The organism is Novosphingobium sp. FW305-C-30-35, from assembly GCF_058783135.1.
In genome coordinates, this window is sequence record NZ_JBYSYJ010000001.1 from 332,934 (window position 1) to 563,619 (window position 230,686).

The 230,686-nt window shown below is 63.1% G+C and carries 198 protein-coding genes and 2 tRNA genes (2 of these 200 only partly in view); 78 read left to right on the forward strand and 122 right to left on the reverse strand.

Annotation, left to right across the window (positions count from 1 at the left end; translation table 11 throughout):
• The 4 genes in view from AC3WLM_RS01825 to AC3WLM_RS01840 are tightly spaced (at most 45 nt apart) and all read right to left on the reverse strand, a layout consistent with a single transcriptional unit that may run on beyond the window.
• Positions 1-1,027 carry the 5' portion of an Rv3169 family protein gene (locus tag AC3WLM_RS01825; RefSeq protein ID WP_492476430.1) on the reverse strand. Its footprint begins 68 nt before the window's first position, so the window shows 1,027 of its 1,095 coding nt (coding positions 1-1,027); it begins with the start codon at positions 1,025-1,027; its stop codon lies beyond the left edge, outside the window.
• On the reverse strand, positions 1,027-1,908 hold the full coding sequence (locus AC3WLM_RS01830) for a phosphotransferase family protein (RefSeq protein ID WP_492476431.1): 882 nt from the start codon (positions 1,906-1,908) through the stop codon (positions 1,027-1,029). Before AC3WLM_RS01830 ends, AC3WLM_RS01825 begins: the two co-directional genes overlap by 1 nt.
• A 45-nt stretch (positions 1,909-1,953) precedes the next feature.
• Positions 1,954-3,150, reverse strand: coding sequence for an IS256 family transposase (locus tag AC3WLM_RS01835; protein ID WP_004207098.1), 1,197 nt, complete (start codon positions 3,148-3,150; stop codon positions 1,954-1,956).
• A 36-nt stretch (positions 3,151-3,186) separates the two neighbouring features.
• Positions 3,187-3,483, reverse strand: coding sequence for a hypothetical protein (locus AC3WLM_RS01840; RefSeq protein ID WP_492476432.1), 297 nt, complete (start codon positions 3,481-3,483; stop codon positions 3,187-3,189).
• Between the two features lie 692 nt (positions 3,484-4,175).
• On the opposite strand from AC3WLM_RS01840, the gene AC3WLM_RS01845 reads away from it, so the two are divergent.
• A complete protein-coding gene (locus AC3WLM_RS01845) occupies positions 4,176-4,634 on the forward strand; it encodes a MarR family transcriptional regulator (RefSeq protein ID WP_492476433.1) in 459 nt (152 codons plus the stop codon).
• Between the two features lie 68 nt (positions 4,635-4,702).
• Here the strand turns inward: AC3WLM_RS01845 and eno are convergent, their stop codons facing one another.
• The gene (gene eno / locus AC3WLM_RS01850; protein ID WP_193828124.1) at positions 4,703-5,989 is read right to left on the reverse strand and encodes a phosphopyruvate hydratase; all 1,287 of its coding nucleotides are present in this window, start codon (positions 5,987-5,989) and stop codon (positions 4,703-4,705) included.
• A 222-nt stretch (positions 5,990-6,211) separates the two neighbouring features.
• Here eno and AC3WLM_RS01855 point away from each other — a divergent pair, with 222 nt between their 5' ends.
• The 5 genes from AC3WLM_RS01855 to AC3WLM_RS01875 all read left to right on the forward strand — a co-directional run bounded on the left by AC3WLM_RS01855 (position 6,212) and on the right by AC3WLM_RS01875 (position 8,307).
• The gene (locus tag AC3WLM_RS01855) at positions 6,212-6,790 is read left to right on the forward strand and encodes a hypothetical protein (RefSeq protein ID WP_062342201.1); all 579 of its coding nucleotides are present in this window, start codon (positions 6,212-6,214) and stop codon (positions 6,788-6,790) included.
• A 28-nt stretch (positions 6,791-6,818) separates the two neighbouring features.
• Positions 6,819-7,199 (forward strand): phage holin family protein, encoded by a 381-nt coding sequence (locus AC3WLM_RS01860; RefSeq protein WP_052241879.1) that lies wholly within the window; start codon positions 6,819-6,821, stop codon positions 7,197-7,199.
• Complete coding sequence (locus tag AC3WLM_RS01865) at positions 7,196-7,480, forward strand: hypothetical protein (protein WP_039331235.1); 285 nt, start codon at positions 7,196-7,198, stop codon at positions 7,478-7,480. Before AC3WLM_RS01860 ends, AC3WLM_RS01865 begins: the two co-directional genes overlap by 4 nt.
• 1 nt (position 7,481) lies before the next feature.
• Positions 7,482-7,994, forward strand: a complete 513-nt coding sequence (locus AC3WLM_RS01870; RefSeq protein WP_492476434.1) for a hypothetical protein — start codon at positions 7,482-7,484, stop codon at positions 7,992-7,994.
• Between the two features lie 91 nt (positions 7,995-8,085).
• On the forward strand, positions 8,086-8,307 hold the full coding sequence (locus tag AC3WLM_RS01875) for a DUF4170 domain-containing protein (RefSeq protein ID WP_062342193.1): 222 nt from the start codon (positions 8,086-8,088) through the stop codon (positions 8,305-8,307).
• Between the two features lie 63 nt (positions 8,308-8,370).
• On the opposite strand, the gene greA is transcribed toward AC3WLM_RS01875, so the two are convergent.
• The 4 genes from greA to carA form a co-directional block, all read right to left on the reverse strand.
• Positions 8,371-8,847, reverse strand: a complete 477-nt coding sequence (gene greA, locus AC3WLM_RS01880; RefSeq protein WP_039331241.1) for a transcription elongation factor GreA — start codon at positions 8,845-8,847, stop codon at positions 8,371-8,373.
• Between the two features lie 129 nt (positions 8,848-8,976).
• Positions 8,977-12,300, reverse strand: coding sequence for a carbamoyl-phosphate synthase large subunit (gene carB, locus AC3WLM_RS01885; protein WP_492476435.1), 3,324 nt, complete (start codon positions 12,298-12,300; stop codon positions 8,977-8,979).
• A complete protein-coding gene (locus AC3WLM_RS01890) occupies positions 12,300-12,524 on the reverse strand; it encodes a methionyl-tRNA formyltransferase (protein ID WP_193828488.1) in 225 nt (74 codons plus the stop codon). The genes carB and AC3WLM_RS01890 overlap by 1 nt, the downstream gene beginning before the upstream one ends.
• A 15-nt stretch (positions 12,525-12,539) precedes the next feature.
• On the reverse strand, positions 12,540-13,712 hold the full coding sequence (gene carA, locus AC3WLM_RS01895; RefSeq protein ID WP_492476436.1) for a glutamine-hydrolyzing carbamoyl-phosphate synthase small subunit: 1,173 nt from the start codon (positions 13,710-13,712) through the stop codon (positions 12,540-12,542).
• Positions 13,713-13,872: 160 nt separating this feature from the next.
• On the opposite strand from carA, the gene AC3WLM_RS01900 reads away from it, so the two are divergent.
• The 4 genes from AC3WLM_RS01900 (at position 13,873) to AC3WLM_RS01915 (ending at position 19,090) form a co-directional block, all read left to right on the forward strand.
• Positions 13,873-14,328 carry a GatB/YqeY domain-containing protein gene (locus AC3WLM_RS01900; protein ID WP_193828120.1) on the forward strand — a complete coding sequence of 152 codons (456 nt, stop codon included), beginning with the start codon at positions 13,873-13,875 and terminating at the stop codon, positions 14,326-14,328.
• Positions 14,329-14,335: 7 nt separating this feature from the next.
• Entirely contained in the window at positions 14,336-16,195 is a 1,860-nt protein-coding gene (gene dnaG / locus AC3WLM_RS01905) for a DNA primase (RefSeq protein WP_427465044.1), read from the forward strand.
• A gap of 64 nt (positions 16,196-16,259) precedes the next feature.
• Positions 16,260-18,263 carry an RNA polymerase sigma factor RpoD gene (gene rpoD / locus AC3WLM_RS01910; RefSeq protein ID WP_193828118.1) on the forward strand — a complete coding sequence of 668 codons (2,004 nt, stop codon included), beginning with the start codon at positions 16,260-16,262 and terminating at the stop codon, positions 18,261-18,263.
• Between the two features lie 122 nt (positions 18,264-18,385).
• Entirely contained in the window at positions 18,386-19,090 is a 705-nt protein-coding gene (locus AC3WLM_RS01915; RefSeq protein WP_492476437.1) for an FkbM family methyltransferase, read from the forward strand.
• Between the two features lie 24 nt (positions 19,091-19,114).
• Here the strand turns inward: AC3WLM_RS01915 and AC3WLM_RS01920 are convergent, their stop codons facing one another.
• Both AC3WLM_RS01920 and AC3WLM_RS01925 read right to left on the reverse strand, forming a co-directional pair.
• The gene (locus tag AC3WLM_RS01920) at positions 19,115-19,570 is read right to left on the reverse strand and encodes a DUF3237 domain-containing protein (RefSeq protein WP_492476438.1); all 456 of its coding nucleotides are present in this window, start codon (positions 19,568-19,570) and stop codon (positions 19,115-19,117) included.
• A complete protein-coding gene (locus AC3WLM_RS01925; RefSeq protein WP_492476439.1) occupies positions 19,567-20,859 on the reverse strand; it encodes a flavin-dependent oxidoreductase in 1,293 nt (430 codons plus the stop codon). The genes AC3WLM_RS01920 and AC3WLM_RS01925 overlap by 4 nt, the downstream gene beginning before the upstream one ends.
• A gap of 200 nt (positions 20,860-21,059) precedes the next feature.
• On the opposite strand from AC3WLM_RS01925, the gene rpiB reads away from it, so the two are divergent.
• The 5 genes from rpiB to AC3WLM_RS01950 are packed head-to-tail and all read left to right on the forward strand — an operon-like array spanning position 21,060 to position 24,256.
• Entirely contained in the window at positions 21,060-21,497 is a 438-nt protein-coding gene (gene rpiB / locus AC3WLM_RS01930) for a ribose 5-phosphate isomerase B (RefSeq protein WP_039331261.1), read from the forward strand.
• Positions 21,498-21,511: 14 nt separating this feature from the next.
• Positions 21,512-22,822 carry a serine hydroxymethyltransferase gene (glyA, locus tag AC3WLM_RS01935; protein ID WP_039331262.1) on the forward strand — a complete coding sequence of 437 codons (1,311 nt, stop codon included), beginning with the start codon at positions 21,512-21,514 and terminating at the stop codon, positions 22,820-22,822.
• Positions 22,823-22,826: 4 nt separating this feature from the next.
• On the forward strand, positions 22,827-23,033 hold the full coding sequence (locus AC3WLM_RS01940) for a hypothetical protein (protein ID WP_062342172.1): 207 nt from the start codon (positions 22,827-22,829) through the stop codon (positions 23,031-23,033).
• 3 nt (positions 23,034-23,036) lie between these two features.
• Positions 23,037-23,501, forward strand: a complete 465-nt coding sequence (gene nrdR, locus AC3WLM_RS01945; protein ID WP_039331266.1) for a transcriptional regulator NrdR — start codon at positions 23,037-23,039, stop codon at positions 23,499-23,501.
• 2 nt (positions 23,502-23,503) lie between these two features.
• Positions 23,504-24,256 carry an RNA methyltransferase gene (locus AC3WLM_RS01950; RefSeq protein WP_492476440.1) on the forward strand — a complete coding sequence of 251 codons (753 nt, stop codon included), beginning with the start codon at positions 23,504-23,506 and terminating at the stop codon, positions 24,254-24,256.
• Between the two features lie 3 nt (positions 24,257-24,259).
• Here the strand turns inward: AC3WLM_RS01950 and AC3WLM_RS01955 are convergent, their stop codons facing one another.
• On the reverse strand, positions 24,260-24,562 hold the full coding sequence (locus AC3WLM_RS01955) for a chorismate mutase (protein WP_492476441.1): 303 nt from the start codon (positions 24,560-24,562) through the stop codon (positions 24,260-24,262).
• Positions 24,563-24,765: 203 nt separating this feature from the next.
• Between AC3WLM_RS01955 and rpsD the strand changes: the two genes are divergently transcribed.
• Positions 24,766-25,377: a 30S ribosomal protein S4 gene (gene rpsD, locus AC3WLM_RS01960; protein ID WP_039331270.1), complete on the forward strand. Its 612-nt coding sequence runs from the start codon at positions 24,766-24,768 to the stop codon at positions 25,375-25,377.
• Positions 25,378-25,471: 94 nt separating this feature from the next.
• Positions 25,472-25,723 carry a hypothetical protein gene (locus AC3WLM_RS01965; protein WP_492476442.1) on the forward strand — a complete coding sequence of 84 codons (252 nt, stop codon included), beginning with the start codon at positions 25,472-25,474 and terminating at the stop codon, positions 25,721-25,723.
• Here the strand turns inward: AC3WLM_RS01965 and tgt are convergent.
• A complete protein-coding gene (gene tgt / locus AC3WLM_RS01970) occupies positions 25,720-26,844 on the reverse strand; it encodes a tRNA guanosine(34) transglycosylase Tgt (protein ID WP_039331273.1) in 1,125 nt (374 codons plus the stop codon). The two genes, AC3WLM_RS01965 and tgt, sit on opposite strands and share 4 nt — an antisense overlap.
• Positions 26,845-26,906: 62 nt before the next feature.
• On the opposite strand from tgt, the gene AC3WLM_RS01975 reads away from it, so the two are divergent.
• The gene (locus AC3WLM_RS01975; protein WP_492476443.1) at positions 26,907-27,689 is read left to right on the forward strand and encodes a TSUP family transporter; all 783 of its coding nucleotides are present in this window, start codon (positions 26,907-26,909) and stop codon (positions 27,687-27,689) included.
• On the opposite strand, the gene AC3WLM_RS01980 is transcribed toward AC3WLM_RS01975, so the two are convergent.
• The 6 genes from AC3WLM_RS01980 to AC3WLM_RS02005 all read right to left on the reverse strand — a co-directional run bounded on the left by AC3WLM_RS01980 (position 27,686) and on the right by AC3WLM_RS02005 (position 32,461).
• Positions 27,686-28,876, reverse strand: coding sequence for a cytochrome P450 (locus AC3WLM_RS01980; protein WP_492476444.1), 1,191 nt, complete (start codon positions 28,874-28,876; stop codon positions 27,686-27,688). The genes AC3WLM_RS01975 and AC3WLM_RS01980 overlap by 4 nt on opposite strands.
• Positions 28,877-28,938: 62 nt before the next feature.
• Positions 28,939-29,982 carry a tRNA preQ1(34) S-adenosylmethionine ribosyltransferase-isomerase QueA gene (gene queA, locus AC3WLM_RS01985; RefSeq protein ID WP_492476445.1) on the reverse strand — a complete coding sequence of 348 codons (1,044 nt, stop codon included), beginning with the start codon at positions 29,980-29,982 and terminating at the stop codon, positions 28,939-28,941.
• Between the two features lie 41 nt (positions 29,983-30,023).
• Positions 30,024-30,695 (reverse strand): peptidylprolyl isomerase, encoded by a 672-nt coding sequence (locus AC3WLM_RS01990; RefSeq protein ID WP_492476446.1) that lies wholly within the window; start codon positions 30,693-30,695, stop codon positions 30,024-30,026.
• 79 nt (positions 30,696-30,774) lie between these two features.
• Positions 30,775-31,287, reverse strand: coding sequence for a pantetheine-phosphate adenylyltransferase (gene coaD / locus AC3WLM_RS01995; RefSeq protein WP_039331280.1), 513 nt, complete (start codon positions 31,285-31,287; stop codon positions 30,775-30,777).
• Positions 31,287-32,183: a polyprenyl synthetase family protein gene (locus AC3WLM_RS02000; protein WP_193828108.1), complete on the reverse strand. Its 897-nt coding sequence runs from the start codon at positions 32,181-32,183 to the stop codon at positions 31,287-31,289. Before AC3WLM_RS02000 ends, coaD begins: the two co-directional genes overlap by 1 nt.
• Positions 32,184-32,197: 14 nt before the next feature.
• On the reverse strand, positions 32,198-32,461 hold the full coding sequence (locus AC3WLM_RS02005) for an exodeoxyribonuclease VII small subunit (protein ID WP_039331283.1): 264 nt from the start codon (positions 32,459-32,461) through the stop codon (positions 32,198-32,200).
• Positions 32,462-32,532: 71 nt separating this feature from the next.
• On the opposite strand from AC3WLM_RS02005, the gene AC3WLM_RS02010 reads away from it, so the two are divergent.
• Genes AC3WLM_RS02010 through AC3WLM_RS02020 form a run of 3 tightly spaced genes read left to right on the forward strand, consistent with a single transcriptional unit; the run spans position 32,533 to position 35,873 of the window.
• A complete protein-coding gene (locus AC3WLM_RS02010) occupies positions 32,533-32,928 on the forward strand; it encodes a DUF2177 family protein (protein WP_492476447.1) in 396 nt (131 codons plus the stop codon).
• Between the two features lie 42 nt (positions 32,929-32,970).
• Positions 32,971-35,130, forward strand: a complete 2,160-nt coding sequence (purL, locus tag AC3WLM_RS02015) for a phosphoribosylformylglycinamidine synthase subunit PurL (RefSeq protein ID WP_039331286.1) — start codon at positions 32,971-32,973, stop codon at positions 35,128-35,130.
• Positions 35,127-35,873 (forward strand): DUF72 domain-containing protein, encoded by a 747-nt coding sequence (locus AC3WLM_RS02020; RefSeq protein WP_492476448.1) that lies wholly within the window; start codon positions 35,127-35,129, stop codon positions 35,871-35,873. Before purL ends, AC3WLM_RS02020 begins: the two co-directional genes overlap by 4 nt.
• A 3-nt stretch (positions 35,874-35,876) precedes the next feature.
• On the opposite strand, the gene AC3WLM_RS02025 is transcribed toward AC3WLM_RS02020, so the two are convergent.
• On the reverse strand, positions 35,877-36,686 hold the full coding sequence (locus AC3WLM_RS02025; protein WP_492478079.1) for a Coq4 family protein: 810 nt from the start codon (positions 36,684-36,686) through the stop codon (positions 35,877-35,879).
• Positions 36,687-36,832: 146 nt separating this feature from the next.
• Between AC3WLM_RS02025 and AC3WLM_RS02030 the strand changes: the two genes are divergently transcribed.
• On the forward strand, positions 36,833-37,417 hold the full coding sequence (locus tag AC3WLM_RS02030; RefSeq protein ID WP_492476449.1) for a hypothetical protein: 585 nt from the start codon (positions 36,833-36,835) through the stop codon (positions 37,415-37,417).
• On the opposite strand, the gene serB is transcribed toward AC3WLM_RS02030, so the two are convergent.
• Positions 37,418-38,302 carry a phosphoserine phosphatase SerB gene (gene serB / locus AC3WLM_RS02035; RefSeq protein WP_492476450.1) on the reverse strand — a complete coding sequence of 295 codons (885 nt, stop codon included), beginning with the start codon at positions 38,300-38,302 and terminating at the stop codon, positions 37,418-37,420.
• Here serB and miaA point away from each other — a divergent pair.
• The 6 genes from miaA to AC3WLM_RS02065 all read left to right on the forward strand — a co-directional run bounded on the left by miaA (position 38,295) and on the right by AC3WLM_RS02065 (position 44,047).
• Entirely contained in the window at positions 38,295-39,269 is a 975-nt protein-coding gene (miaA, locus tag AC3WLM_RS02040; RefSeq protein WP_492476451.1) for a tRNA (adenosine(37)-N6)-dimethylallyltransferase MiaA, read from the forward strand. The two genes, serB and miaA, sit on opposite strands and share 8 nt — an antisense overlap.
• Before the next feature lie 198 nt (positions 39,270-39,467).
• The gene (gene ilvB, locus AC3WLM_RS02045; protein ID WP_492476452.1) at positions 39,468-41,216 is read left to right on the forward strand and encodes a biosynthetic-type acetolactate synthase large subunit; all 1,749 of its coding nucleotides are present in this window, start codon (positions 39,468-39,470) and stop codon (positions 41,214-41,216) included.
• A 17-nt stretch (positions 41,217-41,233) separates the two neighbouring features.
• A complete protein-coding gene (gene ilvN / locus AC3WLM_RS02050) occupies positions 41,234-41,749 on the forward strand; it encodes an acetolactate synthase small subunit (protein ID WP_039331295.1) in 516 nt (171 codons plus the stop codon).
• 47 nt (positions 41,750-41,796) lie between these two features.
• Positions 41,797-42,816, forward strand: a complete 1,020-nt coding sequence (gene ilvC, locus AC3WLM_RS02055; RefSeq protein WP_039331297.1) for a ketol-acid reductoisomerase — start codon at positions 41,797-41,799, stop codon at positions 42,814-42,816.
• A 127-nt stretch (positions 42,817-42,943) separates the two neighbouring features.
• Complete coding sequence (locus AC3WLM_RS02060; protein WP_039331301.1) at positions 42,944-43,291, forward strand: I78 family peptidase inhibitor; 348 nt, start codon at positions 42,944-42,946, stop codon at positions 43,289-43,291.
• A 96-nt stretch (positions 43,292-43,387) separates the two neighbouring features.
• Positions 43,388-44,047, forward strand: a complete 660-nt coding sequence (locus AC3WLM_RS02065) for a YceI family protein (protein WP_082734346.1) — start codon at positions 43,388-43,390, stop codon at positions 44,045-44,047.
• Between the two features lie 4 nt (positions 44,048-44,051).
• Here the strand turns inward: AC3WLM_RS02065 and AC3WLM_RS02070 are convergent, their stop codons facing one another.
• Positions 44,052-45,185 carry an epoxide hydrolase family protein gene (locus AC3WLM_RS02070; RefSeq protein ID WP_492476453.1) on the reverse strand — a complete coding sequence of 378 codons (1,134 nt, stop codon included), beginning with the start codon at positions 45,183-45,185 and terminating at the stop codon, positions 44,052-44,054.
• A gap of 208 nt (positions 45,186-45,393) precedes the next feature.
• Between AC3WLM_RS02070 and leuA the strand changes: the two genes are divergently transcribed.
• The 3 genes from leuA (at position 45,394) to AC3WLM_RS02085 (ending at position 49,285) form a co-directional block, all read left to right on the forward strand.
• Positions 45,394-47,064 carry a 2-isopropylmalate synthase gene (gene leuA / locus AC3WLM_RS02075; RefSeq protein WP_039331306.1) on the forward strand — a complete coding sequence of 557 codons (1,671 nt, stop codon included), beginning with the start codon at positions 45,394-45,396 and terminating at the stop codon, positions 47,062-47,064.
• 125 nt (positions 47,065-47,189) lie between these two features.
• The gene (locus AC3WLM_RS02080) at positions 47,190-48,236 is read left to right on the forward strand and encodes an amidohydrolase family protein (protein ID WP_492476454.1); all 1,047 of its coding nucleotides are present in this window, start codon (positions 47,190-47,192) and stop codon (positions 48,234-48,236) included.
• A gap of 68 nt (positions 48,237-48,304) precedes the next feature.
• A complete protein-coding gene (locus AC3WLM_RS02085) occupies positions 48,305-49,285 on the forward strand; it encodes an NAD(P)H-dependent flavin oxidoreductase (RefSeq protein WP_193828098.1) in 981 nt (326 codons plus the stop codon).
• A gap of 7 nt (positions 49,286-49,292) precedes the next feature.
• Here the strand turns inward: AC3WLM_RS02085 and AC3WLM_RS02090 are convergent, their stop codons facing one another.
• The 4 genes from AC3WLM_RS02090 to AC3WLM_RS02105 all read right to left on the reverse strand — a co-directional run bounded on the left by AC3WLM_RS02090 (position 49,293) and on the right by AC3WLM_RS02105 (position 52,394).
• Complete coding sequence (locus AC3WLM_RS02090; protein ID WP_492476455.1) at positions 49,293-49,835, reverse strand: AHH domain-containing protein; 543 nt, start codon at positions 49,833-49,835, stop codon at positions 49,293-49,295.
• A complete protein-coding gene (locus tag AC3WLM_RS02095) occupies positions 49,826-50,503 on the reverse strand; it encodes a hypothetical protein (RefSeq protein WP_492476456.1) in 678 nt (225 codons plus the stop codon). The genes AC3WLM_RS02090 and AC3WLM_RS02095 overlap by 10 nt, the downstream gene beginning before the upstream one ends.
• Positions 50,504-50,669: 166 nt before the next feature.
• Entirely contained in the window at positions 50,670-51,158 is a 489-nt protein-coding gene (locus AC3WLM_RS02100) for a flavodoxin family protein (protein ID WP_492476457.1), read from the reverse strand.
• A 3-nt stretch (positions 51,159-51,161) separates the two neighbouring features.
• Positions 51,162-52,394 (reverse strand): hypothetical protein, encoded by a 1,233-nt coding sequence (locus tag AC3WLM_RS02105; RefSeq protein ID WP_052241889.1) that lies wholly within the window; start codon positions 52,392-52,394, stop codon positions 51,162-51,164.
• Positions 52,395-52,550: 156 nt separating this feature from the next.
• Here AC3WLM_RS02105 and recJ point away from each other — a divergent pair, with 156 nt between their 5' ends.
• From recJ to phoB, 10 genes are all read left to right on the forward strand, one after another.
• Complete coding sequence (gene recJ, locus AC3WLM_RS02110) at positions 52,551-54,332, forward strand: single-stranded-DNA-specific exonuclease RecJ (protein WP_492476458.1); 1,782 nt, start codon at positions 52,551-52,553, stop codon at positions 54,330-54,332.
• 80 nt (positions 54,333-54,412) lie between these two features.
• Positions 54,413-54,487 (forward strand) — tRNA-Glu (locus tag AC3WLM_RS02115).
• Positions 54,488-54,547: 60 nt separating this feature from the next.
• Positions 54,548-54,622: transfer RNA gene (locus AC3WLM_RS02120), tRNA-Glu, on the forward strand.
• A 259-nt stretch (positions 54,623-54,881) separates the two neighbouring features.
• Positions 54,882-55,979 (forward strand): sensor histidine kinase, encoded by a 1,098-nt coding sequence (locus AC3WLM_RS02125; protein WP_492476459.1) that lies wholly within the window; start codon positions 54,882-54,884, stop codon positions 55,977-55,979.
• Positions 55,980-56,062: 83 nt separating this feature from the next.
• Positions 56,063-57,109 carry a substrate-binding domain-containing protein gene (locus AC3WLM_RS02130; protein ID WP_492476460.1) on the forward strand — a complete coding sequence of 349 codons (1,047 nt, stop codon included), beginning with the start codon at positions 56,063-56,065 and terminating at the stop codon, positions 57,107-57,109.
• A 22-nt stretch (positions 57,110-57,131) separates the two neighbouring features.
• Entirely contained in the window at positions 57,132-58,514 is a 1,383-nt protein-coding gene (gene pstC / locus AC3WLM_RS02135) for a phosphate ABC transporter permease subunit PstC (RefSeq protein WP_427465102.1), read from the forward strand.
• Between the two features lie 7 nt (positions 58,515-58,521).
• Positions 58,522-59,778, forward strand: a complete 1,257-nt coding sequence (gene pstA, locus AC3WLM_RS02140) for a phosphate ABC transporter permease PstA (protein WP_492476461.1) — start codon at positions 58,522-58,524, stop codon at positions 59,776-59,778.
• Position 59,779: 1 nt separating this feature from the next.
• On the forward strand, positions 59,780-60,595 hold the full coding sequence (gene pstB, locus AC3WLM_RS02145) for a phosphate ABC transporter ATP-binding protein PstB (RefSeq protein WP_062342130.1): 816 nt from the start codon (positions 59,780-59,782) through the stop codon (positions 60,593-60,595).
• Positions 60,596-60,604: 9 nt separating this feature from the next.
• On the forward strand, positions 60,605-61,291 hold the full coding sequence (gene phoU / locus AC3WLM_RS02150; protein ID WP_039331329.1) for a phosphate signaling complex protein PhoU: 687 nt from the start codon (positions 60,605-60,607) through the stop codon (positions 61,289-61,291).
• A 74-nt stretch (positions 61,292-61,365) separates the two neighbouring features.
• Positions 61,366-62,055: a phosphate regulon transcriptional regulator PhoB gene (gene phoB / locus AC3WLM_RS02155; protein WP_039331331.1), complete on the forward strand. Its 690-nt coding sequence runs from the start codon at positions 61,366-61,368 to the stop codon at positions 62,053-62,055.
• A gap of 3 nt (positions 62,056-62,058) precedes the next feature.
• Here phoB and AC3WLM_RS02160 read toward each other — a convergent pair whose 3' ends face one another.
• The 24 genes from AC3WLM_RS02160 to AC3WLM_RS02275 form a co-directional block, all read right to left on the reverse strand.
• Positions 62,059-63,564, reverse strand: a complete 1,506-nt coding sequence (locus tag AC3WLM_RS02160; protein WP_492476462.1) for a glycosyltransferase family protein — start codon at positions 63,562-63,564, stop codon at positions 62,059-62,061.
• Between the two features lie 2 nt (positions 63,565-63,566).
• A complete protein-coding gene (locus tag AC3WLM_RS02165) occupies positions 63,567-63,839 on the reverse strand; it encodes a DUF1467 family protein (RefSeq protein WP_039331332.1) in 273 nt (90 codons plus the stop codon).
• Between the two features lie 4 nt (positions 63,840-63,843).
• Positions 63,844-65,496, reverse strand: a complete 1,653-nt coding sequence (locus tag AC3WLM_RS02170; RefSeq protein ID WP_062342126.1) for a ribonuclease J — start codon at positions 65,494-65,496, stop codon at positions 63,844-63,846.
• A complete protein-coding gene (locus AC3WLM_RS02175) occupies positions 65,493-66,278 on the reverse strand; it encodes a type III pantothenate kinase (protein WP_039331337.1) in 786 nt (261 codons plus the stop codon). The genes AC3WLM_RS02170 and AC3WLM_RS02175 overlap by 4 nt, the downstream gene beginning before the upstream one ends.
• Positions 66,262-66,993 carry a biotin--[acetyl-CoA-carboxylase] ligase gene (locus AC3WLM_RS02180; protein ID WP_492476463.1) on the reverse strand — a complete coding sequence of 244 codons (732 nt, stop codon included), beginning with the start codon at positions 66,991-66,993 and terminating at the stop codon, positions 66,262-66,264. Before AC3WLM_RS02180 ends, AC3WLM_RS02175 begins: the two co-directional genes overlap by 17 nt.
• A gap of 4 nt (positions 66,994-66,997) precedes the next feature.
• Entirely contained in the window at positions 66,998-68,461 is a 1,464-nt protein-coding gene (gene nuoN / locus AC3WLM_RS02185) for an NADH-quinone oxidoreductase subunit NuoN (RefSeq protein WP_492476464.1), read from the reverse strand.
• On the reverse strand, positions 68,461-70,002 hold the full coding sequence (locus AC3WLM_RS02190; protein ID WP_193828087.1) for an NADH-quinone oxidoreductase subunit M: 1,542 nt from the start codon (positions 70,000-70,002) through the stop codon (positions 68,461-68,463). Before AC3WLM_RS02190 ends, nuoN begins: the two co-directional genes overlap by 1 nt.
• Positions 69,999-72,047, reverse strand: coding sequence for an NADH-quinone oxidoreductase subunit L (nuoL, locus tag AC3WLM_RS02195; RefSeq protein WP_492476465.1), 2,049 nt, complete (start codon positions 72,045-72,047; stop codon positions 69,999-70,001). The genes AC3WLM_RS02190 and nuoL overlap by 4 nt, the downstream gene beginning before the upstream one ends.
• A 4-nt stretch (positions 72,048-72,051) precedes the next feature.
• Positions 72,052-72,357 (reverse strand): NADH-quinone oxidoreductase subunit NuoK, encoded by a 306-nt coding sequence (nuoK, locus tag AC3WLM_RS02200; RefSeq protein ID WP_011445933.1) that lies wholly within the window; start codon positions 72,355-72,357, stop codon positions 72,052-72,054.
• Positions 72,357-72,974 carry an NADH-quinone oxidoreductase subunit J gene (locus AC3WLM_RS02205; protein WP_039331347.1) on the reverse strand — a complete coding sequence of 206 codons (618 nt, stop codon included), beginning with the start codon at positions 72,972-72,974 and terminating at the stop codon, positions 72,357-72,359. The genes nuoK and AC3WLM_RS02205 overlap by 1 nt, the downstream gene beginning before the upstream one ends.
• A gap of 12 nt (positions 72,975-72,986) precedes the next feature.
• Positions 72,987-73,472: an NADH-quinone oxidoreductase subunit NuoI gene (nuoI, locus tag AC3WLM_RS02210; protein WP_039331348.1), complete on the reverse strand. Its 486-nt coding sequence runs from the start codon at positions 73,470-73,472 to the stop codon at positions 72,987-72,989.
• Positions 73,469-74,512, reverse strand: coding sequence for an NADH-quinone oxidoreductase subunit NuoH (gene nuoH / locus AC3WLM_RS02215; RefSeq protein ID WP_039331349.1), 1,044 nt, complete (start codon positions 74,510-74,512; stop codon positions 73,469-73,471). The genes nuoI and nuoH overlap by 4 nt, the downstream gene beginning before the upstream one ends.
• On the reverse strand, positions 74,509-76,518 hold the full coding sequence (gene nuoG / locus AC3WLM_RS02220; RefSeq protein ID WP_492476466.1) for an NADH-quinone oxidoreductase subunit NuoG: 2,010 nt from the start codon (positions 76,516-76,518) through the stop codon (positions 74,509-74,511). Before nuoG ends, nuoH begins: the two co-directional genes overlap by 4 nt.
• Positions 76,518-77,816, reverse strand: a complete 1,299-nt coding sequence (gene nuoF, locus AC3WLM_RS02225; RefSeq protein WP_492476467.1) for an NADH-quinone oxidoreductase subunit NuoF — start codon at positions 77,814-77,816, stop codon at positions 76,518-76,520. The genes nuoG and nuoF overlap by 1 nt, the downstream gene beginning before the upstream one ends.
• A 123-nt stretch (positions 77,817-77,939) precedes the next feature.
• Entirely contained in the window at positions 77,940-78,608 is a 669-nt protein-coding gene (locus tag AC3WLM_RS02230) for a complex I 24 kDa subunit family protein (RefSeq protein WP_492476468.1), read from the reverse strand.
• Positions 78,601-78,798: a hypothetical protein gene (locus tag AC3WLM_RS02235; protein WP_492476469.1), complete on the reverse strand. Its 198-nt coding sequence runs from the start codon at positions 78,796-78,798 to the stop codon at positions 78,601-78,603. Before AC3WLM_RS02235 ends, AC3WLM_RS02230 begins: the two co-directional genes overlap by 8 nt.
• Positions 78,795-79,145, reverse strand: a complete 351-nt coding sequence (locus tag AC3WLM_RS02240; protein ID WP_196274640.1) for a nuclear transport factor 2 family protein — start codon at positions 79,143-79,145, stop codon at positions 78,795-78,797. The genes AC3WLM_RS02235 and AC3WLM_RS02240 overlap by 4 nt, the downstream gene beginning before the upstream one ends.
• A complete protein-coding gene (locus AC3WLM_RS02245) occupies positions 79,145-79,408 on the reverse strand; it encodes a hypothetical protein (protein WP_062342103.1) in 264 nt (87 codons plus the stop codon). Before AC3WLM_RS02245 ends, AC3WLM_RS02240 begins: the two co-directional genes overlap by 1 nt.
• Positions 79,405-80,616 carry an NADH-quinone oxidoreductase subunit D gene (locus tag AC3WLM_RS02250; protein WP_039331359.1) on the reverse strand — a complete coding sequence of 404 codons (1,212 nt, stop codon included), beginning with the start codon at positions 80,614-80,616 and terminating at the stop codon, positions 79,405-79,407. Before AC3WLM_RS02250 ends, AC3WLM_RS02245 begins: the two co-directional genes overlap by 4 nt.
• Positions 80,613-81,590 carry an NADH-quinone oxidoreductase subunit C gene (locus tag AC3WLM_RS02255; RefSeq protein WP_492476470.1) on the reverse strand — a complete coding sequence of 326 codons (978 nt, stop codon included), beginning with the start codon at positions 81,588-81,590 and terminating at the stop codon, positions 80,613-80,615. The genes AC3WLM_RS02250 and AC3WLM_RS02255 overlap by 4 nt, the downstream gene beginning before the upstream one ends.
• Positions 81,591-81,603: 13 nt before the next feature.
• On the reverse strand, positions 81,604-82,158 hold the full coding sequence (locus tag AC3WLM_RS02260; RefSeq protein WP_492476471.1) for a NuoB/complex I 20 kDa subunit family protein: 555 nt from the start codon (positions 82,156-82,158) through the stop codon (positions 81,604-81,606).
• Positions 82,155-82,529, reverse strand: a complete 375-nt coding sequence (locus tag AC3WLM_RS02265; protein ID WP_039331365.1) for an NADH-quinone oxidoreductase subunit A — start codon at positions 82,527-82,529, stop codon at positions 82,155-82,157. The genes AC3WLM_RS02260 and AC3WLM_RS02265 overlap by 4 nt, the downstream gene beginning before the upstream one ends.
• 160 nt (positions 82,530-82,689) lie before the next feature.
• Positions 82,690-84,123 carry a coniferyl aldehyde dehydrogenase gene (locus AC3WLM_RS02270; protein WP_492476472.1) on the reverse strand — a complete coding sequence of 478 codons (1,434 nt, stop codon included), beginning with the start codon at positions 84,121-84,123 and terminating at the stop codon, positions 82,690-82,692.
• 24 nt (positions 84,124-84,147) lie between these two features.
• A complete protein-coding gene (locus tag AC3WLM_RS02275) occupies positions 84,148-84,933 on the reverse strand; it encodes a prepilin peptidase (RefSeq protein WP_052241892.1) in 786 nt (261 codons plus the stop codon).
• Positions 84,934-85,060: 127 nt separating this feature from the next.
• On the opposite strand from AC3WLM_RS02275, the gene AC3WLM_RS02280 reads away from it, so the two are divergent.
• Positions 85,061-86,257 carry an acetyl-CoA C-acyltransferase gene (locus AC3WLM_RS02280; RefSeq protein WP_193828077.1) on the forward strand — a complete coding sequence of 399 codons (1,197 nt, stop codon included), beginning with the start codon at positions 85,061-85,063 and terminating at the stop codon, positions 86,255-86,257.
• Positions 86,258-86,343: 86 nt separating this feature from the next.
• Here AC3WLM_RS02280 and AC3WLM_RS02285 read toward each other — a convergent pair whose 3' ends face one another.
• Positions 86,344-86,832 carry an SH3 domain-containing protein gene (locus AC3WLM_RS02285; RefSeq protein WP_492476473.1) on the reverse strand — a complete coding sequence of 163 codons (489 nt, stop codon included), beginning with the start codon at positions 86,830-86,832 and terminating at the stop codon, positions 86,344-86,346.
• Between the two features lie 115 nt (positions 86,833-86,947).
• Between AC3WLM_RS02285 and AC3WLM_RS02290 the strand changes: the two genes are divergently transcribed.
• The 3 genes from AC3WLM_RS02290 (at position 86,948) to AC3WLM_RS02300 (ending at position 90,044) form a co-directional block, all read left to right on the forward strand.
• Positions 86,948-87,967 (forward strand): 2-hydroxyacid dehydrogenase, encoded by a 1,020-nt coding sequence (locus AC3WLM_RS02290; protein WP_062342093.1) that lies wholly within the window; start codon positions 86,948-86,950, stop codon positions 87,965-87,967.
• Between the two features lie 150 nt (positions 87,968-88,117).
• Entirely contained in the window at positions 88,118-89,428 is a 1,311-nt protein-coding gene (locus AC3WLM_RS02295) for an ammonium transporter (RefSeq protein ID WP_039331372.1), read from the forward strand.
• 73 nt (positions 89,429-89,501) lie between these two features.
• The gene (locus AC3WLM_RS02300) at positions 89,502-90,044 is read left to right on the forward strand and encodes a YkgJ family cysteine cluster protein (protein ID WP_492476474.1); all 543 of its coding nucleotides are present in this window, start codon (positions 89,502-89,504) and stop codon (positions 90,042-90,044) included.
• A 26-nt stretch (positions 90,045-90,070) separates the two neighbouring features.
• On the opposite strand, the gene AC3WLM_RS02305 is transcribed toward AC3WLM_RS02300, so the two are convergent.
• Complete coding sequence (locus tag AC3WLM_RS02305) at positions 90,071-90,670, reverse strand: hypothetical protein (protein ID WP_492476475.1); 600 nt, start codon at positions 90,668-90,670, stop codon at positions 90,071-90,073.
• 167 nt (positions 90,671-90,837) lie between these two features.
• On the opposite strand from AC3WLM_RS02305, the gene AC3WLM_RS02310 reads away from it, so the two are divergent.
• Positions 90,838-91,386: a YkgJ family cysteine cluster protein gene (locus AC3WLM_RS02310; protein ID WP_062342088.1), complete on the forward strand. Its 549-nt coding sequence runs from the start codon at positions 90,838-90,840 to the stop codon at positions 91,384-91,386.
• A gap of 52 nt (positions 91,387-91,438) precedes the next feature.
• Here the strand turns inward: AC3WLM_RS02310 and AC3WLM_RS02315 are convergent, their stop codons facing one another.
• The 6 genes from AC3WLM_RS02315 to AC3WLM_RS02340 all read right to left on the reverse strand — a co-directional run bounded on the left by AC3WLM_RS02315 (position 91,439) and on the right by AC3WLM_RS02340 (position 99,015).
• Positions 91,439-92,848, reverse strand: a complete 1,410-nt coding sequence (locus tag AC3WLM_RS02315; protein WP_039331378.1) for an NAD(P)H-dependent flavin oxidoreductase — start codon at positions 92,846-92,848, stop codon at positions 91,439-91,441.
• A complete protein-coding gene (locus tag AC3WLM_RS02320) occupies positions 92,848-93,618 on the reverse strand; it encodes a class I SAM-dependent methyltransferase (protein ID WP_492476476.1) in 771 nt (256 codons plus the stop codon). Before AC3WLM_RS02320 ends, AC3WLM_RS02315 begins: the two co-directional genes overlap by 1 nt.
• Positions 93,618-94,745: a peptide chain release factor 2 gene (gene prfB / locus AC3WLM_RS02325; RefSeq protein WP_039331382.1), complete on the reverse strand. Its 1,128-nt coding sequence runs from the start codon at positions 94,743-94,745 to the stop codon at positions 93,618-93,620. Before prfB ends, AC3WLM_RS02320 begins: the two co-directional genes overlap by 1 nt.
• A 109-nt stretch (positions 94,746-94,854) precedes the next feature.
• Positions 94,855-95,400 (reverse strand): peroxiredoxin, encoded by a 546-nt coding sequence (locus tag AC3WLM_RS02330; RefSeq protein WP_039331383.1) that lies wholly within the window; start codon positions 95,398-95,400, stop codon positions 94,855-94,857.
• 70 nt (positions 95,401-95,470) lie between these two features.
• Positions 95,471-98,005: a penicillin-binding protein 1A gene (locus AC3WLM_RS02335; RefSeq protein WP_492476477.1), complete on the reverse strand. Its 2,535-nt coding sequence runs from the start codon at positions 98,003-98,005 to the stop codon at positions 95,471-95,473.
• Between the two features lie 62 nt (positions 98,006-98,067).
• Positions 98,068-99,015 carry an N-acetylmuramoyl-L-alanine amidase family protein gene (locus AC3WLM_RS02340; protein ID WP_492476478.1) on the reverse strand — a complete coding sequence of 316 codons (948 nt, stop codon included), beginning with the start codon at positions 99,013-99,015 and terminating at the stop codon, positions 98,068-98,070.
• A 545-nt stretch (positions 99,016-99,560) separates the two neighbouring features.
• On the opposite strand from AC3WLM_RS02340, the gene AC3WLM_RS02345 reads away from it, so the two are divergent.
• From AC3WLM_RS02345 to AC3WLM_RS02355, 3 genes are all read left to right on the forward strand, one after another.
• The gene (locus tag AC3WLM_RS02345) at positions 99,561-102,389 is read left to right on the forward strand and encodes an Rne/Rng family ribonuclease (RefSeq protein ID WP_492476479.1); all 2,829 of its coding nucleotides are present in this window, start codon (positions 99,561-99,563) and stop codon (positions 102,387-102,389) included.
• Between the two features lie 140 nt (positions 102,390-102,529).
• On the forward strand, positions 102,530-103,681 hold the full coding sequence (locus AC3WLM_RS02350) for a ThuA domain-containing protein (RefSeq protein ID WP_492476480.1): 1,152 nt from the start codon (positions 102,530-102,532) through the stop codon (positions 103,679-103,681).
• Between the two features lie 74 nt (positions 103,682-103,755).
• Positions 103,756-104,388: a class I SAM-dependent methyltransferase gene (locus AC3WLM_RS02355; protein WP_492476481.1), complete on the forward strand. Its 633-nt coding sequence runs from the start codon at positions 103,756-103,758 to the stop codon at positions 104,386-104,388.
• A 214-nt stretch (positions 104,389-104,602) separates the two neighbouring features.
• Here AC3WLM_RS02355 and AC3WLM_RS02360 read toward each other — a convergent pair whose 3' ends face one another.
• The gene (locus AC3WLM_RS02360) at positions 104,603-106,204 is read right to left on the reverse strand and encodes a family 43 glycosylhydrolase (RefSeq protein ID WP_231735655.1); all 1,602 of its coding nucleotides are present in this window, start codon (positions 106,202-106,204) and stop codon (positions 104,603-104,605) included.
• Positions 106,205-106,773: 569 nt separating this feature from the next.
• Between AC3WLM_RS02360 and AC3WLM_RS02365 the strand changes: the two genes are divergently transcribed.
• The 3 genes from AC3WLM_RS02365 to zapE are packed head-to-tail and all read left to right on the forward strand — an operon-like array spanning position 106,774 to position 109,170.
• Positions 106,774-107,556 (forward strand): succinate dehydrogenase iron-sulfur subunit, encoded by a 783-nt coding sequence (locus AC3WLM_RS02365; RefSeq protein WP_492476482.1) that lies wholly within the window; start codon positions 106,774-106,776, stop codon positions 107,554-107,556.
• A 4-nt stretch (positions 107,557-107,560) separates the two neighbouring features.
• Positions 107,561-108,040, forward strand: a complete 480-nt coding sequence (locus AC3WLM_RS02370) for a PaaI family thioesterase (protein WP_492476483.1) — start codon at positions 107,561-107,563, stop codon at positions 108,038-108,040.
• Positions 108,037-109,170: a cell division protein ZapE gene (gene zapE, locus AC3WLM_RS02375; RefSeq protein ID WP_492476484.1), complete on the forward strand. Its 1,134-nt coding sequence runs from the start codon at positions 108,037-108,039 to the stop codon at positions 109,168-109,170. Before AC3WLM_RS02370 ends, zapE begins: the two co-directional genes overlap by 4 nt.
• A 272-nt stretch (positions 109,171-109,442) precedes the next feature.
• Here zapE and AC3WLM_RS02380 read toward each other — a convergent pair whose 3' ends face one another.
• The 13 genes from AC3WLM_RS02380 to AC3WLM_RS02440 form a co-directional block, all read right to left on the reverse strand.
• Positions 109,443-111,725, reverse strand: coding sequence for an EAL domain-containing protein (locus AC3WLM_RS02380; RefSeq protein ID WP_492476485.1), 2,283 nt, complete (start codon positions 111,723-111,725; stop codon positions 109,443-109,445).
• Between the two features lie 82 nt (positions 111,726-111,807).
• On the reverse strand, positions 111,808-113,697 hold the full coding sequence (locus tag AC3WLM_RS02385; RefSeq protein ID WP_492476486.1) for an XrtA/PEP-CTERM system amidotransferase: 1,890 nt from the start codon (positions 113,695-113,697) through the stop codon (positions 111,808-111,810).
• Positions 113,698-113,708: 11 nt separating this feature from the next.
• Positions 113,709-115,277: an exosortase A gene (xrtA, locus tag AC3WLM_RS02390; RefSeq protein WP_492476487.1), complete on the reverse strand. Its 1,569-nt coding sequence runs from the start codon at positions 115,275-115,277 to the stop codon at positions 113,709-113,711.
• Positions 115,264-116,493 (reverse strand): TIGR03087 family PEP-CTERM/XrtA system glycosyltransferase, encoded by a 1,230-nt coding sequence (locus AC3WLM_RS02395; protein ID WP_492476488.1) that lies wholly within the window; start codon positions 116,491-116,493, stop codon positions 115,264-115,266. The genes xrtA and AC3WLM_RS02395 overlap by 14 nt, the downstream gene beginning before the upstream one ends.
• The gene (locus tag AC3WLM_RS02400; RefSeq protein WP_492476489.1) at positions 116,490-117,545 is read right to left on the reverse strand and encodes a FemAB family XrtA/PEP-CTERM system-associated protein; all 1,056 of its coding nucleotides are present in this window, start codon (positions 117,543-117,545) and stop codon (positions 116,490-116,492) included. The genes AC3WLM_RS02395 and AC3WLM_RS02400 overlap by 4 nt, the downstream gene beginning before the upstream one ends.
• On the reverse strand, positions 117,542-118,402 hold the full coding sequence (locus AC3WLM_RS02405; protein WP_492478080.1) for an XrtA system polysaccharide deacetylase: 861 nt from the start codon (positions 118,400-118,402) through the stop codon (positions 117,542-117,544). Before AC3WLM_RS02405 ends, AC3WLM_RS02400 begins: the two co-directional genes overlap by 4 nt.
• Positions 118,403-118,467: 65 nt before the next feature.
• Entirely contained in the window at positions 118,468-119,718 is a 1,251-nt protein-coding gene (locus AC3WLM_RS02410; RefSeq protein WP_492476490.1) for an XrtA/PEP-CTERM system-associated ATPase, read from the reverse strand.
• Between the two features lie 18 nt (positions 119,719-119,736).
• The gene (locus tag AC3WLM_RS02415) at positions 119,737-121,449 is read right to left on the reverse strand and encodes a preprotein translocase subunit YajC (protein ID WP_492476491.1); all 1,713 of its coding nucleotides are present in this window, start codon (positions 121,447-121,449) and stop codon (positions 119,737-119,739) included.
• Between the two features lie 5 nt (positions 121,450-121,454).
• Positions 121,455-122,399, reverse strand: a complete 945-nt coding sequence (locus AC3WLM_RS02420) for an AAA family ATPase (protein ID WP_492476492.1) — start codon at positions 122,397-122,399, stop codon at positions 121,455-121,457.
• An 11-nt stretch (positions 122,400-122,410) separates the two neighbouring features.
• On the reverse strand, positions 122,411-123,928 hold the full coding sequence (locus tag AC3WLM_RS02425) for an XrtA system polysaccharide chain length determinant (protein WP_492476493.1): 1,518 nt from the start codon (positions 123,926-123,928) through the stop codon (positions 122,411-122,413).
• A gap of 10 nt (positions 123,929-123,938) precedes the next feature.
• Positions 123,939-124,586 carry an XrtA/PEP-CTERM system exopolysaccharide export protein gene (locus AC3WLM_RS02430; protein WP_062346206.1) on the reverse strand — a complete coding sequence of 216 codons (648 nt, stop codon included), beginning with the start codon at positions 124,584-124,586 and terminating at the stop codon, positions 123,939-123,941.
• Between the two features lie 208 nt (positions 124,587-124,794).
• Positions 124,795-126,021, reverse strand: a complete 1,227-nt coding sequence (locus AC3WLM_RS02435) for a pyridoxal-dependent decarboxylase, exosortase A system-associated (protein ID WP_492476494.1) — start codon at positions 126,019-126,021, stop codon at positions 124,795-124,797.
• The gene (locus AC3WLM_RS02440) at positions 126,018-127,544 is read right to left on the reverse strand and encodes an acyl-CoA ligase (AMP-forming), exosortase A system-associated (protein ID WP_492476495.1); all 1,527 of its coding nucleotides are present in this window, start codon (positions 127,542-127,544) and stop codon (positions 126,018-126,020) included. The genes AC3WLM_RS02435 and AC3WLM_RS02440 overlap by 4 nt, the downstream gene beginning before the upstream one ends.
• A gap of 17 nt (positions 127,545-127,561) precedes the next feature.
• On the opposite strand from AC3WLM_RS02440, the gene AC3WLM_RS02445 reads away from it, so the two are divergent.
• From AC3WLM_RS02445 to AC3WLM_RS02460, 4 genes are read left to right on the forward strand one after another with little or no spacing between them, the layout of a single operon-like run.
• Positions 127,562-128,566: a GNAT family N-acetyltransferase gene (locus AC3WLM_RS02445; RefSeq protein ID WP_492476496.1), complete on the forward strand. Its 1,005-nt coding sequence runs from the start codon at positions 127,562-127,564 to the stop codon at positions 128,564-128,566.
• Positions 128,567-128,602: 36 nt separating this feature from the next.
• Positions 128,603-128,860 carry an acyl carrier protein gene (locus AC3WLM_RS02450; RefSeq protein ID WP_039331417.1) on the forward strand — a complete coding sequence of 86 codons (258 nt, stop codon included), beginning with the start codon at positions 128,603-128,605 and terminating at the stop codon, positions 128,858-128,860.
• Entirely contained in the window at positions 128,857-129,528 is a 672-nt protein-coding gene (locus AC3WLM_RS02455; RefSeq protein WP_193828053.1) for an alpha/beta hydrolase family protein, read from the forward strand. Before AC3WLM_RS02450 ends, AC3WLM_RS02455 begins: the two co-directional genes overlap by 4 nt.
• Entirely contained in the window at positions 129,525-130,313 is a 789-nt protein-coding gene (locus AC3WLM_RS02460) for a hydrolase 1, exosortase A system-associated (protein WP_492476497.1), read from the forward strand. The genes AC3WLM_RS02455 and AC3WLM_RS02460 overlap by 4 nt, the downstream gene beginning before the upstream one ends.
• Here AC3WLM_RS02460 and trxB read toward each other — a convergent pair.
• The 7 genes from trxB to AC3WLM_RS02495 form a co-directional block, all read right to left on the reverse strand.
• Positions 130,310-131,284, reverse strand: a complete 975-nt coding sequence (gene trxB / locus AC3WLM_RS02465; protein WP_039331423.1) for a thioredoxin-disulfide reductase — start codon at positions 131,282-131,284, stop codon at positions 130,310-130,312. The two genes, AC3WLM_RS02460 and trxB, sit on opposite strands and share 4 nt — an antisense overlap.
• Positions 131,285-131,381: 97 nt before the next feature.
• Positions 131,382-132,176 carry a tyrosine-protein phosphatase gene (locus tag AC3WLM_RS02470; protein ID WP_427464544.1) on the reverse strand — a complete coding sequence of 265 codons (795 nt, stop codon included), beginning with the start codon at positions 132,174-132,176 and terminating at the stop codon, positions 131,382-131,384.
• 113 nt (positions 132,177-132,289) lie between these two features.
• Positions 132,290-132,676, reverse strand: coding sequence for a response regulator (locus tag AC3WLM_RS02475; protein WP_118074107.1), 387 nt, complete (start codon positions 132,674-132,676; stop codon positions 132,290-132,292).
• Positions 132,673-133,242 (reverse strand): HWE histidine kinase domain-containing protein, encoded by a 570-nt coding sequence (locus tag AC3WLM_RS02480; protein WP_492476498.1) that lies wholly within the window; start codon positions 133,240-133,242, stop codon positions 132,673-132,675. Before AC3WLM_RS02480 ends, AC3WLM_RS02475 begins: the two co-directional genes overlap by 4 nt.
• Positions 133,239-133,784 carry a PAS domain-containing protein gene (locus AC3WLM_RS02485; RefSeq protein ID WP_492476499.1) on the reverse strand — a complete coding sequence of 182 codons (546 nt, stop codon included), beginning with the start codon at positions 133,782-133,784 and terminating at the stop codon, positions 133,239-133,241. Before AC3WLM_RS02485 ends, AC3WLM_RS02480 begins: the two co-directional genes overlap by 4 nt.
• A gap of 74 nt (positions 133,785-133,858) precedes the next feature.
• Positions 133,859-134,230: a hotdog fold thioesterase gene (locus AC3WLM_RS02490; RefSeq protein WP_052241897.1), complete on the reverse strand. Its 372-nt coding sequence runs from the start codon at positions 134,228-134,230 to the stop codon at positions 133,859-133,861.
• Positions 134,231-134,289: 59 nt separating this feature from the next.
• Positions 134,290-135,492, reverse strand: coding sequence for a M20 metallopeptidase family protein (locus tag AC3WLM_RS02495; RefSeq protein ID WP_492476500.1), 1,203 nt, complete (start codon positions 135,490-135,492; stop codon positions 134,290-134,292).
• 139 nt (positions 135,493-135,631) lie between these two features.
• Between AC3WLM_RS02495 and AC3WLM_RS02500 the strand changes: the two genes are divergently transcribed.
• The gene (locus tag AC3WLM_RS02500) at positions 135,632-136,879 is read left to right on the forward strand and encodes an acetyl-CoA C-acetyltransferase (RefSeq protein ID WP_492476501.1); all 1,248 of its coding nucleotides are present in this window, start codon (positions 135,632-135,634) and stop codon (positions 136,877-136,879) included.
• A gap of 120 nt (positions 136,880-136,999) precedes the next feature.
• Positions 137,000-138,004 carry a sensor histidine kinase gene (locus AC3WLM_RS02505; protein WP_492476502.1) on the forward strand — a complete coding sequence of 335 codons (1,005 nt, stop codon included), beginning with the start codon at positions 137,000-137,002 and terminating at the stop codon, positions 138,002-138,004.
• A 104-nt stretch (positions 138,005-138,108) separates the two neighbouring features.
• Here AC3WLM_RS02505 and AC3WLM_RS02510 read toward each other — a convergent pair whose 3' ends face one another.
• A complete protein-coding gene (locus tag AC3WLM_RS02510) occupies positions 138,109-139,437 on the reverse strand; it encodes a M28 family peptidase (RefSeq protein WP_492476503.1) in 1,329 nt (442 codons plus the stop codon).
• A gap of 136 nt (positions 139,438-139,573) precedes the next feature.
• Here AC3WLM_RS02510 and ettA point away from each other — a divergent pair, with 136 nt between their 5' ends.
• Positions 139,574-141,247, forward strand: a complete 1,674-nt coding sequence (gene ettA, locus AC3WLM_RS02515) for an energy-dependent translational throttle protein EttA (protein WP_039331432.1) — start codon at positions 139,574-139,576, stop codon at positions 141,245-141,247.
• Positions 141,248-141,446: 199 nt separating this feature from the next.
• Here ettA and AC3WLM_RS02520 read toward each other — a convergent pair whose 3' ends face one another.
• The 3 genes from AC3WLM_RS02520 to AC3WLM_RS02530 all read right to left on the reverse strand — a co-directional run bounded on the left by AC3WLM_RS02520 (position 141,447) and on the right by AC3WLM_RS02530 (position 143,459).
• A complete protein-coding gene (locus tag AC3WLM_RS02520; RefSeq protein ID WP_492476504.1) occupies positions 141,447-141,920 on the reverse strand; it encodes a DUF6265 family protein in 474 nt (157 codons plus the stop codon).
• A 12-nt stretch (positions 141,921-141,932) separates the two neighbouring features.
• Entirely contained in the window at positions 141,933-142,796 is an 864-nt protein-coding gene (locus tag AC3WLM_RS02525; protein ID WP_492476505.1) for an AraC family transcriptional regulator, read from the reverse strand.
• 75 nt (positions 142,797-142,871) lie between these two features.
• Complete coding sequence (locus AC3WLM_RS02530; RefSeq protein WP_492476506.1) at positions 142,872-143,459, reverse strand: flavin-binding protein; 588 nt, start codon at positions 143,457-143,459, stop codon at positions 142,872-142,874.
• 191 nt (positions 143,460-143,650) lie between these two features.
• On the opposite strand from AC3WLM_RS02530, the gene AC3WLM_RS02535 reads away from it, so the two are divergent.
• Positions 143,651-144,586 carry an RcnB family protein gene (locus AC3WLM_RS02535; RefSeq protein WP_492476507.1) on the forward strand — a complete coding sequence of 312 codons (936 nt, stop codon included), beginning with the start codon at positions 143,651-143,653 and terminating at the stop codon, positions 144,584-144,586.
• Positions 144,587-144,644: 58 nt separating this feature from the next.
• On the opposite strand, the gene AC3WLM_RS02540 is transcribed toward AC3WLM_RS02535, so the two are convergent.
• Complete coding sequence (locus AC3WLM_RS02540; RefSeq protein WP_039331512.1) at positions 144,645-145,013, reverse strand: MarR family transcriptional regulator; 369 nt, start codon at positions 145,011-145,013, stop codon at positions 144,645-144,647.
• A 378-nt stretch (positions 145,014-145,391) separates the two neighbouring features.
• Between AC3WLM_RS02540 and AC3WLM_RS02545 the strand changes: the two genes are divergently transcribed.
• Together AC3WLM_RS02545 and AC3WLM_RS02550 are read left to right on the forward strand one after the other, a co-directional pair.
• Positions 145,392-145,955, forward strand: a complete 564-nt coding sequence (locus AC3WLM_RS02545) for a prolyl hydroxylase family protein (protein WP_492476508.1) — start codon at positions 145,392-145,394, stop codon at positions 145,953-145,955.
• Complete coding sequence (locus AC3WLM_RS02550; RefSeq protein ID WP_492476509.1) at positions 145,946-147,817, forward strand: DUF885 domain-containing protein; 1,872 nt, start codon at positions 145,946-145,948, stop codon at positions 147,815-147,817. The genes AC3WLM_RS02545 and AC3WLM_RS02550 overlap by 10 nt, the downstream gene beginning before the upstream one ends.
• Here the strand turns inward: AC3WLM_RS02550 and AC3WLM_RS02555 are convergent, their stop codons facing one another.
• Both AC3WLM_RS02555 and AC3WLM_RS02560 read right to left on the reverse strand, forming a co-directional pair.
• Positions 147,818-149,425 carry a lysine--tRNA ligase gene (locus AC3WLM_RS02555; protein WP_193828039.1) on the reverse strand — a complete coding sequence of 536 codons (1,608 nt, stop codon included), beginning with the start codon at positions 149,423-149,425 and terminating at the stop codon, positions 147,818-147,820.
• A gap of 125 nt (positions 149,426-149,550) precedes the next feature.
• Complete coding sequence (locus AC3WLM_RS02560; RefSeq protein ID WP_039331445.1) at positions 149,551-150,378, reverse strand: flagellin N-terminal helical domain-containing protein; 828 nt, start codon at positions 150,376-150,378, stop codon at positions 149,551-149,553.
• 176 nt (positions 150,379-150,554) lie between these two features.
• Between AC3WLM_RS02560 and AC3WLM_RS02565 the strand changes: the two genes are divergently transcribed.
• A complete protein-coding gene (locus AC3WLM_RS02565; protein WP_492476510.1) occupies positions 150,555-153,275 on the forward strand; it encodes an ATP-dependent DNA helicase in 2,721 nt (906 codons plus the stop codon).
• On the forward strand, positions 153,272-153,817 hold the full coding sequence (locus AC3WLM_RS02570) for a SixA phosphatase family protein (protein WP_118074123.1): 546 nt from the start codon (positions 153,272-153,274) through the stop codon (positions 153,815-153,817). Before AC3WLM_RS02565 ends, AC3WLM_RS02570 begins: the two co-directional genes overlap by 4 nt.
• Positions 153,818-154,493: 676 nt before the next feature.
• On the opposite strand, the gene AC3WLM_RS02575 is transcribed toward AC3WLM_RS02570, so the two are convergent.
• From AC3WLM_RS02575 to rpmF, 5 genes are all read right to left on the reverse strand, one after another.
• Entirely contained in the window at positions 154,494-154,904 is a 411-nt protein-coding gene (locus tag AC3WLM_RS02575) for a MerR family transcriptional regulator (protein ID WP_193828037.1), read from the reverse strand.
• 10 nt (positions 154,905-154,914) lie between these two features.
• Entirely contained in the window at positions 154,915-155,211 is a 297-nt protein-coding gene (locus AC3WLM_RS02580; RefSeq protein WP_174544584.1) for an integration host factor subunit alpha, read from the reverse strand.
• A 140-nt stretch (positions 155,212-155,351) separates the two neighbouring features.
• Entirely contained in the window at positions 155,352-156,329 is a 978-nt protein-coding gene (locus AC3WLM_RS02585; protein WP_492476511.1) for a beta-ketoacyl-ACP synthase III, read from the reverse strand.
• Positions 156,326-157,429, reverse strand: a complete 1,104-nt coding sequence (plsX, locus tag AC3WLM_RS02590; RefSeq protein ID WP_492476512.1) for a phosphate acyltransferase PlsX — start codon at positions 157,427-157,429, stop codon at positions 156,326-156,328. The genes AC3WLM_RS02585 and plsX overlap by 4 nt, the downstream gene beginning before the upstream one ends.
• Positions 157,430-157,454: 25 nt before the next feature.
• Entirely contained in the window at positions 157,455-157,634 is a 180-nt protein-coding gene (gene rpmF / locus AC3WLM_RS02595) for a 50S ribosomal protein L32 (protein ID WP_039331452.1), read from the reverse strand.
• 245 nt (positions 157,635-157,879) lie between these two features.
• On the opposite strand from rpmF, the gene AC3WLM_RS02600 reads away from it, so the two are divergent.
• On the forward strand, positions 157,880-158,272 hold the full coding sequence (locus tag AC3WLM_RS02600; protein WP_492476513.1) for an MAPEG family protein: 393 nt from the start codon (positions 157,880-157,882) through the stop codon (positions 158,270-158,272).
• 67 nt (positions 158,273-158,339) lie between these two features.
• Here the strand turns inward: AC3WLM_RS02600 and AC3WLM_RS02605 are convergent, their stop codons facing one another.
• Complete coding sequence (locus tag AC3WLM_RS02605; RefSeq protein WP_492476514.1) at positions 158,340-159,020, reverse strand: MBL fold metallo-hydrolase; 681 nt, start codon at positions 159,018-159,020, stop codon at positions 158,340-158,342.
• A gap of 65 nt (positions 159,021-159,085) precedes the next feature.
• On the opposite strand from AC3WLM_RS02605, the gene AC3WLM_RS02610 reads away from it, so the two are divergent.
• A complete protein-coding gene (locus tag AC3WLM_RS02610) occupies positions 159,086-159,523 on the forward strand; it encodes an acetyltransferase (RefSeq protein WP_427464583.1) in 438 nt (145 codons plus the stop codon).
• Here AC3WLM_RS02610 and AC3WLM_RS02615 read toward each other — a convergent pair.
• Positions 159,520-160,218, reverse strand: a complete 699-nt coding sequence (locus tag AC3WLM_RS02615) for a S24 family peptidase (protein WP_427464585.1) — start codon at positions 160,216-160,218, stop codon at positions 159,520-159,522. The genes AC3WLM_RS02610 and AC3WLM_RS02615 overlap by 4 nt on opposite strands.
• A 164-nt stretch (positions 160,219-160,382) precedes the next feature.
• On the reverse strand, positions 160,383-160,517 hold the full coding sequence (locus AC3WLM_RS02620) for a hypothetical protein (protein WP_492476515.1): 135 nt from the start codon (positions 160,515-160,517) through the stop codon (positions 160,383-160,385).
• Here AC3WLM_RS02620 and AC3WLM_RS02625 point away from each other — a divergent pair.
• Entirely contained in the window at positions 160,516-160,899 is a 384-nt protein-coding gene (locus AC3WLM_RS02625; RefSeq protein ID WP_492476516.1) for a hypothetical protein, read from the forward strand. The genes AC3WLM_RS02620 and AC3WLM_RS02625 overlap by 2 nt on opposite strands.
• A 76-nt stretch (positions 160,900-160,975) precedes the next feature.
• Here the strand turns inward: AC3WLM_RS02625 and AC3WLM_RS02630 are convergent, their stop codons facing one another.
• From AC3WLM_RS02630 to AC3WLM_RS02730, 21 genes are all read right to left on the reverse strand, one after another.
• Positions 160,976-165,553 (reverse strand): LVIVD repeat-containing protein, encoded by a 4,578-nt coding sequence (locus tag AC3WLM_RS02630; protein ID WP_492476517.1) that lies wholly within the window; start codon positions 165,551-165,553, stop codon positions 160,976-160,978.
• An 11-nt stretch (positions 165,554-165,564) separates the two neighbouring features.
• Positions 165,565-167,595: a hypothetical protein gene (locus tag AC3WLM_RS02635; RefSeq protein ID WP_492476518.1), complete on the reverse strand. Its 2,031-nt coding sequence runs from the start codon at positions 167,593-167,595 to the stop codon at positions 165,565-165,567.
• Positions 167,595-169,583, reverse strand: coding sequence for a GlcG/HbpS family heme-binding protein (locus tag AC3WLM_RS02640; protein WP_492476519.1), 1,989 nt, complete (start codon positions 169,581-169,583; stop codon positions 167,595-167,597). Before AC3WLM_RS02640 ends, AC3WLM_RS02635 begins: the two co-directional genes overlap by 1 nt.
• On the reverse strand, positions 169,583-170,932 hold the full coding sequence (locus AC3WLM_RS02645; RefSeq protein ID WP_231735572.1) for a cytochrome c family protein: 1,350 nt from the start codon (positions 170,930-170,932) through the stop codon (positions 169,583-169,585). Before AC3WLM_RS02645 ends, AC3WLM_RS02640 begins: the two co-directional genes overlap by 1 nt.
• Positions 170,933-171,186: 254 nt before the next feature.
• Positions 171,187-172,623: an aldehyde dehydrogenase family protein gene (locus AC3WLM_RS02650; RefSeq protein WP_492476520.1), complete on the reverse strand. Its 1,437-nt coding sequence runs from the start codon at positions 172,621-172,623 to the stop codon at positions 171,187-171,189.
• A 123-nt stretch (positions 172,624-172,746) separates the two neighbouring features.
• Complete coding sequence (locus AC3WLM_RS02655) at positions 172,747-174,402, reverse strand: acetolactate synthase large subunit (RefSeq protein ID WP_492476521.1); 1,656 nt, start codon at positions 174,400-174,402, stop codon at positions 172,747-172,749.
• Between the two features lie 161 nt (positions 174,403-174,563).
• Positions 174,564-175,502 carry a D-2-hydroxyacid dehydrogenase gene (locus AC3WLM_RS02660; protein WP_492476522.1) on the reverse strand — a complete coding sequence of 313 codons (939 nt, stop codon included), beginning with the start codon at positions 175,500-175,502 and terminating at the stop codon, positions 174,564-174,566.
• Positions 175,503-175,566: 64 nt separating this feature from the next.
• Positions 175,567-177,048, reverse strand: coding sequence for a cysteine--tRNA ligase (cysS, locus tag AC3WLM_RS02665; RefSeq protein WP_492476523.1), 1,482 nt, complete (start codon positions 177,046-177,048; stop codon positions 175,567-175,569).
• 38 nt (positions 177,049-177,086) lie between these two features.
• Positions 177,087-194,360, reverse strand: coding sequence for a hypothetical protein (locus AC3WLM_RS02670; RefSeq protein WP_492476524.1), 17,274 nt, complete (start codon positions 194,358-194,360; stop codon positions 177,087-177,089).
• Positions 194,360-196,102 carry a ShlB/FhaC/HecB family hemolysin secretion/activation protein gene (locus tag AC3WLM_RS02675; RefSeq protein ID WP_492476525.1) on the reverse strand — a complete coding sequence of 581 codons (1,743 nt, stop codon included), beginning with the start codon at positions 196,100-196,102 and terminating at the stop codon, positions 194,360-194,362. The genes AC3WLM_RS02670 and AC3WLM_RS02675 overlap by 1 nt, the downstream gene beginning before the upstream one ends.
• Positions 196,103-196,347: 245 nt before the next feature.
• Positions 196,348-197,115: a hypothetical protein gene (locus tag AC3WLM_RS02680; protein WP_062343104.1), complete on the reverse strand. Its 768-nt coding sequence runs from the start codon at positions 197,113-197,115 to the stop codon at positions 196,348-196,350.
• A 3-nt stretch (positions 197,116-197,118) separates the two neighbouring features.
• On the reverse strand, positions 197,119-197,886 hold the full coding sequence (locus tag AC3WLM_RS02685) for a hypothetical protein (protein ID WP_062343102.1): 768 nt from the start codon (positions 197,884-197,886) through the stop codon (positions 197,119-197,121).
• Positions 197,873-199,918 carry a CHASE2 domain-containing protein gene (locus AC3WLM_RS02690; protein WP_492476526.1) on the reverse strand — a complete coding sequence of 682 codons (2,046 nt, stop codon included), beginning with the start codon at positions 199,916-199,918 and terminating at the stop codon, positions 197,873-197,875. The genes AC3WLM_RS02685 and AC3WLM_RS02690 overlap by 14 nt, the downstream gene beginning before the upstream one ends.
• 3 nt (positions 199,919-199,921) lie before the next feature.
• Positions 199,922-203,089: a CHAT domain-containing protein gene (locus AC3WLM_RS02695; protein WP_492476527.1), complete on the reverse strand. Its 3,168-nt coding sequence runs from the start codon at positions 203,087-203,089 to the stop codon at positions 199,922-199,924.
• A gap of 170 nt (positions 203,090-203,259) precedes the next feature.
• The gene (locus AC3WLM_RS02700; RefSeq protein ID WP_492476528.1) at positions 203,260-203,931 is read right to left on the reverse strand and encodes a nitroreductase; all 672 of its coding nucleotides are present in this window, start codon (positions 203,929-203,931) and stop codon (positions 203,260-203,262) included.
• A 9-nt stretch (positions 203,932-203,940) separates the two neighbouring features.
• Positions 203,941-204,612 (reverse strand): nitroreductase, encoded by a 672-nt coding sequence (locus AC3WLM_RS02705; protein ID WP_492476529.1) that lies wholly within the window; start codon positions 204,610-204,612, stop codon positions 203,941-203,943.
• Between the two features lie 58 nt (positions 204,613-204,670).
• On the reverse strand, positions 204,671-205,186 hold the full coding sequence (locus AC3WLM_RS02710) for a DUF2846 domain-containing protein (protein WP_062343094.1): 516 nt from the start codon (positions 205,184-205,186) through the stop codon (positions 204,671-204,673).
• Positions 205,183-205,842: a hypothetical protein gene (locus AC3WLM_RS02715; RefSeq protein WP_492476530.1), complete on the reverse strand. Its 660-nt coding sequence runs from the start codon at positions 205,840-205,842 to the stop codon at positions 205,183-205,185. The genes AC3WLM_RS02710 and AC3WLM_RS02715 overlap by 4 nt, the downstream gene beginning before the upstream one ends.
• A 54-nt stretch (positions 205,843-205,896) precedes the next feature.
• Positions 205,897-207,711 (reverse strand): cobaltochelatase subunit CobT, encoded by a 1,815-nt coding sequence (cobT, locus tag AC3WLM_RS02720; protein WP_492476531.1) that lies wholly within the window; start codon positions 207,709-207,711, stop codon positions 205,897-205,899.
• 27 nt (positions 207,712-207,738) lie between these two features.
• On the reverse strand, positions 207,739-208,392 hold the full coding sequence (gene fsa / locus AC3WLM_RS02725; protein WP_039335041.1) for a fructose-6-phosphate aldolase: 654 nt from the start codon (positions 208,390-208,392) through the stop codon (positions 207,739-207,741).
• A gap of 94 nt (positions 208,393-208,486) precedes the next feature.
• Positions 208,487-209,170 (reverse strand): DUF4197 domain-containing protein, encoded by a 684-nt coding sequence (locus tag AC3WLM_RS02730; RefSeq protein ID WP_039335044.1) that lies wholly within the window; start codon positions 209,168-209,170, stop codon positions 208,487-208,489.
• A 70-nt stretch (positions 209,171-209,240) separates the two neighbouring features.
• On the opposite strand from AC3WLM_RS02730, the gene AC3WLM_RS02735 reads away from it, so the two are divergent.
• Together AC3WLM_RS02735 and AC3WLM_RS02740 are read left to right on the forward strand one after the other, a co-directional pair.
• Complete coding sequence (locus AC3WLM_RS02735) at positions 209,241-211,406, forward strand: primosomal protein N' (RefSeq protein ID WP_492476532.1); 2,166 nt, start codon at positions 209,241-209,243, stop codon at positions 211,404-211,406.
• A gap of 64 nt (positions 211,407-211,470) precedes the next feature.
• Complete coding sequence (locus AC3WLM_RS02740) at positions 211,471-213,024, forward strand: cryptochrome/photolyase family protein (RefSeq protein ID WP_492476533.1); 1,554 nt, start codon at positions 211,471-211,473, stop codon at positions 213,022-213,024.
• Here the strand turns inward: AC3WLM_RS02740 and AC3WLM_RS02745 are convergent.
• Positions 213,021-213,893: a CPBP family intramembrane glutamic endopeptidase gene (locus AC3WLM_RS02745; protein ID WP_492476534.1), complete on the reverse strand. Its 873-nt coding sequence runs from the start codon at positions 213,891-213,893 to the stop codon at positions 213,021-213,023. The two genes, AC3WLM_RS02740 and AC3WLM_RS02745, sit on opposite strands and share 4 nt — an antisense overlap.
• Positions 213,886-214,941 (reverse strand): bifunctional DNA-binding transcriptional regulator/O6-methylguanine-DNA methyltransferase Ada, encoded by a 1,056-nt coding sequence (gene ada / locus AC3WLM_RS02750; protein WP_492478081.1) that lies wholly within the window; start codon positions 214,939-214,941, stop codon positions 213,886-213,888. The genes AC3WLM_RS02745 and ada overlap by 8 nt, the downstream gene beginning before the upstream one ends.
• Before the next feature lie 152 nt (positions 214,942-215,093).
• Here ada and AC3WLM_RS02755 point away from each other — a divergent pair, with 152 nt between their 5' ends.
• The 8 genes from AC3WLM_RS02755 (at position 215,094) to AC3WLM_RS02790 (ending at position 224,344) form a co-directional block, all read left to right on the forward strand.
• Entirely contained in the window at positions 215,094-216,650 is a 1,557-nt protein-coding gene (locus AC3WLM_RS02755) for a S1 family peptidase (protein WP_492476535.1), read from the forward strand.
• Positions 216,651-216,828: 178 nt separating this feature from the next.
• Positions 216,829-217,383, forward strand: a complete 555-nt coding sequence (locus AC3WLM_RS02760) for a F0F1 ATP synthase subunit delta (RefSeq protein ID WP_039335249.1) — start codon at positions 216,829-216,831, stop codon at positions 217,381-217,383.
• A gap of 31 nt (positions 217,384-217,414) precedes the next feature.
• Positions 217,415-218,944, forward strand: a complete 1,530-nt coding sequence (atpA, locus tag AC3WLM_RS02765; RefSeq protein WP_039335058.1) for a F0F1 ATP synthase subunit alpha — start codon at positions 217,415-217,417, stop codon at positions 218,942-218,944.
• Between the two features lie 60 nt (positions 218,945-219,004).
• Complete coding sequence (locus tag AC3WLM_RS02770; RefSeq protein WP_039335060.1) at positions 219,005-219,877, forward strand: F0F1 ATP synthase subunit gamma; 873 nt, start codon at positions 219,005-219,007, stop codon at positions 219,875-219,877.
• A gap of 28 nt (positions 219,878-219,905) precedes the next feature.
• Positions 219,906-221,348, forward strand: coding sequence for a F0F1 ATP synthase subunit beta (atpD, locus tag AC3WLM_RS02775; protein ID WP_039335064.1), 1,443 nt, complete (start codon positions 219,906-219,908; stop codon positions 221,346-221,348).
• Positions 221,349-221,395: 47 nt separating this feature from the next.
• On the forward strand, positions 221,396-221,653 hold the full coding sequence (locus tag AC3WLM_RS02780) for an ATP synthase F1 subunit epsilon (protein WP_039335066.1): 258 nt from the start codon (positions 221,396-221,398) through the stop codon (positions 221,651-221,653).
• Between the two features lie 190 nt (positions 221,654-221,843).
• The gene (gene desA / locus AC3WLM_RS02785) at positions 221,844-223,232 is read left to right on the forward strand and encodes a syringate O-demethylase (protein ID WP_492476536.1); all 1,389 of its coding nucleotides are present in this window, start codon (positions 221,844-221,846) and stop codon (positions 223,230-223,232) included.
• 272 nt (positions 223,233-223,504) lie between these two features.
• The gene (locus AC3WLM_RS02790) at positions 223,505-224,344 is read left to right on the forward strand and encodes a beta-etherase (protein ID WP_193828014.1); all 840 of its coding nucleotides are present in this window, start codon (positions 223,505-223,507) and stop codon (positions 224,342-224,344) included.
• Between the two features lie 27 nt (positions 224,345-224,371).
• Here AC3WLM_RS02790 and AC3WLM_RS02795 read toward each other — a convergent pair whose 3' ends face one another.
• Genes AC3WLM_RS02795 through AC3WLM_RS02810 form a run of 4 tightly spaced genes read right to left on the reverse strand, consistent with a single transcriptional unit; the run spans position 224,372 to position 227,632 of the window.
• The gene (locus tag AC3WLM_RS02795) at positions 224,372-225,370 is read right to left on the reverse strand and encodes a nucleoside hydrolase (protein ID WP_492476537.1); all 999 of its coding nucleotides are present in this window, start codon (positions 225,368-225,370) and stop codon (positions 224,372-224,374) included.
• Positions 225,370-226,113, reverse strand: coding sequence for an IclR family transcriptional regulator (locus tag AC3WLM_RS02800; protein WP_492476538.1), 744 nt, complete (start codon positions 226,111-226,113; stop codon positions 225,370-225,372). Before AC3WLM_RS02800 ends, AC3WLM_RS02795 begins: the two co-directional genes overlap by 1 nt.
• Positions 226,110-226,502: a nuclear transport factor 2 family protein gene (locus tag AC3WLM_RS02805; RefSeq protein WP_039335081.1), complete on the reverse strand. Its 393-nt coding sequence runs from the start codon at positions 226,500-226,502 to the stop codon at positions 226,110-226,112. The genes AC3WLM_RS02800 and AC3WLM_RS02805 overlap by 4 nt, the downstream gene beginning before the upstream one ends.
• On the reverse strand, positions 226,499-227,632 hold the full coding sequence (locus AC3WLM_RS02810; RefSeq protein ID WP_492476539.1) for a cobalamin-independent methionine synthase II family protein: 1,134 nt from the start codon (positions 227,630-227,632) through the stop codon (positions 226,499-226,501). The genes AC3WLM_RS02805 and AC3WLM_RS02810 overlap by 4 nt, the downstream gene beginning before the upstream one ends.
• Positions 227,633-228,192: 560 nt before the next feature.
• On the opposite strand from AC3WLM_RS02810, the gene AC3WLM_RS02815 reads away from it, so the two are divergent.
• Positions 228,193-228,753 carry a hypothetical protein gene (locus AC3WLM_RS02815; protein ID WP_492476540.1) on the forward strand — a complete coding sequence of 187 codons (561 nt, stop codon included), beginning with the start codon at positions 228,193-228,195 and terminating at the stop codon, positions 228,751-228,753.
• Between the two features lie 176 nt (positions 228,754-228,929).
• Here AC3WLM_RS02815 and AC3WLM_RS02820 read toward each other — a convergent pair whose 3' ends face one another.
• On the reverse strand, positions 228,930-230,686 hold the 3' portion of the coding sequence (locus AC3WLM_RS02820) for a hypothetical protein (RefSeq protein ID WP_492476541.1). Its footprint extends 808 nt past the window's final position; the window shows 1,757 of its 2,565 coding nt (coding positions 809-2,565); its start codon lies beyond the right edge, outside the window — the gene reads right to left on this strand; the stop codon is at positions 228,930-228,932.

Genomic DNA, 230,686 nt, shown 5'->3' on the forward strand with positions numbered 1-230,686 from the left:
AACCGCCGATGCCGGTCTCGCCATCGCTGGTGGACACGCGAGAGATGATCTGGACGTGGAGATTGTCGAGCGTTGGAGCCATCGGGTCGAGGTCAGCCAGGACAAAGTCCTCGCGCTCGACGGCGAGCGGCCCATGATAAAGGCCATGCCCCCACTTGGGACTGGTGTAGCCAAGCCCCCTCATCTGAAATCTCACGAGCGGTTCAAACGTCAACGCCAACGAACCTTCGGGCCGCTGGATGGTCAGCGTCCCGCCAGCGGGCCACCGTGTGCCCGGCTGAATCGGGGAGACCATGGCTGCGGCGGGGGTTTCGAAGAACGATTCCGTTTCGCCACCGTCCGGTGCGATCACGGCGCGAGTGTTCCACGGCGCACCATGGCGATCAGCGTTGATGTGGAAAAACAGGCTGCGATTTGGCAGATTAACCGGCGTCCATTGCCAGAAGAAGGATGAGACCACGCCATGCCCGTGAGGCTGCGCGTCGGACGCGCCGACGGGACGCACACCCCAACTGCGGTCACGGGTGCCGCAAGTTCCAGTGGCCAGATCAATTTTTTCGCCATCGACTTCGATCCACCCCGTGTAGCGGCCGTTCTGCGTCAGGCGGGTGTAATCCATGAAGGTCCGCGGGCCGATACGATGGATGAACCGTGGCTCTTCAATCGGAAAAGCGCGGCCGGTGAAAGTGAGGTCCGCCGCCAGCCCTTCCCCGCGCACTCGTACCCGAAGGACGTTCAGGGGTTCGATAATCTCAATGCTGATGGGCCCGACCACCAGATCGAACCGCTCCATGTTCAGTTCGCGCGAGGCATGGAGGTTGTACTGAACTCCCTCTCGAATGCAGGAGAAATGGGCATCAGCGACGTTCAGATGCGGGTAGATGCCGAGTGCAACCGCAAAGAACCCGGAGCCGTCGGGTGCATAGCCATTAAAGAAGTATCGATCGTAGAAGTTACGGTCCGTACCGGCATAGGCAATCGGTTCCGGGGTCTGGTGCAGCGGATAGTCGTCTCCCTTGGTCAACATCAGGCAAGCTCCATCCGGCGCTTCAGCGCCCCGAGACTGTCATGTTCAAGCGCAAGTTCGCAGGCACCGCGAGCCATCGACAGGAAATTGGCATCACCACGGCCAGTGCGCACCACGAAAGCGGCACTGAAAACGGCGGTAGAAACACCGTGGAGCGCTCCAATGCGATAGTCGTCCCAGACATCGTCTAGAGTAAGTGGCGCGCCCAGACGGGTCATTTCAGCGCAGTAGATGTCGAGCAACGCCCGTTCGTTCGGGCGGCGCAATTCCGAGCCGATGCCACAGCTAAGGAAGTACCCGACGTCGGTCAAGCCGCATCCTGCCGCCGCCGTCTGCCAATCCACCAAGGCAATGGGCTGCTGACCTCCCATGACCCCGAAAAGCATGTTGTCGAGCCGAAAATCTCCGTGGAGGAAGGACCGGCGTGAATGTTTCCGATCGAACCACAGGTCGAGATTCTCGTTCAACGCCTCGCAGACCCCCATGAGATCGGGCTCCAGGGCATCGGCATAGCGATCCCGAAAGATTGCCTGGGCTTGCGGGTACAGATCCCGCAACATCTGGCTCGCTTGCGGGTCGGGCTGCAGCCATGCAGCGTCGAGCACGGGATGGTCCATAGTGGGCGCATGCAGGGCTGCAGCTTGGCGCATGGCTGCTTGCGCCTGAGGCAAGGTACATCCCGCCAACTGGTTTCCGGCATTACAGGGACCAAGATCTTCGAACAGCAGCACGAAATCGCAACCGTTGTCGTCGAGCATAGCAGCATAGACCTGCGGTACCCGCATCTGTGTCAGAGATGCCACTTCCCGGTAGAACATGACTTCACGTGAATAGAGCGAGAACAGGGCCGCGGTCTGGCGACTGGTAGGGTCGTGTCCCACGGGGTGGTGTAGGAACCGTCGATCCGCAGTAGGATCAGGTTCGGGTCAGGCAGCCAGAGCTGGCAGGCTGACAATGGGGTTATGGCTCACCGAGCCGAGGGTTTCCAGCGTCATGTAACGGCGTGACACCGCCCACTCATCATTCTGTTCCAGCATGAGTGCTCCGACGAGGCGGACGACGGCGGCGTCATTCGGAAAGATGCCGATGACATCGGCCCTTCGCTTGATCTCCTTGTTCACCCTTTCCAGCGGGTTGGTCGACGCGATCTGCGCCCAGTGCTCCTTCGGGAAGGTCATGTAGGCAAGCACGTCCTCGCGCGATCCGGCCATCATGTCGGCCAGCTTCGGGAACTTCTCGCGCAGGGCATCGGCGACCTGTTCCCATTGCTGGTGAGCCGCTTCAGCCGTTTCCTGCGCAAAGATCGTCTTGATCATGGCGATGACTGCCGGTCGCTGCTTAGGCGCGGCATGTGCCAGCGCATTGCGCATCCAGTGGACCCGGCAGCGTTGCTGGCTCGCGGCGAACACCTTGCTGGCGGCGGCGCGCAACCCCTTGTGGTCGTCCGCGATGACCAGCTTTACCCCGCGAAGTCCCCGGTCGGCGAGCGAGCGCAGGAAGGCTTTCCAGAAGGGTTCCGCTTCTGAAGGGCCGGTGGCAACGCCCAGAACCTCGCGCCGACCATCGGTGTTGACGCCGACGGCGATTATCGCCGCCGTCGAGACGATCCGCCCGCCCTCGCGGACCTTGAGGTAGGTGGCGTCGATCCACAGGTAGGGCCACTCGCCCTCGATCGGCCGCTGCAGGAAGGCGTTCACCCGTTCGTCGATCTCGGCCACCAGACGGCTCACCTGGCTCTTCGAGACGCCGCTGGCGCCCATCGCCTTGACCAGATCGTCGACCGAGCGAGTCGAGACACCGTGGACGTAGGCTTCCTGGATCACCGCCGCCAACGCCTTCTCAGCCGTGCGGCGTGGCTCAAGGAAGCTCGGGAAGTAACTGCCCTTCCTGAGCTTGGGGATCGCCAGCTCGATCCGGCCGGCCCGAGTGTCCCAGCCCCGTTCGCGATAGCCGTTGCGGTGGTTGAGCCGCGCCGGGCTGCGACTGCCCGCAGCCGCACCCGTTCTGGCCTCAATCTCCAGATCCATCATGCGCTCGGCGGCAAATGCCAGCATATCGCGCACCAAATCGCTGTCTGCCCCTTGCTCAATCAGCTCAACAAGGGCCATTCTGTCGTCGGTCATCGTCTTCTTCTCCAGGTTCGAGTTCGCATCCGAACCCTACCAGAAGATCGACGGTGGCCACCCTCTCAGAGAAACCTTCCTACACCACCCCGTGGGACACGACCGACTGGTAGCATCGCTTGAGGGGAACTTTGCAGCGACAGTTGCTGGAGCCTGAGGTGCATTGTTGGTGTATCGCAAAGTGAACCGTGCGGTATCGCCCACCTGCCCCGTACCGATTGCCTGCCATTCGATATCAGCAATCCGCGCGTCACCCAGCACACCGGCCTTGGCAAGTTGCACTTCAAGCCATGCAACGTCGACCTCGTCGGCGCGCGTCGGAAAATCAGCCATTTCGTTCTCCCGAATGCAGGCTGACAGAGACTGCCATACTTTGGAAGGGCGATTCAAATGACCGATTAAATCAGTGCGAGGGAACGCTCCGTCGTCCGCAGTTTTGGCAGAACGACACATGGAGAAAGGACAGCGATGTGGATGGCCCACTCGAATGGTTTGCAGCCCTGGGTACAATTGTCGCGGCGAGTCTCGTAGCGGCAGACCTGGGACGTCGTTGGACGGGGTGGGGATTCGTCCTGTTCATGGCGGTGGCAATCACGTGGATCGTGTCGGGGTTGAGGAGCAATTCAGGTTCGCTCGTAATACAGAACGGCGCATTGCTGCTCATAAATGCCTGGGGAGTTTGGCGCTACCTGATCTCACCAAAACGTAGACTGTCGTCCGGTGAGCATTGAACCTGCTCCATTCTGGTTCAACTACGGATGAATACAACACGTCATCATTGCATCATATACTTGAAATTTGCGGATTTCTTTTGGCCATACCCCAAGGACTACGAGCCAGCCCTAAGTGGAACGCCGAATGGCTGCGCCACGCACTCCTGCCAATTTCGCAAAGCTAACAAGGCTGATGGCGGACTGGTCCCGTGAAGCGCTTTGCGGGCGCACAGTAGGGGTGATGGGATGGGCAGGGAACAGGTGAGGTCACGGGCCAGGCGACTCATTTCTGTCGCCAATGAATTGCTCGCAATGGCCCATGAAATGGAATTGAACGAAGGTGAACTGCAGATCGACCGGGAAGCCATCACCATCCCGAAGGATAGCCACGTCTGGGCCGAAGTCGCCAGAACCGCCTATCGCGACAGGCGCCGGCGGTCGGACATTTTCGCAGACGCGACCCTATTTGGAGAGCCAGCCTGGGACATCCTGCTGGACCTTTTTATCGCCGCGAAAGAACGCAAGCGACTGCCGGTTACCAGCGCATGCATCGGGGCGGCAGTGCCAGCCACCACCGCATTGCGCTGGTTGGCGGTGCTTGAAGACAAGGGCCTGATCGTCCGTGAAGCCGATGCGACCGACGCCCGCCGCGTGTTCGTCCGGCTGTCGAGCGATGGCTACGAAAAAATGGTGGCCTACTTTTCGAATATCGCCGGTGATCTGCAGAGCGAAGAGGACATCGTGAAGCGCTCACTGAGAATAGCACATTAAACTGCGTGAGAGGGACCGCCTTCAAATTGAGGCTGCCCCTCCGAACGCAAGTTCAGTTATTACGAAGATCAGGCACCAAGCCGACCGAAGGCAGCCTTGCCGGCGTAACGCGCCGATACACCCAGCTCTTCTTCAATGCGGATGAGCTGGTTGTACTTGGCGAGACGATCGGAGCGGGCGAGAGAGCCGGTCTTGATCTGGCCGCAATTGGTGGCAACCGCCAGGTCAGCGATGGTCGCATCTTCGGTTTCGCCCGAACGGTGCGACATGACTGCGGTGTAGCCATTGCGCTGCGCGATCGACACGGCCTCGAGCGTCTCGGTGAGCGACCCGATCTGATTCACCTTGACCAGCAGCGAGTTTGCCAAGCCCTTTCCGATGCCCATCTCGAGACGTTTGGGATTGGTCACGAAGAGATCGTCTCCCACAAGCTGCACGCGCTTGCCAACCTTCGCAGTCAGCGCTGCCCAGCCTTCGAAATCGTCTTCGCTCATACCGTCTTCGATCGAGATGATCGGATAGGCGTCGCAGAGCGCGGCGAGATAGTCAGCCATGGCATCGGGCGAGAGCGAAAGGCCTTCTCCGCTGATTTCGTACTTGCCGTTCTTGAAGAATTCCGTTGCCGCGCAATCGAGCGCGAGCATCATGTCTTCACCGGGCTTGAAGCCCGCCTTCTCGATGGACGCCATCACGAAGTCGAGTGCGTCGCGCGTGCTGGCAAGGTTCGGAGCGAACCCGCCCTCGTCTCCGACCGCCGTTGCGAGGCCCTTTTCGTGAAGACCCTTCTTGAGGGTGTGGAACACTTCCGCCCCCCAACGCACGGCTTCGGCCAGCGACGGCGCGCCGACGGGCATGATCATGAATTCCTGGAAATCGATAGGGTTGTCGGCGTGCTCACCGCCGTTGATGATGTTCATCATCGGTACCGGGAGAACATGAGCAGCCACGCCCCCGACATAGCTGTAAAGCGGCAGTCCGCGGGCGTCCGCGGCTGCCTTGGCAACTGCGAGGCTGGTGCCAAGGATCGCGTTCGCGCCCAGGCGGCCCTTGTTTTCAGTCCCATCGAGCTCGATCATGGCGAGATCGATGTCCCGCTGATCTTCAGCGTCCATGCCGAGGATGCATTCCGCGATGTCGGAGTTGACCGCAGTGACGGCCTTGGTCACACCCTTGCCCAGATAGCGGGCCTTGTCGCCATCGCGCAGTTCGACTGCTTCGTGGGCGCCTGTTGATGCACCTGAGGGAACAGCAGCGCGGCCAAAGCTTCCGTCTTCGAGAAGGACGTCGACTTCAACGGTGGGATTGCCACGGCTGTCGAGAATTTCACGCGCATGGATGTCGATGATCGCGGTCATTATCTGCTCCCTGCAGTTCGGCGAGAATTGAGCGCCAAGGTTGCCGCGGCTCCTATCGGCTGGAACCGTGGCAAGCAAGCCGCGTTTGCAGTGCAACATGCCTATCCGGGCCGGTCTTGTGCGCCAAGGCTCTTGCATTCCGCTGCAAGGGTCTAGCAAGATGGACAAGACCGCCCATATCGAGGGTCTAGCACCCGTGCGAACTGCCGAAGGGAAACAAACATGGCCGACACCACAATGACCCCCGCTGACACCCCCAAGAAGCGCGCTTCGAAGGCGGCAGAGAATGTGGTCGCCACTGTAGCTGACACCAACGAAAGCGCCGCAGATACTGCAAAGGGCCGTTTTACCAAGGCTATCGAGGAGGCAAAGGCTGGCGCCGAAGCTCTCAAGGGTGAGGCGATGGAAAAGGGTGCTGCCTACAAGGCCAAGGTCAGCGGCACGACCGCAGACTGGGTCGACGAAGCCAAGGTTTACGCGGGGCAGGCAAAGGAAAAGGGCGCGGCCCTTGCCGTAGAAGGCAAGGCCCGGGCCAGCGACGCACTCGGCGCGTTGGGCAAGACCATCTCCGACACTGCAACCACGATCGACGAAAAGCTGGGTGTGCAGTACGGCGACTATGCTCGCAGCGCAGCGCGTTCGATCCAGGAGACCGCGGCAAAGCTCGAAGCCAAGGACCTTGGCGAGCTTGGCGAAGACGTGAAGGAATTCGTGCGCAAGAGCCCGGGCGTGGCAATCGGTGTTGCCGCGGTGGCCGGCTTTGCCATCGCGCGATTGCTGTCGGGCGGATCGGACGACTGACCGCGCTGAACGCGGCGGCATTGGTCCGATGAGCGAGCACAATTCAACCTGGACGCCTGATCCCTCCCCGTCTGAGGCAGGGATCGGTGCGGCCATCAAAGCCCTGATCGATGACGGGCAAACCCTCCTTGAAGCCGAAATCGCGTACAGGAAGGCTCAGGCGTCATATGGCCTGGGCGAAGCAAAGGCGATCATCGTCTTTCTGCTGCTTGGGTTGGCATTCGGCTTCTTCACCCTGCTGGCAATCGTCGTCGGGCTGTTGCTTGCTCTTGCCCACTACGTGGGCGTTTGGGGAGCTCTTGCCATTGTCGGCGGTGCACTCGCTCTCTTGGCTGTCATATGCCTGGCGCGAGCGACCAAGCGCATCCGCGCTGCCAAGGCGGCGCTCAGCGCAGGAGGGAAGCCATGACCGCCCCACCAGAGTTGGCTGCCGCAAGGGCACTTCGGGATGAAGCGCTGGCCGTGGTCAAGGGCGATCTGGAAATAGCCAAGCTGGAGCTTTCTCCGGGGCGCGTCAAGGAACGTGCGGTGGGGGAAGCCGTTGAAATGCTCGATAGCGCTCGTGCAGTTGCCGACGAGAACAAGGTGGTGATCGGCGTAACCGTCGCTGCACTGTTTGGCTGGTTCCTCCGGGAACCGATCCAGGAATTGGCCGAGCGCGTGATCGACAAAGTCCGATCCGGAGATTGAGATGAGCGAAGAACTGCAAGTAAACGGCGCAGAGACCCTGCGCGAAAAGGTTGACGCGGCCAAGTCGCGCCTGGCGGAACGCACTGCCAGCTCGAAGTCGGTCCAGACCGTCAAGGGGCTGATCGAGGAGCACCCGGTGGCGTCGGTCGCCGCCGGTATACTTCTGGGCGCGCTCGTTGCGAAGGCCTTGCCCTCTGTCGGCCGGCACAGCACCAAGGCCAGGGGCACCGCTGAAGACGCGGCCAGTTCGTTGCGCAAGAGCGCGTCGGGTCTGGCGGCAGTCGCCGGAAAGCTCGCAATCGACTATGCAACCCGTGCGCGGGACGTTGGTCGTGACGGCCTTCACAAGGTTGAGGAGCTCAGTGGCACGGTTGGCGAAAAAATTGCCGACGGCAGCGAAGAGGCCCGTCGCAAGGCTTTCGATCTTTCCGAGATCGTTCGCTCAGCCGCCATAGAGGCGAGCGAAGCGGCGCTGCGCAAGGTGAACGAACTCACTGCGCGCGTTAAGCCTTAAAAAGGGCTCAGGCGAGCCGTTCGCATGACTTGCGCGCGGCTCGTCTTTTTGTCAGTGGCGCACACGAATCCTCCCCAAAGGAAAGTCGCCAATGCAAAAGCTGCACCTCGTTATGGGCGGGCGGGTCAAAGACCCCCAAGGCCTCGAATTTCAAGACCTCAAGGCAATCGACGTTGTCGGCGTGTTCCCCGACTATGCCAGCGCTGAAGAAGCCTGGCGCGGTGCCGCACAGAGGACCGTGGACGACGCCGAGATGCGCTACGTGATCGTGCACCTCCATCGCCTGCTTGAACCGGCCCTGCCGAAGGATTGAGCAAGCTTACAAAAAAGGCCCCGGATCGCTCCGGGGCCTTTTTTCGTTAGTGATGCCGATCGCTCAAATGAACTCGATCTTCTGGACAAGGTAGAACTTGTCGCCCGAGGGGACAGTCACCTCGATTTCCTCATCGACCTTGCGGCCGATCAGTGCCTTGCCGAGCGGCGAGTTGTAGCTGATCATGCCCTTCTTTGCATCGGCCTCGTATGGACCGACGATCTGGTACTTCACCGGCTTTTCGTCATCGTCGAGCAGGGTCACGGTGGCACCGAAGATGATCTTGTCACCCGACAGAGTCGCCGGATCGATGATCTGCGCGCGGCTGACGCGATCCTCGAGATCGGCGATAGTCGCTTCGACCTGGCCCTGACGTTCCTTGGCCGCATGATATTCCGCGTTTTCCGAAAGGTCGCCATGGGCGCGCGCTTCCTCGATCGCGTCGACGATCTTGGGCCGCTCCTCGCGCAGCGCTTTCAGCTCGGCAGTCAGCTTTTCATAGCCTTCCGCAAGCATCGGCAGCTTTTCCACACTCGCCATTCGCAACTCTCTTTCCTGTCACGCCCCGGCTACCGCTACGGCAACCGAGGGAAAACCTGCCCCCGCCGACCGGCGCCGAATGCGCCGAGCCGGACCAGTCTCATGACAATGCCGGGGGACTAATAAGGTTCAAGCATAATAGTCCTGCAACGAACGCACTTCAAGTTCGGCAGAGCGAAGTGCCTCGATTGCCTCGACCGCAGCGACGGAAGCAGCAGCCGTCGTGAAGTAGGGAACGCGCGAGTTCAACGCCGAAGCACGGATCGATTGCGAGTCCTTGTGGCTCTGCCAGCCCTCGGTCGTGTTGAAGATCAGCGCGATGTCGCCATCGATGATCCGGTCGACGATGTGTGGACGACCTTCGGCCACCTTGTTCACTCGTTCGATGATCAGGCCCGCATCGGTCAGATAGCGAGCCGTACCACCGGTGGCCACGATCTTGAAGCCCAGGCTGATCGCCTTGCGCACGGCGGGCAGGATCACCGCCTTGTCGCTATCCTTGACCGAAACGAAGATCGTTCCACCCTGCGGCAGCTTGGTGCCCGCACCAAGCTGCGACTTGGCGAAAGCGACCGCGAAGGTCTTGTCGACGCCCATGACTTCGCCGGTTGACTTCATTTCCGGCGAGAGCACGGGGTCGATGCCGGGGAAACGGGCGAATGGGAACACGGCTTCCTTGACTGCCATGTAGTCGATCTCGCGCTTGATCGCGGGGAGATCGGCCAGTTTCTCGCCCGCCATGACGCGCGCCGCGATCTTGGCAATGGGCGTACCCACGGCCTTGGCGACGAACGGCACCGTGCGGCTGGCACGCGGGTTCACCTCGATCAGATAGACCTCGCCGTCCTTGATCGCGAACTGGATGTTCATCAGACCGCGCACGTTGAGGCCGCGTGCCAGCAAAACCGCCTGGCGCTCCATCTCTGCGATGATTTCGGCTGACAGGCTGTAGGGCGGCAGGGTGCAGGCGCTGTCGCCCGAGTGAATGCCCGCTTCCTCGATGTGCTGCATTACACCGGCGACGGTTACATCCGTGCCATCGGCCAGAGCATCGACGTCGCACTCAATCGCGTCGCGCAGGTACTGGTCGATCAGCACCGGGCTGTCGCCCGAGACCTGCACGGCAGTGGCGATGTAGTCATCCAGCTGCGCCTGGCTGTCGACAATCTCCATCGCGCGGCCGCCGAGCACGTAGCTCGGACGGATCAGCACGGGATAGCCAATGCGGCTCGCCACCGCGACGGCCTCATCACGACTGCGGGCAATGCCGTTGGCGGGCTGCTTGAGGCCGAGCTTGGCGACCAATGCTGCGAAGCGCTCTCGGTCTTCGGCAAGGTCGATTGAGTCCGGCGATGTGCCGAGGATCGGGATGCCCGCATCCTGGAGCGCCTGCGCGAGCTTCAGCGGGGTCTGCCCGCCAAACTGAACGATCACGCCGACCAGTTCGCCCTTCGACTGTTCGACCGCGAGGATTTCCAGCACGTCTTCGGCGGTCAACGGCTCGAAGTAGAGGCGATCCGAGGTGTCGTAGTCGGTCGACACGGTCTCCGGGTTGCAGTTGACCATGATGGTCTCGAACCCGGCGTCACCCAGCGCGAAGCAGGCGTGGCAGCAGCAGTAGTCGAACTCGATGCCCTGACCGATGCGGTTCGGACCACCGCCGAGGATGACGATCTTCTTGGCGTCAGTCGGAGCAGCCTCGTTCTCCGGCTCGCCGAACAGCGCGCCTTCGTAGGTCGAATACATGTAGGGCGTGACCGCCTCAAACTCGGCGGCGCAGCTGTCGATGCGCTTGAACACCGGGCGCACGCCGAGCTTGTGGCGCAACGACCGCACTTCGGCTTCGCTGGTGGCACCGGCCATGGCGCGCAGCGCGTCATGCAGCAGGCCCGAGCGCTTGGCCTGGGTCTCTGCCATGCCACCGGCAACGCCAATCCCGCGCACGGCCAGTGTGGCGAGGCGCTTGTCGGAGAAGCCCATTGCCTTCAGACGGCGCAGGCCAGCCGCATCGTTGGGCAGGCCATCGCGCTGGATGACGTTCTCTGCTTCCACGATCTCGTGGATATGGCGCAGGAACCACGGCTCATACTTGGTGACGGCGTGGACTTCATCCACCGACAGGCCCTCGCGGAAAGCCTGCGCGATCACCAGCAGGCGATCGGGCGTGGCGCGGGCGAGCGCGGCGGTGATCTCATCGCGGCTGGCGCCTTCGAGGCCGACGACGCGGTTGAAGCCATCAAGGCCGGTTTCCAGCCCGCGCAGGGCCTTCTGCATCGATTCCTTGATATTGCGGCCAATCGCCATGACTTCGCCGACCGACTTCATTGCGGTGCCGAGCAGCGGCTCCGCGCCCTTGAACTTCTCGAAGGCGAAGCGCGGGATCTTGGTGACGACGTAGTCGATGGTCGGCTCGAACGCCGCCGGGGTAGCCCCGGTGATGTCGTTCATGATCTCGTCGAGCGTGTAGCCCACGGCAAGCTTGGCCGCGACCTTGGCGATGGGGAAGCCGGTGGCCTTCGAGGCGAGCGCCGAGGAGCGCGACACGCGCGGGTTCATCTCGATGACGATGAGGCGGCCGTCTTTCGGATTGACTGCGAACTGTACGTTCGAACCGCCTGTTTCCACACCGATTTCCCGGAGCACCGCGATCGATGCGTTGCGCATGATCTGGTATTCCTTGTCGGTCAGCGTCAGCGCCGGGGCGACGGTGATGGAGTCTCCGGTGTGGACCCCCATCGGATCGACGTTCTCGATCGAGCAGATGATGATGCAGTTGTCCTTTTTATCGCGGACAACCTCCATCTCGTATTCCTTCCAGCCGAGGAGCGATTCCTCGATCAGGACTTCGGTAGTGGGCGATGCTTCAAGCCCGCCCTTCACGATCTTGACGAACTCTTCCTTGTTGTAGGCAATGCCGCCGCCGGTGCCGCCCATGGTGAAGCTGGGGCGGATGATCGAAGGCAGGCCGGTGCGCTCGAGGATTTCGAGCGCCTCGTCGATCGTGTGGGCCACGCCCGAGCGTGCGGATTCGAGGCCGATCTTGTCCATCGCCTCGCGGAAGCGCTGGCGGTCTTCGGCCTTGTCGATGGCATCGGCATTGGCGCCGATCATCTGGACGCCGTACTTTTCCAGCGTGCCATCGTTGAACAGCGCCAGCGCGGTGTTGAGCGCGGTCTGCCCGCCCATCGTCGGCAGCAGCGCATCGGGGCGCTCTTTCTCGATGATCTTGGCGACGACTTCGGGCGTGATCGGCTCGACGTAGGTCGCGTGCGCCATGTCCGGATCGGTCATGATCGTCGCGGGGTTCGAGTTGACCAGGATGATGCGATAGCCCTCTTCCTTGAGCGCCTTCACCGCCTGCGTGCCCGAATAATCGAACTCGCAAGCCTGGCCGATGATGATCGGCCCGGCGCCGATGATCAGGATGGAGGAGATGTCAGTGCGTTTGGGCATTAGAAGTGCTTTTCCGCGAGTTGCTGGAGCTGTTCATACGCCGATTGGGATAGGCGCAGGCTCTGGGACACTTTCCCAGGCATTGCTCGGTTCTTTGATCCATAAGTGTCGATCTGAACGAATCTTTCTCCGTCCACTTCGACAAGCGAAATAGTTGCTTCAACTTCGGAATGGGCGCTCGACCGATCCAGCTCTTTCTCAGTGAATTCGCGAACGACAGCCATTGCTACCTCCGTTGATTAAAGCATCCCCACGAACTTCTCGAACAGGTAGAAACTGTCCTGCGGTCCCGGCGATGCTTCAGGGTGGTATTGCACGCCGAACGCGCGCTTGCCCTTTACCGCGATGCCGCAGTTCGAGCCGTCGAACAGCGAAACGTGGGTTTCGATCACGTTCTCGCCCAGCGCGCCCGGCGCGTTGTCGACCGCGAAGCCGTGGTTCATCGAGGTGATCTCGACCACGCCGTCTTCCATGCGCTTGACCGGGTGGTTCGCACCGCGGTGGCCCTGGTGCATCTTGGTGGTGCGGGCGCCGGCGGCCAGCGCCAGCATCTGGTGGCCGAGGCAGATGCCGAAGACTGGCATGTCCATCTCGAGCAGCTTCTGGATCACCGGCACGGCATAGGCCCCCGTCGCCGCCGGATCGCCCGGGCCGTTCGACAGGAACACGCCATCGGGCTTCAATTCGAGGATCGTTTCCAGCGAAGTCTCGGCCGGAACCACCGTAACCGCCGCGCCTGCCTTCACGAGATTGCGGAAGATGTTGTCCTTGGCGCCGAAGTCCATGGCGACGACGTGGGGGCGCTTGTCATGCGGTGAGCGGCCATAGCCCTTGCCGAGATGCCAGACCGAGCCTTCCCAGGCCTCCTGCCCGTCGCGCGTGACGACGCGGGCAAGGTCCATGCCTTCGAGGCCGGGCCAGTTGCGCGCACGCTTGACCAGCGCGGGGATGTCGAACTCGCCCTTGGGATCGTGCGCGATCACCGCGTTGGGTGCGCCGCTCATGCGAATGCGGCGGGTCAGGGCGCGGGTGTCGAGGCCGGAAATGCCGATCTTACCCTGCTTTTCCATCCACTGCTGGAAGGTGCCGGCGCTGCGGAAGTTGGCAGGCGCAGTCACATCCTCGCGCACCACGCAGCCGACGGCGCCGGGCGTGTCATGGCTTTCCATGTCTTCGGGGTTGGTGCCGACGTTGCCGACATGCGGGAAGGTGAACGTCACGATCTGCGCCGCGTAAGACGGATCGGTCATTACTTCCTGATAGCCGGTCATCGCGGTGTTGAAGCACACCTCGCCGACCGCTGCGCCGGCAGCGCCGAAACCACGTCCCCATGCAACAGACCCATCGGCAAGTACGAGGACTCCCGTCGCGCCATCTGGTTGAGGCGCGTGCGAAAGTGCGGGGTCGGCCATGATATGGGGCGCTCCGTTGGCAGGTGTTCTGGCGATGTTGCTAAGGGGCGGCTGCTAGACCCGACTCGACGCAGCGTCAACCTAGCGATTCCCGAAAGTTTGGCCTACATGGAAGGTTTCTCGCCATGACGGCGGAGAACTCCACGGGAAATACGATTACATGATCCGCGATACCATCAAGGCCGCGCAGGTTTCGGCCATGAAAGCGGGCGACAAGCCCCGCCTCGCCGCTGTCCGCCTGATCCTCGCCAAGCTCAAGGACAAGGACATCGAACTGCGCACCGCCTCGGCTGTGCCGGAGGATGACGTGCTCGTCACCGACGTTTTGCAGAAGATGGCGAAGCAGCGCCGCGAATCGATCTCGCTTTATGAACAGGGCGGCCGCCAAGAACTCGCAGACGTCGAGAAGGCCGAGCTTGCGGTGATCGAGGAATTCCTGCCCCAGCAGATGAGCGAGGACGACACCAAGGCTGCCATCGCTGCGATCATCGCCGAAACCGGCGCTGCGGGCATGAAGGATATGGGCAAGGTGGTTGCTGCATTGAAGGCCAAGCACGGCACGCAGCTCGACATGGGCAAGGCGAGCGGGCTGGTGAAGGCGGCGCTTTCGGCCTGACCGCGCAATGAGCCTCTCTCCGCAATGGCTGGACGAACTCCGCTCCCGCATCTCGCTTTCGGGCGTGATCGGGCGGAGCGTTCGCGTCACCAAGGCGGGGCGCGAATTCAAGGCCTGCTGCCCGTTCCATAACGAGAAAACGCCCAGCTTCACCATCAACGACGAGAAGGGCTTCTACCACTGCTTCGGCTGCGGCGCGCATGGCGACGTCATCCGCTGGATGACCGACCATCAGGGCCTGCCCTTCATGGACGCGGTGAAGGAACTGGCGCTGCAGGCTGGAATGGAAGTTCCTGCCCCCGATCCGCGCGCAGCAAGGAAGGCCGAGCAGCAGAAGTCGTTGCATGACGTTATGCAGGCGGCGCAGGACTTTTTCGTGCGCTGCCTTGGCGATGAGCGTGGTGCGGAGGCGCGACGCTATCTCGCCTCTCGCGGGTTCCCGGCGCAGATCGTGCGGGATTTCGGCTTCGGCTTCGCTCCGGATAGCCGCACTGCGCTGAAAGAGGCGCTGTCGGCCTTCCCCGATGAGATGCTCATCGAGGCTGGCTTGCGAATCGTGGTCGAAGGAAAGGAACCCTACGACCGTTTCCGTGGCCGCCTGATGCTGCCGATCCTTGACCCGCGCGGTCGCGTGATTGCCTTCGGCGGACGCATCCTCACTGCGGAAAAGACCGACGCGCCGAAGTACCTGAACTCTCCCGATACGCCGCTGTTCGACAAGGGCCGCACGGTCTACAACCTGCATCGCGCCGGGCCTGCTTCGCGCCAGAGCGGACGCGTAGTGGTCGTCGAAGGATATATGGACGTGGTGGCGCTCGCGGCCGCAGGCATCGGCGAAGCGGTCGCCCCGCTTGGCACGGCACTGACGGAGCATCAGATCGAACGCCTCTGGCGACTGGTCGAAACGCCAACGCTTTGCTTCGATGGCGACAGCGCAGGCCAGCGCGCAGCGATGCGGGCGATCACGCGCGCCCTGCCCCTGCTCCGCCCCGGACATTCGCTGCGCATCGTCACGCTGCCAGCAGGCATGGACCCGGACGACGTCGTGAAAAAGCAGGGCGCGGCGGCGATGGAGGAATTGCTGGACGGTGCCCGAAGCCTCGTCGACGTTCTCTGGGAAGCGGAACGCGATGCTGTCCCGCTGGCGACGCCAGAAGACAAGGCAGGATTGAAGGCCAGGCTGCTTGCCCATTGCGAGACCATACAGCACCCCGACATCAAATCGCTCTACAGGCGCGAACTGACCGAGCGATTTGGCGAACTGGCGTTCGCCCGAAAGGAACGGGCGCCTTTTCAGCCACGACCATCGGGTTCCCGCGCGAAAGGCCAGCCCTGGAAACCGGCACCGCCACCACTTGCCGAGCAGGACAAGGCGAAAATGCTGCGCATCGGCACGGGGCCGAGCAACAGCCTGCTGGCAGCCGTGCTCGACGGTCTGATCTGCCATCCGCAGCACATTGCGCGCCATGCTGACGCCCTCGCCCGCCTTCAGCCCGAGAATCCAGACACTTGCGCACTGATCGATGCACTGCTTGTCACGTCGGACGGGGCACAACCGCTTGAAAGCGCGACCTTGCGCACCATATTGCTGGAACGTGGGCTCAGGCTCCCGTCGGCGCAGGACTATGCCGGGATGCGATTCGGTTTTTTGGCGAGCGGTGGTGATTCGGCAGGAGACGAACTTGCCGAGGCAATTGCCATTCTGGTTGAATGGCCAGCGGTTGAAGAGGCGCTTGTCGAGGCAAACAAGCGCGTTGAAACCGAGCTTTCGGAAGAAAACTTCGCCGAACAGCAAAGATTGATAGCGCGGAGTATGGCTTTGCGTGCCCGTTTGGGGCAAATGGGCCGTGCTCGTGCTGCGTTATAATTATAGCAATGGCGCAAACCGGGTCGCCTTCGGCCCGGTTCTCAGATGGTGGTACCTGGGTTAAATGGCTTCGAACGACAAGACCGATAGCGGCGACGCTCCGCTGATCGACCTCAACGATGCATCGATCAAGAAGTTGATCGCGCGCGCCAAGCGCCGCGGGATCATCACGTATGACGAGCTGAACGAGGCCCTTCCCCAGGACCAGATGTCTTCCGAGCAGATCGAAGACATCATGGCCGCGATCTCCGAGATGGGCGTCAACATCGTCGAGAGCGACGAGGACGCGGTTGATCCCGAGGAAAAGGCTCAGGACGACGAACTCGACGAAGCCGAGACCGTCGAGGACCGCCCGGACGTCATCAAGCGCAAGGAAACGGTCGAGCGGACCGACGACCCGGTGCGCATGTATCTGCGTGAAATGGGCGCCGTTGAACTGCTCAGCCGCGAGGGCGAAATCGCCATCGCCAAGCGCATTGAGGCCGGTCGCGACACCATGATCATGGGCCTGTGCGAGAGCCCGATCACATTCCACGCCATCATCCAGTGGTCCGACGCGCTGAACGCCGGCGAGATGCAGCTGCGCGAGATTCTCGATCTCGACGCCATGCTTTCGAAGGAACCGCAGCCCGAAAACCTGTCGGAAGACGGTGAAGAGGCCGAGCCCGAGATCAGCGAAGCCACCGCCGGCCCCACCTTCAAGGAAGAAGAGGACGTCGAGGAGGAAGAATCCTCCGATGACGAGGACGACGAACTGCGCGAGCGCCGCGCCCGTCCGGCCGAGGAAGAAGAAGAGGACAACACCCTCAGCCTCGCCCAGATGGAAGCGCAGTTGAAGCCGGCCGCGCTTGAGCGCTTTGCCGAAATCACCTCGCTGTTCCGGGCCTTCGAGAAAATCCAGGCAGAGCGTCTCGACGCGCTTGGCATGGGCAACGATTTCCCCGCCGCCAAGGAAGCGCAGTACCAGAAGCTGCGCGAGGACCTGACGGCGCAGGTCGAATCCGTGCAGTTCCACGCTTCGAAGATCGAATACCTCGTCGACAATCTCTACGCCTTCAATCGTCGCCTGACGACGCTGGGCGGCCAGATGCTGCGCCTTGCCGAGCGCCACAAGGTGTCGCGCAAGGACTTCCTCGACATGTATGTCGGGCATGAGCTTGACGACGGTTGGCTGCAAGCCTTGGCCGGCCGCGACAAGAAGTGGGCAGCGTTTGCTGCGAACGAGGCAGCTCCGGTTGAGCGTATTCGGGCCGAGATCGCCGACATCGCAGCTGCAACCGGCATGTCGCTGGGCGAATTTCGCCGCATCGTGAACATGGTCCAGAAAGGCGAGCGTGAAGCACGCATCGCAAAGAAGGAAATGGTCGAGGCCAACCTGCGCCTCGTGATCTCCATCGCCAAGAAGTACACGAACCGCGGCCTGCAGTTCCTTGACCTCATTCAGGAAGGCAACATCGGCCTGATGAAGGCGGTCGACAAGTTCGAATACCGCCGCGGCTACAAGTTCTCGACCTATGCCACCTGGTGGATCAGGCAGGCCATCACCCGCTCGATCGCAGATCAGGCCCGAACGATCCGTATCCCGGTCCACATGATCGAGACGATCAACAAGCTGGTTCGCACCAGCCGCCAGTTCCTGCACGAGCAGGGCCGCGAACCGACGCCTGAAGAAATGGCCGAGCGTCTGTCGATGCCGCTCGAAAAAGTTCGCAAGGTGATGAAGATCGCCAAGGAGCCGATCTCCCTCGAAACGCCCATCGGCGACGAGGAAGATTCCCACCTCGGCGATTTCATCGAGGACAAGAACGCGATCATTCCGGTCGATGCGGCGATCCAGGCCAACCTGAAGGAAACGGTCACCCGCGTGCTTGCCAGCCTCACCCCGCGTGAAGAGCGCGTGCTGCGCATGCGCTTCGGTATCGGCATGAACACCGACCACACGCTGGAAGAAGTCGGCCAGCAGTTCTCGGTCACCCGCGAACGTATTCGCCAGATCGAGGCCAAGGCGCTGCGCAAGCTCAAGCATCCGTCGCGGTCGCGCAAGATGCGCTCGTTCCTCGACCAGTAAGCAATCCGCTGATGGAAGGCACTGCCCCCGGACCAGTTCTGGAATGGGGGTATCGTCCCGAAAGTTGGCCATTGCGCGAACTGCGGAGGCAGTTGCGAGATCTGCAGACGCATTTTCCCGCGGTGCGTCGCGCAAAGTTTTCGGCCTACAACCTTGCCACGCGCCATCTTGGCCTGTTTGTCGACCCCGAGATACGACTGCTGCGAAAGCTCGCCCCGCTGGACCTCGCGATCGACATAGGCGGCAATTGGGGGCAAAGCGTTGTGGCCTTGCAGCGCTATGCACGGCCGCGAAAGATCATCACCATCGAACCGATCCCCTCGCTGGCGGAAGAACTTCGCCAGCGATTCTCAGGGGACAGCGACGTGGATGTGCGTGAGATTGCACTCGGCGCTGCAACTGGCGAACAGCACATCCACGTGCCGCGCTATCGCAACTTCGTCTATGACGGCATTGCCTCTCTTGACCGCGAAGCTGCGGTCCAGTGGCTTGATGAGCGGCGCGTGGCGCGTTTCACGCCAGATCGGCTTGTAATCGACAGCTATAAGGTAAGGATCGAGAAGCTCGACGCGCTGGAACTCGCCCCGGACATCATCAAGATTGACGTGCAAGGCTTCGAATCGCAAGTCATCGGCGGTGGCATCAAAACGATCGCCTCGCATCAGCCGGTGATCTTGATCGAACGGCCCGACGCGTCTGCCGTTGCTGTCCTCGGCAAACTCGGTCTGTCGCCTTACGGCTGGAACGGAAAACGCCTCGTGCCGGGCGATCTCACCCGAAAGAATGCGATCTTTCTCTCCAGCCGACACCGCGCATTGCTGGACTGACTTCCGGACCGGCAGTCGAGCCTGCTAGTCAATCCTGTAGACCGCCAGGCGGACCGTATTCCCAACCTTCCCGCCCTTTGCGATGAACAGGGCGCGGTTGACCCAATCGTATCCGGCATGTCCGGTCTCGAGCCGGATCGCCGTGCGCATGTAGTACTCGGCCGGGTCGACCTCCTCGCCCCCAGCAATGCGCGCATGCACCTCTGCCGTTGCGTGGCGAATGCCTTGGCTGATAACTTCGATCACCGCGCCGTCGCTGGTCTCGATCGCATAGCGCGCATCCAGTTCGGCGATCCCTCCGCGTGAGACGGTCTGCCAGTCGGCCCCGATTGGCAGAATGCGGCCGCCGAGCAGCGGTCCATCGGCGCTACCTCCGACAATCGGGATGATCCGCCGGACACCTATTGGGCATTCGCCCATCTCGTGGGGCCTCGACAGTTCGACAACCAGATCGGTCACAGGGGTCAGCGCAATGGTCACGCGGGCACCCTGGCGACTTGCGCACCTTCAGGAATGGTCCTCGGCGCGCCGTTCAGGCGGTCCTTGGCAAAGCCCGCGGCCTGCTGGTAGGCCAGCATGAAGGCACTTCGCTCCGCAGCCGGGATGACATCGTCGATATTCTCGAACTGACCGCCGCAACGTTCGTCCACCATATTGAGCAGGCCGAACGGGCCCGCCCCGCGGTTGCGCATCGCGACCTGGCCGATCGGGCCACAGAATTCGGCGTCGAACTGGGCAAGCGCCTCGGGCGTGACGCCGCGCTCCACCATGATGCGTCCGATCTGGCGTGCGTCGACAATTGCCTGCGAGGCGCCGTTGGACCCCGTGGGATACATCGGATGTGCCGCGTCCCCAATCAGCCCGACCGGCCCATCGACCCAGGTCGGCAAGGGATCGCGATCTATCATCGGGTTCTCGTAAGCCATGTCCGACTTTGCCAGCAGAGCCGGCAGATCAAGCCAGTCATAGACGAACCCGTCGAACTCGTGCGCAAACTCCGCCATTTCGACAGGCCTGAACCATCCCGACTTGGTCCAGTCGTGACTGGTGTCGTACGTCTGCTCGGCGATCCAGTTGATATCGGACAAGCCGTCCGCATCCAGGTGCGAAATCGGGTAGATCACCACGCGATGCCGGCTCGTGCCAAGGCCGACGAACGATGATCCCGAACGGATCGGTACGCCCTTGGCAGTGCCGCGCCACATGATCGTGCCGCCCCAATGGATCGGAGGCTGATCGGGGTGCATCTGCGCGCGGATTGCCGAATGTATGCCGTCTGCCCCGAACAGCAGCGTTCCTGCCACCTCTTCGACTTTGCCCGAGCGGTCCTCGACCAGGGCGGTGACCGATCCATTCGCTTCCTTGCGATAGCCCGTAACCTTGCTGCCCAGTCTCACCGCTTGCGGCCCGATGCGCTCGATCACCTTGCGGTAGAGCAGCATGTGGAATTCGCCGCGGTGCACGGCATACTGGTGCCAGTTATACCCGGCCAGCTTGCCACGCGGTTCGGAGTAGATCTCGCGTCCATTCAGCCCGACCAAGGCCCACTCGCGCGCCGGAATGCCCACGGCATCCATCTCGGCCTCACCGATGCCGAGGTCTTCGAGTTCGCGAACGGCGTTGGGCTGGAGATTTATGCCGACACCCAGCGGCTTCAATTCACGAACGGATTCGAAGACCGTGCAGGAGACCCTGATCTGGTGGAGCGTCAGTGCGAGCGTGAGCCCGCCAATGCCGCCCCCGGCGATGAGCACGTGTTCCTGCGGCATTCCTGTTCGTCCCGTCCGATCCTGAATGCCGGGCCTTTACGCATCGCGCGATCCGGTCGCAACCGCCATGACGCTCCCACCTGTTAGGATGAGCCCCATCGGGCAGATTTCCTCCAGCGATTTGCGGTGGCTTGTTGCGCTGCAAGAGCCTATGGGCGCGCCAACGAATCCCCTAATACCGCTGTCGAGTAACGATCCCCATGCGTATCGCCATCGCTTCCGATCACGCCGCTGTCGACCTGAAGGCCGCACTGCGTGAGTATCTCATCGGCCTTGGCCATGAAGTTGCCGACCTCGGGCCAGAGACCGCCGATCGCGTCGACTATCCCGACTATGGCTACAAACTGGCCTCGGTGGTAGCCGAAGGCATTGCCGAGCGGGGCGTCGCCCTGTGCGGATCAGGTATCGGCATCTCGATCGCAGTAAACCGCGAACCGGCCTGCCGCTGCGCACTGGTTTCGGAACCGCTCTCCGCAGCACTCGCGCGCGAACACAACGATGCAAATGTCATTGCGATGGGCGCACGCCTGACTGGCGAGGACATGGCCAAGGCCTGTCTTGACGCATTTCTTTCCACCGAATTCGGCGGTGGCCGCCATGCCGGCCGCGTCGAAAAGCTTTCCAACCCCGCAATCTGAAGGAGCCCCCAGAGATGACCACCGCCACAGCAGCGCCGGAAATCCGCAAAGCCGGCTTCTTCACCGAGCATCTGGAAACGGCCGATGCCGAAGTGTTCGCCGCCATCAAGGGTGAGCTGCACCGCCAGCAGACCAAGATCGAGCTGATCGCTTCGGAAAACATCACCAGCCGTGCCGTGCTCGAAGCCACCGGATCGGTTTTCACCAACAAGTACGCCGAAGGCTACCCGGGCAAGCGCTACTACGGTGGGTGCGAATACGCCGATATCGTCGAGAACCTGGCGATCGAGCGCGCCAAGCAGCTGTTCGGATGCAACTTCGCCAACGTTCAGCCCAACTCGGGCAGCCAGATGAACCAGGCCGTGTTTCTCGCGCTGCTGCAGCCGGGTGACAGCTTCATGGGCCTCGACCTGAATTCGGGTGGCCATCTTACCCACGGCAGCCCCGTGAACATGAGCGGCAAGTGGTTCAACGTGATCCCTTACGGCGTGCGCCCTGACGATCACATGATCGACATGGACGAGGTCGCCCGTCTTGCCCGAGAGCACAAGCCCAAGCTGATCATCGCCGGTGGCACCGCCTATTCACGCACCTGGGACTGGGCCGCCTTCCGCGCCATTGCCGATGAAATCGGCGCGTGGCTGCTGGTCGACATGTCGCACATTTCGGGCCTCGTTGCAGGCGGCGCCCACCCCTCGCCGTTCCCGCATGCCCACGTCGTCACCACGACGACCCACAAGAGCCTGCGCGGCCCGCGTTCGGGCGTGATCCTCACCAATGACGAGGATCTGGCCAAGAAGTTCAACACCGCCGTATTCCCCGGCCTCCAGGGCGGTCCGCTGGTCCACGTCATCGCGGGCAAGGCGGTTGCCTTTGGTGAAGCGCTGCGCCCCGAATTCAAGGCCTATGCCCATCAGATCGTCGCCAATGCCAAGGCGCTTGCCGAAAGCATCAAGGACGCCGGCCTCGGCATCGTTTCCGGCGGCACTGACAACCATCTTATGCTGGTTGATCTGACTGCCAAGGACGTGACCGGCAAGGCCGCCGAGAAGGGTCTCGATCGCGCCTGGCTCACCTGCAACAAGAACGGCGTCCCGTTCGACAAGCGCTCCCCCTTCGTCACTTCGGGCATCCGCCTCGGCACGCCGGCTGGCACCACCCGCGGTTTCCGCGAGGAAGAGTTCCGCACCATCGGCAAGCTGATCGTGGAAGTGGTCGATGGCCTTGCGCGCAACGGCGATGAGGGCGATGGTCAGGTCGAACAGCGCGTGCGCGATCGCGTCGCGGAGCTTTGCGCGCAGTTCCCGATCTATCCGGAGCTGTAAGCTTATGAACGACCACGACGATCTCGCCGCTCGCGCCAAGCAGGAAATCTCCGGCATGGCCAAGCAGGGCATGGCCCACCCATCGACCAAGCCGGTCCTGACCGGCGCGGCCATCGGGGCGGTGGCCGGTGTGCTCCTTCCTGTCGTCTCGCTCCCGCTTGGCCTTGCCGTGGGTGCTGGCATTGCCTTCTGGCAGAGGATCAAGCGCTAAGCCGTGCGTTGCCCGTTCTGCGCCCATGACAACAGCCAGGTGAAGGACAGCCGGCCGAGCGAGGACAACACCTCGATCCGCCGGCGCCGTCAGTGCGAAGGCTGCGGGGCGCGGTTCACGACGTTCGAGCGGGTGCAGTTGCGTGAGGTCGTCGTAGTCAAGAGCGGGGAACGACGTGAACCGTTCGACCGGTTCAAGATCGAACAATCGGTTTCGCTCGCCTGCCGCAAACGCCCCGTCGCCCAAGAGCGCCTCGACCAGCTCGTGTCGGGCATACAGCGCCAGATCGAAACCATGGGCGATTCAGAAGTCCCATCCAAGGTCATCGGAGAGATGGTCATGGAAGGTCTGCGCCAGCTTGATAGCGTGGCCTACATCCGCTTTGCCAGCGTCTATCGCGATTTCACCGAAGCGCGTGACTTTGAAGAATTCGCTTCAAGCGTCCAGGAAATGAGCGGCCGCGCCTGAACATGAGCGATACTGAACAGCGCCAGCCGGTCATCGTCCTGGTCCGCCCCCAGCTTGGCGAGAACATCGGCAAGGCCGCACGTGCCATGCTCAATTTCGGCCTGACCGAGATGCGACTTGTATCTCCCCGTGATGGCTGGCCCAATCCATCCGCCGGTCCCGCCGCTGCTGGTGCCGACAGGGTTCTGGAGAAGGCACAGGTCTTCGATACCCTCGCCGATGCCGTCAGCGATTGCTCGCATGTCTACGCCACCACCGTGCGCAAGCGTGGCGTGACCAAGCCCGTGCTGACGCCGGAACAGGCAGCGAAGGACATTATCGCCGCGCAGGGCCGCAGCGCGATTATCTTCGGACCGGAACGGTCAGGCCTTGAGACCGACGACGTGGCGCTGGCCCGCGCCATCATCACCGTACCGATCAACCCGGAATTCGGTTCTCTCAACCTCGCGCAGGCCGTCATCCTTTGCGCGTACGAGTGGTCGAAGCACGTCGATCTGGTTCAGCCTACCGTAGAGGACATGCTTCCCCCTGCCCCGCAGGAAGAGTTCGAAGGCATGTTCGAACAGCTTTGCACGATGCTTGAACCGCGCGGCTACTTCGAGCCCGAGGCACGCGCGGCCGCCACGCGACGCACATTGCGCACCATGCTGACCAAACCAGGCTGGAACCATCTCGAAGTGCGCACCATGCGCGGGGTGCTGAGCGCCCTGCGCCGCAAGGAAGGCTCGAAGCCGGGGGACGAGCCGCGCAGTTGAACTTCAGTCGTTGATCACGCGATGGTTTCGCTGGGCTTGTACCGCATCTGCGGCGTCCATCAGCCGATCCCAGAAATCGGTTACAAGCCCGACGGGAATACCGAGCTCGAAAGCGCGACGACGAATCACCGCCATCTGGGCATTGCGCTCGTCGTCAGAAAGCCCTCGTTGAACCGTAGTGCTCGCAGCCAACCCAAATCGTTGAGACAAAAGCGAAAGTATTTGAAGGTCGATCGCCTCCAACCCGCCGGAAAGGGATTCCAACGGCTGCGACTGGTCAGAACGAGGCGGCCCTTCGTGCATCATTTTCGATAGCACCCCAATTTCGCTACCCTGTCTATGGCCGCTGCCCTTGACAAAGGGCTAATTGTCTGTTCTTGGCCGCGCTTCGCAATTGGCCCTGCACTCCCGGTGAAGCGGTGGCCGCACTTCGCAATTGGCAAAGTGGTGCGTGTCCGGGACTTGAAGCATCGGCGCGTTGCCGGTGCAGGCAGATTGAAAGGCAGCGCATGTCCAAGCGCAAGGCATCCAAGTACAAAATTGATCGCCGTCTCGGCGAAAACATCTGGGGTCGTCCCAAGTCGTCGGTGAACCGCCGCTCGTATGGCCCGGGCCAGCACGGCCAGCGCCGCAAGAGCAAGGTCTCGGACTTCGGCATCCAGCTCCGCGCCAAGCAGAAGCTCAAGGGCTACTACGGCGACGTGACCGAGAAGCAGTTCAAGCGCACGTACCAGGAAGCGTCGAAAATGAAGGGCGACACCGGTCAGAACCTGATCGGCCTGCTCGAACAGCGCCTTGACATGGTCGTGTACCGCGCCAAGTTCGCGCCGACCATCTTCTCGGCTCGCCAGGTCGTTTCTCACGGTCACATCTACGTCAACGGCGTGAAGTGCAACATCGCCTCGCGTCGCGTTCGCCCTGGCGACGTGATCAGCCTCGGCAAGAAGGCCAAGGAAATGGCCCTCATCGCTGAAGCGCAGTCGCTGCCCGAGCGTGAAGTTCCCGACTACGTCGCCGCCGAAGGCGACAAGGCCACCTTCACCCGCGTTCCGACGCTGGACGAAGTACCCTATCCGGTGAAGATGGAACCGAACCTGGTCGTCGAATTCTATTCGCGCTGATCGGTATTCCAACCACTGCGACACATGGAAGAGGCGGGGCGCAAGCTCCGCCTTTTTCGTATGTGCAAACAGGCTGTTACGTGTCGTTTCGCAGGTGAAATTTACAGCAATTCTGGGAACTCTCGAGGCACGCGACCATTGGAAAGGCATGTGTCTCTACCGCTTCGTCACCCCGCATCGCATCGGCAAATGGTATCCGGACTTGCTCACCGCGCAGCGCCAGGCTTTCGCCATCGGCGCCGGCTTTCTCGATGAGCGTACCGGCGAATTCTATGCCTACAAGGACACGAGGCTGGAGACGCAGGACCCGATGATGCAGGACGGCGCAGAGGGCATTGCCGCCTAACGCGCGAAGTAGTCCCGTCTGAAATCGGCTGCGAAGGCCGCAAAGCGCCCTTCTGCGATCGCCGCGCGCATGCCTGCCATGAGTTGCTGGTAAAACCACAGGTTATGCTCGGTCAGCAGCATGGCCCCAAGCATCTCGCCCGACTTGTGCAGGTGGTGCAGGTAGGCGCGGCTGTACTTGGTGCAAGTCGGGCACGGACAGCGTTCGTCGAGAGGGCCGGTATCTTCCGCATGCCGGGCGTTGCGCATGTTCACCGGGCCGTTCCAGGTAAAGCCCTGCCCATTGCGCCCGGACCGGGTCGGCAGGACGCAATCGAACATGTCGACCCCGCGCTCGACCGCGCCGACCAGGTCATCAGGCTTGCCGACCCCCATCAGATAGCGCGGACGATCCGCAGGCAATTGCTGCGGCGCGAAGTCGAGCGTAGCGAACATCGCCTCCTGCCCTTCCCCCACGGCAAGGCCACCAATGGCATAGCCGTCGAACCCGATGTCGGTCAGGGCGTCGGCACTGGCCTTGCGCAAGCCTTCGTCAAGCGCGCCCTGCTGAATTCCGAACAGCGCCGCGCGTTCGGCATGTTCGGCCCCGGCGTTGAAAGCGTCGCGACTGCGCCTTGCCCAGCGCATCGACATTTCCATCGATTTTGCGATCACATCGCGCGGCTGGTCGGCGCGCGGGCATTCGTCGAAGCACATGACGATGTCGGACCCCAGCAGACGCTGGATTTCCATCGAACGCTCCGGGCTCAACAAATGACGCGAACCGTCGAGGTGGCTGGCGAAGGTCACGCCTTCCTCGGTGATCTTGCGCAAGTCCGAAAGGCTCATCACCTGGTAGCCGCCACTGTCAGTCAGGATCGGGCGGTCCCAACCGCCAAACTTGTGCAGGCCACCCAGACGCGCGACACGCTCTGCTCCGGGGCGGAGCATAAGGTGATACGTGTTGCCGAGGATGATGTCCGCACCGCTGGCGCGCACGTCTTCCATCTTCATCGCCTTTACCGTTGCGGCGGTACCTACCGGCATGAACGCCGGGGTGCGGATATCACCGCGCATCATCCGGATCGTGCCGGTGCGCGCCTTTCCGTCGGTGGCGTGGATATCGAAGGCAAAACGGGTCATCGTGCGGAGATCTCGGCAAAAAGAGTGTTGCGGCCCTTAGGCGCAATCGCCAAAGCGCGCAAATGCCAGACCTGCTCCTGATAGAACCCGCCCATCTCGATCTGTGGTTCTACCCGGCGTTGACCTGCGTTGCCGTGCTTTCGGGGTTCATCGACGCCGTGGCGGGCGGCGGCGGGCTGGTGATGATGCCGGTGCTGCTGTCCACCCCCCTGCCCCCGCATGTGGTGCTGGGGACCAACAAGATCCAGTCAATGTGCGGCACATCGATGGCCACGTGGCGCTATCACAAGGCAGGTCTGTTCAGTTTCCGCAAGAACGCCGCGACAGCCGCCATCGTTTTTGTCGGCGCAATGGCAGGATCGCTGGCAATTCAGCACCTTAGCGCGGACGTCCTCAAACTCGTCGTGCCAGTGCTGCTGATTGCTGTGGCGCTCTACACTGTCCTGTCGCCGGGCATGACCGACGAAGACCGCAAGGGTCGCCTGTCCGAGCGCGGCTACATGCCGGTAGGGGGCGGGGTTGCGTTTTACGATGGCTTTTTCGGGCCGGGCGCCGGACAGTGCTTTGCAACAACGCTGGTTGGCTTGCGGGGCATGGGGCTTACCCGTGCCACTGGCCTGACGAAATTTCTCAACGTCACCAGCAACATAGCCAGTGTGATCGTGTTCAGCATCGGTGGCCAGGCGATGTGGATTCTCGGGGCTTGCATGGGCGTCGGCGCCATGACCGGCGCGTGGATCGGCTCGCACTATGCCACCAAGTTCGGCGCCAAGGTGATCCGCCCGCTGCTCGTGGTGGTGAGCATCGGGCTGACCGTGCGACTGGTATGGGGCTGGTTTTCCTAGGGATTCCAGACCAATGGCAGCGAAGTGCAGGCACCGACGTTGCCGCCCTTCATGGTGACGGGACGCTCCGGATCAAGGCGAACCGCGGGCATGCCAGCAAGCCACTCCTCAAGAAAAACAATCACTTCCATGCGCGCAAGGCCTGCGCCGACGCAGCGGTGGGCGCCCACGCCCATCGTGGTGTGCCGGATCGGGGTCAGGCCGCGGTCGAAACGCACCTCTTCCGGCGCAGAAAAGCTTCTCGGATCAAGGTTATGGAGTACGCTGGGCAAGTAGACAAGGTCACCGGCACGGATCGTGACGCCGTCGATTTGGATATCGCCAACTGCATTGCGACTCACGGCAACTGTCGGGTAGCGACGCATCAACTCATCGGCAACTGCGGGCAACTCTCGCGGGTTGCGGCGCATCCACTTCTGGTGCTCGGGGTGCCTCGCCAAGTGGAGCGCGACCATCCCGATCATCGCAGCAACCGTATCGAGTCCACCGAACAGAAGATTGCGGCACATCCGCCGCGCCTCGTCCACCGTCCACGGCCTGCCGTCGACCGGTTCCGACAGGATGCGGCTGAAGAGGTCGTCGCCGGGCTGCGCCATGCGCCTTTCAATAAAGGGCCACAAGTAATCGTCAGCCGCCTGCCGGAGTTGTTCGACCGTCATCGAACCGTCAGGGCGCGTGAGTTGGACACCGAGCTGGCGAAGTCGAGGACGGTCTTCGAGCGGTACGTCGATCAGGGTGAGGAAGATGTTGAGCGGCAGGATTTCGGCGAAGTCGCTGACGAAATCGCACTTGCCACGCGGGCGCAGCCCCTCGATCAGTTCGCGCGCGACTTCACGCACCTTGGGTTCCAAGGCGACGACAAAACGGGAGGCAAGGCCCTTCATCACGGGCGTGCGATACGCTTTGTGCGCTGCTCCGTCCTCCTGCAGCGGAATGAACTGCATGACTTCGCCAAGGCCCGGAGTCACGGCAAGGCACTGATTGGAGAGCCTTTCTGCATCTCCCCACAGTTGGCGCACAACGTCACCGCGCGCTGCGATCCAATGACCGCCATTGACCGTAGTCCACACAAGACCGGGGCCATCAAGCAGCGTCTTCCACGCGGCGAAGTAATCGCTCTCCACCCCTGGCGGATTGAAGATGTCGAAATCCACCACCCGGTCTGCCGGAACGTGTGCCGGTATCATGCCCTTCTCCCATATCTGTTGGGGGGCAGGCTAGTCGGCACACCGTCGGCCGAAACTGCGCTTTATGGCAGGAGCAGGCTGGAATCGCCGTAGGAGTAGAAGCGGTAGCCGCTGGCAATGGCATGGGCATAGGCCGCCTGCATCCGGTCGAGCCCCATCAGCGCCGAAACGAGCATGAACAATGTGGACTTGGGCAGGTGGAAGTTGGTCATCAGCCCGTCGATTGCGCGGAAGCTGTAGCCCGGCGTGATGAAGATCGCGGTATCGCCTTCGAACGGGCGAATGACCCTGTCTTCGCCCGCCGCGCTCTCAAGCAGGCGGAGCGAGGTGGTGCCGACGGCGATAACGCGGTTGCCGTCCGCGCGGGCGGCGTTGAGACGGTCTGCAGTGGCGGAGTCGATCGTGCCCCACTCGGCGTGCATCTGGTGGTCCTTGGTGTCGTCGGCCTTGACCGGCAGGAACGTGCCCGCGCCAACATGCAGGGTGAGCGTTTCAGTGCGGATGCCGCGCTCGGCAATCGCTTCCATGAGGCGCGGCGTGAAGTGCAGCGCGGCGGTGGGGGCGGCGACGGCGCCATCCTTGGCCGCAAACATCGTCTGGTAGTCTTCGCGGTCTCGCTCGTCGGTGGGGCGCTTGCCGGCAATATAGGGCGGCAGCGGCATTTGCCCTGCCCGTTCCAGCAGGACCTCGACGGGCTCTTCGCCGGGAAAGAACAGCGTCCAGCTGCCATCGGGAAAGCGGCTTTCTACAAAGGCAGACACGCCAGTGCCGAACCTGATCTCGTCTCCCTCCCGCAGGCGTTTGCCGTTGCGAACGAAGGCCTGCCAGCGGCGCAGGTCGATCCGCTTGTGGAGCGTGGCGCCGATGCGTGCCCCCTCACCATTCAAATTTGGACGTTGGCCTTCCAACTGGGCGGGGATGACGCGCGTGTCGTTGAACACCAAAACATCGCCGGGATTCAACAGCGAGGGCAGATCAAGCACTGTGAGGTCACGGAACGGCCCGTCCATGCCAACGCCAAGTAGGCGCGCCGAATCACGCGGCCGGGCGGGACGCAGGGCAATATTTTCCTGAGGCAATTCGAAGTCGAAGAGATCTACGCGCATGGGCGCGCCCTAGCCGCAATTGGGCAAGGATTCGAGACCCCTTAGTTTGACGTAGAATTGCTGAGCATGTCCGCCGTTATGGCAGCCGGTGCCGCTGGCGCGACCGGCGCCGGGGCCGCCTTGTTGTCAGCCGCAATCGAGGCCTGCACGATCTTGGTGGGGTTCTGCGGCGGTTCACCGCGCACGATCGCGTCCACAAAGTCCATGCCGGCGATCACACGGCCGAAGTTGGTGTACTTGTGATCGAGGGCAAAGCGCGGATAGAAGACGATGAAGAACTGGCTGTTGGCCGTGTCAGGTTCGTTCGTGCGCGCCATCGAAACCGATCCGCGCACGTGCGGAATGGCGTTGAACTCGGCCTTGAGGTCAGGCAGCGGCGAACCGCCCTGCCCAGTTCCCGTTGGGTCGCCAGTCTGGGCCATGAAGCCGTCGATCACGCGGTGAAAGATGATGCCGTTGTAGAAACCCTGGCGGACAAGAGTCTTGATCCGCTCAACGTGGTTGGGCGCCCACTCCGGCATCAGGCGAATGGCCACACGGCCACCGTTCGAAAGATCGAGGTAGAGGATATTCTCGCGATCCACGGACTGATCGGCATTGACCGTATAGGTGAGCGGCTTGAGCGCTGGTGCCGGAGCCTCGTCCTTCGCCATGGCAGGCGAGGCAATCAGGGCAGCGCCAAGCGCAAGTGCGGTGAGAAAGCGCGAAACCATGGAACAGTCGAACTCCGATAACCTGCAGCGCCGATAGGCTTCTCGCGCTGTCGCTGCAATGAACGATTGCCGTTCTGTTTCAGTAGTCGCCCAGACGACCAAGCTTCTCGACCCTGGCGACCACTTCATCACGGACCATTGGCGTGACGAAATCGGCTATCTCGCCCCCGAAAAGCGCAATTTCCTTCACTAGCTTCGATGCGATGGGCTGAAGGCTGACGTCGGCCATGAGGAACACGGTCTCAATCTCGGCGTCGAGCTGCTGGTTCATGCCGGCCATCTGGTATTCGTACTCGAAGTCCGCAACGGCGCGCAGCCCGCGCACGATCACCGAAGCGCCTTGGGCGCGGGCGAACTTCATCAGCAGCGCATTGAAGCCCACGACCTCGACATTGTCGATTCCCTGGTCCGCCACTTCACGGCTGACCATGGCCATGCGTTCTTCCGGCGTGAACATCGGGTTCTTCGAGGGATTGGTGGTGACGCCGATGATCAGCTTGTCGACCAGCTTGGCTCCACGCCGGATGATATCGAGGTGGCCGAGCGTGATCGGATCGAACGTGCCCGGATAGACGCCGATGCGCTGCGCCATCAGTGATTCCTCTCGACAATAAAGCGCGCCAGTTCGCGCAGGAGATCGGCTTCAGGGCCATAGCTCGCCAGAAACTCGATCGCTTGTTCTACCAGAATGCGCGCCTGTTCGCGTGCCCTCTCTGCGCCCAGCAGCGAGAGGAACGTCTCCTTGCCCTGCGCTTCATCCTTGCGCAGGGCCTTGCCCGCCGCGGCTTCGTCGCCTTCGGCGTCGAGCAGATCGTCGGCAATCTGGAACGCAAGGCCGATGTCGCGAGCATAGCCGCGCAAGTGCGTACGGCCTTCAGGCGGAACCTTGCCGAGAATTGCGCCCATCTCAACCGAGGCGGAAAGCAGCGCACCCGTCTTGAGCTGCTGCAGCCGCGTTACGGTGGGCAGGTCGAAGCTCGAGGTTTCGGCAACGATGTCCATCATCTGCCCGCCGCACATGCCATTCATGCCGCTGGCCGTGGCAAGCGTGCGGATCAGTTCGATGCGGGTGAACGGATCGCCACTGGTTGCAGGATCGGACAGGACTTCGAACGCGAAATCGTGAAGCGCGTCGCCAGCAAGGACCGCCGCAGCATCGTCGAAAGCGAGATGCACGGTGGGCTTGCCGTGCCGCAGGGCGTCATTGTCCATGCACGGCAGATCGTCATGGATCAGCGAATAGACGTGGATTGCCTCGATTGCGGTGCCGACCCGGACCGCGGCTTCGCGAGAAACGCCGAACAGTGCAGCGGTGGCGCAGACCAGCAGCGGACGGACGCGCTTGCCGCCACCGATCGTGGCATAGCGCATGGCTTCGACAAGCCGGTCGCGGGGATCGCCGGGCACGGGCAGGAGCAGGTCGAAGCTCTTGTCGATGTCTTCGGCGATAGCCTTGAGCGCAGGCTTGAGCAGACCGGTTTCGGCCATGACGGAAGCTCCGATCAGCCCTGGGTTTCGTCAAACGGGCGCAGGCCCTGCGGCTTGCCATCACGATCGGCCACGATCGCTTCGATCCGCGCCTGCGCCGCATCGAGCCGCGCCTGGCAGTGCGCGCGCAGTGCATCGCCGCGGGCATAAAGATCGATCGATTCATCAAGCGGAGCATCGCCGCTTTCCAGCCGCCGCACGACTGTCTCGAGTTCCTTCAGAGCCTCTTCAAAGCTGAGGCCAGCGATGCTTGGTGCGATATCAGGTGCGGTTCCCATTGGGGCAGCATTGACGGGGCCATGGGGCGCGGTCAAGCTTCGATCCGCAACAAGCCGGGGACCTGCACTCCATGCAATACGTGATCGCCTATGTCGCTGCCGCCGTGGTGTTTGGCGCAATGGACGCCGTGTGGCTGGGGTGGGCCGGGTCAAAGCTCTATCGCCCCGCGCTGGGTGATCTGCTGGCGCCGCAATTCCGCGCGGGGCCGGCGATCGTGTTCTACCTGCTCTACCTTGGCGGAATGATGTGGTTCGCCGTCCGGCCAGGCCTGTCGCAGGGCCTGGGAGCGACGGCGCTGAACGCTGCGATCCTCGGCGCGATGTGCTACATGACCTACGATCTGACCAGCCAGGCCGTGCTGGCGCGCTGGCCGGTGCACGTGACCGTGATCGACGTGATCTGGGGGACGTTCGCGACGACAGTGGCCGCTACGGCAGCAACATGGATCGCGCTCAAATTCGCCTGACAGGACTAGCCTACACGCGCCCACATCGCTAAGGCGCGCGCCATGTCCGAAATCACGCCAGATGTCGTCGCCGCCCATGGGCTGTCCGAGGAAGAGTACCAGCGCGTCCTGAACGCGCTCGGACGCGAGCCGAACCTTGTCGAGCTCGGGATCTTCTCGGTGATGTGGTCGGAGCACTGCTCCTACAAGTCGAGCCGCATCCACCTCAAGAAGCTACCGACGTCGGCGCCCTGGGTGATCTGCGGCCCCGGCGAGAACGCGGGCGTGATCGACATCGGTGACGGGCAGGCCGCCATCTTCAAGATGGAGAGCCACAACCACCCCTCCTACATCGAACCCTATCAGGGCGCGGCAACTGGGGTTGGCGGCATCCTGCGCGACGTCTTCACCATGGGCGCGCGCCCGGTGGCGAACATGAACGCGCTGCGCTTTGGCCGTCCTGATCACCCGAAGATGAAGCACCTTGTGCAGGGCGTCGTCGCGGGCATCGGCGGCTATGGCAACTGCGTTGGCGTGCCGACGGTCGGTGGCGAGACCAACTTCCACAAGGCCTATGACGGCAACATCCTCGTCAACGCGATGACCGTGGGCGTGGCCGATACCGACAAGATCTTCTATTCGGCGGCCACGGGCCTCGGCAATCCGATCGTCTATGTCGGCTCCAAGACCGGCCGTGACGGCATCCACGGTGCGACCATGGCGTCTGCCGACTTCGACGAGAAGTCCGACGAGAAGCGCCCGACCGTACAGGTGGGCGATCCCTTCACCGAGAAGCTGCTGATCGAAGCCTGCCTCGAACTCATGGCGACCGATGCGATCGTCGCGATCCAGGACATGGGCGCGGCGGGCCTGACGTCGTCCTCTGTCGAAATGGCGACCAACGGCAAGGCTGGCATCATTCTCGACATGGACAAGGTGCCCTGCCGCGAAGAGGGCATGACGCCTTACGAAATGATGCTCTCGGAAAGCCAGGAGCGCATGCTCATGGTACTCAAGCCCGGCAAGGAAGCCATGGCCGAGGCGATCTTCCGCAAGTGGGAGCTGGACTTTGCCGTGATCGGCGAAGTGACCGACACTGGCCACATGGTGCTGAAGTTCAAGGGCGAGACGGTCTGCGACATTCCGCTGGGTCCGCTCGCCGAAGACGCCCCGCTCTATGACCGCCCTGCCCTATCGCTGGCAGACTACAAGGCGTGGGCTAACGTGGCGCCGCTCGGTTCTGTGCCGGAGAGCGCGGACCTTGGCGCCGATCTGGTCAAGCTGATCGGCTGCCCCGATCTCGCCAATCGCCGCTGGATCTTCGAGCAATACGATTCGCAGGTTGGTGCCGACACGTTGCAGAAGTCGGGCGGCGATGCTGCCGTGGTGCGCATCCACGGCTCGAAGAAGGCGCTGGCGATCAGCACCGACTGCACGCCGCGCTATTGCTATGCCGATCCCTATGAAGGCGGCAAGCAGGCCGTGGCCGAAACGTGGCGCAACATCTGCGCGGTTGGCGCGCGTCCGCTGGCAATCACCAACTGCCTCAACTTCGCCAATCCGCAGCGCCCCGAAATCATGGCGCAGATCGTCCAGGCGCTGAACGGCATGGGCGATGCTTGCCGCGCGCTGGATTACCCGATCGTCTCGGGCAACGTCTCGCTCTACAACGAATCGAAGGCCACCGGCGGTGGTTCGGCCATTCTGCCCACGCCTGCCATCGGTGGCGTCGGCCTGATGCTTGATCACGACGTGATGACCACCGTCGCGTTCAAGAACGAAGGCGACGTTATCTGGCTGGTGGGCAATGAAGGCTCGCATCTCGGCCAGTCGCTTTACCTGCGTGAAGTGCATGGCCGCGAAGATGGCGATGCGCCTGCGGTAGACCTTGCTGTCGAGCGCAAGAACGGCGAACAGGTGCGCGAATGGATCGCGGCCGGCAAGCTCACCGCTGTCCACGACATCTCGGACGGCGGCCTGCTCGTAGCGCTGACCGAAATGGCGCTGGCCGGTGACAAGGGCTGCTCGCTCGACGTGGCGCTGACCACGGCTTCGGCATTCGGCGAGGATCAGTCACGTTATGTCGTCACGACCAAGGCTGGCGAAGTTCTCCAAGGTGCAACCAGGCTTGGCACGGTCGGCGGAACGCAGGTAGCGGGCGTCGAACTGGCAAGGCTGCGCGAGGCCAACGAAGCCTTCTTCCGGGACTGGATGGAAGCGTGACGCACGGGTCCATCCGCGTCGGTATCGGCGGGTGGACCTACGAACCTTGGCGCGGGGGAGCTTTCTATCCGGTGGGCCTCCCGCACCGGCGAGAACTTGAATACGCCGCGTCAAGGCTGAACTGCATCGAGATAAACGCGACCTACTACCGGCGGCAAAAGCCCGAGAGCTTTGCGCGCTGGGCAGCGGCCACTCCGGAAGGCTTCCGTTTTAGCCTGAAGGCGCTGCAATATACCATGCGGCGCAAGGTGCTGGCGGACAGCAAGGAGATCGTCGGCAAGTTCCTTGATCAAGGGTTCACTGCACTCGGCGACCGGCTGGGCCCAATCCTGTGGCAGTTCCGCGAAGGGAAGCGGTTTGAACGCGAGGACTTTGCGCGCTTTCTTGACCTGATCCCGGATCGCCAGGACGGCGTGGCGCTGCAACACGTGCTCGAGGTACGCGACGTATCGTTCTGCGATCCAGCTTTCCTTGACCTCTGCCGCGATCGCAATTTTGCCGTTGCATTCTCCGACAACGCCGAGTTTCCGCAGATCGACGAGCAGACGGCGAATTTCTCGTACGCGCGGCTGCAGCAGTCGAATGAAGCTTGCGAGACCGGCTACGAACCCGCGGCGATCGGCAAGTGGGCGAAGCGCGGCCGCGACTGGGCACGGAACGGCAGGGACGCCTACATCCTGTTCATCGCGGGCGCGAAGCAGCGCAACCCGGCCGCAGCGCGGGCATTGATCGCAGCCCTCTGACCGTCAGGCGGCGAGCTTCTTAGCCGCATTTTTCCCGAGCAGGTCATAGGGATCGATTCCCATGCCGCGCCAGATGCCGTGCGCTTCCTTGTAGTGCACGGCAGGAGTGATGTTAAGGCGGGCACGCACCTCTTCGATGGGCAGCGGCAGCAGTTCCTTGATTGATTGTTCGCACAGCCGCGGGCATGCCTTGCCAAGTCGCTGGCCTTCGCGGACTGCGCGCAGGACCGGCGCGCTGCGCTTGGTCTGGCGATTGATGTTCATGCCGGCCATGTAGCCGATGAACAGATGTGCCGGGCTCGGCTGCTGGCTGTAGGTGAACGCAAGGACGCAGGCTTCGCCAAGTGCATCGCGCCCGTAACCGGTCAGCACGTGAAGCATGTCGTGCACGTCGCGCATGCGGTTGAGGTACCACAGGAACTGGTCCTCGAAGCGTTCTCGCTTGGCGGCGAAGCGATCGAACTCGTCGACCAATCCCTGCGCGGTCAGGCCCTCGCTCTCCATGAAGTCGCAGTAAGCGTGGGCCAGAGAACCCGCAGGCGTCTGCCGGAGCGCGGCGTGATCATCGAGAATCGCTGGGAGATAGGGCTCGGTCAAACGAAGGGCCTGACCGCGCTCGCTACGCAGAAAAGCCTCGGCCCGCCCCCGCAGGTTCCGCCACGGCAGCGCCTCGAAGATGTGGAACACCTCCTCGGTGTTTTCCTTGTCCTTCAAGAGGTTCTGGAAATGGTGCCATGCCTTGAGCGGCTGCATCCGCATCTCCGGACGACGCTCATCGTAGATTGGCAGGTCAGCACTCAACGCGCCGGTCATGGCGTTCACGTCGATTCTCCCGGTTTTCTTGCCGCCGGAATACTAACAGCACTGTAAATAGATCGTCAATCGCCGTGCCCGGAGCACTGCTTGCCAGCGCCGACGGTGCAGTGCAGACTAGCAAAAACGTAGGGGGAGAACGGAACATGGCACGGAAGTGGCCAATGGCGCTGGGGCTGGCGCTTTCGTTGCTCGCCTTGGCTGCGGGTCTGGCCGCCGGCACGACGCAACATGAGAGTTGGCACCTCGCCGCACGTTGGACTGCACGAGTGGGCTTTCCGATTTTCCTCCTGACCTACCTCGCCTCCTCGCTCTTTCGCCTTTCCCCCGCCCCGTGGAGCCGTGCGCTGGTTCGTGATCGCAGGTGGTGGGGCCTTGGCTTTGCGGCAAGCCACACCGTCCACCTCGTGGCGCTGGTCGTCGCAGTCAGCCTCGATCCGGAACCGCGCACGTTGGCATCGCTTGTCCCGGGAAGCCTGGCCTACCTGTTCATTCTCGCCATGGCGTTGACCTCAAGAAGCGCTGCGATGCGCGCACTCGGCCGGAACTGGAAACGCCTGCACACAACGGGCATCCACGTGATCTGGCTGATCTTCACGCTGGCTTACGCCAAGCGCATTCCAATGCCGGAGACGCGCGCCATCGGCCTGACGATGACGACGCTCGCCCTGATGGCGCTGCTGGTTCGCGTGCTGGCGTACAGACGACGCAGCACGCCCGCCTTTGCCTGATCAGTCGAAGACCCAGTCCTGACGGGCAATGCCGAAGAGCGACAGGATCGAGGTCAGATCACCGCGGTCGACCCAGCCGTCGGCGGCAGAGCGGGCCTTGGGCTTGGCGCGATAGGCGATGCCGTAGCTTGCAGCTTCGATCATCGGAATGTCATTGGCGCCATCGCCGGTCGCAAGGCTGAACACTTCGCTGCCAAGGCGCTCTGACTCTTCGAGCAGGACCTTCTTCTTCACCGAACTATCCACGATTCCACCAACGAGCCCGCCAGTCAGCATGCCTTCGTGCAGGCCGAGGCGGTTGCCGACCACGCGATCGAACCCGAGCAGTTCCGCCACCGGATCGGCGAAGGAATGAAAGCCGCCCGTGACCAGTACGGTATGGCAGCCACGAGCCTTAAGCGTCGAAACGAGCGTCCGAGCACCCGGCATCGGGCGAATGCGCTCCTCGAGGCACTGCGCGATTGCGGTCTCAGGCAGGTCCTTGAGCAAGCCGACGCGTTCGCGCAGGGCGGATTCGAAATCGAGCTCTCCCTGCATCGCGCGTTCCGTGATTGCCGCGATACGGTCCTTGAGTCCGGCGAAATCCGCCAGTTCGTCGATGCATTCCTGCTCGATCATGGTCGAATCCATGTCGGAAACGAACAGGCTTGGCACTTCGATCAGGCCGTTGGAGAGCAGCAGGTCGCTATCGGGGAAGCACTGGTCCAGGATCTTGCGGATGCCTGCGGGATTGCCTTCGACGACTTCGAGTTCGAGCACGTCGTCACAGAAGTCGAGCATCCCGGCACCCGCCACTTCCCAATCGCGCGCCTCGATCATTTCCATCGCAAGCGAGAGATTGTCACCAAGCGTCTCAGGGTCTGCTATCAGGCGCGCGATGATCAACGGGGAATCCTTTTCTGAAAGCACGGGGCACGACGCGGCTGACGGGCCACGCGTGGCGCTAATCGCAGGGCCGACGGCAAGCGGCAAGAGCGATCTCGCTGTGAAGCTCGCCCTCAGGCTGCGAGAGCAAGGCCGGGAGGCGGTGGTTATCAATGCCGACAGCGCGCAGGTCTATGCAGATCTGCGCGTGTTGAGTGCAAGGCCGTCGGAGGAGGAAATGCAGGGCGTGCCGCATGTCCTGTTCGGCGCGTGGGATGGTGCGCAGCCCTGCTCGGCGGCAGACTGGGCAACAGCCGCCAAGGTTGAGATCGCTTCAGCCCACGAACGCGGTGCGATGCCGATCCTCGTCGGCGGGACGGGCATGTACATAAACACGCTGCTCCACGGCATCGCACCGGTTCCGGACATCGACCCTACTGTTCGTGCGGAGGTGCGAGCTCTGCCGGTTGAGGTCGCATATGCCGCTTTGCGCGAGGAAGACCCGGCGCGCGCTGCACTGCTTGGTCCTGCCGATGTGCAACGCGTGACCCGCGCGCTTGAGGTGGTGCGTTCGACCGGGTATTCCCTCGCACATTGGCAGCAGCAGCGTGTTGGCGGGATCGGCAACGGGGTGGACCTCGCGCCGATCATTCTCCTGCCCGAGCGGCAGTGGCTTTATCGCCGCTGCGATCTGCGCTTCGAACTGATGTGGCAGGGCGGTGCACTCAACGAGGTCGAAGCGCTGCTGGCCCGGGGCCTGCCCGAATCGTGTCCGGTCATGCGAGCAATCGGCGTGCCGGAGATCGCCGCATTCCTGCGCGGTGAAATGTCTCAAGATCAGGCAGTTTCCGCAGGGCAGCAGGCGACGAGGAACTACGCCAAGCGGCAGTATACCTGGCTGAAGAACCAGAATCCCGGCAGTTGGCCACGCTTGACGTACGAAAATTCCATTGACTTCGACTATGCAGCAAGTTTATTGCGCGGTTAGCCGCTTGACACCACCTTTTATGTCAAGTAGCAGGCCGTCAATTGCCTGATCCATCTTGCATGCCGATCAAGCACCCGAGAGGGAGAGACGGCCCGGCGCAGCCAAGCTGCAGCCGGGCCGAAATTTTTGATGGTTTTTTGTTTTTTCAGCGAAGCATCGGGTCTATCGGCCCGGTCACGCGAAGAAGGATGAAGTAACGTGACAAGCGAGCGCAGCGGCGCCGAGATCCTGGTCGAAAGCCTTGTCGCCAAGGGCGTCGAATTCGTGTTCGGCTATCCCGGCGGCGCGGTACTGCCGATCTACGATGCGCTGTTCGGTGATGAACGCATCCGCCACATCCTCGTCCGCCATGAAGCCGGCGCGGCCCACGCCGCCGAAGGCTATGCGCGCGCTACCGGCAAGCCCGGTGTCGTGCTCGTCACCTCCGGTCCTGGCGCGACCAATGCCGTCACCGGCATTGCCGACGCCTTCATGGATTCGATCCCGATGGTCGTGATCACCGGGCAGGTCCCCACCGGCCTGATCGGGTCCGACGCGTTCCAGGAAGCCGATACGGTCGGCATCACGCGCCACTGCACCAAGCACAACTATCTGGTGAAGGACCCGTCGCAGCTTGCCGCCACCATCGACGAGGCCTTCCGCATCGCCACCGAAGGTCGTCCCGGCCCGGTCGTGATCGACATTCCCAAGGATGTGCAGATCGCGACGGCGACGTGGAGCAGCGCGGCGCCGCAGCAGCGCAACCGCTATTCGCCCCAGACCGAAGGCGGCGCCAGCGAGATCGCCGAGGCGATCGAAATGATCGCCCAGGCCAAGGCACCGGTGTTCTACACCGGTGGCGGCGTGATCAATTCCGGTCCCGAAGCCGCGCGCCTGCTGCGCGAGCTGCAAGCGCTGACCGGCGCGCCCGTCACTTCGACTTTGATGGGTCTGGGCGCATTTCCGGCGGATCATCCGGCATGGCTCGGCATGCTCGGCATGCACGGCACCTACGAAGCAAACCTGACGATGAACCAGGCGGACCTTATCGTCTGCGTCGGCGCCCGCTTCGATGACCGTGTCACGGGCCGCCTCGATGCCTTCGCGCCCAATTCGAAGAAGATCCACATCGATATTGACCGCGCGTCGATCAACAAAACCGTCGCCGTGGACCTGCCGGTGATCGGCGATTGCGGCAAGGTTCTCGGGCAGCTGATCGAAGCGTGGCTGGAGCGTGGCTACAAGGCGCAGGACCTCACGGGATGGTATGCGCGCATCGATGGCTGGCGTGGCAGGAAGAGCCTTGCCTACCCGCGCAAGTCCAAGGCGATCATGCCGCAGTATGCGGTCGAACGTCTGTACGAGCTGACCAAGCATCTCGAGCCGATCATCTCGACCGAAGTCGGCCAGCACCAGATGTGGGCGGCGCAATATTTCCACTTCATGAAGCCAAACAAGTGGCTGACCTCGGGCGGTCTCGGCACGATGGGCTATGGCCTTCCCGCGGCCATCGGCGCGCAGGCCGGCTTCCCCGAGACGCTGGTCATCGATATCGCCGGCGACGCCTCGATCCAGATGAACATTCAGGAGCTGGGCACGGCCACGCAGTATCGTCTTCCGGTCAAGGTCTTCGTGCTCAACAATGAATGGATGGGCATGGTCCGCCAGTGGCAGGAGCTGACCTACGAGAGCCGTTACTCCAACTCCTATTCGGACAGCTTGCCCGACTTCGTTCGCCTTGCCGAAGCCTATGGCTGGAAGGGCATCCGCATCAGCGACGAAAGTGAGCTGGACGCGGGCATCCAGGCGATGATCGACCATGACGGTCCGGTCTTTGTCGATTGCCTCGTCGCCAAGGAGGCCAATTGCTTCCCGATGATCCCGTCGGGGGCTGCACATACCGACATGATCCTCTACGGGGACGAAGTCGCCGGCACGATGGACGACGAAGCAAAGGCGCTGGTCTGAGGGACACCGAAACAATGATGCACATCGCTCAGGAGGCGCAGGAACGCCACGTCCTCACCATCACGGTCGACAACGAAGCGGGCATTCTCGCCAAGATCGCCGGCCTGTTCACCGCGCGCGGCTACAATATCGACAGCCTGACCGTGGCCGACATCACCGATGGCCACGACGTCAGCCGCATCACCATCGTGACGCACGGCCCCCCGCCGGTCATCGACCAGATCCGCGCGCAGCTTGAACGACTGGTACCGGTGCACAAGGTCACCGACCTCACCGAAGTGGGCCCCTTCGTCGAGCGTGAACTGGCGCTGGTAAAGGTGTCCGGCAAGGGCGAGAACCGCGTCGAGGCGCTGCGCCTGGCTGACGTATTCCGCGCCAAGGTGGTCGATACCACGACCTCGAGCTTCATTTTCGAACTCACCGGGGCGCCCGACAAGATCGACAGCTTCGTCAGCCTGATGAAGGAACTCGGCCTCGTCGAAGTTGGACGCACCGGCATCGTCGGCATGATCCGCGGCGCCACCGCGGCCTGAATTTCACCGCTTATCCTTTCACGAATTCATCAAAGATTGGGAACGACATGAAGGTCTATTACGACGCAGACTGCGATCTGAACCTCATCACCGACAAGAAGATCGCGATCCTCGGCTATGGCTCGCAGGGCCATGCCCACGCGCAGAACCTGCGCGACTCGGGCGTCAAGGACGTGGCGATCGCGCTGCGCCCGGGTTCGGCCAGCGCCAAGAAGGCCGAAGCTGCCGGCTTCAAGGTTCTGGCAAATGCCGATGCTGCTGCATGGGCGGACATTCTGATGATCCTGGCACCGGACGAGCATCAGGCCGCGATCTATGCCGATGACCTTCATGCCAACATGAAGCCTGGTGCGGCACTGGCATTTGCGCACGGCCTCAACATCCACTTCGGCCTGATCGAAGCGCGCGCCGACATCGATGTGATCATGATTGCGCCGAAGGGCCCTGGCCACACCGTGCGCAGCGAATACCAGCGTGGCGGCGGCGTGCCCTGCCTGATCGCGGTGCATCAGAACGTGACCGGCAACGCCCATGACGTTGCACTCGCCTATGCCTCGGGCGTCGGCGGTGGCCGCAGCGGCATCATCGAAACCAACTTCCGCGAAGAATGCGAGACCGACCTCTTCGGCGAGCAGGCCGTGCTGTGCGGTGGCACCACCGCGCTGATCCAGGCCGGTTTCGAAACCCTGGTCGAAGCCGGCTATGCACCGGAAATGGCCTACTTCGAATGCCTCCACGAACTGAAGCTGATCGTCGACCTGCTTTATGAAGGCGGCATCGCGAACATGCGCTACTCGATCTCGAACACCGCCGAATACGGCGACATCAAGACCGGTCCGCGCATCATCACTGAAGAGACCAAGAAGGAAATGAAGCGGGTTCTCGCCGACATTCAGTCGGGCCGCTTCGTGAAGGACTTCGTGCTCGACAACCGCGCCGGCCAGCCCGAGCTGAAGGCCGCCCGCGGTCTCGCCAAGCGCCACCAGATCGAGGAAACCGGTGCAAAGCTGCGTGCGATGATGCCGTGGATCGGAGCGAACAAGCTGGTCGATCAGTCGAAGAACTGATCTTCCCAATCAATTCGAAACTTTTGGAAAGGGCGGCTTCGGTCGCCCTTTCTTTTAGTGCACGACAGGCATCGACGAATGCAGTGGACGACAGAAATGTGATCTATATCACTCCGATCTGGAGAAAATGATCACACGATTCCGCCTTGTCCCCCGGCTGACGCTATGCGCCGCCGCGTTTTGCCTTGATGCCGGGCCAGTTCTTGCCGCGGCCAAGGATATGGCGCAGCGGCCGATACCCCCCGTTGTCAGGACCGAGGCCGGATTGGTCGACACCTGCGGCCAGCGTTCTGCCCAAAAGCTGGTTGGCGCGATGTTTTCGCCCCAATCACAGGCAGCCCTGATCAAGACCATCGGACACGACCGCATCCGCGTGATCCGGCCGGGAGCAATTATCACGCAGGATCGCCGCGAAAATCGCCTCAACCTGATCGTTGATGATGCCGGACGCCTGATGGCGGCGCGCTGCGGATAGCCGCGCAGGCTTACGCTACGACGCCGGGACTTTTACTTGCGTCGATCACAGCACTTTGGCAACCAAGGCGCTCCTTATCCTCCCAAGGAGATCCCGATGCCGAAGCTCTCGCGTATGCCACGTCCCCTTTTGCTCGCCCTTCCCCTCGCTCTCGCCGCTGCGGCCGCGCCGATGGTAGCGCAGATGCCGGAGGCCCCTGGCAAGGCCGACAAGGCGCGTGTCGTGGCGGGCTCCTACACTGCCGATGCCGGCCACTCACTGGTGGGGTGGCGCGTGAACCATTTCGGCTTCAACGATTACTTCGGCCTGTTCGGCGACGTTTCGGGCACGCTTGACATCGACCCGGCCAATCCCGCCGCTGCCAAGGTTTCGGTCAAGATTCCGGTCAGCAAGGTCATGACGGCCAGCAGCGGACTCACTGCCCACCTGCTCAAGCCGGCAGCTGACGGCAAGCCCGCCGACTTTTTCGGTGCGGCTCCGGCCGACGCGACGTTCGTTTCGACCAGCGTGGCGCCAGGCGCCGATGGCATGAGCGCGAAGATCACTGGCGACCTTACCCTGAATGGCGTGACCAAGCCGGTGACCATTGACGCGACCTTTGCCGGTGCCGGCACCAACCCCTTCAACAAGGCTGCCACGCTCGGCTTCCACGGGAAGGCCACGCTCAAGCGTTCGGACTTCAACGTGAAGTACGGCGTTCCCTTCGTATCCGACGAAGTGAAGCTCGACATCACTGTCGCCTTTGAAAAGAAGTAAGCGTTCAAGGCATCAGCGAAAACGCGGCCCGAAGCTCTTTCACGAAAGCTTCGGGCTGCTCCCACGCGGCGCAGTGCCCACCCTTCTCCTGTTCGCCCCAATAAACCAGCTTAGAGCATGTCCTCTCGAACCACTTGCGCGGGGCCGGGATGATCTCCTTGGGGAACGCGCTGACGGCAACAGGGATGTCGATCTGCACAGGGCTGAAACTGCCGAAACTCTCCCAATATAGACGGGCCGACGATGCGCCCGTAGCACTCAACCAGTACAACATGAGATTATCGAGAATGTCGTCGCGGCTCAGGGCATCCTCGGCACGCCCAGCATTGTCGGTCCAGGCCCACATCTTCTCGTAAATCCAGCCCGCGAGGCCCACAGGCGAATCCACCAATCCGTAGCCGACCGTCTGAGGGCGGGTGGATTGCTGCTTGGAGTAGCCTGAATCCCACTCCTGATAATGTTGCAAACGCTCGAGCGCCTTCATCTCGTCGGGGCCGGGCGCGGCCATATCCTCGGGCAGCGGTCTTGCGATCGGCATGTTGAGGTGGATGCCGGCGCATCCGTCGACCTTCAGCGCGCCGAGCGCAGTCGTCACTGCCGAGCCCCAATCGCCACCTTGCGCCAGCCACCTGTCATAGCCGAGCCGCCGCATCAATTCGCCCCAGCTTTGCGCGATCTTCTGAACGCTCCAGCCCTTGACCGTGGGTTTGCCAGAGAACCCGTAGCCTGGCAGGCACGGGATCACGAGATGAAAGGCATCCCGCGCCGCGCCGCCATGCTCCTCCGGCTGGGTCAACGGGGCGATGCAGCGGCGAAACTCGAGGATCGAGCCAGGCCAGCCGTGGGTCAGGAGCAAAGGCCGCGCGCCTGCGTGGGGCGAGCGTACGTGCAGGAACCGGATGATGACGCCATCGATCTCGGTTTCGAACATGCCCCAGTCGTTGAGCTTCTGCTGGCAAGCGTACCAATCATATTCATGACGCCAGTAGGCGACAAAATCCTGCAGTGCGGCGAGCGGCACGCCTTGCGACCAATCGTCAACCGTTTCCCTCTCCGGCCACCGCGTCATGTCGATGCGCCGGTTCAGATCTTCGATCGCGGCTTGCGGTATCTCGACGGTGAATGGCGCAATATTCATGGCTCTTCTCTCCCGGTCTGCTTGCATTCATTCTGGACAAGTGGCCTGCGATTCACCATAGGCTTGTGGCATGACCGCTCGACTGGACCTTACCCTGCGACTTATCCGCCCTTGGGCGTGAGCTGACGCGCGGGGGCCCCCGGCGCGCACGGCGCCCAGGGGATCAGAAGCTCAACCGCCAAAATCCAGAAAATTCGAGTGCACTCTCATGACCATGCTCAAGAACCCTTCGGCCAAGTACCGTCCGTTCCCGCAGATCGACCTGCCCAACCGCCAATGGCCCGGCCGTACGATCACCAAGGCGCCGCGTTGGCTTTCAACCGACATGCGCGACGGCAACCAGTCGCTGATCGATCCCATGGACGCGGAAAAGAAGAGCCGGTTCTTCGACCTTCTGCTCAAGGTTGGGCTGAAGGAAATCGAAGTCGGCTTCCCGTCGGCCGGGGCCACCGAGTATGATTTCATCCGGGGCCTGGTCGATTCCGGCCGCATCCCCGATGACGTCTTCGTGCAGGTCCTCACCCAGTCGCGCGAAGACCTGATCAAGACCTCGTTCGAAAGCCTGGCCGGAGCCAAGCAGGCGATCGTCCACGTCTACAACGCGGTTTCGCCGCTGTGGCGGAACGTGGTGTTCGGTATGGACCAAAAGGACGTGCGCGAGATCGCCATAGCCGGGGCCAAGCACTTGCGTGATCAGGCCGCTCGTTTCCCGCAGACCGACTGGCACTTCGAGTACAGCCCGGAGACTTTCTCCACCGCCGAACTCGATTTCAGCATCGAGTGCTGCGAGGCCGTGATGGAGATTCTCCAGCCGACAACGGACAAGCCGATCATCCTGAACCTGCCGGCGACGGTCGAAGCGGCGACGCCCAACATCTACGCCGATCAGATCGAGTACTTTTGCCGCAACCTGCCGAACCGCGATCGTGCAGTGATCAGTCTGCACACCCACAACGATCGGGGCACTGGTGTCGCTGCGGCCGAGCTCGGTCTCATGGCTGGGGCCGATCGCGTCGAGGGGTGTCTTTTCGGCAATGGCGAGCGCACCGGCAACTGCTGCCTCGTCACCGTCGGCCTCAACATGTACACGCAGGGAATCGACCCTGAACTGGACTTCTCGGACATCGACGAGGTGATCCAGACGGTCGAATACTGCAACCAGCTGCCTGTCCATCCCCGCCATCCCTATGGCGGCGAACTGGTCTTCACCGCGTTTTCCGGCAGCCACCAGGACGCGATCAAGAAGGGCTTCGCAGCGCAGGAGCAGCGCAACGACGAGCTTTGGGCAATCCCCTACCTGCCAATCGATCCGGCGGATCTCGGCCGCAGCTATGAAGCGGTGATCCGCGTGAATTCGCAGTCCGGCAAGGGCGGCTTTGCCTGGGTGCTCGAACAGGACCAAGGCCTCAAGCTGCCCAAGAAAATGCAGGCGCACTTCTCGCGCCATGTCCAGGAGCTGGCCGACGAACTGGGCCGCGAACTGCAGGCGGCAGACATCTGGGGCGTGTTCCGCAAGGCCTATCGACTCGATGCGCCGCAGCACTTCCAGCTGGTCGACTATGAGGAGGCGCGGGGCCCTGATGGCACACGCATCTTCGCCGGCAAGATCGAAGTCGATGGCAAGGTCCAGTCGGTATCCGGACGCGGCAACGGCCTGATCTCCTCGGTCGTCGCCACGCTCAAGGACGGCTTCGGAGTCGAGATCGACATCACCGACTATTCCGAGCATGCGATGGGTGCCGGCAGCAATGCCCGCGCCGCAGCCTACGTCGAATGCAAGACCGCCGATGGCCGCACGATCTGGGGCGTCGGTATCGATGAAGACGTGGCGACCGCTTCGGTTCGCGCGGTTCTCAGCGCAGCAAACGCTGCTGCATGAGCGCTAAATGGGCGGCCTCCGCGGCCGCCCGTTCAACCGATCGCTTAAATACCCGCTTGCCCGCGCAGATCCTTGCGCCATAGTCTGCCCGTGCCCGCAAGAGGCGCGCAACGGGACAGGACTTTATGGCCGACGAAGCGATTCTCGAACCCGACCTGCCGATCATTGATCCGCATCACCATCTGTGGGACTTGCGCCCGCTGATCGCGGCTTTCCCGCAGCCCCGCCATCCTTTCATCGAGACGCTGACGCACTCGGCCTATTACACGTTCGACCAGCTGCTGGCCGATGCGCGTGGTGGCCATAACGTGGTAGCCACGGTCTACATGGAATGCGGCGCCTTCTACCGCGCCAATGCGGAACCCGCGATGAAGCCGGTGGGCGAAGTCGAGTTTGTGAACGGCATCGCCGCACAAGGTGCGAGCGGCCTTTACGGAAACTTCCGCCCTTGTGCCGCGATCATCGGCCATGCCGACTTGCAATTGGGCGATGCAGCACGTCCTGTCCTCGAAGCGCTCGCGCAGGCAGGTAACGGCCGATTTCGCGGCATTCGCCACCAGGGCGCCTGGGATGCCAATCCTGACGTACTCGGGCCGCCGTTCCATGCGCCGCCTGAGCTTTATCTATCGGATGAGTTCCGCAAAGGCTTCCGCCACCTCGGCGAGCTTGGCCTCACTTTCGATGCCTGGCTGCTGGAGCCGCAACTGGGTGATGTGCTCAGCCTTTCCCGCGCGTTTCCGGGCCAGCCGATCTGCCTCGATCACTGCGGCACCCCGCTCGGCACCGCAAGCTATCACGGCAGGCTGCACGAGCGCTTCGATGGCTGGCGGAGCATGATCCGGCAGATTGCCGAATGCCCTAATGTCACGATCAAGCTTGGCGGTCTTGCCATGTCGTTCTGCGGACTTCCCGAGCAAGGCCCGATGGCGGGGCTGTCCTCGGAGACACTGGCAGCCATGTGGCGCCCCTATATCGAAACCTGCATCGAAGCCTTCGGGCCGGAGCGGGCGATGTTCGAAAGCAATTACCCCGTCGACAAATGGGGCGCCAGCTACACCGTGCTGTGGAATGCCTTCAAGCGACTGGCCCATGGCGCGTCCGAGAGTGACAAACGCGCGCTTTTTGCCGGCACTGCCGCCCGCTTCTACGGCATTGAGGACATGCTCCCCTAGACAGGCGACGTGTCATCACCTAGCACTTTAACTGCTCGATTAAGAACCTTGTGAAGGACACGCGCTGAATGCCCCTGCCCCCGCTGTTCGCAAACCTGCGTCTGCCGGTTATCGCGTCGCCCCTGTTCATCATCTCCTGCCCGGAACTGGTCATCGCCCAGTGCAAGGCAGGCATTGTCGGATCGTTCCCGTCGCTCAACGCGCGCCCGATCAGCCAGCTCGACGAATGGCTGCATCAGATTACCGAGGAACTTGCCGCCCATAACCGCGCCAACCCTGACCGCCCGGCTGCCCCGTTCGCCGTGAACCAGATTGTCCACAAGACCAACAACCGCCTCGACGAAGACATGGCGCTCTGTGCAAAGTGGCAGGTGCCCATGCTCATCACCTCGTTGGGTGCGCGCGAGGATGTCTACAACGCGGCCCATGGCTGGGGCGGCATTGTCCTGCACGACGTCATCAATGATCGCTTCGCCCGCAAGGCAATCGAGAAAGGTGCCGATGGCCTCATCCCGGTTGCCGCAGGCGCTGGTGGCCATGCGGGGGCGCAATCGCCTTTTGCACTGATGCAGGAAATCCGCGAATGGTTCGATGGACTCGTCGCACTTTCGGGCGCGATTGCCCATGGGCGTTCGGTGCTTGCCGCACAGGCGCTTGGTGCTGACTTTGCCTATATCGGCTCTGCCTGGATCGCGACCGAGGAAGCCAATGCCAATGCGGCCTACAAGCAGGCCATCGTGGACAGCCGGGCCGACGATATTGTCTACTCGAACCTCTTCACCGGCGTTCACGGCAACTATCTGCGCTCCTCGATCGTCAACGCAGGGCTCGATCCCGATAACCTTCCCGAAAGTGACCCGAGCAAGATGAATTTCGGATCGGGCGGCAATACCGACGCCAAGGCCTGGAAGGATATCTGGGGTTCCGGCCAGGGCATCGGTGCCGTCACCGCTGTCGAACCGGTCGCAAGCCGCGTGGACCGGCTCGAGCGGGAATATCGCGAGGCAGCAGCGAGACTGACGGAAAATTCTGCCGCGTTCCTGCGTTGATTCAGGTCTAGTTCGCTCGCGCCACGACTGCCGTATCTGTCCAGAACAGCTGGGCCATGTCGTCGAGATGGCTGAAATCGAGCGACGGGTCGCGCGTGTTCAATGGCATGCGCGACCAATTGCGTGGATCAAGAAAGCGCCTGCGCAACGCGCGCTGCAGCAAGTCAAAGCGCATCAGGGCGGTGAAATCGGCCGTTGCCGAACCCTTGCGTCGTGCAAGAGACCAATCCGCTTCGATCTGACCGATTCGCTCGATTACCAGCTCGTTATAGGCACGGTGCGGGCCGCGATGGAGTGGCAACCCTGCGCGCAGCGCCGCGTGTTCGGACCCGGGCAACAATTGGCCGTTGCGGCGGAAGTCGTGAATCCCGATTCGTTCGTGGCCAAGCGTATCGATCATTCTCCGGAAGGCCGGAAGACTCAGAACCTGACGGGGAACGAGGTGATGGCGCTGCTGGTCCGGGCAATATCCTGCCTGGCCAGGGACATTCACGCTGCCGAACGGCAGACAGGCCCTTTCAGGTTGAAATTGTTTCCGTTTCAGTCGCACCGGGCAAGGATAGGACTGCCGGACTCCGCCTCAAGACTGACTGCCCCCGTTCCGGCAAGAATTGCCCGTGTCGGCTGCAGAACGGGGCCATGGGCGACCAGCCAATCAACCAGCCGAACAGCGGTGCGAGCGAGCAGCGACGGATCTGCAGAATTGCCTGCTTTCAGGATAAATTCCTGCCCCATCAACAGATTAAGCCCGCGAGACGCCATGGAGCCATCATCCAGCCGATGCATTGCGACAAAGGCTGGAGCCGGGAAAGGTCCGCCCTCCAGCCATGGCAACACGGCTTGCCTGAATAATCCCGGTTTTAGAACCAGATGGGCGGGAATCCACGAAATCCCTTCCGCCTGACTCATTTCCGCAAGCTCGATCAGAAGCATCGCCGCGACTCGGATGACCGGCAAGAGGCCGCCGGCACCTGCGAGGTGAGGCCCAGGTGCAAACGTCAGCCATCGCATCTCGCCAATATCTGATTGAGAAAGGCCAAGGGCAGTGGCGATGGGTAGTGCCGCAGCAGGTGGACCGCTCTTCAATCCGTGCAGATCGAAGGTCAATCCGCTGGCGAGCAGTTCCACCCAGCCTTCCGAGGCGTCGGGCACGTGGGATGCCGAATATCCGAAGCCACGCTCCGGGCCTGCCAGAATCTCTTCCAGGGCAGGCAGCATTTCGGCCCTGTAGAGAAGGGCTGCAAGGGGTGCGCAAACTGCAGACCGGTCACTCGCGTCCACTTGCCCACCTTTCAGCCACGGCCCCAATTTGCACAGTCCTCCGGATGCGTCGAGTCACGCTGCATCCGGGAAAGCTTGGTTTTGGTCCATAAGCTCGAAAGCTTTAGAAAACTCCCAATGCGAGACCCGCCGCCAAAGCCCGTCCAAGATTTCGGCAATCGTGCAATAGTGCCTCAGGCACGCGCTTAGGGCCAAGGATCTCTTCGGGCGTCTGTGCGCCTGTTTTAACGATCAGAGGTTCTGCCGCCCGCCTGAGCCGCCACCCGGTCACAATACGATCAAGCTGACGTTCCGCGCCGCTTCCGTCCGTGCCGGCTGCAATCATGGCCGCATAGGCCCGGCCCTCGATCCTGCCGAGCAAAGGGTAATAGCACCGATCGAAGAATGCCTTCATCTCCCCGGTCATCGAACCCAGGTTCTCGGGGCAACAGAACAGATAGCCCGCCGCACCGAGCAGGTCCTCAGGTACGGCGGACGCAGCCTCGATCAGTCGGCAGGCACCTTCGGTTTCGGCCCCGCTGGCGGCGGCCTCGGCCATTGCCCGTGCAGTGCCGGTGCGGCTGTGCCAGATGATCGCGAGGCCACCTGTCATCGCTTAGCAGCCATCCCCGCCAGTGCCGGGCACACCGATGGCGCCGCCGATCGCGCCTCCCAGCAAGCCGCCCAGCCCTTTTTTCTTCGGCTTGCATTGCGGCTTGGGCGCATCCTGCTGGCTCGCGGCGGCCCCTCCAAAGCCTTCTACCCCGACAAGGAAGCCTGTGCTGGACCGATGGCGGATACGCGCCGTCCATTCCGGCACCCATTTGGCCTTCGGATCTGCCGGACGAGGAGGATAGGCGAAGGATTCTTCCGGCCCATAGGCATGGAGCGTTCCGAACATGTAGTCAGGCGCCGCCGCCTTGACTTCTGCAGGGACACTGCACGTTGTGGTCTGCGGAGACATGACCGTCTTTTCGGCCACCAGTTTCGCAACCGTCGACGGTGCCAGCCAATCCGACAATCCTCCGCCGAATTGACGCGTGGCGCTCGACGACCACCATACGATGTCCACCATGTCCTGACCCTTGGGCGCCTGCTTCCCGCCGATGATCATCGCATAGTAGCCTGTGGCGTCGGGAACTGCACCCCAACGCAGCAAGGTGGCGCCAGTGCCCATTGCGCTATTCGAGGCGTTGAGTGGGGCCATGAAGTCCTTGGCCAGGTTGAACGCCAGTTCCGGCGAGTAGTTCGAAACGACACGGTGAGCGCCGATGAGGGATGAATCCGGCTTGGCGGACTTGCCGTCATCGCTCGGCCATGTGCCGTAGGTCCTCGCCGACGAAGGCGAGACCCAGCGGTCGATCGGGACGGCCGTGGTCCATAGGCCCGGGGGGATCTGCCCCGCGGCAAGCTTGCTGAAATCGATGACTACCGGCTGACCCTTCGGCGCGTGTTCGCCGCAGCCCCAGAAGATCAGCATTCGGCCCTTGGGTCGCTGGAACTCCGTCGTTCCCGGTTCGGCGGGCTTGCTGACAGGTGTCTTGAGCAGCACCGATTTCCCGAGCTTGGCGCCGGCCGGCATGAAGTGTTCGGCTTTCGGCTTGCCGTCCGCTGCCGCACGGGACGTTCCGAGATCGAGCCACAGCATGTGCTGGGCCTTTGGCGTCCCTCCCATGGCCATCGCCAGGGCCGCGCCAGCACCGCCACTGCCAGCGCCCATGCCGCCAAACCCCGACATCGTCTCGGCACGCATCTCGTATCTGGCAACGGGAGCGGTCGCCTGTTGCGCCACGACTCCAGCAGCAACACCGCCAAGCGTCAGTCCGCTTGCTATCACGTAACCGGTCATCACACGCATTCCTGCATCCTCCTCAAGGACTTGCGGCAGACAACCGCCGCGACGGATTCGATGCGACCTTATGCGTCGGGGGCTCTTGCTGGCCGGTGCGCCACCGCACACTCCCTTCCCCTTTCCGCAGGGAGCCCCATGGTATAGCGCAAGACCATGATTCCGGTCACTGCGATAACACGATCTCTTTCGGGCCAGGCCTGGCGCTGGCGCGGAGGCAACATGGACTTTGGGCAAAGCGGCAGTGCCCGAGACGGCGAGGAGGCCATTGTTACCCAATTGCTGCTTTCGCGTGGCGTCTCGCCCGATGATCTCGAACGCCATCGCCGCCCGACTTTGCGCGATTTCCTGCCCGATCCTTCGCTGTTCCGGGACATGGACGAAGCAGCCCGCCGCATCGCCGATGCCATCCAGCGCAACGAGCAGATCACGATTTACGGGGACTACGACGTCGACGGCGCGACCAGCGCAGCGCTGCTGATCCTGCTGCTGCGAGGTCTCGGCGTGAGCGCAGGCCACTATATCCCCGACCGCCTGCTCGAAGGCTACGGCCCTTCAGGCGAAGCGCTCGTCCGTCTGGCCCAGCAAGGTAGCGACCTGATAGTCACCGTCGATTGCGGAGCGATGGCGCACGAGGCGCTTGAGGCGGCAGCGCAGGCCGGGGTCGACGTGATCGTTGTCGACCATCACAAATGCCCGCCCGAACTGCCCCGGACAGTCGCCCTGGTTAATCCGAACCGGCTCGACGAATGTGACGAGGCCGCCGCGCACGGCCATCTTGCCGCAGTGGGCGTTGCCTTCCTCCTGGCCGTTGCCATCGTCCGCGAACTGCGGGGGCGCGGATATTTCGAAGGCCGCAAGGCGCCAGACCTCATGGGCCTGCTCGATCTCGTTGCACTCGGCACCGTAGCCGACGTGGCCCAGCTAAAGGGCCTCAACCGCGCGCTGGTAGCTCAGGGTCTGAAGATCATGGCGCGACGCGAAAATATTGGCCTGTCGGCGCTGATTGACGCCAGTCGCCTGTCGCGCGCGCCCACATGCAGTGACCTCGGCTTTGCACTGGGCCCGCGAATCAACGCAGGCGGCCGCGTGGGTGAAGCAACGCTCGGAGTGCGCCTGCTGACAACGCAGGACCCGGATGAGGCTCGGGAAATTGCGGCGCAGCTGTCTCGGCTCAATGAGGAACGGCGCGCGATCGAGCAGGAAGTGCAGGAAGCGGCCGAAGCACAGATCGCCGCGCAGCATAACCGTGCGGTCATGGTTCTGGCCGGGCGCGGCTGGCACCCCGGCGTGATCGGCATCGTGGCCGGGCGAATCAAGGAAAAGACCGGCAAGCCCTCGCTGGTGATCGCGCTTGATGCTGACGAAGCAGGCATGGGCAAAGGCTCGGGCCGATCCATCGCCGGGGTGGACCTGGGCGCTGCAATCATAGCCGCGCGCGAGGCCGGACTGCTCGTGGCAGGGGGCGGGCATGCCATGGCTTGCGGCCTGACGATCGATCCGTCGCGGCTCAATGCTCTGGCAGACTGGCTGGACGAGCGACTCGCGCGCGATGTAACCGGGGCACGAGGCGCTCAATCGCTACTGCTGGATCTGTCGCTGGCGCCCGGCGGCCTGCGCCCCTCGCTGGTCGAAACCCTCGAGGCTGCCGGCCCCTTCGGAATAGGCTGGCCCGGCCCGCGTGTAGCAGTTGGTCCGGTAAGACTGGTGAAATGCGATCTCGTCGGCGCCGATCACGTGCGCATGGTGGCCGCAGGCGCCGACGGCAACTCCTTCAAGGCGATCGCCTTCCGCGCTGCGCAGAGCGAAATGGGCCAGACGCTGCTGCACGGTTCGCGAGGCCGACAGTTCTGGCTGGCGGGGCGTGCAAAGATCGATGACTGGGGCAGCCGCCCCGCCGCAGAACTCCATGTGGAGGACGCTGCATTCGCCGACTGAAATTTTTCTGCAATTCGCCGCTTGACGCCCCGCCATCCTCCCCTTAGAGGCGCGGACCTGCCCAGCGGCGCAAGCCCAGTGGCCCCTTCGTCTAGCGGTCAGGACGCGGCCCTTTCACGGCTGAAACACGGGTTCGATTCCCGTAGGGGTCACCACTTGCTTCCCTCCTTCGGGAGGTGAAGCGGCAGCGCAACGCCAAGGCCTTCCAGCGGAATGGCCCCTTCGTCTAGCGGTCAGGACGCGGCCCTCTCACGGCTGAAACACGGGTTCGATTCCCGTAGGGGTCACCACCGTTCGTGGTGGGAATTTCAAATTCATCGGCAGGCGCGTCGCAAAGACCAAATGTGACGTTGCACGCCGCGCGCTTGCGCCCCCCACCTGCTCTCGCCTATCCGCGCTGCAACGAAGCCGACACATGGATCGGCGATTCGCGGGCAACAACAATCCACACGGCATGATTCGATGAAGGGTTTGTCGCTGCCACTCCCCAGCATATTCGTTGCGCTCTGCGCAGCCGTCGTGATGTTTTTGGGCGGCACCGGATTCTGGATGTCGCTCGCTGTGCTCGTCGTCTGGCTGGCAACACTGTGGCTGGCACGCCCCGAACCGGTGGTCGAGACGCTCGATCGCGACGATGGCAGCGTGTCGCGTCAGGCGATGGTCGAATTGGTCGAGCCGTTCGGCCTTCCTGTTCTCATGCTTGATGGCCAGCGCATCGCCGCGGCCAATGCCGCTGCGCGAGAGGAACTGGGCGCGCATATCGTCGGGCAGGATGCCCGCGTGGCATTGCGCCATCCAGAAGCCATCAACCTGCTCAAGAAGCCGCAGGGCCGCGCACTCGTACGAGGGCTGACGGGCGCACGCTCCATCTGGCAGGTAAGCCGCGTGCCGATCGACGAGCGGTTCTCGCTGATCGAAATGGTCAACCGCACCGCCGAAGCCGACATCAGCCGCTCGCATACCGATTTCGTCGCCAACGCCAGTCATGAGCTGCGCACGCCGCTCGCCTCGATCATCGGCTATATCGAAACGCTTGCCGATCCCGATGCCAGGGTCGACGAGGCAACGACCGCCAAATTCCACGCAACAGTGCTGCGCGAAGCTCGTCGGCTGCAGAGCCTGGTCGAAGATCTCATGTCGCTCTCGCGGATCGAGGCCGAGAAGCACGAGCTTCCGCGCGATCGCATCGATCTGGGCCAGATGGTGGGCAGCATCGCCAGCGAAACTGCCATGACCGTCGGCGAAGGCCGGTTCGTGGTGCGCGCCGACGAAGGTGTGGTGCTTGGCGATCGTCAGCAACTGGATCAACTTGTCCGCAACCTGATCGACAACGCCTTGAAATATGGTGACCCGACACAGCCGGTCAGTGTCGACCTTGCCGTCCATGGGAGCGAGGCCGAACTCGTCGTGACCGACAAGGGCGAAGGCATCCACCCAGATCACCTGCCCTACCTGACCCGCCGTTTCTATCGCACCGATCCCGGACGCAGCCGTGCCGCTGGCGGCACGGGCCTTGGTCTCGCCATCGTCAAGCACATCGTGGAACGCCATCGCGGCAAGCTGGATATCGCTTCGACCTTGGGAGTTGGCACAACCGTCACGGTGCGAATCCCGCTGGCGCCGGCGGCGAATGTTTCCGCAGATTGACTGCGCATTTCCAGCCTTGTCATAAACCTGTCATGGAACCGTCGCATTGGGCCCTTGCCAACACGGATGAAGGCCAAAGACCCATGTCGAAGATTCGCACGATTTCGCTTTCCGCTGCTGCCCTTGGCGCGCTTGCCCTGGCCGGCTGCGGAAGCCAGCAAGCCGCTACCCGCGATCAGGTTCGCGCCGTCGGCTCTTCCACCGTCTATCCCTTCGCGAAGGCCGTTGCCGAATCGCTGGCCAAGTCCGATCCTTCGCTGAAATCGCCGATCATCGAATCGACGGGCACAGGCGCCGGCATGAAGCTGTTTTGCGCAGGTGTCGGCGCACAGCACCCCGATATCGAGAATGCGTCGCGCCGCATGAAGAAGTCCGAATTCGAGGACTGCCAGAAGAACGGCGTGAAGGACATTGTCGAAATCCAGGTTGGTCTCGACGGCGTTGCCTTTGCCGAAGCGCAAGGCGGCCCGGGCATCGCGCTGAGCCCGGAAGACGTTTACAAGGCGCTCGCCAAGAACCCCTATGGCAAGCCCAACACCGCCAAGACCTGGAAGGACGTCAATCCTTCGCTGCCGAACGAGCCGATCCTCGTCTACGGCCCACCGTCGACTTCGGGCACGCGCGATGCCCTCAAGGAACTGATCCTGACCAAGGGTTGCGACGAGAACGCCGAGATGAAGGCGCTCAAGGATAGTGACAAGGACAAGCACGACAAAGTCTGCAGCGAAGTGCGCGATGATGGCGCCTACGTCGACGCTGGTGAAAACGACAACCTGATCGTCCAGAAGATCGAGGCTAACCCGAAGGCCATCGGCATCTTCGGCTATTCCTACCTCGAAGAGAACAAGGGCCGTATCAAGGGCCTGACGATGAAGGGCGTCGAGCCGACCTACGCGACGATCTCGGACTTTTCCTATCCCGGTGCCCGCCCGCTCTACATCTATGTAAAGAAGGCGCACCTCAAGGCAATTCCCGGCCTGCAGGGCTTTGTCACCGAATGGTCAAAGCTGTGGGGCAAGGATGGCGCGCTTGCCAAGCTCGGCATGGTGGTTGCACCTGACGATGTGCTAGCGGGGAGCGCGAAGGCTGTTGCCGACCTGCCGGTCCTTGATGGTTCGCAGCTGAAGTAAGAATTGGAGTAAGTTGGGGGCCATGTCGTCATCCATCCTGCTTTTGCTCGCCTTCGGGTTGAGCCTGTTCGGTTGGCTGGCGGCACGCTCGCGCGCCTGGGCTTTCCGCAAGGCGGCGCCCGGGGTGCGCCTCCACTCGCTGCCGAACTTCCACGGCTGGTACGTCGCCCTGTGGATCGGCGTGCCAGCCCTGCTCTTTGCCGTGCTGTGGAACGCGATCAGCCCGACGCTGATCACCGGGCAGGTCCTGGCCGACCCGGCCGCCTCGTTGCTGCCCGGGTTCGGGTTCGAGCGCGAGACGATGCTGGCAGAAGCCCGCGCCGTTGCCGAAGGCCGCGCTTTCGGAGTGTTCAACGAGGAAGCGCAGGGGCTTGTCGCCCCGTTCCGCGCGGCGATCACGCTTTATGACTCCATCGGTCTTGTCGTGACGATCCTCGTCGCCTTTGCCGGTGGCGCATTTGCATTCCTGCGCCTCAAGCCCGATTTTACCGCCCGTACCCGCGTCGAACGCGCGGTCATGGCGCTGCTGCTAATCGCCTCGCTGGTGGCGATCCTGACAACGATCGGGATCATCGTCAGTCTGGTGTTCGAGACTGTGCGCTTCTTCGGCATGGTATCGCCGCTGGACTTCCTGTTCGGCACGCACTGGTCGCCAGACCCGATGAGTTCAGGCACGCCGGATGGAGCCGATTATGGCGCGATTCCGCTGTTCTGGGGCACGATCTACATCGGCGCGATCATCGCCATGATCGTCGCCATCCCGCTGGGTCTGATGAGCGCGATCTTCCTCACGCAGTATGCCAGCAGCGGCGTGCGCAAGGTGCTGAAGCCGCTGCTCGAAATCCTCGCCGGCGTGCCCACGGTGGTCTACGGCTATTTCGCGGCTCTCACCGTTGCCCCGATGGTGCGCGACGCGGCGCAGGCCATCGGCATATCCAGCGCATCGACCGAAAGCGCCGTGGCTGCGGGCCTTGTCATGGGCGTGATGATCATCCCGTTCGTCTCCTCGATGGCCGACGATTCCATCGCCGCCGTGCCGCAGGCCATGCGCGACGGCAGTCTTGCGATGGGTGCGACCACTTCGGAAACGATCCGCAAGGTGCTGATACCCGCTGCCCTGCCCGGCATCGTCGCCGGCGTGATGCTCGCGGTCAGCCGCGCCATCGGCGAAACCATGATCGTCGTCATGGCTGCAGGCGCTTCGGCCAATCTTACCGCCAACCCCTTTGAAAGCATGACCACCGTGACGTTCCAGATCGTCGCCATGCTGACCGGCGAAGGCAGCTTCGACCATCCCGCAACACTTTCTGCGTTCGCGCTCGGCATGGTCCTGTTCCTTGTCACCCTCACGCTGAACTTCATCGCCCTGCGCGTGGTGAAGCGCTACCGCGAAGCTTATGAGTGAGCCTGCGATGACCGAGACCACTTCAGACGTGCAGGCGCGCAGGCGGGCGCTGATGGACAAGGGGCTGGCGAAACGCCGCGCCGCCGACAGGCGCTTTCGCTGGCTCGGTTTTGTCGCCGTCGCCTTTTCGGCGCTGATGCTGGCATTCCTGCTGATCAACATGAGCTCGGCGGGCATCGCCGGTTTCCAGCGCAGCGAAGTGCGATTCGACATTCCGCTGGCGGGCTCGATGCAGATCGACGCCAAGCGCCTTGCCCAGCCCGATCCCATGGGCGGGCTGGAACTTGCAGGGCTGGAGAAGGTCGTCGGCAATGCTGCGAAGACCGCGCTCGGCCCCGAAGCCGACGACCTTGTCGGCCAGGGTGCCTGGCGCGAGGTCGCAACTGCCATTATCGCGGATCCCTCGCTGTTGGGCAGCACCTACAGCGCCTCGCTCCCTGCCAGCGACGACCTTGCTTCTGCACAGCGCGGCGAAGGTGAACCTGAAATGCAGCAGCTTGCCGGGAAGCTGGCAAGCGAAGGCAAGCTGGTCCGCGTGTTCGACAAGGGCTTCCTGAGCCGGTCGGATGCCACCAGCCCGCAGTCAGTAGGCATCTGGGGCGCCCTCAAGGGCTCGATCCTGACGATGTTCATCACGCTGGTCCTGGCCTTCCCGGTGGGCGTGCTGTCGGCTCTGTACCTGGAAGAATATGCGCCGAAGAACCGCTGGACCGAATGGATCGAAATTTCGATCAACAACCTGGCGGCAGTGCCGTCGATCATCTTCGGCCTGCTTGGCCTTGCCGTGTTCCTGGCCATCTTCCCGCACTACCGGTCAGCCCCGCTGATCGGCGGCATGACGCTGGCGCTGATGACCATGCCGGTCATCGTGATCTCCGGCCGCAATGCGATCAAGGCAGTGCCGCCGTCAATCCGGGATGCCGCGCTCGCCATCGGGGCCAGCAAGGTGCAGGTGGTGTTCAACCACGTGCTGCCTCTCGCCCTGCCCGGTATTCTCACCGGCACGATCATTGGCATGGCACGTGCGCTGGGCGAAACTGCGCCGCTGCTGATGATCGGCATGCGCGCCTTCGTGGCCAGCCCGCCTTCCGGCTTCACCGCGCCTTCCTCGGTGCTGCCGGTACAGATCTTCCTGTGGTCCGACGAGATCGACCGCGGCTTCGTCGAGCGCACCAGCGCGGCGATCGTCGTCCTGCTCGTCTTCCTTCTCCTGATGAACGGTCTTGCGATCTACCTGCGCAACCGTTTCGAAAAGCGGTGGTAAAATGAACGCTGAAGCGATCCAGACTGCAGTGAAGCAGGACGACAAGCCCTACTTCGATGCGCCGTCGAAGATGAGCGCGAAGAACGTCTCGGTGTTCTACGGCGAGAAGCGGGCGATTGACGACGTGTCCATCGAGATTCCGCAGCGCTATGTCACCGCGTTCATCGGCCCGTCGGGCTGCGGAAAGTCCACGTTCCTGCGCACGCTCAACCGCATGAACGACACGATCGCCAGCGCTCGGGTCGAAGGCGATATCCTGCTCGACGGCGAGGACATCTACAAGTCCGGCATGGACGTGGTGCAGCTACGCGCCCGCGTTGGCATGGTATTCCAGAAGCCGAACCCCTTCCCCAAGTCGATCTACGAAAACATCGCCTACGGCCCCAAGATCCACGGCATCACCGGCAGCAAGGCCGAGCTTGACGAGATCGTCGAGCAGTCGCTGCGCCGGGCCGGCCTGTGGGACGAGGTGAAGGATCGCCTGAACGACAGCGGCACCGCGCTCTCCGGGGGGCAGCAGCAACGCCTGTGCATCGCCCGCGCCATCGCCGTCGATCCCGAAGTCATCCTCATGGACGAGCCTTGCTCGGCACTGGACCCCATCGCCACTGCGCGGATCGAGGAGCTGATCGACGAGTTGCGTGGCCGCTATGCCATCGTCATCGTCACCCATTCAATGCAGCAGGCTGCGCGCGTATCGCAGCGGACAGCGTTCTTCCACCTTGGCAAGATCGTCGAATACGGCAAGACTTCCGATATCTTCACCAATCCGCGCGAGGAACGGACGAAGGACTACATCACCGGACGTTACGGGTAAGGGGAAGACATGGTGGCCGAACATACCGTCAAGGCTTTCGACGAGGACATCACCCGGCTGCGCGGCCTTGTCGCGGAAATGGGCGGCCTTGCTGAGCTGTCCGTGTCCGAGGCGATGGATGCGCTGCTGCGTGGCGACCATGACCTCGCCGCCGGCGTAATTGCGCGCGACAAGCGGATCGACCAGCTCGAAGCCGAAGTCGACAAGCTCGCCATCCGCGTCCTTGCCCTGCGCGCGCCAATGGCCGATGACCTGCGCGAAGTCATCGCCGCACTAAAGATCGCTGGCGTGATCGAGCGGATCGGCGATTACGCCAAGAATATCGCCAAGCGCGTCGGCATCATCGAAGGGCGCAAGCGTTTCGAACCGCTGACCCTGATTCCGGCGATGAACGACCTTGCCGCAGAGATGGTTCACGACGTGCTGACAGCCTTTGCAGCGCGCGATCCTGTTGCCGCGGCCGAGATCGTCCAGCGCGATGCCAAGGTCGATGCGTTCTACGATTCGATCTTCCGCAACCTCGTCTCGTTCATGGTCGAAAACCCCGCCACGATCAGCAGCGCTGCCCAGCTCCTGTTCGTCGCACGCAATATCGAGCGCATTGGCGACCATGCCACCAACATCGCCGAAATGGTCTACTATGCCGCCACGGGCATGAACCTGCCGGATCGCGAGGAAGTGCTGCCGCCAGCGTGAGGCCCTTTTGGGGTTTCGTCACAAGGCGGTAACATTGGTCGTGTCTTGGCAAACTGACCGTCAAGGAGGTTTGCGTGCCTGCTCCGAAGTTGCTGCTGGTTGAAGATGACACCGCCTTGGCCGAACTGGTCGAATACCGGTTTCGCGGCGAAGGCTACGACGTGCGCACCACCGACGACGGTGACGAGGCCCTGCTTCTCGCCGCCGAGGATGCCCCCGACCTCGTCCTGCTCGACTGGATGATCGGTGGCACCAGCGGCATCGAAGTATGCCGCCGGCTACGTCGCAACAAGGAGACGGCGCACGTTCCGATCATCATGCTCACTGCCCGCTCTGACGAAGACGATCGCATCCGCGGGCTTGAGATCGGCGCGGACGATTACGTCACCAAGCCCTTCTCCCCGCGCGAGCTGATCGCCCGCGTCGGCGCAGTCCTGCGCCGGGTGCGCCCGGCCCTGGCTGGTGAGACGATCACGGTCGGCGATCTGTCGCTCGACCCGACAGCACACCGCGTCATGCGTCGCGGCACACCGATGAAGGTCGGTCCGACCGAGTTTCGCCTGCTCAAGCACTTCATGGAACATCCCGGTCGCGTATTCTCGCGCGGACAGTTGCTCGACGCGGTTTGGGGAAGCGGCAGCGACATCGAGCTGCGCACGGTCGACGTCCACATCCGCCGCCTGCGTCAGGCCATTGCAATCCCCGGTGCGGCCGATCCCGTACGCACAGTGCGCTCGGCTGGCTATGCTCTGGAGGGCGTTTGACCGCTACTTGTCGATGCGGACCAGCACCGCGTTGTAATCGAGATCACCCGCCGGTTCGGTGCACGGCCCTTCCCGTCGGAACACGCAGTACTGCTGCTCGAACAGCGGCTTTTTCGGCGACATGCAGCCGACGAAGCGATAGGCTGGCGGCAACTCCCCCATGTGTTCGGCCGGTGCCACCGCAACGTTGTAGCGCGCCTGCGCCTGCGCCGCGATACGGGGAGCCTGCCGCCCCTCGATCAACAGCGTCTGCCCCTTGCGGTTGAGCACCGCGCGCGAGACGAACGGCACGTCACGGATGCGATAGGTTGCCAGCCCGCAGAAGTTCGGCTGGCTGCGCACGGTCCGCATAGCCCGCAGCGGCGCCTTGCCAACACCCCAGTTGATCACGAAAGGCTCTGTCGCCGCCACTTGCACCGATGCCGCCAGCCACAGGCCAAGGACGAGAGCAAGGCCCATCCGGCCCAGCTCACGCTTGCGCCTGGCGGCCAGGCGCTGCGCAAGATCGACCGAACCGATGGCGGCCACCTGTATCAGCAGCAGCACTGCAAGCAGTATGAAGCGATACTCCTTGTGGCCGATTGCCGAATGGATGGCGATCACCGCCGCTGCCGTTGCCACCAGCATGGGATAGCGCCTCGCCCCGAACAGGAGGGCAGGCACCAGCGCTACTGCGATCCACTGCCACTGCCAGATCAGTACCTGCAGATACCATTCCGGTGCCTCGACCCCGTAGGCATGGCTGCGGTTGGCGACGACATTGGCAAAGACATTGTTGTAGATCCAGACCAGCGGCATCTCGCCCATGGCAAGGTTGGCCAGCACGTCGCACAGCACACCGCCGGCTGCGCCGACCAGCAGCGGCAGCCATGCGCGACGCAGTTCAAACCGTCCGGCCCACAGGAACGGGATTGCCAAGGCCGGGCCGAGCGGAAACCGCGTGATGAAGCCAAGGCCCAGGAGGAACCCGCCGATCAGCGCGTCGCGGCGATTGCCTTGGTCACGAAAGCGCACCAGCAAGGCGAGACCGGGAAGGATGGCGAGGACCGAGAAAGTATCGCTCGAAGTGCGCGAGGCGAAGTAGGCAAAGTCCACCCAGACCGCGGCAACGAACCCGGCCGTTATCGCATGTGTCCGGCTGATCCGCACGCCAAGCGACCATCCGGCCCAGACCGTCCCCAACGATGCCACCGCCATGCACAGGCGCGGCAGGACCAGGTGCAACTCGCCAGCGGGATCGAGCGCATGCCCAAGCCCGACCGGCCCGACCATGACCAGCGGGATCAACCAGCTGCGAATGCCGAGGCGGATATCCCAGGTGCGGATCCAGTCGCCAGTTATCAAGCCGTAGGCCGGTTCGATATACTGCCAGATCTCGTCTGCGTGATGGTAGACGGTGAACAGCGAGATCGGAATGCGGAAGAAAAGCGCGAGGACCAGCAGCCATGCCAGCGCCGGGTCTATCCGACGCTGCCTTGTCTCCCCGCTCGTTCCAGCCCCCCCAGCCACAGTCAGTGCGGGAAGTAGGTCGTCAAATCGAGGTCGGCCACGGTGATCCAGCCATTGAAATAGTTAGCATAGAAGAACGCAAACATCGCGGCCGAAAGGATCGTCGCACGGATCGCGATCTTGCGCGGATTGAAGTTGCCAGGCGCACTGTCGGCCTGCCCGAGCACCTTCTCCTGCCCGAGCTCGTCATGCGTGCGCACGCCGAACGGGAGGACGATGAACGCCGCCATCACCCAGAACAGCCCGTAAATCGCAATGATCGACGTGATCTTCATGGGTTCAGCTTTCCCGCAGCAGCACTTGCACGACCGGCTTCTTGCCCGACCAGCGTTGTCCGGTGCGACGGACCGCCAGCCTGACGGCTTCTGCCACGGCCACTCGATCCCGTTTGCGATCGCCCTTCAGGTTCCGCACGGCCTGCGATGCCTCGACCTTGGCCTCCGCCACGAAGGCCTCCATGTCTTCGTCCAACGGAATGCCGATCGAGGCGATCTCCACGTCAGAAACCAGTTGCCCATCGTGCCGCACCGCAAGCGCCGCCGTGATCAGTCCGTTCTGCGAAAGCTTGCGTCGCGCAACAACGCCCTCGCCGTCGGCAGGGGCTATGATGTCGCCGTCGAGCACCAGACGTCCGGCGCGTTCTTCCGAAAGCTTCTTCGGACCATCGGGTGCAAGCCGGATCAAATCGCCGTTCTTCTGCAGGATCGCCTTCGGAATGCCTTCGTCCAGGCCGAGTTGTGCCTGCTCGGCCATGTGACGAATTTCGCCGTGGACGGGCACAAGGATCTCCGGCCGGATCCAGTCATACAGCGCCACCAGTTCGGGGCGACCGGGGTGGCCGGAGACATGGATCATTGACTGCCTGTCAGTCACGATCCGCACGCCCTTCTCTACCAGCGCATTCTGGATGCGCCCGATGGCAAGTTCATTTCCCGGGATCTGGCGGCTGGAGAACAGGACCACGTCGCCCTTCTCAAGCCGCACCGGGTGCTGATCGCCGGCAATGCGTGCCAGTGCCGCGCGCGGCTCACCTTGCCCACCTGTCGCCAGCACGAGCAGTTCGCCGCGTGGCACGTCCATTGCATCGTCGACATGGACCAGATCAGGGAAGTTCTTGAGATAGCCGCACGATTGCGCAACGCGGATGATACGGTCGAGCGAGCGGCCCGCAACGCACAACTTCCGATTGGTCGCCTCGGCCACCTCGCCCAGCGTCTGGAGGCGTGCCACGTTGGATGCGAAGGTGGTGACGACGACGCGACGCCCCTTCTGCGCGCCAACCGCCTCGAGCAACCCCGCCCGCACTTCGCCTTCCGAACCGGATGGCTTGGGATTGAACACGTTCGTGGAATCGCAGACCAGCGCCAGCACGCCCTCGTCACCGATAGCGGTCAATTCCTCCTCGGTCGCCGGGGTGCCGATGCGCGGTTCGTCGTCCAGCTTCCAGTCGCCGGTATGGAAGATGCGACCATGCGGGGTGTCGATGAGCAGCGCATTGCCTTCCGCAATCGAGTGCGCCAGCGGCACGTAGCGAATGCCGAATGGCCCCAGTTCGAAGCGATCGAGGTGATCAATGACGTTGAGCTCGACCTCTTCCTCGATCCCCGCTTCGACCAGCTTCTCATGCACCAGCTTGGCCGTGAAAGGCGTCGCATAAAGCGGCACGCCAAGGTCCTGTGCGAAGTACGGCACGGCGCCGATATGGTCTTCGTGCGCGTGCGTCAGGACGATACCGACAAGGTCATCGAGACGCTGCTCGATGAAATCGAGGTCCGCAAAAACCAGGTCGATCCCGGGGTAATACGGGTCGGCGAATGTCATGCCGAGGTCGACCATCAGCCACTTGCCGTCACACCCATAAAGGTTGACGTTCATCCCGATCTCGCCCGAGCCACCAAGGGCGAGGAAGAGGAGTTCCTTGGCAGGCTTCACGAATCAGACACTCTTTCAGCAAGGATGGCGAGGCCGTCGAGGGTAAGATCGGTATCCACGTGATCGAAAATCTCGGTATGCTCGTCAAACAGCACGGCGAGGCCGCCCGTCGCAATGATCTTGGCTGGGCGACCGATCTCTGAACGCAGCCGCGCGATCAGGCCTTCCATCATTGCGACATAGCCCCAGAACACGCCGATCTGCATCTGGTCTTCGGTGTTGCGACCAATGACCCGGCGGTCGTTGCCTCGCGGCGGCGCGATTGCAATGCGCGGCAGCTTTGCGGCTGCCGTCACCAACGCGTCGAGCGACAGGTTGATCCCGGGTGCGATGATCCCGCCCTTGTAGGCACCATTGAAGTCTACCACGTCGAATGTCGTGGCTGTGCCGAAATCGACGACGATCAGGTCACCAGCATACTTGGCGTGGGCCGCCACGGTATTGACGGCACGGTCTGCGCCAAGTGAGCGCGGCTCGTCAACATCTGCCTCGAAGCCCCATTCCACGGGAGCTTGCCCTGCGATCAGCGGATCGAGCCCGAAGTACTTTTGCGAAAGGACCTCGAGGTTGTGCTGCGCGCGCGGCACAACTGTCGAGATGATGATCTTGCTCACGGCTTTTCGGTCAAAACCCTGCAATTGCATGAGTTGCAACAGCCAAACTGCGTACTCGTCAGCCGTGCGGCGTGGATCGGTCGCAACACGCCAGCGTGACTTGATCTCGCGACCTTCGAACAGTGCGAAGACGATGTTGGTATTGCCGACGTCAACCGCCAGAAGCATGAGTTCCCACCATATCTATGTCGCCCGCGTGGATGGCACGGACCGCTCCGTCCGCCAAGCGAAGAAGGGCAACGCCGTCATCATCGATACCGGCAAACGCACCCATGATGGTGCCGTGGCCGCTATCCTTGACCGAAACAAGCGTCCCCGTGGGCAAGGCGCGGGAAATCCACTGCTGGCGCAGCAGCGGCCATTCGCCGTAGTGCCACCGGTCAACTGCATCGCCAAGCCGCGCAGCCAGATCGGCGGCAAACCGGTCGCGGGAAATGTCGATGCCGAAATCGCTCAGCGACGCCGTCGACCGGTCAGGTACTTGGGGTGCTTGCGCGAGGTTTACGCCAATTCCTATAACCACAGCATCACGCTGCCGCTCGAGCAAAATGCCCGCCAGCTTTGCATCACCAACAAGCAGGTCGTTCGGCCACTTCAGCCAGAGATCAGCCAGTGTCGGAGCGATGGCACTGACCGTCTCGTGCACAGCCAGCCCGGCAACCAGAGCCAGCGTCTGCGGCAACGGATCAGGACCACGAAGGTTGACGACCGTCGAACCCATGAAATTGCCGAAGCCGTCGCTCCATGCGCGCCCTGCGCGCCCGCGCCCAGCGCTTTGCCGGTCAGCAACCAGCCAATAACCTTCGGCCACGGCCTCTCCCCCGCCAAGGCGCGCGAGCAGCGCACCATTGGTCGAGGGAATTTCGGCGACGGTTTCGATCAAGTGATCAGCCGACCGGGAACAGCGCTGCGGCAGCGTATCCCGCGAGCGTATCGAGGCACTTGGTGCCAAGGTAGCCGAGCGGCGAGATTGCGAGGCTCGACAGCACCAGCAGCACGGTATGCGAAGTCTCGCCAGTGCCCTTCACCACATCCGCCGGTTCGTCGAAGTACATAACCTTGACGACCTTGAGGTAGTAGAACGCACCGATCACCGAGGCAGCGATGCCGATCGCGGCGAGCACGATCATGTCGGCCTGCACTGCGGCCTGGAACACCACGAACTTGCCCCAGAAGCCGAACAGCGGCGGAATACCGGCGAGGCTGAACATCACCGACGCCATGGCAAGGGCAATCCAGGGGCGCGTTTTCGAAAGGCCAGCCAGGTCGGAGATCGCTTCGACATGTTCACCGTTCTCGTCGCGCAGCAGCAGCACCGCGACAAAGCCTGCCACCGACATCGCAACGTAGATCGCAATGTAGACGAGCATTGCCGAGGCACCCGCACGCGTTGCCGTTGCAAGACCGATCAGGATGAAGCCGACGTTGTTGATCGACGAATAGGCCATCAGGCGCTTGATGTTGTTCTGCCCGATCGCCCCCAGCGCGCCGATCACGATCGACAGCAGCGAGGCGAAGATCACCACCTGTTGCCAGGCGTGCGGCTGGCTCCCGAATGCCTCGAAGCTGACGCGCATCAGCAGGCCCAGCGCCGAGACCTTCGACGCCGTGGCGAAGAACGTCGTTACCGGCGTCGGCGCGCCTTCGTAAACGTCAGGCGTCCACATGTGGAACGGCGCCGCGCTGATCTTGAAGGCAAGCCCTGCGAGCACGAAGATCAGGCCGAACGTCGCACCGGTCGACAGGCCGCCCGCAAGCGCAGCATTGATCCCGCCAAAGCTGGTCGTGCCGGTGAAGCCGTAGGTCAGGCTCATGCCGAACAGCAGGATACCCGAGGCCAGCGAGCCAAGCACAAAGTACTTGAGGCCGGATTCCGCCGACCGCTCGTCGGTGCGCAGGAACGAAGCCAACACATAGGACGCAAGGCTGTTCAGCTCGAGGCCGATGTAAAGCGCCAGCAGATCACCTGCAGACACCATCATGCCCATGCCGAGCGAGGCGAACAGCACGAGCAGCGGGAATTCCGCGCGCATTGCGCGAGCCTTGTCGAAGAACGACTGCGCAACGATCAGCGTCACGCCAGCACTGGCGTAGATCAGTAACTTGGCGAACGCGGCGAAGGCATCGGCGCGATGCTGGCCACCGAACGCAGCCACGTCCCGCCCCATCGCCTGCCCCCACAGCGCAGGCGCAGTAAGAATGGCGCAAACCGTAAGGACAGCAACGGCAAGGATCGAGATCAGGCGCGAGGCCTTGTCACCACCCCAAGCGGCGATCAGCAGCAGCACCAAGCCGGAAACCGAAAGCAGAATTTCGGGCGTGGTGAGCGCGAGCGAACGGGCGAAGTCCATCAGTGTGCCTCCCCGTGCGCGGCTTCATGTTCAGAATGGGCAGCAGCCATCGGCTTTCCAGCAGTTACTTGCGCATCGCCCTTGGGCTTGGCTTGCGCGAGGCGCGCATCGAGCGCGGCAATGTCCTTGCGCATCGGCGCGATGAAGCTTTCAGGGTACACGCCCATCCACAGCACCACAGCAGCAAGCGGAACCATCATCGCCCACTCGCGCTTGTCGAGATCGAGCATCGCGGCGGCATCGGCGTTCTTCTGCTCGCCATAGGCAATGCGACGATAAAGGTAGAGCATGTATGCCGCACCAAGGATGATCCCGGTGGTGCAAATCAGGGCAACCCAGCTCGAGATCTGGTAGACGCCCATCAGCGACAGGAACTCGCCAACGAAACCGCTCGTACCCGGAAGCCCGATCGAGGCCATCGTGAACAGCAGCAGGAACACCGCGTAATACGGCATGTTGATCGACAAGCCGCCATAGCGCGCAATTTCGCGCGTGTGCAGACGGTCGTAGATCACGCCGACGCTGAGGAACAGCGCGCCTGCAACCAGGCCGTGGCTCAGCATGATCAGCATCGAACCTTCGAGACCCTGTTGATTGAAGGCAAACAGGCCAATCGTCACGATCGCCATGTGCGCGACCGAGGAATAGGCGATCAGCTTCTTCATGTCGTGCTGCACCAACGCGATCAGCGAGGTGATGACCACGGCCGCCATCGACATGCCGAAGATCAGCGGCGCGAACTGCGCCGAGGCTTCGGGGAACATCGGCAGCGAAAAGCGGATGAAGCCATAGCCACCCATCTTCAGCAGGACACCCGCAAGGATCACCGAACCGCCGGTGGGCGCCTGCACGTGCGCGTCAGGCAGCCAGGTGTGGACCGGCCACATCGGCATCTTCACGGCAAAGCTCGCGAAGAAGGCCAGCCACAGCCAGGTCTGCGCCTGCACCGGGAAGTTGTAGGCCATCAGCGTCGGGATGTCGGTCGTGCCGGCTTCGTTCACCATCCAGAACATCGCGATCAGCATCAGCACCGAGCCGAGCAGCGTGTAGAGGAAGAACTTGTAGCTGGCGTAGATGCGCTCCGCCCCGCCCCACACGCCGATGATCAGGTACATCGGGATCAGGCCGGCCTCGAACATGATGTAGAACAGAAACAGGTCCTGCGCCGCGAACACGCCGATCATCAGCGTTTCCATGAGCAGGAACGCCGCGTAATACTCGCCCTGGCGCTTGTCGATCGAGGTCCAGCTGGCGCCGATGCAGATCGGCATCAGGAATACCGTCAGCGCGATCAGCAGCAGCGCGATGCCATCGATGCCGAGCTTCCACGAGAAGCCCGAGAAGATCGCGGCGCTTTCCGTGAATTGCCACTGCGCGCCGCCGATGTCGAACTGTGCCCAGAGGATCACCCCCAGAACGAAGTCGATCAAAGTGGCGACAAGCGCAACGGAACGCGCCTGTTCACGAGGAACGACAAGGCAGGCCACTGCCGCAACCAGCGGCACCAGCAGCATCAGCGAGAGGATCGGAAAACCGGTCATTGTGCGATCACCCAGCTGATCGCGCCGACAAGGCCGACGAGCATGACCAGCGCATAGCTATAGAGATACCCCGACTGGAGCTTGGCGGCGGCGCGGCTGCCTTGAGCGACGACCCAAGCGGCACCGTTCGGGCCGAAGCGATCGATCACGCCCTGGTCGACAACCTTCCAGAACACGCGGCCAAGCCACATCGCAGGAACGACGAAAACGTAGTGGTAAAGCTCGTCGAAGTACCACTTGTTGAGCAGGAACTTGTAGAGGAACCCGAACTGTTCGACGAACGCGGCCGGGAACTTCGTGTTCTTGATATAGGCGTACCAGGCGATCAGCAGGCCGGTGGCCATGACCGCGAACGGCGCCCACTTAACCCATGTCGGCACTGCGTGCATTGCATGGATCGTGTGTTCCGCGAACACGAGCGAGCCCTTCCAGAAATGTCCGGTGCCTTCGCTCACGAAGCTGTGATGGAAGACAAAGCCTGCCAGCACCGCGCCAAGCGACAGCACGCCCAGCGGAACCAGCATGTTCAGCGGGCTTTCATGCGGGTGATAGCCTGCCGTGCCATCGTTGTGCTCATCATGATGATGCGCATGCGCATGGTCATCGTGCCCGTGAGCATGATCGTCATGCCCATGAGCATCGTGTACCGCGTGCTGGATATGCTCGGATTGCTCCCAGCGCGGCTTGCCGAAGAAGGTCAGGAACACCAGACGCCACGAATAGAAGCTGGTCAGCAGCGCTGCAAAGATACCGATGAAGAAGGCAAAGTGCCCCAGTTCGGTGCCCTTGGCATAGGCCGCCTCAAGGATCGCGTCCTTCGAGTAAAAACCTGCAAAACCGAACACATCGACAATGCCGACGCCGGTGATCGCCAGCGTGCCCATCATCATCGCCCAGTAGGTAAGCGGAATGCTCTTACGCAGGCCGCCATAGTACAGCATGTCCTGCTCGTGGTGCATCGCGTGGATCACCGAACCGGCACCCAGGAACAGCAACGCCTTGAAGAAGGCGTGGGTGAACAGGTGGAACATCGCCGCGCCATAGGCCGAGACACCTGCCGCAAAGAACATATAGCCCAGCTGCGAGCAGGTCGAATAGGCGATCACGCGCTTGATGTCGGTCTGCGTCGTGCCCACGGTCGCCGCAAAGATGCACGTCATCGCGCCGATGAAGGTCACGAACGACAGCGCCGTTGGGCTGACTTCGAACATTGGCGACAGACGGCAGACCATGAACACGCCCGCTGTCACCATGGTGGCAGCGTGGATCAGCGCCGATACCGGAGTCGGGCCTTCCATCGCGTCAGGCAACCACGTGTGCAGACCAAGCTGCGCCGACTTGCCCATCGCGCCGATGAACAGCAGCAGGCACAGCACGGTCATAGTGTCGAAGCGGTAGCCAAGGAAACCGATGGTCGAGCCGGCCATGCCGGGCGCGGCTTCAAGGATCGCCGGGATCGACACTGTGCCGAACACCAGGAACGTCCCGAAGATGCCCATCATGAAGCCGAGGTCGCCGACGCGGTTGACCACGAAGGCCTTCATAGCGGCAGCGTTGGCGGAAGGCTTGCGGAACCAGAAGCCGATCAGAAGGTAGGAGGCGAGGCCCACGCCTTCCCAACCGAAGAACATCTGCACGAGGTTGTCCGCCGTCACCAGCATGAGCATGGCGAAGGTGAACAGCGACAGGTAGGCGAAGAAGCGCGGCTGATCCGGCTCCTCGCTCATGTAGCCCCACGAGTACAGGTGGACGAGCGCCGAGACGCTGGTGATGACCACCAGCATGACTGCCGTAAGCGTGTCGACCCGGAGCGCCCATGCGAAGTCGAGCGCGCCCGACTTGACCCAGTGCAGCACCGGAGTGACGCTTGCCTCGGCCGTTCCGCCCAGGAAAGAGATAAAGATCGGCCAGGACAGCGCGCACGAGATGAACAGCGCGCCAGTGGTCACCACCTTGGCCGGAACCGCGCCCAGCTTCTTGTTGCCGAGGCCTGCGACGATCGCTGCCAGAAGCGGCAGGAATACAATGATCAGGATGGAAGACATTGGTTCAGCCCTTCATCCGGTTGACATCGTCGACGGCAATGGTGCCGCGGCCACGGAAGTAGATGACGAGAATGGCAAGCCCGATTGCTGCCTCGCCCGCAGCCACCGTCAGCACGAACATCGCGAAGACCTGGCCGACAAGGTCGTGCAGGAACGCGCTGAACGCGACGAGGTTGAGGTTCACCGAAAGCAGGATCAGTTCGATCGCCATCAGGATGATGATGACGTTCTTCCGGTTGAGGAAGATGCCAAGCACGCCCAGCACGAACAGGATCGAGCTGACGACGAGGTAGTGTTCGATGCCGATCATCAGATCTGGACCCCCTTGCCCACTTCCGGCTGGAGATTGACGGTCGCCTCTTCCGGGCGACGTGCGTTCTGCTTCGAGACGTTCTGGCCACGCGTGTCGGTGCGCTGGCGATGCGTCAGCACGATCGCGCCGATCATCGCAACCAGCAGGACAATGCCCGCCGCTTCGAACAGGAACAGGTAGCGGCTGTAGAGCAGTGCACCGATGGCCTCGATGTTCGAGGCTTCGGCCAGCGGCGCGGCCGAGCCATCGGCCTTGCCCAGCGCAACCGACCCTGCACCGCGCACGATGAGGCCGACGAACAGCTCGACGAAAAGCACGACGGCCAGCGCCAGCCCGAGCGGGAAGTTCTTGATGAATCCGGCGCGCAGTTCGGCAAAGTCGATGTCGAGCATCATCACGACGAACAGGAACAGCACCGCAACCGCACCGACATAGACGATGACCAGCAGCATCGCGATGAACTCGGCGCCCACCAGCACCATCAGACCGGCGGCATTGAAGAACGCGAGGATCAACCAGAGCACCGAATGCACCGGATTGCGCGCAAGAATCGTCACCGCACCGCTGAAGATGCAGAGCGTGGCGAAGAGATAGAAGGCGAATACCTGGATCATCAGCGCGGCCCCCTAGCGATACGGCGCATCGGCTTCAAGGTTCGCGGCTATCGCCCGCTCCCACTTGTCCCCGTTCGCGAGCAGCTTTGCCTTGTCGTAGAGCAGCTCCTCGCGCGTTTCGGTCGCGTATTCGAAGTTCGGCCCCTCGACGATGGCATCGACCGGGCAGGCTTCCTGGCAGAAGCCGCAGAAGATGCACTTCGTCATGTCGATGTCGTAACGCGTGGTGCGGCGGCTGCCGTCCTCGCGCGGTTCGGCTTCGATCGTGATCGCCTGCGCCGGGCACACCGCCTCGCACAGCTTGCACGCGATGCAGCGCTCCTCGCCGTTGGGATAACGGCGCAGGGCATGTTCACCACGGAAGCGCGGGGAAAGCGGGTTCTTCTCGAACGGGTAGTTGATCGTCGCCTTGGGCTTGAAGAAATACTTCAAGGTCAGCCAGTGCGCCTTCACGAACTCCCAAAGGGTGAAGCTCTTGATGAGCTGTCCGACGGTCATGCGAAGTGTCCGGTAGCCATGAGGTAGCCGCTGACGAGGAACACGAACAGCAGCGATACGGGCAGGAAGATCTTCCAGCCCAGGCGCATCAGCTGGTCATAGCGATAGCGCGGGACGGTCGCCTTCACCCAGCTGAAGATGAAGAAGAAGAACAGGATCTTGAGCAGCAGCCAGACGAAGCCCGGCACGAGGTAGAGCACCGGAATGTCGAGCGGCGGCAGGTATCCGCCCCAGAACAGCACGGCGTTCAGCGCGCACATCAGCAGCACGTTGGCATATTCGCCCAGCCAGTAAAGCGCGAAGGCCATCGACGAGTATTCGGTCTGGTAACCGGCGACGAGCTCCGATTCCGCTTCGGTCAGGTCGAACGGCGCGCGTGCGGTTTCGGCCATGCCCGAGATCAGGAACATCACCCACATCGGGAACAGCAGCGGGTTCGCGACGAAACCGTTGATGATCCACACGTGGCTCTGCTGCGCCTTGACGATGTCGTTCAGATTGAACGTCCCCGCCCACAGCACCACGCAGATCAGGATGAAGCCGATCGAGACTTCGTAGGAGATCATCTGCGCCGAAGCGCGCATCGCCGAGAAGAACGGGTACTTCGAATTGGACGACCAGCCCGCGATCACCACCCCGTAAACGCCGAGTGACGAGATCGCCAGAACGTAGAGCAGGCCGACGTTGATGTTCGCCAGCACCGCGCCCGAATTGAACGGGATCACCGCCCAGGCCATCAGCGCGACGGTAAAGGTGATGATCGGCGCGATCAGGAACAGGCCCTTGTTCGCCGCCGAAGGAATGATGGTTTCCTGCAGGAACACCTTCAGACCGTCGGCGAACGACTGCAGCAGACCCAGCGGCCCCACCACGTTCGGCCCCTTGCGCAGCGCCATCGCCGCCCAGATCTTGCGGTCGGCATAAATGATCATGGCAACGCCGAGCATCAGCGGGAACGCGATCAGCAGGATCCCGCAGATGGTGGCAATGCCCCAGGCCCACTCGTACGAGAGGCCAAGACCCATGAAGAACTCGGTCATTCCGCGGCCTCCGCGAAGCTTGTCCCGTGGAGCAGTTCCGCCGAACAGCGCTGCAGCGTCGGGCTGGAACGGGCGATGGCGTTGGTCAGGTAGCGATCCTTGATCGGGTAACCCGCGATCACACCCTCAGCCCTGGCACCAGCGGGAGCCGAGGGCAGAGCACCGTAATCGGCCAGACCTTCCAAGCCCAGCGCCGGAACTTCGGCCACCATCGCGGCGCGAAGCTGCTCGAAGCTGTCGAAGCCTACCGAAACGCCAAGCGCGTCGGCCATGGCCCGCAGGATCGTCCAGTCCTCGCGGGCATCGCCCGGCGCGAACACGGCCTTTTCCGCATACTGCACGCGGCCTTCGGTGTTGACGTAAGTGCCGTCCTTCTCGCTGAACGCGGCGGCAGGCAGGATCACATCGGCAGCGTGCGCCGCCTTGTCACCATGATGGCCGATATGCACGATCATGCTGTCGGCAAACTTTGTAAAGTCCACCTCATCCGCACCCAGCGAGATGACCATCTTCGGCTTGGCCGCAACCAGATCGGCAAGGCCGCCCGTCTGCGCGTAGCCGAGCATCAGGCCACCCATGCGGCTCGCCGCCATGTGCACGACGTTGAAGCCGTTCCAGCCCTCACGCACCAGATTGAACTGTTCGGCAAAGGCGAGACCTGCGCCGAGAGCACCCTTGCCCAGAGCCGCGCCGCCAATGATGATCGCGGGCTTCTGCGCCGCACCGAAGGCATCGCTGACTTCGGCTGGCAGGTTGCCCAGCACCGCCAGATCATCACCCAGGAACGTCGCCGGATAGGTCGGGTCCCACTGCGGGCCGACCACGAAGACCTTCGCGCCCTTCTTCACCGCCTTGCGCAGGCGGGTGTTGAGCAGCGGCGCTTCATCGCGGATCATCGAACCCACGATCAGCACCGCGTCTGCATCCTCGATGCCAGCCAGGCCTGAGTTGAAGTTCACTGCCGCAAGGTTCGACGTGTCATAGGCCAGACCCGTCTGACGGCCTTCAAGCAGCGTGGAACCCAAGGCCCCTGCCAGCTTCTTGGCCGCAAACATCGTCTCGCAATCAACCAGATCGCCCGCGATCACCGCTACCGACGAACCCGGATTGATCTTTGCAACAGCCTCGAACGCCTCGGCCCAGGTCGCCGCGACCAGCTTGCCATCACGGCGCAGCCATGGCTTGTCGAGACGGCGCCGGGTCAGTCCGTCAACCATGTAGCGGCCACGGTCGGACAGCCATTCCTCATTCACGTCGTCGTTGACGCGCGGCAGGATGCGCAGCACTTCGCGGCCACGGCTGTCGAGCCGGATGTTAGAGCCCAGCGCGTCCGAAACGTCGATGGACAGCGTCTTCTTCAGCTCCCAAGGACGCGCTTCGAACGCATAGGGACGGCTCGTCAGAGCACCGACCGGACAGAGGTCGATCACGTTGGCGGAAAGCTCGTGCGCCGCAGCCTTTTCCAGATAGGTGGAAATCTGCATCGTCTCGCCGCGATAGAGCGCGCCGATCTCGTCCACGCCCGCTACTTCTTCACTGAAGCGCACGCAGCGGGTGCAGTGGATGCAGCGCGTCATCGTCGTCTTGATGAGCGGGCCCATGTACTTCTCGGTCACCGCGCGCTTGTTCTCGTGATAGCGCGAGGCACCACGACCATAGGCGACCGACTGGTCCTGCAGGTCGCACTCGCCACCCTGATCGCAGATCGGGCAATCGAGCGGGTGGTTGATCAGGAGAAATTCCATCACCCCTTCCCGCGCCTTCTTGACCATCTCGGAATCCGTGCGGATTTCCTGGCCTTCCGTGGCGGGCAGCGCGCAGGACGCCTGCGGCTTTGGCGGTCCGGGCTTCACTTCGACCAGGCACATGCGGCAATTGCCGGCAATGCTCAGCCGCTCGTGATAGCAGAAGCGCGGGATTTCCTTGCCGGCCAGCTCGCACGCCTGCAGGACAGTAGCGCCTGCCGGGACTTCGAGCTCTACGCCGTCGACTTTGACTTTAGGCATTATTCTGCTGCCTCTGACAGTTCTGGCCGAGCGTTCTCGGCAATCCGGCGCTCGATCTCAGGGCGGAAGTGGCGGATCAGGCCCTGGATCGGCCAGGCGGCCGCGTCACCCAGGGCGCAGATGGTGTGGCCTTCGACCTGCTTGGTCACGTTGAACAGCGTGTCGATTTCCTCGACATCCGCATCGCCGGTGCGCAGGCGTTCCATCACGCGCCACATCCACCCCGTTCCTTCGCGGCAGGGTGTGCACTGGCCGCAGCTTTCGTGCTTGTAGAAGTACGACAGGCGGCTGATCGCGCGGACAATGTCGGTGGACTTGTCCATGACGATGACAGCGGCAGTACCAAGGCCCGAGCCCAGCGCGCGCAGGCCATCGAAGTCCATCGGCGCGTCCCAGATTTCGGCCGCCGGAACCAGCGGAACCGACGAGCCGCCGGGGATCACGGCGAGGAGGTTGTCCTTGCCGCCACGGATGCCGCCGCAGTGCTTCTCGATCAGCTCGCTGAACGGGATGCTCATCTCTTCCTCGACGACGCAGGGCCGGTTCACGTGGCCGCTGATCTGGAAGAGCTTGGTGCCCTTGTTGTTCTCGCGACCGAACGAGGAGAACCACGAAGCGCCGCGACGCAGGATCGTCGGCGCAACCGCGATCGATTCGACGTTGTTCACCGTGGTCGGGCAGCCATAGAGGCCCGCGCCCGCCGGGAACGGCGGCTTGAGGCGGGGCTGGCCCTTCTTGCCTTCGAGGCTCTCGATCATCGCGGTCTCTTCGCCGCAGATATAGGCGCCCGCGCCGCGATGGACGAAGACGTCGAAATCGTAGCCCGACCCAGAGGCGTTCTTGCCGATCAGGCCGGCGTCATAAGCCTCCTGCACGGCGGCGAACAGTGTCTCGGCCTCGCGGATATATTCGCCGCGAATGTAGATGTAGGCGGCGCGCGCACGCATCGCATAGCCCGCGATCAGCGCGCCTTCGATCAGTTTGTGCGGATCGTGGCGGATGATCTCGCGGTCCTTGCACGAACCGGGTTCGGATTCGTCGGCGTTGATCACGAGGAAGCTGGGACGACCGTCCTTGCTCTCCTTGGGCATGAACGACCACTTCATGCCGGTGGGGAAGCCCGCACCGCCACGACCGCGCAGGCCCGAGGCCTTGATTTCCTCGATGATCGCGTCCTGCCCGCGCTCCATCAGGGCCTTGGTATTGTCCCAGTCCCCGCGCTGGCGTGCGGCGGCAAGGTTCCACGGCTGGAAACCGTAGACGTTGGTAAAGATGCGATCCTTGTCAGCGAGACTCACAGGGCACCTCTAATCGCAAAAATCCGCTCATCCTGAGCCTGTCGAAGGATGATGGCAAAACGCGACGGCAGCGGGCGGGCTTCGACAAGCTCAGCCTGAGCGGGGTTGGGATGTTGGTTCATCTTACCACTCCCCTCGGTAATCGTGGTTGGCGTCAACCATCGCCGTCAGGTTGCTGAGCGCACCCGCCGGTTCCACCGTATGACGGCCCGGCAGTTGCGTGCCGGTCTTCGGCTGCTTGCCTGCGGCCAGCTCGTCAAGGATGCGCTCCATGTCGGCGGGGGTCAGGTCTTCGTAGTTGTCGTCGTTGATCTGGACCATGGGAGCAGACGCACAGTTGCCCATGCACTCGACTTCGGTCAGCGTGAACATGCCGTCTGAGGTGGTGTGGCCCTTCTTCAGGCCCTTGCCCTTGCAGGCGGCCATGATGTCGTCCGACCCGCGCAGCATGCAGGGCGTGGTGCCGCAGACCTGCACGTGGAAACGCCCGATCGGGGCGATGTTGTACATCGTGTAGAACGTCGCCACCTCGACCACGCGGATCACCGGCATGTCGAGATACTTGGCCACGTATTCCATCACCGGGATCGGCAGCCAGCCTTGCGTGTTCAGCTCCGCCCCCACCTGGCGCTGCGCCAGATCGAGCAGCGGCATCACCGCCGAGCGCTGACGCCCCGCCGGATAGCGGCCGACGATGACCTTGGCCTGTTCAGCGTTCTCAGCCGTCCATTCGAAGCCACCCCAGCGGGCGCGTAGTTCGGGGCTGTCCGGTTCGATGAAGCGATCAGCCATTGGTCCGCCCCCGCTTGATCAGGATATCCTGCGCATAGTGGAACAGCTCGAACCCGCCAATGGCGGCGATCAGCATGGGCAGCGTCTCGGTCACCTTCGCGCCGAGCCAGAGTTCGCCGAAGTACCACGCGGCGAGCACGAGGCCCGTCAGCATGGCCCAGAGGCGCATGAGGTCAAACGTGGACTTCACCGGATAAACTCCACCCGAGAGCACTTGTCGCCCTCGAAAGAATAGACTGCGATCACATCGAACGGCTCGACCAGCGCCGAACCATCGGTCGCGGGACCGCGCGTCACATGCTCGCGCATCAGCACGTAGTTGCCGATGGCTTGCGCCTCGACGATCTCGGCATGGTTCTGCGGCCAGCGCGCGAACGCGGCGGCAAGGCCCGAGCGCGTGCCCTCCTTGCCCTCGCGCACCACATCCCCGCGATAGTTCGCCTCGCAGGCATCGTCGGTCATGTAGGAGACGTAAGTATCCACGTCCTGCGCGTTGTAGGCGGCGATCATCGCCTTCGCGGTTTCAAGGTTTGACATCAGAGCTGCCCCCTCAAGCGATGCTCTGCCCTCTGCATAAGCTCTTCCCAAGGATAAAAGCTTGGTCCAGTCCTGAGAACAATCCCAGCGGCTGCGGGAATAATCTCCACGGGGAAACGGTCGTCCGGGTAATCATTATCATCCATCGTCCGAACAATAATTTCACCGGGTCGGTCCGACCGAAGCCCCGCAACAACGTTGAATGTTTCGCCGCCAACAACCACGGGCTGTCGACAGAAAATCATCAGATCTTCGCCGCTCACCGGTCACACTCCCCGAACACCACGTCGATCGCGCCGAGGATGGCGGTGGCGTCGGGCAGCATGTGGCCCTTGCACATGAAGTCCATCGCCTGGAGGTGGCTGAACGCGGTCGGGCGGATCTTGCAGCGGTAGGGCTTGTTCGAACCGTCCGAGACCAGATAGACGCCGAATTCGCCCTTGGGGCTTTCGGTCGCCACATAGACTTCGCCCGCCGGAACGTGGAAGCCTTCGGTGTAGAGCTTGAAGTGATGGATCAGCGCTTCCATCGACTGCTTCATCTCGGCGCGCTTGGGCGGCACCACCTTGCGGTCTGTGCTGGCAATCGGGCCTTCGGGCATCTGCGCGATGCACTGGCGCATGATGCGGGCCGACTGGCGCACTTCCTCGACGCGGACCATGAAGCGGTCATAGCAGTCGCCGCTGGTGCCGACGGGAATGTCGAACTCCATGCGGTCATAGACGTCGTAGGGCTGGCTCTTGCGCAAGTCCCACGGAATGCCCGAACCACGGATCATCGGGCCGGAGAAGCCCCAGCGCAGCGCGTCTTCCTTGGAAACCACGGCGATGTCGACGTTGCGCTGCTTGAAGATGCGGTTGTCGACCACGAGGCTCATCGCGTCCTCGAACAGCGGGAACAGGCGGTCGTCAATCCAGTCCGCCATGTCGGTCAGCAGCTTGAGCGGCACGTCCTGGTGCACGCCGCCAGGGCGGAACCATGCCGAGTGCATGCGCGCTCCGCTAGCGCGCTCGAAGAAGTTGAGGCAGTCCTCGCGGATCTCGAACAGCCACAGGTTCGGCGTCATCGCGCCGACGTCCATGACGTGCGACCCGAGGTTAAGCATGTGGTTGCAGATTCGGGTCAGTTCCGCGAACAGCACGCGCAGGTACTGGGCGCGCAGCGGAACCTCGATGTTCAGCAGCTTTTCGACCGCGAGCACGTAGGAGTGCTCCATGGCCAGCGGCGAGCAGTAGTCGAGCCGGTCGAAGTAGGGCAGCGCCTGCAGGTAGGTCTTGTGCTCGATCAGCTTCTCGGTGCCGCGATGGAGCAGGCCGACGTGCGGGTCGATGCGTTCGATGATCTCGCCGTCAAGCTCCATGACCATGCGCAGCACGCCGTGCGCCGCCGGGTGCTGGGGCCCGAAGTTGATCGTGTAGTTGGAAATGACCTCGTCGCCGGTGGTCGGCGACTGTTCGAGGCTCAGGCTCATGCGCCTTCTCCATCGGTCTTCTTCGCGCGCGTCCGCTTGGGCTTGTCGGCCGCTTCGGTCGCGCCCTCGGTATCGGCAGTCTTCGTTGCGCGCGGCTTCTTCGCCGGGCGAGCCTCGGTCGGCTCGGGCGCATCGGGAGCGTCAATTTCAGTCTTCACCGCAACCGGCTCGCCCTGGCCCTGACCCGCGACAGTGCCGCCGGTGGCCTTCGCATCAGAAACCGGCTTGGCCGCCTCGGCATTGGCCTTCTCGCCAGCGCCGGTGTCGGCGGGCTTGTCGGTCGTCTTGGGCACGTCGCCCTTCGGATCGCCCTTGGTGTCGGGCTTGGTCGCCACCGGAGCCGGAGCAGGCGGCGGGGTCGCGGCCTTCTCGTCACCCGGCAGCACGTAGTCCGCACCTTCCCATGGGCTCATGAAGTCGAACTGGCGCAGATCCTGTGCCAGCTGCACCGGCTCATAGACCACGCGCTTGTCTTCTTCCGAATAGCGCAGCTCGACATAGCCGGTCAGCGGGAAGTCCTTGCGGAACGGGTGACCCTGGAAGCCGTAGTCGGTCAGGATGCGGCGCAGGTCCGAATTGCCCGAAAACAGCACGCCGAACATGTCGTAGACTTCGCGCTCGTACCAGCCGGCGTTCGGCCACAGCGTCGTCACGGTCGGCACCGGCGTCGCCTCATCGGTCGAGACCTTGACGATCACGCGGTGGTTCTTCGTCACCGAGAGCAGGCAGTAGCAGACGTCGAAGCGCTCGGCCCGCTGAGGGTAGTCGACGCCTGCGATGTCCATCAGCTGCTGGTATTCGTGATCGTCACGAAGCAGGCGCAGCGCATCCTCGACGCTGTCACGCGCGACGGTGAGCAGGATTTCGCCATGCTCCTCGTCTGCCGAAACCAGCATCGCGCCGAGCGCGGCCACCAGCGCATCCTTCACGCCCTCGTTCGAGGACCAGCGCGGCGCGGAGTGGAGAACGGTCATTGTTCCTTGCTCCTCAGCGCTCGATCGTGCCGGCGCGGCGGATCTTCCGCTGCAACTGCATCACGCCATAGAGCAGCGCTTCGGCAGTCGGCGGGCAGCCGGGCACGTAGATGTCCACGGGCACGATGCGATCGCAGCCGCGCACTACCGAATAGCTGTAGTGGTAATAGCCGCCGCCGTTGGCGCACGAACCCATCGAGATCACGTACTTGGGGTCCGACATCTGGTCGTAGACCTTGCGCAGTGCCGGGGCCATCTTGTTGCACAGCGTGCCGGCCACGATCATCACGTCCGACTGGCGCGGCGAGGCGCGCGGGGCGACGCCGAAGCGCTCCATGTCGTAACGCGGCATGTTGACGTGGATCATCTCGACCGCGCAGCAGGCAAGGCCGAAGGTCATCCACCACAGCGAGCCGGTGCGGGCCCACTGGAACAATTCTTCGGTGCTGGTGACGAGGAAGCCCTTGTCGTTCACCTCGGCATTGAGGCTGTCGAAAAACGCCTGGTCCGGCGCCGAAACGGCACCGGCATTGGCAGTAACGAGCGGGTTAGTGGCCATGTTGCTCATTCCCAGTCCAGCGCGCCCTTCTTCCAGGCATAGATGAAGCCGATCACCAGTTCGCCGAGGAAGACCATCATGGTTGTCCACCCGGCCCAACCGGTTTCCTTCAGGCTGACCGCCCAGGGAAACAGGAACGCGGCTTCGAGATCGAAGATGATGAACAGGATCGCGACGAGATAGAACCGCACGTCGAACTGGCTGCGCGGGTCTTCGAACGCGGGGAAGCCGCATTCATACTCGCTGAGCTTTTCCGCGGTGGGATTGTGCGCGCCGGTCAGGCGCGACACGCCCATTGGCAGGAACACGAATGCGGAAGAAAGCGCCAAGGCGATCCCGAGAAAGATCAGGATCGGCAGGTATTGAGACAGATCGACCAAAGGGCTGACTCGCGAAGCTGCAGGTTCGCCTGCGCCCTAGTCCCGACCGCGCCTGTACGCAAGTGGGGTGCATTGCACTAAGGGCGGAATTGCCTGCCCTTTTCCCAGTGCAGCGTGATTGGGCGACGTACGCCGCCGCCCTGCCATTCGTATGCCTTGCTTACTTCAGCTGCATCTTCAGCGTGCGCGCCGTGGCGGCACCGTATGGCGGCTTGAGGCCCGCGATCCTGGCGAGGTCGATCTTCGGTTGGCTGTAGACGGCACGGGCATGGCTGAACGAACGGAAGCCTTCCACGCCATGATAGCTCCCCATGCCGGAAGGCCCCACTCCGCCGAACGGCAAGTCGTCGGCCGAGACATGAAAAATAACATCATTGACGGTCACCCCGCCCGAGATCGTCCGGCTGAGCACTGACTCACGCTCGGCCCGATCCTCGCCAAAGTAATAGAGCCCCAGCGGCCGGTCGTGGGCATTGACGTAATCGATGGCTTCATCGATCCGCGAATAGGTCTTCACCGGCAGGACCGGCCCGAAGATCTCGTCCTGCATGACCTTCATGTCGTCACTGACGTTGCGCAGGATCGTCAGCGGCAGCTTGTTGCCGTTCGACCCCTCGAAGTTCTCGTTGCCCGGATTGACGACAATCGCCTCGGCGCCCTTTGCCACGGCATCGTCGACCAGCCCCGCCAGTCGATCACGGTGACGCCGGTTGATCACCGAAGTGTAGTCGTCGTTCGCCAGCAGCGTCGGATACATCTGCGCCACGCTCGCCTGCACCGCTCCGATGGCCTTGTGCTCCAGTTCCTCGGGCACCAGCATGTAGTCCGGCGCCAGGCAGATCTGGCCTGCGTTCATCATCTTGCCGAGCGCGATCCGCTCCGCCGCCTTGGCAACGTCGGCGCTGCGTCCGAGAATGGTGGGCGACTTGCCGCCCAGTTCAAGCGTCACCGGCACCAGATTGTCCGCCGCCGCATGGAGCACGTGCTTGCCGATCGAGGTCGCCCCGGTGAACAGCAGGTGATCGAACGGCAGCGAGCAGAAGTCCTGTCCCGTCTGAGGCCCGCCCAGAATGACGGCCACCTCGTCATCCCCGAAGAACTTCGGAAACAACTCCGCCATGAGTTCCGAGGTCCGCTCGGTAAACTCGCTTGGCTTGAGCATCGCCCGGTTCCCCGCCGCAAAGGCCTGCGCTAGCGGCCCCATCGTCAACCCGACCGGGAAGTTCCACGGCGCGACGATGCCGATCACACCCTTGGGCTCATAGCGCACCTCGGCCCGCGCCCCCAAAAGGTTGAGCGGGAAAGCCACGTGGCGCTTCTCCGGCTTGCTCCATGCCTTCATCCGCTTCTGCGAATAGCGGATCAGGCTGATCGAAGGCATGATGTCGGTCAGCATCGACTGCTCGCGGCTGCGATGGCCGAAGTCGGCGCTCATTGCCCTGGCGAAGTCCTCGCCATGCGCCAGCAGCATCCTGGCGCAGCGCTCCAGACGGTCGTTGCGCGTCGACAGCGGCTCGGGCCGGGCTGCCGTGAATGCCTCACGCTGCTTGCCCAGCGCAGTCATCATCTCGTCGCGCGCCGTTTCGTCGAACATGTCGCCCCGCTCCCCGAATCGCTTTCAGCCCGGCCCCTGCAACAGGAAGAGCAGCCATGCCGTAGCGGCAAGGCAGGTACCCAGCGGCAGGGCCGTGTCAGCGTCGATCTTACGCTTGCTGACAAGCATGACAATAGCCGCTGCAATCCCGATGATGCTTGCACCAAGCATCGTCTCGACGACACCCAGCGGCCCAAGCCAAAGCCCGATCGCGCCGAGCAGCGGAGGATCGCCCGAGCCCATCCCCTCGCGCCCGCGAGCCTTGAGATAGAACCTCGCGATCAGCCACAGCAGAGCATAACCCACCACGCCCCCGGCAACGGCTATACCGATCACTCCTGCGTCATCGATCACTCTGGCGCGGGCGATTGACACAAGCAGCCCGCTTGCGGCCAGCCAGCCCACAAGCAACCGCGGCAACCACAAGTGTCGCAGATCGAGCAACGCCAGCAGCAGCAACTGCCACCCCAGCAGCATGGCGGCGAGCGCCAGGCCTTCACGCGCCAGCAACAGAGATGCCACGCCAATGGCGGCGCCGCCCAGTTCGCAGGCAAGCTGCCATCCGCCGATGCGCGCACCGCAGGAGCGGCACTTCCCCCTTTGCATCATCCACGACAGAACAGGCACCAGTTCGACCACCGTCAGAGCCTTGCCGCACCCGTCGCAGGCGGACCGACCGGTCACGACCGAACGTCCCGAGGGCAAACGCTCCAGAGCAGCGCCTAGAAAACTCCCGACAATTGCGCCCAGAATGGCCGAACCGACCAGCGGAACGCCTGCAGGCAGGCTCGAAAATGCAGGACCCAGCATCTGTTCGACCAATGCCCCATTTGCGTTCGCTGCAGTGCAGCACTATGTACGCGGATGAACGCGGGAGCACACAAGCCCGCGCATCAGCGCCCAGACACAAGGGCCAAATGCAAAGGTCAGTCAAGACATGGCACAGTTCTCGTCAGCCGATCCCGTCGTCATCCTGTCCTATGCCCGCACCCCCATGGGCGCGATGCAGGGAGCCTTGGCAGATGTTTCTGCCACAGATCTCGGCGCCACCGCAGTCAAGGCCGCGGTCGAGCGCGCAGGCGTATCGCCCGATGGCATCGACCGCATTTACATGGGCTGCGTGCTTCCTGCAGGCCTCGGTCAGGCCCCTGCTCGCCAGGCGGCTATCAAGGCTGGCCTGCCCAAGTCGGTTCAGGCGACCACGGTCAACAAGGTTTGCGGCTCGGGCATGCAGACGATCATCATGGGCGCCGAAGCCCTCGCCTCGGGCAGTGTCGATGTCGTTGTTGCCGGCGGGATGGAATCGATGACCAACGCGCCGTACCTGCTCAAGAAGCACCGCTCGGGCGCGCGCATCGGCCATGACACCGCCTACGACCACATGTTCCTCGATGGCCTCGAAGATGCCTATGAAGCCGGCCGCGCCATGGGCACTTTCGCGCAGGACACCGCCAACGCCTATCAGCTGACCCGCGAACAGCAGGACACCTACACCGTCGAATCGCTGCGCCGCGCCCAGACTGCTGTTGCCGATGGCACCTTCAAGGACGAGATCGCCCCCGTCACCGTCAAGACGCGCGCCGGCGAAGTCACTGTCGACACCGACGAGGCACCCGGCAAGGGCCGCCCGGACAAGATTCCGTCGCTGAAGCCTGCCTTTGCCAAGGACGGCACGATCACCGCAGCCACGTCCTCGTCGATTTCAGACGGTGCCGCGGCTGTCGTGCTGGCCCGTGAAAGCACTGCCAAGGCGGCCGGCCTCGCCCCGGTCGCAAAGGTCGTCGCGCTTGCCGCCCACGCCCAGGAACCCAAGGACTTCACCACGGCCCCCGTCGGTGCGATCCAGAAGGTTCTCGACAAGGCCGGGTGGTCGATCGCCGATGTCGACCTGTTCGAAGTCAACGAAGCCTTCGCCTGCGTTGCCATGTTCGCGATGCACGACCTCGGCATCCCGCACGAAAAGATCAACGTCCATGGCGGCGCAACGGCGCTCGGCCATCCCATCGGTGCGTCGGGCACCCGCATCGTCACCACGCTGATCGCCGCCCTCAGGAAGCATGGCAAGACCAAGGGTGTCGCCAGCCTCTGCATCGGCGGCGGTGAAGCGACGGCCCTGGCCATCGAACTGGTCTGATCGGCAACAGTCCGGCACAACGCCCGGAACAACGAAAGACCCCGACCGCAAGGCCGGGGTCTTTTCGCATCAGGAACAAGGCAGCGTCAGGGCTTGCCCGCGCCCCACACGGTCGTCGCCTTGATATAGCCTTTGCGACCGTCAACGTCGAAGCTGCACCAGCCAGCCTTGCAATCGCCGATCTTGCCCATGACCCCCGGGGCCACGCGCCAGAGCAGACGCCCGGATCCGTCCTTGTTTTCGCGCAGGCCGGTGATGGCGCCCTTGACGATTCCGGTCTGGTCCCTGCTCAGGAATTGCGCGAGCATCCAGCCGCGCGCCCCATCGGGATCTTCGACCAGGCGCCACCCCCCCATCACGCGCAGCACTTTCATGGGTACGCCCTTGCGCGTGTAGGTCCAGTTTATCCGATATTCCCGACCCGGTCCCACGCGCATGTTCGCGGTGTCCTTGCGGGTCGATACCCAATACGGCACGCCGTCTTCTGCGTCCTGCGCAAGAGCCGTCGGCGCAAGCAGGGCGCAGGCGACTGATGCGATAACGGCAGCAGGGGCACGACTGTAGCGATTGATCATGTACCAGCCGTCGCAAAAATGACCGGCAAGAGCAACACCACAGCGTGCTCTGTCCACGATGGCGGGCCGTCACCATGCTTGACCGCTGCCCCACCCCGGGCCTAGCTTTGCATCCATGCCGAGTTCCGCCGACTATCGCCCGACCCGCCGCGTCGATGGCACCCCGCGCGTCGCCGTCACCCGCCGCCTGCTCCCGGAAACGGAAGCGCGGATGAACGAACTTTTCGACGTATCCCTGAATGCCGAAGACCGCGCCATGTCGCGCCACCAGCTTGTCGCGGCGATGCAATCGGCCCATGTCCTCGTCCCCACCGTAACGGATCGCATCGACGCGGCAATGATCGCCGAAGCGGGTCCGCAGCTCGGCCTGATCGCCAACTTCGGTGCGGGCACCGAACATATCGACCTTGCCGCCGCCCGAGCGCGCAAGATCATCGTCACGAACACGCCCGGCGTATTTACCGACGACACTGCGGACATGACGATCGCCCTGATCATCTCGGTCGCCCGCCGCTTGAACTATGGTGGCCGCACGCTGCGCGCCGGCAAGTGGGAAGGCTGGGCTCCTTCCACCATGCTTGGCCACCGGCTCGCCGGAAAGACGCTGGGCATCATCGGCATGGGGCGCATAGGCCAGGCCGTGGCGCATCGCGCCCGGGCCTTCGGCCTCAATGTCCTCTACAACAGCCGCCACCGTCTGCCCGAAGCGCTCGAGACGATGTTCGGCGCAAGTTTCGAGCCCGACCTCGACAGACTGGTCGCCGAGGCGGACATTCTGACGCTGCACTGCCCGGCAACGCCCGAAACGCATCACATGATCGACGCGCGACGCATCAGCCTGATGAAGCCGCACGCCTACATCGTGAACACGGCAAGGGGCCAGCTGATCGAGGAGGAGGCCCTCATCGCAGCGTTGGTCGATGGCCGCATCGGTGGTGCCGGCCTGGACGTGTTCGAACACGAACCGCAGGTCGATGCGCGTCTCCTGGCCCACCACAACGTCGCAATCCTGCCACACATGGGCAGCGCCACATTCGAGGGCCGCATCGCTTCGGGTGACAAGGTCATCGCCAACATCCGCTTCTGGGCAGATGGTCATCGCCCGCCAGACCAGGTGCTCGAGGGTCTCGTCTGACGACTTGCAATTGTCCGAAACTGGAACCGTTCGTCGCGTTTCGCACAACAAACGGTTGCTGGCGCGCTTGTGCGCTGCCGCAATGTTGCTCTAAAGCCCCGCGCGGAGAGGATCTGGTGCAGCACCGCTGCGCGAGGGGGAGAGTCACGCATGCGTAAACTACTGGCGATGGCCTGCGCTGCAGGAGCAATCCTGCTGCCCGCATTGGCCCATGCCCAAGGCGCTGTCAGCGTCGAAGACGTTGCCGATACCGGCGACACCGCCTGGATTCTGGTTTCCTCCGCCTTCGTGCTGATGATGGCGATGCCGGGGCTTACGCTGTTCTACGGCGGTCTAGTCCGCGCCAAGGGCTTCCTTGCCGTGCTCGTGCAAGTGGGTGCAATCGCGGCCGTCGCGTCTGTGCTTTGGGTGATGGTCGGCTATACTCTGGCCTTCGGCGACGTCTCGGGCGGATGGCTCGGCGCTGGCAACGCCTGGATGCTCCTGAACCTCGGCAACGTCCGCGCCAACACGGCTATCCCCGAAAGTGCCTTCGCACTGTTCCAGATGTGCTTTGCGCTGATCACGCCCGCGCTGATGGTCGGTGCCTGGGTCGATCGCGCGCGCTTCGGCTGGGTCGTCGCCTTCTCCGCACTCTGGAGCCTGCTGGTCTATGCACCGGTCGCACACTGGGTCTGGGGCGGCGGCTGGCTGGCAAGCCGCTTCGGCACGCTCGATTTCGCGGGCGGGATCGTGGTCCACACCACTGCCGGCGTATCGGCGCTGGTCGTCGCGATGCTGCTGGGCAAGCGCTCCGGCTTCCCCAAGACGCTGATGCTGCCGCACAGCCCTGCCCTCACCATGGCGGGGGCCGCCCTCCTCTGGGTCGGCTGGTTCGGCTTCAACGGGGGCTCGGCCCTCGCCGCCAATGACGATGCTGCCTCGGCCATCATTAACACGCATCTCGCAGCCTGCGTCGCGGCGCTGGTCTGGATCGGCATCGAAAAGCTCAGCGTCGGCAAGGCCACCTCTGTCGGCTTTGCCACCGGTGCCATCGCCGGCCTCGCCACCGTGACGCCTGCCGCCGGGTTCATTGCCCCCGGTTCATCCATGCTGTTCGGCGTGGTGGCTGCGGCTGTCTGCTATCCGATGATCCAGCTGGTCAAGCAGCGGCTCGAGATCGACGATTCGCTCGATGTCTTCGCCGTGCACGGCGTTGGCGGAATGATCGGGTCCCTGCTGCTGGCCGTGTTCATTTCGCCATCCTTCGGCGGCACCGGCTTTGCCGAGGGCATGACACTCGGCCGCCAGGTCGTCGCCCAGGTTGCCGGCGTCGGGATCGTGGCGATATGGAGCGGCATAGCGACCGTCGTCTGTTCGCTCATGGTTTCGATGGTCATCCCCATGCGCGTCAGCGAAGACGAGGAGCGCGAGGGGCTCGACATCACCAGCCATGGCGAACGCGCCTGGGAATTCGATTGATCGGTCGCTGGCAAGGCGTGGCTTGCCCAAGTCGCGCCTTGCAGCGGCCAAAGCCCGGCCATAGTCTGCTGCCATGACCGCAACCGAGGCCGAAGCCCCGTCCCTCCTCGAACAGGATCTGTGCACAGGCTGCGCAGCCTGCTGCGACGGCACGATTTTCACATACGTCGAAGTCAGCCGCGACGAGGAGCAGGCGCTTGGCGATCGTTTCGCGATGCAATCGCGCGAAACCGATGCGATCTTCTTCCAGCCTTGTCCGCATTCGGTCTGCCAGAGCTGCCAGATCTATCCGATCCGCCCCGAAACCTGCCGGAAGTTCCGTTGCAAGACGCTGAAAGCCTTGCGCGCCGACGAGATCGAGAGTGCCGAGGCGTTCCGCCGCGTGGACGAAATGTTGAGGGCGCGCGAACAGTTGCAACCATTCCTGATCGCAGGCGAGACCCTCAACGCTGCACGTGACCGCCGCGGACAGCTCGCCGCCAGCGCCGAGCGCACCGCATCAGAAACGGCTTTCGTGCTCAAGCTGACCGCGTTCGACCTCCTTCTGGACCGCTATTTTCGCGATCCCCGCAAGGCGATGTTCCGTCAAGAGCCTTCCGGACAGCAGGCCGCGTAACCTCCACGACCCAACACCGCCTTCCTTTAGTTATGATCGGCACCTGTAAAATTTTCTGCGATTCCATGACCTTCGATAAGTAGCGAGCCTGCGCTGCCGTCAGTATCATCACGCCGATGCCCGATGCTGACGACCTTTCCACGGCAAGCAGGCTTTGCCTGGCCTGCGGCCTGTGCTGCGATGGTACAGTGTTCGGCTTTGCCCACATCGAGGAAGAAGAGGTCGAGGACACGGCAGGGATCGGCCTGCAGACCATACGCACGACCAATGACGAGCCGGCATTTCTGCTTGGCTGCCACTATCTCGATGGTACGGCCTGCACCCGATACCGAGATTGGCGGCCCTCGGTCTGTGGCGATTACTTCTGCCAGGTCCAGAAGCGCGTAGGCAAGCAAGAGCTGGCCGAGGATGAAGCTTTCAGCATCATTGCCCGCGCCCGGCAGATGACTGAGGAAATCAAGGCCTTGCTGCCACCGGGGGTGCCAATCTCGCAGGCGCGCAGGCTCTTCAAGGATCTCGCAGCGAAGCGCCCTGATATCGCGCCCGATGAAGCCAATTTCGTCGTCAAGATGTTCGTGCTGGAACGCTTCCTCGACAGCGCGTTCAGAGGAGCGAAGCGTGCTCATCTGCGCAGTGCGGCACAACCGGCACTCTCCCGGCAAGACGCGGGCGCAGCTTAGCGAACCTTGGTCGCGGCCTTGCCTAAAGTTATTCGGGCTTGGTGACTAATTTCCCCGCCATGCTTGCCTTCCGACAAATGGCGGCGCGCCGATGTCAAATATATGCTCGCCGGATGTCGGCACTCGCACCTGATCTCACGCTGGAAAGCAGGCTTTGCCTGGCATGCGGCCTGTGTTGTGACGGCACGCTCTACGAAGATGCCAAGATCCGCGAAGACGAAGTCCGCGATGTCGAAAGCATCGGTCTGACGACATCGCGCAACGCGCAAGGCCATCCCACTTTCGTATTTGCCTGCCGATATCTCGATGGTGCCTGTTGCGCCCGCTATGAACAATGGCGCCCATCGGTCTGTTCAAAATTCTTCTGCAGGGTCCAGCAAAGGGCGCGCGCAGGGGAATTGACCGAGGAACAGGCCATGGAAAAGATCGCAGCTGCTCGCCAACTCGTCACCGAGGTCAAGGCTACGCTGCCTGCAGGCATGCCGATAGTCGAAGCGCGTCACCATTTCACGCGCATCGCGGCGAAGAAGCCCGATCTTTCGCCCGTGGAAGCCCGCTTCGCGGTCAAGATGTTCGTGCTCGAACGATTTCTCGATCTCGAATTCCGCAAGCCAGACAAGGGTCATCTGCCAGCCGAACGCAGGTCCAGCATTCCGGCCTGAACGGAGCGTCGCGCCGGCAAAGCGCGGGACGCTCCGTTCAGGCCGGCAAGTGTCAGTCCCCGGTCAGGATCCGGTCGACGAGCTGCTTCACCGTCGGGGTGAAGTTGTTCGAATAGAACGGATCCTGCTTGAAGCGATAGGCCGCGTGGCCTGCGAACATCAGGTTCTTGTCGATGTCGCCGCCGTGCGCGATGTCCTGCAAGGTCTTCTGGATGCAGAAGCTGCGCGGGTCAGCGAGGCGCCCGGTGGTGTAATCGTCATGGTCTTTCCATGAAGAGAACCCGCAGTGCGACAGGCAACCCATGCAGTCTTTCTGATCCTGCTGGATCTCGTCACGCTCTTCCGGCGTCACGAACACCATGGTGTCGTCCGGCGTGCGCAACGCGTGCACAAACCCCGCGCCATGCCATTCACGCGCCCGGGCCAGATCGTTCGGCGTCACCCAGAAGTTCTTGCCCCGCACACCAACGTCCAGCTGCGCGGTATGCTCACCGGCCTCGACGCGCGAGTACGGGATCTGCCGCTCGGAACGTGCTTCCAGGGCGCGCAGGAAAGGATTGCGCACGGCCGAGGAATAGAAGCCCGTGGGCGAGAAGCGGTGCAGCAGTACGTCGCCCGGCTCAAGCGTGCGCAAGTGATCCTTCCACCCCTGCGGGATCGGACTTTCCTCGGTCAGCAACGGGCGCGTGCCAAACTGGAAGGCAATCGCGCCCAGTTCCGGATTGTCGATCCAGTCGTTCCACTCGCGCAGGAACCACACGCCACCTGCCATAACGATCGGCACGTCATCCGAGACACCCTCGGCGCGCATCACGTCGCGCAGTGCCTTGACGCGGGGATAGGGATCTTCCGGCTTCCTGGGATCTTCCGCGTTGGAAAGACCGTTGTGCCCACCCGCCAGCCACGGATCTTCGTACACCACCGCCGCCAGCAGGTGCGAGACCTTGTGATAGGCCCGCTTCCACAGCGCACGAAATGCACGGCCTGAGGACACGATCGGCAGATAGTTCACGTTGAACCGCGCCGCGATCTCGGAAAGCTTGTAGGGCATGCCCGCCCCGCAGGTCACGCCCGTCACCAGCCCGCGGGTCTTTTCCAGCACGCCTTCGAGCACGGCTTGCGCGCCGCCCATTTCCCACAGCACGTTGATGTTGATCGCGCCCTTGCCACCGGCAATGTCATAGGCACGCCTGACCTGCTCGACCGCGCCATCGATGGCGTACTTGATCAGTTCCTCGTGGCGTTCCTTGCGCGTGAGGGCATTATAAACCTGTGGAATGATCTTGCCTTCGGCATCGTAGCTGTCGGCATTGACCGCGCTCACCGTGCCGATCCCCCCGGCAGCGGCCCACGCGCCCGAGCTCATGTGATTGGTCGCCGCAACACCCTTGCCGCCCTCGACCAGCGGCCAAACCTCGCGGCCACCATAGAGAATCGGCTTCAACCCCTTGAACGCAGACATCAATTTCCTTTCAACGCGCTTGTCGCGCTCGCACCCTTGGCCGTCTTCAGACGGCACGGCTTTATCTCGCCCGGTTCGGGACGGCTCTTCGCCGCGACGAACTGGGCATAATACCCCGCAATCTCTGGTTTACGGTGAAATTCATCCAAGCGAAAGCCCACGGCTTCCAGTTCGCAGATCAGCAACGCCGGAGGAATGCCGTGCCGGTCGGTCGAACGATCGAGATCGACCACCACGATCTTGCCCCCCGCCTTCAATGAAGGCCACATTCGCCACAGGAACGCATAAGGCTCAGTCACTTCGTGATACATGTGGATCATCAGCACGCGGTCGAAGCTGCGTTCGGGCAAGCGCGGATCGTCCACGCCGCCTGGCTTGATCGAGACGTTGTCCAGCCGGTCATGTTCGACACGTGACCCAAGCCGCCGCAAGGCGTCGCCATCGATGTCCTGCGCCAGCACGCGCCCCTTGGTGCCGACCCGCTCGGCAAGGCGTACGGTGTAGTAACCTTCGCCCGCCCCGATGTCGGCAACGCTCATGCCCGGCTGTATCCCGGCCAGGTTCATCACCATGTCCGCCTCGCCCAGGCGGTCACGTTCCTGCTCGTTGGAAAAAGCGTTGCTGACCACGCCGGAAACGGGGCGGTCAGCGGTAGGAAACTCGCGCGACGTTTCAGGACGCTTGTCGTCCACCTGCGGCTTGCACGCAGCAATGGCCAGCGACGCCAGCACGGCGAGTGCGACTGAACGATGGGCCGAAGCCCGCCGCATCAGTCGTCATCCTCCACGGTCACCTTCTCGCCCGTCACCTTCTGCGAAAGTGCGGCAGCCATGAACGGGTCAAGCGCGCCATCGAGAACTTCGGTCGGGTTGGTGGAGACCACCCCGGTCCGCAGGTCCTTCACCTGCTGATAAGGCTGCAGCACGTAGGACCGGATCTGGTGCCCCCAGCCGATCTCGGTCTTGGCGGCATATTCGCCGCTCGCCGCAGCCTCGCGCTTGGCCAGTTCTGCTTCGTAGATGCGCGCCTTCAGCATGCCCATCGCGGTTGCACGGTTCTTGTGCTGGCTGCGGTCGTTCTGGCTGGCAACGATGATCCCGGTCGGAATGTGCGTGATGCGCACCGCCGAATCGGTGGTGTTGACGTGCTGCCCGCCCGCACCCGAAGCGCGATAGGTATCTATCTTCAGGTCCGCCGGGTTGATCTCGACCTCGATGTTGTCGTCGATCTCGGGATATACCCAGACCGAACTGAACGAGGTGTGCCGCCGCGCCGAACTGTCATAGGGGCTGATGCGAACCAAACGGTGCACGCCGCTTTCGGTCTTGGCATAGCCGTAGGCGTTCTCGCCCTTGATCAGCAGGGTGGCAGACTTGATGCCTGCGGCTTCGCCCGCGTGATAATCGACCAGATCGACCTTGTAGCCATGGCGCTCCGCCCAGCGCGTATACATGCGCTGCAGCATTTCCGCCCAGTCCTGGCTTTCCGTCCCGCCGGCGCCGGCATGGACTTCAAGGAAGCAGTTGTTGGCGTCAGCCTCGCCGGCAAGCAGGGCCTGCACCTTGTCGTTGTCGGCACGGTCGGCCAGCGCGGCAAGCGTGGCGAGGCCTTCGTTTACCGTGGCCTCGTCGCCTTCCATTTCGCCAAGCTCGATGAATTCTATCGCATCGGCCATTTCCTGACCGATCTCGTTCACCGTCCCGATCGAGGCCTCGAGCCGTCTGCGCTCGCGCATCACCTCTTCGGCCTTCTTGGGATCATCCCACAGCTTCGGGTCCTCGACGCGGGCGTTCAACTCGTCGAGACGGCGCACGGCGCGATCCCAGTCGAGGAACTTGCGCACCAGCGCCAGCGCGGCATTGATGCGGTCGATATGGGCCTGCCCTTCGGCACGCATGGGGCTGAACTCCGGTCAATTCGAAACAAAACGAACTGCGCCGCTTAGCGAAGCGGGCAGGCATGTAAAGCCCAAGCGTGAAATGCCGAGTGCGTAATGGGGCGCGCTGTCAGCCCTTGAGCTTGCGCACCGCAGCAAGCGTCATCTTAACGTGGTCACGATAGTCCATGTCGGAATGAACCATCACGATCTTGCCGTTGCGGGCGATGACATAGCTGGTGCGCTTGGTAAGTCCGGTCGAGGAACCATCAGGCTTGCGCAGGTCCACATCATAGGCCTTGATCAGCGCGGGGCTGGCGCTGGCTACAGCGAACTTGTCGCGGCAGGCCTCGGTCGAGAACTTCTGCAGCGTCGCCACGTCGTCGTTCGACATGCCGATGACCGTCGCGCCCGCCGCCTTGAACTGTGTCGTCGCTTCGGCAAAGGCGTGCGCTTCCAGCGTGCACCCTTGCGTGAAGGCCTTGGGGTAGAAGTACAGCACCACCGGTCCCTTCTTCAGCGCCTGATGCAGCTTGAACGAGAACGGCTTGCCAGCCAGCGCCCCTTGCGCTGCGAAATCCGGCGCTCTCGCACCGGTCGGCAGCTCGGCAAGGGCCGGAGCGGAAACGGAAACGGCGAAGGCTGCGGCGGCAGCAAAGAGGGTGCGGATCGTCATGCGGGGACGCTAACAGACCTCACCCCTCATCGCCAATGCCTTTCGGGGCAGCTCTCCGCTCTTCGGCTGATCAGTAGATTCCGCCCTGCTCCTCCAGGAAGTCCTGCTCCACCGGCGCTTCCTCGGCGCCGCCTTCCGGAATGCCGCGCGCGGCACGCGCTCTGCGCAATGCGTCAATCACCGCCTGCTTGGCACTGACTTCACCTTCGCGGGCCGTGCGGCGGGGTTCGGTGTCCGGCTTGAAGGCTTCCCAGATGACCGACGCCTTCGCCACGTCGTTCTCGGGCGTCCCACCGAACACGCGCTTGCCTGAAACGCGGTCGATCTTGACCATTCGCACGCCCTCGGGAACTGCGAAGGGAATGTCCTTCCAGCGCGCCCGGGTCTCCTGTACCAGCTGCTTGAAGACCGGCGCCGCGATGCGCCCCCCCTGTGCGTATCCGCCAAGGCTGCGCGGCTGGTCGTAACCGATATAGACGCCCGCGATGATGTCCGGCGAGCCCCCCACGAACCACACGTTGGTCGGGCCGGAGGTCGTCCCGGTCTTGCCGAACAGCGGCAGGTTGAGATCGCGCAGCGTCACCGCCGTGCCGCGCACCACCACGCCTTCGAGCATGTGGACCACCTGATAAGCCGTGCGCGCGTCCATGACCTGCTTGCCGGTCGGCTTGAAGCGCGGCATCGGCTTGCCGTCCCACTGCGCCATGGAGCAGTTGTCGCAGCGGCGGTTGTCGGCGCGCCAGATCACCTTGCCGTTGCGGTCCTGCACGTAGTCGACCAGGCTCGGGTTGTGCTGACGCCCCTGGTTGGCCAGCGCCGCATAGGCGTTGACCATCTTGAGCACCGTGGTGTCCCCGGCGCCCAGCGCCATTGAAAGGTAAGGCTCGTACTCGCCGATCCCGACGTTCTTGATCGTGCGCACCACCTTGTCCATGCCCACGTCGTTGGCCACCCGCACCGTCATCAGGTTGCGCGATTGCTCGAGCCCCCAGCGCATGGTGTGACTGCCCGATCCGCCTTCGTTGCCGAAGTTGCGGAAGCATTTCTCGCCCAGTGCCGCGCCCTGATAGACGCAGAAGGTCCCGTCGACGACCATCGAGGCCGGCGTCATCCCGTTGTCCAGCGCCGTGGCATAGACGAACGGCTTGATCGTCGAGCCCGGCTGGCGGTTGGCCTGCGTCGCGCGGTTGAACGAACCGAGCCGCGCGTCGAACCCGCCCTGCATCGCCAGCACGCGGCCGTTCTGCGGGTCCTCGACCACCATGCCGCCCGAAACCTCGGGTACCGTGCGCACCGCGTAGGTCGAGCCATTGACCGGCGCCACCGCCGTCACGTCACCCGGCTTGATGCTGTCCGGCAGCCCGATCAGACTGGCAGTCTGTCCATCCGAAAAACCCACCTTGCCCGAAGAGCCGCTGCGCGAAAGCAGCACGCCGATCCGCCAGTTCTGGTAGTTGATCGAGATGTTGCTGGTGATCAGCTCGGTCTGCCAGCGATCGTTATCTACATCCAGCCGTGCGATCGGCCCATGCCAGGCGCGGCCACCGGAGTAGCGCAGCAGCGCCGCCCGCAGCGAATTCTGCGCCGCGGTCTGCAACTGCGTATCGAGCGAAGTGCGCACCCACAGCCCCCCGGCATAGACGCTGTGCGGGCCGTCCTCGGCCTTCTCGCCGAATTTCTCGATCAGCTGGCGGCGTACTTCTTCCAGGAAGTAGCCCGCATCGGCCGTATAGTTCTCGGCGCGACGCGGCTTGAGCCCCAGCGGCATGGCCTGCGCAGCGGCTGCTTGTTGCGGCGTCGCCCAGCCGTTCTTGACCATCTGGTCGAGCACCCAGTTGCGACGCTCGATCGCCATGTTTTCATACTGCGCGCGCCCATAGCGTTCCGGGGCCTTGGGCAGGATCGCAAGGAACGCGGCCTCATGCAGCTGCAGGTCACCCACGTCCTTGTCAAAGTAGGCGCGCGCTGCGGCCTGCACGCCGAAGCTCTGCCGTCCCAGCGGAATCTCGTTGAGATAGAGCTCGAGGATCTGCTGCTTGTTCAGCACACCCTCGATCCTGCGCGCGAGGACCATTTCCTTGAGCTTGCGCGTGATCGAATACTCGTCTCCGATCAGGATGTTCTTGGCCACCTGCTGGGTGATCGTCGAACCGCCGCGCGCGCGTTCGCCCGAGCCGTACTTGGTCACATAGTCGACCACCGCCCCGGCAAAGCCGAGGTAGTCGATCCCGCCATGGCTCCAGAAGGTCTTGTCCTCGGCCGACAGGAACGCGTTGATCATCGGTTCGGGGAAATCGACGAAACGCAGCTGCACGCGGCGTTCGCGGGCATAGCTGGAGACGATTTCGCCATCATTGCCCCGCACCATCGTCGGCAAGGGCGGCTGGTAGGTCAGCAGCGTGTCAGCCGAAGGCATCGTGCGGATCACCGCCACCCACAGCACGAACCAGCCTACCAGAATCGCGCCAATGGCGTAGTTCAGGAAGCGGAAGCGGCGGCTCTCGCCCCACTTTGTGCGATACCACCGGGAAAGGTTACCCCACCGTTCACGACCTTCGTCGCGGATGAGCTTGAACCGGGATTGCTGGGACGTCTCTTCGGCCATGTTGCAGGGCCTCTAGCACGCCCGCGCCGTGGCAAGCCAGAGCGAACCTGCAGCCAATGCACTCAGGGCATCGCACTATTCGGCGAAGCGCCAACCTGCCCCTCGGCAAGGAAAATCTCGATCGCCCGCGCCACCGATCCGGAAAACGCGCGCCGCCACGCCGGATCGCGCATCTTCTGCGCATCGTCCACGTTGCTGATATAGCCTGCTTCGATCAGCGCAGAAGGCAGATCGAGCGACTTCAGGACAACAAAAGCCGCTTCGCGCTGGGGCGTCTGGTGAAAGCTTACCGTCTCCTGCCCTTCCCGGACGACCAGTTGCCCGAACCGCAAGGACCGTTCCCGCATTTCTCGCCGGGCCAGATCGACAAGGATCGAGGACACTTGCGCCCCCTGCCCTTCAAGGTTCACGCCATTGACAGTGTCGGCCTTGTTCTCCCGCGCCGCCAGCGCCTCGGCAACACCGTCCGACGCCTTGTCGGAAAGCGTGTAGACCGTCGCACCTTGCGCCAGGTCATTCTGCGCAGCGTCGGCATGGACCGATATGAACAAGTCTGCGGCAAGGCGGTGCGCAATGTCGGCACGCTCTTCCAGCACCAGAAACCGGTCCGAGTTCCGGGTCATCGCCACCCGCACCTTGCCATCGGCCAGCAGCGCATCGCGCAGGGATTGCGCCAGCAACAGGGTCAGGTCCTTTTCGCGCTCCCCCGCCGAACCGCTCGCACCGGGATCGTGGCCGCCATGCCCGGCGTCGATAACCACCAGTGGCCGGCTGACATCGGCCGGCCCTTCGACCGGCGGAAGCCCGACACGCCCACTGCTTGGCGGCATCTCCAGCCGCAGCACGGATCGCGGTTCGATTTCGGCAAGGCCCGATGAAAATGCCGCCCACATCAGTGCCGCCGCCGCAACCGGCGCGGCAAAGACCGCGATCAGGACCCCCTTGTTCTCCATCTGAACCGGTCTATGCCCCGCCCCACCCCTGCCGGTCCAGACCCAAAACGTTGGCATGGTTAACGGGCCGTTCCCGGCATTGTTTTAATTGCCGGTTTGCAATTGGGGTGCTAGCACCCATCTACCGGGGCAAGCCAGCACCGGCGCATCCACGCCGAAACCGCCGGAAAGCGCACATCTTTGCGCCGCGGTGGGCGAGGGAAAGCCCGCTGGTGAAGATCCCGCCAACGTGGAGAGAAAGAAGCGCAAGCGCCCTCCTCCACGCCACAAGGTTGATGCCGTGATGATGAGCCGCGTTTCGTTCCTGCCTAGCTGCCCCACCGGGGCGGTCGCGGCTTGGACGCTTGCCGGCACGCGCACTTCGCCGCGAGTTGTCTTCACAGCAGACACAAACCAACCGCCGCCGGGCGGCGAGCGACAGGGCAAGGCAGTCGATACGCTGCGCGCCGCAACGCTCCGATCCGGCAAACCCGCATTCGCGAATGGTATTCGCAACGGAGTGATCCGTGCAATTGCCGTTCGTGCATCCCAAACGAACCGCGCCAGAAACGCATTGGTAGCCCCAGAGGCAATCCAGCGGCAGCGCGGCTGGAGTATTTGTAATGACCACGCGCATGCTGATCGATGCGCGCCACCAGGAAGAAACCCGGGTGGCGGTGCTGAAGGGCAATCGGATTGAAGAATTCGACTTTGAATCTGCTGATCACAAGCAGATCAAGGGCAATATCTACCTCGCCAAGGTAACCCGTGTAGAACCCTCGCTTCAGGCGGCGTTCGTCGATTTCGGCGGCAATCGCCACGGTTTCCTGGCGTTCAGCGAAATCCACCCTGATTACTACCAGATCCCCAAGGAGGATCGCGAGGCTCTGCTGGCGGAAGAAGCCGCACACGCCGAGGAAGAAGCAGCCCTGCGTGCCGCTGAAGACGCGGAAGACGAAGACTACGCCGATGGCGAAGGGTACGATTCTGATGAAGGCGTGACCGAAGTCGACACGTCCGAAAAGGACCAGGTCGCCACCATCGAAGGCGGCGTCGTCGAGAACGGTTTCGACCACGAAGGTGAAGAGGGCGACGAAGGCGAGGAAACCTCGCAAGCTTCGGACGAAGGCGAAGAGGGTGACAGCAACCGCCGTCGCGGCCGTCAGGGCCGTCGCCGTCAGGGCGGTCGTTCGCAGGGCAAGGAAGCCGACGAACTGCGCGCCAAGCGCATGGCGCTGCGCCGTCGCTACAAGATCCAGGACGTGATCCAGCGCCGCCAGGTCCTGCTCGTCCAGGTCGTCAAGGAAGAGCGTGGCAACAAGGGCGCCGCCCTCACTACCTACCTCAGCCTCGCCGGCCGCTACTGCGTGCTCATGCCGAACAGCAGCCATGGCGGTGGCATCAGCCGCAAGATCAGCTCCTCGGCCGATCGCAAGCGCTTGAAGACGATCATCTCCGAAATGGAACTGCCGCGCTCGATGTCCTGCATCGTCCGCACGGCCGGCCTCCAGCGCACCAAGCCCGAAATCAAGCGCGACTTCGACTACCTCGCCCGCCTGTGGGACGAGATCCGCGAACGCACCATGAAGTCGGTCGCGCCCGCCCTGATCCATTCGGATTCCGACCTGATCAAGCGCGCCATCCGCGACATCTACAATCGCGAGATCGAGGAAGTCGTGGTCGAGGGCGAGCATGGCTATCGCGCCGCCAAGGACTTCATGAAGCTCCTGATGCCGAGCCACGCCAAGCGCGTGAAGGCCTATGCCGATCCGGTGCCGCTGTTCCAGCGCTATGGGGCCGAAGACCAGCTCACCGCGATGTACGACCCGGTCGTGCAGCTTAAGTCTGGCGGCTACCTCGTCATCAACCCGACCGAGGCCCTGGTCTCGATCGACATCAACTCGGGCCGCTCCACCAAGGAGCACGGCATCGAGCAGACCGCGGTTGCCACCAACCTCGAAGCCGCGCGCGAAATTGCCCGCCAGCTCCGCCTGCGCGACATGGCCGGCCTCGTCGTGATCGACTTCATCGACATGGAATATGGATCGAACATCCGTAAGGTCGAAAAGGCGATGAAGGACGCGCTCAAGAACGATCGCGCCCGCATCCAGGTCGGTCGCATTTCCGGCTTCGGCCTGATGGAAATGAGCCGCCAGCGCCTGCGCACCGGCGTGCTCGAAGCCACCACCCGCGCCTGCCCGCACTGCGACGGCTCGGGCCTCGTCCGCACCGCTTCGTCGGCCGGCCTGTCCGCGCTGCGCCTGATCGAGGACGAAGCCGCCAAGGGCAAGGGCAACGTCGTCACGCTCTACGCCAGCCAAGAAGCCGCAATCTACGTCCTCAACGCCAAGCGCGGCGATCTGGCCGAGATCGAGGAGCGCTACGGCGTCACCGTCGAAGTGATCCCCGAAGGTGAGAACGAAGGCGCCAAGATGCGCGTCGCCTCGCGCGGGCCCAAGCCTGAATTCGTCCCCCGCTTCGAACCGATCATCGAGCCCGAAGAGGACGATCTGGTCGAAGAGGACTTCGACGACGAGGAAGAAACCGAAGAGCAGCCCCGTCAGCAGCGCTCGCGCGACGGTGACGAGGGTGACCGCGAGAGTCGCCGCAAGCGCCGCAAGCGCCGCCGTGGCCGCAACCGTGATCGCCGCGATGAGAACGGCGAGACCGAAAGCTCGGCCGAAGAAGGTGACGAGGCCGAAGGCGAAGAAGCTGAAGGCAGCGAAGCCGAAGGCACCGAAGGCGCTCACACCGACGAAGGCGATGACGGCAACGACCGTGGTCCGCGCAAGCGCCGCCGTCGCGGTCGTCGTCGGCGCGGTGGCCGTGAGAACGGCGAAGGAGCTGGCGAACACGCTGAAGGCGATCAGGGCGAAGTTGGTGCCGAGCAGGGTGAACCTGCCGAAGCCTCGGCAGAGCCCGCCCCGAGCGAACCCGTCGTCGCCGAACCGGTCGTCGCCGAACCGGTCGCAGCCGAAGCGCCTGCCCCGGTCGAGGCCGAAGCCGCTCCTCTTGCAGAAGCAGCACCGGCCAAGCCCAAGCGGACGCGCAAGAAGAAGGCTGATGTCGCAGGTGAAGCCGAGGCTGCCCCTGTAGCCGAGGAAGCTCCGGTTTCTGCCCCTGCAGTCGAGGAAGCTGCGCCTGCGCCGGCCAAGCCCAAGCGCACCCGCAAGAAGAAGGTGGAAGCCGCTCCTGAAGCGCCTGCACCTGAAACCGAAGCTGCGCCCGTCGAAGCTGCGCCAGTAGAAGCTCCTGCGGCCGAAGCTGAAGCCCCGGCGGAAAAGCCCAAGCGCACGCGCCGCAAGAAGGCCGATGCCGTGGCTTCCGAAGCTGCTCCGGCAGAAACGGTCAGCGCAGAAGCGCCGGTCGCCGAAGACGTCGCGGCAGAAGCAGAAGCCGGCGAACAGTCTGCACCCCGTCGCGGCTGGTGGCAGCGCACCTTCGGCGCCTGACCACAGGCTCCGGCCCCAGACAGAAAGGCCCCGCCAGCAATGGCGGGGCCTTTTGCTATCGGCTCAGCACCCATGCTGCTCCGGTTGACCGGCGCTGTCGGCCCCGCCATGGTAACGCAAACAGCATCTGGGAGATGGACATGCGCAAAGGATACCTGACCACGGCGGCAGCCCTCGGACTGGCCCTCGGACTTGGCTTGGGCGCGACGGCCCATGCTGCGACGGCCCCTGCCGCGCCGGTGCTTGATTGCCCCCTCGGCCGCCAGCCGCTCTCCACCCAATCCCCCCTGGCCGACGTGCTCTCTGTCCCCGCCGGCAAGGCGGTGGTCGAAGCCGCCTCGCCCGGCCTTGCCGATGCCATGATGCACCCCTTCGGCGGCGGCGCCCTGCCCCCCGGCTTCGATCGCATCGTCACCCCGCGCTCGGTCCTCGCCATGCTCGGCAAGACCGACCCGGCCCTCAGCGCCCGGCTCGACAAGGACCTGGCCAAGGTGCGCCTCACCAATGCCGACGTCGCCATCCGCTGCCGCACCTACGACAATGACCGCCCCGCGATCCCCGCCGATCTTCCGCGCCCGGCCATCCTTGTCTTCGGCAAGATCACCGGCTTTCGCGACAGCCCCTCGGTCAACGCCGCCGAAACCGCGCTCAAGGGCATCGCGGCCCGTCATGGCTGGGGCATCGTCTTCACTGACAGGGGCGGCGTCTTCAACGCAGCGGACCTTTCCCGGTTCGACGCTGTGGTGTGGAACAATGTCAGCGGCGATGCCCTGACCATCCCCCAGCGCGCCGCGTTCCGTAAATATGTCGAAAGCGGCGGCGGCTATGCCGGTATCCATGGCTCGGGCGGCGATCCGCAGTTCTTCTGGAACTGGTACGCCGATACCCTGATCGGTGCGCGCTTCATCGGCCACCCGATGGCCCCGCAGTTCCAGGAAGCCCGCGTCGTAGTGGAAGACCGCGCCCACCCGGCAACCCATGGCCTGCCCGGCGAATGGCGCATGACCGAAGAATGGTACTCCTTCGATCGCAGCGTCCGCCCGCTGCCCCGCACCCGCGTCCTCGCTTCGCTCGATGAAACCACCTACAAGCCCGGCGAAGGCTTCGGTCGCAAGATGGCGATGGGCGATCACCCGATCGCGTGGACCCGCTGCCTCGGCAAAGGCCGCAGCTTCTACACCGCCATCGGCCACCGGCCCGAGAACTACAGCCAGCCCGAAAGCCTGCAACTGCTCGATCAGGGCATCCTGTGGGCCATGGGCCTCAGCCCCGAAGGCTGCGCCGCAAAGTGAAATCCCCCGCAGCGGCCGATTGCGCCGCGCCGCGCTCTTTGCCAGTCTGCCCGGATAACAGACGGGGAAACGGGATGGGACTGAAAGCCGTTTGGGACGCGCATGTCGTTCCGCGCATGATCAAGTGCGCCTGCGCTTCGCCGGCCATCATGGAGCTTCGCGCAGGCGTCGTGCCCCGCGCGCAGGGCCGCGTGTTCGAGATCGGCTGCGGCGGCGGCCTCAACCAGCAGTTCTACGATCCTGCCCGCGTCACCGGATTTGCCGGGATCGACCCGTCGGGCAAGCTGCTCGACTATGCGCGCGAGGCCGCCGCCCGCAAGGGCTGGCAGGCCGACATCCGCGAAGGCGTGGGCGAGGACATTCCTTTCGGTGACGAGACCTTCGACACCGCCGTCTGCACCTACACGCTCTGTTCGGTCGATGATCCGGAGCAGGTCCTGTCCGAACTGCGCCGCATCCTGAAACCCGGCGGCACCCTGCTGTTCCTCGAACATGGCCTCAGCCCCGATGCCGACGTGGCGAAATGGCAGCGCCGGATCGAGCCTGTCTGGAAACCCCTGATGGGCGGCTGCCACCTCTCCCGCGCCGTCACCGCCCCGGTCCTCGGTGCCGGCTTCCAGCTCGAACACCCCGGCCACCAGTACATGCCCGGCATGCCCAGATGGGCCGCGTGGATGGAATGGGGCGCGGCCACCAAACTGCGCTGACCCCATCCCCCCCCCGGTGCGCCTGTCCCTGCGGAGGCCGGGAGGGAGGGAGACCCCGCAGGTGGTGGAGGGGCACCCGCAAGACCACACACCCGCACGTCGCGTCCCGCTAATCCTGCGCCTATCGCAGGATCATGCGACGTCTGTTAGACGGAAGATTTCCTGCACAGCTAGGGCGCGCCAGCCCGTAACTCGCAACAGGATGGCACGTCCGTCACTCCAACGCGCGGTATTGGAAATTGCGGAACAGGACTCGGCCATCGCCCGAAGCGAAAAGCGCAGGCCGCAGGCTCAGCAGGTTGTCGACAGTGTTGGCGTTATAACCGGTCACTTCCGAGCGTACCCCGTGGCGGGTCCAGTTCTTGCCATCGAGGCTATAGTAGAAAGTCACCACCTGATCGCGGTTGGTGATGCGCATGAACATGCGGCGGGCCGGTGGTGCAGGCTCCGGCCAATAGGACGCCTTGCCACCGCGATAGCTGGTCATCCGCGTGCCATCGATGCCCATGCCGAGGTAAAGCCGGTCGTCAAAGAACAGCAGAAGGCCGCCGGTGACCTGGCCTTGAAGTTCGACATCCACGGTCACCTCGTAGGCGCGGTCACCGACCTGCTGGGTGACGACCACGCCGTTCGACGGACCGGTGCCCTTGGCCTTCAGCGAAAGTGTGCGATCGGCAACGGCGATGCGGGCTTTCTCGGCAGGCGTGCTACCGTAAAGGCTCCACAGTGTGCCGAAACGGTCGCTCTCGAAGGCGTCGGAATGCGGCATCCCATGCACTTCTGCCGCAGCCGCAGGCTTGGGCAGCGGCTTCGAAAGGTCCCCGCCCGTCGCGCGGAACCATCCGTCGGCAGTCCATTCGATCGGTTCGAGCAGGGTCTGGCGGCCGAGCGTGTGATAGCCGTTCTCATAGCCGTGGTAGATCATGTACCACTTGCCGCCCGGCCCTTCGACGCACGTGGCGTGCCCGCGTGACCACCACATTTCATCCTTCGAAAGCGTGCGCTGGATCGGATTGTGCGGGCAATGCTCCCACGGTCCGTTGATCGAACGCGACCGCGCCGCGACGATCATGTGACCGGTGGCCGGGCCGCTGGTGCCGCCGACCGCATTGACCAGATAGAAATAGCCGCCCTTGCGGAACAGCTTCGGGCCTTCAGGAGACCACGCCTCGGTGATCCAGTCATCGGGATATCGCCAGGCCTCGTAGACGGTCTCGATCGGGCCGGCCGTGGCAAGGCCATCGGCGGTGAGGCGAACGCGCTTGCCATCGTTGAAGAATAGATAGCGGTGGCCGTCCTCGCCGACGACGTGGCCCGGGTCGATCAGTCCGCCAACCTTGAGGTCGATCGGATCGCTCCAAGGGCCGGCCATCGAAGGCGCATGAATCACGTAAGTGTTTGCGAAACTTGGGAGATCGGGCGACCATGGCGCTTTCATGAAAGGGATGTAGATGAAATAGCGCCCGTCATGCTTCGCGATGTCGACCGCGAACACCGTCCCCAGTGGCTTGGCCAGAGCCGGGCCGACCGGACGCCAGTTCACCAGATCGCGCGAATGCCAGATCAGCAGCCCGGGCGCAGAATCGAACGAGGAGTGCGTCATGTAATAGTCGTCGCCGTCCTTGAGCACGGACGGATCGGCATAGTCACCTGAAAGGATCGGGTTCAGATAGCGCCCGTCACCAAGGTCCGCGATGCGCTGGCCTTCGATACCAGTTCGCCATACGGGTGTGGCTGCAGGCTTGGATTTGCCAACGGAACATGCCCCCGCGGACTTGGCGGAAGCGCTGGCGCGAGACCCGGGCAAGCCTGCAATTGATCCCAAGACACCTGCTGCGGCAAGCTTTATCAACGTTCTGCGCGATTCCACAACCCACTCCCAGAAATTAGGATGCACATTCTATTTCATAGTGGAGAGCCGTGCAATCCGACAAGGACATTCCTCGAACAACAGGTCGGCGTTTTTGCAAGTGGAGACAGCCGACCCTCTTTGCTGTCCTACACGGCGGCGAAATGGCATGGTGGCGAAATGAGCGCTCAACCCTCTCCGCCTGCCTTCCGGCCCGAAACCTCTCACAAGGACTCCCCCAATTTTTCCGAAGGACAAATGGGAGGGGTGGCTGCCGCCACAGCGACTGACGGGGGGCACTGCGCTCCACTTCACATATGCGAACAAAATCTGAACATCGCGTCAGGAATCCCCGAAAGCGCCCGGAACTGACCGACCCCGAATTTCCCTGAACAGTGTAAACCCTGTAAACCCTTCTTCACATCCATGAAGAACCGCACCTCTACTAACGGGCAGTTCAGAGCCTCTTGCCCCCCGCGCTGCAATCGCTAAGGACGACTCAGCAAGCCGCAAAGCACGCAACACAGGACAGAACGATGGCGACCTTCTCGCTCCCGAAGAACTCCACGATCACCGGCAAGGCCCGCCACCATGCGTCGGCCACCAACGGCAAGATCCGCAAGTTCAAGGTCTATCGTTACGATCCCGACAGGGGCGAGAACCCGCGTTATGACACGTTCGAGATCGATCTCGACCAGTGCGGCCCGATGGTGCTCGATGCGCTGATCAAGATGAAGGGTGAACAGGACCCCACCCTCACCTTCCGCCGCTCCTGCCGCGAAGGCATCTGCGGTTCGTGCGCGATGAACATGAACGGTCGCAACGGCCTCGCCTGCACCACCGCGATCGAGGACCTGTCCGGCGAAATCCGCATCACCCCGCTGCCGCACATGGAGGTGATCAAGGACCTCGTCCCCGATTTCACCCACTTCTACGCGCAGTACGCCTCGATCCGCCCCTGGCTGCAAACCGTCAGCCCCACGCCTTCGGGCAAGGAGCGTCTGCAGTCGCCCGAACAGCGTGAAAAGCTCGACGGTCTTTACGAGTGCATCCTGTGCGCCTGCTGCAGCACCTCGTGCCCGAGCTACTGGTGGAACTCCGACAAGTTCCTCGGTCCCGCCATCCTGCTCCAGGCCTATCGCTGGCTGGCCGACAGCCGCGACGAGATGACCGGTGAGCGTCTGGACGAGCTGGAAGATCCCTTCCGCCTCTATCGCTGCCACACCATCATGAACTGCGCGAACGTCTGCCCGAAGGGCCTCTCGCCCGCCCGCGCCATCGCCGAAATCAAGAAGATGCAGGCAGAGCGTCTCGTCTGATCCGGTGAGCGAGCAAGCCTTCCGTTACGAGCCGGCCGAGGACCACCCCGGCTGGTTCACCTGGAACCTGACCGACGAGACCCGCTTCAACGCCCAGACCATGGGCCGGATGCTGACGCGGATCGAGGAAGGCGCCGATGGCATCCGCCGCGCCCGCCTGCGCATGTTCCCGGAGCGTCGGCACTCCAACCTGCTCGATGCGGTCCACGGCGGCGTCACCCTCGCCCTCATCGACATCGCGCTCTTCGCGGCGATGCGCACTCTCCTTGCGGGCGACGCTGCAGGCTCGGTCACCCTCGACTTGTCCAGCCAGTTCATCGGTGCAGGCCGCATCGGAGAGCCACTCGACGCGGTAACGGAGGTGCTGCGCGAAACCGGCCGCCTGGTGTTCCTCCGCGGTCTCGTCGTTCAGGGCGATGACACGATCGCCGCATTCAACGGCACGATCCGCAAGCCGAGTCCGAAAAAGCCGATCAGGCGATGACATCTGTCCTCTCCCGCTATCGCGAGCTGGTTGCTGCGGGTGAACTGCGGCCCGACCCTGAGCAGGCCGCCGCCGCTGCTCGGCTTGACGCGCTGCAGCAGGAACTTGAAACGCCTCCGCCCTCACCTGGCCTGTTCGGCAAGCTCTTCGGCGCGAAGCCAGCGCCGCCGCCGCGTGGGGTCTACATGTGGGGAGGAGTTGGGCGCGGCAAGTCCATGCTGATGGACTTGTTCCACGACAACCTCGCTCTACCCGCCAAGCGCCGCGCGCACTTCCACGAGTTCATGCTCGATGTCCACGCCCGCCTGCGCGAGGAGCGCAAGAAGGAAAGCGGCGACCCGATCATCCCCGTCGCGGCGGCCATCGCGGCGGAGACGCGCGTGCTCTGCTTCGACGAAATGGTGGTCAACAACAGCGCCGACGCGATGATCATGAGCCGCCTGTTTACCGCGCTGATGGTCGAGGGCGGCGTAACGGTCGTCACCACCTCCAACCGTGCGCCACAGGATCTCTACAAGAACGGTCTAAACCGCGAACACTTCCTCCCCTTCATCGAACTGATCAGAAGCAAGCTCGACGTCCTCACCCTCAATGGGCCCACCGACTACCGGCTGGAACGCATGCGGGGCGTGGGCACCTGGCACGTGCCGGTTGGACCAGAATCGACCGCCAAGGTGCGCGATGCCTTCTTCCGGCTGACGGACTATCCGCCAGAAGACAGCGAACACGTCCCTTCTTGCGATCTTGACGTCGGCGGCGGTCGCAAGCTGCACGTCCCGAAGAGCCTGAAGGGCGTCGGCGTGTTCAGTTTCAAGAAATTGTGCAGCGAAGCTCGCGGAGCGGCGGACTATCTGGCGATTGCCCGCAATTTCCACACCGTGATCGTCGTCGCGATACCGCGTCTTGGCCCGGAATTGCGCAACGAGACAGCACGCTTCATCACGTTCATCGACGCGCTTTACGAGCACAAGGTAAAGCTGATCGCCACCGCTGACGCCGAACCGGCAGACCTTTACGACTGGGGCGGAAAAGGCGACGACGAAGGTCGCTTCATGTTCGATCGCACGGTCAGCCGCCTGATCGAAATGCAGAGCCAGGACTATTTGGCGCTAGGCCACGGCGAAGACTGACAGATTCTGAAGCGTTAACCAACTCCGTCAACGCGGCTAACCACGAATCGCGTCAAACCTCACGGTGATCCAATGAAACAGGCGCTGCCGCTCATGGAGCGGGCAGCGCCTTTTCGTTTAAACCCCTGTTTTTCAATGAAAAACTAGGGCCGAAATAGCCTTACTGGAACAGCCAGCGCAGGATTTCGATAACGGCGTTTACTGCGGACATTCGTGCCTCCATCCACGATTGGAGACACATGGTTAACACCGACCTGTATGGTTAACAACTTCTAAACGAAACCAAATCGGCGCTGTCCCATTTTGAGAAGCCCCTGACAGAACTCTGGAAAAGCTTGCGGCCGGCCGAGGTAGTAGCCCTGCCCGACGTCACAGCCCAATTCGACGAGAGCGCGATAGGTCGCGTCATCCTCGATTCCCTCCGCGACGACAGTCTGGCCAAGAGCATGCGCGAGACCAATGGTTGCGCTTATGATGCTGCGCTCGCGATCGTGCGTTAACAGGCGTGAAACAAAGCGCCGGTCGAGTTTGAGTTCGTCGCTAGGCAGGTCAGCAAGGTATGCCAGACTCGCCTCACCAGTACCGAAATCATCGATGGAAAGGCGGAATCCCATGGCCCGGAGTTGGGAGAGATTCTGAACTGCGGCCGGACGATTTCGCACGCTCGACGTTTCTGTTATTTCAATCGTCAACAGCCTGGCATCGATGTTTCGACGACGGACAATCTCGGCAAAGTTGGAGACGAGAGATGGCTTGTCCACCATCTGTGCTGACAGATTGATGCTCATTTGAAAACGTTGACCCGCCGCATTCAGAGCGAGGGCAGCGGTGATCGCCTCATCTACCACCCAGTAGGTCAGTGCATCAATTCGGCCAGCGCGCTCCGCTTGCAGTATGAACGCATCGGGTGCGATTGGCCCCCGGGTCGGGTGATTCCATCTGATGAGAGCTTCAGCACCGCAAGCGTGACCCAATCGCATGTCCCACTGGCTTTGGTACGCAAGCCAGATTTCGCCGTTTCGCAATCCTTCATCTATGCGAGCATGAAGCGATAGCTCCCAACTCGCTTCGGCAAGCCGCTCCGCTTCGAACAGTTCCACAGAGCGGCCAGAACTGAGCGCATCGTTCGCACTCGCGAGCGCCGAATTGACGCGAGTCTGGGCATCCAGCCCTTCATTTCGATCGAGTCCGAAATGAATGTTGGTGTCAAAAGTATAGGTGCCAATCTGCAAAGGCGCAGAAAACAGTGCACGCAGACCTTCAAGGTGATTGAGTTGCATTTCGAGCGGACGTGCTTCTTCGGTCCACGCAAAATGACCACCTTCACCGTTGAAGATTGTCTCGATACCCGAGCCGACGGATAATCTCCTCGCAATCTGGCGAGCGCATTCTCCATGAAGATCGCGCGGCAAGGTTGCCAGAATCTCCTCGTAGCGACCGATCACCGCGACGATGACGTCACGACCAACTTCAAGAGGCTGCGCACTGAGAGCCAGAAGGTTGGGCAGACCGGACGTGCTGGTATGCTGGACTCGCCTGACCCGCAATTGCCAGGCGCGAGCAACGCCGTAGATCATAAGCGACAGGAACGCTGCACCGGTATCAACGGTGACGCCAATAAGCTGAAGAGCTGGAGCAAAGACGAAGGGAGCGAACACTGCAAGGGCGTGCAGTGTGAACTTCGACTTTCGAGAGTCTGCACGCGATCCCGCTCGAATCAGCAACCACGATATGATCAGCAGCGGCAGTTGCCCGAGAGAGAGCGAGATCGGCTTGGCCAGGCCAGATGCCCCCGCGATATCGACGGCCAGAGGGTGTATGCGTCCCTTGCCATAATATCCGATCGTGGGGACATTCTGGGATTGCGTGACCACGATCGTACGACCGGTGAGCAACCCCGGCGTATAGGATCCGCTAAGCAGCATCCTCTCGCCGACCTTGGGGATCGTGTCAGGTTCGACCAGAAAATCCGGTTCAAAGGTGTCCTGAAGCCCGGAATACTTCCCTGCAAGGGACGCAGCAAACGTGGGGTAATCGCGTCCGGCGATGTTCACTGAATAAGGAGACGAGACGGCATAATCGATAAAGTTGCCGTTCCACACAGAGACAACAATGGGCGCCACGTCCGACAGCGCCTTTGGCGGCATTCGGAAATCTCGCAGCGTGAACGTATGGCCGAGACTTCCCACCGTCTGGCCACGCACCACGAGAGAAACCCCTGATCCAAAGGATCTGATTGTTTCAGCCAGCAATCGATCGCCCGCAGCATCTGTGCCGTACTTCACTGGCGCATCTACATAGACCCGATAGGGCATCTGGGGACGCAGTTGCTCCAGCACCCGCGCAAGCCTGGGTGCAGCAACCGTGTCAGAATCGGGGTGGTCACTGTCACTCTCAAGTTCGACGATGACCGTGGAGCCGTTGGCTTGGTGTTGGTTCAGCTTGTGCCGAACATTCCAAAAAACGTGATCAATCGGTGTCAGAAAATCGGTAAGCGCCAGCAACGCCGGGATCAGCAGCGCAAGGAACAGGGGGGTGCGCAGTTTCTTCAGCATGGACCCACGGGCGTTGTTTCCGAACCCGATTAGTCCGCAATGGTGAAGATCACCTTACCGGCTTGGGACGCTTAACAGGCAATCAACCAAGGCGATCCAATGATTTCCGCAGCATGAGAAGCTGCCAGATCAATCGGCTGTGGTCGGCACGGCCCGTCATGTGGGCCTCGGCAAGCGCGTCGATGCGTGTGCTGTTGAACCAGCCGGTGGCAGCTAGAGATCCGCTGGCAGCAAGACCGCGCGCTTCCGCTGCCAAGGGACCGCGCAGCCACTGCGCAATCGGCGTGACGAATCCCATCTTCGGGCGAAACAGCACGTCCTGCGGCAGATAACGGCGCATTGTCTGCTTCATGAGCCACTTGCCCGTACTGCCTCGCACACGCATTCGTTCGGGCAGTCGCGCGCCGAATTCGACAAGCCGATGATCAAGCAGCGGTTCGCGCGCTTCCAGACTGACCGCCATGCTCGTCCGGTCGACCTTGGTCAGGATATCGCCGGGCATGTAGAACTTGAGGTCCGCATACTGGGCACGGTCCAGGCCAGAGCGGGCGGGAGCCTTGCGCATCAACTCCATCAACGGCTGTTCGGCCCGGTATTCACCGCGCAGCGACATGAAATCAGGCGTATAGAGCGTGTCTCGCAAGTCCGCCGACGTCACGGCTAGGGCGCGCGCGTATCCTTCCTCACCGCTGCCGGCGAGGCTGAGCAGCGTCGTCCTTGCGCGAAGCGGACGAGGTGCCCAGTCCGCCTTTGGCCACAGACGGCCCATGGTCCCGAACACCGGCTTTCGCAGCGCGGAAGGCAACAGGCCCCTCGCCTGTTCCTCGCGGTGCTGGAATGTCTGCCTGCGGTAACCGGCAAAAGCCTCGTCCGCCCCGTCGCCGGAAAGGGCCACCGTGACATGCTCGCGCGCCAGCTCGCAGACCCGGAATGTCGGGAGCGCCGACGCATCGGCGAAAGGCTCGTCGAACATGGCAGCAAGTCGATCAACCAGCGAGAAGTCTTCCGGCGAAACCGTGCGCTTCCAGTGCTGGGTGCCATATTGCGCGGCGATCCGATCCGCATAAGCGGTCTCGTCGAGCGCAGCGACATCGAAACCGATCGAACAGGTCTTTACCGGTGCCGTACTTGCCTCGGCCATGAGCGCGACGACACTTGAACTATCAACCCCGCCCGAAAGGAACGCCCCCAAGGGCACGTCGGCGAGCATGCGCGAAGTGACGGCCTCGCGCATATGGTGGAGCAGATGGGCCTCAAGATCCTGCCGACTGCCGGTGGCACGATCGGCGAAGGACACGTCCCACCACTGCACCGGCGGCGATGGCGGTGCATCGGCTCGAAGCAACTGGTAGTGCCCGGCAGCAAGCTTCTGCACGCCCTTGAGGATCGAGCGGTGATCCGGGACATAGCCCCAGGCAAGGTAATCTTCGACAGCCAGCGGATCGATTTCACGCCGCAGCGACGGGTGCGCGAGCAGCGCCTTCAGTTCCGAACCAAAGATGACGGCGCCGTCGGCAAGGCGCGCGGTGAACAGCGGCTTTACGCCAAAGCGATCTCGCGCCAGCAAGGTGGTGCGCTGGCGCAGATCGTGCAGCGCGAAAGCGAACATGCCGTGAAGGCGCGGCAGGCAGTCAACGCCCCAATGCCGCCAGGCCTGGAGAATGACCTCGGTGTCGCCATCGGTGCGGAAGGTTGCGCCGAGCGCAATCAGGTCACTGCGAAGTTCCCTGTAGTTGTAGATCTCGCCGTTGAAGACGATGGCCGCATCGCCTTCAGCCGCGAGCATCGGCTGTGGCGATCCGGCGAGGTCGATGATGGACAGGCGGCGATGGCCGAGGCCGACGCCCGGCGCCGTCCAGACGCCTTCGCCATCAGGCCCGCGATGGGCGATGACATCGCACATCCGCCGGACCCGTTCCGGATCGACAGGCTTGAGACCTTCGGTATGGATGATTCCGGCAATTCCGCACATGCGAACGGGACCTAGCGCCCTGCAGCCGTGCGGTCCATCCACGCTTCGACCGGCCCGATCGCGGCAATGGCGGCACGAAGGGAGGCTTCGGCGGGAGGCTGGCCGGGAACCCCGTCTTCCGCAGACAGGATCAGCGCGGCCGTGCTGCGGGTCCGCAGCAGCAGACGGTCAACGATGTTGGCAAGCTTCAGGCGCGTGTTGCTACCGGTGATGAGCGGGCCGGAGCGATAGTAGCTCTCGGCAAGACGATGGACCGGACCTGCTGCCTGGATGCGCTCGGCATGGCCCCCGGCGAGCGGAGCAGCGGACCTTTCCCACGCCCACCCGCTGTCGAGCGGGATCGCGCCCTGTCCGAAGCCGCCGGCCTCGCGGCCATCGGCCTGCGCCGCGTAGAGCGCGAACGAAATGTCGACGACATGGCCGGAACTATCGCGGAAGCGACCGAGGAGAACGTGCGAGGCGCCGGTATGCAGCGGCTTCCATGGCACCTGAGGCGTGAAGTCGATCTGCTGCCAGCCAGAGATCGGGGCAAAGTCTATCCGTGCCGGCATCGGTGCCTCGAGGCGACCGGCCCAGGCGCTCCACCCGCTGAAGATCAGCGCCAGAGCAGCGAGCGCCGCAGACGCCCTCGGCGGTCCGATCCGATATTGCGAAAGTGCGCTCAGCAGACGGTTGGCCTGAATGGCTTCGGCATCGATCATCCGATCATCGATCGCGCGGTCGAAAAAGCGCCAGGCCATGACCATGACCAGCGCCATCACCAGCGCGAAGAAGATCCAGCCGTAGAAGATATGATCGAACCCGGCGGCGAATTCGATGCCGCGGTGTTCGGCGATGAAGATGGTGCCCCAGGCCCGCACGCCATTCGCCAGGATCGGCATGGCGATGCTCAAGCCCATGAACGCGATGCGACGGCTCCACGAGGCGAAGCAGACGTTGGCGACCAACGCGCCGTACGCGATCATCGCGATGAGGAACTTGACGCCAGAACAGGCCTCGGCCACTTCGAAATAGCCGCCCGGCGTGGTGATGAAGACACCTTCGATATGCGCCGGTACCTGGCTCGCATCGAGCAGCGCCATCGTCATGTGTGCGGTGATCGTCTGCAGGAACGGGATCAGTTCGTCTCCGGCCGGCACCAGAAACAGCATGTAGGCAATCGGAAAGAGCAGACCGGCGCAGACCCTGGGGCCGAGGAGGACCACTGCACTTGCCTGCGCCATCAGGACGACGCCAAGCTGCGTGGCCAGCGACAGACCCGCAAATGTTCCGAGAAGCCAAAGGAACGCCGCCCCGCCAAAGAACACCAGGCCGGGCCACCAGCCCTGCGGCTCGAGTTTCACCACCTCGCGCCAGCGTAGCGAGATCAGCCATACGAGGATGAAGGGAATCAGAAGGACGTGATTGTAAGTCGAGCTGTCCCACCATTGCAGGAACATCTCGCGCCAGTCGGTAGCGAAAAGCGCGACGTTGCAGGCCCAGGCGATGGCAAGACAAGCGAGCGCGCGCCGCCACGCTGCGGGCAGATTGGCCCAGCGCTGCTGGAGCGGCGCTTTCAGGGTCAGATCAGGCTGCGGCACGTGAACCCTCGGGCCCTGCAAGGCCGAGCAAGCCGGCCAGCGGGGCAAGTACGCCTGCCCAGCCGCACTTCTCTACGACGAAGGAGCGGGCAGACTGACCGATCGTGCCCGCCCGGACCTTGTCGTGAAGCAAGCTCAGCGCGGCTTTCGCCAAGGCTTCGGCGCCGTTTGCGACTACGAGTTCCTGCCCGTCGCGCGCGGGGATACCGGTGGCGGCTTCGGGCGTGGCCAGCACCGGGCGTGCCATCGCCATGGCTTCGAGCACCTTGTTCTGCACGCCGCGCGCGATGGTCAGCGGAGCAACCACCATATCCGCGCCAGCCAGCCACGGTCGGACATCGATCACCGCGCCGGTCACGCGAGTGCCGTGGACGCCTTCGAGCGCGCGAACGGCGAGCGTCGGCGCGCGGCCCACGACGTTGAAGCGGGCTTGCGGAAATACCGCGCGGATCTGCGGCATGACCGCCCGCGCAAACATCTCCACGGCCGCGATGTTCGGGGGGTAGTCCATCTGGCCCGTGAAGGTGATGTGCGGCCCCTGCCCCTCAAGCTCGGGAGCAAGCGGCATTCCTTCAGGGTCAAAGAAGTCGGCGTCGATGCCATTGCCCAGCGCCAGAACGGCGGGGTCAGCGCCCGGCAGAAGGCGCTGGCGAAACAGGGCGGCTTCTTCCGGCGTCACCAGCAGGCTTGCATTGACACGGCGAGCAACATCGCTTTCGAAACGCGACAGCAGCCGAGCTTCACGCGCGTAGAGATGAGCCAAAGGAAAGCGGGCCTGCCCTGCGTAGGATTCGAACTTTGCCGAATCGACGTCGACAAAGTCCATCACGACACGACCTGCGAAGTCCGTCGGCACGTATTGGGCCATCTGGCCGGAGAAAACGTAGATGGCCGAGATCGGACGGGTGGCGAGAACCTTGGCCACGTAAGCCGAGATGCGCTTGTCCGCGAAAGCCGTCAGGCTCACGGGCTTGCCCGACGCCAGCGCCTCAATCGCGGCGATCTTGAGCGAGCGCGACCGCCGGACAAGGCAATGGCAAGCGGCGACGGCGGCAAGGTCGGGCTCGTGCGCCATATCGCCCTCGTCGTCGGCGAAGCACGCCACGTGCACCGGTGCAAGGCCTGCAATGTGCCGGAGGACGTGGCACGACCGGATCTTGTCGCCGCGATCGGGCGGAAACGGGATGCGATGGGCAAGGAACAGGACCTCGCTCATGCCAGGCCTTGCGCGATCAGCGGGCCGACACGGTTGGCGAGGCCAAGCGGCAGCTTCTGCCACAACGCGATCTTGGCCTTGTAACGCGGGCTGAGCGGATTGACGTCGCGCGGAGCGTGCCCATCGGCGGTCCACGTCTGATAAGCCAGTGGCTCTGGCGTGAAGCCCCAGTTGCGCTTGAAGTGGTAGGCGCCGGTATCAACCTTGGACCTGCCAAAATCGAACCGATCGCAGCCCCGCACGCGCGCATGGTTCATCAGCGCATAGTACATCACATCGTTGGCACGCATCGTCCGCGCAGCGAAGGTGCCGCCGCCCCAGTAGGGCATGACTGCGCCGCGGTGATAGAGGCTCAGTACCGAGGCGAGCGGCTGCCCGTCACTGACCACGGTCAGGATGTCAGCGTCATCGCCGAAGCCGTCCAGCACTGCATCGAACAGGCGTTTCGGGAACACCGGCGTACCGAGATTGCGGACGGATTCGGCATAGACCGCATAGTGCATCGCGCGATCCTCGGCGCTGCTGCCGGTCCGCACTTCCATACCATAACCCAGGCCACGCCGCACCTCGGCGCGCTGCTTGCGCGGGATGGCCAGTAGTTGCGCTTCATCATCTGCGGCAAGCGCCGTGACGAAGCCTGCGTGGCTGTCTGTCTTAACGTGCCAGCCCTCGCCTTCCGGCAAAGGACCGCCGCGAAGCTCGATGGTCGGACAGTTCAGGCGCACGGCCAGTTCCTGCGCGGCAATGAATAGCGCCGGACTGCCCTCGCCAACAACGCCGCCGCCCACGCCAAAGCCGGTGGAGACCAGCGCGCGGCCGAACAGCGGTGAATGGACTTCGTGCAAGGGCAGCACGGCGCGGATCACACCGTCCTGCTCCGAAATCAGGATGTGCGTGCGGTGGCCAGTCGAGCGTTCTACCGCGTCAAGCCATTCTGGCCGGTGAAAGGCAGTGGCATTGGGATGATCGGCCAAAAAGCGCGCCACAGCCCCCCGGTCATCGGGACCGCCGAGGCGTGCAACGGAACTGGCGAGAAAGAATGGCGCGTTCATGCTGCGCGGCTCAACGGCGTTCGCGCAGATTCCGTGGCGGCAACCTCGTCCATCCGGCCCCAGCGGAACTCACGCACCAGACGCGACAGCTTTGCCGCCATGACATCGAGATTGGTGTAGTGCCGCAAGCGCGACTTGAGCGGGGCGGCGGCGGGGCGCGGCTGGTCGGGGTCGATTTCCCAAGGGTGGAAATAGAACACCGCCGGCCGGCCGTCGCGTTCGTTGACCTGACGGATCGCCCAGCGGGATACGGCATAGGGCAGCAGCCGGAAGAAGCCGCCACCGCCTGCCGCCATGCGTCGTCCTGCGACCTCTGCCGTCGTGACCGGTATCTCGATCAGGTCCGCGCCCTCGATGGGGCGGAACGCAAACCGCGGTGCCTCGCGCCAGCCATAGTGGTCATGCACGACAGGCGCGACCGAGGAGGAATAGACGTAGCCCTGCTCTGCCAGCACTTCATGCGCCCAGGGAGTGCGGGCATCGATGGAAAAGCTTGGCGCGCGATAACCGGTGACGCGCTGCCCGGTCACGTCTTCCAGCACCTTTCGTGCGCGCGCGATGTCGGCAGCAAAGGCTTCGCGGCCCAGCGTGAATACGCGGGCGTGATCCCAGCCATGGCTGGCGATCTCGTGCCCTGCGCCAGCGATCCGGCGCATCATCGCCGGGTAGCGCTCGGCAATCCAGCCAAGCGTGAAGAACGTTCCCTTCACGCCCGCTTCCTCGAACAGAGAAAGGATCTGCTCGCAATTGCGCTCGACCCGGCAATCGAGCCCGTCCCAGTCCTTGCGGTCAATCACGGTTTCGAACGCGCCGACCTGGAACCAGTCCTCGACGTCGACCGAGAGTCCGTTCAGCATCTGGCCATTCAGCACTTGGCCGTTCAGCACCCCGGACGACATCTGTTCACCCCTTTTGACGCCGCTCACGCAGCGGCGCGATGGAAGTCTTCGGCCTCGATCCACTCGATCAGCATGGTCAGGGTGTGGCGAATGGCCTGTTCCTGCTCGCTGGTCCGTGATTCCAGCGCAGCAATCGTGCGCTGCGCCTCCGCCAGTGCAGCCAGCACACCGTCATCGCCGGGACGTGCTTCGAGAGCGGCGATGCGGCGATTGGCTTCTTCAAGCTGCGCGGCAAGATCGAAGTCCGGCAGCGGCGCGACCGGCGCAGCGCGCATGTCGGCCAGTTCGATGATGGCCTGCTGGAGTTCGGCAATCTGCTCGTCGCGTTCAGCCAGAGCGGCACGCCATGCGCTCTCGTCCAGGGCCGGCGCGGCAGCAGGCGCCTGAGCGGCCGGGAGGTCAACCTGGGGCACATCGGCCAAGGGAGCGGGGGCGACCGAGACCTGCGGCTTGCCGAAAGCGCCATCGCCCGCAAGGTCCGCCAGCACGGCCTGCAGCATTGCTGCATCGATATGATCGCGCTGCTCCACCGCGCCCATCAGCATCAGACGGTTGACGATCTGGTTGATCCGGCGGGGCACGCCGCCGCTGGCCTTGGCGAGATCGGCATAGACGCGCGCATCGAACTGCGGACGCCCTTGCCAGCCGACCAGCGCAAGGCGATGCTCGACATAGCTGCCGACTTCAGCCGGCTCCATCGCATCGAGGTGATGCGATGCGATGACGCGCTGGCGCAATTGCTCGAGCTCGGGCGACGTCTGGATCAGCGTGCGGAACTCAGGCTGGCCGAGCAACAGGATCTGCAGCAGCGGGTGCGCGCCCAACTGGAAGTTGGAAAGCATGCGCAGCTCTTCGAGCGCTTCGACCGAAAGGTTCTGCGATTCATCAACCACCAGCAGGCAGCGGCGGCCTTCGCGCGCTTCATGATGCAGGAACGCCTCGATCTGGGCGAGTGCGGTGGCCTTGTCGTGGCCCGCCACTTCCAGTCCGAAGGCGCGAGCGGCGACGTGAATCAGTTCCTCGCCATCGAGCGCCGAGGTGACGATCTGGGCAGCGGTGAGTCGCTGGCGATCGACCGTCGCCATGAGGTGCGCTGCGAGCGTCGACTTGCCCGCGCCGACTTCGCCGGTGATGACGATGAAGCCCTCACCCTGAGCAAGGCCATAACCGAGGTAAGACAAGGCCTTACGGTGCGTTCCGCTTTCGAAATAGAAGCGCGGATCGGGCGTCAGCTGGAACGGACGGCCGGCAAGTCCATAAAATTCATCGTACATCGAAGCCGTCTCCGGGCATCAGAAGGAATAGCGCAGGCCAACAAGGCCCGATGCGATTACTTCGTCTTCAATCACTTTACGGTTAACACTATCCAAACCGACCGCTGCGGTCGCCACGAGGCGGTCCGTCAGGTTGCGGAAGTAGGCGGCGTTGACGCCCACCGTGGTCACGTCGCCAAGGCTGGAAGCGCCTGACTCGAACCACGCGGCATAAGCCGAAACGGCGAAGCTCGACCGCCGGTCGATCGGGCCGTTGAGCCCGGCGTCGACATAGAAGCTTTCGTCCACCACGCCATTCGCAGCGCCAAGAACCGAGTCCTCCCGAGCGATGTACTTGCGGCGGATGTAGCCTGCGCCAATCCCGGCCTGCAGGCGGCCGATGCGGTGGGCATAAGTGGCGTTGATGCCGCGGGCACGGAACACCGAACTCGCGACCGAGGACAGCGCGTTGTTGACGCAGCCGCCGGATTCCGAGCCGATGGCGCAACCGCTGATCTGGCCGTTGAACGGATCGCGGTTGACCTGGAAATCGGTCGGCAGATCGCGCAGCGCGCGGTTCACCTGCCCGCCAAAGCCCGACATGTTGTCGTAGACGGCGACTGTCAGGGAGCTGCGCACGTTCGGGTTGTAGGAGAAGCTGCCATAGTAGGTCGTGCTGTCATAGCGGCGGCCGACAAAGGCAGAAAGCGCAGTGCGGCGGCTCGGCCGCCACATCACGCCTGCGTCCCAGGTAAAGCCTTCGGTATCGTAAGCCAGCTTGCGGGCCTGCGACTTGTCGGTGACGTAGCGGCCATTGCTTCCGATTACCGGCACGCCAGCGGCATCGCGCACGGCATCACGGGCAGAGACCTCCACATCCTCGTATCCGACCGCGCCAACGAGGGCGAGTTCCATCGTGACGGGATAGGTGACCTGCACGCCTGCGCGCATGTCACGCACGCGCTGATCGAGGTTGCTCACGTCTTCCTGATAGTACGATCCGCTGGCCGTGATGCCCACCGGAAGGACCGTATCAGGCGCAATGCCTGCAGAGACTTGCGCCGACTGCGATACGGAATCGTCGAAGATGTCGGTCAGTGCCTGCCCCGGGGAAAGCTGAAGGGCATCCTTCTGCTGCACCTTGGTGTAACCGAGGATGTAGGAGCCAGACAGCGCAACGTCGCCCACGTGGGTGGAAACGGCAGGTCCGGCGTAGAGCGAATAGACCTGGCTTACCGCGTCGTCGGCGGCGAGCGGATTGAGCGTTGACGCACCACTGCCCTCGACGCGTGTGCGGGCCGCAAGCGCACCAGCTTCGACCGAGAGAGTGCGCGGGATCAGGTCATGCTTGACGCGCGCGAGGCCCGAAAGCGTATCCCCGTCACGCACGCGATCCGTCTGCGATATCCGCCGCTCATAGCGGACCGAGACTGCGCCTTGCGTGCGGCGACCGTTGAGCGTCATGTCGACACCGGCCGCGATCGTGCTGTAGGTCAGCACTTCGTCGCCGGGCGAAAGCTCCCACAGCACGTTCTGCGTTGCTTCGATGTAGGGCGTGATCGTGGCGCGAGGGCCGCCACTGGCACCGCGCGAGGTCAGGCCCCCGCCCTTGCGCGGAGCATCGGCCTTGCCCGAGGGCGCATCACCATCGACGCTCTCGTAATCGAGCGATTGCGCGTGAAGCGGACCTGCCACGAGCATTGCCCCGGCAAGCGCGAGCAGGCGCACTGAAAGGCGCGAAGGAAGCCGCATCCGGGTCATTCCTTGTATCCATAGTAAGTGCCGAAGCGGCGACCGGTGGTCGAGAACCGCGTGCCGTTGAGCAGGAGCTTGATGTCCTCGCAGGCCGAGAGCAGGCTCACGGCATCGCGCAGCGCGGCTTCGCCGGTGATATCGGCGCGCACCACCATCACGGTCTGTCCGACGTGATTTGCCAGGACGCTGGCGGGTGACGCTGCCAGCACCGGCGGCGAATCGAATATGACCACGCGGTTCGGGGCATGGGCCGTCAGCCGGGCCAGCACATCCTCGGTACGGGCGGAGGCGAGGTATTCGGTGTCGGACCCCGTCGCATTGCCGGCTGGCAGGACGTAGAGCCCGGCGATGTCGGTGCCGATCACGCAGTCTTCCACGGCAATGTCCGGATCGGCCAGCGCGTCCATCAAACCCTTCCCGCCCGGCAGGCCGAGCGTGGAGAGAACCGAAGGCTTGGCGAAATCGGCATCGACCAGCAGGACTTCAGTGTCCTTCTCCGCCGCCATCGACAGCGCGAGGTTGACCGCACAGAAGGTCTTGCCCTCACCCGGGTGGGCCGAAGCGACAAGAATGCGCTCGCCATGCTCGACCCGCTCGTCTGCCGCCGTGCGCAGCAACTGGCGCTTCACGATGCGGAATTCCTCGAGCAGGCCGGTCACCCCGCCCTCGGGCTCGATCAGGCACTGTTCGCGCAAATGCGCGCGGTCGATCGCGTGGCGCTCGCCAGTGAACGGACGCACCGGCGGCTCGGACCGGACGATCGGTTCAGGCGTGACGGGCTCGGCCACAGACCTGGGCGCTGGCACTGGCGCGACCTTCGGCACCGGCGCGGGCCGAAGGTCGGGCACAACCGGGCGCGTCAACGTGCGGAAATCGAAGGTGCCCGAAGCGCGCTCGATCAGCGAGGGGCCGCTTGCCGGGAGAGGAATCTTGCTCTGATCGGTCATCGCATGTCTCCTCAGGCCACCATGCCGCGCTTGAGCATCTCGACGCCGAGCAGGACGAAGAGGACGACGAAGAGGCCCGCCACGCCGCCAGCCCAATATTTCAGGCGCTTGGCGCGCTGGGCACGGGTTTCGCGCGTGATCGCTTCGGAAATCGCGCCGAGCACGGGCAGGCCGGTGGCGCGCTCCAGCTGGCCGGTGGTCGAATAGGCGGACTTGAGCTGGCCCAGCGCGAAGGCGCCGCCACAGCCCGCGCCAACGCCGACAATCAGCACAAGGAACAACAACAGCGGCCGGTCTGGCGCAGCAGGGCCGCGTGGCATCGTCGGCGGATCGATCACCTCGAACTTCACCGCATCGCGCTCGGTCTCGACCTGGCCGCGCAGGCGCAGCTGCTCACGGTCGCGCAGGAGCTTGTCGTATTGCTCCTTGAGCACGTCGTAATCGCGATTGATGCGCGCAGCCTCGGCTGCCACGGTCGGCTCGCTGTACTGCTGCGCGGTCAGTTGCGAAATTTCTGCCTGAAGCGACGCGCGGCGCGACTGCAAGGAAACGAGGCTGGCCTCGCGGTCGGCCTTGATCGACACGAGCGAGCTATAGGCAGGGTTGGGCGCACCGCCGCCACCGCCCTCGCCTGCCGCAGCCTTCTGCAGGTTGGCAATTTGCGCCTTGGCCGAGATCACGTCGGGATGGCTGTCGGTCAGCCCCCGCGCGCGCATCGATCCCAGATCCGACATGGCCTGGGCCAGAGCGCCCTTGGCCCCGCCCGAAACGCCGGGAATGGCAATGGTCTGCGGGGTGCCCGAAAGCTGGCCGTTGATCGAGGCCAGCGCGCTCTGTGCCGCGAGCAGGTTGGATTCGACATCGCGCATCTGGTTGCGCGCGGCCTCGAGCCGGGTGGTCAACGAACCTGCGCCGGGGATGAAGCCAGCATTCTTCGATTCGAACTCGGTGCGCTTCAGTTCTGCTTCTTCGAGGGCCTTCTTCCGGTCGGCCAGCTGCTGGTCCATGAAGGCCAGCGTGTCGGTCATCTCGCCTCGGCCGCCTGCAAGGTTCTCCTCGCGGAAGATGTCGATCATCTTCTGGACCACGTCCTGCGCAAGCTTGGCGTTCTCGCCATCGTTGCGGCCACCGCCTCCAGCCGTGCCGGTAATCTCGAACAGGTTGTCCTGCTGGCTGACCACCGTCACCTGCTTGCCGAGGCTCTCGACCGCGGCCTGCATCTGCTTGTCGGTCGTAACCTTGTCGCCCAGCCGGGTTGCGCGGACGACCTTTTCAAGGTTCACCGCGCTCGTCAGGGTCTGGCGGACACGCTCGATATCGCGCTTTCGGTCGCCACCAATGCCGATCTGGTCGGCCAGGACGTCATCGATCTGGACGAAGATGCGCGCCTTGGATTCATAGCTGTTGGGCACCATCGCCACCACCAGCCAACCGAGCAGGCAGACGGCCCATGTGATGCCCAGCGCAATCCAGCGCCGGTGCCAGATGCCATGGAGCGCAATGCGCACTTCCTCGTAAATGCTGGTCATCGGCGCGCGCTCAGAACGTGCTCTCGGGGATGATGATCACGTCGCCGGGCATCAGCAGCACGTTGGCCTTGGTATCGCCCTTGCGCAGCAGATCGCCGATGCGCACCGCGTATTCCTTCTGCGCGCCCGACTGCTTGTCGAACCGCACCAGCCGCGCCTTGTTGCCCGCGGCATATTCCGAAAGCCCGCCAACCGCGATCATCGCGTCCAGCAGCGTCATGTTGGCGCGGAACGGGATCGAGGCCGGCTTTTCGGTGGCGCCGACAATGCGCACCTGCTGACTGAAGGTCCCGGCAAACTTGTTTACGATGACCGAGACGATGGGCTCCTGGATGTACTGCGAGAGCTGAAGCTTGATGTCCTCGGCCAGCATGGAGGGCGTCTTTCCGACCGCAGGCATATCGGTGATCAACGGCGTGGTGATGCGCCCGTCCGGCCGGACCTGCACGCTCGCGCCGAGTTCAGGATTGCGCCAGACGAAGATGGTCAGTTCATCGAGCGGGCCGATCACGTACTCCTCGCCGGGCCCCTCCTGCAGCGCCACGAACGAGGCAGGTGGCAACTGCGGACCTGCTCCAACTCCGCCACAGCCAGACAGGGCAAGGCTCAGCATGGCCGTGCCGGCAAGCATACGGGTCAGGCGGGAATTGAACGGCATGAACTGTCCTTCTTGCTGCGGTGGCTCCTGCGCAAGCCTCGTCAACCGCATGCGCAGGTCCGCAAATCACCGCTGGCTATCGCCAAAAAGGGTGAAGATTGCGTTAGCCTTGATTGCTTGAAGGCGTGACGCCAAGCGCCCATTCGCCGCCGTCCCGTAACGGGACTGGCGCGGAGTCATCCGTTAACAGCCGGAACCTATGCTCTTGTCAGACAAGCATTTCCGCGGCCGGCCCCTGGCCAAGGAACATCGCCGGGCTGGCGCTCGCTCCATAGGCACCGGCGCAGAAAATGGCGACGATATCGCCGGCATCAGCCCGCGGGAAACCACCCTTGTCGGCCAGCCGATCGAGCGGAGTGCACAGGCATCCGACAATGCTTGCCTCCTCCTCTACCGGCGCATCGAAGCGCGTGGCGATGGCACTGGGATAATTGCGCCTGACCACTGTGCCGAAGTTGCCCGAGGCGGCTAGCTGGTGATGCAGGCCGCCATCGGTGACGAGGTAGATCTCGCCATGGCTCTCCTTGCGATCCACCACGGTCGCAAGATAAACGCCTGCTTCGCCAACGAGATAGCGGCCAAGCTCGATGCAGAAGGCCGTGTCGCGCAGAACTTCGGGCAGATCGGCAAAGCGCTCGGCCAAGGCCTCGCCGACCGCGCAGATGTCGACCGGTTCATCCCCCGGGAAATAGGGAATGCCGAACCCGCCTCCGAGATTGCACTTTGGCAGAGGAACCCCGGTTTCCTCGGCAAGGCGCGCCGCCAGTGCCAGGGTCTGGCCCTGAGTCTGGATGATCGCGTCGGCTGAAAGCGCCTGGCTTCCGGCAAAGATATGGAAACCCTGCCAGTCCGCTCCTGCAGCAAGCAACTTGCGCGCGAGCGCCGGTACGCGTTCCGCATCGATGCCGAAGGGCTTGGCCCCGCCGCCCATCTTCATGCCCGACCCTTTGAGGTCGAAATCCGGATTGACCCGAATGGCAAGCCGGGGACGAACGCCCACTCGTTCGGCAATGGCCAGAGCGCGGCTGGCTTCCCCCTCGGATTCGAGGTTCAGGGTTGCTCCCGTCGCAATCGCTGCCTCAAGCTCCGCGTCGCGCTTGCCGGGGCCCGCGAAGCTGACCCGGGCCGGGTCAACGCCGGCCGCGCGGACGATGGATAGTTCGCCGCCTGAGGCGATATCGAAACCATCCACCAGCCCGAGCATATGCTTGAGCAATGGCCCGTAAGGGTTTGCTTTGACTGCATAATGGATGGAAAGCCGTTCCGGCATCGCGGCGCGCAATGTCGCCACCCGCGCCGTCAGAAGATCGCGCGAATATACGAACAGGGGCGTTACGCCCGCTTCCGCAACAAGTTCGGTCGCCTTGCGCCCGGCGATTGCCAGGACACCGTCGATGGCGGTGTAACCCGATGGAATGGGGCCGAGCGGCTTCATGCCTGCGTCTCCTCGGCCAGTTCTGCAGCCAGCGCAACCCGGTCAAGCTTGCCATTCGGACTCACGGGCATGATCTCCCGCCAATGGACGTGGCGCGGCACCATGAAATTCGGCAAGGCGCGGGTCAGGGCAGGAATTAGGCCGTCCTTGTCGGCACCGAGCATCGCTCGCGCCACGAGATGGATCGCTTGCCCCAGTTGCGGATCGGGCAATCCCAGCGCTACCGCCTCGGCAACGATGCCTGTGGCAACTGCCGCTTCTTCCACTTCCTGCGGGCTGACGCGATTGCCGCTGGTCTTGATCATGGCGTCACGCCTGCCGACGAAATGCAGCAACCCTTGCGCATCGCGCTTCACCCGGTCCCCCGACCAGACGGCCATGCCGCCAAGCTTCGAGAACGCCGGCGCCGGCCTGAACCGCTCCGCCGTGCGCTCTGCGTCCTGCCAGTACCCTTGTGCGACCAGCGGCCCAGCGTGGACCAGTTCACCTTCTTCCTCGGCTTGAGCTTCTTCGCCCAAGTCATTGATGACAATAATTTCTGCAAAGGGAATGGCACTACCGATCGAAGTCGGGTGCTCGTCGACCAGCGCGGGATCGAGGTAGGTCGACCGGAAGGCCTCGGTCAGCCCGTACATGGGATAGAGGTCGGCCGCCGGGAACTTTGTCCGCAGCGCGCGGACCAGCGAGGGCGTCAAGGCGCCGCCGCTGTTTGTCAGTCGCTTGAGCGATTGCGCGGCGTCCTGCGGCCATTCCAGTTCCACCAGTTGCAGCCAGAGCGGCGGCACGGCAGCGATTGTGGTGATGCCATGCCGGGCAACTGCCTTTACCACATCGCGCGGCGTGAGGTAATCCAGCGGTACCACGCTGCCCCCGGCGTACCACGTGGACAGCAGCTGATTCTGGCCATAATCGAATGCCAGTGGGAGTACGGCGAGCACGCGGTCCTGCGGCGCGATCCGCAGGTAATGCGCAACGCTGACGGCCCCCAGCCAAAGATTGGCCTGGCTGAGCATCACTCCCTTCGGACGCCCGGTAGAGCCACTGGTATAGAGAATGGCGGCAAGGCTGTCCGGCCCTGCATCAGACGGCGGAAGTGCGCCACCTTCGGCCTCCGCTTCGGCCCAGACAGCAGCCTCCTCAATGGCCCGGCAAGATGCGTCCCCCTCCTCCAGCGTATCGAGGCGGCCCTTGTTCGAAATCAGCAGCGCGGCCCCGCTGTCGGCCAGGATGTGCGCCGCCTGTGCGCGCTTGAGCAGCGGGTTGATCGGTACGTGGATTAGCCCTGCCCGTACCGCAGCCAGTGGCATCAGGCAGGCAAGCTCGGTTTTGGGCAGCCAGGTCGCCACCCGGCCACCGGGTTCGCCGACGCGCGATTTCAACCACTTCGCAAGGGTTCCTACACGTGCATTTAACGCTTCATGGCTAAGCGTGCGGTCCTTGAGCACCAGTGCAGGGGCATCACGCTCGCCGCGCAAGGCAAGGTGGTCGAGCGGATACACAGTGGGATCGGGCGTTTGTGGCACTCGGGTCTCGATAGGGAATGGCAAGAGCGTTGGACGTCTATCACGCCAGTCTTAAGGAAGCGCAAGCGGACCTGCGCGTTATCGCGGCTCAGGGCGCTTCGCCGTTCGAGCGGCTCGACTGGCTTGCCCTGCTCGCAGCGCATTGCCTCGACGAGGCGAAAGCGCGGGTCACCATTGCCGCGGACGAGCAGGGATGCACCGCCATGCCTTGGCTGGAAGACCATGGGCAGATTGCAACGCTTGCCAACTGGTACAGTTTTTTCGTGCGTTTTCTGGGTGATGGAAGACATCTCTCAGAGATCGTGCGAAGCCTTCCCCATAACCGGGCGATGTTTGCTCCTTTGCCGGAGGACGACGCCACAGCCCTTGCTTCCGCATTCCGCAAGGCTGGCTGGATCGCGCTCGCCGAGCCCTGCGACAGCAACCACGTGCTTGCCGTGAACGGACGGAGCTTTGCCCAATACTGGGTAGATCGCCCCGGGGCATTGCGCGAAACCTTCCGGCGCAAGAGCCGGAAAGGCGAAGTCACGCTGCGGCTCGCAACGCAGTTTTCCCAAGCCGATTGGGACGCTTACGAGACGGTCTACAAGCTGAGCTGGAAGCCCGGCGAAGGATCGCCCGATTTCCTTCGGGCATGGGCCGAAATGGAGGGCAAGGCCGGCCGCTTGCGCCTTGGCATTGCCGAGGTGGCTGGCCAACCAGTCGCCGCGCAGTTCTGGACTGTCGAGGGTGGCACCGCTTTCATTCACAAGCTTGCGCATGACGAACGCTTCCGGAAGCAATCGCCGGGAACGCTGCTCAGCGCGACAATGTTCGAGCATGTGATCGACTGCGATAGAGTATCGCTTATCGATTTCGGCACTGGCGATGATCCCTACAAGCGCGACTGGATGGAAGATGTGCGGATCCGCTGGCGCGTGCGGGCATGGCGCAAGAACGCCATCCGTCACTGGCCTTCCCTGGTCCGCGCGCTTGCCGCACGAACACTGCGCCCCCTTGTCTCCAGGAACCGCCATGGTTAAGGGCCCGATGAAACTGATAACGGCAGCTGGACACTGATGAGCGACACCGACAGCACCCTGCGCGCGATCCTCAAGGACGTTCTTGGCCTTTCGGCCGAGCGCGTGGCCGCTTTCGATGCCTCGACCGGCCTGTTCGGGGAACTGCCCGAGCTTGATTCGATGGCTGTGGCCGGCCTGCTCACCGAGATCGAGGACCGGCTCGACATCGTGATCGAGGACGACGAGGTCGATGGCGAACTGCTGGAGACCTTCGGCAACCTGCGATCGTTCCTGGAAGCCAAAGTCACGGCGTGATCGCGCGCTGGCCTTGCCCCGGCCCCGAAGGCCAGAGCGAGGAGTATGCGCTTGCCTTCGATCGCGGCCGTGAAAAACGCCTGCTGATCGTCCCGCCTTTGTTCGACGAAGCCAACCGCATGCGGCGGATGCTGGTCGATGCCATGCGCCTGCTGGATGACGCAGGAATCGACAGCTTCCTGCCCGACCTGCCAGGTTGCCACGAAAGCCTGCAGCAGTTCGAGGCGCAGAGCCTCCACGGTTGGCGCAGCGCGATGCAGCTGGTGTCACGCCACTTCCGGGCGACCGACGTGCTGGCGGTACGTGGTGGCGCTCTGGTGTTTCCCAACGCACTGCCGGGCTGGGCGCTCGAACCTGCAAAGGGTGCGGCGATCCTGCGCCAGATGATCCGCGCCCGCGTGATTGCCTCACGCGAAGCCGGTGTGCAGGAGGACAGTGCGGCGCTGCTCGAACTTGGCCGCAGCGAAGGGCTGGAACTTGCCGGATGGCGCTGCGGTGCGTCGCTGATTGCCGGGCTGGAGAATGCCTTGCCACAAATCGAGGGGCACCACCTCATTGCGCAGGGCCAGCTTGGCGGTGGCGGCTTGTGGCTGCGGGCAGAACCAGCGGCGGCGCCCGAACAGTCCGCCGCCCTCGTCCGCGTGATCCTGTCCGAGATCGACGCATGACCAGGCGCCACCTCACCTTCACGTGCGAGGGGGCGACGCTTATCGGCACGCTGGACCGCGAGGCTGCGAGTCACTCGACCGGTCTGCTGATCGTCTCCGGCGGCAATGAACTGCGCGCGGGCGCCTGGAGCGGACAGGCGCAACTGGCCGCTCGCATCGCCAGCGAGGGCTATCCGGTGTTCCGCTACGACCGACGCGGCGTCGGCGACAGTGAGGGCGAGAATCTTTCGTTCCGCCACTCCGGGCCGGATATTGCAGCAGCCCTGGCCGCATTTCGCGCCGCAGCACCGCATGTTGCCCGCATTGTCGCGTTCGGCAATTGCGATGCGGCCGCAGCGCTGATGCTGAACGCGCCTGCGCTGCCGATCGATGCTCTCGTGCTCGCCAACCCTTGGACGATAGATGGCGAGGAAGCCCCAAACGCCATGCCCGCCTCGGCAATCCGCAGCCGTTATCTCGCCAAGCTCGCCAACCCGCGCGAGGTCTGGCGGCTGCTGACCGGAGGGGTGAACCTCGCAAAGCTCGCCAGAGGGCTATGCAGCGCGGCATCGCCGACGCCTGCTCCAGCGGGCCTTGTCGAGGAGATGAGGACAGGCCTTGCGGCTTTCAGCGGCGCCGCGACGATCCTGCTCGCCAGCCGCGACCGGACGGCGCAGATGTTCAGCGAAGTCTGGGACAGCGCCGACTTGCGCATCCAGCGCATCGACAGCGCGTCCCACAGCTTTTCAGACGAAGCCGCGCGCGAATGGCTTCACGCGCGGCTGATCGAGGTGCTTGGGCCCTAAACTGCTGCGACTTCCGCCTGAGCGGCCTTGAAGTCCAGCTCGGCAAGGAAGCGTTCGGAATCGAGCGCGGCCATGCAGCCGGTCCCGGCCGCCGTCACGGCCTGGCGATAGGTATGGTCCATGACGTCGCCGCAGGCGAAAACGCCGGGGATCGCGGTCTTCGGCGTGCCGGGTTCCACCACGATGTAGCCGCTCTCATCGAGTTCGAGCTTGCCCTTGAACAGTTCGGTCGCCGGGGCATGGCCGATTGCCACGAAAGCGCCGTCGGTCTCGACGACGCTTTCCGCGCCGGTCACGGTGTCGATCACCTTCACGCCGGTCAGGCCCTTGCCCGCTTCGCCGATGAAGCTGTCGACCTTCTGGTTCCACAGCACCTTGACGTTGGGGTGAGCGAACAGACGGTCCTGCAGGATCTTCTCGGCGCGCAGGGAATCGCGGCGGTGGATCAACGTCACGTCGGGCGAATGGTTGGTAAGGTACAGCGCTTCCTCGACGGCAGTGTTGCCACCGCCGATCACCACGACCTTCTTGCCGCGATAGAAGAACCCGTCGCAGGTAGCGCAAGCTGACACGCCCTTGCCCGAAAATTCCTGCTCGCCCGGAACGCCGAGCCACTTGGCCTGCGCGCCCGTGGCGATGACAAGCACGTCGCCCTCATAGATGTCGCCGCTGTCGCCGACGGCGCGGAACGGGCTGCCATCCAGGCTGACTTCAAGGATCGTGTCCCACATCATCCGCGTGCCAACATGTTCGGCCTGGGCCTGCATTTCCTGCATCAGCCACGGGCCCTGGATCACGTCGCGAAACCCCGGGTAGTTCTCGACATCGGTGGTGATGGTCAGCTGGCCGCCGGGCTGCAGCCCCTGCACCACGATCGGCTGCATCCCCGCGCGCGCGCCATAGATCGCGGCGGAAAGCCCGGCCGGGCCGGAACCGATGATGAGCATGCGGGTCTTGTGCGTGGTCGCCATGGGAAAAGTCCTCCAGTCGCCAGCGAGATAAGCAGCGCAGGGCGCAAAAGCCAGTCCGCGCCCCCCGCTTTTTCCGCAGCTATCCGACAGATTTTCTTTATTCGACGAGGTTGGCTTCGATCGCGGCGAGCACCTGCGGTGTCACGCCGAGCACCTCCCGCGCATAGGCCTCCACGCTGCCGTGGCGTTCCCGGATCGCTGCGAACGCGCGCTCGAGAAATTGCGCCTCGACGCCCATCAGCACGCGCACCGCGGCATCATCCATCGATATGCCGAAACCCTCGCGCACATGCCGCGCCCCGGCTTCGATGCGCGCCTCGGCATTGCCCGCAGTATTGGTGAGCAGATAGTCCGCCACGATATCATCGTGGTGCACGCCCAGCATATCGTGGACCAGCGCAGCGGCGAGGCCGGTCCGGTCCTTGCCGGCCAGACAGTGCAACAGGCTCGGCGTGTCGCGTTCGGCCAAGGCGTGCATGTACAGACGGTAGGTCCCGACCAGGACAGGCCGGAATGGCAGCGTTTCGTAAAGAGCAAGCATGGCCTCTCGCGCATCGTCGGCAGTGCGCACATCGCGCGCCATCTCTTCGTGCACCGCGCGCCCAGCCGCACTTGCAGTTTCGCCAGGATGGAAAAGCACGCTGCCCTCGAACTCGGGGTGCCTGAGGCAGCGATTGGCAGCGCGCTCGCTATCACCGCGCAGGTCGATGACGGTGGCGATCTGCAAGGCGTGGACTTTCTCGAGATCCTCAGCCGTTGCCTCGCTATGCTGACCCGAGCGCCACAGGACGCCCTTGCGCAACCGACCACCGCGCGCGGCATAGTTGCCATAGTCCCGGAAATTGTGGATTCCGGCCATCGCCAGCACCCTGGCCTGTTCCTGCTCGCTCATTTCACCGTCCTTGCCTGCGCTCAGCAATGGCAGCTTTGCCCGAGCGTGCAAGCGAGTCGGTCTGACGTTTCACGTCGTGACGATGCCTCCCGACCCGTAGCGGGTTTGGCCCTTTATTGCCGCACGGCCAGCGGTTCGAGCGCGCGCGCCACAACTACTGCGGCCGGTGTCGGCTTGGGCACCAGGGTTCCGCCCAGCCGCCGCACGGCTTCGTCCATGCGATCAAGGTCGCCGGTGTGAAGCACGTAAGGAACGCCCATTGCCGCAAGCGTCCGTGCCACCTGCTCGCAGGTTTGCCCTTGGCCCAGCGAAACGTCGAGAATGGCCGCGGAAATCGCGTTGTTCTGGACGATGGAGAGCGCCTCCATCAGATCGAGTGCCGTCAATGGTTTGCACCCGGCATCTTCGACCGCAAATTCCAGATCGAGCAGGATTAGCGGTTCATCATCAAGCACGAGCACGCGGCACGGCTCCGACGAAGCGTGATGCATCCCGCTCATTCGCCGGCATCCCGCAAGGGGATGCTGAGACGGGCGTGAAGCCCTTCGCTGTTCAGTTCTCTCACAATTCCTCCCCTGGCCATGCCAAGCATGCGGTCTACGATACCATCCACCCCGACCGAACCTGCCGCCGCCTCTTGCAGCAAAGCGTCGGTTCCGCGCCCATGTTCCACCCAGTCGATGCGTATCGCCGGGCTCTCGGCGGAACCATTGCGCTGCCAGCCGACCGTCACCCGCCCGTCATCCCGACTGAGGGCGCCGTAACGGATGGCGTTCACCGCCAGTTCGTGAAGCGACAGTCCGAGCACCGAGACCGATGCAAAATCCGACCTGAGCCCGTTGCCCTCGAAAATGATGCGCGTCCCATCCGGATCGTAAGGCGCCAGGACGGCACGGATGGCCTGACCAACCTCGACGGTGCCGCGATGAGAATCATCGAGGGTGGTTTCGTAAGCCCGGCCAAGCGCCTGGATTCTGTCGTTGATTTCCCGCGCTTCGGCCTCGATGCCGCGAACCCTGCCGGTGAAGTTGACGATGCCGCCGATCACGGCAAACATGTTCTTCATGCGATGCGACAGTTCGCGTGCCAGCTCGCGCGCGTGCAACTCGTCGGCCCGCGCCGCGCGCACGTCGGAACATCCCACTGGCTGCCGAAGAAATAGACCAGTTTTCCTTCGGCGTCGTAGACCGGCCCCAGATGCAGGGCATTCCAGAACGAGCTGCCGTCCTTCCGGTAGTTCAGCAGTTCGACAACCGTTACGTCCTCGCGATCCAACGCGTTGCGGATCCGCACCAGAGAGGAACGATCGCTATCCGGGCCTTGCAGGAAACGGCAATTGCGTCCGACGATTTCGTCTTCGTCATATCCGGTGAGGTGACGGAACGCCCGATTGGCAAAGACGATGGGCATGTCATCCTGATGCGGATCGCACAGGCAGATCGCCATGCGCGTCTGCGCCATCGCCTGCTCGAACAGAACGCCAGATGCTCCGTCGAACGTATCTTCGGGGTGTTGCGCACGAAAACGCGCCACGGATGGATCAAACACGGTGTGGGCCTGATCGATCGGGCCGGACTCAGGGATGTTATCTGAAGTGTTACGGTTCATATCAGTGGCTACCTGCCACCGAAAATGCAGTTCCTACTGCTTGGTTCCGGAAAAAAGCATTAAATTCATGGGCATCATTTTCGTTCCAGCGGAATGACGGCGAGTGTCAACCGGGATATACAAGCGAGCTTGTCCAGTTCATCGACGATCCGGATGGACCAGACGTGGGTGCTACGCCCCAACGCCTCGGGCCGCGCCGTCGCATAAACCCACCCGTCGCGCACCGGTCGCAGGTGATTGGCGTTGATTTCCATCCCCACGCAAGCGAACCGGTCAGGGTCCACCACCATGGCTCCTGCCATGGAACCGATCGTTTCTGCCAGCGCAACCGATGCGCCACCGTGCAACCGACCAAAAGGCTGATGCGTGCGATGGTCGACCGGCATGCGCGCGGAAATCCAGTCATCGCCACAATCATGGAACTCGATGCCAAGGTGCGCCGGCATCGAGGAACTGCCCAATTTCGTCAGTCGCTCGAGCGAGGGCTTCTCACCATTCCACCAGATCAAGCAGCAAATCCTTCCGCAAGGAACCGCACGGCGCAGCCTGCCAGAACGGCAGTGCCGAGCGGCAGCACGCTTTCGTCCACCATCATTCTGGTGGAGTGGATCGAACAGCAAGAGCGCCAGTCTACGCCTTCATGGGCCACGCCAAGGAAGAACATCGCTCCGGGCACCTTTTCAAGCACATAGGAAAAGTCTTCCGCCCCCATGATCGGAGCGTCCAGCCGGTGAAAGCCATGCTCGCCGGTAAGATCGCGAACCACCCTCTCGCCAAGGTCAACCGCGCGCCCATCGCATACGGTGACAGGGAACCCCGGTGTGATCGCGACTTCGGCCGTAATCCCGTGGGCCGCGGCGATGTTCGTCGCTACCAACTTCAATGCTTCATGGATGCGCGCGCGATTGGTGGCAGAAAGCGTGCGCAACGTGCCGCGCATGGCGACCCGGTCGGCGATCACGTTGTGGGCCGTGCCCGCCTCGATCTTCGCGACTGTGGCGACGACGGGATCGCTCACCGGGAATTTCCTTGTGACGACCGTCTGGAGCGCGGTGACGATCTCACAAGCCACTGGCACCGGATCGAGCGCATCGTGCGGCATCGAGGCATGGCCGCCCCGGCCGTGCACGACGATGTCGAACTGGTCTGCCGAAGCAAGCAATGGCCCTGCCCGACCGGCCACAAGGCCATGCGGACTGTTGGGCATGATGTGCAGGGCAAAGGCAGCATCGGGCAGCGGATCTATCAGCCCGTCTTCGAGCATGAAGCGAGCGCCATGGAATCCCTCTTCGCCCGGCTGGAACATGAACTGCACCTCGCCTGCAAGGTCATCAGCCCGGGCGCAGAGCAGTTCGGCGGCACCTGCCAGCATGGCGGTGTGCGTGTCATGGCCGCAGGCGTGCATTGCGCCCGGGATGGTGGAGGAGAAGTCGAGCCCGGTCTCTTCGGTCATGGGCAGCGCGTCCATGTCGCCGCGCAGGAGGACACGCCGTCCAGGTCCGGCCCTGCCTTTCAGCGTGGCCACCAGCCCGGTCGTCGATGGCCCCTCACGCCATGTCAGTGGAAGATGAGCGAGCGCGGCGCGGACCTTGTCCCGGGTCTTGGGCGTGTGCAGGCCGAGTTCGGGTTCGGCATGGATCGCACGGCGCAGCGCGACGATCGAATCGGAAAGGCCTCGCGCCTGTTCGAGCAAGTCGGGATGAAGCATCGGAGGCCTCTTGTGGAAGGGATCGGCACTAGGCTGGCACGTTGCAGCGCTGCTGTCGAGACTTGGCCTTGGGACTTGCACCAGCGGGCAGAGCGCGTTAATCGTTCGATTAAATAGTCCACTGACGGAGAGAGTCCCGATGCCCGAAGCCTATATCATCGATGCCGTCCGCACTCCGCGCGGGGTCGGCAAGCCCGGCAAGGGCGCGCTTTCGCACCTGCACCCGCAGCACCTCGCCGCGACTGTCCTCAAGGCCCTGAAGGAGCGCAACAATCTCGATACCGCGACGGTGGACGACATCATCTGGTCAACCTCCTCGCAGGTCGGCAAGCAAGGCGGCGACCTGGGCCGCATGGCGGCGCTGGCAGCGGGGTACGACATCAAGGCGTCGGGCACGACGCTTGACCGCTTCTGCGGCGGCGGCATCACCTCGGTGAACCTGGCCTGCGCCTCCGTGATGTCGGGGATGGAAGACTGCGTCATCGCCGGCGGTACCGAAATGATGAGCTTCACCGCCGCGCACGGAGCGGAACAGGCCAATGCGGGCATCAAGCCACTGGGCATGGGCTCAGGCAACCTGGCGCTCGACGCCTTGCATCCGCAATCGCACCAGGGCGTGTGTGGCGATGCCATCGCCAGCATCGAAGGCATCAGCCGCGAAGCGCTCGACGCGCTTGCCCTCGTCAGCCAGCAGCGCGCCGACCGCGCGATCAAGGAAGGCCGCTTCAACAAGTCGGTCGTGCCGGTCCTGAACGAGGACGGTTCGGTCGCGCTCGACCGCGAGGAATTCCCGCGCCCCGAAACAACTGCCGAAGGCCTCGCCGCGCTGAAGCCGAGTTTTGCCGGCCTTGCCGACTTCGATCTTGGCGGCACGTCTTTCCGCAAGCAGATCAACCGCCGTTATCCTGACGTGGAAATCCAGCACTTCCATCACGCGGGCAACTCCTCGGGCGTGGTTGATGGCGCAGCGGCGCTGCTGATCGTTTCGCCCGCCTATGCCGAAAAGCACGGCCTCAAGCCGCGCGCCCGCATTGTGGCTTACGCCAACCAGGGCGATGATCCGACGTTGATGCTGAACGCGCCCGTGCCTGCCGCCAAAAAGGTGCTGGCCAAGGCCGGGCTTTCCAAGGACGATATCGACGTCTGGGAAATCAACGAAGCCTTTGCTGTCGTTGCGGAAAAATTCATCCGCGACCTCGAACTCGATCGCGAAAAGGTGAACATCAACGGCGGCGCCATGGCGCTTGGCCACCCGATCGGCGCAACCGGTTCGATCCTGATCGGCACCGCTCTCGATGAACTCGAACGTTCGGGCGGACGCTACGGCCTTGTAACGATGTGTGCTGCTGGCGGCATGGCACCGGCGATCATTATCGAACGCATTTAACCAAAGTAAATACTCGAGACAATTAGTGGCCCGGCGATCGAATGCCGGGCCATTGTTTTTCAAGAAGTTGCAAATGTTACGTTGCAATACGTCGCCAGCGCTGGCATTTGTCGAGCTAATATGCCCGCATTTCCGCGAACTCTTATCAGACCCCTGCGCGGTAAGCTGTCCGGCTACGGCGTGGCGATTGGCCTTGCGATAATCGCCACGATACTCAGGCAGGCAGCCGACAATCTTCTACCTCCCGGCTTCCCATTCCTGACGTTCTTTCCCGCCGTGATCGTCACCGCATTTGTTGCCGGACGCGGCCCCGGCGCGCTCTGTGGCGTGCTTAGTCTGTTGTCTTCATGGTATTTTTTCATTCCGCCAGCGAATACTTTCGTGCTCTCTGCTCCAGTGGCGACCGCGCTGCTATTCTTCGCAGCAGTGGTGATTGTGGATGTCCTTCTGATCGACGGGCTGCAACAGCGCCAGGAGCAGCTGGTCGAAAGCCAGCGCCAGCTGAGCGCGATGGCAGACCAGCAAACCCTGCTTTTTCAGGAACTTCAGCACCGCGTGGCGAACAACCTCGCCTCGGTCTCCTCGATGCTGCGCATCCAGCGCCGACAGATCGAGCGGACGCCGGAAATCGCTCTCACGGTCCTTGAAAGCGCCGACCAGCGCATCGAACTGATGGGCCGCGTGCATCGCCAACTTTACAATCCGGCGGCCCGTGAGATTCCCCTGCCCGAACAGATCGAAAATGTCGTGGCTCAGGCGCAGGACGTGGCCGGGGCCGAGGACGTCAAGGTAATCATCAACGCTGTCGATGCACCCCTTGCCGTAGACCGTATGATGACGCTGATGCTACTCATCACGGAAGTGCTCAACAACTCGATAAAACACGCTTTTCCAGAGGGTTCATCCGGCGAGGTGCGTCTCACGCTGGAACCAGCCAGCCCCGGACGGCTGCGCCTGACGATTGCCGACAACGGGCGCGGCCTTTCCCCGGAACACGCCGACGTCCCGCGCCATCGCGGCCTGGGCACTGCCATCACCAAGGGCTTTGCCACCCAGCTCGGCGGCACGATCACGGTCGACGGCAGCAACGGGGTGAGGACGATTGTCGAGTTTCCGGAGGGCTGAGGGCAGTTTCCAACTCTCCCCCAACTCTACCGCAACTCACCCCTAACTCCCCCCTGACTCGTGTAGGCAAGCGCCCCACTGGGCGGGGCTTTGCCCATGCACGATCACGGTGCCGCAGCGATCGGTCCCGCTTCGTTGGCGACGACCTTCAGGACCTCGGCCCAGGCAGCGACATTTTGCGCCAATTCGGCGGGATCGACCTTGTCCAGGGTGTCGTCAGGCGTGTGATGAAGATCGAAGTAATGGGTGCCGCCCTGGTTCAGGTCGACCACGCTGAGCTTCTGCTTTTCGATCACCGGCTCGACGTCGGTCCCGCCATCGGCCTTGCCGCTCCCACGGACGATACCCATCGGTGACAAGGCTGCGGCGATGCGGTCGGACAGGGCCTTGTCGGCCATGTTGAACTGGACGCGCCAGACGCGGGCGGCGCCGAAGTCGCTCTCCATCGCGAGGGCGTGGGGTTCGCTGTGCTTTTCCGCGTAAGCCTTGCCGCCGAAGCCGCCGAGTTCCTCCGAGCCTGCCCAGAGAACGCGGATGGTGCGCAAGGGCGCGCCGCCCTCCTGCGCCTTCAAGGCGGCAGCGGTGATGATGGCGCACCCCGCTGCGTCGTCAATCGCGCCGGTGCCGAGATCCCAGCTATCGAGGTGGCAGCCGAGCAGGATCGGCGGGAGCGAGGGATCGCGGCCCGGCAGATCGCCGATGACGTTGCCCGAGGGAAGATTGTCGGTGGTCTTGCCGGTGAGCGTGAGACTGAGGCGGATTGCCTTGCCGCTGCGCGCTATGCGGGCGATCAGGTCGGCATCCGGATTGGAGACCGCGCCTGCCGGGATCGGCTTGACGCCATCGGGGAACGTGGTGCCGCCGGTATGGGGGTTGCGGTGACTGTCGGTACCGATGGAGCGGATCACCACGCCGATCGCGCCCTTGCCCGAGGCGATAGCTGGCCCCGCACGGCGGACCTGCCCGTAGGGACCATAACCGCTGCCGTCCTGGTTGCGCTTCATCGCGTGGTCGATGAAGGCGATCTTGCCGCTGAGCGAGCCGGCCGGCGCGGCCTTCAGCGCATCGAGCGTGGGGAAATAGACGACATCGCCTTCGATGCCCTTTTCCGGGGTAGTGCCGCTGTAGCCCAGTGCAGTAATCGCAAGCTTGAACGGGATCGGCGCGAGAAGGCTGCCTTCGTCCCGACCGCGCACGTAGCCGCGGATCCTGAACGGCTCGACCGCGACCTTGCTGAAGCCCAGCGCCTTCAATCGCGCTTCGGCCCAGACGCGGGCGCGCGCTTCGGCTTCGGACCCGGGCATGCGCGGCCCGACTTCGCTGGTAAGCCCGGCGAGCAGGTCCCAGGCGACATCGCCCTTCGGATCCTGCGCATAAGCGGTTGAGACGGAAAGGGTGGCGATGAGCGCAAGGGCGCGAGCATGGTTTCTCATGCAACCGTGCTATCGCCCGGCCCACCGCCTGCCAAGCCCTGCGCGCCGCCCTTGTCGCACAAGCCCCGCTTGCCCGACCCTTCGCGCTCGGATAGAGGGCGCGCAACAGTTTTTGCCTTCTACCCAAGGACCCGAGATGGCTGCCCAATACGCCTACGTCATGAAAGACATGACGAAGACCTTCCCCGGCGCGCAGAAGCCGGTGCTGAGCAATATCAACCTGCAGTTCTATCAGGGTGCCAAGATCGGCATCGTCGGCCCGAACGGTGCCGGTAAATCCACCCTGATCAAGATCATGGCCGGGATCGACAAGGACTTCACCGGCGAAGCCTGGCCGGGTGAAAACATCACCGTCGGCTACCTTGAGCAGGAACCGCAGCTCGACGAGAGCAAGACCGTGCTCGAGAACGTCAAGGACGGTGCGCGCGAGATCGCCGACATGGTCGAGCGCTTCAACCAGATCGGCATGGAAATGGCCGAGGAAGATGCCGACTTCGATGCGCTCGGTGCCGAGATGGCCGAGTTGCAGGACAAGATCGACGCGGTGGATGGCTGGACGCTCGACAACCAACTCGAAATCGCGATGGAAGCGCTGCGATGCCCGCCCGGCGACTGGTCGGTGGCGAGCCTTTCGGGCGGTGAAAAGCGCCGCATCGCGCTGACCCGCCTGCTCATCCAGAAGCCTTCGATCCTGCTGCTGGACGAACCGACCAACCACCTTGACGCTGAATCCGTCGAATGGCTGGAAAACCACCTCAAGGATTATGCCGGCGCGGTGCTGATGATCACCCACGACCGCTATTTCCTCGACAACGTGGTGGGCTGGATCCTCGAACTCGACCGCGGGAAGTACTTCCCCTACGAGGGCAACTATTCGACCTACCTCGAAACCAAGGCCAAGCGCATGGCCCAGGAAGAGCGTGAGGAAAGCGGCAAGCAGAAGGCGCTGCAGCGCGAACTCGAGTGGATCCGCCAGACCCCGGCCGCGCGGCAGACCAAGTCCAAGGCGCGTATCCGCAAGTTCGAGGAACTGCAGAACGCCCAGGACAACCGTCCGGTCGGCAAGGCCCAGATCGTCATCCAGGTGCCCGAGCGCCTTGGCGGCAAGGTGATCGAGGTGAAGAACATCTCGAAGGCCTATGGCGACAAGCTGCTGTTCGAAGACCTGTCGTTCATGCTGCCGCCCGGTGGCATTGTCGGCGTGATCGGGCCGAACGGTGCGGGCAAGTCCACGCTGTTCAAGATCCTGACCGGCAAGGAAACGCCCGACAGCGGCACGGTGGAAATCGGCTCGACCGTTCACCTCGGCTATGTCGACCAGAGCCGCGACGACCTGAACCCCGCCAACAACGTGTGGCAGGAAATCTCGGACGGCCTCGATTACATGAAGGTCAACGGGCAGGACATGTCGACCCGCGCCTACGTCGGCGCGTTCAACTTCAAGGGTCCGGACCAGCAGAAGAACGTCGGCAAGCTTTCGGGCGGTGAGCGCAACCGCGTGCACATGGCCAAGATGCTGAAGGCCGGCGGCAACGTGCTGCTGCTGGACGAACCGACCAACGACCTTGACGTGGAAACGCTGGCGGCACTGGAAGACGCGATCGAGAACTTCGCCGGTTGCGCCGTGGTCATTTCGCACGACCGCTTCTTCCTTGACCGTCTGGCAACGCACATTCTGGCGTTCGAGGGCAACAGCCACGTCGAATGGTTCGAAGGCAACTTCGCGGCCTATGAGGAAGACAAGCGCCGCCGCCTGGGTGACGCGGCAGATCGTCCGACCGCGTTGGCGTACAAGAAACTGACGCGCTGATCTTCTTTGTCAGTAATGGGCGCGCCCCGCTGGCCATCTTGGCGGGCGGGGCGTCATCCTATTTCGTCACCCTGAACTTGTTTCAGGGTCCATCTCGCCACACGCACGGACGGTGTTTGGCGAGGGATGGATGCTGAAACAAGTTCAGCATGACGGTGAGAATGCACCGACCTGCCGCACAAGATGACGACCAAGGGGATCAGCCCTTGCGGCGGAAGCGGAAGGTGAGGGTTTCGGTCTTGCCGCCTTCCTTGACCGTGACCGAGGCGGTCATGGTGTTCTTGCCGGTGCGTTCGTAGACAAGGCCGGAGAAATCGAGGCGGTCGCCCTTGCGCTCGGTCAAGGGGAAGGACGTGACCTTGTCCTTTTCCTCCCAGCCGGTGAGGTCGGCGTTAAAGTGCTTGAGGCGGTAGGTGAGCGAGCCGCCTTCTTCGACGATGGTGATGAGTTCATAGAACATCACCGTGCCGTCCTTGTTCAACTGGCGGAAGTGGCCGACCATCTGCCCGCCAGCTGCCGGGGCATAGGCTTCGAGCGCGGGTGCGCCTTCGATGCCCTCGCCTTCCCAAGAACCCTCCAGCCAGGCGACGTCCGCCAATGTTGCAGGCGGTGCGGCGTGGGCGGTGATCGGGGTGAGCAGCAGGGCGGCGAGGGCGGACAGGAGCAGCTTCATGGTTTCCTCTCCTCAGTCGAGCGCCAGTGGCAGATAGACGTGCGCGCGCTGGTGTGGCGGGGCTACTTCGTCGGCATCGTCGAGGTAGTTGATCAGGACAGGCCCCTCACCCAGTTCCAGATCGCGCGCGAGCAGCTCTGCGTAAAGCGTGTCGATCAGGCCATGCAGGTCATCATAATTGCCGGTAGCGAAGAACGAAAGGTGCGGGCCGCCCGGAATCTGGCGCTCTTCAAGGTCGCCGCCGGGCGTGCCGAGACCGCCGGTATCGAGGGCGCAGGTAAAGCGGCAGGCTTCGGGCGCGGCGTGGCGGGGATCGTCGTGCGGCATGCCCCAGATCGCCTGCAGGCTTTCCGGCCCCATCTGGGCAAGCACGAGTTCGAACAACCGTCCAAAGCCGCGGTTCAGTTCGGAATAGGCGCCGACATTACGGACGGCGAGCAGGCGCAGCGGGGCGAGTTCGACGATCTCGATGCGCAGCGCGCTCTGCGGGTCCGATCGGGGCTCGCCCAAGGCTTTGGCGGTGTTGCTGAGGCTTTGCGGGTCACTGCCGAGGGCAGACGGCGTCTGGCCCGTCGTGGCACGCAGGGCGCGGGCATAGGCTTGCGTGGTGGCATAACCGCTCTGCCCGGTGGCGGCGCTGATGCCTTGCGCTGACAGAGCGGGCAGGCTTCCGGCGAGGCGTGCGCGGGTAATGGCGGCACCGGGAGCTTCGCCGGTCATCAGGCGAAATATCCGGTGAAAGTGATATTCCGACATCGCCGCTTCGGCTGCAAGGTCCGCGAGGCTTGGCACTTCGCCTGTGGCGAGACTGCGTTCGAGCAGGGCAATGGCGCGTTCGATGCGAGTGGCGTAGCGGCTGCGTTGGTCAGGCTTCATGCGCGTCCTTCCGGGTCTCATGCACTGCCCTCATGTCTCGCTGCCGGGGTCTTGTCGTTCCCGATCTTGCGCTTTCTAGGGAGCGAGCCACGCAGCTTGCCACGGAGAGGCTGCGTCTTGGCGGGTGAAGCGGGCGCGGGTGCCGCCTTCGTGGGTGAGGTGCAACCAATCAAGGCTCCGCACTTCGACCAGCAGGACGGCGAAGTTGCCGCGGCCGGGCAAGGTTTCATCGATGGTCGGCGCAAGGTGCAGGAGGTGTTCGGGAATGGTCGACCCGGCGGCCTCCAGCACGGCGCCCGGGCCTTCCCCGGCGAGGTAACAGCGACGGCTGGAGGCGGTGGCGCACTGCCATGCGGCATCGGCGACAGGACCGCGATGTTCGATCCGCCCTTCACCGCGCATGCGGATCTGGACGCGGGTTTCGGGATCGTAGGCAAGGACGCTGACCGGGGCGCAATTGCCGATCAGCGCGCACTTGGGACTGCGCAGGTCGGTGTGGAAACGCAGGGTCAGGTCCGGTGTCGCCTCGCGCAGGACCATCATCCTGAGATCGCCATCAGCAGTGCCGACGACCGGCGTGTGCATTGCACTGCGGCGCTGCCTTGCAGCCTTGGCAAGGCGATCGGTAGCATCGGCAAGAACGCTATCGAGCGTCAACTCCATTCATCTTTCCCCATACGAACCTGAACAAAAGGCTACCAACCCGGTTCAGACATCGGACAGCGCGAATCGTTTACTACCATCGTATTAAAGCTGCGAAGGGTGTCGCGGCTCTTCATATCGGGAAAGGGTCGGTCACGATGTCCGGCAAGTCAATCTTCAGAAGCAGTGCACTTTACGCACTGGCTGTGGCCATGACCGCAACAGCAATTCCATCCACGGCATTCGCCCAGCAGCAACAGCGCGAAGAGCGTGGTGGCGGTTGGCAGCGCGGCGGTGAAAATCGGGGCGGTGAGAACCGCGGTGGTGGCAACTGGCGCGGTGGTGGTGATTTTCGCAACCAGCAGGCGCAACGTCCGCAGGCACCACAAGTGCAGGGTCCCGCCGCACCGCAGGTTCAGCGTCCGGCTTGGGGCGGGTCCAACCCCCAGGCGCAGGCAAGGCCAGAGCAATCACGGCCTGACCAGTCACGTCCCGCATGGCGGGGGCGGACCGAGGGTTCGCAGCGGGATTGGGGACGTTCGCAGGGCCGCGACTGGCAATCGGGCACCGTGAACCGCCCGGCACCGGCGCAGAACGCGGGCAGGCCTGCCGTGCCGCAGCGCGGTTGGGACGGCAGACAGTGGAACGGGACCAACCCTGGCAACCAGAACGCCGGGCGGGATTGGAACCGCGACGGTCGTGACTGGAACCGTGACCGTGACCGGGACGGGCGCAACTGGAGCCGTGATCGCGACGGGCGTGACTGGAACCGCGACAACTGGCGACGCGACGATCGCCGGGGCGACAACTGGCGCAACAGTTATCGCGGGGACTATCGCCGCTGGAGCAATGACTGGCGGCGGGACAACCGCTACAACTGGAACCACTACCGCAGCGTGAACCGCGGGATCTACCGGATGCCACGGTACTACTCACCCTATCGTGGGTACAACTACAGCCGCCTGTCGATCGGCATTTTCCTGAACTCTGGCTTCTATGGCCAGAACTACTGGATCAATGATCCCTGGGCTTACCGCCTGCCCCCCGCATACGGTCCGTATCGCTGGGTGCGTTACTGGGACGACGTGCTGCTGGTCGATGTCTATTCCGGCGAAGTGGTGGACGTGATCCACGACTTCTTCTGGTAAGTCGGGCAACCCATCCGGCCCCTGCACCAGACGGTGCGGGGGCCTTTTTCGTGCGCGGTCAGGCCCTGCTGTACTCCGCCAGCGCGCGCAGCACGTTTGTCATCATTTCACGTCCTTGCCCCGTCAGCCGCACATAGCGGCGGCGGGCATCAGTACTATCCGGTTCGCGAAAGATCAGCCCTTCCTCTTCAAGGCGAGCAATCCAGCGCAGGATAGTCGTCGACGGAATTCCCGCATCGAGACAGACGCTCGACACCTGGATATCGGTGCGGCGGCAGTCGGCGATGAACAGATCAAGAAGGATGTCCCAGCCGGGCTCTGCGAAAAGGCCTGGTCGCCCGCTTGCCTCGTCACGTTTGCGACGCAGGTTGTAGAGCGCCTTTGCAAGACGCAGGATTTCGGCGTTGGGATCTACGTAAGCGTCCAAGCAATGCTCCATGCGAGCGACAAGAAATCACGAGGAGCGTGCTGGCACCCGGCGCCGACAAGTGGCATTGCGGCTTTGCAGATACCGACCCTTGAAGGTCTGGCAGCGTTCATGATCTATTGGTGACCCGAGATGACCTCATAAGGAAGTTTGGTTAACGCAAAGGACTGCAGAAAGCTTCGCCAAATCCATAGTATTAGTCCGGTTCGGATCAATTGAACTGGATTGCGGTGACGAGCCGATTCCAACATGAGATCGTGCAATATGGGATTGTTTTCAAAGAAGAGTCAGTCATATGCAGAGACTTCGGCGCTGCGTTTGATCGGAGAGACAGTCCGCAAGCGTCTCGCAAACGACTCTGGCGTCTATCGTATCCCGGTGGATGGGCTCGAGATCTTTGGCGTGGCGGATTTCTTTTCGGCCGCAGAGTGCGAAAGGCTGATCGCGATCGTCGACAAGGTGGCGCGCCCCTCCCCCACCTACAAAGGTACGGACGCGACTGGCCGAACCAGCTATACCGGGGACGTGGATCCGTTTGACCCTTTCATCCTCATGCTGCAGCGCCGGATTGACGACCTGATCGGAATCGATCCCGCGTTCGGCGAGACGATCCAGGGGCAACGCTACGAACCGGGACAGGAGTTTCGTGGCCACTATGACCACTTTCTGCCTTCGCAGCACTTCTGGGATACGGAACAGAAACGCGGCGGCCAGCGTAGTTGGACGGCCATGGCGTATCTCAACGCCGTGGAGGAAGGCGGGACAACCGACTTCACCCGTGTCAACCTCTCCATCCCGCCGCAACCGGGTGCGCTCTTGCTCTGGAACAACATGAAGCCCGACGGCACACCAAATCCTGATGCCCTGCACGCCGGAACGCCGGTTGTGCGCGGCAAGAAGTATGTCCTGACCAAGTGGTACAGGTCGCGCCCGTGGCACTGAAATGGGGGGCCTGGCACGGCCTGATTGCACTCGCTTTGTTGCAGCCGGGCGCAAGCCATGCTGCAACTGCTGCAACTGCTGCCACAGGTTCTTCCGTTGTCGCCGCGCAGATCGACAATGGCCCTCAGGCATCATCCGGTCTTCCGGAAAATGCCCAGCTTGAGCGGATCTTTGCCGATGAAATGCGGCAAGGCTTCGCGCTCGATCCTGTTGGCGCCCTGCAGCAAGGCCAGCGCGTTTCGGTCGAGGCATTCCTGCAGTTGTTCTCGCCAGAACTTGCCAGGGAGCGGCGCGAGGCAAATGCGCAACTGCTGGCGCGGCTGCGGCAAATAAGCCCCAGCAAACTGGACGAGCAACATCGCCTGTCGCGCGAAGTGCTGATCGATGCAAAAAGCGCAGACGCCGCACTGCTGCAACCCGATCTTCTGGCATTGACCGAGGTTCGCCCGTTCAACCACTTTGGCGGTTTCCACGTTTCCTACCCCGAACTGTCATCTCCGGGCAGCGGCATCGCCCTGGAGACGACGCGCGATTACGAGCTTCTGATCGCACGGCACCGCGTGCTCGGGCGCGTCTTCGATCAGGCTACTGCGCGCTTCCGCGAGGGAATGGCAAGCGGAGTGACCGAGCCGAGGCTGACGGTGGACAACATGATCGCGCAGATCGATGCCCTGCTGGCCCAGCCGGTCGAGCGATCGCCATTCACCAGCCCGGCGCGCAGCTTTCCCAGCACCTTTTCAAGCGCGGAGAAACTGCGGCTGCGCAGGGATCTGTATGCAGTCACACGGCGCGACATCTACCCGGCCTATTGGAAGCTGCGTCGGTTTCTGGCGGATGACTATCGCCCTGCAGCCCGCGAGCAGGTGGGCCTCTCTGCCTTGCCGGGAGGTGGCCCGCTCTACCGCGAACTGATTCGGGCCTATACCACGCTCGATCTCGACCCCGAGACCGTTCACGCAATGGGCCTGGGCGAAGTGTCGCGAATCCAGACCGAGATGGAGCAGGTCAAGACGGAGCTGGGCTATACCGGTCCCTTGCGCGGGTTCTTCGACGATCTGCGAACCAATCCGCGCTACCACCCCAGAACCGAACAACAGCTCGCGGAGGGCTTTCGCGCGGTCGGTCGCAAGGTTGATGCGCTGGCTCCACGCTACTTCCTGCATTTGCCGCGCACGCCCCTGCAGATCCAGCCCTACCCTGCCTATCGCGCGAAGTTCGAAGCAGGTGGGAGCTATGCGCAAGGGACGCCCGATGGCGTGCAGCCGGGCACGTTCTTCTTCAACACCTACGACCTCAAGAGCCGATACCTGACGGGCGTGACCACACTTTACCTGCATGAAGGCGCGCCGGGCCATCACTTCCAGATCAGCCTTGCCCAAGAGAACACGGCACTGCCCGATTTCCAGCGCTTTGGCGGCAATAACGCCTACATCGAAGGCTGGGCGCTCTACGCCGAAACCCTGGGTTTCGAGATGGGTCTCTACAAGGACCCGATGCAGCATTGGGGCACCTTGGACGACGAGATGCTGCGGGCGATGCGGCTGGTGGTGGATACGGGCCTTCACGCAAAGGGGTGGACCCGCGAGCAGGCGGTAGATTACATGCTTGCCAATTCGGGCATGGGCCGCAGCGACGCCGAGGCGGAAGTCGACCGCTACATTGCCATTCCGGGACAAGCGCTATCGTACAAGATCGGGGCGCTTACGATCCAGCGGCTGCGCAAGGAAGCAGAGTCTGCGCTTGGCCGAAAGTTCGACATCCGCGCATTCCACGACCAGGTGCTGGGGAGTGGAGCGCTGCCGATGAAAGTGCTGGAAGGCAAGGTGCGCGGGTGGATCGCACGCACCCGCGCTGCCCGTTGATCAATCGCCGAGCGCTTCGGCGATCAGCTTGCGAGTATTGCTGACGCCGTAGAGCGCAATGAAGCTGCCCATGCGCGGTCCGGCGCTGGAGCCCAGAAGCGTTTCATAGAGGCACTTGAACCAGTCGCGGAGCTGCTCGAACCCGTAATGCGGGTCCTTGCCGATCTCGTAGACGATGTTCTGCAGTTCCTCTGCGGTGGCATCGTCGGACGTACCGGCGAGTTCCTCGTCGAGCGCTGCCAGAGCCTTTGCCTCGTTCTCTTCCGGCTTGCGGCGCTGCAAAGTCGGGGCGATGAAATCGCGGTTGTAGGCCAGAGCGCGGGTGACGAGGCCATCGAGTGCGGGGTGCGCTGCAGGATCGGCGTTCTCGACATAGTTGCCAAGATACGACCAGACCTGATCGCGCGTGGCCTGCGCGCCCAATACGCCGACGAGGTTGAGCAGCAGGCCGTACGTGACCGGGAGCTTTTCGCCCTCACCCTCGGCCGGACCGTTAGTGCGCAACAGGTGCCATACGGGGTTGCCGAGCTGCTGTTCGATCGGTTGGGTCGGGATCTTTTCGCGGAACTGCCAGTATTCGTCGACCGCGCGGGGGATGATCCCGACGTGGAGCGACTTGGCGCTCTTGGGCTCACGGAAGAGGTAAAAGCCCAGGGACTCCTCACTGCCGTATTCGAGCCACTGCTCGATGGTCAGGCCGTTGCCCTTGGACTTGGAGATCTTCTCGCCCTTCTCATCAAGGAAGAGTTCGTAGATCAGGCCCTCGGGGCGCTGGCCGCCGAGCACGCGGGCGATCTTGCCCGACTGCGTGACGCTGTCGGTGAGGTCCTTGCCGCACATCTCGTAATCGACGCCAAGCGCGACCCAGCGCATCGCCCAATCGACCTTCCACTGCAGCTTGGACCAGCCGCCGAGGATGGTGTGTTCGATGGTTTCGCCATTGCTGTCGGTGAAGCGGACGATGCCGGCTTCGGCATCGACCACCTCGACCGGCACCTGCAGCACTTCGCCGGTGGTCGGCGAGACAGGCAGGACCGGCGAATAGGTCTTCCGGCGTTCCTCGCGCAAGGTGGGGAGCATGATGTCCATGATCGCCTGCCAGTTGCGCAGCACGCCCTTCAATGCGTCGTCGAAGGCGCCGGAATTGTAGCGGTCCGAAGCCGAGACGAACTCGTAATCGAAGCCGAAGCGATCGAGGAAATCGCGCAGCATGGCGTTGTTGTGGTGCGCGAAGCTTTCGAACTTCTCGAAAGGGTCGGGAATGCGGCTGAGCGGATGGCCGAGATGGGCATCGAGCAGCGCCTTGTTCGGCACGTTGTCCGGCACCTTGCGCAAGCCGTCCATGTCGTCGGAGAAGGCGACGAGGCGTGTGGGATGGCCTCCCGTCAGCACTTCATAGGCACGGCGAACCAGCGTGGTGCGCAGGACTTCCTGGAACGTGCCGATGTGCGGCAGGCCCGAAGGACCATAACCGGTTTCGAACAGAACCGGGACCAGTTCGCCTGACGCATCGCGTTTGCCGCCGGGGAACCGCTTTATGAGCTTGCGGGCTTCCTCGAAGGGCCAAGCCTTGGAGGTCTGGGCGGCGGTGCTGATTGCGTCTGTCATGGTGCCCGCCCTTTTGCGCGTGGGCGCGACGGGTGCAAGAGAAAACCGGGGATGACCAGACGACGAAAGGGCGGGCGCCACGCTCACGCGACGTCCGCCCTTCCGTGGAGGCTTCTGAGGGAGGCTTACTTCAGAAGCGAGAGCACGTTCTGCTGGGCCTGGTTGGCCTGGGCGATCATGGCGGTCGACGCCTGGCTGAGGATCTGTGCCTTGGCCATGGCGGTGGTTTCCGCCGAATAGTCGGTATCGAGAATGCGCGAGCGGGCATCCGACAGGTTGGTGATGTTGTCGTTGAGGTTGTTGATCACCGATTCAAGACGGTTCTGCCCTGCACCAAGCAGCGAACGCGCGCCCGAGATCGAGTCCAGTTCGGAGTCCAGCGTACCGAGCAGGGTGTTGGCTGCGGTTGCCGTCGATACATCGTATGAGCCGGCAGCACCGCCCGAGGCCTGCAGCGTGGTGAGATCGGCGATCTCGAGGATGACCTGGTCCGAAGCGTCCGAGCCTGCCTGGATCGTGATTGACGTGACGGTGCCGTCGAACAGCTGCACGCCATTGAAATTGGTGTTGGTGATGATCTGATCGACCTGCGCGGTAAGCTGGTCGACTTCGCTCTGCATGTAAACGCGGTCGGTGGCGTCCTGATAGGTGCCCGAGGCCGATTGGACGGCCAGTTCGCGAATCCGCTGCAGCATTGCGGTCACTTCGTTCAGCGCGCCGTCGGCGGTCTGAGCAAGGCTGATGCCGTCGTTCGAGTTGCGGACGCCCTGGCCCATGCCCTTGATCTGCGAGGTCATGGTCGTGCTGATGGCGAGGCCTGCGGCGTCGTCCTTCGCGCCGTTGATGCGCTTGCCGGTCGACAGACGCTCCATCGCTGTACCCAGCATCTTGTTGGCCGAGTTCGAAGCATTCGTAGCGCGTATGGCGCTGATATTCGTGTTGATGACTGCCATTTCCCATTCTCCACTATGGGCCGGAGCATCTGGTGGGACACGCCGGTATTGGTTGCTGTGGAGAAGGACGGCTGCGGGGCGCAGGTTTTAAGGGGGACGGTAAATCGCGGTGAAAGGCTCTGTTTTGGCTGGCCGTGGGGTTGTGCGGTGTTCCATTCCTGTTCTAACGCTGCAGGGTGACCGAACGCCCTGCCCTTGCCCTGCCAGCGATTCATGCAAGCCACGGCGGATGCTGGCTGCGTGACGGCTTTGCCACGCGCGGACTTGGCAAGGGCGAGGCGATCGTGGCAGCCGCCGATACGCCGCTGCTTATGCTCAATGCACCGCTGGTGGCGAGCAGGCTCGGCTATCCGGACCTTTCGGGGCTCGATCTGCTGGAGCTGTTCGCGTTCGTGCATCCGGCGCGGTTCATGGTGCCTACGCCGAAGGGCCTGGCCCATGCTTTGGGGCTTGAGGAGCCATCCGGCGACGACAAGGTGCCGCAACTGCTGCAGGAAGCCGCAGAGGCTTTGCTTGCCACATGCGAGAGTGCGGACTGGGCCGAGCGGGAGGGAGCGTGGACAGCGCTGCAATCGCTGGTTCGGATGCGCTGGCCTTGGGGCACCTTGCTGACCCCGCGCATTCGCAAGCCGGACCGGGCCGAGCGCTGGCTGTTTGCCAAGCTGCCGGAGTGGGAAGAGGCGGCCGAGCGGCCTCAGCCGGCGCAGGTCGTGTTGGGCGAAGCGGCAGTGGTCTCGCGACTTGCCGAACTGACGGGCGCCGGGGCCGAGGCGCGGCCGACGCAGCAGGACTATGCGCGCGAAGCCTCGCGCATGTTCGCGCCGCGACAGGGACAGGGCCAGCCGCATGTGGTGCTGGCACAGGCGGGCACGGGCACCGGCAAGACATTCGGCTATCTCGCGCCGTCCTCGCTGTGGGCGGAGCAATCGGGCGGGACGGTCTGGGTCTCGACTTACACCAAGGCGCTGCAGCGGCAGTTGCGGCGCGAGAGCCGGCGCGCGTTTCCAGCCTCGCGCAACGGCAAGCCACCCGTGGTGGTGCGCAAGGGGCGCGAGAACTACCTGTGCCTGCTCAATCTGGAAGACGCGCTGCAGGGCGGCTTTGCCGGGCGGGCGGCGATCCTGGCGCAACTGGTGGCGCGCTGGGCGGCCTACTCGCAAGATGGCGACATGATTGGCGGTGACCTGCCCGGCTGGCTCGGCACGCTGTTCCGCAAGCGCGGCATCGCGGCTCTGACCGACCAGCGCGGAGAGTGCGTCTATGCCGGGTGCCCGCATTACCGGAAGTGCTTCATCGAGCGCGCTGCGCGGGCCTCTGCCGATGCGGAACTGGTGATTGCCAATCATGCGCTGGTGATGGTCAACGCCGCGCGCGGGCGCGACGCTGCGCAGCGGCCGACGCGGATCGTTTTCGACGAAGGGCACCATGTGTTCGAAGCGGCGGATTCGACGTTCTCGGCGGCACTGACGGGCGCGGAGACAATCGAGCTGCGGCGCTGGGTGATCGGGCCTGAGGGCAAGTCGCGCGGAAGGCGGCGCGGGCTTTCGGCCCGGCTTGCCGATGTGGCGAGCTATGACGAGGAAGGCGAGCGCGCGATTTCGCAGGCGCGCGAGGCGGCTGAGGCCCTGCCCTCGGAAGGCTGGCTGGCGCGAGTGGTGGAAGGGACTCCGTCAGGGCCTCTGGAGGAGCTGCTGAGCGCGGCGCGGGCGCTGGCCTATGCGCGCGACGAAAGCGGCGGGCAGGAAGCGGGCTATGGGCTCGAGACCGAGATCGCGCAACTGGACGGCGGGTTCATCGAGGTGGCTGGGCGCGCGCAGGAGGCGCTGGAGGCCTTGCGCAAGCCGCTGGTGCGGCTGGGGCTGCGGCTGGAGGCCATTGTCGAGGACGGACCGGACTGGCTCGATGGTCCGGCGCGAGCGCGGATCGAGGGGGCGCGCAGTGCGATCGGCTGGCGCAGCGATCTCATCGCGGGATGGATTGCGCTGCTGGCGCGGCTGGGTGGGCCGGGCGACCCCGATTTCGTCGACTGGATTGCGGTGGAGCGTTCGGACGGGCGTGAGTGGGATGTCGGGCTGCACCGGCATTACCTCGATCCGATGAAGCCCTTTGCCAATGCCGTGCTGGCGCCTTCTCACGGGGTGATGATGACCTCGGCCACGTTGCGTGATGGCGATGAGTGGCAGAGCGCGGTCGAGCGCAGCGGGGCGCCGCATCTGGACATTGCGCCGCGCCTGTTCACGGCGGACAGCCCGTTCGACTATGCGTCCCAAGCCGAAGTGCTGATCGTGACCGACGTGCCCAAGGGCGACATTCCGGCACTGGCAGCGGCCTATGGGCGGCTGATCGAAGCTTCGGGCGGCGGGGCGCTTGGGCTGTTCACTGCGATCAGGCGGCTGCGCGCGGTCTATGGCCGCATTGCCGACCGCCTGGCGCGGGGCGGATTGCCGCTGTTCGCGCAGCATGTCGATCCGATAGACACCGGCACGCTGGTCGACATCTTCCGCGACGATCCGCGCGCCTCGCTGCTCGGCACCGATGCCCTGCGCGACGGGGTGGACGTGCCGGGGGATTCACTGCGGCTGGTGGTTATGGAGCAGGTGCCGTGGCCCAAGCCTTCGATCCTGCACCGCGCGCGGCGACTGGCCGGCGGTGGTTCGGCCTATGACGACCGGATCATTCGCGCACGGCTGGCGCAGGCCTTCGGGCGGCTGATCCGCTCGGCGGGGGACAAGGGACATTTCGTGGTGCTGTCCTCGGCCTTCCCCTCGCGGCTGCTCTCGGCCTTTCCGGCAGGCACGCCGATCCGGCGCGTGACGCTCGATGTGGCTTTACAAAGCGTCGGTGCCAGTGTTTCTGGGCGAGAGAGTGCACAGACACCGCGCGAGGGGATTTCGTGAAGACACTGGCCCTGTTTCGCCACGCCAAATCTGACTGGAGCGATGCGCGCGCGCGGGATTTCGACCGCCCCTTGAACGAGCGCGGCAAGCGCGGGGCGCGGGCGATGGGCGAATATATCCGCGATACCGGCCGCACCTTTGACCGCATGATCGCCAGCCCTGCCGTCCGCGCCGCCGAAACGGTGGAGGAATGCAGCAAGGCGTGGAAGTGCACGTTCAAGATCGAATGGGACCGGCGCATCTACCTTGCCAGCTCGGCCACGCTGATCGACCTGCTGAAGGAACTGTCCGGCGATCCGAAGAGTGTGCTGATGATCGGGCACAATCCGGGGCTGGAGGACCTGATCTTCGACCTCGTGCCCGATGACGGCTCCAGCCCTTTGCGCGAAGTGGTGGAAGAGAAGTTCCCGACCGCGACCTTTGCGGTGATGGAGCTTGATGTGGACGACTGGGCGGACGTGACCGAGGGTTGCGCAAGGCTGGTGGAGATCAAGCGGCCGCGGGATCTGGATCCGACGTTGGGGCCGGTGTTGGTGGATTGAGGTTGTAACGGATGATTGGCAGCTTTGCCGCCGAGTGTCTGCTATTCAACTATTTGCAGCGAAAGCCGACTTTCCGGAAATGACGCCGTTGCGGGCGTGAGACTCAACTGCGAAGATGCGCAGATGCGGTATGTTTCCATCATCATTTCTCTGACTACACTGGCAAGTTGTGCCTCGTCTCAAAGGGATAGCCATTCAGCCTTGATGGACCAGATCGAAAGCGCGATACAGCTACCACCCGAAGCAGAGCCTTTAGAAAGCTATGCGCGCTACTACACTGAGTATAAAGGGTCGGTGCGCGGAACTTACACAACCCAAGTAGAACCGCCCAGGCCCTCCGACTACGGCTGCGAAGAGGTACAATCGGATGGCAGCTTAAAGACGGTCGACTGTCCTGCGCCGGCCGACGCTAGACCTGGCGAACGACGGTGGGTGAAGTTTGATGACTACCCTGCTGTTGCAGGTGAGAACTGCACTGCAATTCAGCTAGAGTATGATCTGCGGACAAGGAAGATTACCTACCTCGAATGTGCGCGACCTTATTATTGACGCTCATCGTCAACTAGCCTGGCTCGCTGCAATCTTGCCGAAGGTTCTTTACCACCACTATCTTTAATCTGAAGTCTACCAACCACCACCGGAGGCCGTTCAATCGGAAGTGAAAGGTCAGCGCGCCCTACTCTTCCAACGCAGCAGCCAGCCGGTCGCGGATGGATTGCAAGTAAGTCACGAGTGGGGCGGCGGATTGTTCATCTGGAGCCATGGGCGCAGGCTCTGCCGACGGGGCTGCGTTCGCAGCAGTCCCCTTCCTCCCCCGCAGCGCTTGCCTTGCGCCCTTGATCGTGAAGCCTTCCTTGTGGAGGAGGCGGTGGATTTCGGTGATGAGGGCGACGTCTTCGGGGCGGTAGTAGCGGCGGCCGCCCGCTCGGGTGAGCGGGCGGAGCGTGGGAAACTGCTCTTCCCAATAGCGCAGGACGTGCTGACGAATGCCGAGCGCCTTGGCCACTTCGCCGATTGTGCGGAAAGCTGCCGGGTCTTTACCGTCGTCCGGAATAGGTCCGGCATCGGGAAGTTCGGGGACGCTCATCCGCTGGTGATCAGCCCTGGCCGATGCGGTCCTTCAGCATCTGGCTGGCGCGGAAGCTGAGGACGCGGCGCGGCGTGATCGGCACTTCGATACCGGTCTTGGGATTGCGGCCGATCCGCTCTGCCTTGTCGCGCAGAAGGAAGGTGCCGAAGCCGGAAATCTTCACGTTTTCACCCTCAGCCAGTGCATTGCACATGTGCTGAAGAATGGATTCAACCATTTCGAGCGAATCCGCACGGGAAAGCCCCACGCGACGGTTGATGCTCTCGGCCAGATCGGCCCGGGTCAGTGTACCTACAGAACGCATCCTTTATTCCCCCCAGAAGTCAGAAGACGCCAAGGGGGCTGACAATAACGCTGATTCTGCGGAACGCAATGCAATCCATTGCTTGCGAACGATAAGACTGGCTCGACGTGGGACGTCCCGAGTCCGTCAGATCGAGTCCGTCAGATGCGGACGAGGCTGGCGCCCCAGGTGAAGCCGCCGCCCATGGCTTCGAACATCACCAGATCGCCCTGCTTGATGCGGCCATCGCGCATCGCGACATCGAAGGCGAGCGGCACCGAAGCAGCGCTGGTGTTGGCATGTTGGTCGACTGTGACGACCACCTTTTCAGCGGGAAGATCGAGCTTGCGCGCCGTGGCGTCGAGGATGCGGAAGTTGGCCTGGTGCGGTACGACCCAGTCAATCTCGCCGGCATCGTGGCCCGTCGTCTCAAGCACTTCGCGCAGGACATTGGCGAGATTGGTGACAGCGTGGCGGAAAACCTCGCGGCCTTTCATGCGGACCTTGCCAACTGTACCGGTTGTTGACGGACCGCCATCGACATAGAGCAGTTCGTTGTGCGCACCATCGGCGTGGAGGCGCGAGGCCAGTATGCCAGGCGCCTTGGGATCGTTTTCGTCAACGTCCTGCGCTTCGAGCACGATGGCGCCGGCACCATCGCCGAACAGCACGCAGGTGGTGCGATCTTCCCAGTCGAGAATCTTGCTGAACGTCTCAGCGCCGATGACCAGCGCGCACTTGGCCATCCCTGTACGGATCATCGAATCCGCAGTGGCCATTGCATAGAGAAAGCCCGAGCAAACCGCCGCAACGTCAAACGCGATGCCGCCGTTGCAGCCGAGATTGTGCTGAACGATGGTGGCGGTTGCTGGAAAGGTCTGGTCGGGAGTCGCCGTGGCCAGCACGATCAGATCGACCTGCGCCGCTTCAATCCCGGCGGCTTCGAGGGCGCGTCGGCCAGCCTCGGTGGCGAGGGTGGAAGTGGTCTCCCCCTCCCCTGCAAGATAACGCTGGCGAATCCCGGTGCGCTCGACGATCCATTCGTCGGTCGTATCGACCATGGTCGCCATTTCGGCATTGGTGACGCAGCGCTGTGGCAGCGCCGAGCCGCTGCCGCGAATGATCGAACGTAGGGTCATGCCGCGTCCTCACCGGTTGCGGCAGGGGCCGCGCTGCGGCCACCGCGACCGGAGGTGCGGCCAGAAGTCCTGATCGTCTCGGCGCCAAGGCGCGCGAGGTCGGCTTCGATACGCTCGGTCAGGTTTTCCTCCAGCAGGCGGGCCGTGACGGCAACGGCATTGGCGACGCCGAGCGCCGATGCGCTGCCGTGACTTTTCACAACCACGCCATTGAGGCCAAGGAAGACCGCGCCGTTGTGGTTGTTGGGATCCAGATGGTGCTTGAGCAGCTCGGTCGCCGGGCGCGAAATCAGGAAGCCGAACTTCGAACGCAGCGACGAGGAGAAACTGCGGCGCAGCAGATCGGCCACGAAGCGGGCCGCGCCTTCCATCGACTTCAATGCGATATTGCCCGAGAAGCCATCGGTGACGACAACGTCGCAATCGCCGCGCGAGAGCTTGTCCGCCTCGGTGAAGCCGTCGAACGTCATCGCGAGATCGCCGGCCAGCTCCTTGAGCTGGTTGGCGGCATCGCGCAGGGCATCGGTACCCTTGGTCTCTTCGGTGCCGATATTGAGCAGGCGCACACGCGGCGCGTCGAGCCCGTTGACGATGCGAGCGTAGGCCGCCCCCATGATCGCGAACTGGACGAGGTTGCGGGCATTGCAATCGGTATTGGCGCCAAGATCGAGCATGATCAGGTCATGTTCGCCTAGCGTCGGCAGCAGGGCCGAGAGTGCGGGGCGATCGATACCTGGCATGGTACGCAAGGCGAGCTTGGCCATGGCCATGAGCGCGCCGGTGTTGCCGGCGCTGACAGCAGCGCCGGCGTGGCCCTGCTTCACCGCGTTGATCGCCAACCCCATCGAGGTGGTCTTGGCGCGACGGAGGGCCTGCGTCGGCTTCTCGTCACCCGACACGACATCAGGCGCGTGAAGGATTTCCGAGGCTTCGCGAAGATTGGGGTGGTTTTCGAGGGCCTGCTTGATGCGGCCCTCGTCACCAACGAGAAGGAACTTGAAACGGTCATGGCGACGACGGGCAAGTGCCGCGCCTTCAACCATAACGCGCACGCCCTCATCACCGCCCATCGCATCGACGGCGATACGCGGCAGGCTCATGTCCTCAGTCCCCCCGTTTTAAGGCTTAGAGCCCGACGGCGATGACTTCGCGACCGTTGTAGTGACCGCAAGCATTGCACAGGTTGTGCGGGCGCTTGAGTTCACCGCAGTTGGAGCATTCATGGAACGCTTCGACGCTCAGCGCGTCATGGCTGCGGCGCATGCCACGGCGTGAGGGCGAAGTCTTTCTTTTGGGGACGGCCATCTCGGCACCTGTTCTTAGAATTGCGTAGTTTTGTTGCGGGCGCGATAGGGAAAACCGGTCCATCGCACAAGCCCTGTTTGCGGCAGGACCCGTACGCGGCGAAGGACGCCAGACAGACACGGGATTCGCCAATCACTGGGCGAAGGCGCGCCTATACGGATTTTCTGGTGCTTTGCAAGCGCACCCGCGCTAGCCTTGGCCGCAGATCCCAGGACGGACGAACACAAGGGGGAGTACCTGAAGGCATGACTATACTGCCAATCACGCTGTGCGCGGCTGCGGCCGCTGCGGCGATCAACATCTGGCTTTCGATCCGTTGCGGCATGGTCCGCTCTGCCAAGAAGATCAGCATCGGCGATGGCGGCGACATGGATCTGATCGCGAGGATGCGGGCGCAGGCGAACTTTGTCGAGAACACGCCTGTCGTATTGGTGCTGATTGCGGCGGTGGAGCTGGCGCGGACCAGCAACCCGTGGCTGATGGGCGTGGCCGCTATCTACATGCTTGGCCGCGTAGGCCATGGCGTCGGCATGGACGGCGGGCCGCTCGGGTTCCTTCGCGGCGTGGGTACGCTGACGACGATGCTGACCCAGCTTGGTCTTGGCGTCTGGGCGGTTTCGATCGCTCTGGATATGTGAGAGTTGCAGGGGTGGCGCAGCAACATGCCCACCCCCAACCCCTCCCGCCTGCGGGAGGGGAGATCCCTCAGCTTAGGGCATAGTCGCTGACATAAGCGTTGGTCTGGCGTTCACGGCCGAACGTGCTGTTGGGGCCGTGACCGGGAACGAAAGTCACGTCGTTGCCGAGCGGCCAGAGCTTTTGCGTGATCGAATCGATCAGGTCCTGATGATTGCCCATGGGGAAGTCGGTGCGGCCGATCGATCCCTGGAACAGCACATCGCCTACGATCGCTACCTGTGTGGGGGCGTGGTGAAAGACGACGTGGCCGGGTGTGTGACCGGGGCAGTGGATTACGTTGAGTTCAACCTCGCCTACGGTGACCTTGTCTCCATCATTGAGCCAGCGGGTGGGTTCGAACACTTCGCCATCGATGCCATAGCGCTGGCCGTCCTCATCGAGGCGGCTGATCCAGAAGCGGTCATCCTCGTGGGGGCCCTCGATCGGCACACCGAGTTCACGGGCGAAGATACCGACGCTGCCGCAGTGATCGATGTGACCGTGGGTAACCAACAGCTTCTCGATGGTGACGCCGGTCATTTCGATCGCCTTGCGCAGCTTGTCGAGATCGCCGCCGGCATCGATGAAGGCGCCGCGCATGGTCCTGGTGCACCAGACCAGCGTGCAGTTCTGCTGCAGCGGCGTGACGGGGATGATCGCGACCTTGAAAGGCGGCTGGGCGGCGGTTTGGGTGGCGGCTACGGTCATGCCTGCCGATTTGGAGCGAAGGCACCATAATTGCAATGCTCCGGTCCCGGGCTTAGGTTTGCCCGATGATATCGATCCGCCCCTCCCGCCCCACAGATGGTGAGCGTGCGCTGGAAATCTGGGCCTCTGCAGTGGATGCGACCCACGACTTCCTGTCGCCCGAAGACCGGCTGGCGATTGGCAAAGAGGTTGCGGGCTTTCTTCCCGGTACGCCCATGACTGTAGCTGTGGATGCGAGCGACCGCGCCCTCGGCTTCATGATCGTGGACGATGGAAGCATCGAGGCTCTGTTCGTCGATGCCGCCTGCCATGGCCAAGGCGTTGGCAAAGCCCTGATCGAACATGCGATTCAGGCACTTGGAGCACATCGCCTTGAGGTCAACGAGCAGAATGCACGCGCCCGGGGGTTCTATTGCCGGATGGCCTTTGCCGAGATCGGCCGCAAGGAGATGGACGGCCAAGGCCGGCCCTATCCGCTGATCCTCATGGAACTGCGCAGCTAGAGTCGGCCGCCTTTCCAGACGACCCGGCCGACGAGCTCGACCTCGTTCAGCGAGCGCTCAAGGCGAGGATAGGCGGGATTGTCTGAAATGATCCGCACTGTGCCGCCAGGGCCGGATTCGAGGCGCTTGACCAGCAGCACGTCGTCGAGCCGGATCACGTGAATTCCCGCGCGCAACGGGCGCGGAGTGCGGTCAACGAGGATCTCGTCGCCATCGCGCAAGGTCGGCTCCATCGAATCACCTTCGACTTCGATCACCGAAAGCATCGCCGGTTCCAGCCCCTGCCCCTTGAGCCAGCGGTGATTGAAGCGCAGGCGACCGGAAGGAATCTCCTCTGCCGGGAGTGTGCCGGGACCAGCTGAAGCGCCCAGCGGCAGGCGGGGAATGTCGGCCCATTCGGCGGCCATGGACCGAGTGGGCTTGACGCCACGCGATGCTCCCTGCCCCGCGGTAATTACACCGCCGCGGGGCGAGGCACCAAGATCGGTTTCCGGAACGCCGAAGAACTCCGCAAGCGTTCGGCGGTCATTCTCTTCCAGCTTGCGCGGACTGCCTTTGCGGACGAATTGCTGGAGATAGGTGGTGTTACGACCGATCAGCGCCGAGAGCGCCGAGAGGCTGACGCCGCGCTGCGTGGCAAGGCCCACAAGACGGGTGCGTGTGCCGTCTTCCGATTCGCTGTCTGCCGGGACCATTTCGCCTTACTCCGATTTCGAAGGACTTTTCCTAGCATTGTAGGATTTGAGGATCAACATAGGAAAAATCCTATTTCGAGTCGTCTCGCCGACTCCGCAGCTGGAGGTTTAGAAACGCCATGTTGCTCCGCAAGATCGAGAGCTTCCTTCGCCAGACGGGCATGTCAGTCACCAAGTTCGGCCGCCTTGCCGCCCACGATCCCCGTCTTGTGGGTGATCTGCGCAACGGTCGTGAGCCGCGTTCTGGAATGGTGGAACGCGTAGAACATTTCATGAACAACTTCGGAGAGAATGTCCATGCTGCTTGATCCTCATGCTTTCGAGACCAAGGCGCTTGCTGAATGCGTTCCTCCTCCTCTCACCCCTCGCCCATCTCCCGCCGAGCGCCTGTTGCGTGGCGTGCGCGAGATCAGTGGGCCACATGCCGAAGTTGTCAGCCATGACGAGACGCCGTGGGCGAGCATCACATTTTCAGGCTCGCGGCACCGTCTGGTGCTCCGCTTTGCCGGCAGCGAGGCGGTAAGTGACGGCGAGAGCTTCATCGCGGTTCTGCCCGAACACGAGTTCAAGTTGCGAGGGCGGCTGGTGGCCGATGCTGCGGTGACCCGGGTTGACCATGAGGTCCTGCCCGCACCGCTCATGGAGGTGGAGTGCGAGATCCTGCTGCTCGACGAGAACTGAGGAAATCGGCGGGTGCTCTTGAGCGCATGGACTCAAGGCACAAGGGCTCAAGGCACCCGCTCTCCTCTCCAACCGGTCAATTCGTCTTCGCAAGCAGCGGCGCAGGCTTGGCACCGACCCAGAGGCCCATGTCTACAGCGTTGGTGACGCGGAAGACATCGCCCTTGCTGTTGAGGAACAGCTCTTCCATTTCCGGCCGGGTGAACGGGCGGGAACCAAGCCGACCAAAGACAGCCATTTGCCCTCCGGTTTCATCGACACCGCGATCGCGATCAAGCCCCTTTGACAGCGCCAGGGCCGGTGTCGGTGTCCGAGCCCATGCAATGAGCTCGGGCTTGGGCTCGGGCGAGAAGCCGTAGAAGTTCGGCTGACTGGCTGGCGAGGTCAGCTGCAGCACTTTCATCCCGTTCCGGCCATCGGCGACATAAGCAAAGAGCGAGGCGTTGGTTGACGCCACGATCACGTCCTCGGCATCGTTCAATTGCCCGTCAGCGGTGTAGCTCGTGTAGATCGACGGTCGCGTCGGCGCGGTGATGTCCACGATGACCAGCCCCTGCGACTTGGCTGCGACATAGGCATACGTGCGCGCAAGGTAGACTCGGCGAGCGTCGACCATCGGCACAGTTGCCGATGGTACGGCCCTGGGCTGGGCCAGGTTGGTGATGTCCATCAGTTCTAGGCCATTGGCCGTCGTCACCCACAGGTAACGGAACTGCACCGCCGTGGCGCGAGGATCGCGCAAGGGCACGACCGAAGTGATGCGCGGATCGAGGCAAGTTTCGCCGCCCTTCTTTTCACTGACTTCGCACGGCTTTTGCGCAGACCATGGCTTGGGCAGATGAACCGTGACCAGCGCCTTGTCGGTGACAATATAGGCGTAGTCCCCGGCGAGCGTGATGTGACGAGCGCCAGTTAGCACGCCGTCCGGGTTGAAGGTCAGCGCGCGATTGAAGAAATTGTTGCGGAATTCGCCGTCGGCGAGAGTGTCGACGTTGACCGCGATCAGGCCTTCGACCGCATCGGTCACAAAAGCGTAGGAATAGATCGGCGAGAACGGCTGCTCCTGATTGAGCGTGCGCAATTCGGGTGTGTTGCGGGTCGGCGCGATGGACTGGTTGGTCGGCAGGGCCATGCAGGTCGCGTTGGTGGTAGCGACATGGGTGTCATGGCCCAAGGGCGAGAAGGGAGCAGTGACGATCCGCTCCGAGAAGCCCTTGTTGCCGATGGCGGCAATGTCATAGGCTCGGAATCCGCCCTTGCCCTCTGCGACGTACATGTACTCGCCGCGCATCTGCAGGCAGCGGACCGCGTCCTTGGTGCCCTCCACCACGTTGGCAAACTGTTCCTGCCCGGTTGTTTCCCCCGAAAGCTTGCCATCGACGATCTTGCCTCGCGTCCAGTTCTTCAACTCGCGCCCGTTATCTTCGACGTGCTGCTTCCAGTAATCAGGGTAGGCGTAGCGGTGCAGGTATGAGCCAATCACCGCTTGCGGCTCATCCCATTCTGTAACGCGGACAGCTTCAAATCCGCCGTCCAGACCGAACCAGGCGTTCATGCCCACGAAGTTCACGTAGTTCGTGCCCAGCAGGAGAAGCTGCGCCATCGTGGCGTTATTGTCTTCGTCCTGGCTGACGTGGCAATCGGTGCACTGCTTGGTCTCGTTCTTGCGAACAGTGTGCGGGAAGTGCGGCGCGAAGGCCTGTGACGAGTAGCCGATCGAGGAAATTGGCGGCTGCTGCACGTAGATGCGTTCGCGGTTGATGTTGGTTGACGACAAGATCAGAGCCGAAGTTGAACGGATCGGCGCGGTTATCGCCTTGCCCGACACCGGATTGCCCGAGGCGTCATACTGCACCGGGTCCGAACCCGACGACTTGTTGCGCTGGTGCTTGCCAAGCTGGAACATGTCATCGCGCGCGACCTGCGGGTTATAGGTCGCGTAGTTGCGGGTGTAATCTTCCTCGTACTTGTGCGTCGCCGACTTCCAGTTCGCCTCGATCGGGAGGTGGCACCCGGCACAGGAAGTGGTCCACGACAGGTGGCAGGTGAAGCAAGCCATATCGTCGTCACGATGGGCGCGCGCTTCCTTGGCCACGCCGGTGCCGAACTTGTAGACACCGTCATCCGACGCGGACTTGGCCATCAGTTTCGCGCGGGCGGCCTTGGGGTTGAAGATCGGCTTGCCGGACGTGTCCATTTGCCCGGCAAAGCGGGCGTCGACCGAGTCCTTCACCAGGCTGACGCGCCAGGACAACTTGGGATCGATGATCGAGCGCTGGATCAGCACGCGGCGCCCATCGGCCTCCTTGAACCATTCGAAGCGACGCTGGCCGTCTGCATTGCGCAGCAGCGCAAGATTGTTGCCCTTTTCGGGTGCCGCCATGTTCGAAGTCAGCAGCGTCGGGTAGGCATCGGGCGTGCCGTGGCAGTCCTTGCAGCCGATCTCGACCGCGTTGGCGACTTCGCCATAGATCATGCCATTGCCGTGGCTGTCCTGCGAGAAGTGGCAATCGGCGCACTGCATGCCGATCTGGGCGTGGATGTCCATCATGTGGACGGCCTTGCCGGGATTGCTCTCACCCGGTTCGACGAACTTGCCCTCGCCGGCCTTGCGGAACTTTTCCGGATCGTCAGGCGAGATGATGTGCGCCTTGTCGGTGCCGTAGGAGGACATATCCCCTTCATCGTCGAGCAGGTTGCCGCGACGGTCGCGCTTGAGGATGGCGCGGAAGTTCCAGCCATGGCCGTGATAATCGGCAAACTGGGTGCGTTCCAGCTTGTCGTTCAAGTCATAGACGTTGCGCAGGAATTCGACATCGCGCCACAGACCGCGCGTAGACGCGCCCTCGGGATTGCGGTCCAGCACTTCGCGCTGCTCGTCGATGTTCGGGTAGAACTGCTTCTTGAACGTCTTTGCGTAGTCTTCATCGGACATGCCGGCGGGCTTGGGCGCGCGATTCTCTGGCCCGGGCCACATGCTCGGCGCATCGGACTCGTAGTCCCACATCGTGTAGCCGAGGTAAGAGTTCAGGAAGATGTTGGGCTGGTGCATGTGGCAATTCATGCACTGCGCGGTCGGGATGGCGCGGGTGAAGGCATGGACCAGCGGGTGGCCGCGTTCGCGATCCTGCATTGCGACTGGGCCATCGGCCTGGTGCGCATCTTCGCCGTGGGCATCCTTCTTCGGGTGCCCCTTGGCGTCCAGTCCGGCCATGGCGTGGGCCGAGGCCTGGTCCATCTTGTCGTTGTCCATCGAGCCATGTGGCGCGACACCCTTGCCCGGCGAGTAGACCAGCTGCTCGGCCGAGGAAATGGCGCGGGCGCAATCGCCCTCCATGTCTCTCGACTGTTCAGGATCAGTGTTGTCACCGCCGAGATAGCCGCGCTTCCCGCCGAGAACCGTGCCGCGCACCTTGTCGTGATGTTCTTCTTTCTCGGCGTTGTAGTAGCCATAGGCACCCTTGCGATGCTGGCCTTCACGCAGGGAGTTTATGGTGGGGTCAGCCGTGATGGTCTGCCCGTCACGACCGCACTTGCCGTAGTTCAACGAGTGACGCGGTTCACGGTCGTTCGCGTAGATGACATGGCACGCCGCGCAGCCCGAGGAGCGATAGTCGCCCGGCTGATCATTGGTGCCCATCTGAAACAGGAACGGGTCATTCAGGCGCGTCTTGTGGATGTTAAGCACCGGGATGGCGACGCGCAGGCCCGTGGCGGGGCCGCGGTTGGACTGCTTGAGATCAGGACGCCCCGGTTCGTCCAGGCGCTGGATCAGACCCGTGGAATTGGGCAGGCCGATTTCGGGGAACTGCGGGTTGATCGTACGGCCACCATCCTCGAACACGCGGAACACGTCGCCCGGCGGGATGGTTTGCCAGCGCGGCAGTGGGTACATGATGGGCAAGGCGCCGCGCGCCTTCTCCCGGGGCGTGACGGTGCCCCACATCGGCGTGCCGTCCGCGCCGATCTCCTTCGAGGCCGACTTCAGCAAGGCAGGCTCACCATTGCGGGTGAAGCTTTCGCCAAACATGTAGTTCTTGAAGGGGACGATGCCGTTGTTATAGGCCGCCCCGCCCCACAGCATTGCCCCCGTCGACATCAGCGAGCGTTCGGACGCTTCGATGATCTGCATGTGGCAAGCACCACAGGAGTCACGCGCAACGCGATAGTCCGACGGGTTGACGAAGCGGATGAACTCGGGGCTTTCCTTGCCCAGAAGCGCGTAGGAACGCTTCGGGTTGGCTGACGACGGCCAGCCCCATGCGGCCGGGTACTTCGGCAGAACGTGTGCATCTTTCATGGCCGCGACATAATCGATCGAATTGCGGTTCCATGACCGGTCAGCCATGACCTTGGTGTTGCCGCCATGGCAATCGGCACAGGACAGCACCACAGCTGGGCTGGCGTGCATGGTGCGGTGGTCGCTCTTGGTATGGCAGCTGACGCAGCCTGCGTTCTGCTTGTCGACGTAGGCCCACTGCTCCTCGACCGTATCACCGGGCTGGCCGCGCGGCGCGGCGGGTGCGCGAGTATGCGTAACCTTCTGGGCTTTCTCTTCACCCGAAGCGTAAAGAGCGCTCGGGATCAGCAGGGCGGCGAGCGCCGCTATCAGCCATGCCAGCGAGAGTTTGCGGAAGCTGCGCGTGTCGGTCATGGGCTGGGTCATCAGAAGGCCAGGGTCGCGTTGGCGAGGACGGAATAGAAGCGGCTTGCCTTGCCCATCTGGGCGAAGAGATCATCGAAGCCCGCCCCAGGATCAAGCACGGCGCCCGAAAGGCGGAAGACGAGGTTCTGCGAAGCGTTGGGCCGCCAAATTGCCGAGACGGAAGCATCCCAGCCAATGTCGCGCGGGATCGAACCTTCGTTGCGCAGCACCTGCAGGATCTTGGTGTTCTCGAACCAGAGATGGTTGAGGTTGGTCGAGACCCGCACAGTTGGAGTGAGGTCGAAATCCGTACCCAGACCAAGCAGCATCGTACCCGGGTTCGTGAAGTTGGACTGCCCCTGCTCCTTGGATGAGCGAAGCGAGTTCAGGATGCCGTTGCGACCATTGACCGAGATGTTGCGGCCACCGCCGGCGAACGGGATCGTCTGGCGAATCCAGTAGCTGGTGTCCGCGCCTGCAAACTGGGGATTTTCGAAGATGGCGTCGAAACCGCCTTCGGTCTTGTCATAAGGATCACTGTCGCCACTTGCCCAGAGGCCGGAAAGGCGGACGCGGGTCCAGTCGAAATCATAGCTGACTTCGGCAGCGGCCATGAACGCCTTGATCTCGGCCGCGCGGCTGGTGAGGAAATTGTTCCGGTCCTCGCCCAGTGCAGCGTAGGCCTGCGCGGTGAGGTTGAGGCGTCCGATATGGCCGTCTGCAGCATAGCCGAGATAGACCACGTCGTACTCGCGACCGCGCAGATCACCAATCAGCGCCGGGCGAACCGGGAAGCCATTGGTATCGACCGTGATGTCGTTGCGTTCACGGTTCATGTTGTAAGTCACCGAGACCTGGCTGGTCAGGCCGACAACGGGAAAGTCCTGGCGATAGAGGTTCGCCATGAACACCCAATCGTTGCGCGGCGCCCGGCTGACGTCGTTCAGCCCGGAATTGGTTTCCTTCTCCAGCCGCCAGAACGCGGCGAGGTTGAACTGCACGCGGTTGTTGTCGCGGTTGCCGAAGAGGCGCACGCCCAACTGGTTGTCGTTGAAGAGGAACCCGCGAAAGTCCGACTGCATCGGCTGGATGCCGGCACGCAAGGATATGAAATCGTAGCGCTTCGTATCGAACCGGCCGATGTGATAATCGATGAAGGCTTCCTGCAGTCCGATGAAGCCATCGGTACGCTTGGTTCCCTTTGAAGGTTCGACGAACAGGACGCGCCGTTCCGGCACCTCGACGTGGTTGATGTTGCCAGCCACCGCAATGCGATACTCGACCACGGGCGGCTTGTAGGCCGTCATGCCCTTGAGCAGCGAGAGGCTGGCGATGAAGGTCTGCGACAGCACCAGGCTGTGGCTACGACCAAAGACGTCAATCGCGTTGGGATTGGTCGTGGTCTGGTTGCCGACCGGGATCGGGAAACTGCGCGGCTCGACCACGGTATCGGAAACCGCGCCGGCCAGCAGATACCAGTCATCCCCTTTCAGGAAACCGGGGCGCTTGCCCCGCGCCAGGGGACGATCGCCTTTGAGCAGGTTATGATGAAACGGATCGAGCTGCGAATGACAGACGTATTCGAGCTTCGGGAATAGCGTGTAGAGCGAGCGGTCTTTCTTGCCGGTCGCCTTGTCCGTCTGTGGACAGAGCGAAGACATGATACGCCAGCGGTCAGGCAGGGCCACATCAAGGCCGAGATCGCCCACGGGCCCCTCGCCATCGTACTTGTCGTAGAAGGCTTCCGGCGGCGGAGCATTGACCGCACCGGGATTGTCCTGCTCGACCTTCTCGGGAAGCTGCTTGTTGAAGCCGGGGCGGCGACGCCCATCGATCAGCGCACCATCGGCATCGGTTTCACCACCCGGGAGCGCAGCAGCTTCCTGCCCGGCCGCGGCATCGCTCTGCGGGTTCGCCGCCTCCTGCGGATCCCCCGCACCGGGAGAAGCCGCGTCTACGGCTGCCAAAACGTGGAACGGCAGGGTGACGGGCTGGGAGGCCGGCGTGGTAATGCCGAGAACCGGTCCGAGAAGGAGAGCGACCTGCTGCATCACTTGCCCTCGCAGACGTTCTGGTCAGCGGTATCGAGGAACGGGGCGAAAGGACAGTTCACATAGCGCAGGCGAACGCCCTGGCCGACCGGGACGACGATGGTATCGGCCCGAATTTCCTTGGGCGCGTTGCCGATGGTGCCCACCTTGGCACCGCCATTGTGCGTTCCCAGGAAAGCGATCATGTCGTCCTGATCGATACCGTCACCGGAAATGCCGATGGCACCGACCAGCTTGCCGTTGCGGTAGATCGGAACCGAACCCGGAAAAATCTGGATGCCGTTGGCAATGCGCTTCTTGCCGGTAGGGGTGTCCGGGACCGCCGTGCAGCGCTGAACCACGTCACGCGCGTTGAGAGAGCCTTCGACGAAAACCGCGTGCTGCAACAAGTTGGCCTTGACCAGAGCGATCTGGAGGCCAGTGGCCAAGGGGCTGAAATCCGTGATCGGGCGAGAAAGCGGTCCATGGGGACGGCCAACTTCTCCGTCAGGGAAAAAGGGCCGCGACAGGTTACCGCCCGATCGGTCAGCGAAAGCGATCTTGCCGGTGAGAGCCGTCTGATCGCCGAGGAAATCGCGGGTACGCTGCACGAATGCGGGGATTTCCGCATCGGTATTGGCGAGAAGCTGCTCGGCTGCGACCGGATTGGAAAAGAATGCAGCGGTGCGCGCCTTCTGGAGCGAAACGTCGATCCCGAAGATGGGCGCGTCAGGCCCGCGAACAAGGCCGAGCACCTCGCCGTAGGTGTCGACAACGGAAATCGAAACCTGTGCGCGGCTATCGAGGGGGCGGCGGATCTGCGCGCGGGCGCGCGTCATGATCGTGAAGGCCTCTTCGAGAACGGCACGCACCTCTGCAGCGGTCAAAGCCGTGCCGACGGCAGCGGAATCGGTCCCGCCCTTGATGGGATAGCGGTTTGCGCCAGACCCGTTGCTCAGGACGTAGGCGTCGGCCAGCGAGAACTCGCTCGGGGTCGCACGCCGAATGCCGCTGGCTTCTGTTCCATAGGGCGTTCCAGCAAGAACCGCGGTGCCATCATAATAGCCACGCACGGGAATGAGGGTGCCTGCCGTGTTGTTAATTGCGGAAAAACTGGTCTGAAGCGGATGAAGGCCTTCGACCCGCGCATCGGCAAAGCGCAGCGTGGAACCATCGACCGGAATGCGATCGGCGCGAATCTCTGCCGGTGGTGCGAAGCCCTGGATGCCGGCGAGCGCCATGAATTCTTCCGGATCGCCGTCGACGTCGGTCACATCGGGATCGTAGGCATAATCGCCGTCGGCCATGATGCCGATGCCGCCAACCACGACCCCGTTCTTGTAAAGCGGGAGTCCGCCTGGATCGGCAGCCAGCCCCAACGGAGCGCGCTTTGGACCGATAAAGGCGGCGCTTCCGGCATTGCCCGCGGCAAATCGGGCGGAAAGGTCCGAGCACGGCAATTGACTGAACTGCACGCCGAAGAGCGGGCCGGATTCCAGGCCGGGCGTATTCGGCGCCGGCGGGAAATGCTCCTGCACGATCATGCTGGCCGTGCGGGTGGAAAAGGCATTCCCGCTCGACGAAAGGTAGGCGGCGGTGACAGCCTTCGAAATGGCTCCCATCGTCGCTTCGACTTCGAGCCCCTGCGCATCGACTTCACGCGGCGATATCTCGCCCGTGGCGGTGCGCGGGCTGATGATCATCCGGGTTGCAGCACCGTTCATGCGGAAAACGGCAAGCACGTTGCCGACACGATCGACCACTGCGATGATCGCCGGGTAGTTGAGGGCCTTGGCCTCGCCCACTGCCTGCGCAATTATTTGCTGGACTTCCGCGACAGTCAGGGCTTCCTGCGCTGGATCAGCGAAAAAACGCGAAGACGATGTCGGGGTAGGTGTCGGCGTGAATGTCCCGCCCGAGCCAGAGTCACCACCGCCGCACCCAGACAAAGTGAGAGAGAGCGCGAGTGCGACGGCGGTGGTCTGCCGGAGAGCCAACGGCATGCGCATCAGCGAAGGCTCCGGATGGATCGTACCGCGCTGCCGAGGGCGCGGCGGAATGAGAGAGGCTGGAAACCGTTCGGATCACGAACGGCGGCATAGGCCTGGTTGATCTGGACGCGCAGACCGCTGGCGGAACCTGGCGAGACCATGCCTTGATTGACGAGACCATTGAGCAGCGTATCGACAGCCATGACCGACTGCACGGCCCCCTCGTAATCAGTGAAGCGTTCGCCAATCGCGTCGCTGGCAATCGAGTCCATGATCGCGAAGGTCTGCTCCCGCGTGAAGCTGGCAGAGGCGAAGCGCGCAGACAGCGCATCGGCAGACTGGCGAAGTGCCTGGGCCGCGGCGACGGTCTCTGCGCGGTTCGCCAGCATCGCCCGGTGGAACGCCTTGGCCCGCGCGTCGAACGTGGCAGCCGCATCCGGCGCGATGACACGCGCAGCCGCCAGAAGCATGATCATGTTCTCGTCGTTATAGGGAGGCGTGCCAAGATCGACGGGGCGGCCGGGATTGCGGATCGCCGTGACGTTTCCATCCTCACCGTCATAAATGCGGCGGTGGCATGAGTGGCAATCGTAGAAGGTGAACTCGGGGAAGATGCCATCCATGGCCCGCGCCGGCTGGCTGAACAGCTCAAGGCTGCGCTTCACGGCCTCGGCTTGCCCCACGGCCCACATGCGCATCGAGTTGGTCTTGCCGCCCTTGCGCTGAACGTAGTCGGCGTCCTCATCGTGGTGCTGCTGGAGCGTGGTGAACAGGTCCAGCTCGAACGAAATGCGCGGGTGGCCTGCGGCCATGATGCGGTGGGCGATGAACTGGCCCTTGGCATCGCCGGAGAAATGACAATCAAGGCAGACCTGCGCCTTGACCTGCGGGCGGGTCAGGTCGGTCATGCCCTGGGCGACGTTGCGGGCGTGGCTGGCGCCGACGGTGTAGTGGGAAGAGAGCCAGCCGCCAGAGGCACCGTGGCACGCTTCGCAATCGACGCCATCGGAAGGACGCGCAGATCCCGGCGAGGCGTGGCAACCCGCACATTCACGCTGAATGCCAGCAGCATCGAGCCCCATCCGCCTGACGATGGCCTGCCCACGCGGCTCCTGGATCACGCGCCAGGCGCGGCTGTGCGCACCCGAAGGCGAGGAATCTTCCTGCCAGCGCATGAGTTCATCCTGCCGGACGACAGCACCATCGGCGACGCTACGGCCGTGACAAGTGGAGCCCGCGCATGACGCGACACCGACGTGGCCGCGCAGGACCGCCGGCGCAGTCCCCTGGGCCTGCAGCGAAGGCGACACCAGCGAGGATGCACCGAGGGCGGCTCCGGCCATGACAAGGCAGAACGCCATCGCCATGGCGGCGGAGCGCGGTAGGGCCCGGCAAGTTGCCGCGAGCTGCCTGATTCGCAAGATAGTACCCAGCATTGCCCCTCGTCCCCACCGGCCCTGCATATCGCGCGGCTTTTGCCTTGTGCGATAGCTCCTGCCGGAAGTGCTGCAATGCGACCCCGTTGATCTTCAGGTTAGGACACTCTTACCCCTTGGTTCAAGTGGCTAATCGGCATCTTTGGAAACATATCGGAAAGACAGGCACCTTTCTTTGTCGGAAATCACTTCCGGCGGATGACCATGTTCCTGATCTCGGACATGTCTTCCATGGCGAAGCGGATCCCTTCGCGGCCGAGGCCCGAATCCTTGACCCCACCGTAGGGCATGTTGTCGACGCGGTAGGAGGACACGTCGTTTACGACGATACCACCGACGTCGAGCTTGTCCCAGGCGTCCATCACCTTGTGGATGTCGGCCGTAAACAGGCCCGCCTGGAGCCCGAACTTGCTGTCGTTCACTTCCTCGAGCGCGGCATCCCAATCCGTGAACCTGGACAGGATGACGACGGGACCGAAGGCCTCTTCGGTATAAACGTCCATATCGCGGCTGCAGCCTTCGAGCAGGGTGGCTTCGAGCATGTTGCCATCGCAGTCACCGCCGGCGAGCAGCGTGGCTCCCCCGGCCACTGCGGCATCGATCCAGGTCTTGAGGCGCTGCGCTTCCTTGGCCGAGATCATCGGACCGATGAACGTGTCGCGGTTCTTGGGGTCACCCGACTTCAGCGTCTTGACCTTGGCGGCGAGCATGTCGCGGAACTGGTCGTAGATGTCGGCGTGGATGATCACGCGCTGGACGTGGATGCACGACTGACCGGACTGATAATACCCACCGAAGATGATGCGGGCGAGCGCGTGTTCCAAGTCGGCATCCTTGTCGACGACAACGGCTGCATTGCCGCCGAGTTCGAGGACGACCTTCTTCTTGCCCGCCTTCCCCTTGAGGTCCCAGCCCACGCCTGGCGAGCCTGTGAACGACAGGAGCTTGAGCCGATCATCAGTCGTGAACAGGTCGGCGCCATCGCGGCTGGCAGGAAGGATCGAGAACGCACCTTCCGGCAGGATATCGCATTCCGCCAGCACTTCGCCCATGATGATCGCGCCCAGCGGGGTGAGCGAAGCGGGCTTCATCACGAAGGGGCATCCCATGGCGATGGCGGGCGCGATCTTGTGCGCGGCAAGGTTCAGCGGGAAGTTGAAGGGCGAGATGAAGCTGCACGGACCGATCGGCACGCGCTTCCACATGCCCATGTAGCCCTTGGCGCGGGGGCTGATATCGAGTGGCTGGACTTCGCCGTAGTTGCGCGTGGCTTCTTCGGCGGCAATGCGGAAAGTGTCGATCAGGCGGCCCACCTCGCCTTCGGAATCGGCAATGGGCTTCCCGGCTTCGACGCAAAGGGCATAGGCGAGCTCGTCCTTGCGCTCGGCAAAGCGGCGGACGCAATGGTCGAGCACGTCGCGCTTCTCGTAGGATGCAAGCTTGGCCATGGGTTCGGCGGCGCGGACCGCACCGGCGATTGCCTCATCGATCACGTCTGGCGTGGCGAGCGCGGTGCGGAACGCGATCTCGCCCGTGAACTTGTCCGTCACCGCAAGGTCGGTGTTCGGCTGCACGGCCTTGTTGTTGAGATAGAGCGGGTAGACGTCCTTGAGCTGTGACACTTGATAACCTCCAACGTCATCCCGGGCTTGACCCGGGATCCCGCTATTTATCGAACCGCCGCAGGTGGAAAAGCGGGACCCCGGGTCAAGCCCGGGGTGACGACATGATGAATCGCCTGAACCCTAGAGTGCCTTGGACAGTTCCTTGATATCCTTGTTGAGAATCTGGTCGTTCTCCGAATAGTCGACCGGACAATCGATCAGGTGGACGCCCGGCGTATCGCGGCAATGTGCGAGCAGTTCCTTGAGGTGCTCGGAACTTGTGACACGATGCCCGTGCGCGCCGTAGCTTTCGGCATACTTCACGAAATCGGGGTTGCCGTAGGTCAGGCCAAAGTCCTCGAAGCCCATGTTGGCCTGCTTCCAGCGAATCATGCCATAGGCGCTGTCATTCAGGATGAGCACGGTGAGGTTGAGACCAAGGCGGACCGCGGTTTCCATCTCCTGGCTGTTCATCATGAAGCCGCCATCGCCGCAGATCGCCATGACCTTGCGCTCAGGGTAAAGCATCGCGCTCATCATCGCCGAGGGCAGGCCAGCGCCCATTGTCGCCAGCGCATTATCTAGCAGCACGGTGTTGGGATGGTAGGCGGTGTACCCACGCGCGAACCAGATCTTGTAGACGCCGTTGTCGAGGCAGATGATCGCGTCCTCAGGCAGGGCATCGCGGATCTGCTGCACGAGGTGCGGCGGGAAGATCGGGAAACGAGTGTCGGCGGCGAGCGGTGCGGTGTGCGCGACCTCGGCAGCGCGATAGGCCAGCATATGATCGAAGTTCCAGGCCGGGTTTGGCTCGACCGCTTCCTTCATCTGCCAGACCGCGTTGGCGATATCGCCGATGACCTCGATGGCGGGGAAATAGACAGGGTCGACTTCAGCCGTCTTGGTCGAGACGTGGATGACCGGCGTACCGCCTTCACGCATGAAGAACGGCGGCTTTTCGATCACGTCATGGCCGACATTGATGATGAGGTCGGCGTCCTCGACGGCACGGTGGACAAAATCACCGGCCGAAAGCGCTGCGCAACCTAGGAACTTGGGGTGTCGCTCGTCGATCACGCCCTTGCCGAGCTGCGTAGTGAGAAACGGTATGCCGGTCTTCTCGACAAACTCGCGCAGCATCTTGCCGGTCATCTTGCGATTTGCGCCCGCCCCGATGACGAGGACCGGAGCCTTGGCGTTCTGCAAGGCGTGAACGGCCTGCGCGATTGACCTGGCATCGGCATTGGGGCGGCGCACGAGACTGCGCTTGAGGGGGACGGAGTCGGTGTGTTCGTCAGCGATATCCTCGGGCAGTTCGATATGCGTTGCGCCGGGCTTTTCTTCCTCGGCGAGGCGATAGGCTTCGCGCACGCGGCTGGGGATATTGTCGGACGAGGCCATCTGATGGGTGAATTTGGTAATCGGCCCCATCATCGAGACGACATCGAGAATCTGGAAGCGGCCCTGCTTGGACTTCTTGATCGGCTTCTGACCAGTGATCATCAACATCGGCATGCCGCCGAGCGTGGCGTAGGCGGCGGCGGTCACGAAATTGGTCGCGCCGGGCCCGAGGGTGGCAATGCAGACGCCGGTCTTGCCGGTGTGGCGACCGTAAGTGGCTGCCATGAATCCGGCACCCTGTTCATGGCGCGTGAGGATCAGCTTGATCTTTTTCGAGCGGGACAGCGAATCGAGGAAATCGAGGTTCTCTTCGCCCGGAACGCCGAAAATGTATTCGCAGCCTTCTTCCTCAAGGCACTCGATGAACAGGTCTGACGCCTTCTTGCCTTCGGCCATTTTTGGTCGCTCCATCAACGGGAACGCGCGGCCAAGGCTGCGTTACCCTCCCCAACTTGGATGCGACCGCAGGGAAGTTCCCGGCGCGTGTCGTTATGGCCCCCGCGCCTGCCCTTGCCCGCATGGCTATCAAAGGTGCGCGCCGCTGTCACGCCCCGCCGTCAATAGCCGAGCGAAAGATCCACCTGCGGCTGGAGCGGCTCGCCCGAGCGGAAGCGGGCGAGGTTTTCGAGAAAGCGCGTGACCGAACGCTCGAACATCCGCGTCTGGGCACGTCCGGAGAGATGGCTGGTGATGTGGGCATTAGGCACGTCCCACAGCGGGTGCTTTGCCGGCAGGGGTTCGGGGGTGACGACATCGAGAAAGGCGTGGCCCGGGCGGCCCGCCTTCAGGCCCGCAATCAGCGCTTCCTGATCGACGACACTGCCTCTTGCGACATTGACCAGCGTGGAGCCGGGTTTCATCGCGGCAATCTCAGCTTTGCCGATCATGCCTTCGGTTTCGGGCGTAGCCGGGACGGCAAGTATCACCCAATCGAAGGTACCGAGCTGACCACGCCACTCGTCCGGGCCGAGCGTGCCCTGCCCCTGCGACCGTCGCACCTTGACCACATCGACATCGAAACCCTGAAGCATGCGATCGACCCTCTGGCCGATAGCACCATAGCCCAGAATCAGCGCGCGGCTGCCGGCCAGTTCGACCTTGCCTGGACTATCGAGCAGCCATTCGTGCCGGTCCTGCGAGCGCACAACTTCGCGATAGCCCTTGGCCACGGTCAGCATGCCCATTACGACATATTCGGCGATGGTGATAGCGTTGATGCCGGTGCCGTTGGTAAGGATCACGCCCCGCTCCCGAAGCACATCGAGCGGGAAGAAATCGACTCCGGCATAGACCGAGTTCAGCCACTTGAGCCCTGTCGCCAGCCGGATTGCCTTGTCCATGCCGCCGGGCTGGTAGAGGTCAAACCAGCCGATCTCCGCCTCCGGTGCCAGTTCGAACAGTTCCTCGGCGCTGCGAAAATACCGCGGCTCCACCCACCTTGGCAGGTGCGGCTCGATCAGCGGCGCGGCCATGGCATTCATCACGAGGACGGTCATGCTGAGCTCTCTCCCGAAAACATCTGCGAGAGACTTAGCCTATCGATTGCGGATTGAAACCCGTTCAGACGAGCTTCCATTCCCAACCAAGCGGGTCGCCGTCCATCACCTCCACACCCTTGGCGGCCAATTCGTCGCGCAGAGCGTCGGAACGGGCGAAGTCCTTGTCCGCGCGCGCGGCCCTGCGGGCTTCGAGAGCAGCATCAATTTGAGCCTCTTCGATCTCGACGCCCTTGGGCCTGAGGCGGAGCGCCTTTCGGTCAAGCGTTAGCAAACCGATGCCAAGGACCGCATCCATTGCTGCCAGCGCCGCAAGCTTTTCCGATGCATCGACCTTTTTCAGCGCGAGCACTTCCTCGAAAACGGTGAGCGCGACCGGAGTGTTGAGATCATCCGACACCGCTGCATCGAAACGTTCGAGGAACGATGTGAATCGTGGACCGGGCTGGGCCTCCGTTTCGCCCGCCCGCTCCTTGAGATGGCCCACCGCGATCAGCATGCGCTTGAGGCGCGTGAGTGCGGCTGAGAGCCCGTCCCACGAGAACTCGAGTTCGCTGCGATAATGTGCCTGCAGGCACATCAGGCGATAGGCCAGCGGCGAGTAACCCTTGTCGATCAGGAGCTGAAGCCGCAGGAATTCACCGCTCGACTTGCTCATCTTGCCTGACCGCTCGACCAGGAAGTTGTTGTGCATCCACACCCGAGCGCCGGAATTTGCGGGCAGGTCCAGCCCATTCGTGCAGCAGAACGCCTGGTTTTGCGCGATCTCATTGGGATGGTGGATCTCACGGTGGTCGATGCCGCCGGTGTGGATGTCGAACGGGAAACCGAGCACTTCGCCGGACATGACCGAACATTCGAGATGCCAGCCAGGAGCGCCCTTGCCCCATGGCGAATCCCACTCCATCTGGCGCTTCTCACCCGGCGGTGTCTTGCGCCAGATGGCGAAGTCAGCGGCGTTGCGCTTGCCTTCGACTGCTTCGATGCGACCCTCCCCGTCCTCGGTCTGCGCACGAGCGAGGCGGCCATAATCGGCCACGGTCGAGACATCGAAATAGAGGCCGCTGTCGAGTTCGTAGCAGTGCCGGGCCGCGATCTTCTCGGCAAAGGCGATCATCTGCGGCACGTATTCCGTGGCGATGGTCCAGCGTGCCGGCTGGCGAATGTTGAGCGCCTTGACGTCTTCCCAATAGGCTTGCGTGTAGTGCTGCGCGATGTCCCAGATCGACTGGGCCTGCGCCTTCGCCATCTTCTCCATCTTGTCCTCGCCATCATCGGCATCGTCGGTGAGATGGCCGACGTCGGTGATGTTGATGACGTGGGTGAGCTTCAGCCCCTTGAACGACAGTGTGCGACCAAGGATGTCGGCGAAGACATAGGCCCGCATGTTGCCGATGTGGGGATAATTGTAGACCGTCGGCCCGCAGGAATAGACGCGCGCCTCGCCTGCGTGGACGGGCTGGAACTCCTCGAGCTGTCGCGTCAGGCTGTTGAACAGCTTGAGCGGTGCGGAGGGCGCGAAGGGGGCGGGGCCGTGGACTGACATGGTGCAGCCATTGCCCCGCACCCCCGCTTCAGGTCAAGTCACTCGCCGGTTTCGCGCGCCTCACCAAGCAGATCGTCATTGCCCGTGCCCGTCACCGGCTCGTCGATCAGCGGTTCGAAGCCCGCTGGCGCGATCTGGTTCAGTTGGATGAGCGTTGTCTTGGTGAAGCTGTCGACCACCTGCAGCGCGTTCTCCGCGGGATCGGTCTTGAGCACCTCCTCCACGAGATCGCGCAGTTCGATGATCTCGAAAGGCAACTTGTTGCAGGTATTGGCACTGAGGATAACGCAGCCGTTGACCGACGAAAGATCGGTGAAGCTTTCATCGAAGGCGATTTGCTCGATCGTATCGACACCGACCTCGCCATTCACGATGCCGTTGATCGCGATATCGAGCTGGCCTCCGTCACGACTACCAATGCTCAGACTCTTGGCAACCAAGCCCCGTCGATCATCGAGACGGGTGCCCAGCGAGGTGTTCTGGATGTAAACCTCGCGGTCTGAACGAAGCTGTATCGCATCTGCTTCCACCAAAGTACGACCGTCAGTGACCCCATCATTCAGGGCAAGTCGATCCGTGATGAGCGCCGTGTCCGTCAGTTGCGCTATGTCCTCGAGCGCGCTGCGGGTGACCATGGCAATGCCAGTCCCCGATATCCGCAGGGTGCCCCCAGCATCTTCATTTTCACGCAAGCGGATCGAGCCGGTCGCGGCGTCGAGGAACACTCCGGCCTGACTGTCCACGGCCAGTCTGTTACCGCTGGCATTGCTCATGCTCAATGCACCGAGGAATGACGCCAGTCCGCCCGAAGCAAGCGAAAGTGTACCATTTTCCCCGATCTGGCCCGGCACTGTGCCAGCTTGGGCGGCCACTGCCAGATCGCCTACCAGCAGCGCCTGGTTGGCGCGGATGGTCAGATCTCCTCCAGAGCGGATGTTCGCAAATTCCGCCTGCGAGATGGCATAACCGCCCGCTGCCGAGGCAATGTTATCACCAAGCTTCAGTGGCCCCTGCCCGGTGTTGCGCAAGGTTATCTCGTTGGTATGCGTGGCCTCCCCAAGTCGACCGCTGGCCGCAATCGCAAGATCGGCCGAGGTCAGGTCCATCTTCGCACCCGTGGCAAGTCCATTGACACGGATTGTATTGCCCGCGTTCAAAGTAAGCGTCTCTGCGGCATCTGCCACGTCGTTGATCACGATGTCGCCGCTGGCCGCGATATCGATATCCCCTTGCCCCCTCACACCGGGTGTAACCAGTGCTAGCTGCCGCAGGCCTGCCCCATTGGCAAAGTCGTATCCTGCAGACAGATCACTGACGATAACGCTGCCGTTTTTCGCAAGCAGATCGATATCGCCCGCCGCGGCGACGGTTCCACCTCCGATCGAGCCATTCGCCGAGACAACGACGTTGCCGTCATTGGCGACGATGCGAATGATCTGCAGGTTGCCCAAGGAATCAAGGCCAACAGCATCGGCTTGGACGCTGATCGCGCCCGTCAGCTGCAGGCCCGAGATGTTGACGATCCCGCGAGACGAAATCCGCGCGGACGCACCAGACAACGCCGAAAGTGCGAGATCACCCTGTGTCGTGAGATCGATGTCACCTCCTGCGGAGATGGAAGTCCCGGTCATTGCAGTATTGGCGGACCGGAATGCCCCGCCCGCAGTGATCGACGAGAAGCCGAGGTTCCCGGCCACGATGTCGACGTCTCCGGCGGCATCAATCGCGCCCAGACTTGCATCGCCGTTCACGGAGATGGCGAGATCAAGGGTGCGTGCCCACAAAGCCCCTCCCGAAACCGTCCGGCCGCTTATCGCAATGCCCCCACCCTCGATCCGGCCATAGGTGAAGCTGCCGGTTCCAGTGGCAATCCGGATCTGCCCGGTGGCGACAAGATCACCGCCAACCACGTTCCCGCTGGTGATGACGCCCAACGAACCGCCGCTCGACATCCGGGTGAAGGTCAAGGACTGGCTTGTCACGTCGAGAGCGGTGCCCGCCGTTGCCGTGCCGACCTCCACCTTACCCGAACCTGCCAAGGTGAAGCTGCCGGAAGCACCGAGAACCGGAGCACTCAGCGAGCGGACACTTGCAGAGAAATCTGCGCCGGATTGCGCACTCGCAAGCGTTGCATCCCGGGCAGTCAGCTCAAGCGACCCACCCGCGATGAGCTGGCCGGTCGTCAGATCGCCCACGACATCAATGCGGAGCTTACCCGTGCGCGCCGTCATCGCGCCGCCACGAGCCGATGCGGCATTGATGGTCACGTTGCTTCCGTCGACGCTGCCGTAGGAAAGCGCGCCTCCTGTTGCGATGGCGACTGTATCCGCTGCGGTCGCACGACTGATCGTGACATTGCCATCGTCGTCGATGGTGATGTTCGCGCCTGCGATGAGATCACCGCCTTGCGTACCGGCAAGCGATCGGATCTGCGCATCGCTCGCAGCATCGATCAGATTGAAATCAAGTGCACCGGTAGCGGCGGTGAACATCCCGCCCGCAGTGGCTGTATCAATCAGGCTTGCTCCCGTGCTGGCGATCGTGATGTCGCTCCCCGCAGTGAGTGTTCCAGCATCAATCGTATTGCCGACCAGCGACATCGCCGTTCCTGCATCGGCACTGCCGAGTTGAAGAGCGCCGCCAGCATCAAGAGTGATGGCAGATGTGGCCTTGGCGGTGCCGATCGTGAGATTTGAGCCGGTCGTCACGGTGACGCTGGCCGGGTTGCTCGCCGGGCCACCGCTTCCTGCCCCCAGCCCGAAGTTGAAGGATATGCTGCCGGTATTGTCGCCGGAATTCGAATCCCAGTAGCCAACCGAAAGGGTTCCCGTTGCCGGTGCCGTGATCGTGCCGTTCGCGCCGACAAGAACTCTCTGTCCCGCGACCTCGCCTACCAGTGCACCGAATGGCGCCGTGAAGTTGCCGATCGTCAACGAGCCGAACTGCGCGCCAATTTGCGTCCCCGGCTGGACGCCCGAGTCGTCCTGGGCGGTAGACAGGCGGAACGCGACCAAGCCATCCGCGTCAGAGAAGCGCGGTAGCGGCCCGGCGCTCCACAGGTCGTTTGTCGATGACGAGACAGTAAAGGTCTGGCCCTGCACGACATCGAATATCGGCAACAGTTGTCCGCCAGTGTAGGAGTTGCCCAGCGCCTGCACCACAACCTGCACAAGATTCTGACCGGTATCAGCTAGCCCCGCCGAGATGCTGCCGATCTGGGCGCTCCCCGAAATTGCTAGCACGCTTTCCAGACCGGACCTGCTCGTGCCCAGCAGTAATGACGCAGCGTTCAGGTTGAAGGACCCGAACACCGACACAGTGCCGATTTCTGCCCTGTCACCGATTGTCATAGACAAGTTGCCATCGCCGGTCAGGCTGACCGCATCGAGGCCTGCCGCATCAATCGAAACCGCACCGCCCGCCCGCAGGTCGGTCAGCGAGACGCCACCGGCAGTCGAGATACCGAGATCGCCGCCTGCATCGAGCGTGACTGCCTGCAGGCTGTCGGCGCCAAGCGTCATCGTCGTGCCAGACGTTGCCGAGGCCAGCGTCAGCGCGCCGGTTGCCGTCACGGCGATGCTGGTGCCGGCATCGAGCGTGCCGCCGGTGATCGTCCCGCCTGCCAGCGTGATCCCGCCCGCAGCGCCGATCGCATCGAACGTCAGCAGCGCAGGGTCGATGAACACCGAACCGCCGCTCGAGGTGACCGTGCCCAGCGTTGCCGTGTCGGTCACCGTGAACGTGCTATCCAAGCCGGACGTGCTGGTGTCGAGCAGAAGCGACGCTGCGGTAATGTCCAGCTTGCCCAGGACGTTGAGTGTGACGGAATCGGCAGAGTTGCTTGCATCGAGCGATACATTGGAACTTCCGTTTACGACCGATACCCTGAGGTTTGCTCCGCTGATCGTGACGCCTCCTTCGGCATTCACCAGCCCAAGCGCAACATCCCCGGCAGCCTTGGCGTCGAGCGTGCCTGCTTCGATCGTATTGCCGATTATTCCAAGGCGAGTGCTGATGCCGACACTATCTGCGGCGCTCAGGGTGTCGAAGGAGAAGTTACGAGCGGAGACGAGTACCGCCGTCCCGGTATCTGTCGTTCCGATGCGCACTTCGCGGCCAGAGTAATCGACAAGGGTGCCTGCGGTCACTACGTTGACGTCGATATCTCCTCCAGCGAGCGTGACGCCCTCCCCAGCCGCAACCTTGTCGAGGAGCATGGAGTTGCTGGCATCGATAATGGCAGATGTACCGGCCTCCACAATTCTGCCGCCGATCGTGATGGCGTTCAGTTGCACTCGCCCGGAAGCCTTTGCCGACCCGACGTTGATCTCCCCTGCAACAACGGCAATGGTTCCACCGAATGCCGAGACATCACCAAGAATGGAGCTACTGTTGGCAGCCAGCGAAACGTCGCCTGCCGCTGACTCCACCACCGGCGCCACGAGACTGCCCGCAGTGATTGAAATCGCACGTCCAGCACCAGCACTCATTTCTGCCCGACCCGTTGCGACAACGGTCAGCGCGTTTCGGGCATATAGCCCCCCACCGTTCAGCGATCCTCCATCCACCTGAATATCATTCGCCGACATCGCCTCGAACGTGAGCGTTGGTGTCGAGATGGACAGAAGTCCTCCAACACTGGCGAAATTGACCGAAGCGCTGTTGCGCAGTTGCAGATCGATCCCGCCGTCAGTCGTGAGCCTGAATGCCGTAAGGTCGGTCGCTGCAATCGACATATCGCCCAAGGCCGCCGCGTTGTCTTGGATTTTGATCGTGTCGTTGGCTGTCAGCGACAAGTTGCCTCGCGCTGTCAAGGCGCTGGCGGAGATGGTATCTGCCGTAAAGGCGAAGTCTGCAAAAGCATCGGCGGTGACTAGACTTGCAACTCCTAAAATCCGCAAATCGACATTGTCACCATAGATTGCTTGAGCATCAAGTTCCCCCGCAGAAAGGTTGAGCGAACCACCGGCAGAATAACCTTGAAGCGAGGCAAGACCAACAACACCACCATCGAAGTTTCCAATAACGTCGATTGCCGCACCGCTTGCGGTCTGCGCCTTGAGATGAAGGCTGCCATATCCGGTAAACGCCGTGACAGCATAATCGCCAGTCAACGCTACGGCAGCATCGCCGACCGCAACGATTTCCCGCCCAGCAAGATTGGCCCCCGCAAGATCGAGCGATCCGCCTGCATTAAGGCCGACGAAGTCGAATGTGCCGAAGCTGGCCCTCATCGTGCCCGCCGCATTGGCGATGTCGGCCAGATTGAGAGCAGTGTTCACCGCCAGAGTCAGATCGCCCCCCGCATCGAGCGTGCCTGCCTGCAGGCTGTCGGCGCCGAGCGTCATCGTCGTGCCAGACGTTGCCGAGGTCAGCGTCAGCGCGCCGGTTGCCGTCACGGCGATGCTGGTGCCGGCATCGAGCGTGCCGCCGGTGATCGTCCCGCCCGCCAGCGTGATCCCGCCCGCAGCGCCGATTGCGTCGAACGTCAGCAGCGCGGGGTCGATGAACACCGAGCCGCCGCTCGAGGTGACCGTGCCCAGCGTTGCCGTGTCGGTCACAGTCAGCGTCACGTCGCCCGCCGCCGCAAAGCCCGTCGCCGTGAGGTCCGTCGCGGTGATCGACAATGTGGTTCCGGCATTGACGGCGTCGCCCGCGACACTGCTGCCGACAAGGATGGCTCCGCCAAGCGTGTCGAGGGTCCCGAACCGCAAGGTCGTGGCGCGATAGTCGAGCTGGCCCACGCTCGCCAGATCAAGGTTCGCCGTGCCATCGACAAGCACAAGCGCAGCGCCGTCCGTCAACAGGTTGGCAATCTGCAGGTTGCCAGCAGTCAGATCCAGCGAGCCTGCAAACACATCGCCGAGGCCGACATCGCCTGCCGACCGCACGGTCAGGAGTGTGCCCGCCTCGACGAGGTTGCCGGTGATCGCATCTGCCGTGAGACTGGTTGTCGCAAGGGATGCGACATCGCCGAACGCCAGCGTCCCGGCGGTGATCGCCACCGTGCCGGTTGGTGCGCGGACGCTGCCCAGCGCGGCGTTGCCGGTCACACCGATCGTGACGGCCCCCGCCTCGATCAGGTCGAGGCCAAGGCTGCCGGCGGTGATGCCCGCGTTGCGCCCCGCCGTGACCCCGCCGAGCGTCGCCCCGTCCGTCACCGCGACGGTCAGGTCGCGCACGGCATCGAGCGTCGTCGCGTCGAGCGTTGCCGCCGAGATGAACAGGTCGTTGCCGCTCTGGATCAAGGCGGCGGTGATGTTGCCCGTGGCATTCAGCGACATGTCGTGGCCCGGACCGCTGGTCCCGCCCAGGACACTGCGCACCACGATGTCCTGCGCGGTGAGGTCAAGCCTGCCCGTGAAGACATCGCGCAGGGTCAGCGTGCCGCTGGCAGTGCCGGTCAGCGCGTCGCTACCGACATCGCCGCCGGTGATCGTCCCGCCCGCAAGCGTGACCGCGCCGCTCTCCAGCGATGCAAACGTGATCGTCGGCGCCGCAATGGTGATCGCGCCGACGCCACCGGTGCTGGCACTGGTCGTGATGTTCACGCTGCTGGTGCCGGTCAGATCGATCGTCGTCCCCGCAGCCAGCAGGCCCACATCGATCGTTGCGCCGGACAGCGCCATGCCCTCGACCGCCTGCGCCGAGGCCAGCGTCAGCGCGCCGGTTGCCGTCACGGCGATGCTGGTGCCGGCATCGAGCGTGCCGCCGGTGATCGTCCCGCCTGCCAGCGTGATCCCGCCCGCAGCGCCGATCGCATCGAACGTCAGCAGCGTGGGGTCGATGAACACCGAACCGCCACTCGAGGTGACCGTGCCCAGCGTTGCCGTGTCGGTCACGGTCAGCGTCAGGTCGCCCGCCGATTGCACGCTCGTCGCCGTGAGGCTGCCTGCGGTAAAGTCGAGCGTGCTGCCGGCGGTGGCCGAACCCAGCGTCGCCGTGCCGCTGACATTGCCCGCGATCAGGCCATCGGCGCTGATCGTCGTTGCCAGCAGCGTGCCCGCCGTGAGCGACAGATCGCCACCTGCGGCAATGTCGGTGATATCGGCAAGGCCGCTCACCGTCGCATCGAGATTGCCCAGTGCGGCCAGCGACGTGCCGCTGGCACTGGCCGCCTGAAGCGCAAGGTCCGTCCCCGCGCTCGCGCCGCCAACCGCATAGCTGCCGCCCAGCAGCGCCGTCAGGCTCGTCCCTGCACGGATGCTGCTGCCGGCAAGATCGCTGCCTTCCAGGCTCACCAGGCCGCTGGCATCAAGCGTGGTGAAGTCGAGCGTGCCGAACTGCGCCGAGACATTGCCACCGGACGTCGCCGCACCAGTCAGCACCGCGCCACCCGCCACGGTCAGCGCCAGATCGCCCCCCGCATCGAGCGTGCCTGCCTGCAGGCTGTCGGCGCCGAGCGTCATCGTCGTGCCAGACGTTGCCGAGGCCAGCGTCAGCGCGCCGGTTGCGGTCACGGCGATGCTGGTGCCGGCATCGAGCGTGCCGCCGGTAATCGTCCCGCCTGCCAGCGTAATGCCGCCCGCAGCGCCGATCGCATCGAACGTCAGCAGCGCAGGGTCGATGAACACCGAACCGCCGCTCGAGGTGACCGTGCCCAGCGTTGCCGTGTCGGTCACGGTCAGCGTCACGTCGCCCGCCGATTGCAGGCTCGTCGCCGTGAGGCTGGCCGCAGTCAGATCGAGCGTGCTGCCGGCGGTGATCGTGCCGCCGGTGATCGCCCGCGTGGCACCCAGGGTTACGCCCTCGCCCGCGCTCAGGCTGTCGAAGGTGAAGTTGCGCGCAGCAACAAGCACCGCCGCCCCCGCATCGGTCGCGCCAATGCGGATGTCGCGCCCCTGGTAGGTCGCCGAGGTTCCGGCATTCACCGCGTTGACCGTTGCGTCGCGGCTGCCCAGCGCGACGCTGGTGCCTGCCGTGATCGTGTCGAGGGTCATGGCACTCGTCGCGGTCAGCACCACCGACGTGCCGGCGTCGAGCGTGCTGCCATTGATCACCACGCCGCCGAGTTGCACCTGCCCGCTTGCGCTGGCAGACGCGAAGGTCAACCGCCCGGTCGTCGCCGCGATGTCGCCGCCAAGCGCGGACACGCTGCCCAGCGTGGCAAGCCCGCCGATGGTCAGCGTCAGGTTCCCCGCTCCGGACTGCAGCGTCGGCACCGCCAGCGTGCCAGCACCGATCGCCAATGCCCCACCGGCCAGCGCAGAATCCAGCACCGCGCCGCCCGTCACGGCAAGCGACAGATCGCCGCCTGCATCGAGCGTGCCTGCCTGCAGGCTGTCGGCGCCAAGCGTCATCGTCGTGCCAGACGTTGCCGAGGCCAGCGTCAGCGCGCCGGTTGCCGTCACGGCGATACTGGTGCCGGCATCGAGCGTGCCGCCGGTGATCGTCCCGCCTGCCAGCGTGATCCCGCCCGCAGCGCCGATCGCATCGAACGTCAGCAGCGCAGGGTCGATGAACACCGAGCCGCCGCTCGAGGTGACTGTGCCCAGCGTTGCCGTGTCGGTCACGGTCAGCGTCAGGTCGCCCGCCGCCGCAAAGCCCGTCGCCGTGAGGTCCGTCGCGGTGATCGACAATGTTGTTCCGGCATTGACGGCATCGCCCGCGACACTGCTGCCGACAAGGATGGCTCCGCCAAGCGTGTCGAGGGTCCCGAACCGCAAGGTCGTGGCGCGATAGTCGAGCTGGCCCACGCTCGCCAGATCAAGGTTCGCCGTGCCATCGACAAGCACAAGCGCAGCGCCGTCCGTCAACAGGTTGGCAATCTGCAGGTTGCCAGCAGTCAGATCCAGCGAGCCTGCAAACACATCGCCGAGGCCGACATCGCCTGCCGACCGCACGGTCAGGAGTGTGCCCGCCTCGACGAGGTTGCCGGTGATCGCATCTGCCGTGAGACTGGTTGTCGCAAGGGATGCGACATCGCCGAACGCCAGCGTCCCGGCGGTGATCGCCACCGTGCCGGTTGGTGCGCGGACGCTGCCCAGCGCGGCGTTGCCGGTCACACCGATCGTGACGGCCCCCGCCTCGATCAGGTCGAGGCCAAGGCTGCCGGCGGTGATGCCCGCGTTGCGCCCCGCCGTGACCCCGCCGAGCGTCGCCCCGTCCGTCACCGCGACGGTCAGGTCGCGCACGGCATCGAGCGTCGTCGCGTCGAGCGTTGCCGCCGAGATGAACAGGTCGTTGCCGCTCTGGATCAAGGCGGCGGTGATGTTGCCCGTGGCATTCAGCGACATGTCGTGGCCCGGACCGCTGGTCCCGCCCAGGACACTGCGCACCACGATGTCCTGCGCGGTGAGGTCAAGCCTGCCCGTGAAGACATCGCGCAGGGTCAGCGTGCCGCTGGCAGTGCCGGTCAGCGCGTCGCTACCGACATCGCCGCCGGTGATCGTCCCGCCCGCAAGCGTGACCGCGCCGCTCTCCAGCGATGCAAACGTGATCGTCGGCGCCGCAATGGTGATCGCGCCGACGCCACCGGTGCTGGCACTGGTCGTGATGTTCACGCTGCTGGTGCCGGTCAGATCGATCGTCGTCCCCGCAGCCAGCAGGCCCACATCGATCGTTGCGCCGGACAGCGCCATGCCCTCGACCGCCTGCGCCGAGGCCAGCGTCAGCGCGCCGGTTGCCGTCACGGCGATGCTGGTGCCGGCATCGAGCGTGCCGCCGGTGATCGTCCCGCCTGCCAGCGTGATCCCGCCCGCAGCGCCGATCGCATCGAACGTCAGCAGCGTGGGGTCGATGAACACCGAACCGCCACTCGAGGTGACCGTGCCCAGCGTTGCCGTGTCGGTCACGGTCAGCGTCAGGTCGCCCGCCGATTGCACGCTCGTCGCCGTGAGGCTGCCTGCGGTAAAGTCGAGCGTGCTGCCGGCGGTGGCCGAACCCAGCGTCGCCGTGCCGCTGACATTGCCCGCGATCAGGCCATCGGCGCTGATCGTCGTTGCCAGCAGCGTGCCCGCCGTGAGCGACAGATCGCCACCTGCGGCAATGTCGGTGATATCGGCAAGGCCGCTCACCGTCGCATCGAGATTGCCCAGTGCGGCCAGCGACGTGCCGCTGGCACTGGCCGCCTGAAGCGCAAGGTCCGTCCCCGCGCTCGCGCCGCCAACCGCATAGCTGCCGCCCAGCAGCGCCGTCAGGCTCGTCCCTGCACGGATGCTGCTGCCGGCAAGATCGCTGCCTTCCAGGCTCACCAGGCCGCTGGCATCAAGCGTGGTGAAGTCGAGCGTGCCGAACTGCGCCGAGACATTGCCACCGGACGTCGCCGCACCAGTCAGCACCGCGCCACCCGCCACGGTCAGCGCCAGATCGCCCCCCGCATCGAGCGTGCCTGCCTGCAGGCTGTCGGCGTCGAGCGTCATCGTCGTGCCAGACGTTGCCGAGGCCAGCGTCAGCGCGCCGGTTGCGGTCACGGCGATGCTGGTGCCGGCATCGAGCGTGCCGCCGGTAATCGTCCCGCCTGCCAGCGTAATGCCGCCCGCAGCGCCGATCGCATCGAACGTCAGCAGCGCAGGGTCGATGAACACCGAACCGCCGCTCGAGGTGACCGTGCCCAGCGTTGCCGTGTCGGTCACGGTCAGCGTCACGTCGCCCGCCGCCTCCAGTTGGTCAGCAGCAAGGTTATCTCCGGTGATGGCGAGCAGACCACCCGCTCTTGCACTCGTGCCTTCGATTGACTGTGCATCGATCGACAGATCGCCGTCGACAACCAGATCTCCGAACGTGGCCCCGGTCCCGGCAGTGAGGGACAGATTGCCCACATCGGACGCCGAACCCACGCGAAGCGAAGTTGCCGCATCGAAGGTGCCATCAAGGCCAGCCAATGTGAGGAAGCCGATGCGGATCTCGGCCGCAGCTGAAACTGCGCTTGTTGCCCCAAGCGAAAGTATGCCTGTGCGCAGCGCACCGGCAGCAGCAAAGCTTCCCTCGGTTTCACCGCCGACATCGACGGCTGAAGTCAGCTCACGTGCAGCAACGAGAGAAGCGGCATCGATGTCACCACCGATCGAGAGACCGATGTCACTGACCGTTGCTTCGATATTCCCCGTGCCCGACAGATTGGCAGCGGCTGTCAGACTGACGAAACCGCCTTGCAGCGTGGAACCGCCAAGGAGAGCGATGCCGCCTTGCTGGGACGTGATCGAAAGGCCATCGACCGCCGCGATCTGCGCTACAAGCTCCGGCCCGCCGATCGCTATGTCACTGGTCGCGTAAAGCACGACGGACTTGCCGGATATCGCGCCGTAGGAGCGGATATCGAAAGCCTTGAAATCTCCGTCACCGATGCTGACGAAGTCAGCGGCGTTCACATCGTCGATGCAGATTGCGCCCTCAAGGCAATCGGCATCAAGCGTATCGCCATCGTTCCGGCGGATCGACGACCCCGAAATCGCTCCTGTGACATCCGCGCGGAACGATGCTCCGGCAAAGCTGGCCAGCCGAGCATCAATGGCGGCACCCGAAATCTCGATACCGCCCGTGCCAGCATCAATTGCCGAGCCTGCCCCGATTGAAAGGACAGCGATGTTGGTGGGCAAGAGGTCGTAACTTATCGGCTGACCGCCGGCTGCAAAGACCAACCGTTCGGGGACTGACGATGGCCCGGTGTTGGCGAGGAAGCTGTTGTTCCTGCCAATCAGGATATCATTACCGGACCGAACTCCGATGCCCGCTCCGGCTGTGAAAGCAGTGCCATCCAGAGTCAGGACGGTTCCGCCGCTGTTGAGATCGAGACTGCCCGAAGCGTTGAAGCGGCCGCCGCCCGAGGCCTCTCCGAGGGTCAGCAAGCCATCGACGTAAAAGTAATCTCCGTCGAGCAGAGCGCCAGCCTCGGCTATGACGTTCGTGCCGGAGATATTGCGGATCGTGGCGTCGTTCCCGGCGCGAACGGCTACGTTACCATTCGAATAGTATCCGCTGCCAGCATCGCCAGTGATGTTTCCGCCAGCGTAGACGGTGAGATTGCCGAGACCGGCCAATTCGGCCGGACCGACAAGACTGAAATCGCTTGATGCGTCCACGTCGAGATTGCTGCTCGCCTCGATTGGGCGGCAGACTGCTGCGGTGCAGGCATTGCTGACGATATCGATGGTGTCGAATGACGAGAGCCTGATCGCCCCGCCAGAGAAGCGGCCATTGCCCTCGCCGGTCACAACGATGCCGGTATCACTTTGCACATACGCAGTGTCTGCGGCGAGCGATGCACCGTCGGCTAGCGTAATTGCAATGTTGCCGCCGGAGAGCAGGGTCAGCTCTGAATCGACCGCGATTGTCCCGCCGGTGACCGCAATGCCGATCGTTGGATCCAGGCTTGCAGGAAAGCCGGACGCTTCGCCGGTGAAGCTGGTGAAATGCAGGCCACCACCGGCGGCAGTCGCGGAGTTCGACAGCGAGATGCTACCCGGTGCCTGGTTGAAGCCGAAACCGAAATTGACGAAGAACTGTCTGCTCGTGACGTCTGCCGTTACGTCGAGGGCAGAAATCTGTCCAAGACCACCGCCGCTATCGTCGCTTGCAGAAAATGCGATTGTTCCCCCCGTGGCGGGAACGACAGTGGACGTTCCGGGATTGCCCGATCCGCCGGGCCCAGTGCCACTCGTCCCCGCCAGGTTTCTGAACCGGGTAGTGCCTGCCGCCGTGGCGACGAGATCGCCGAAGCTTAGCTTCCCACCCTCTGCGCCCATGGTGATTGCGCCACCGGCTCCAGCCTGCGCAAGTCCGGTATTGCCGCCATTGCCACCCGCGACCCCGGCTTCGCTGGCCGACGCACCATTGCCGCCCGCACCGCCCAAGCCACCGACACCACTCGCGGTGAGTGTCGTGCCGCCAAACAATCCAAGTGACGCCTCGCCAAGCCGATTGGCCGATAGCCCTATTGTTCCTCCTGAACCCGCACCGCCAGCGCCGCCGTTGCCCCCTGAACCGCCGCTCGATCCAGTTGCATCCACGCCACGCCCGCCGTTGCCGCCAAAGCCCGAAGTTGAAACCGCCAGTCCGCCATCGGTTTCGGCGATTGCGATAGAGCCTTCGAGGTCAGCAAGCAGGTTGAAGACGCCGCCGGAACCGTCACCGCCCGCGCTGCCAGCGGTGCCGTCACCCGGAGCGGAATATCCGGCTCCATCCGCACCAGCACCGCCGGTGCCGTCAACGGTCGCCGTCAAGCTACCGAGAGAAATGCTCGAATTGGCCCCCGTGGAAGTGAGAGCAATCAGGCCGCCGCGACCGCGGCCGCCCGTGCCGCCGACCGAGGGTCCGGGCGTGCCGCTGCTGCTGGCATCGACGCGGCCACCGCCAGCACCGCCGAGGCCGCTAGCGATCATGGTCAGGCCATCGGATGCCAAGCTGCCGCCACCCGACGCAGTTGCGGTTATGGCGCCACCCGAACCGTCCGCCCCATTGCCGCCATCGCCTTGTGCGACGCCGCCGAACAATGCAGAGTTTCCACCAAGCCCGCCATTTCCGGCTCGACCGGAGGCTTCTATCGCGGGGCCCGAAACCGTCAGCGTTCCGAGGTTTGCTGCGGCGAACGCAACCTCTCCGCCTATGGCCTCGCCGCCATCTCCGCCAAGACCAGCGCCAGCGGCGTCGGCTCCGCCGTTGCCGCCGTTGCCGCCGACGCCTGCCGCAGACAATGCTGCACCGGTTACGGTTAGCCCTGTACCGGATCCCCCGGAAGCCACCTCGACCCGACCACCAATGCCCGAACCGCCCTGTCCGCCATTGCCGCCGGATTGCCCATCACCACCCGCGGCACCCCTGCCTTCGGCGGTCATGGTGAGATCGCCAAGTGCCGTCGTGCCCGCGCCAACCAGAAGGCGGCCAATGCCGCCAGTACCATTGCCACCATTGCCCCCGTTCGTCCCCGCTTCGCTAATGGCACCGATACCGTCGGCGGATAGGGTCACTGTGCGGAGATAGTCGAGCGACGTGGAAGCGCCGAAGTCGGCAGCAATCTCGAATGTTGCCGTGCCGCCGGTGCCGCTGCCGCCACTTCCTCCGAAAAAGGCATCATTGGCATCGTTGATGAAATTTCCGGCACGTCCGCCAATGCCGGTCGCATCGACTGCGATGATCCCAGCATCGAACACGCCAGAGAGGTATCTGATGGTCGCAGTTCCGCCAACGCCGTCTCCTCCGGGACCTGAGTACTGGGGAGTACCTGATCCGAAGGAATAGCCACCAAGCCCGCCATTGCCGATCGCCCTTACCTCGACCTGAGGCGGGACATCGCGATATGGAACAGTAGCTGACAACGAGCCGCCATCGATCGTGACGAGCGCCACCCCGCCGGTGCCGAGTCCCCCCTGTCCCGGTTGCAGCGTTCCACCGAAATCGTAACCGCCGTTCCCGAAGTAACTGATACCGCCGTAAATCGGATCCGAAATCGGCGTGTTGCCATTGGCTTCAACCAGAAGGGAATCCGTGCGGATCGTTCCGGACGTGAGAGTTGCAGTTGCATCACCGCCGGTGCCAGCGCCGCCAACGCCGCCATCAATGTCGAGGTCCGTGTATGCTCCATCGCCACCATAACCTGATGCGGTGACAGTGATACTGGGTACGGAAACCAAGCCGCCGCTGACGTTCAGCGCTGCCGATCCGCCAAGGCCGAGCCCACCGGCGCCCGGTCCCGCACCGGCCACGTTCCGGCCAGTGCCGCCTTCGCCTGTTGCGCTGATGTCGAGCGTGCTCGTCGCAAATGTGCCATCCGTTATGGTGAAAGTTGCCGTTCCACCGACCCCGCTGGCGCCGTCTCCCGCCTGAGCGCCAAGACTGGTGCGGGCGGATTCAAATGCTGCCCCGCCTTGGCCGAGACTGGACACAGTGACCTGCGCCCCCGTGAACGATGAAGTCTTGCCAGACTGGGTGAAAGTGACGTCGCCGCCTGTTCCGACACCCGAAAGCCCCGCTACGTCGTCTCTTCGGCCTGCGCCCCCGATCGAACGCATCGTCAGGTCACCCGAATAGGATGAATCGGCGAGCGTGAAGCCCACTGCGCCACCGGTTCCGCTCCCGCCGTCGAAACCGCTCCCGCCGCTTGCCTGCGAGCGCAATGACGCTCCGAAGTCAACGATTGCCGAAGACCCGTTGCGCAAGATCGCCGTGACAGTGCCGGACTGGGCGTCCTCTCCGCTCTCGTAAGAGCTCGCATCGGTTGTCAGGCTCAGATATCCGGTGCGCAGCGTGCTGGCGTCGCTGACGAACGAGACATTGGCCGACCGCTGTGTTCCCAAAGCATTACTGCCGTGCGCCGACAGATACACACTTGCGCCCGCCGTATCGAGCTGGGCGTTATTTGTAAGATTGAGCGACACCGTGTTCGGGTCGATCAGATCGCCATAAGCACTCGATCCAAGATTGATGTAATTGGAGAAATTCCCCCCGTTAGTGAGGATTGAGGTCGCTAGATTGGCATTGTCCAACGACAGCGACACGTTGCCGAGCGAAGCGATGCCTCCATCGCTGGCCGAGGCATAGTTCGACGCATTGATCGAACCGGTCTGAAACCGTGTCGGGATGCCAGAAAAGCTGACGGATACCGCTCCAGCAGTGGCATCAAGTGGAGACTGATCGCTGCCGGAGTAGGTGATCGCATCTGAATGGAGCGAGAGTGAGCGCGATGCATAAGCACCACCGGACACCGACAAGGATACATCACCCGATGTGGCATTGCCGCCACTGATCGCCTGCTGACCACTGAAAAAGCCGTGGCTCGCGGTCGACGAAATGGTGACGTCACCGAACGAGACACTGTTGCTGGTCGAACCGACGGGAGCGGAAACCTGGATTGCCGCTGGACCCGACGTGGCACTTCCTGTCGAAAGAGCGCCGACTCCCGAGGTGGCGTCGCTCAGCAAAGAGGTCGAACTCGCAAAGACACTGCCGTTGGTAACCGTCAGCGAGACACTGCCCGCAACGGCGTCGTCACCGACCGTGTCAGGCAACAGCGCATCGCCGTTCATTGGATCGGTCTGGATCGCTCCGATCGCGGTCGATGTCAGACTCAGGCCTCCGCTCACGGAGAGTCCCGCCCCTCCCGCCACAGATACCGCTACGTTGCCCGCCTTGGCGCCATTCACCGATGCCAGCGACAGCCCACCTTCGACGGAAACGAAATTGCCGTTGTCAATCTTGGCAGACAGATTTCCGCGCGCGTCAAATGTGGCGCTGCCGTTCACGACCGTCGATGAAGTCGTCGCGTCAATTTCAATGCCACCGCTGGCACGACCGACGAGCGTGTTGGTCGATCCCTCGGAACCGATCGTGAGGTTCGAGACGACAAGGGAAGCATCGTTGCCCACGATCGTATTCGGATCGACAGCGCCCGACGCAATATTGTACCCTGCCGAGAGCACGACGGAACCATCCACCACTTCGGCGGTCGTCGCGCTGTCATAGCCCATCCGCCCCGAGACCATTGCGGTCATCGCCTGGTTCTTGGGCACCGCCACGAGGTAAACCCCGTGGTTTGCGTCGGTCGAGTTAGTGTTTGCGGCCCATGTGGTGCTGCCGGTATGGGAGACCCCGGTATCATCGGTCGACCCACTATCGACCACGATGTCGAATAGCCCGTTGTTGATCGTCAGGGTCGCCGCCTCTGCGGCAACGAATGCGGCGGAACCGTTTACCCGAACTGTGCCTGCCTGATCGACCCGCGGCGCTACCAGCGCAACGTAGCTGCTGTTGAACAGCGTCGCGTTGATCTGCGCGCCCGACTGAATCGTGACGGACGACTTGGGATCGAGGGCAGCGCCGAAACGTATCTCGTTCTTGTCGCCATAAAAACGGGTACCCTCAGCGGTCACCGGGTCAACCGTGATGGGCAGAGACGTGAGTACGAGGCTGCCGACATTGAAGACGCCCTTCGCCCCCACTACCCAACCGCCGGCATTGTAGAACCAGATCCTGCCAAGCGGATCCGAAGAGACTGTTCCGGATATCGACAGTGGGCCAGTCGTCGCCGTGTCCGTGACACGGTTCAAGACAGTGAATGGCGTGCCGGTGTCGGCGTTGAACCGCAGGGTCATGCCTTCGGGCAGGAACTCGCCGGACGGACTGGTAACGGCCCAGTCGATCAGGGCCTCGTTCGCATTGACAAAGATCGTGTCGGTGTTGGTGCCGTTGAAGACCGGCGCACTGGCGCCAAACTGGACCGTTGCCGTACCCTGCACCGCCTGTGCGCGGACCTGCGCGGGCGCAGTCGCAAGCGCCAGCGATGTTGCCCCGCAGGATATTCCGCACAAGAGCTTGGCCAAGGATAGTTTGCGCATTTTCGGGCTTGTGCTTTCAGGCGAATGGGCAGGCGAACGGGCCATCACAGCCTCCACGGCAGGAGCTGGAACGAAAGATTGAGCATGAAGCGGGCCTTGCCCTTGACGTTCAGTCCCAGGGGATCATGCAGCGGCACCGCCACGCCGGCATCCAGACGAATGGAATCCTTGATTGCAGCTCGGAGGCCCCCGCCGACCGAAATCACCTTCTGCGGATCGATCCCATCGAATGCGGCGTCATTGTTCCACACCCACGCCGCATCGGCGAAGGCGTAAGGCTGGAAAGCACTGCCACCGGCAACCTTGGGCAAGAGGGATCCCAGCCGGATCTCGCCGCGCACGCCAACGCCGCTGTCGCCGATCACGGCACCGGGATCATAGCCCCTGCCCACGGTGTAGTTGCCACCGGAGAATTCTTCATAGGAAAGGAGCCTGTCGGGCGAGTATTGGGCACGGGGCTGAATACTGAGCGTAACCTTGCGCACCGGACGGTAATCGAAAACACCAGAAGCTCGCAGGACAAAGCCCTTTGCGGTACCCTCAATCCGGCTCGGAGTAACCTTTCCGAAGCCGCGGCAACTGGGCGCATTGGCACCGACGCAGCCCTTGGTGGCGTCGAGGACATCGAGCCCCTGTCGGGCTTCTAGAGTCAGTCCCCACGACCAGTGCGGTTCGAACGGCGTGAAGCCGTCGCGGCCTGTCAGGCTCGGTCGGCTGATACCGCTGGCCTCGGTCCTGGCGTAGATCACCCGCAAGCGATCGCGGTTCAGCGGAATGCTGCCGAAGTCGAGATCCTGGTTGGATATCTGTCCCCCTGCTGCAATCGACAGGTTGTATGCCTGTGACCGGACGAGCGGAAAGCTGCCCTCCAGCGATGCCGACAGTGTCCTCGAATGAAAGTCGGCCCGCGAGTCCGTCACAGTCGGATTGGTCCAACCGTACGTAAAGTCACCCCGAAGTGCGAAACCTTCTCCTCCAAGCCGCATCTCGTGGCCAAGTTGAAGCACCTTCTGCTCATGAAGGTCGGTGGTGGCAAAAAAGCTCGCCGTGGTGGAATCGCCCAGCCCCGTCAGCCCGTTGAACTGCACCCTCGCAAGTCCACTGTACCGACCGACTGCGCGAGAGCCGTAGTTCTGCAACCCGATTTCAGCATAGGCTGGCATCCTCCGCACAGAAACCTCGCCCACGACTTCGCCCGGCGACCCTTCCAGCGGGCGAAGCGCCAGCCGCACATCCATGCCAGGCAGGTCCTTCGCCAGTAGCAGGTAACGCTCTGCGCGACGGGTGTTGAATACGGGATCTCTGGTCAGCTTCTGGAGGTACCTGAGGAGCGCCTGTTCGGACCGCCCCACATCACCTTTGACCTGCACGCGCTTGAGATGGGCAAGGAGCACATCCAGTCGGACGGTTCCTCCATCAATTTTTTGCGGCGGCACCTGCACCGCGGCGAGATATCCGGCCTGGCGCAGCTTGGTCGCGGCGCGATCACGAATCTCGCATATCACCGATACCGGCTGCTCCGCTCCGACAAACTCTGCGTAGCTGTCCGCCAGATCGAACCCCGCAAGATCCTGCATGCCGGTGAAGGTGACGGACGAAAGCTTGAAGCGGATCCCGGCGAAATCGGGAGCAGCAAGAGGGCATGGCGCGCGTTCGACTTCGGATGTGTCAACCGTGACCGGGCCACTCCGATTGAGCGTTCCTTCTGCTACGCCACGCTGAATTTCTTCGCGGGTGGGTGGCTGAACGTTCTCCGGAGGAACCGACTGGGCGAGCGCAGTGCTCACCGAAAAGGATAGGGTCAGAAGAGGAAACAGGCCTGCCGCGGCTGTCCCGCGAAGCCTGAAGAACCAGGCTTTGCCTCGGAAACGAACTGGTATCGTGCCCCCGGGCAAGGGCAAAACAGCAACAGGATCGGCCATTTGAGTCGAATCTCCACAGGCGCGACCCGTGATGACTTAACTTGTTGGCCCGGTAAGGCTCTGTAATGTTGGGAATGACCTTTGGTGGAGAATCACCCTAAGTAGTTCCACTATGGATGTTGCTCTTGTATGTCCGTTTCTGCAAGAGTTGCCGCAAGCCAATCGAATTGCGCTTTGCAACCGTTGTCCAGCAACAACGTGCCCAATGACGCGGCATCGGCCGGAACGTCTTCAGGTTCGAGCATGACGATCCGGAACTCTGCCGCTTTGTCCGGCGCCGTTTCATCGTAGATACGATAGGTCCGCCCTTCTTGCGGGGCGAGCATGGTCTTGGGCCAGGCGATACCCACGGTCTTGGGGGGCCATTGCATGCGCACCATCTCGCCGCCCGCACTTTCGGTCAGCCAGGTGAAGCTCCGTGCTTTGGCTTCCGCTCGCCAAAGATAAAGGTCGCTCCCCCGCGGAACGCAGACGTTTCCGCCCTCGCTGGTGTCCGCCAGCCAGATGCTTACGGGCAGAACGTTTTCGCCTGAGGTATCCCCGGCCCCACGCACGGCCCCCGCCCTGACGGACGCAGGATTGCTGAGAGACCGAGCCAGCAGCGCCGCTGCACTGCGATCACGGTTAACTGCATTGTCGAGCGTGAAGGTGCCAACGCCCCTGAGAACCCTCGTCCCGGCCTTGTCCAGCACGGTAACCACGTCGCCGGCTTTCAGCACCACTTGTGCATTCGCCGGGAGCCGCTTGCCCTTTGGGTATGAGGCGGCAGACGGACCGGTCGATCGCACGACAACGGCCTGTGCGAAGGCGCTGCTCGATATTGCCGCAAAAGCTGAGGCAACTACGATACTGAACGTGACCAGTCCCTTGCGACGCATTGGTCAGCCTCCGGCTTGCGTTGATTGGGCGAGGTTCGCAAGGAGATCGAGCTGCGCGTTGCAGCCCTTGTCCGCCATGGCTCCTGCCACTTCAAGTTCGTCGGTCGGGACATTCGTCATGACCATGGTGCGGATTTTTACCGGCGCGCCCACGGCATTGCTGAAGGTGTAGGTCTGCCCGTCGACGACGGGCACGCTCGCGGCCGGCCAGACCTTGAGCGCACTCCCGGCACGCCATGTTACATCAGCGGAACTTCCGTCCTGCGAAAGCAGCTTGCCCGTGCCCTCCTCAACTTTCTCCGGACGCCAAAGCACGACCGTTGCAGGATCGGCAATGCAATAGGTCCCGCCCTTGCTGACGTCGATGTACCAGACGTTTTCCGGGCCGGTCGGCGCAGCCATCGCCGGAGCGCTTGCCGCGCCGCGCACAGCCCCGGTTCGCGTACGCGACGCGCCGCCGCGGGCCATCATCGCAGCGAGCTGCGTCCCTGCTGCCGCATCGCGGTTGACCTCGCCGTTGAGGGCGAACGTTCCAGGACCGTTGAGAACCCGTGTACCGGCCTTGTCGAGAACCGTCACATGGTCGCCGGACTTCAAGACAACCGATGCTCCAGCGGGCAACTTGCGCCCCTGCGGATAGGCACCTGCCGAAGGTCCGGTTGAACGGATCACAACCGATTGCGCCATGGCCTGGCCTGCCAGTGCAAGCACGGCAATGGCCGAAGCGCCCGCCACCAGGGCGCGCAACTGCTTGCCATCAACCAAGAACATAACTCTCTCCCTTGTGCGTCTGCCGCAACCTCTGGATCAAATTCATCATCGCGTCATCATCATGGACCGATTCGAGAATTGTGTCTGTGAGAGCTTTCACACGTTCCACCTCTCCCCGCGCGTGCGCCTCTACCGCCGCGATCGCAAGGCTGCGCTGTTCCTCGGGCATGTCCGGAACCGGTTCGAAAATTTCGACAGGTGTCTTGCGCCCCCGCAGCGTGACAGCCCCCATGGGACGGAACCAGTCAAGGCCAGATCGCTCCGCTGCTTCTCGGCTGACGAGCACACGCGTATCCAGAGGCTTGTTAGCCCCCTCGAGGCGGGCGGCCGTGTTCATGGCATCGCCAAGCGCGGTGTACTGGATCCGACCTTCCCCCCCGAAATTGCCGACGACCGCCTCACCGTAATGGACCCCCACGCGGGTCCGGCCAATCTTGGGCACACCTTCAGGTACCGACTTTCGAAACTCCTCGCCCGCCAGGTACATCGCCCATGCGGCCTTCACTGCGCGCTCACCATCATCGGGGTAAGCAATCGGAGCCCCCCAGAAAGCGACCACGGCATCACCCACGAACTTGTCGAGCGTACCGCCATACTCGAGTACCACTGCACTGAGCCGGTCGAGGTAATCGTTCAGCAGGCGCGCGATCATTTCCGGCTCGACTGCATGAGTCAGCTTGGTAAAACCTTCGAGGTCGCTGAAAAGACAGAATATCTCGCGCTTTTCTCCGTGAAGCGAGAGACGGTCCGGGTTGCGCATGATCTCTGATGCAACCGATCGGGGAAGGTACTTGCCAAGTGCGCCCTGGGCGAACTCGCGCTGCGCTGCATTGATGGCTCGCAAGCCTGAACTGATGGCAGTGTAGGCTATCAACCAGCCGATCAGCCAGCCCGTCGCCGGCAAGTCCAGCGTGTCATATCCCGCCCGCTCCACCAGGAACGGCACGGCGAGGAACAGCGAGAACTGCGCAAGTACGCCGATCGCCAGGACCCAAGTGCGGGTCTGGACCATGGCCGTGGCAGCGCCAAGCGCAACGGCAAGGATGCCAGCCAGGATCTTGAGACCCATCGCGGGTCGCTGCTTCCAGGCCTTGTCCAGCAGTTGCGCAAGCATCGAGGCGTGGACTTCGACGCCGATCATCCGCGTTTCGCCGGTCACGGGATTACCGGTGCGGGTAAAGGGCGTGTCAAACTGGTCGAAATCCGAAAAATCGCCGCCAATCAGGACATAGCGACCCCTGATCGCGTCTGCGACCAAGGGCGCCGTCTCGGGATCGGCAACGAGATCGATCGGAATCTTGTCGAACACCGGCCGATCGCTCGCCGAGGGCACCCGATAGCGGATCGGTCCTGTAAAGCTCGCAAACCGAGGATCGGCATCGGCACCGCCCTGCGTCAAAGCGATGGAAAGCAGAGGCGGCAAACCTCGATATTGTCGAGGCCAGCGGCGGGCAACGCCGTCCGTGTCCGTCTCGAGAAGGATCGAGGCCGGCTTTGTCATCACACCACCTGCACTTTGCATGAAGGCGCGCAGGTCCTGCTCCTGCTCGTACGTGATGGCTTCCGGATTGGTGCGGTTATCGGCAAACGCCAGAAAGACAGGAGTCTTCATGCCCTTGAGTGACGCTCTCAAGAGGTCATCGTCATCCTGCGGGCTGTCGAACAGGACGTCGATACCGACGCCCTTCGCTCCCAGTTGATCAATCTGCCCGAGTGCTTTCGCGAGGATCGTCCGATCGACCGGAGAGATCTGTCCCGTCGCCCGATTTGTATCGGCTGTGTAAACGACCAGGGTGATACGCTTGTCGGTATCGGTCGGCGGGGCGAAATTGGCTGCCCGCAGATCGTACAGCGCTGCTTCCGCATCACGCAAAAGCGGCAACCGCCAACTGTTCAAGGCAATGAACAGTGCCAGGGCCAACAGGACCAGTGCCACGAAACTGCGCTGCCAGCCGAGCTGCGACAAGCTGCGTCGCGCCGTCCTGCCAATCTCGCGCGGTACATCTTTGGCCGCGCGCGGCTCTTTGGCCATGCGTTAAATTCCCTCCGTTATCATTGAGGGCGCGCCCGCTTTGCCCTCCACAGATGCAGCCATCCGCGCGCCTTGCGATACGAGCGGCCTCGCTCCGTCTCCGATAACCGCAAAGCCGGCCCAATAATAAGGATGAGATGTATCGACATCGGACATGAGCCCCTGCTGCGCCTTGAGCAAAGCCTCTCCGGACGGCGTGCCGGGGGCAGCTGCGAACAGTCCGTTGATCAGTCGCGCCGTGGCATCGAAGTCGTCGGGCGCTGGCCAATGGCTGGCAAGTACGGATCGACTCCCGGCACCGATGAACGCACGGACCAGGCCTTCCAGCGCTGACCCGCCACCTGTGGCAAGGCCAGTCTCGCGCGTGGCGATCACGTCCGCTTCACCTGCCGTATCGCAGGCGGAAAGGATGACCATGTCAGCATCGAGCTTCAGATCGAATATCTCGGCAAAGCTGAGCAGGCCGTCCGACCCCTGCGCCCCGAACGACGTGACAAGCGCTGGCCGTGCCGCGCACGACGGCTGCGGCGGCGTAACGAGGCCATGCGTCGCGAAATGGAGGATCCGGAAATTGTCGAGGTCGCCCCGCGATTTGATCGCAGTGTCCGAAAAGGCCGGACCGACCATCAGATCAGTCCCCTGGCCGGACAGCAGCATCCGGGCCTTGAGAAGCTCGGCCTCGGAGATGGGCCTGCTCCACGTCGTCAGCGGCCAATCGCAATCGTTGCCTGCCGCCCCATCGCTTCCCCGCACCCTCGGACCAACTTGCCCGCTTGATTGTACAACCGCAGCATTGCGGCCCATGCCGAGATAGGCCTCGTGCGCCTTGGAGGCAGGCTGCTTCCGGGCATCCATGAAGGAGCGTGCAGAAACGGCAGTTGAGACAAGCTTGTCCTTTGCCAGCCATTGCACCGCTCGCAGATCGAACGGATCGCCCGCCGGGCTTTCGGCCTGCTGAAGATAGTCCTGCGCCGACCCCTCGTCGGCAATCAGGACATTGACCGGCAATTTCAGCATCGCCCCGTCTGGTTCAAAGATCAGATGCCTGGCTGCCTGCAAATCCGATGCGACAGGACCAAACAATGCCTTGTAGACGGCTACCGCCTCTTTTGCCGCAAAAGTCCCGGTCACATACTGCTTGCCATCGAAGCGCGAGATCGAGTCACGGATCGCCTTTACCGATGCTTCCAGTTCCGCCGAAGTGATTGGCGCCCGATAACCAACGGCCTTGTCCTTGTTCGCGAAGAACACGAACACATCCGGACCAAGGACGGCCATCTTGGCATAGGCCTCGTTCGGCGCAAGGCCTTCCTGAAGCTCCTTCTGTCCAATTACCCGCTGCGTCACAACGCGGTAGCGCGCATAGTTGGCAAGTTCGATGACGGTTGCCTGTTCCTGCGCTTCGAGTTCGTTGACCCGTTTTGCGGCATCCGCAATCTCGTCACTCCGGGCTGATGCATCATCCAGTCGCTGCAAGGCCGCATAAGTCATGCGGGCGCGCTCAACGGCGCGCGTCAGGCTGTTGGATTGCCGGAACAGCCGGGCTGCTTCGTCGCTGCCTCCTGATAGTTCGCGCGATAGCACGGCCTGTGTTTCGGCAACGCCTGGACGCACCAGCACTTGTGACGCCTGGAAGAAGGCATCGCTCGTTGCCGCGTCGCCGCTCATCCTCGCTGCCAGCAGATCAAAATAGGGGGACATCTGCCGTGAAAGGCCGGAAAGACCATTCTCGCGCTCGACAGAACGGGCCACGACCTGACGATATAACGGCTCTGCTTCGGCCGTGCGGCCATGACGCATCAGGTAGGCTGCCAGCCTCGCCTGGGCCGCTGCCATGCTGCGGGTTTCCGGGTATTGAACGCTGACGATCTCGAGCGCAGAGCGCAGCAGCGCTTCTGCGTCAGAGATGCGCCCCTCGTCTTCGGCGATCGTTGCAAGTTCGTTCAGAACTTGCGCGCGCATCCGCACGATCGAGACGACGCGGCCGTTGCGCACCGCCAAGGCCCGAGCCTGCGCCTGTTCCAACGCGGCGCGAGCCTCGACCTTGCGCCCCACAAGACGCAGCGCCGTTCCGCGCAACTGGAGGCTCTGTGCATCCAGAATTGTGGCTCGTTCGTCATCTGTCAGCCGCAGATCATCGACCAATCCCATGGCGTTGGCCGTCAGATCCGAGGCGTTGATCCGTCGCGAAACCGAAGGCGTAAGTTCCATGGTGGCGCGCAGGCTGTCCGCGCCCATGGCGCTCGTTTTCCGCAGGGGCTGGCCCAGCCGGTCCAACGCCTGAGCATACCTTTCCTGATTGAGCAGGTGAATGGCTTCGTAATTGCGACGCAACCGTTCCACCACGCCGCTACCGGCGGGCATGGCAGCGGCTTCGGAAAACAGGCGGTCTGCCTCGGCAAACTGGCCAAGGTTGGAGCGTTGCAGGCCAGCGTTTACAAGGAACTCGACGCGATCGATCGGAACATCGCCTGTCGAAGCCTGCCGCTGGTCCAATGTCTCGAAGTATGCCGCGGCCTCGGCGTAATCGCCAGAATTGTTGCGACGATAACCTTCTGCCAGCGCTGTTGCTGGATCAAGCGTTAGGGCCTGTATCCGGGCATAAGCTTCGGTGTCGTTGATGGAAGTCGTGGCAATCTCGATCGGTTCGTCCAAAATACGATCCGCATAGATCGACCGCAGAGCCAGATCGAGCGCACCGTGATAGGCGGAGAAGCCTTCCACCACGAATGTCGTGTTGCCTCTGGCCACGCTCACCACTTCGTAGGCCAGATCAGGGTCTTTCCACCGGCAATCCGTCCGCATGCGCCCAGCAACGGACGCGCGGCTGGCGTCTAGGCAGGTGACCTTCTGGCGACGCCGATCTGCCAGACGGGCAAGTTCATCGTCCTGGCCGTTCCGCAGGGCAAATACATATCCAACCGGCAAGGCGGAATCCCGGCAGACGATGGCCCATGTCCTGTCCAGGGGCGATCGGTTGGCCTGATCCGTCGTGCGCGACTGAACCTGGCAAAGCGCCTTGCTGCCGCCTGATCCGAGCGGGAAACTGTCGCGCAGGAGCAGCGATTCCTCAGCTGCCGCCGCGTGGCCAACCGAAGGGCCGCACACCACTGCAAGCGCAGCAACGCCCGTTGCCAGTCTAATTCCGAAGCTCGCCAATCGGTTACGCATCGCCTGCTCCCTTAGCCCAGCCTTCACGATTCACGTGAAGACCAAGACCACTGCATCGAATTACTGCGTATCCCGAAGACTCTTGTACCCTTTGCCACAGCATAGGCGCGTCGATGCGGCAATGCCAAGTGATACACCGGCAATGTGTGACAAAATGTCGCGGTCAGGCGTCAGAAGCCCTCGAAAGTCACTGCCTCTTCCAGCGCCGCGCGAGGTACTTCAAAGCGATTGATGGCTGCGTCCTGATCGCGATAGCCGATCGCCAGCCCACAGAAGAATACGTGATCCTCGGGGATGGCGACGCATTCCCGGACTTGCTTCTGGTAAACGGCCCAGGCCTCCTGCGCGCAGGAATCAAGCCCTTCCTCACGCAACAGAAGCATGACCGTCTGCAGCCACATGCCGATATCCGACCACTGCGGCGGCCCCATGTAGCGCGGCGTGTGGACCAGCATGAGCACTGGCGCACCGAAGGCCCGGAAGTTGCGCATGAACTGGGCCAGGCGACCGCGCTTGTTGTCCCGTTCGATGCCAAGCGCAGCGTACATCGCTTCGCCCACACCAAATCGCCGCGCTTCGTAAGCACCCTCAAGATCCGGCGGATAGATGGCGTATTCGGGCACGTGAGCATTGCGCCCCATTGGTATTACGGCACCTACGGTTCTGACCAGCCGGTCGAGCGGCTCACCCGAAATGACGTGGGCGTTCCAAGGTTGGACATTGCCACCCGAAGGAGCTCTTTGCGCCTTCGTGAGGACACGCTGAAGGATGTCGAAAGGTACGGGGTCCGAGCGAAAAAGACGCACCGATCGCCGCGTCAGCACTGCCTCGGTTACGTCCATCGAACCGCTTCAGAAACCGAGGAATCGCACGTTTCCGTCGATCGGCTCGCGCTGGCGACTGAAACCGTTCACGGGATTGCCATCATCACGGTATCCAATCGCAATGCCGCAGAAGAAGATGTGGGTCTCATCAGAAACGCCAATGAACTCCTTGATAAGCTTGGCATACATCGAGAGGAATTCCTGGGGGCAGGAATCAAGCCCCTCTTCCCGCAGAAGCAGCATGAACGTCTGCAGCCACATCCCGACGTCCGACCACTGCGGCGGCCCCATGCGACGATCGAAATAGCAGAGCAGCACCGCCGGGGCGCCGAAAGACGTGGCATTGTTGCGAACGAAGTCGGCCCTTGCATCCGCATCGGCTCGTCCCACGCCCATCGCCTGATACATGGCGGCTCCGACCGCATGGAGGCGAGCCTTGCATTCGGGAATGACCTCGGGATCAGACCACGAATATTCGATCGGATCCTGCATCGGTGACGAAAGCATCTTCGCCTGCAACTCGGCCAGGGGAGCGCCGGTCACAATGGTCGCTTCCCAAGGTTGAAAGTTACAGCCAGACGGCGCCCACCTTGCTTTGTCCAATACGCGACGCAAGGTCTCGAGCGGCACAGGGTCAGGCCTGAAAGCCCGGATGGAACGACGGGAAAGTACGGCTTCGCTGACGGTCATCGTGCTCATGCCGGATTAACTGCCCGGTTAAACCAAGGCAGTCAACCCGGCTTGCAACAGAATTGGCTCAGGACTTGGTCTTGGTCGCAGCGACAGCAGCAGCCACTTCCTCCGGTCGCAGCGCGCCCGGTCCAGGCCCCATATCCTCAGCATCGACAAGGCGGTCAGTGCTCGATTTTACGAATTCGGCTTCAGTAGACGGACGCAGATCCGGACGCCCGGCCATGATCCCCATCTTGATCTTGCACATCGCATACTGCGTTTCGTCAGCTTCCACCTGAAGCGCAAGCACGTCCTTGGCCTCGCTCTTCACGGTATATTCGTGACGGCCCGGTTCAGTCACCAGAATGAAATAGCGACCCGCGCCCAGCGAGCTGATCTTCTGTCCCTTTTCGTTGACCGCGCAGCCCATTGCCGCACCCATGATCGTTCCCGTGCGATAGAAAACGATCTGGCCCTTGCCAGCAGGCGGCGGCGGAATGACCACTGGTGCCTTGTCGGCGGCTGATGCGCCTGATGCGGCAAGCGGCATCGCTGCTATCGCAACCGCAGCGCCAATCGTCCTGAATGTCGAAGTCTTCATCGATTACCCCTTCCCTGCGCTCCGGCACCGTCGCCGGTTGTCTTTTCAAGCTGTGCGGCTCCCGTTGGGGAGCCAGGCGGTTCGATTGCAAAGGCCTCAGCGGTCTTGGCCGGGAGAATGGTCCCCATAGGCAACGTCTTCTCGCCACCAGTAATGAACAGACCGAGCAGAGCAGCGGCAGGAACGGTCGCCGCTGCGGCGGCGCTCACGCCGGTTACAGTTCCCATCTTGTCGTTGCCTAGCGAATCCAACTTCAGAGAGCGCAGTCGCAATCTGCGAGCGCCCAGCTGCAAATACTTCGCTGCCAGAATCAGTTCGCCCGGAGCACCGCCACCGCCGCCCTTTTTGGCGTGAATTACCTCGCCCTCTCCTGGCGTGCCAGCAGGCACCACTTCCACGCCCTCAAGGATGATAGGCTTGGCCAGATGAAAGGGGAACGTCTCACCGGTTTTGCTGATTTTACTGCCCAAAGCGACATCGAGCACGATTTCTACCGTGGTCAGCGGAGGGATCGATTTCGCTTGATCGACGGCGGAAACAGCTACCGTAGTTGATGCCGCGGCAGTCGACTCCTGCGCCCAGCCGCACGATGATCCAGCAACGGCGGCGCCGGCAGACAGCGCACCCAAAACGATCCGATTTAAACCCCGCCCCATGGAGTATGGATGTGCCTGCTCGTCACAAAGATGACAAGTGGAATCGGATGAAGTTCACTCGTCCTCGAACAGATCTGCCAACTGTTCGATAATCGTGCCGCCCAATTGTTCGGCATCCATGATCGTCACTGCGCGGCGGTAATATCGGGTCACATCGTGACCGATGCCGATCGCGACAAGCTGGACCGGCGATTGCTTCTCGATCCAGTCGATCACCTTGCGAAGGTGCTGTTCCAGGTATCCCGCGTTGTTGACGGACAAAGTGGAGTCATCAACCGGAGCGCCATCGGAAATGACCATGAGGATGCGGCGGTCTTCGGGCCGGGCCAGCAGGCGGGTATGCGCCCACAGCAGCGCTTCGCCGTCGATGTTTTCCTTGAGCAGACCCTCGCGCATCATCAGGCCGAGGTTCTTTCTCGCACGGCGCCAGGGCTCGTCGGCCTTCTTGTAGACGATGTGGCGCAAGTCGTTCAGACGGCCCGGTTGCGAAGGCTTGCCACCGGCCAGCCATGCCTCGCGGCTTTGCCCCCCCTTCCACGCGCGGGTGGTGAAGCCGAGCACTTCTGTCTTGACCCCGCAACGCTCAAGCGTGCGCGCAAGAATGTCGGCGCTGATCGCTGCGATCGAGATGGGGCGCCCGCGCATCGATCCGGAATTGTCGATCAGTAGCGTGACGATGGTGTCCTTGAACTCGACATCGCGCTCGATCTTGTGGGACAGCGAATGGCCCGGCGAGATCACCACGCGGGCAAGCCGAGCCGCGTCCAGCAGACCTTCTTCCTGGTCGAAGTCCCAAGACCGGTTCTGCTGCGCCATCAGGCGACGCTGTAGCCGGTTGGCGAGGCGCGTGACCACGCCCTGCAGCCCCTTGAGCTGGGTATCGAGGTAGGCGCGGAGACGCGTCAGTTCTTCCTCGTCGCACAGGTCGTTAGCCGAAACGACCTCGTCGAACTGCGTGGTGTAGCTCTTGTAGTCGAAGTTCTCGGGCAGGTCGGTCCAGGGACGGTTGGGCCGCGTCGGCAGCATGCCCTCCTCGCCCTCGTCGGCCATGTCCGAATCGGCCGCATCGTCGTCCTGTTCGATTTCCTGCTCGGACTCCGAATCCTCGTCGCCCTCGCTGGTGTCGCCAGCCACTTCGGACGGTTGCTGCTCCTGATCGTCGGAGTTCGAGGGCTCTTCCTCGCCCTCGTCTTCCTGCTCCTCGCCCTCGTCGTCCTGCGTGTCCTCATCCTGTTCGGACGCGGACTGCGTCAGGTCGAGATGCTGCAGCATGTCCAGTGCAAGCTGCTGAAACGCCCGCTGGTTGTCGAGCGAGAGGGCAAGGCCTTCGATGTCCTGGCCAACCTTGCTCTCGATCCAGCTGCGCACCATCGCCATGCCGGTATCGGTCGACGCCGGGGATTCCTGTCCCGTCAGCTTCTCGCGCAGGAGCAGCGCAAGCGCGGTTGGCAGGGGAACGTCCTCGGGCTTTGCGGCGCGACTGATCGGGTCGGAGGCCATGCGCATGGCGAGGGCCGCACCGAGGTTGCCGCGCATGCCGGCATAGGCGTTCGCGCCAAGCGCCTCGTAGCGGACCTGCTCCACCGCATCATAGCAAGCGCGCGCCAGTGCCTCGGTCGGCGCATTGCGGCCGTGCATGGCAGCGTTGTGATGGCGCAGCCGCAGCGCCATCGAATCCGCATGACCGCGGGCTTCTGCTACCTGCTCTGCCGGGAGCGAACGCCCTGGCATTGGCACGCGCATGGACTGCCCGGACTGCACCGGCGCATCCGCCGTCCACGCCACCTCGACCTCGGGATCGAGCGAGATCGCCCGCGCAGTGCCGGTCAGCACCGAACGGAAACGGTCGAGGGGAGTTTCGTCAGCCAATGCGCAAATGCCCGTGATTCAGAACGTTCAGCCGATCTTCTGGCCGGTCTTCGCCCAGTCCGCAAGGAAGCCTTCGATACCCTTGTCCGTAAGGACATGTTTGAACAGGCCCTTGATCACGGCCGGAGGCGCAGTGATCACGTCGGCACCGATGCGTGCGCTTTCCAGCACGTGAACCCCGTGGCGGATCGAAGCGACGAGGATTTCGGTCTCGAACGCATAGTTGTCGTAGATCAGGCGGATGTCGCGGATCAGGTCCATACCATCGAAGCCGTTGTCGTCATGACGGCCGACAAACGGCGAGATGAAGGTCGCGCCGGCTTTGGCCGCCAGCAGCGCCTGATTGGCCGAGAAGCAGAGCGTGACGTTGACCTTCGTACCGTCGCTGGTCAGCGCCTTGCAGGTCTTGAGACCGTCAATCGTCAGCGGGACCTTGATGCAGACGTTGTCGGCGATCTTCCGCAGGATCTCGGCCTCGCGCATCATGCCTTCGTGGTCCAGCGCCACGACTTCGGCCGACACCGGACCATCGACCAGACCGCAGATCTCACGGGTGACTTCAATGAAGTCCTTGCCCGCCTTGGCAATCAGGGTCGGGTTGGTGGTCACGCCATCAAGCAGGCCAGTGGCAGCAAGGTCGGCGATTTCGGCGGTATCGGCAGTGTCGACGAAGAACTTCATGGGACGAGGCCTTCCAGCAGGGAGAAGTGATTCCCCCGTGCCTATAGGGAAAGCCTCGGCCAATGTCAGTGCCCGAGCATGCGAATTTGTCAGACTATTTCAGGCCAAAAGCGGCCATCAGCACCGGATCGTTGGTCGAACGAGGGTCAGAACGGATGGCGGCCTCTTCCCGGCCGATTGCGCGGAAGATTGCATTGTCCGCCTCATAGGCCAGCGAATTGGCAATGCCGCCAACGTCAACACCTGTCAGCGCGCCAAGGACCTGCCCCAGCAGCGGGTCCCGGCTCACCCGGATCGCATCGCCGAACTCCGGCACCATGATCTCGACAAGGCTCGTGCCCATCTCCTGGTGCAGGAACGACGTCGCCCCCATCGGATCTGAACCGCGCAGCAGCGCGAGTGCATTGCGAATGCCGATAGTGCGCACCGCGTCTGTCACCGCAGGCGCTGCGCGTTCCGCCGCGTCATAGGCCATGTCGTTGAACGCCCGCTGCAGCCGGTCCCTGACGATCGGTCCGGTCAGGATCCGCTCGAGCACGCCGCCGCGGTTTCCGATAGCCTGGGGCAGGGCAAGCCGGGTTACCTGATCGTCCCAGAACCCGCCCGGCGCCAGCAAGCGCGCAAAGGCCCTATCGGTCGAGAGGAACAGCAGCCGACGCACGGCCTCTTCCAGCGAGAACTGCGGATAGCTCGCACAGCCGGAAACGGCGAGCACGGCAGCTGACGTCATGCCGCCAAGCAGGACCCGGCGGTTCAGGATGGTGGAAGCCTGCGACACGTTTTTCTCCTCAATTCCTTTGCGCCCGGGCTTTGCCCGTTGCGATGCAGCCCCATATAGACCGGCGAACATGAACCGCGTCCGATGCCTTGTCTTCAACTCCGCGCTCGGCCCGCTCGACTATCGCGTGCCCGCCGGGATGGACGTAAAACCTGGCAGCGTCGTGATCGCACCACTGGGGCCGCGGCAGATCATCGGCGTGGTCTGGGAAGCGGAACGGCTGCCGGGAACTGAAGTTCCGGATGCCAAACTCCGCCCATTGCTTCGGGTTCTCCCTGTCCCTCCCCTGCCCGCACCATTGCGGCGCCTGATCGAGTGGACTGCCGACTATTACGTCGCGCCGCTTGCGGCAGTGGCGCGCATGGCGCTGTCAAGCACGGCCGCACTGCAAGGCGGCGGCACCGTCACCGAATATCGCCTGACCGGCCGCGAGCCGGATCGAATGACGCCCCAGCGTCTCATCGCTCTGGACCTGTTGCAGGACCAGCAGGCAACGATCCGCGAACTGTCGGAAATCGCCGGGGTCTCCGACGGCGTGCTGCGCGGAATGGTCAATGCCGGGCTGCTTGAACCGGTGGTGGTCGATTCGGACCGGCCCTATCCCCCCGCGGATGCTGGTTTCGCCGCGCCCGACCTGTCGGATGAGCAATCGGAAGTCGCCGCCCGCTTTGTCGAGTCGGTCAATGCACATGCCTTCCACCCGTTTCTGCTCGACGGCGTGACCGGCTCCGGCAAGACGGAAACCTATTTCGAAGCGGTGGCAGCCGCGATTGAGCAAGGGCGGCAAGTCCTCGTGCTCCTTCCGGAAATCGCGCTCACAGAAACCTTCCTCAAGCGCTTCGAAGCGCGCTTTGGGGTACCGCCGGTCACGTGGCATTCCTCGCTGAAATCGTCCGAACGGCGGCGCGCGTGGCGGGCTGTGGCAGCAGGAACGGCGCAAGTGGTGGTCGGTGCACGCAGCGCACTGTTCCTGCCCTTCGCCCGCCTCGGCCTCATCGTCGTCGACGAAGCGCACGAGATCTCGTTCAAGCAGGACGACGGGGTGCGCTACAACGCCCGCGACGTCGCAGTCATGCGCGCTCATTTCGAGAAAGTGCCAGTCATCCTCGCCAGCGCCACGCCGGCGCTGGAAAGTCTGCAGATGGCCGAAGCCGGGCGTTACGAGCGGGTGGTCCTGCCCGCACGCTTTGGCGGGGCGACGATGCCAGACATCCAGATTGTCGACCTGCGCGAGCAACAGCCCGAGCGCGGACACTGGATCGCGCCGCCATTGGTCGAGGCACTGAAGGATCGGCTCGCCAAGGGCGAGCAGTCACTGCTTTTCCTGAACCGGCGCGGCTATGCTCCGCTTACCCTGTGCCGGACCTGCGGCTATCGGTTCCAGTGCCCCAACTGCTCGGCCTGGCTGGTCGAGCACCGCCTCTCGCGCCGCCTCGCCTGTCACCATTGTGGACACGAGATCCCGCCGCCCGATGCCTGCCCCGAATGCAGCGAGCCTGATTGCCTTGTCGCCTGCGGCCCCGGGGTTGAACGCATTGCAGACGAGGTTGCGGCGATCCTGCCCGAAGCCCGCGTCGCGCTGGTCACTTCCGACACGCTGACCAGCCCCGCGAAGGCTGCAGAGTTCGTCGAGATGGCAAGCAACAAGGCGATCGACGTGATCGTCGGCACCCAGCTTGTCACCAAGGGCTACCACTTTCCGGAACTCACGCTGGTCGGCGTGATCGATGCCGACATGGGCCTCGAAGGCGGTGACCTTCGCGCTGCCGAACGCACCTATCAGCAAGTGGCGCAAGTCGCAGGCCGCGCCGGCCGTGGTGAAAAGCCCGGCGAGGTGCTGATCCAGACCCGGCACCCCGAAGCGCCGGTTATCGAGGCCCTGGCCAGCGGCGATCGTGACGCCTTCTACGCCGCCGAAGCCGAAGCCCGGCGCGATGCCGGAGCGCCACCCTTCGGACGTTGGGCCGCGATCATCGTTTCAAGCGAGGACGAAGCCGAAGCGCGCGACGCTGCTCGCGGGATTGGAGGTTCGGCGCCGCGACTGGACGACGTGCTGATTCTCGGGCCTGCCCCGGCGCCGCTGTCGCTCCTGCGCGGCCGCTATCGCTACCGCCTGCTGATCAACGCACGCCGCTCCACCGAACTGCAGCGCGTAATCCGCGACTGGCTCGATCCCCTGCGCTTCCCGCCGGGCGTCCGTGTCGCCGTGGATATCGATCCCTACAGCTTTGTCTGACGCTTAGGGGGCCTGACCCTTAGAGGCAGGTTGAACCAAAACGCCACTCGGCCATTCCGCAAGGATGACCGGCCCCGTCCTCGTTCCGATCCTTGGCGACCAGCTTTCGCCTGACATCTCCAGCCTGGCTGATCGCAAGCCGGACGACACCGTGATCCTGATGATGGAAGTGGCCGAGGAGACCACCTACGTCCTCCATCACAAGGCCAAGATCGCGCTGATCCTCTCGGCCATGCGCCACTTCGCCCAGGAATTGCGCGAGGCTGGCTGGACGGTCGACTACGTTCGCCTTGATGACCCGGAAAACACCGGCAGCTTCAGCGGCGAAGTTGCCCGCGCCATGGCTCGCCATGACGTACGCGGCGTGCAGGTGACCGAGCCAGGGGAATGGCGGGTGCGACAGGCAATGGAGCAGTGGCGCACGGACCTCCCGGTCCGCGTCCGCATTTTGCCCGATAACCGCTTCATCTGCCCCCTGCCCGACTTCTTCGAATGGGCGGCAGGCCGCCACGAGTTGCGCATGGAATGGTTCTACCGTGAAATGCGCCGCAAGACCGGACTTCTCATGGACAGTGACAAGCCAATGGGAGGTCGCTGGAATTTCGACGCGGAAAACCGGAGAGGACCCGAGAAGAGCCTCGCGCCGCCAGTTCTCCCCGCGTTCAAGCCGGACGAGGTGACGCACGAGGTTCTCCAAATGGTCGCCGAACGATTTGACAGGCACTTCGGCTCGCTCGGCAACTTTGCCTGGCCGGTTTGCAGGGCCGAGGCGGAGCAGGCAAGAGACGCCTTCCTCAAGGACCGTCTGCCAATGTTCGGCAGGTATCAGGACGCAATGGTGACGGGGCAGGATTTCCTGTTTCACGCCGCACTGTCCCCCGCGATCAATATCGGCCTCCTGGATCCGCTCGACCTCTGTCGCCGTGCCGAGACGGAATGGCGCGAAGGCCGCGCACCACTGGAAGCCGTCGAAGGCTTCATCCGCCAGATCATCGGCTGGCGGGAGTACATCCGCGGCATGTACTGGCTGGAAATGCCGGCGCTCGCCGAAGCCAACGGCCTTGATGCCCACCGTCCGCTACCCGACTTCTACTGGACGGGCGACACGCAGATGCACTGCATTGCCGAATGTGTCCGCACCACGCGGGACAATGCCTATGCCCATCACATCCAGCGGTTGATGGTGCTCGGCAATTTCGCTCTGCTTGCCGGCCTTGACCCTCGGGAAGTGGCGGAATGGTATCTGATCGTCTTTGCCGATGCCTATGAATGGGTCGAACTGCCCAACGTGGCAGGCATGATCCTTCATGCCGACAAGGGCCGTCTGGCGTCCAAACCCTACGCGGCCAGCGGCGCCTACATTGATCGCATGAGCGACTATTGCGGCAAATGCACTTACGACGTGAAGCAGAAGACCGGCCCCGGCGCCTGCCCGTTCAATGCACTCTACTGGCATTTCCTCGCGCGGAACGAGCAGAAGCTTTCCGCCTATCACCGCCTCGCTCAGCCCTATGCCACGTGGCGGCGGATGAGCGAGGACAAACGCGCGGAGTATATCCGGAGCGCGGACGCCTTCCTCGAAACGCTTAAGCCCGCAGAGCCCGGTTGGGCGCGCTAACGCCTGACCCACATCGGCGGCCTGATCCCTCCTTGCCGCACGACCCGCACCAACAGGAACAGGCCCGCTCCCGTGGCGACCAGCATCGCAATCACGCTGGCTTCAAGCCCGAAGGCTCCACCCGTCAGCCAATCTGGCCCGTTGCGCGTCGTGACCAGCAATCCGTCAGGCACTGCGCCCCCTGAAACCGGCACGCTGAACACCCAGCCCTGGGTGAAATTCCACGCGGCATGAATGCCGATCGGGATCCACAGCCTTCGTTTCCAAAGGTATGCCGCGCCGAGCAGGATGCCGGCTTCCATGGCAATGGCGAAGGCGGCAAAGAAGGTCGCTCCCTCGTTTCCCAGATGGGCCGCGCCGAACAATGCCGCGGTAATGCCAAGCGCCGCCCAGGTGCCCAGCATCGCCTCGATGTGTCGCAGCAGGATGCCCCGGAACAGGATTTCCTCGATCGTCCCCGATGTTACCGCCATCGCCAGCATGGCCCACAAGGCCCCAATGCCGTTCACGCCTTCGACCGCAAACCCGCCCAACGCGGCAACGATCCCTGTCATGAAGCCGAACAGCGCGGCCCCGATGAAGAATCCAAGAGACACTTCACGCCCGAACATGACCAGCGGCAGTTCATCGTTCCCGCGTCGCTCGATCCATCGCCGACAAGCGAGGTACGTCGTGATGGCCAGTGCCGCGATGATCAGGGCGGCAAGAAAGTCCAGGAAGGTATCGTCCGGCACCACCCTCTTCAGCAACAGCGAAGCCAGCGATGCCACGAAGGCAACAAGCCCGAATTCGATGATGATCAGGACTGCGGGAAAACCGACGATCCGCCGCAACAAGCTTGGCCTTGTCGGTCCGGAAACATCATTCATGCTGGCTTCCCTTCTGGTGCCGTTCCTTGTCGAGCAACCGTTGTTTGATTTCGAGCCCGTAGGCGTAACCACCGAGAGAACCGTCCGACCGGATTACGCGGTGACAGGGAATGAGCACCGCCACGTTGTTCGCCCCGTTTGCGGTGCCTGTTGCACGCACCGCGCCCGGTTTGCCAACGGCTGCCGCGATTTCTGCGTAGGAGCGGGTCTCACCAGGCGGTATCTGCCGCAAGGCCTGCCACACAGCCTCCTGAAATGACGTTCCCTTCACGTCGATCGGAATATGAGAATGATCGCCCGGAGCCTCGACGGCCGCGATGACCTCCTCCAGCAGATTGGCGAAATCCGCCCCCCCTTCTTCCAGAGCGGCCTCGGGAAAGCGCCGCCGCAAAGCTTCGTCGCTCTCGTTGAACGCCAGACGGCAGATGCCTTTGTCGGTCGCAGCGACGAGCATGTTCCCAAGAGTTGTGGGAACGACTGCCCAGCGAATCCTCACTCCCCTCCCACCATTGACCCAGGCCGATGGCGTCATTCCCAACCGCTTCCCAGCAGCCGAATAAAACCGCGAAGGTCCCGAGAAACCGGCATCGTAGATTGCATCGGCAACCCTTTCCGTTCCTGAGAGCGCCTCGGCCATCCGGGCATTTTGCAACGCCCGCGCATAGGCTGTTGGCGACAGTCCCGTTGCCTTGGCAAATACGCGCTGGAAGTGAGCGGGCGAATACCCGCAGCGTTTCGCCAGATCGGCCAGACCCACCGGTTGGCCCGCCGACTTGATAGCCTCGATAGCCGTCAGCACGGCGCGCTCGTCGCGCGATACATCATCGGGGGAGCAACGCAGGCAGGGCCTGAGACCTGCCCCACGTGCAGCCTCCCCATCTGGGAAGAAGCGCACGTTTTCGCGGCGGGGATGCCGTGCAGAGCAGGACGGTCGACAGTAAATCCCGGTGGTCAGCACACCTGTGACAAAATGGCCATCATAAGAGCGATCGCGTGCCAGCACCGCCGCCCACGCCTCGTCGTCGGCAATCTTCGATCCACTCGTCATAGGCTTTCGATAAAGCTCCGAACGATAGCTGCAAGCCCGCGTCGCCTTGTGCATGGTCACATCTCCTTCTTGTGGAGAGTTTCTGCCCGCGCTCCATGCCAAAAGCGTCCCGCACCTTGCGGTCAAAGCAATATGGCGCAAAAAGCGGGTACATGCGTGTCGCCAAACAGATAATTGCCCTCCTTGCAGCTCTTTTCGCATTGGTAGCGGCGCCTGTCGCCATGGCCGATCCGGCGGACATCAGCGCGGCAAGCCGCTCCGTGGTTCGCGTGGTGATCATTGAAAGCGACGGCGATCGCGCCCGGCTGATTACCCATGGCACGGGATTCGCCGTGACCCCGAACCTGATCGTCACCAATGCCCATGTCGTCGAGGAGCTGCGCGGAGACGACACTCTCATCGCCGGTGTCGTCCCCGCCGAGGGCCGCAACGGATATCCGGCCAAGCTGGTCGCCTATTCGCCCGGCAATGACCTTGCCCTGCTGCGCATCGAAGGTGGCGGCACCCTTACGCCAATCACGCTCTTTCCCGGTGCACCAACCGATGGTTCGGAGGTCTATGCCGTCGGCTATCCCGGCAACGTCGATCTGGCGCAAGGCTTGTCGATGGCCGATCTCGTCACGCCGCAGGAAGCGGTCAAGACACGCGGCTATCTGTCCGGGGGCCGCTCCTCGCGGTCATTCGATACCCTCTTGCACACGGCCCCGCTTGGATCGGGAAATTCGGGCGGCCCGCTGCTCGATTCCTGCGGCCGCGTAATCGGCGTCAATTCCTTCGGCACGGTCAGCGACAACAGCACCGATTCGTCCTTCTACTTCGCCATTTCGATGCGCGAGCTTTCGGCCTTCCTGCTCCGCGCCAAGGTGGACGTGCATAGCAGTGGCCTGCCATGTCGCTCGATAGCGGATCTGGACCGCGCCGAAGCGCAACGCGCAGCCGGAGAACAGGCCCGCATGGCTGCCGAACGCGAAGCACGCGCGCAAGCCAGCCAGCAGCAGTTCGAAACTGCGCGGCGCGAGGCTGAAATGGCAGTGCTGTCCGAGCGTGACAACGGCATGGCCCTGGCCGCCCTGCTGCTCGTCGGCGCGCTCGGCGTTGGCGGTTGGGGCATGGTCCAGGCCTCACGGCGGCGCGGAAAATTTCAGCGCAAGCACGTCTTTGGTGCTGCGGCGCTGCTTGTGTCCGCTATCGCAGTATGGTTCCTGCGCCCGTCGCTCGCATCAATAGATAGCCGCGCACGGGAAAACCTCGAACAACCCCAGGCGTCTTCCAGCAGTTCGGCAGCGGCACTCGATCGCCCTGGCTCAGGACGCATGATCTGCGTGCTCGATCCCGAACGCAGCCGCGTCACCGTTTCCGATATCACCGATGTTCCGATCGAATGGACCGAAACTGGCTGCATGAACGGAAAGACGCAGTACGGCCTCGCCAACGATGGCTGGAGCCGAATCCTTGTGCCGAACGGCGAGGAAACGATCTCGGTGAATTCGTATGATCCACAATCCCGGACCTACACCGTGGAACGGTTTCTCGTGGGTCTGGATGCCATGACCGAGGCCCGCGCTGCACGCGCAAAGCTCAATGCGCCCGCATGCGGCGCCGGTGAAGAAGCCGCCCGCCAGTTCGGCCAGAACCAGCAGTCCATCAAGGCACTGCTTCCTCCCGAACCCAATGAGCGCATGCGCTACAACTGCCAGCCTCAGCCCTGAGACCTGTCGATCGGACGTCGATCGAGGAAATCACGATCATACCTATGCACAAGAAGCCAAGTCGCATCTTGTCATATGGGCCTGACGTTGCTAGGCGCGCCCCGTCTGCAGGCCAACCGGTGTTCATCGCCGGGTAATGGTCTGCCTCGGCTTATCCTGGATGAAGGAACTTCGGCGCGTGGAGATTTCCAGCGGCATTACGGCCAGCCTGTCAGGGCGTTACGCCTCGGCATTGTTCGATCTGGCCAATGAACAGAGCTTCGTTTCGGCGGTCGAAAGCGATCTCGAGAAGCTCGATGCTGCACTGCGCGAATCGGCTGACCTCAAGGGCCTGATCAGCAACCCGCAGCTTGGCCGCGATGCAGCCGGCCGCGCAATGGATTCGGTTGCCGGCCTGCTCGGTCTTGGCGACCTTACGAAGAAGTTCCTCGGCGTGCTCGCTTCGAACCGCCGCCTCTCGGCCCTGCCCGACGTGATCCGCGCCTTCGGCCAGATCGCTGCCGCCCATCGCGGCGAAGTCAGCGCCGAAGTCGCCAGCGCTCACCCGCTCGACGATGCACAGATCGCAGCCCTCACTGAAAAGCTGAAGGCCCGTACCGGCAAGTCGATCAAGCTCAAGACCAGCGTCGATCCCGAAATCCTTGGTGGCCTCGTCGTCAAGATCGGCAGCCAGATGATCGACAGCTCGATCCGCACCCGTCTCAATTCTCTCGCCCAGGCGATGAAGGCCTAACGGCCCGCACAGGTTCCAGGAAGGACAGAACATGGAAATCCGCGCCGCTGAAATCTCGAAGGTCATCAAGGACCAGATCGCCAGCTTCGGCACCGACGCCCAGGTCTCGGAAGTCGGGTCGGTTCTCTCGGTGGGTGACGGCATCGCCCGCATCCACGGTCTCGACAAGGTCCAGGCCGGCGAGATGGTCGAATTCGCCAATGGCGTGAAGGGCATGGCCCTGAACCTCGAAGCCGATAACGTCGGTGTCGTGATTTTCGGCTCGGACGCCGAAATCAAGGAAGGCGATGTCGTCAAGCGCACCGGCACGATCGTCGACGTTCCCGTCGGCAAGGGCCTCCTCGGCCGCGTGGTGGACGCTCTCGGCAACCCGATCGATGGCAAGGGCCCGATCGTCGACGCCACCCGCACCCGCGTCGAAGTCAAGGCTCCGGGCATCATCCCGCGCAAGTCGGTGCATGAACCCGTGCAGACCGGCCTCAAGGCGATTGACGCTCTCGTGCCCGTCGGCCGTGGTCAGCGCGAATTGATCATCGGTGACCGTCAGACCGGCAAGACCGCCGTCGCGATCGACACCTTCATCAACCAGAAGGCCGTCAACGCCGGCACCGACGAAGGCAAGAAGCTCTACTGCATCTACGTCGCCGTGGGTCAGAAGCGCTCGACCGTCGCGCAGATCGTCCGCCAGCTCGAAGAGAACGGCGCGATGGAATACTCCATCGTCATCGCCGCCACCGCTTCGGAACCGGCTCCGCTCCAGTACCTCGCGCCCTACACCGGTGCGACCATGGGCGAATTCTTCCGCGACAACGGCATGCACGCCGTGATCGTGTACGACGACCTTTCCAAGCAGGCCGTTGCCTATCGCCAGATGTCGCTGCTGCTCCGTCGCCCGCCGGGCCGCGAAGCCTACCCCGGCGACGTGTTCTACCTTCACAGCCGCCTGCTCGAGCGCGCCGCGAAGATGAACGACGAGAACGGCGCTGGCTCGCTCACCGCTCTGCCGATCATCGAAACCCAGGCGGGCGACGTGTCGGCCTACATCCCGACCAACGTGATCTCGATCACCGACGGCCAGATCTTCCTTGAAACCGGCCTGTTCTACCAGGGCATTCGTCCGGCCATCAACGTCGGTCTGTCGGTGTCGCGCGTCGGCTCGTCGGCCCAGACCAAGGCGATGAAGAAGGTTGCCGGCTCGATCAAGCTCGAGCTCGCCCAGTACCGCGAAATGGCGGCCTTCGCCCAGTTTGGGTCGGACCTTGATGCGTCGACCCAGAAGCTCCTCAACCGCGGTGCACGCCTGACCGAGCTGCTCAAGCAGCCGCAGTTCTCGCCGCTCGGCTTCGAAGAGCAGACTGCGGTGATCTTCGCCGGTACCCAGGGCTACCTCGACAGCGTGCCGGTGAACCGTGTCACCGAGTATGAAGCCGAACTGCTCAGCTTCCTGCGCACGCAGCACGCTGACCTGCTCGGCCTGATCCGCGACACCAAGGACCTTGGCGACGAAGCCAAGGGCAAGCTGGTCGCGGCGCTCGACGCTTTCGCCAAGCAGTTCGCCTAAGTCTTTGAAGTCAACGCCACCCCGTCCAGCGCGGCGGGGTGACGGATCAAGGGAGCCGTCATGGCCTCGCTGAAGGAACTCAAGGGCCGGATCAACTCGGTCAAGTCGACCCAGAAGATCACCAAGGCCAAGCAGATGGTCGCGGCGGCCAAGCTGCGCAAGGCGCAGGCGGCTGCCGAGGCCGCGCGCCCCTATGCCAGCCGCCTCGCGGAAGTCATGGGCAGCCTCGCTGCCAAGGTCGCGGGCCAGGACAACGGTCCGCTGCTGATGCGCGGCACCGGCTCCGACCAGCGTCACCTCCTTGTCGTGGTCAACACCGACAAGGGCCTGTGCGGTGGTCTGAACTCGAACATCGTCAAGGAAGCCAAGCTGCAGGCGCGCGCGCTTGAAGCCGCGGGCAAGACGGTGTCGTTCTACCTCGTCGGCAAGAAGGGCCGCGCCCCGATCCGCCGTGACTATCCGAACGGCATCGCCGCCGGATACGATACCGGCAATGTGCGCACGCCCGGCTTCGATGAAGCCAGCGCGATCGCTCGCGAACTCCTCGAAATGTTCGAAGCCGGCAAGTTCGACGTTGCGCACCTCGTCGCGCCGGAGTTCAAGAACGCGCTGACCCAGCTGCCGGTCACCACGCAGATCATCCCGGTCCCCGCCCCCACCAACACCGTCGCTATCGATGCTGTGGTGGAATACGAGCCGGGCGAGGAGGAAATCCTCGAGGAACTGCTGCCGCGCTACGTCACCACGCAGCTCTTCGGTGCCCTGCTTGAGCGTGAAGCCTCGGAACAGGGCGCGTCGATGACCGCGATGGACAACGCGACGCGCAATGCGGGCGAGCTGATCAACAAGCTCACCATCCAGTACAACCGCAGCCGCCAGGCCGCGATCACCACCGAACTCATCGAAATCATCGCTGGCGCCGAAGCGCTCTGACGACGACATAGAAGGCAAGGAAACAACAATGGCCACCGCAGCAGCTACCGGCAAGATCAGCCAGGTCATCGGCGCCGTCGTCGACGTCGCGTTCGACGGCGAACTCCCCGCCATTCTCTCGGCGCTCGAAACCGACAACAACGGCAACCGCCTCGTTCTCGAAGTCGCGCAGCACCTCGGCGAGAACACCGTTCGCACCATCGCGATGGACTCGACGGACGGCCTGACCCGCGGCCAGCCCGTGACCAACACCGGCGCGCAGATCTCGGTGCCGGTCGGCCCCAAGACCCTTGGCCGCATCATGAACGTCGTCGGCGATCCGATCGACGAGCGTGGTCCGGTTGGCGCCGAGCAGACCGCTCCGATCCACGCCAAGGCTCCGGAATTCATCGAGCAGTCGACCGAAGCCGCGATCCTCGTGACCGGCATCAAGGTCATCGACCTTCTCGCTCCTTACGCCAAGGGCGGCAAGATCGGCCTGTTCGGCGGCGCAGGCGTGGGCAAGACGGTTCTCATTCAGGAACTGATCAACAACATCGCCAAGGGCCACGGCGGCGTGTCGGTCTTCGCGGGCGTCGGTGAACGCACCCGCGAGGGTAACGACCTCTACCACGAGTTCCTCGACGCTGGCGTTATCGCCAAGGACGCCGACGGCAACCCGACCCCCGATGGTTCGAAGGTGGCTCTCGTGTTCGGACAGATGAACGAACCGCCGGGCGCCCGCGCTCGCGTCGCTCTGTCGGGTCTCACCATGGCCGAGTACTTCCGCGACCAGGAAGGCCAGGACGTTCTGTTCTTCGTCGACAACATCTTCCGCTTCACCCAGGCGGGTTCGGAAGTGTCGGCACTGCTCGGCCGCATTCCTTCGGCGGTGGGCTACCAGCCGACGCTCGCGACCGACATGGGCGCGCTGCAGGAGCGCATCACCTCCACCACCAAGGGTTCGATCACCTCGGTGCAGGCGATCTACGTTCCCGCGGACGACCTTACCGACCCGGCACCGGCCACCTCGTTCGCCCACTTGGACGCAACGACCACGCTGAACCGCGCGATCTCTGAACTCGGCATCTACCCGGCGGTCGACCCGCTCGATTCGACCTCGCGCGTGCTGACGCCCGCCGTCGTCGGTGAAGAGCACTACCAGACCGCCCGCCGCGTTCAGGAAACGCTGCAGAAGTACAAGTCGCTGCAGGACATCATCGCGATCCTCGGGATGGATGAGCTTTCGGAAGAAGACAAGCTCACCGTCGCCCGCGCCCGCAAGATCCAGCGCTTCCTGTCGCAGCCGTTCCACGTCGCCGAAGTGTTCACCGGCATCTCGGGCAAGTTCGTCCAGGTCGAAGACACCGTGCGTTCGTTCAAGGCTGTCGTCGACGGCGAGTACGACCACCTTCCCGAAGCCGCGTTCTACATGGTTGGCGGCATCGACGAAGCGGTCGAGAAGGCCAAGAAGCTGGCTGCTGAAGCCTGATTGAGCTAGCTCCCCGGGCTGGCCCCGGGGAGACCGAAAGGCAAGAGATGTCGCTCCACTTCGAACTCGTCACCCCGGCCCGCCTCGTCCGTTCGGAAGAGGTCCACATGGTTGTCGTTCCTGGCACCGACGGTGAATTCGGCGTGCTGGAAGGCCACGCGCCTTTCATGTCCACGGTCAAGGACGGGACGATCAAGGTCTACAAGTCTGCAGGTTCGGCACCTGAAGAGATCACGGTCCAGGGCGGCTTCGCGGAAGTCGGCGCCAAGGGCCTGACGGTTCTCGCCGAACACGTCGAAGGCTGATTTGCCTTAACCGACACGCAAGGGGGCTGGTCCGCAAGGACCGGCCCCTTTCGTTTTTGCAGAACCGAACCCGGTCGTATGTGTCACATACATTTTTTGCGCAATTCAGCATTCCGAACTTTTCAAGCACGCGAAAATAGGGCAAAGCGACTCCACATCCGCGAAATCGCATTGGGAGAGCCAAGAAACCATGTCCCAGACCCTCGAACAGGTCATCCAGAATGCCGGTGACCTCGTAAACTTCGTCCGCAACCAGCAGGTCGGCCCCAACGTCTATCCCGGTGTTCCGGCAGAATACTCGAACTGGCGCAACGAACAGTGGGCGTGGGCGCACTCGGCGGTGCTCTACAACCAGTCGTACCATATGGTCGATCTGGCGGTTAAGGGGCCTGACGCCTTCAAGATGCTCGAACACCTCGGCGTCAACTCGTTCAAGAACTTCCAGCCCGATCGCGCCAAGCAGTTCGTACCGGTGACGCCCGACGGCTACGTCATCGGCGACGTGATCCTGTTCTACCTCGACGAAAACCACTTCAACCTCGTCGGCCGCGCACCGACGATCGAGTGGGTCGAATACCACGCTGCTTCGGGCAACTGGAACGTCACGGTGGAGCGCGACGAACGCTGGGCGATGCGCACCGATGGCAAACGCAATTCGTACCGTTTCCAGGTGCAGGGTCCGAACGCGATGAAGATCATCGAGAAGGCCACCGGCAAGACCGCGCCTGACCTCAAGTTCTTCCACATGACCCGCATGACCATCGGCGGCAAGGAAGTGCGCGCGCTGCGTCACGGCATGGCCGGGCAGCCCGGGTTCGAACTCATGGGGCCCTGGGAAGATTACGGCGCCGTCCACGCCGCATTGGTCGAAGCCGGCAAGGAGTTCCAGATGGCGCTGGTCGGCGGTCGCGCCTACTCGTCGAACACCCTGGAATCGGGCTGGATCCCCTCGCCCTTCCCCGCGATCTACACTGGCGAAGCGCTCCGCCCCTATCGTGAATGGCTCTCCGCCAATTCCTACGAAGCCAAGTGCTCGGTCGGCGGCAGCTACGTGCCCGAAACCATCGAAGGCTACTACACCACGCCGTGGGATCTCGGCTACGGCCCCTTCGTCAAGTTCGACCATGACTTCATCGGCCGTGTCGCGCTCGAAAAGATGGCCGCTGAAGGCAAGCACCGCACCAAGGTCACGCTCGCGCTCGACAACGAAGACGTCATGCGCGTCCAGTCCTCGACACTGAGCAAGGGCGATCGCGCCAAGTTCATGGAGTACCCGAGCGCGGTCTACTCGATGCACCCATTCGATCAGGTTCTCGCCGATGGCAAGATGGTCGGCCTTTCCACCTGGATCGGCTACACCGCCAACGAAGGCAAGTTCCTGACCCTCGCGATGATGGAACCGGGCTACGTCGAGCCTGGCACCGAGGTCAGCCTGCTCTGGGGCGAACCCAACGGCGGCACCACCAAGCCGACGGTCGAACCCCACGTCCAGACCGAAATCAAGGCCACCGTTGCTGCAGTCCCCTACTCGGAAGTTGCCCGCGACAGCTACGCCGAAGGCTGGCGCACGAAGAAGTAAGTCTCAGGGCGCAAGCCTGACAGCGAGAGCGCCGGCCCATCCCGACGGGTCCGGCGCTCTTTGCATTGTAGCACTTCCTGCGCTGCTAACGCCTCGTCATCCTGAACTTGTTTCAGGATCCATGTCTAAATGCAGGCAGCCTAGTGAGGGGACGGATGGACCCTGAAACGAGTTCAGGGTGACGGCGGTCGAGGCACAAATTTCGTTTGTGTTACTAACAATATCTGGCAAAGTGCTGGCGACAAGAACCGAGCCAGAAACCCGAGGATGCCATGGCCGCCAACAATACCATTACCTTCTACGACCTCGCCCTTTCCACCGGTGCGACGATCAGCCCGTTCGTCTGGGCGACCAAGTACGCGCTCAAGCACAAGGGCTTCGATCTCGACGTCGTGCCAGGCGGCTTCACCGGCATTCTCGAACGCACCGGCGGCAAGACCGAGCGCCTGCCTGCCATCGTGGATGACGGCGAATGGGTGCTCGACAGCTGGGGCATCGTCGAGTACCTCGACGCGAAGTACCCGGATCGCCCTGCCCTGATCCCGCACGAAAGCGTTGCCGTCACGCTCAAGGCACTTGATCACTGGTTCTGGAACGCCGCCGTTGGCCCTTGGATGTTCTGCTTCTGCGCCGACTATCGCGATCTCTCGGTGCCGGCAGACCACGAATACGTCACCCACAGCCGCGAAAAGATGCTCGGCCGCAAGCTCGAGGATGTGCAGGCCGGCCGCGAAGAGCGCCTGCCCAAGATCAGCGCCGCGCTTGAACCACTGCGCGCGGCGCTCGGCCAGCACGAATGGCTCGGCGGGTCGTCGCCCAACTATGCCGACTTCCGTATCATGGGCGGCATCCTGTTCACCGCATCGGTCTGCAAGACTCCGGTCCTTGCCAACGACGACCCGCTCCGTCCCTGGATCGAACGCTGCCTCGATCTCTACGGCGGCCTCGGGCGTCATCCCGGCCTCTTCCCCCTGTTTGGCCTCGAACAGCGCGAAGGCGATCCGGACCTGTTCAACCGCTCGGCTGGCCAAGGCGGCATCTACAAGCGCAACACCGGCCCGGATTCGACCCGCGCCGAAACCCAGCGCATCACCGAAGGAATGAAGAAGTAAAAGGAATGGGCCGGAGCGATCCGGCCCTTACTTCCTGAGCTTGGCCAGCATGTCCCCGAACGTCAGCCGCGTGTCGATCGTGGTATAGACGCGGATCGGACGTCCCTTGGGGTTCGGCCTGCAGGTGCCATCGTCCTGCACCGTAGGCGCAGGCACAACGGCGTAATCGCTCGAAGAAGGGTCAGGCTCGAACGCGGACTGAAGCACCGTCAGCGTGACCAGCGGGCTGTCGCCCAAGGCATAGGCTTCGCCTACCTTAAGCCCCATCTTCGCTGCGGCCTCGGACAGTCCGGATATCTGACCCGCCAGCCAAGCCCCGGTCCCGCCATTCTCCTTCATCGCTTGGAGTTCGGCCATCGAGAATAGCATTCGCCGATACGTGTTGCGCGGCACTTGCCATATCGCAACGTCGGAGCGGTTGAAGACGACCTGTGCTGCGGCAACGTCAATTGTTATGTTGTACTCGCCCGGAGATCCACCCGGCACGGGCAGGCCAAGCCCGGGATACTCCGGCCCGCCAATCCACACCAGCGTCAGCCGCTTGGCGATGCGCGGCTCGATCAGCAAGGCTGAAGCAAGATCGGTCAACCCGGCCCCGGCGCAATAGAACAACGGCAGGGGATCGTCCCGCATCGCCTCTGCAATGATCGCATCGACCGCTGCCGAGCGCGCCGGGACGAACGCGGAGACCATCGCTTTCTCCGACCCGACGTGGACGGGAACCTTGCCGGTCAGCCCCATGACTCCAAGCAATTCGCGGGCCTTGTTTGCTCCATCCGTTGCCTGATGCTCTGATTTTGCCCAGATTTCATCGGCATGAAGATGCGATCCGATGATCGCCCGCACTTCGACCGAAGGCGAGCGCAAGTGGTGCGCCAGCTGGAACAGCCCGTCCGGGTCGCCGGAAAAGTCGTTATCGCAAATCACGCGAAAGCGACGTTGGTCTGCCGAGGCTCGTGCCAGGCCGGGTACGACCACCAGACCTGCAGCGGCGTGCAATAGCCCCAGAAAAGACCTGCGCTTCATCACTTTACCGCTCCTGCCACGCGCAGCAAAAGTTGGCGCACCCGCTCGGCCAGTTGTTCATCGAATCGTACCGCAGGGACAGCCACGCTGAACGCACCGGCAAGCTGCTCGTCGATCCATACCGGGACCGCCATGCCGCATATCCCGACCGTCGCTTCTTCCTGGGCGAGGCTGAAGCCAGTGGCCATGATCTGCGCAAAGTCGGCGCGAAGCTCCGCCTCTGTCGTCCTTGTCTGCGGCGTCAGCTTGGCGCGTTCGGTCTCGGCGAAATAGCGCTCCATCTCGGCCGGCGGCAGCCACGCTGCCATGATCTTGCCGGCGGCCAGTGCATGGAGCGGGCGTCGCGTGCCAGGGTCGACGGCATAGCGCAGCGCCTGATCGCTGGACTCTGTGACCAGCGCTTCGACTTCCCAGCCACGGCGCACCATGAAAGACGATGTCTCGTTCAACTCGCTGCGGAGGGCGCGGACCAGCGGCGCCACCCGATCCTCAAGCGTCAGTGCCGTTTCAGGGGCTCGCAGCCGCTGCAGGCCCGGCCCCGGCAAATAGCGTCGCCCTTCCCGCGTCAAGTATCCACGCTCGGTCAAGGTGGCGAGCAGATAGGACAGGCTGCTGACCGGAATGGCCAGCGCGCCCGCAATCTCCTGGGCCACCGCGCCCTGCCGATGCGCCACGACGTACTCGATTACGTCGAGCGTCCGCATCGCCGACTTGACGGGGTTGGATGCGGTTGGTGCGTTCACTTGAACGTCAGGCTGCCGCGGCGCTCTGCGAACCGCCAGCCGTCGGCGGTAAGCGCAAAGCGATCGTGGAAAGAGCCGACGAGCGGGGCGCCGTCGCCCGTGAACAGCAGCATGGCGCTGGTGCCGCGTGCAGTCGCCGGCCCTTCAACATCGATGACCACGTTCGAACAGACATGTCGTGTGGTGCGCGGCGGACGCGCCTTGAACGCGGCGAGGATCGCTTCACGTCCCACTACTCCCTGATCTGGCGCGGTCGGGCGGTACATGACACCATCCTCTGTATAGAGGGCTGCCACTTCCTCCCAACGCGCCTCGTCGTTCAGGTTGGCATAAAGCGCAACCAGCCGGGCGCAATCATGCTCGGCCGCGCGGCGGTCTTCCGGACTCACAGGCGGCTCGCTGCGATGTCTGCGCCTTCGCGCAGCGACTTGAGCTTGCGCCACGTCACGATCGGATCGAGCTTGCCATAACCGGCAAATGTGCCGAAGCCGCAGTCGGTGCTGGCGACCACGCGGTCCACGCCGACGAAGCTGGCAAAGCGCTCGATGCGCTGGGCGATCAGTTCGGGATGCTCGATATAGTTCGAGCAGGTGTCGATCAGGCCCGGCGCAAGGATCTTGTGATCCGGCAGCTTCGCGTCCCTCCACACCGTCCATTCGTGTTCGTGGCGCGGGTTGGCGCCTTCGAACAGGATCGTGGCGGGTCGGGCCTTGATCACGATGTCGACCACGCGTTCCAGCGGGATATCATGATCGTGGGGGCCTTCGTAGTTGCCCCAGCAGATGTGCATGCGCATCTTCTCGGGCGGAATGTTGGCTGTCGCAGCGTTCAGCGCTTCGACGTTGGCGGCGGCTACCTTGAGGAAGTCCTCTTCCGACATGTCCTGATAGCCGGTGTGACGGCTCATCGCGAGATCGGGACAATCGAGCTGGAGGTAGAAGCCCGCGTCCACGATCGTCTCGTACTCCTCGCGCATCGCATCGGCGAGGTCGGCGAGGTAAGCTTCGTGGGTGGGATAGTGGCGATTGACCTGGAAGGCGGTGATCAGGCCCGGCGAGGCCGCATTCATGAACGCTTCCGTATCGGGCGCTGCGTGCTTTTCCAGCGCCGCCTTGAAGCGGCGGATATCGTCGTGCAGCGGCTGCAGCGTGACCTTTCGCACCGGCCCGATGCACGAAGCGCGGACGAATTCCTGGCTGCCCATGATCGCCGAGAGCTTCTTCGCAAGATTGGGCACTTCGGCAAGGTCAGCAGCGGGCTTGCGATCGATGTGGCCGCCGAAGCCGGAGAGGCGCTCCATCATGTAGGTGGAGTAGCCGACCTTGCCGAGTTCGCCATCGGAGACCACCGAGACTCCGGCATCGACCTGCATCTTCACCGCGGCATCGACGGCGGCCGAAACTTTCGCGTCGAAATCCGCGGCGTCGTAAGGCTCACCCTTGTCCCGGGCGAGGAGCAGAGGCGTCAATTCATCCCCGCGCGGGAGGCTGCCGACGTGGGTTGTCTTGATCTTGGCCATTTCAGTCGCCTCTTCCGCAGTTCATATCCATGAAAAATTCATAGAGAACTTGGCGGGCGAAACAAGGGGAATTGCTGGCTTTTGCGCGGAAACGCCGCGGGAGGGAGTTTACGGGTTTACAGTGTCTTGAGAAAAATGCCGCAACCGCCCCGGGTACACTTCAAGCGGCAGATCAAAGCACTGAGCCATCATTCCCCACGCCAACGACGCTGCCATATTTCCATGCTGTAGGACAGCCCTGCCGATCAGCGGCAACGAATTGACACTGCCTTGAGCCGGAATGGGACAAACGGACAGAACCCCACAATATTCCAGCGAATCCATTCAAGTTGGATCCGTCGTTAGTAACGAATGCAAGACTCTGATTCTAATGGCTTAAGAGTATGAAACACCATCGATCGTGCTGCCTTTTCATACCGAAGGTTAGTAATGCACGCTTGCTGACACAATGGTTAACACAGTTTTAATACTTGTTAACTTCGCGTATACCAAAGTTCGACCCCCAACAATCGAGTCGCAACCGAAAAGGGGCAGCAAACTCCAATCCAAGGATAATTCACATGCGCAGGATGATGATTGCGGCCGTTGCGGCCACGGCCCTTATTTCGACTTCAGCAATTGCCGCCGTTTCGTTCAATTACGACACCGGCACAGGCTTCGTCGGCAAGGGCGACGTTTCTGTGCTTTACGGCTGGAACAACGCCCAGGCGAAGGCCAACATGACGGCAGACACGCTGTCATTCTACACCCTCTCCAGTTCCGAAGTCGAAGCCACGTGCGAATGGACGACCGGCGTTAAGAAGAAGACCACACACAGGAAAGTACGCAAGATCGCAGTGATCGATGCCAATGCCGTGAACTTTGACGTTCGCAACAACAAGAACGGCACCGTTACGGGTATCAACCTGCTTGGCTATGGCGCTGATCTTGGTTCGACCACCGACGCTCCCGAAGTCGGTTCAGTCTGCGTCGGCGACGGTAACGAAGACAATGGCGCCAACGGCATCATTACCAGCGTCGTGGAAGTCCCCGGCTCGGATTCTGGAGACATGCTTTACGTGTCGTTCGGCGGCGTCGACTATGCCCTGCCGAACACTCCGATCGTCACCACCACGATCTGATCGACGGCTTGATGTCCTTGGAGAGGGTGCCGGGCAACATCGGCACCCTTTTCCTTTGCGCCAGCGTGAATCCCTTCCGATTGCATCGGACGGATGGCTCCTAACTCCTGTTCTACCGCGTTTTCAGGGTCACCTGATGATGCCATCTGGTTCGAAAACGCCCAAGAGCGCCTTCGTCAAAAGGTCTTGCGGACGCCGATCTGTATAGAGCGGCCCACAGCGTCGAGCAGGTAGGGCTGGTAGCGCAAGGGCGTGTTGCCGGTCCCGTCCGTAACGCGCTGTCGACTGTCGAAAAGATTTCGCGCATTGATGCTGACGCGTGTGCCGCTTGCCCAAGTTGCATCAGGCAACACGCGCCCAAGGTCGGCAAACAGGCGGACATCGATCAATGCGCGCGGCGCATAGCGCAGATCTGCAGCAGACGGGGTAGTGCCGGCCCGGATACTTGTTGCACCTTTCCATGTCCCGCTGGACTGCAGCCCGAATCCCTTTCCTGCAATGCCGGCATTGAATTGAATGGCGTGCCTGGCCTGTCCGCCGCCATAGCCGAATGCGCCGCCGTCAAGAAGATCGACGATCGGCAAACCTGCACGGGCCAGGCGTTGGGCCTTGAGCGTCCACGTGTGGTTCAGGGAGAAGTTGACGCGCCAAGGCTTGGGCCCTTCCAGGCCCGGGCTGCCAGCCGTGCCATCTTCGTCGTTGTCGATCAGCGCCGTGCCCAGTTGACGGGCCAGTTGACGGGCCTGCCGGACCTGAGCCTTGCCGAAAAAGCGTGAGAAGTTGACGCCCCATCGCAGTTGCTCATGCTCCTCGCGCGCAAAGGACACCGGTCTATTGTCCACCCGGACGAGGCGGCCACTATCATCCCGCCCAAATCGGTCAGCGAAAGCCTCCTGCACTTCGGCATTGAGCGGTGGCAGCGCACCGATCCTGTTGAGATAGCGTGTGCGCGTGAAATCTGCGTTGAGATTAAGCCTGCCGCGGTCCTGCAAGGCCAACGTCCCGCCGAAGCTCAAGGTTCTGCGACTTTCGTTGCGCAAGGCGGCATTCCCGCCACTGATGACGGTGACGTCCACCGTTTCATTGCGAATGAAATCGAAGAAGCGGACGTTTGGATAGACAATAACTGGAGCATTGATGATCGCCAGCTGCGGGGCAATGTCCTCGCCCGTGAACCCGCCCCGCAAGGAGACACTGGAAACCGGTTGCCAGTTCAAGCCGTAGGCGTGGTTCCACAAGCGCCCCACGCCGCTTGCGTTTCGCAAGCCCAGCGCAAGATTGGCCCGGAGATCCCCGATCGCAGCCAAGACATTGTTGCGCCGGCTTGCGAGGGGCACATCGACCGACACCTGCCCGTTCGCATCGTTCCTTCGTGTCGAAACGAGCGAGCCGTTGCTTTCCGAACGTTGCCAGTGGATGCCGCCCCCACCCCGGAGCGAAACCATGATCTCCCCAGTTGGCAATTTGGCGGCCGGGCCAGTCAACGTCGCCTGTGCACTGGCCAGATCGCTGTTCGAACGGGCGATATCACGCCGGGAAATGCCGAGGAAGGCATTCGGCACTTCAGCAAATGGGCTGAACAGGTTTGCATCAATTGCCGCTTGCAGCGCCGCAGTATCAACGCCCCGATCGGTCAGTGTCCGATCTTCGCGGTGATTGTAATTCAATGAAAGCGTGCCGGTCCACTTGCCCAGATTGTGGTTGATGGTTGCTGCCAGATTAGCACCGCCTCCTTGCCGCTTGGCTTCCAGCGGCACCGGCAGATAGCGCGCCACATTGACAGCTTGCGAAAAGACCGAGGCTGGATTGGCAGGGTCCAACCGCAGGAGCGCCGTGGCCGCCCCCTGCAGCGAACGGCTGCGGGTCAGCTCACCATTGGCGGTGATGTTGACATTCGTGCGGGGTCCGAGCCGGCGCCCCAGCGTCGCATTCA

Bases quoted from the DNA above. Each gene is read 5' to 3' on its own strand.
- fsa (WP_039335041.1), bottom strand. From the start codon at position 208,392: ATGAAGTTCTTCGTCGACACTGCCGATACCGCCGAAATCGCCGACCTT.
- AC3WLM_RS02450 (WP_039331417.1), top strand. From the start codon at position 128,603: ATGAGCGACACCGACAGCACCCTGCGCGCGATCCTCAAGGACGTTCTT.
- AC3WLM_RS02350 (WP_492476480.1), top strand. From the start codon at position 102,530: ATGCGCAAAGGATACCTGACCACGGCGGCAGCCCTCGGACTGGCCCTC.
- carA (WP_492476436.1), bottom strand. From the start codon at position 13,712: ATGGCCGACCCCGCACTTTCGCACGCGCCTCAACCAGATGGCGCGACG.
- AC3WLM_RS02335 (WP_492476477.1), bottom strand. From the start codon at position 98,005: ATGGCCGAAGAGACGTCCCAGCAATCCCGGTTCAAGCTCATCCGCGAC.
- AC3WLM_RS02520 (WP_492476504.1), bottom strand. From the start codon at position 141,920: ATGAAGCTGCTCCTGTCCGCCCTCGCCGCCCTGCTGCTCACCCCGATC.
- atpA (WP_039335058.1), top strand. From the start codon at position 217,415: ATGGAAATCCGCGCCGCTGAAATCTCGAAGGTCATCAAGGACCAGATC.
- AC3WLM_RS02365 (WP_492476482.1), top strand. From the start codon at position 106,774: ATGGCGACCTTCTCGCTCCCGAAGAACTCCACGATCACCGGCAAGGCC.
- nuoH (WP_039331349.1), bottom strand. From the start codon at position 74,512: ATGACCGAGTTCTTCATGGGTCTTGGCCTCTCGTACGAGTGGGCCTGG.
- AC3WLM_RS02530 (WP_492476506.1), bottom strand. From the start codon at position 143,459: ATGGAGTTGACGCTCGATAGCGTTCTTGCCGATGCTACCGATCGCCTT.
- AC3WLM_RS02105 (WP_052241889.1), bottom strand. From the start codon at position 52,394: ATGACCGGTTACGTGATAGCAAGCGGACTGACGCTTGGCGGTGTTGCT.
- AC3WLM_RS02500 (WP_492476501.1), top strand. From the start codon at position 135,632: ATGCCCGAAGCCTATATCATCGATGCCGTCCGCACTCCGCGCGGGGTC.
- AC3WLM_RS02380 (WP_492476485.1), bottom strand. From the start codon at position 111,725: ATGCTGAAGAAACTGCGCACCCCCCTGTTCCTTGCGCTGCTGATCCCG.
- AC3WLM_RS02610 (WP_427464583.1), top strand. From the start codon at position 159,086: ATGATATCGATCCGCCCCTCCCGCCCCACAGATGGTGAGCGTGCGCTG.
- nuoL (WP_492476465.1), bottom strand. From the start codon at position 72,047: ATGTCTTCCATCCTGATCATTGTATTCCTGCCGCTTCTGGCAGCGATC.
- AC3WLM_RS02470 (WP_427464544.1), bottom strand. From the start codon at position 132,176: ATGAGCGAGCAGGAACAGGCCAGGGTGCTGGCGATGGCCGGAATCCAC.
- AC3WLM_RS01860 (WP_052241879.1), top strand. From the start codon at position 6,819: ATGAGCGAGCACAATTCAACCTGGACGCCTGATCCCTCCCCGTCTGAG.
- AC3WLM_RS02280 (WP_193828077.1), top strand. From the start codon at position 85,061: ATGGCACAGTTCTCGTCAGCCGATCCCGTCGTCATCCTGTCCTATGCC.
- AC3WLM_RS02790 (WP_193828014.1), top strand. From the start codon at position 223,505: ATGGCCGCCAACAATACCATTACCTTCTACGACCTCGCCCTTTCCACC.
- AC3WLM_RS02560 (WP_039331445.1), bottom strand. From the start codon at position 150,378: ATGGCAGTCATCAACACGAATATCAGCGCCATACGCGCTACGAATGCT.
- AC3WLM_RS02505 (WP_492476502.1), top strand. From the start codon at position 137,000: ATGCCCGCATTTCCGCGAACTCTTATCAGACCCCTGCGCGGTAAGCTG.
- AC3WLM_RS02485 (WP_492476499.1), bottom strand. From the start codon at position 133,784: ATGAACCGTAACACTTCAGATAACATCCCTGAGTCCGGCCCGATCGAT.
- AC3WLM_RS02710 (WP_062343094.1), bottom strand. From the start codon at position 205,186: ATGAAGACTTCGACATTCAGGACGATTGGCGCTGCGGTTGCGATAGCA.
- miaA (WP_492476451.1), top strand. From the start codon at position 38,295: ATGATCAACGGGGAATCCTTTTCTGAAAGCACGGGGCACGACGCGGCT.
- AC3WLM_RS02685 (WP_062343102.1), bottom strand. From the start codon at position 197,886: ATGTTCTTGGTTGATGGCAAGCAGTTGCGCGCCCTGGTGGCGGGCGCT.
- AC3WLM_RS02555 (WP_193828039.1), bottom strand. From the start codon at position 149,425: ATGACAGACGCAATCAGCACCGCCGCCCAGACCTCCAAGGCTTGGCCC.
- rpoD (WP_193828118.1), top strand. From the start codon at position 16,260: ATGGCTTCGAACGACAAGACCGATAGCGGCGACGCTCCGCTGATCGAC.
- desA (WP_492476536.1), top strand. From the start codon at position 221,844: ATGTCCCAGACCCTCGAACAGGTCATCCAGAATGCCGGTGACCTCGTA.
- AC3WLM_RS02425 (WP_492476493.1), bottom strand. From the start codon at position 123,928: ATGACCAGCATTTACGAGGAAGTGCGCATTGCGCTCCATGGCATCTGG.
- AC3WLM_RS01870 (WP_492476434.1), top strand. From the start codon at position 7,482: ATGAGCGAAGAACTGCAAGTAAACGGCGCAGAGACCCTGCGCGAAAAG.
- AC3WLM_RS02655 (WP_492476521.1), bottom strand. From the start codon at position 174,402: ATGGCCGAAGGCAAGAAGGCGTCAGACCTGTTCATCGAGTGCCTTGAG.
- AC3WLM_RS02780 (WP_039335066.1), top strand. From the start codon at position 221,396: ATGTCGCTCCACTTCGAACTCGTCACCCCGGCCCGCCTCGTCCGTTCG.
- AC3WLM_RS02240 (WP_196274640.1), bottom strand. From the start codon at position 79,145: ATGTCAAACCTTGAAACCGCGAAGGCGATGATCGCCGCCTACAACGCG.
- AC3WLM_RS01865 (WP_039331235.1), top strand. From the start codon at position 7,196: ATGACCGCCCCACCAGAGTTGGCTGCCGCAAGGGCACTTCGGGATGAA.
- AC3WLM_RS02310 (WP_062342088.1), top strand. From the start codon at position 90,838: ATGTCGGCACTCGCACCTGATCTCACGCTGGAAAGCAGGCTTTGCCTG.
- AC3WLM_RS02715 (WP_492476530.1), bottom strand. From the start codon at position 205,842: ATGGGGCGGGGTTTAAATCGGATCGTTTTGGGTGCGCTGTCTGCCGGC.
- AC3WLM_RS01990 (WP_492476446.1), bottom strand. From the start codon at position 30,695: ATGGTTTCGCGCTTTCTCACCGCACTTGCGCTTGGCGCTGCCCTGATT.
- phoU (WP_039331329.1), top strand. From the start codon at position 60,605: ATGGTGGCCGAACATACCGTCAAGGCTTTCGACGAGGACATCACCCGG.
- rpsD (WP_039331270.1), top strand. From the start codon at position 24,766: ATGTCCAAGCGCAAGGCATCCAAGTACAAAATTGATCGCCGTCTCGGC.
- AC3WLM_RS02085 (WP_193828098.1), top strand. From the start codon at position 48,305: ATGCCCCTGCCCCCGCTGTTCGCAAACCTGCGTCTGCCGGTTATCGCG.
- AC3WLM_RS02405 (WP_492478080.1), bottom strand. From the start codon at position 118,402: ATGCTGAACGGACTCTCGGTCGACGTCGAGGACTGGTTCCAGGTCGGC.
- AC3WLM_RS02755 (WP_492476535.1), top strand. From the start codon at position 215,094: ATGCGTGTCGCCAAACAGATAATTGCCCTCCTTGCAGCTCTTTTCGCA.
- AC3WLM_RS02270 (WP_492476472.1), bottom strand. From the start codon at position 84,123: ATGTTCGACGAAACGGCGCGCGACGAGATGATGACTGCGCTGGGCAAG.
- AC3WLM_RS02100 (WP_492476457.1), bottom strand. From the start codon at position 51,158: ATGACAGGTGGCCTCGCGATCATCTGGCACAGCCGCACCGGCACTGCA.
- AC3WLM_RS01875 (WP_062342193.1), top strand. From the start codon at position 8,086: ATGCAAAAGCTGCACCTCGTTATGGGCGGGCGGGTCAAAGACCCCCAA.
- AC3WLM_RS02275 (WP_052241892.1), bottom strand. From the start codon at position 84,933: ATGCTGGGTCCTGCATTTTCGAGCCTGCCTGCAGGCGTTCCGCTGGTC.
- rpiB (WP_039331261.1), top strand. From the start codon at position 21,060: ATGCGTATCGCCATCGCTTCCGATCACGCCGCTGTCGACCTGAAGGCC.
- pstC (WP_427465102.1), top strand. From the start codon at position 57,132: ATGTCGTCATCCATCCTGCTTTTGCTCGCCTTCGGGTTGAGCCTGTTC.
- AC3WLM_RS02735 (WP_492476532.1), top strand. From the start codon at position 209,241: ATGAACCGCGTCCGATGCCTTGTCTTCAACTCCGCGCTCGGCCCGCTC.
- trxB (WP_039331423.1), bottom strand. From the start codon at position 131,284: ATGGCGACCACGCACAAGACCCGCATGCTCATCATCGGTTCCGGCCCG.
- AC3WLM_RS02070 (WP_492476453.1), bottom strand. From the start codon at position 45,185: ATGAATATTGCGCCATTCACCGTCGAGATACCGCAAGCCGCGATCGAA.
- AC3WLM_RS01845 (WP_492476433.1), top strand. From the start codon at position 4,176: ATGGCCCATGAAATGGAATTGAACGAAGGTGAACTGCAGATCGACCGG.
- pstB (WP_062342130.1), top strand. From the start codon at position 59,780: ATGAACGCTGAAGCGATCCAGACTGCAGTGAAGCAGGACGACAAGCCC.
- AC3WLM_RS02475 (WP_118074107.1), bottom strand. From the start codon at position 132,676: ATGAGCGGGATGCATCACGCTTCGTCGGAGCCGTGCCGCGTGCTCGTG.
- AC3WLM_RS02285 (WP_492476473.1), bottom strand. From the start codon at position 86,832: ATGATCAATCGCTACAGTCGTGCCCCTGCTGCCGTTATCGCATCAGTC.
- AC3WLM_RS02255 (WP_492476470.1), bottom strand. From the start codon at position 81,590: ATGACCGTTCTCCACTCCGCGCCGCGCTGGTCCTCGAACGAGGGCGTG.
- AC3WLM_RS02745 (WP_492476534.1), bottom strand. From the start codon at position 213,893: ATGAATGATGTTTCCGGACCGACAAGGCCAAGCTTGTTGCGGCGGATC.
- AC3WLM_RS02435 (WP_492476494.1), bottom strand. From the start codon at position 126,021: ATGAAGCCGCTCGGCCCCATTCCATCGGGTTACACCGCCATCGACGGT.
- AC3WLM_RS02410 (WP_492476490.1), bottom strand. From the start codon at position 119,718: ATGTACGATGAATTTTATGGACTTGCCGGCCGTCCGTTCCAGCTGACG.
- AC3WLM_RS02260 (WP_492476471.1), bottom strand. From the start codon at position 82,158: ATGAGCAACATGGCCACTAACCCGCTCGTTACTGCCAATGCCGGTGCC.
- leuA (WP_039331306.1), top strand. From the start codon at position 45,394: ATGACCATGCTCAAGAACCCTTCGGCCAAGTACCGTCCGTTCCCGCAG.
- plsX (WP_492476512.1), bottom strand. From the start codon at position 157,429: ATGAGCCTGCCGCGTATCGCCGTCGATGCGATGGGCGGTGATGAGGGC.
- AC3WLM_RS02740 (WP_492476533.1), top strand. From the start codon at position 211,471: ATGACCGGCCCCGTCCTCGTTCCGATCCTTGGCGACCAGCTTTCGCCT.
- queA (WP_492476445.1), bottom strand. From the start codon at position 29,982: ATGCGCGTAGATCTCTTCGACTTCGAATTGCCTCAGGAAAATATTGCC.
- AC3WLM_RS02190 (WP_193828087.1), bottom strand. From the start codon at position 70,002: ATGACCGGTTTTCCGATCCTCTCGCTGATGCTGCTGGTGCCGCTGGTT.
- AC3WLM_RS02690 (WP_492476526.1), bottom strand. From the start codon at position 199,918: ATGGCCAAAGAGCCGCGCGCGGCCAAAGATGTACCGCGCGAGATTGGC.
- AC3WLM_RS02295 (WP_039331372.1), top strand. From the start codon at position 88,118: ATGCGTAAACTACTGGCGATGGCCTGCGCTGCAGGAGCAATCCTGCTG.
- AC3WLM_RS02065 (WP_082734346.1), top strand. From the start codon at position 43,388: ATGCCGAAGCTCTCGCGTATGCCACGTCCCCTTTTGCTCGCCCTTCCC.
- AC3WLM_RS02490 (WP_052241897.1), bottom strand. From the start codon at position 134,230: ATGCCGGCGCACCTTGGCATCGAGTTCCATGATTGTGGCGATGACTGG.
- AC3WLM_RS02320 (WP_492476476.1), bottom strand. From the start codon at position 93,618: ATGCGGCGGGCTTCGGCCCATCGTTCAGTCGCACTCGCCGTGCTGGCG.
- glyA (WP_039331262.1), top strand. From the start codon at position 21,512: ATGACCACCGCCACAGCAGCGCCGGAAATCCGCAAAGCCGGCTTCTTC.
- dnaG (WP_427465044.1), top strand. From the start codon at position 14,336: ATGAGCCTCTCTCCGCAATGGCTGGACGAACTCCGCTCCCGCATCTCG.
- AC3WLM_RS01975 (WP_492476443.1), top strand. From the start codon at position 26,907: ATGCCAGACCTGCTCCTGATAGAACCCGCCCATCTCGATCTGTGGTTC.
- AC3WLM_RS02415 (WP_492476491.1), bottom strand. From the start codon at position 121,449: ATGCGGCTTCCTTCGCGCCTTTCAGTGCGCCTGCTCGCGCTTGCCGGG.
- AC3WLM_RS02640 (WP_492476519.1), bottom strand. From the start codon at position 169,583: ATGCGCATGCCGTTGGCTCTCCGGCAGACCACCGCCGTCGCACTCGCG.
- AC3WLM_RS02230 (WP_492476468.1), bottom strand. From the start codon at position 78,608: ATGGCTGATCGCTTCATCGAACCGGACAGCCCCGAACTACGCGCCCGC.
- AC3WLM_RS02695 (WP_492476527.1), bottom strand. From the start codon at position 203,089: ATGCGTAACCGATTGGCGAGCTTCGGAATTAGACTGGCAACGGGCGTT.
- AC3WLM_RS02770 (WP_039335060.1), top strand. From the start codon at position 219,005: ATGGCCTCGCTGAAGGAACTCAAGGGCCGGATCAACTCGGTCAAGTCG.
- AC3WLM_RS01890 (WP_193828488.1), bottom strand. From the start codon at position 12,524: ATGGCTGTCGTTCGCGAATTCACTGAGAAAGAGCTGGATCGGTCGAGC.
- AC3WLM_RS02445 (WP_492476496.1), top strand. From the start codon at position 127,562: ATGGCAAGAGCGTTGGACGTCTATCACGCCAGTCTTAAGGAAGCGCAA.
- AC3WLM_RS02345 (WP_492476479.1), top strand. From the start codon at position 99,561: ATGACCACGCGCATGCTGATCGATGCGCGCCACCAGGAAGAAACCCGG.
- AC3WLM_RS02010 (WP_492476447.1), top strand. From the start codon at position 32,533: ATGCAATACGTGATCGCCTATGTCGCTGCCGCCGTGGTGTTTGGCGCA.
- cysS (WP_492476523.1), bottom strand. From the start codon at position 177,048: ATGTCAGTCCACGGCCCCGCCCCCTTCGCGCCCTCCGCACCGCTCAAG.
- AC3WLM_RS02635 (WP_492476518.1), bottom strand. From the start codon at position 167,595: ATGCAGCAGGTCGCTCTCCTTCTCGGACCGGTTCTCGGCATTACCACG.
- greA (WP_039331241.1), bottom strand. From the start codon at position 8,847: ATGGCGAGTGTGGAAAAGCTGCCGATGCTTGCGGAAGGCTATGAAAAG.
- AC3WLM_RS02175 (WP_039331337.1), bottom strand. From the start codon at position 66,278: ATGCTTCTGGCGGTTGACGTCGGCAATACCAACATCGTCTTCGCACTG.
- AC3WLM_RS01840 (WP_492476432.1), bottom strand. From the start codon at position 3,483: ATGGCTGATTTTCCGACGCGCGCCGACGAGGTCGACGTTGCATGGCTT.
- nuoI (WP_039331348.1), bottom strand. From the start codon at position 73,472: ATGACCGTCGGACAGCTCATCAAGAGCTTCACCCTTTGGGAGTTCGTG.
- AC3WLM_RS02810 (WP_492476539.1), bottom strand. From the start codon at position 227,632: ATGGCCAAGATCAAGACAACCCACGTCGGCAGCCTCCCGCGCGGGGAT.
- AC3WLM_RS02620 (WP_492476515.1), bottom strand. From the start codon at position 160,517: ATGGACATTCTCTCCGAAGTTGTTCATGAAATGTTCTACGCGTTCCAC.
- AC3WLM_RS01940 (WP_062342172.1), top strand. From the start codon at position 22,827: ATGAACGACCACGACGATCTCGCCGCTCGCGCCAAGCAGGAAATCTCC.
- zapE (WP_492476484.1), top strand. From the start codon at position 108,037: ATGACATCTGTCCTCTCCCGCTATCGCGAGCTGGTTGCTGCGGGTGAA.
- AC3WLM_RS02030 (WP_492476449.1), top strand. From the start codon at position 36,833: ATGGCACGGAAGTGGCCAATGGCGCTGGGGCTGGCGCTTTCGTTGCTC.
- AC3WLM_RS01980 (WP_492476444.1), bottom strand. From the start codon at position 28,876: ATGATACCGGCACACGTTCCGGCAGACCGGGTGGTGGATTTCGACATC.
- carB (WP_492476435.1), bottom strand. From the start codon at position 12,300: ATGCCCAAACGCACTGACATCTCCTCCATCCTGATCATCGGCGCCGGG.
- AC3WLM_RS01950 (WP_492476440.1), top strand. From the start codon at position 23,504: ATGAGCGATACTGAACAGCGCCAGCCGGTCATCGTCCTGGTCCGCCCC.
- AC3WLM_RS02330 (WP_039331383.1), bottom strand. From the start codon at position 95,400: ATGACGATCCGCACCCTCTTTGCTGCCGCCGCAGCCTTCGCCGTTTCC.
- AC3WLM_RS02600 (WP_492476513.1), top strand. From the start codon at position 157,880: ATGACTATACTGCCAATCACGCTGTGCGCGGCTGCGGCCGCTGCGGCG.
- AC3WLM_RS01900 (WP_193828120.1), top strand. From the start codon at position 13,873: ATGATCCGCGATACCATCAAGGCCGCGCAGGTTTCGGCCATGAAAGCG.
- AC3WLM_RS02125 (WP_492476459.1), top strand. From the start codon at position 54,882: ATGTCGCTCGCTGTGCTCGTCGTCTGGCTGGCAACACTGTGGCTGGCA.
- tgt (WP_039331273.1), bottom strand. From the start codon at position 26,844: ATGACCCGTTTTGCCTTCGATATCCACGCCACCGACGGAAAGGCGCGC.
- nuoN (WP_492476464.1), bottom strand. From the start codon at position 68,461: ATGGACTTCGCCCGTTCGCTCGCGCTCACCACGCCCGAAATTCTGCTT.
- prfB (WP_039331382.1), bottom strand. From the start codon at position 94,745: ATGCGTGCCGAAGGGCAGGCCCATATCGACCGCATCAATGCCGCGCTG.
- AC3WLM_RS02005 (WP_039331283.1), bottom strand. From the start codon at position 32,461: ATGGGAACCGCACCTGATATCGCACCAAGCATCGCTGGCCTCAGCTTT.
- AC3WLM_RS02080 (WP_492476454.1), top strand. From the start codon at position 47,190: ATGGCCGACGAAGCGATTCTCGAACCCGACCTGCCGATCATTGATCCG.
- ilvC (WP_039331297.1), top strand. From the start codon at position 41,797: ATGAAGGTCTATTACGACGCAGACTGCGATCTGAACCTCATCACCGAC.
- AC3WLM_RS02510 (WP_492476503.1), bottom strand. From the start codon at position 139,437: ATGAGAAACCATGCTCGCGCCCTTGCGCTCATCGCCACCCTTTCCGTC.
- AC3WLM_RS02585 (WP_492476511.1), bottom strand. From the start codon at position 156,329: ATGACCCTACGTTCGATCATTCGCGGCAGCGGCTCGGCGCTGCCACAG.
- AC3WLM_RS02340 (WP_492476478.1), bottom strand. From the start codon at position 99,015: ATGCCAACGTTTTGGGTCTGGACCGGCAGGGGTGGGGCGGGGCATAGA.
- AC3WLM_RS02095 (WP_492476456.1), bottom strand. From the start codon at position 50,503: ATGCTGCCTGCCCTGGAAGAGATTCTGGCAGGCCCGGAGCGTGGCTTC.
- AC3WLM_RS02205 (WP_039331347.1), bottom strand. From the start codon at position 72,974: ATGATCCAGGTATTCGCCTTCTATCTCTTCGCCACGCTCTGCATCTTC.
- ada (WP_492478081.1), bottom strand. From the start codon at position 214,941: ATGACGAGTGGATCGAAGATTGCCGACGACGAGGCGTGGGCGGCGGTG.
- AC3WLM_RS02420 (WP_492476492.1), bottom strand. From the start codon at position 122,399: ATGACCGATCAGAGCAAGATTCCTCTCCCGGCAAGCGGCCCCTCGCTG.
- AC3WLM_RS02385 (WP_492476486.1), bottom strand. From the start codon at position 113,697: ATGTGCGGAATTGCCGGAATCATCCATACCGAAGGTCTCAAGCCTGTC.
- AC3WLM_RS02700 (WP_492476528.1), bottom strand. From the start codon at position 203,931: ATGGACGTAACCGAGGCAGTGCTGACGCGGCGATCGGTGCGTCTTTTT.
- AC3WLM_RS02000 (WP_193828108.1), bottom strand. From the start codon at position 32,183: ATGGCCGAAACCGGTCTGCTCAAGCCTGCGCTCAAGGCTATCGCCGAA.
- AC3WLM_RS02250 (WP_039331359.1), bottom strand. From the start codon at position 80,616: ATGAGCCTGAGCCTCGAACAGTCGCCGACCACCGGCGACGAGGTCATT.
- AC3WLM_RS01925 (WP_492476439.1), bottom strand. From the start codon at position 20,859: ATGCCGCAGGAACACGTGCTCATCGCCGGGGGCGGCATTGGCGGGCTC.
- AC3WLM_RS02705 (WP_492476529.1), bottom strand. From the start codon at position 204,612: ATGAGCACGATGACCGTCAGCGAAGCCGTACTTTCCCGTCGTTCCATC.
- rpmF (WP_039331452.1), bottom strand. From the start codon at position 157,634: ATGGCCGTCCCCAAAAGAAAGACTTCGCCCTCACGCCGTGGCATGCGC.
- purL (WP_039331286.1), top strand. From the start codon at position 32,971: ATGTCCGAAATCACGCCAGATGTCGTCGCCGCCCATGGGCTGTCCGAG.
- AC3WLM_RS01835 (WP_004207098.1), bottom strand. From the start codon at position 3,150: ATGACCGACGACAGAATGGCCCTTGTTGAGCTGATTGAGCAAGGGGCA.
- AC3WLM_RS02795 (WP_492476537.1), bottom strand. From the start codon at position 225,370: ATGAAGCGCAGGTCTTTTCTGGGGCTATTGCACGCCGCTGCAGGTCTG.
- AC3WLM_RS02525 (WP_492476505.1), bottom strand. From the start codon at position 142,796: ATGAAGCCTGACCAACGCAGCCGCTACGCCACTCGCATCGAACGCGCC.
- AC3WLM_RS01955 (WP_492476441.1), bottom strand. From the start codon at position 24,562: ATGATGCACGAAGGGCCGCCTCGTTCTGACCAGTCGCAGCCGTTGGAA.
- AC3WLM_RS02625 (WP_492476516.1), top strand. From the start codon at position 160,516: ATGCTGCTTGATCCTCATGCTTTCGAGACCAAGGCGCTTGCTGAATGC.
- AC3WLM_RS01855 (WP_062342201.1), top strand. From the start codon at position 6,212: ATGGCCGACACCACAATGACCCCCGCTGACACCCCCAAGAAGCGCGCT.
- AC3WLM_RS02645 (WP_231735572.1), bottom strand. From the start codon at position 170,932: ATGGCGATGGCGTTCTGCCTTGTCATGGCCGGAGCCGCCCTCGGTGCA.
- nuoG (WP_492476466.1), bottom strand. From the start codon at position 76,518: ATGCCTAAAGTCAAAGTCGACGGCGTAGAGCTCGAAGTCCCGGCAGGC.
- recJ (WP_492476458.1), top strand. From the start codon at position 52,551: ATGATTCCGGTCACTGCGATAACACGATCTCTTTCGGGCCAGGCCTGG.
- AC3WLM_RS02580 (WP_174544584.1), bottom strand. From the start codon at position 155,211: ATGCGTTCTGTAGGTACACTGACCCGGGCCGATCTGGCCGAGAGCATC.
- AC3WLM_RS02305 (WP_492476475.1), bottom strand. From the start codon at position 90,670: ATGAGCACGCTTCGCTCCTCTGAACGCGCTGTCGAGGAAGCGTTCCAG.
- AC3WLM_RS02535 (WP_492476507.1), top strand. From the start codon at position 143,651: ATGACCGCAACAGCAATTCCATCCACGGCATTCGCCCAGCAGCAACAG.
- AC3WLM_RS02400 (WP_492476489.1), bottom strand. From the start codon at position 117,545: ATGAACGCGCCATTCTTTCTCGCCAGTTCCGTTGCACGCCTCGGCGGT.
- AC3WLM_RS02290 (WP_062342093.1), top strand. From the start codon at position 86,948: ATGCCGAGTTCCGCCGACTATCGCCCGACCCGCCGCGTCGATGGCACC.
- AC3WLM_RS02815 (WP_492476540.1), top strand. From the start codon at position 228,193: ATGCGCAGGATGATGATTGCGGCCGTTGCGGCCACGGCCCTTATTTCG.
- AC3WLM_RS02575 (WP_193828037.1), bottom strand. From the start codon at position 154,904: ATGAGCGTCCCCGAACTTCCCGATGCCGGACCTATTCCGGACGACGGT.
- nuoK (WP_011445933.1), bottom strand. From the start codon at position 72,357: ATGATCGGCATCGAACACTACCTCGTCGTCAGCTCGATCCTGTTCGTG.
- AC3WLM_RS02660 (WP_492476522.1), bottom strand. From the start codon at position 175,502: ATGACCGTCCTCGTGATGAATGCCATGGCCGCGCCGCTGATCGAGCCG.
- AC3WLM_RS02060 (WP_039331301.1), top strand. From the start codon at position 42,944: ATGATCACACGATTCCGCCTTGTCCCCCGGCTGACGCTATGCGCCGCC.
- AC3WLM_RS02130 (WP_492476460.1), top strand. From the start codon at position 56,063: ATGTCGAAGATTCGCACGATTTCGCTTTCCGCTGCTGCCCTTGGCGCG.
- atpD (WP_039335064.1), top strand. From the start codon at position 219,906: ATGGCCACCGCAGCAGCTACCGGCAAGATCAGCCAGGTCATCGGCGCC.
- AC3WLM_RS02315 (WP_039331378.1), bottom strand. From the start codon at position 92,848: ATGTCTGCGTTCAAGGGGTTGAAGCCGATTCTCTATGGTGGCCGCGAG.
- AC3WLM_RS02680 (WP_062343104.1), bottom strand. From the start codon at position 197,115: ATGCGTCGCAAGGGACTGGTCACGTTCAGTATCGTAGTTGCCTCAGCT.
- AC3WLM_RS02670 (WP_492476524.1), bottom strand. From the start codon at position 194,360: ATGGCCCGTTCGCCTGCCCATTCGCCTGAAAGCACAAGCCCGAAAATG.
- ettA (WP_039331432.1), top strand. From the start codon at position 139,574: ATGGCTGCCCAATACGCCTACGTCATGAAAGACATGACGAAGACCTTC.
- AC3WLM_RS02395 (WP_492476488.1), bottom strand. From the start codon at position 116,493: ATGAGCGAGGTCCTGTTCCTTGCCCATCGCATCCCGTTTCCGCCCGAT.
- eno (WP_193828124.1), bottom strand. From the start codon at position 5,989: ATGACCGCGATCATCGACATCCATGCGCGTGAAATTCTCGACAGCCGT.
- AC3WLM_RS02025 (WP_492478079.1), bottom strand. From the start codon at position 36,686: ATGACCGGCGCGTTGAGTGCTGACCTGCCAATCTACGATGAGCGTCGT.
- AC3WLM_RS02165 (WP_039331332.1), bottom strand. From the start codon at position 63,839: ATGAAGATCACGTCGATCATTGCGATTTACGGGCTGTTCTGGGTGATG.
- pstA (WP_492476461.1), top strand. From the start codon at position 58,522: ATGACCGAGACCACTTCAGACGTGCAGGCGCGCAGGCGGGCGCTGATG.
- AC3WLM_RS02630 (WP_492476517.1), bottom strand. From the start codon at position 165,553: ATGACCGACACGCGCAGCTTCCGCAAACTCTCGCTGGCATGGCTGATA.
- AC3WLM_RS02615 (WP_427464585.1), bottom strand. From the start codon at position 160,218: ATGGTCCCGGCAGACAGCGAATCGGAAGACGGCACACGCACCCGTCTT.
- AC3WLM_RS02460 (WP_492476497.1), top strand. From the start codon at position 129,525: ATGACCAGGCGCCACCTCACCTTCACGTGCGAGGGGGCGACGCTTATC.
- AC3WLM_RS02355 (WP_492476481.1), top strand. From the start codon at position 103,756: ATGGGACTGAAAGCCGTTTGGGACGCGCATGTCGTTCCGCGCATGATC.
- AC3WLM_RS02480 (WP_492476498.1), bottom strand. From the start codon at position 133,242: ATGAAGAACATGTTTGCCGTGATCGGCGGCATCGTCAACTTCACCGGC.
- AC3WLM_RS02430 (WP_062346206.1), bottom strand. From the start codon at position 124,586: ATGCCGTTCAATTCCCGCCTGACCCGTATGCTTGCCGGCACGGCCATG.
- ilvN (WP_039331295.1), top strand. From the start codon at position 41,234: ATGCACATCGCTCAGGAGGCGCAGGAACGCCACGTCCTCACCATCACG.
- coaD (WP_039331280.1), bottom strand. From the start codon at position 31,287: ATGGCGCAGCGCATCGGCGTCTATCCGGGCACGTTCGATCCGATCACG.
- AC3WLM_RS02300 (WP_492476474.1), top strand. From the start codon at position 89,502: ATGACCGCAACCGAGGCCGAAGCCCCGTCCCTCCTCGAACAGGATCTG.
- AC3WLM_RS02495 (WP_492476500.1), bottom strand. From the start codon at position 135,492: ATGCTTCATCCCGACTTGCTCGAACAGGCGCGAGGCCTTTCCGATTCG.
- AC3WLM_RS02605 (WP_492476514.1), bottom strand. From the start codon at position 159,020: ATGACCGTAGCCGCCACCCAAACCGCCGCCCAGCCGCCTTTCAAGGTC.